This is a genomic window from Umezawaea beigongshangensis (assembly GCF_016464305.1).
Lineage (GTDB): Bacteria > Actinomycetota > Actinomycetes > Mycobacteriales > Pseudonocardiaceae > Umezawaea_A > Umezawaea_A beigongshangensis.
This window is the reverse complement of the sequence record NZ_JAEIOJ010000004.1, coordinates 170815-398919: the sequence shown is the minus strand read 5'-3', so window position 1 is coordinate 398919 and position 228105 is coordinate 170815. Positions and strand designations below refer to the sequence as shown.

Below are 228105 nucleotides of genomic sequence, written 5' to 3'. Positions count from 1 at the left end.
CGCGTTGGTGCACCCGGCGACCGCGAGCACGACGGCCAGCGCCACCGGCAGCAGCCGCGCGCGCCCTCTCCCAGTCCCCCCAGACCCCCTCATGCCGTTGAGGGTGCCAGACCGCGCCGGGAGCGCTGCCGGGGGGCGAGGAGTCGTGGTCGGTGGACGTCCGGAGCGGCTCAGCGGAGCCGCAGTCCCGCGACGACGAGTCCGACCACGAACCCGGGGTCGTACCGGGGGTCGCCCGCGCCGATGCAGAGGTTGCCGATGCCGCGCATCAGCACGAGGGGGTCCACGCCGGGGACGATCTCGCCCGCCCCGGCGGCGGCGTCGAGCAGGTGGGCGCAGACGGGGACGAGGTCGTCGAGGAAGCGGGCGTGCAGCGTCTGGAAGGTGTCCTGGTCGGACCGCAGCGCCTCGGCCAGGCCGTGCTTGGTGACCAGGAAGTCGACGAAGAGGTCGATCCAGGCCGCCAGCGCCGCGTGCGGCGAGGCGCTGCGCGCCAGCAACGCCGGACCTGCCGCGACGCACGCCTCGATCTGGTGGTGGTAGACCGCGACGACGAGATCGGCCCGCGTCGGGAAGTGGCGGTAGATCGTGCCGACGCCCACACCCGCGGCCGCCGCGACGTCCCGCACGGGCGCGTCGACGCCGGAGGCCACGAACACCGCGGCGGCCGCCTCCAGCAGCGCCTTCTCGTTGCGCTGGGCGTCGGCCCGCTTCCGCGGACCGCTCGTGCCGGTCATCGTCGCTCCCGTCGCGCCCCGGTGAGCGGAGCACGGTTCGTCAGGCCGAATCGGAACGTCGTTCCGCGCCGACAGGATGCCAGCCGGGCGCGGCGTCGCCAAGTCGCGCGAGGAACGACCGCGTCCGCGCCGCGAGATCCCGTCCGCTCCGGGGAGAAGCCGCGCGAACGCGAGAGGCGCGTCCCGGACGTTCCGGGACGCGCCTCTCGCGGATGCGGGTGGATCAGCCGCGCAGCTTCTGGCGGCTGCGCTCACGACCGCGCTGGTTGGCGTCCAGGATCACCTTGCGCACGCGCACGACCTCCGGAGCCACCTCCACGCACTCGTCGGAGGCGCAGAACTCCAGCGCCTCCTCCAGCGACAGCTTGCGCGGGCGGGCCAGCGTCTCCATCACGTCGGCGGAGGACTGCCGCATGTTGGTCAGCTTCTTCTCCCGGCACACGTTGACGTCGAGGTCCTCGGCGCGCGGGTTCTCGCCCACGACCATGCCCTCGTAGGCGTCGGCGCCGGGCTCCACGAAGAACGTGCCGCGGTCCGCGAGCTGGATCATCGCGTAGGCGGTGATCGAGCCGGTGCGGTCGGCGACGAGGGAACCGTTGTGGCGGGTGCGGATCTCCCCGGCCCACGGCTGGTAGCCCTGGGACACGGCGTTGGCGATGCCCGTGCCGCGCGTCTCGGTGAGGAACTCCGTGCGGAAGCCGATCAGGCCGCGCGACGGGACGACGTACTCCAGGCGGATGCGGCCGGTGCCGTGACCCGCCATGTTCTCCATGCGGCCCTTGCGGTTGGCCAGCAGCTGGGTGATCGCGCCGAGGTGCTCCTCGGGGGCGTCGATCGTCAGGTGCTCGAACGGCTCGTGCAGCTTGCCGTCGATCGTCTGGGTGACCACCTGCGGCTTGCCGACGGTCAGCTCGAAGCCCTCGCGGCGCATCTGCTCGACCAGGATGGCCAGCGCCAGCTCACCGCGGCCCTGCACCTCCCAGGTGTCGGGACGCTCGGTGGGCAGCACGCGGACGCTCACGTTGCCGACCAGCTCGGAGTCCAGGCGGGCCTTCAGCATCCGGGCGGTGAGCTTGGTGCCGCCGCCGCGACCGGCCAGCGGCGAGGTGTTCACACCGATGGTCATGGAGATGGCGGGCTGGTCGACGGTGATCCGCGGGAGCGCGTGCGGGTCGTCGGCGTCGGCCAGGGTGTCGCCGATGGTGATGTCCGGGATGCCCGCGATGGCGACCAGGTCGCCCGCGTGGGCCTCCTCGGCGGGAACGCGGTCGAGGGCCTCGGTGATGAGCAGCTCGGTGATGCGCACCTTCTGCACGCTGCCGTCCTCGCGCATCCAGGCCACGGTCTCGCCCTTGCGCATCTGGCCCGAGTGGATGCGGCACAGCGCGATGCGGCCGAGGAAGCTGGACGCGTCGAGGTTGGTGACCAGCGCCTGGAGCGGCCCGTTCACGTCACCGGTGGGCGCGGGCACGTGGTCGAGCAGGACCTGGAACAGCACGTCCAGGTTCTCCTCGTCCGGCAGGCCGCCGTCCTCGGGCTGGTTCAGGCTGGCGCGACCGGAGCGCGCGGAGGCGTAGACCACCGGCAGGTCGAGCACCGAGTCGTCCGCGCCGACCTCGGTCGCGAGGTCGAGCAGCAGGTCGTGGGCCTCCTCGACGACCTCGCTGATGCGGGCGTCGGGGCGGTCGACCTTGTTGACCACGAGGATGACGGGCAGGCCGGCCGCCAGGGTCTTGCGCAGCACGAAGCGGGTCTGCGGGAGCGGACCCTCGCTGGCGTCGACGAGCAGCACGACGCCGTCCACCATCGACAGGCCGCGCTCGACCTCACCGCCGAAGTCGGCGTGACCGGGGGTGTCGACGACGTTGATCGTCACCGCACCGTCGGGCGTCTCGCGACGCACGGCGGTGTTCTTCGCGAGGATGGTGATGCCCTTCTCGCGCTCGAGTTCGCCCGAGTCCATCACGCGGTCGACGAGCTCAGCCCGCGCCGAGAAGGCGCCGGACTGGCGGAGCATGGCGTCGACCAGGGTCGTCTTGCCGTGGTCGACGTGCGCGACGATCGCGACGTTGCGCAGGTCGTTTCGCACCTGAGCAGGCGATTCTTTGATCGACGCGGTGGCCGTGGGCACGCGGAACTCCTAGAGCTGGAAGTCAGGAAAGGAGGCCGACGCCGGAACGAAGATCGCGCACAGCCTTCACCAAGGGTACCGGCTCCATCGCCAATACCACACATGCGCGCAGGGTGAGGTCAGCCTCACCTATCCTGGCGGCACCGGACGAGTGGAGCACAGAACGTGGGGAAGATCAAGCCCGTGGCGAAGTGCTGCCGCTCGACGCCGCGGTGCCGTCGCTGCCCGGTGGTGGTCCTGCGAGCGGAGCGGGAGAAGGCCGAGAAGAAGGCCATGAAGAAGGCGGAGAAGAAAGCGGCGAAGAAGGCCGCGTGAAGAGTCGTGCGAGTTCACGGGGTGTTCGGGTCGCGGTCACCGCCGCCCGTCGTCAGCCCTCGCGGCGCGCGCTACGATCAACGGCGTGCACAGCCTCGTCCAGTCCTGGCGGGCCGCTTCCCGGCGGCTCTAGACCTGTGCGCAAGACCACACGGGCCGCCCCATCGGGCGGCCCTCGTCGTGTTCGGCGGTGCTGACCGGCGGCGGCCCTCTCACCGCGGAGGGACCACACGTGATCAGGTTGTCGGCCATCACCCCGTCCGGGCACGTCCAGCTCGGGAACTACCTCGGAGCGGTGCGCCGCTGGGCCCGCGAGGGCACCGAGCAGGACGTCTACTTCATCAGCGACCTGCACGCCATGACGACGTCGCACAACCCGTCCGGGCTGCGCTCGCTGACCAGGGAGCAGCTGGCGGTGCTCGTCGCGGCCGGGGTGGACCCGCACAGCGTCTGCGTGCAGTCGGACCTGGTGCGCGAGCTGGGCGCGCTGACCTGGTTGCTGGAGTGCACCTGCACCTACGGCGAGGCAGCGCGGATGATCCAGTTCAAGGAGAAGGCCGCGGGGCGGGACTCGGTGCGGCTGAGCCTGCTCACGTACCCGGTGCTGATGGCGGCGGACATCCTGCTCCAGGGCGCGCACGAGGTGCCGGTGGGCGAGGACCAGACGCAGCACGTGGAGCTGGCGCGCGCCCTGGCCAAGCGGTTCAACGGCGCGTACGGCGACGTGTTCACCGTGCCGAGAGCGGTGACACCGCCGACCGCGGCGCGGGTGCGCGACCTGTCCGATCCCACGCGCAAGATGGACAAGTCCGCGAAGGACGCGGCGGGCGTGGTGTTCCTGCTGGACCCGCCCGACCTGGTGCGGCGCAAGATCGGCCGCGCGGTCACGGACAGCTCCGGCGAGGTGCGCTACGCCCCGGACGCCCAACCCGGCGTGGCGAACCTGCTGGAGGTGCTGGCCGCGTGCACCGGCGGTTCGCCGCGCGACCTGGCCGGGGAGATCGGCGGCTACGCGGAGCTGAAGTCGCTGGTGGCCGAGGCCGTGGTGGAGGAGCTGCGCCCGGTGCGCGAACGGACGCAGGAACTGCTGGCCGACCCGGCCGAGCTGGACCGCGTCCGCGCCGAGGGCGCCGTCCGCGCCCGCGAGCGCTCCACCCACCGCCTGAACGCGGCCCTGAAGGTAGCCGGCCTGAGTTGAGCACTCGCGCACCGCGAGTTGAGCGTTCAGGCACGACGAGTGGACCGTTCGCGATCCGGTCATGTCCAGCCGGGACGCGAACGCTCCACTCGCGGTGCTCCAACGCTCAACTCGCGGTGCCTGAACGCTCAACTCGCGGTTCGGGGGAGGAGGGGGCGCAGGGACGGGAGGAGGGCTCGGTCCGCGGGGAGCCAGTCCAGGGTGGTCAGCTCGGCCGCCGTGATCCAGCGGAGGGCCCGGTGTTCCACGGGGCGGGGTTCGCCGCTCACCAGGGTCGCGGTGAGGACGCGCAGGAGGAGGTCCGGCTTCAGGGGCACGTCGGGGCCGCGGCGCTCGCCCGCCACGACGTGCGCGTCCAGCTCCTCGGCGCACTCGCGCTCCAGAGCGGCGGCGTCGGACTCCCCCGGCTCCACCCGGCCGCCCGGCAGCTCCCAGCGGCCCGCGTCGCGCTCCGGCCACGCGCGCTGCTGCACGAGCAGCCGCCCGTCCCGCACGATCGCCGCGCCCACCACGACCCGCGCGGCTGCGAGCTGCTCGGCGCGCAGGGAGATCACCCGCGCCCGCGCGGCCAGCACCCGCAGCGCCAGGCGCCGCCCGACCCGGCCGCCGTGGGACAGGCCGTCCACGACGAGCGTCCCGCCGCCGGTCCGCTTCAGCTCGGTGACCAGCCGCAGCCCGGCGCCGACGACCTCCGCGCCGGTCTCGTCGGCCCGTTCGACCCGCACCGGCCCGAACGGCGACGCCACCTCGTCCCCGGCGCACAGCACCCCGCCCCGCCCGCCGAGCAGGGAGGGTTCGAGCAGGGCGCCGGCGACGGTGCGGGCGGGGACGTCGACGAGCGTGGTGTTGCGCAGGTGCGGCACCCGCGCATCATCGCCACTGCGGCCAGCGGATCTCCAGCCGGGCACCGCCCTCGGGCGCCTCGGCCGCCCGGACGGTCCCCCTGCGCCGCCGGACGAGGTGCGCGACGAGCGCGAGCCCGAGGCCGAAACCGCCGGTGTCGCGCCCCCGGTCCTCCTCGACGCGGTAGAACCGGTCGAACACGCGGGCGCGGTGCTCCTCGCCGATGCCGTGCCCGTCGTCGTCCACGACGAGCCGCAGCTCACGACCGGCGGGCAGCACGGACACCCGGATCAGCGTCTCGGCGTAGCGGCCCGCGTTGCGCAGCAGGTTGTCCACGACCAGCTCCACCTCGGTGTGCGTGGCGGAGACCAGGCACGCCGACAGCGGCGCGTCGAGGCGCACCACCAGGTCGCTCTCCGGCATCCGGTCGATCGCCGCCTGCGCGTGGAGCACCAGGTCGACGGGTTCGGCGGGCGGCAGCTCGCCGGTGTCGGCGCGGGCGAGGATCAGCAGGGCGTCCACCAGCGCGGACAGCCGCTGCGACTCCTCCACGACGGACTCCAGCACCTCCAGGGAGAAGTCCGGGTCCGGGTGGGCGACGGCGACCTCCGCCTGGGCGCGCACCGAGGTCACGGGCGAGCGCAGCTCGTGGGCGGCGTCGCCGGTGAAGCGCCGCAGCCGCTCGGTGGCCTCGTCGCGCCGCGCCAGCAGGCCGTTGAGCGCCTCCGCGAGGGCCTGCACCTCGTCGCGGGACTCGGGCACGGGCAGCCGCTGCCCGCGCGGCAGCGCTCCGGCGGCGATCCGCATCCGCTCCACGGGCCGCAGCGAGGACCGCACGGACAGCCAGGTCGCGATGCCGACCAGTCCGGCGGCCAGGACGGCGGCCAGCGCGAGCCACCGCGTGCCCAGCACGTTCGCCCCGGAGTAGCCGAGCAGCTCGTTCCCGGTGACGACCAGCCGCGGTGTGCCGTCGGGACTGACGACGACCCCGCCGAGCCAGCGGGCGGCGCTCTCCCCACTGGTGCGCAGCAGCGGCTCACCGGACTTCAGGCGCCGCACGGCCGCCGCGTCGAGACCGGCGGACCCGCCGCCGTCCACCGGTGCGCCCGCCGTGTCGAGCACCCGCGTCGGCGGGTCGGGCAGTCGTCCAGCGGCCACGTCGGCGCTCGCCGCCACGAGCCGGTGCCGCAGCTGCTCGTCGACGGCGACCAGCTGCACGCGGCCGATCAGGGCGGGGGCGAGGAGCGTGAACGCGAGCAGCGTGAGCAGCGCGACGCCGGTCGCGACCACGGTGATGCGGAAGCGCAGCGTGCGCCGCAGCCACCAGCGGCGCGGGTTCACCTGCGCTTGACGACCGCGCCGATGGCGGCGTCGAGGTCGGGCGTGGACGCGATGTAGCCGTGCCCGCGCACGGTCCGCACGACCTCCCCCGCACCCGTCGCGTCGAGCTTGCGGCGCAGGTAGCCGACGTAGACCTCCACGGCGTTGCGGGTGGCGGCCTGCTCGTCGCCCCACACCGCGCGCAGCAGCTCGTCCTTCGTGACGACCGACCCGGCACGGCTGGCCAGCACGTCCAGCACGGCGTACTCGCGGGGGCTCAGCGACACCGGCGCCCCCGCCCAGCTCACCTCGCGCAGCGCGCGGTCCACCACCAGCTCCCCCAGCCGCAGGCGGCGGCGCGCGCCACCACCGGCGTGCCGCCGCAGCAGCGCGCGGACCTGCGCGACCAGCACGACGAACGAGAACGGCTTGACGAGGTAGCCGTCGGCCCCGAGGTCCAGCCCGTCGGCCTGGTCGACCTCGCCGTCCTTCGCGGAGACCATCAGCACCGGCGTGCGGACGCCCTCGGCGCGCAGCCGCTGGAGCACCCGGTACCCGGACAGGCCCGGCAGCATCACGTCGAGCAGCACGACGTCGAACGCGCCGGTCAGGGCGACGCGCAGCGCGTTGGGGCCGTCGGCGGCCGTGACCACCTCCATGCCCTCGGCGGAGAGTCCCCGCTCCAGTGCCCTGCGCACGCCGATCTCGTCGTCTACAACCAGCACCCGTGGCCTCACGCCCCACAGCATGCCGCTTCCAGGAGGAGGATCGGGGGAACGTCTCAGCGCGCTCTCAGCAACGGCGGCGTTCTCAGCGCCGTCTCAGGACACGGGGCGCAGTGTCTGTGGTGTCGGAACGGCGATCCAGCCGCCCGACACGTCGGAGGAGGGGACATGAACGGAAGAAGGGTCACCGTGGCCGCAGCGGCGGCGGGGGTGCTCACCGGGGTGGCCGGGCTCGGTGTGCTGGCGATGCCCGCGGGGGCGGGTCCGGCGCCGGTGCTGCCCGAGATCGACGCGCAGAGCCTGGTCGAGTCCGTGCTCACCACCGAGCCCGCCGCGTTCGGCGGAACGGTGGACGTGAACAACGACCTGGGCATTCCGGCGATCAGCGGCGTGCCGCAGCTGTCGGACGGCGTGAGCAGCGTGCGGATGTGGACCGACGGTCAGGACCGCGTCCGGGTCTCGCTGCCCGGCTCGCAGACCGAGCGCACCTTCGTCGACGACGGCGAGAACTCGTGGCTGTGGAACTCCGCCGACCAGACGGTGACGAAGTTCCCGCACGGCGAGGCTCCGGAACAGCAGTCGGGCGAGCAGCAGCTCGACCCGGTCGCGGCGGCCAGGCAGGCCGTGGCGCTGGTCCAGGAGACCAGCGACGTCGCCGTCGACGGCACGGCCCGCGTGGCCGGTCGCGCCGCCTACGAGCTGGTGCTGACGCCGAAGCCGGACGAGCGCACGGTGCTGCGGGAGGTCAGGGTGGCCGTCGACGCCGAGCTGCGCATCCCGCTGCGGTTCTCGGTGTTCACCAACGGCACGGCCGAGCCCGCCGCGCAGATCGCGTTCTCCGAGCTGAACGTCGGCCCGCAGGACGCCGGGCTGTTCACCTTCACCCCGCCCGCCGGGGCGAAGGTCGACGAGGGCGCGAAGGACGCCGAGCAGCCGACGCGGGAGGAGGCCGAGAAGGCGCTCGGCGAGGTCGCCCCGCAGGTCGTGGGCGACGGCTGGGACACGGTCCTGGTCGTGAACGCGCCGCTGGACGCGATCGTGCCGCAGGACGCCGGGGAGGACTCCCGGCCGGAGCGGGGCCCCCGCCCGGAGGGCGAGCAGTTCGACCCGCGGGCGCTGCTGGCGCAGCTCGGCAAGCCGGTGAGCGGCGAGTGGGGCAGCGGCACGCTGATCACCACGAAGGTCGGTGCCGCCGTCGTCGCCGAGGACGGTCGCGTGGCCCTGGGCGCCGTGCCGGAGCAGGTCCTCGTCGAGGCGCTGGGGCAGACGAAGTGACCACCTCGACCAGCGCTCGGGCGGGGGTGGGGCCGGCGAGGGCCGGCTCCACCCCCGCTCCGGCCCTCGCCGCGAGGACGCGGGGCCTGCGCAAGACCTACGGCAGCACCGTCGCCGTCGACAACGTCGACCTCGACCTGCCCGAGGGCGCGGTGCTGGGGATGCTCGGCCCCAACGGCTCGGGCAAGACCACCACGATCCGGATGCTGCTGGGGCTCGTGCGGCCCACGCGGGGCGAGGTCGAACTGCTCGGCCACGCGCTCCCCGACGGCGCGGGGCACGCGCTGCCGCACGTGGGAGCGCTCGTCGAGGGACCCGGTTTCCACCCCTTCCTGTCCGGCCGGGAGAACCTGCGCAGGGCGGCGGCGTTCGAACCGCTGCTCGCGAGCGGGTCGATCCGGGGTGCCGTGGAGGACGCGCTGGAGCGCGTCGGGCTGTCGCCAGCGGCGCACCGGCGCTACCGCGGCTACTCGCTCGGCATGAAGCAGCGGCTCGGCCTGGCCTCGGCGCTGCTGGTGCCGCGCAGGCTCATCGTGCTCGACGAGCCCACCAACGGGCTGGACCCCGCCGGGACGCGGGAGATCCGCCGGGTGATCGCCGAGCTGCACGCGGCGGGGAGCACGGTCCTCGTGTCGTCGCACCTGCTCAGCGAGATCGAGGCGACGTGCACGCACGTGGCCGTGCTGCACCGGGGAACCGTGGTGGCGCAGGGCGAGCTGGCCGAACTGCTGCGCTCGGGCAGCCAGGCCCTGATGATCACCACGCCCGACGTCGAGGAGGGGCTGAACGTGCTGCGCGCGTCCCGGATCTCGGCGCGACCGGCCGAGGACGGCCTGCGCGTGGAGCTGACCGGGACGTCCGCGCCGGACGTGCTGCGCGCCCTGGTGGGCGCGGGGGTCGCGGTGCACGAGGCCACCCGGCCGCACACCGGCCTGGAAGACCTGTTCGCCCGGCTCACCGAGGACGACGGACCGGACCGCGGAGCCGAGATCGACGTCGCGTTCGAGGCCGAGGAGGAACTGCGATGACCGCCGAGACCCTGGTGGCCGCCACCGCGCGACCGCGCCGCGCGCCGACCGGGCGGCTGCTCGCGTCCGAGCTGCGCTGGATGCTGCGCCGGCCGCGGACCCTGATCGGACTGGGTCTGCTGGCGCTGGTGCCGGTGCTGGCCGGGATCGGCCTGAGCATCGCGACGGGCGACGGCTCCGGCCCGGCGGGCGAGGGGCTGGCCGCGATCATCGGCGGCAACGGCCTGCTGCTGCCGATCTTCGTGCTGTTCCTGTCGCTGCCGCTGCTGCTGCCGCTGCTGAGCGCGGTGTGGGCGGCGGACGGCCTCGCGGGCGAGACCGCGAACGGCACGCTGCGCGGACTGCTGGTGGCGCCGGTGGGCCGCGCTCGGCTGCTGGCCGTGAAGGCGTTCGGCGTGGCGGCGCTGTCGTTCGTGGCGGTCGTGGTCGTGACGGTCGTCGGCCTGATCACGGGCCTGATCACGCTCGGCGGTGGCGGCATGATCTCGCTGTCGGGCACCACGCTGTCGCTGGGCGACTCGCTGGCCAGGATCGGCCTGGTGATGCTGCTGGTGACGTTCCAGACGTGGGCCGTGGGGGCGGTCGCGCTGGCGATCTCCGCGTGCACCGAGCACCCGCTGGTCGTCGTGTCGTCGGTGCTGGCCGGACTGATCACGTTCCAGGTGTTCAGCCTGTTCAGCGCGCTGGACTGGTTGCAGCCGTTCCTGCTCACGTCGGCGTGGGACCCGCTGGCCAACGTGATCAGCGACCCGATCCCGTGGCAGCCGCTGTGGGAGAGCACCGGCCTGGCCGCCTGCTACCTCCTGATCGGCCTGTCGCTGGCCCTGTGGCGCGTGACGACGAAGGACAGCTGATCACGACCCCGCCAGCACGGCCACCCCGTCCGGATCGGCCGACAACCGGACGGGGTCGCCGACCGCGGGCGCCGCGGCGACGGGGGCCACCGCCTCGTACTCGGCGGTCCCCACCCGCACCAGCAGTCGCACGTGGTCGCGGCGGTGCACCTGCTCCAGCACCTCGCCCGTGATCGCTCCGGCGGGGTCGGCGCGCAGCGCGGTGCTGCGCAGCCCCAGCCGGACCGGCCCGTCCGGCACGTCGCCGTTCGCGTCGCCCACCCTGACCTCGCCCAGCGCGAACGTCGCCACGCCGTCGCTGACCCGTGCGGGCAGCACCGTGCCGCAGCCGAGGAACCGCGCCACCTCGGCGTCCACCGGCCGCCGCCACACCAGCTCCGGCGGCCCGGTCTGCCGGACGCGCCCGCCCCGCATCAGCGCCACCCGGTCGGCGAGCGTGAACGCCTCGTCGTGGTCGTGCGTGACGACCAGCGCGGTCGCCCCGGCGTCGCGCAGGAGCCGGGCGAGGTCCACGGCGAGCTGCTCGCGCAGCGCGCGGTCCAGCGCGGAGAGCGGTTCGTCGAGCAGCAGCAGCCGCGGCTCGGGCGCGAGCGCGCGGGCCAGCGCGACGCGCTGCTGCTCACCGCCGGACAGCTCGGTCACCCGCCGCCGCTGGTAGCCGCCGAGGCCGACGAGTTCGAGCAGCTCGTCGACCCGCTCGGCGCGCTTCTCCCGCTCCACACCGTGCATCCGCATCCCGAACGCCACGTTGCCCGCGACGTCGCGGTGCGGGAAGAGCTGCCCGTCCTGGAAGACGAGCCCGAACCCCCTGCGGTGCACGGGCGTCGAGGCGAGGTCGGTCCCGTCCCACGCGACGCGTCCGCCGCCGGGGCGCTCCAGTCCGGCGACCGCGCGCAGCAGCGTGGACTTGCCGCAGCCCGACGGGCCGAGCAGCGCGACGACCTCGCCGTCCGCCACCCGCAGGTCCACGTCGGACACCGCCGCCACGTCGCCGTAGCGGACGGTCAGTCCGGTCACCTCCAGCGCCACCGCACACCCCGTCAGAACTCGGTGCGGGCAGGCACCCGCAGCTTCTCGATCAGCAGCACGGCCGCGGCCGTGACGATCATCAGCAGCGCGCACGCCGCGTAGGCCATCTGGCTGTTGAGCTGTCCGGGCCGCGACATGAGCCGGGCGACGACGATCGGCAGCGTGGGCGCGTCGGGGCGCGCGAGGAAGCTCGTCGCGCCGAACTCGCCGAGCGCCACGACGTAGCCGAACCCGGCCGCGGCGACCAGCGACCGCCCGGCCAGCGGCAGGTCCACCTCGCGCCACACCCGCCACGGGCTCGCGCCGAGCGTCGCGGCGGCCTGCCGCAGCCGCTCGTCGATCGCGCGCAGCACCGGCAGCACCATCCGGACCACCAGCGGCGTGACCACCAGCGCCTGCGCCAGCGGCACGAGCGCCGGTGACGTGCGCAGGTCGCCGGGCAGCGCGTTCAGCGTGACGAGGTAGCCGAAGCCGACCGTCACGGCGGACACGCCGAGCGGCAGCATCAGCGCCGTGTCGAGCCCGTCGGCGAGCCAGCCGGGAGCGCGGCTGCGGCGCAGGCCCACGACGACCACCGCGGACAGCACGCCGAACACGCAGGCGAGCGCGGTCGCGTCGGTGGCGGTGCGCAGCGAGTTCAGCGCGGCGTCGACCCCGCTCACGGCGAGCGTGCCCCGCTCCCCCGTGCCGGTCAGCGCGCGGTACCCGTCGAGGCTCCAGCCGTCCGACGTGGACACCGAGCGGACCAGCAGACCCACCACCGGCACGAGCAGCGCGACGACGACGGCCCACGCGGCGGCCACGACGCCCCACTCGCCGCCGGTGGGCCGCCGGGTCAGCTCGGCGTGCTCGCGCAGCGCCAGCGCCGTCTCCCCGCGCCGCCGCGCGAGCGCCCCGAGCAGCAGCACCGCGAGCACTGCGGCGAACTGGAGCAGCGACAGCGCCGCCGCGCCGGACAGGTCGAACAGCTGCACCGTGCGCAGGTAGATCTCGGTCTCCAGCGTGCGGTGGCGCGAGCCGCCGAGGACGAGCACGACGCCGAAGCTGGTCGCGCAGAACAGGAACACCACCGCGGCGGCCGATCCGATCGCCGGGGCGAGCGCGGGCAGCACGACGGAGACGAACGCGCGGGGCCGCGACGCGCCGAGCGCGCGGGCCGCGTCCTCGGCACGCCGGTCGGTCTGCGCCCACAGCCCGCCGACCGTGCGGGCGACGACGGCGACGTTGAAGAACGCGTTCGCCAGCACGATCGGCGTGATCCCGCCGTCGGGCCACAGCGCGCGGAACGCCAGCCCCACCACGACCGTGGGCAGCACGAACGGCACCACCACCGCCGCGCGCACCAGCCCGGTGCCGGGCACGTCCGCGCGGGCCAGCAGGAACGCCACGGGCATCCCGGCGACCAGCGCGAGGGCCGTGGACGCGGCGGCCTGGCCGAGGGTGAACCCGACCAGCCGCCACGTCTCGCCCGAGGTCAGCGCGTCGAGCACGCCGCCCTCGCGCAGCCCCAGGCGCACGATCGCCAGCACCGGCCACGCGAAGAAGACGCCGAGGAACCCCAGCGGCAGCAGCGCCGCCAGCGCCCACCCGACGGCGGACCGGCTCAGCCCTGCACGAGGGTGCGCCACTGCTGGACCCACTGCTCCCGGTTCGCCTGCACCTGCTCGGCGGGCAGCGTCGCGGCCTGCTCGGGCAGCGGCGCTGCCCTCGTCCACGACTCGGGCAGCGCGACGCCCTCGCGCGAGGGGTAGACGTACATCTGCTCGGCCACGTCGGCCTGGAAGCTCTCCGACAGCAGGAGGTCGACGACCTGCCGCGCGTCGGCGGCGTTCTTCGCCCCGGCCAGCACGCCGGCGTACTCGACCTGGCGGTAGCAGGTGCCGAGCAGGGCCTTCGTGCGCGGCGTGCCGTCCTCGGCGAGCTCGGCGGACGGCGACGAGGCGTAGGACACGACGACCGGGCGCGGGCCCTTGCCGCTGGAGCCGGAGAAGTCCTGCGTGTAGGCCTCCTCCCAGCCGGAGACGACCTTCACGCCGTTGGCCCTCAACCGCGTCCAGTAGTCCTGCCAGCCGTTCTCGCCGAACTTCCCGATCGTGCCGAGCAGGAACGCCAGGCCGGGCGACGACGTGGCGGGGTCCTCCACGACCAGCAGGTCCTTGTACTTCGGGTCGGCCAGGTCCTCGTAACCGGCGGGCTCGGGCAGGCCGCGCTCGGCCAGGCCGGCCACGTCGACGTTCACGCACACGTCGCCGACGTCCACGGCGTGCAGCCGCGTGCCGCCGCCCACGGCGTAGCGCTGCGCGCCGGAGTTCGCCTCGGGGCTCGCGTACTCCTCGAACACGCCCTCGTCGAGGGCGCGGGAGGCGAAGGTCGAGTCGACGCCGAACGCGACGTCGCCGATCGGGTCGCCCTTCGTCAGGACGAGCTTGTTGGTCAGCTCTCCGGCGTCGCCGCTGGCCAGGAGCTTGACCGTGATGCCGGTGCGCGCGGTGAACGCGTCGAGCGTCTCCTGCTTCGCGGCGAACGAGTCGTGCGTGACGAGGGTGACCTCGCGCGCGGCGGCGTCCCCGCCGGAGCCGCCCGACCCGCCGAGCGAACAGCCGGAGAGCAGTACGAGCAGAGCGGCTGTCGCGGTGAACGTGCGTGGCATTCCTGGTCCTCCCGAACGAGGACGCGCAGGCACGACGAATCCCTCCCTGCGCCGGCATGATCCGGATCAGGTGTGGACGGTCGAGGGCTGCGCGCCCTCCTCTCAGCCCGGCGCATCACCGGACTCCCGTGGCAATCGCGCAGCCTACGCCACGCGGTGGCACGATCGGGGCATGGCCGAACTGCTGACCGACGACCAGGTGACCGCCGCACTGCACACGCTCCCCGGCTGGACGGCGCGGGACACGACGCTGGAGCGGACCGTGGAGCTGGGCAGCTTCGCGCAGGCCGTCGCGGTGGTGAACCGGGTGGCGGAGATCGCGGAGGCCGACGACCACCACCCGGACGTCGACATCCACTACCGCACGCTGGTGTTCCACCTGAGCACCCACTCGGCGGGCGGCATCACCGCCCTGGACGTCACCCTCGCCGAGAAGATCGACGCCCTGCTCGCGACGCCCTAGGGAGTCCGGGACGCCCGCGACGGCGACCAGGTCGCCCGCGTGGGCCTCCTCGGCGGGAACGCGGTCGAGCGCCTCGGTGACGAGCACCTCGGTGGTGCGCACCTTCTGCACGCCGCCGTCCTCGCGCATCCAGGCCACGGTCTCGCCCTTGCGCATCTGGCCGGAGCGGATGCGGCACAGCGCGATGCGGCCGAGGAAGCTGGACGCGTCGGGGAAGCTCCCCGACGAGGTGGAGCGGGCCCGCGCACCGTGGTCGATCACGTGGCGCGCTCCACCGGACTGCTCGACGTCGTCGCGGCCGATCCGGGCGCCGCGGACGCCCACCGGTGCGAAGGACCGCCACCTCGTCGCGCGCCGTGATCGAGACCCGGCCCCTCGCGCTCCGGCTTCGAGGACCCCTCTAGCGCCAGCGCCGAGCCGGCAGGCAGTTCCCCGGTTCCCCACCGTCCGTCCGCCCCCGGACGATCTTCCCCTCCGGGTCGACCCAGCAGTGGGCTCCCATGTCCTCGCTGGTGCCCAGCAGGGTGCCGTCCTCGTCGTAGGCCCGCACCTCACCCGTCGTGAAGTCGTCCGGGACCACTCCCGGCGGGTACGTGACCCGTACGACGTACGTGCCGTTGGCGACGGTCGCCTCCGCCGTCATGCCGTCCACGTCGTAGGTCACCCTCGCCACGTTCGGCTCGACCCGTCCGGCCGCACCGGTGGTGTGCACCGGCGCGGGGCCGAGGGGATCGAGGATGCGGCCGGGCGACGCGTCGATCGAGAAGGGGCCCGGCAGCCAGGGAACGGCGAACCCGGCCGAGAACCCGGCGTTGTACGGCATGGCCGGTTCACCGTCGACCGTGCAGCTCAGAGCCGCGTTCTCGGTGTAGACCAGCGCGAAGTGCCCGTGGGCGTCCTCCAGGTACTGGTGGAGCACCGGGGTGCCCGACAGGCCCGCGCTCCGCAGGCACCCGTTCTCGATCTCGGTGATGCGGGCCGCGTCGAGGCCGGGAAGCTCCGCGGGGCCCGCCGGGAGCGGGTCGCCGCTCACCGGCCAGGGCGCCGGGACGTGGGTCGAGGGCCTGCCCGGCACGGACTGCTGCGCGTCCGTCGACGTGGGCGGAGCTCCGGTGGTCACCACCGGCGCGGAGGTCGGCGACGGCGGTGCGGCGGTGTCCGGCCGCGGCCCGCTCCACGGCTGGAGGACCGCCACGACCGCCACCACGGAGGCCGTCGCCACACCTGCGGTGAGCAGCGGCGCGTACCGGAACGACCGGCTGGAGCCCGCGGCGCGTTCGATCTCGGCCCGGATCTCGGCCCGCCGGTGCGGCGGCAGGTCGCGGGCGGGGGGCGGAGCGCTGTTCATCGGTCCTCCACGGTGGTCGCGGCGAGTGGGACGACCTGTTCCGGCTCGGCGAACATCCGGGTCAGCCGGGCCTTCGCCCTGCTGACCCGAGCGCGCACGCTGCTCTCGGTGATGCCCAGCACGGCGGCGGCGTCCCGGTAGGACACCCCCGACCACACGCACATCGCCAGCGCCTCGCGCTCGCTGCGCGGCAGCCGGTTCACCGCCGCCAGGAGCGCCGTCATCCGCCGCTGGTCGTCCACCCGGTCGGCCACGTGGTCCGCGTGGTCGGGCACCGCCGCCTCCGCCGGCGCGCGCTGGAACAGCCGCAGCCGCCGCGCCACCGTGCGCCGGTCGGAGCGCACGACGTTCGTGGCCACGGCCAGCAGCCACGGCAGCGCCGAGTCGTGCTCCAGCCGCAGCCGGTCGCGCTTGCGCCACGCCGTGAGGAACGTGTTCTGGAGGTGGTCCTCGGCCGAGGCCCAGGAGGCGGTGAGCCGGAAGCAGTGGTTGTAGACCGCCTTGGCGTGCCGGTCGAACAGCACGCCGAAGGCGTGTCCGCTCCCGGCCGCGGCCTGAGACCACAGTGCGCGGTCGTCCACCTCTTCGGTCGTCATGACCTCTTGTGTCCGCCGGGCGGACCCGTGTTGCCTCAGGAGTTCTGGAGGACCTCGGGCTCGCGGACGCGGCTGCGCAGGCTCACCGCGACGGCGATCAGGGTCAGCAGACCGCACAGCGGGTAGACCCAGCCCAGCGCCGACAGGTACCAGGCGCGGTCGATCTTCCAGATGTCGCCCTGCTGGGCGAGGATCAGGAACGAGATCACGTAGCTGCCGACCGCGAGCACCCAGACGACCGCCGCGGCGACCACGACCCGCTGTCCGCGCGCCCGCCCGTACAGCAGCCACAGCAGCGCGGGCACCGCCCACACCCAGTGGTGGCTCCACGAGATCGGCGACAGCAGCAGCCCGTAGACCTGCACGGACACCAGTGCCGCGAGCCGGTCCTCCGCGCGCACCGCCTCCCGCGCGGCCCACAGGAACAGGGCGGTCGCGACGGCGGCGGCGGCCAGGAAGATCGGGCCGGTCTCCACGTCGAAGTGCACCGTGCGGGTCAGCGAGCCGCGCAGCGACTGGTTGATCGCCGAGCCGACGGGGCCGATGCGGTCGGCGTCGCCGAGCAGCTCGAACCAGTAGCGGAACGACTCGGTCGGCGCGATCAGCCACGCGAGCGCGACCGTGAGCAGGAATCCGGCGAACGACCACGCGGCGGCGGCGAACCGGCGCTGGAGCAGGAAGTACACCCCGGAGATGGCCGGGGTGAGCTTCACGCCCGCTCCCGCGCCGACGCCGAGCCCGGCGAGCCAGGAGCGGCTGCTCGCCATCGCGGTCAGCAGCACGGCGATCAGCACCAGGTTGATCTGCCCGTAGTTCAGGGTGGTGCGGACCGGCTCGATCCACAGCGTCAGCGCCGTCCAGAACATCGCCCGGCGACGCCACACCTCGGCGGTGTCGCCGTCGACCCCGGCGTCCCCCTCGGCTCCGGTGTCCTGCCGGACCAGCCGCAGCGACACCCGCACGATCCAGAACAGGCACGCCACGCTCAGCGCCTGCCACAGCCACCGGGCGACGATCCACGGCAGCACCGACAGCGGCAGGAACACCAGCGCCGCGAACGGCGGGTAGGTGAACGGCAGCGGGAAGTCCGGCGTGAACTCCGCGTAGGTGAAGTCGTACAGGTCGCCCCGGAGCAGGTGCGGCGCCCCGTAGACGTAGACCCGCAGGTCGACGACGCTCTGCACGTCGTCCAGCGCCGTCAGCAGGAAGTGCCCCACCAGCGACAGCGCCAGCAGCCACGGCGCGAACGCGAGCACCCTCGACTCGACGGCCCCGATCCCCACAGCCCTCACCGATCACTCCCGACGTCCGCTTCGGCCCGGTCGTCCGTCCGCGCGCGTCGCAGGGCGTACCCGGCGACGACGAACGCGGCGGCGAGCCACCACTGGTTCATGAAGGTCTGCTTGTTGAGCAGGGAGAACACCGACAGCAGCACGCCCGACGCGACCAGGAAGCCGCCCGGCGTGCGGGGCACGCGCCGCAGCAGCAGCACGACGGTCGCCGCGAAGCCCAGCAGCAGCACCGGCATCCGCACCGGCTCGGGCAGCACCTGCCACACCGACAGCGACTTCGGCGGCTCCGGCTGGTCGAGGAAGAAGTCCACCGAGCAGAGCCGGAAGCGAGCCGGGTCGGCCAGCAGCCACGGCAGCGACACCGCCGCGGCGACTCCACCGGTCGCGAGGAGCCGCTTCCACCCGAAGCGCGGCCAGAACAGCAGCAGCGGCAGCAGGACCACGAGGTGCTGCTTGGTCGCGAGCGCGAGGCCGAGCGGCAGCACCGCCCAGTCCGCCCGGTCCCGCGCGAGGAGCACGGCTCCGGCGACCATCCCCAGCAGCAGCATCGGCTCGGTCCACGCCTGCTGCACGATCAGCAGCGCGCCAGGCACGACCGCCGTGAGCACGGCCAGCGCGACGCCCCTCCGGTCCCGCCACGCCGAGCGCTGCCCGACGTGCCACACCAGCAGCGCGGGCGCGGCCAGCAGGTACAGCGCCTCGGCCCAGCGCACGTCGCCGAGCGCCCACTCCCCCGGCGCGGTCGACAGGAACGTCACCGGCCAGTAGTTGAAGCACCAGTCCATCTGCCCGGCGGGAACGCCGGGGAAGCTCATCGTGTAGGGGTTCCGGCCGTCGAGCAGCCCGCGCGCGGAGTCCTGGAGGATCACCCACACGTCGATCAGCGGACGGCTGCCGGTGATCATCGCGCCGAACGCGCTGGCCGAGATCGCCAGCACGCCGACCGCGCTCGCCCTCGGCGAGATCCGCGACGGCAGCAGCACGGCGGCCACCGCGAGCGCCGCGGCACCCGCGAGCACCATCGACGGCACGAGTCCGCCGACCCCGGCGTCCAGGTTGTGCCGGTTCGGAGGGGAGATCAGCAGCGGCAGCGGCGTGCTGGCGATCGCGACGAGCAGCACGGTCCGCGACGGCGCCCCGTGCGCGGCGCCGTTGCCGATCGCGACGACGAGCAGCAGCACCGCGACGCACAGCCCGGCGACGTTCCAGCCGTTGTAGATGGCGTGCACGGCGGGTGTCCACGCGCCGAGCCACGTCGCGAAGACCGCGAGGGAGGCGGCCGCGTCCTCCCGTCCGCCGCGGGGGAGGACGGGTTCACCGAGCAGCCGCTCGGCCAGCCCCTTCACGCCCCGCTGCACGTCGGCGATCCTATCGACCGGCCTCGAAGATCCACTCCACGTACCGGAGTGCGTCTCACGTCACGTCCGGAAGTGTGAAGTGTGCGACTCCGGCAGCACGAAGTGGGTACCCGTACGTCTTGAGAGGTGAGAAGTCTATGCAAGGGGAATCATGAAGGCCGTTCTTGCCGCAGTAGCAACTCTGTTCGTGCTCGTACTGGCGGTTCTCGCCATGCCTGCCGCCGATGGCGACCTCGCGTTCGCCGGTGTCTCGGCCGTGGCGATGCTGGCGGTGGCCGGAGGCGTCTTCGCCCTGGCCGCGCACAGCCGCAACCAGGTTCACTGACGACGCGCCGGGCCCGCCGCGGATCACCTCTCCGCCGCGGGCCCGTGTCGTCAGTGCTTGATCTTCCCCAGGAACTCGGCCCACGCCCGCGCCTGGAACCGCAGGTGCGGCCCGGTGACGTTCTTGGAGTCCCGCACCCCGGCGACCGTGCCCGTGAGCGCCACCTCGACGCAGTTGCCGCCACCTTCGGCGCTGTGACTGCTCGTCCGCCACGTGATGTCGTGGTCCACGGTCCACCTCGCGTTCTCAGTCACGGACGAGCCCGCGCAGGAGTTCCAGGGACTCGTGTTCGTCCAGTGCGACTCTAGCGATCCGGTCGAAGCGCTGAGTCAGCTCTTTCACCTTGGCGGGCTTGGACAACTGGAGGTTCCCCGCCGGGTGGTCGACGTAGGCGAGATCGTCGATCGTGTCCGGGGGGAAGGACAGCAGGCTGAAGGCACCCCTCAGTCCACGGCTCGCTCCGACCGCGACCGGCAGGACCTGCAACCTCACGTCCGGCAACTGCGCCATCTCCACGAGGTGCCGCACCTGCTCGGTCAGCACCCTCCGCCCTCCGACCGGGCGTGTCAGGACCGTCTCGTCGACCACCGCGTGCAGGTCGATCGGCCGATCACCCGTGAGCCGGGCCGCGCGTTCCATCCGGATGCGCAGGTACCGCTCCCGCTCAGCGGGCGGATCGAGGGTGAACAACGCCCTCGCGTAGTCCTCGACCTGGAGCAGTCCCGGAATCAGGGCCAGTTCGAAGTTGCGCGCCGCCACCGCTTCCGTCTCCAGGGCGACGTAGCTGTCGGCGGCGATGCCCTGCACGGTCCACCAGGTGTTGCGGTACGCCTCGCGCGCCAGTGCCATGACGTCCTCGACCGTCTCGAAGGGCACGCCGAAGAGGTCCAGAGCGCCGCGCACGACCAGCGGGTGCACCCGCGCCCGTCCGCACTCGATGCGGTTGAGGGTGCTGGCCGACACGTCCAGGTCCGGCCCCACCTGGTCGATGCTCAACGACGCCCGCTTGCGCAGCTCGCGCAGCACACGGCCGAGTTGCAGCCTGCGTATCGCCGGGATGCTGTACTCCACGCCGACGACCATGACAGCAGGACCCGCGCTCCGGGATTCCCCTGCGCTCGCGCGTCCCGGTGAATTCCTCCACTCTTTGACCGATGGTCAAAATACAACACCCTCCACCTCCTCGGAGCAATTCTCCGTTCGGAGCCGGAAAACACCACGACACCTGGTCGATCAGCGGACAGATGAATCTTCACGGATCGGCGAGAAAAATCGGTGCCCGAACGGCACTCCCGGGCGTCCACAACCCCGGCGACGTTGCCATCAGTCTGAGCGAAGCCCTGAAAGACGGCCTCCCGCCCGGCCGCGAAGATCTGTGACGCGGTGCCACGAGCTACCGCGGGTCGCTGTCGGTCCGGCCTGCGAGAACTCCCACCCGCCCACCAGAAGCCGATGCAGCGGAGGTCACGCGGATCGTGCGGCGGCGCGAGTCCACTCGGCGAGGCGCTCGGCGACCTCGGCACAGCCGATCGCGCCGGTCGACACGGCGATCACCAGGTCGTACGCGTCGTCCTCCGGCGCGTCGAGGTCGATTCCGTTCAGACCGCAGAAGACGAAGGCCGCCATCCACGACAACCGCTTGTTGCCGTCGATCAGCGGATGGTTGCGGGCCACCGACTCCATCAGGGCGGCGGCCTTCTCGTGCACGGTCGGGTAGGCGTCTTGTCCCATGATCGAGGACTGCGGCCGGTGCGCCGCCGAGTCCAGCAGGCCGAGGTCGCGAACCCGCGGCACGTCCAGGTCCTCGGTCAGGAGGAGCAGGTCCTCCAGGGCGAGGTGGTCGACGGTCACCGCGAGAGCCGATCGAGCAGTGCCGCGTACCGCGTGCGGCCGTCGAGCGAGAGCGCGCGGATCAACTCCTCGCGCTCGCGGCGCTCGGCCGCCGATCGCGTCTCACCGACGCCGTCCTGCGCGGGTCGCGGTGTCATGTCCACGCGACGACGTTAACACCGCCGACTCGCCGATCTCACCCGACAAGAGCGCCGCGAGGTCAGAACCGTTCGGTCCCGGCGCGGGCGCTCGCGTCCCGGCCCACCCGGCGTCGAGCAGGCCGAGCACGACAGCGAGATCGAGCCCCGAGGTTCTCACGTCCTCGCGCGGCCCGGTGAATTCCTCCCCACTTTGACTGCTGGTCAAAGATTTACGATCCAGATCGCCAGAATGATTCGACCGACGACTCCGCATCGACATCGACGGGGAGTCACGGAGTGCGCTAAATCCGCACACCTGAATTTTTTTCAACTCCAGGACGAGCGCCTTCCGCAATGATCGGCAAAGGAACACCCGTCGACTGATCATATTTTTTGGGTGATGCACATCACACGATCCGGCGGTACGCTGACGGCCCGTACTTGTCCCGCACATCCAGGTTGGGTGAGTCTCATGTCTCAGCCACAGAGTTCACAACCCGTGTTCAACAATCCGCGCGAAGCCAGGGCTCACGCTCGGGCCGACAAGGCGTATCGCAAGGCTCAGCGGCCCTGGTACAAGAAGAAGCGCTTCATCCTCGCAGCACTGGTCCTCGTCGTGGCGGGGATCGTCGTCGTGAACACGAGCGGCGGTGACAGCGGACCGACCGTGACGTCTCCGGGCGGTGCCGGTTCCGCGGCACAGGAAGCGAACGCGCAGCCCGCGTTCCCCGGCGCGACGAAGAACGACGTAGTAGCTCGGGCCGGCGACACCGTGGACGCCGACGGCTTGAAGACGACGACGACACCGCTCGCTCCGGGGGACAGCACCCTCGGCAACACCCTCTGCACGACGGTCACCCACGACAACCAGTCCGACGAGCCCAGCACGTTCAGCGGCGGGCTCGACTGGAAGTTGCAGAGTCCGAACGGCGCGATCCTCTCGAGCACGTTCACCGGAAGCGACAACCTCTTGCAGTCGGGGCAGTTGGCACCGGGAGGGACCATGACCGCCGACGTCTGCTTCGACGCTCCGCAGGGAAGTCCTTCCGGTCAGCACGTGGTGCTGCTCGACCCGTCCTTCCGATTCAGCTCCGACCGGATCGCGTGGCTGAACACGCTCTGACCGAATCGCTCCACCGCAGCGGTTCTCCGTCTCGTCGACGGAATCACCACCGGCCGCGGAGAGGCCGATCAGCGCGACTCCAGGTGGAGGAACTCCGTTGTCCCGTCCTCGCGAAGCCTGAGCACGGGAACGACCTTCCTCTCGACCGTGCCGCTGTTGTCGTAGGACAGCATTCCGCTGGACCCCACCACGGCGTTCTCGCCGTTCAGCGCGTTGAAGGTCTGCAACAGCTCGGTCGGCTTCACCCTGCGCGCCGAGCTGCCCGAGGTCTTCTGGAGCGCGGTGGTCACGGTGAGCACGGCGTCGTGGGCCATGATCGCGGCGCCGTCGTCGAGCGACTCCTCGGGGAACACGCACCGGAAGCACACCGTGGACTCCCCGACGCCGACGAAGCGGCTGATGGCGGAGTCGGCGAAGGCCCGTTCCGCCGAGGGGCGTGCCGCGTCCGCCGCCCACGCGCCGGGATGGGCCAGGTCGGTGTAGATGACGGTCACGCCCGACGCCAGCCCCGCGCGCACCTCCTCGGTGTGGAACAGCGTGGCGGCCACGTCGTCGGCGGTCACGATGGAGACGGCTCGGTCCTGGCACACGCGCGAGCCGAGCTGGCCGATGAACAGCGCGAGGTCCTGACCGCGTCCCGCGAAGTACACGACGTCGGCGTCCGTCGCGCAGATGTTGGGCAGCATCAGGGCGAACGCGCTGTTCACCCCGTCCAGGCTCGAGTCGTACTGCTGCTCGTGCGACAGCACGCGGTGCGCGTCGTCGTCGAACTGCGCCCGGAACGCGTCGGCCAGCGTCCTCGGGTAGAGGTCGTCGGTGTCGGTGTCGACGACGAGCAGCGCGGTGCTCGCTCCGGTCGCCTTGACGTAGCTGGCCGCCGCCGCCGCTTGGCGGCGGTTGGTGGGCGCGGGCCGCAGCAGGCCGGGAATCCGGTCGAGGTCGTCGGCCGTGATGGTGGAGCCCACCATCGGGATGCGCAGCTCGGACAGCCGCCGCATCGCCGCGCGCGCGTTGTCCAGGCTGAGCCCGATGCCGGTGACCGCCACCAGGTGGTCGGGGCCGTCGCGCCTGCGGTCCAGCTCCTCCACCACCCGCTCCCAGTGCTCCACGCGGCCTCCGGGGTTGGCCAGCAGCAACCGGACGCGGGGACGGCTGTTGCGGTTGTGGTCGGCCTGCGCCTGGTACGCGCCCTGCAACTGGTGCCGCACCCACTCGATCGGCACCAGGCCGTCGGCCGCCGGTGTCATCGGCAGGAACACCGCGACGCTCACGTGCTGGTCGTCGCTCTCCGCCTCGGCGTTGGCGCGGGCGATCCGCCCGACGACGTCGGCCAGCTCCGACCGGTCGAAGTCGGAGAGGGCGGCGGTCACTCCGACGCACTGCCCGTCCTCCTCGCGCACGTCCGCCTGCCCGTCGCAGCGGTCGGTGCGGTCGGCCGCGACGAGCGCGCCGGCGGCGACCACACCGACCACTGCGATCGTCAGCGCGACTCGCAGCACCAGCCGCAGGCGTGACCGCGGCACCGGAACACCGTCGTCCACCCGTCGTCCGCGCTTCCACCTCATGTCCCGTAGGTCTCCGCCCTGTCGTGGAGCAGGATCGAACCCTGGCCGCGCACCCTGGCCAGTTCCCGGTAGCTGCTCCTGATCCGGCCAGCCAGCACCCCGGCCGGGTCGCCGAGCGGATCGCCGGTCACCCACAGCGCCGCGACGAGCCGGGGGAGCGCGTGCCCGAAGCGCCCCGCCGGGGGCACGTGCTCGATCAGGTCCTCGACCACTTCGAGCGGGTCCTGGTCGGCCGTCGACCGGTGGGGGGCCGAGGTGATCAGGTCCAGGTCGCGCAGCCACGCCTCCGCCGCGTCCTGGTCGAACACGGCGTCCGGCGACCCGAACGGCTTCGCCAGGTGGACGACGACCGCGCCGACGTCCCCCAGCGCCAGGTCGTGGTAGCGCGCCTCGGCCCGCCGGTCCAGGGCGAGGTAGTGGTCCCGGCACCTGGTGTGCACGGCGCTCCACCCGTCCTGACCGGTGTCGTCGCGCCGTGCGAGCCGGTGCAGCAGGAGCGTGCGCAGCCAGCGGTCGAGCACGACGCGCGGCTCGCCGCCCTCCTCCTCCTCCTGGACCAGCAGCAGGTTGTTGACCAGCGCGTTGTAGAGGGCGCCGCCACCGTCCGGTTGCCCGCACAGCAGAACGCCCTCGTCGGCGACGAACTCGATGTCGCGCAACGCGCTCGCGGTCACCAGGTCGGCCAGCAGGCCGTTGTCGGCGAAGTCCCGCAGCAGGTGGTCCACCGCGTGATCGGCGAACGTCTCGTCCCGCTCCGGGTCCGGCCGCACGGACAGCAGCCCGCCCAGCCGTTCGGGCGCGTCGTGCCGGGCCAGCAGGTCGCGCAGCCCGGCCAGGGCCCACGGGTGGCCGCCGGTGAGCCGGTGCGGGAAGTCGCGGCGCACCGGCGGACCCGTCCCGTTCAGGACGGTGGCGCAGTCGTCGGGGGCCAGGTGCCCGATCCTCGTCAGGTACCAGCGGCCCCGCCCGGCGAGCGTCCCGCACTCCTCGGCGGCGCGGGCGGCGGTGCGGGGCAGCGGCCGAGCCGTGCTCGTCGTTCCCGGACGCTGCCAGTCGGCGCTCCAGTCGGAGTTCCACGTCCGGCTGGTCGCCAGCACCACGACGGGGTCGTACGCGGTCCCGGCGCGCTCCCGCGCGGCGAGCAGTCCCGCCAGGAAGGCCCGGCCGTCGGCGGTGTGGGCGTTGTCCAGCAGCACGACGCAGTTGGCCGTGCGGCGGTCGCGGTCGAGCAGGCCCGTGTACGCCGCGCGCAGGTCGCTGAGGAAGGCGTCGAAGAACATCTCGTCCACGACCCGGCGGTCGGCCGCCGAGCCCCTGTCCTTCGCGTTGAGGTCCACCAGCAGGTCGCGCGGGTCGTCCGCCGCGCCGCGCGAGACGTTCCGGATGGTGCGCAGCGCGTTCCTGCGCGCGATCCTCCCCAGACCGGTCAGCAGCACGTCCGCCGCGACGAGCGCCCACCCCGGCAGGACACCCGACTCCCCCGCCAGCCGTGCCACGTCCAGCACCGTGTCCCGGCGACGGCCCACGACCCCGTCCTGCTTCATCAGCTGATCGAGCTGGAGCAGCGCCTTCGACCGGTCCCGCAGATCCAGGTCACCCGTCACCACGAGCGCGCACAGCAGCAGACGGGGGAAGGGAATTCTGCCGAATTGCGGACATCGCCGGTTCAACTGGAACGCCAGCTCGCCGAGCAGCACGCTCGGGCGCACGTCGTGGTTTTCCTCGACGTCGACGAACGCGTGCGGAACGCGAGTGCGACACCGCTGCTCCACAGCGCGCAGCAGCGCGGTCCTGCCCGCACCTCGCGAGCCGATGACCTGCACGATCGGCAGCTGACGGCTCGCGCCACCCGGTCGGCGGATCAGCTCGTCCACCAGCGTGTCGGTAATTCCCCTCACACCGTGGAGTTCGACTTCTCCACCGGGCATGACGCCCCCGTGCTCTCTCCCGAGACCCAGAATTCGTTTCCGGACATCGTGCACGAAGACGACCCGCGCGTGAAGCGCGGCAGAACCATTTCATCCTTTTTCAGCACGACTGCGACAACGGGGGGAACCGCCGATGCGCAGGGTGGCCTGCGGGGGTCTGCTCCCCGCGGAACGCCACTCGAACAGCGCAAGAACTGCCACGAACGTGTCAGTCGGCGCTGGACCGGTTCCGCCGTGCGACACCAGATCGGGCGTCGCACGGCGGAACCGGAACGGGTTCGTCAGCGCTTCTCGGTGTACCCGTCGGGGACGGACGCTTCGAGCAGGGCCAGGTTCTCCGGGGTCGGCGGCAACCAGTTCAGGTCAGTCGGCGCACCCCACGTCCCGTCTTCCTCCTGCTCCTCCGTGCGCACCGGCAGGTAGGTCGTCGCGTTCACCCAGAAGCCGATCCCTCCCCGGAGCGACCCGCGCAGGTGAACGGTCGGCTCACCGTCGATCACGTCGCCCTCACCGACGATCTCCAGTTGGCCACTGGCCAAAGCCTCTCGGATCATCGTCGGCGTGCGGATCTCGTCGGTGACCCTGACGCGCGTCTTCCCCGGAGGAGCCGAGGCCGGAACCACGTTGATCGCCCAGGTCCGCTCCAGGTGGTGGATCGTGACGTCACGGGTCAGGTCCTCGCTGCGCTCCCACACCGCCTCGCCCTCGATCGTCGTCCGGATCCTGATCGCACGGGCGTCGGCCCGCATCCACGTGTCGTAGACCGCGGGCCGGTCCGGCTTGCTCCACTTGCCCTCGCCGGTCTCGACCACCGTCTGGTGAACGACGTGCCCCTCGACGCCGTCCAGCGCCTCGACGATGCGCGGGGCCACGAGCGCAACGTCCCGGACCTCGTGCGTCTCCCCCGTCGACCTGGTCGACGGGGTCGACGCCGGAGCGGCCGTGGAGCCGGACGGGCCGGGCACGGCCGTGACGCTCACACCCCCCACGACCAGGGCGGCGACCACGAGCGGCGCGGCCACCAGCCCGGCCCGCCGCGCGGCGATCCGCCGGGCGTACCGCGTGCGCAGCGTCGGCAGCAGGGTCGGCGGCACGCTCAGGTCGGCGGCACCGGCGCGCATCGCCGTGCGCACGCCGTTCACGAACGCCTCGTCGAACTCGTCGTCACCGTGCACGGTCTGCCTCCGCGAGATCGTCTGCGTGGTCGCCGAGCAGTGCGCGGAGCTGCGCGAGCGCCCGACTGGTCTGGGACTTGACGGTGCCCTCCGAGGTGCGCATCGCCGCGGCCGTGTCGGCCACGGACAGGTCGGCGAAGAAGCGCAGCACGACGACCTCGCGCTGCCGCGCGGGCAGCGCGGCCAGTGCCCGCTGGACGGCCGCCTGGTCGACCACGGCGTTCGCGTGGTCGCGCTGATCGGGCAACGGGACCAGGTCGGTCAGCGGTCGTTCGGTCACTCGTCTCCTGTTCCACCGCCAGCGGTCCCTGGCGAGGTTGACGAGGATCTGCCGGACGTAGGCCTCCGGGTGGTCGCGCGCCCGGCGCCAGCGCAGAGCCGCGCGCAGCAGCGCGCTCTGCACCAGGTCCTCGGCGTGACCCCGGTCGCCCACCAGCAGGAAGGCGGTGCGGAGCAGGGCAGCGGACCGCGCGGCGACGAACTCCTCGAAGCCCGCGTCGAGCTGCTTGCCGCTGTGTCGTGTGGGAAGCACGTGATGGTGAACGTCCTGTGCGACGGCCGGGTTGTCACCCGGACGCGAGAGATCGACCGGGAGGGCATCCGTCGAGCGCCGTCCGACCGCGGTCACCGCCCGTTCAGCTCTCACGGTCGGGTGAGTCGACCGGGCGTGTGACCGTTGGCCAAGTGATCACCCGTCCAGTGCTCGGGCTCAGCCGCGCACGACGCCGCGTCCGCGCAGGAGCGGCAGGTACACCTCGTCGACGATCTCCACCAGGACACCGTCCGGCACGGTGGAGATCCCGCGCGTGACGCACTCGTTGCGCAGCAGCACGAGTGCCGTGGTCGCGGCGCGCGGGTGGAGCGCCTCCGGGCGGATCTCGCCGCGAGCCACGGCACGGCCCAGGAGCGTCAGCCAGCGACCGGCCCCGCCGTCGCCGAGCTGCGCCTGCACCTGCGCCAGCAGCTCCGGCTCGTCGCCGACGGCGGCCAGCAGGCCGCGCAGGACCTCGGCCCTCGGCGAGGCCAGGTCGCAGTTGATCTGCCGCAGCAGGGCCAGCACGTCGGCGCGCAGCTCTCCCGTGTCCGGGAGCCGCAGGTCGGCCTCCACGAGCCGCTCGTACGCGGCGACGCCCAGCGCCGCGCGGTTCGGCCAGCGGCGGTAGATCGCGTTCTTGTTGGTCCCGGCGCGCGCGGCGACCCGGTCCATCGTCAGCCCGGCGTACCCGGACCCGGTCAGCTCGGCGACCGCGGCGTCCAGGATCGCCCGTTCCAGAGCCTCCCCGCGCCGCCGGGTGGGCCGGGCGGTCGAGTCGTCCACCACGTCTCCCCCTTCGTGAGGGTACGCATCGTACTTCACCATCATCTCGACCAGTCGTGCTAGCGTCACCATTAGGGTACTACTCGTACCTTATGTGGTGATCGAACGGGAGGCACGGATCGTGCGAGGCAGGGGCATCACCTACGACACGGGATTCGTCAACGGCGGGGCGAGCACGAGGGGACCTCTCGACCCGGACGTCGTGCGGCGCGAGATGCGCGTGATCCACGACGACCTGCACTGCACGGCGGTGCGCGTCACCGGCGGCGATCCGGACGCGCTGGAGCTCGCCGCCACCCTCGCGGCCGACGCCGGTCTGGAGGTCTGGTTCTCCCCGTTCACCTGCGACCTGACCACCGACGCCCTGCTCGACGTCCTCGCGGACTGCGCCGACCGCGCCGAGCGGTTGCGCGGGCGCGGAGCCGAGGTCGTCTTCGTCACCGGCGCCGAACTGAGCCTGTTCACCGCGGGGTTCCTGCCCGGCGACGTCTGCACCGACCGCCTCGACCTGCTGCTCGGCCCGCGCGCCGGACTGGGCGAGCTGCTGGCCGGGCTGCCCGACCGGATGAACGACTTCCTGGGCGAGGCCGTGGCGGTCGTCCGCGCGCGGTTCGGCGGCCGGGTCACCTACGCCTCGATCCCGTTCGAGGGCGTCGACTGGACGCCCTTCGACCTCGTCTCGGTCGACCTCTACCGGACCGCGGAGATCGCGGAGCAGTACCGGGGAGCCGTGCGCGGTCTGGTCGCGCGGGGCAAGCCGGTGGCCATCACGGAGTTCGGCTGCACGACCCACCGCGGCGCGGCGGCCGAGGGCGCGCGCGGCGACAGGATGATCGAGTGGGGCGAGGACCGGATGCCCGTGGGCCTGATCGGCGAGCACGTCCGGGACGAGGACGAGCAGGCCGCGCACCTGCTGGAACTGCTGGACGTCTTCGAGGCCGAGGACGTGGACACGGCGTTCGTGGTCACCTTCGCGTCCTACCACCTGCCGCACCGCGACGACCCGCGCGAGGATCTGGACGTGGCCAGCTACGGCGTGGTGAAGGTGCTCGAAGGCCGCACCGGGGACACCTACCCGGGCCTGCCGTGGGAGCCGAAGGTCGCCTTCCGGGCACTGGCGGACCGCTACCGCGCCTGATCGCGGAGCGCCGCCCGGCCGCTGACGCGCGGACGTGGCGGTGGAGGGACCGCGCTCTGGTTCCTCCACCGCCACCGGCGTCATCCGGTGCCGCGGGCCGCGCCTGGCGGAGCCGTCCCGCCGCAGTGCGTTCCGGTCGTGACGCCGCCGCTCAGCTGTTCAGCTGAGCCAGCACGGAGTTGTAGGCGGCCTTCTTGTTGCCGTTGCGGTCGAACAGCAGCGGGGTGTCCGAGGCGCGCCACGAGTCGCTGTCGCGGATGCCCCACACGGTGATGCCGTTGCAGCGCGACACCGCGAGACACGCCTGCGTGACACCCTTGAACTGATCGGCCTGGCTCGACCCGGACCCGGCGATGTCCAGCTCCGTGATCTGCACGTCCACGCCGAGGTTCGCGAAGTTCTGCAACGTGGTGTGGTAGTTGTTCGGCACCGGGTTGCCGCTGTTGAAGTGCGCCTGGAAGCCGACGCAGTCGATCGGCACGCCGCGGGACTTGAAGTCCTGCACCATGCGGTAGACGCCCTGGGTCTTGGCGTGCGACCAGTTGTCGGTGTTGTAGTCGTTGTAGCAGAGCTTCGCGCCGGGGTCGGCGGCCCTGGCGGCGCGGAAGGCCGCCTCGATCCAGTCGTTGCCGGTGCGCTGGAGGTTGGAGTCGCGGCGGCCTCCGCTGTTGCCGTCGGCGAACGCCTCGTTCACCACGTCCCAGGAGTGGATCTTGCCCCGGTAGTAGGTGGCGACCTGCGTGACGTGGTTGAGCATCGCCTGGCGCAGCGCGCTGCCGCTCATGTTCTGCATCCAGCCGGGCTGCTGCTGGTGCCAGGCCAGCGCGTGCCCGCGCACCCGCTTGCCCTGGTTGCGGGCGTGGTTGACGATCCGGTCGGCGTTGCCGTAGGAGAACTGCCCCGGGTTCGGCTCGGTGGCGTCCATCTTCATCTCGTTCTCGGCCGTGACCATGTCGAACTCGCGGTTCAAGATGTTCACGTAGGTGGAGTCGCCCAACTTGCCGGCGGCCACCGCCGTGCCGAAGTAGCGCCCGGACTGGGCCGCCGACGCGCCGAGCGTCGTCGCGGCGCTGGCGGGCGACGCGACGAGCACGGAGGCCGCCGCCGTCGCGGTCACCATCGTCGACACCAGTACCGCTCGTGACACTGACCTCGATGTCAGTTTCATGTTCAACACCTTCTGGGGAGCACCTGCGAACCCGGCAGGTGGGCTGGTGAGGGACCGTGCGGTTCACGCCGCGCCCCGCTCGGGCTCTCCCGAGCGGGTGCGGGGCAGGAACCCGTCGAGGGCGGCACTCGCCGGTGTCCAGACCTGAAACCGTGAAAAGTATTATCCGAAAAGTATCGGAGCGACAAGGGGTCAGACCGGACGTGATCTCATCGGCGTCTCACCAGGCGCAGCGAGTGATTTACCGTTCACCTGGAAAAACAGCTTGCCGCTGGTCCATTCAGCCGTCACCGTTGCCCCATAGGGCGGCGAACTATTATCCGAAAGTATCGGACGGTTCACCTCCGCAGGATCACGTCGCGCTCGTGGTGCTCACCGCGTCGTCGCGACGCGACCGCCCCGGCCAGCGCGACGCGGACGGGGACCTTCCACTCCGGGCGGACTTCCAGTCTCTTGATCTTCACCGCGCCGACCCCAGAACGCCGAGCACCCCCTGTTCGTGGAACAGAACAGGGGGTGCTGGAAGTCAGACCGGTCAGACGTTGAAGCGGAACTCCACCACGTCGCCGTCGGCCATCACGTAGTCCTTGCCCTCCATGCGGACCTTGCCGGCCGCCTTCGCGGCGGCCTTGGAGCCCGACTCCACGAGGTCGTCGAACGACACGACCTCGGCCTTGATGAAGCCGCGCTCGAAGTCCGTGTGGATGACGCCCGCCGCCTGCGGGGCCGTGGCGCCCTTCGCGATGGTCCACGCGCGGGACTCCTTCGGGCCCGCCGTCAGGTACGTCTGGAGACCCAGGGTGTGGAAGCCCGCACGGGCCAGCGAGTACAGGCCCGGCTCGTGCTGGCCGATCGACTCCAGCAGCTCGCGGGCGGACTCCTCGTCCAGCTCCAGCAGCTCGGACTCGACCTTGGCGTCCAGGAACACCGCGTCGGCCGGGGCGACCAGCTCGCGCAGCTCCTTCAACCTCGCCTCGTCGGTCAGCACGCCCTCGTCGGCGTTGAAGACGTAGAGGAACGGCTTGGTGGTGAGCAGGCTCAGCTCGCGCAGCAGCTCGCCGTCCACCTCGGACGACGCCGCGAACAGCGTGCGACCGCCGTCGAGGATCTCCTTGGCCTTCTTCGCCGCGTCGAGGACGGCGCGGCGGTCCTTCTGCATCCGCGCCTCCTTCTCGATCCTGGGAACGGCCTTCTCCAGGGTCTGCAGGTCGGCGAGGATCAGCTCGGTGTTGATCGTCTCGATGTCGGACGCCGCGTCGACGCGACCGTCGACGTGCACGACGTCCGGGTCGTCGAACACGCGGATCACCTGGCAGATCGCGTTGGCCTCGCGGATGTTGGCCAGGAACTTGTTGCCCAGGCCCTCACCCTCGGACGCGCCCTTCACGATGCCCGCGATGTCGACGAACGACACGACGGCGGGCACCTCCTTCTCCGACCCGAAGATCTCGGCCAGCTTCCCGAGCCGCTCGTCGGGCAGCGGGACGACGCCGACGTTGGGCTCGATGGTCGCGAACGGGTAGTTCGCGGCGAGCACGTCGTTGCGCGTCAGGGCGTTGAAGAGGGTGGACTTGCCGACGTTGGGCAGGCCGACGATCCCGAGGGTCAAACTCACGATCGTCGAGTCTACGGGCAGCTAGTCGTCGCCGTCGCCGTCACCCTCGCCGTCGCCGTCCTGCTGGTTCACGCCGGGGTTGCCGTCGTCGCCGTCGTCGCCCTCTCCCTGGCAACCGGCGCCGAGCGTGAGGAACAGGGCAGCGCCGCTGACCAGCACGGCCAGGGTCTTCTTCTTCGCGGTCGTCGTCGTCACGCTCCGAAGGTTCCCGCACCCGATCGGGACGAAACGAGCCGGTGGCACCATCTGCGGGATGAGCACCGCTCACTCCTGCACCACGGCGACGCCGGCCGGACCCTTCACCACGATCGTCGCCGCCGACGGGGCCGTGCTGGCCAGCGGCTGGACCGGCTCGGCCGACGACCTGCTGCCGCTGATCTCGGCGTCGCTGCGCCCCGCCGAGCTGCGGGAACGGCGTGACGTCGGCGCGGTCACCAGGGCCGTCGCCGCCTACCACTCCGGCGACGTGCGCGCCGTGGACGACGTGGTCGTCCGCCAGCGCGGCGGCGCGTTCACCGGCCGGGCCTGGGAGGTGCTGCGGACCGTGCCGCCCGGCCGGCCGGTCAGCTACGCCGCCTTCGCCGCGCTCGCCGGTCGCCCGGCCGCGGTGCGCGCGGCGGCCACGGCCTGCGCCAGCAACGCCGCCGCCCTGTTCGTCCCGTGCCACCGGGTCGTCCGGACGGGTGGTGCGACGGGGAACTTCCGCTGGGGCGTGCCGGTGAAGCGCTGGCTGCTGGCCCACGAGACGCCGGCCGGCTGATCGACGACGGGCCGGGGGCTCAGGCGGTCAGCTCCAGGGTGGAGCCGGTCCTGGCCCTGCGGACGCGCAGCCGGGTCGGGATGCGCTGGCGCAGCTCCTCCACGTGGGAGACGAGGCCGACGACGCGGCCACCGGCGCGCAGTTCGTCCAGGGTGTCCATGACCAGGTCGAGGGTGTCGGAGTCGAGCGTGCCGAAGCCCTCGTCCACGAACAGGGTGTCCAGCAGCGCGCCACCGGTCTCGTTGGCGACGACGTCGGCGAGCCCCAGGGCCAGCGCCAGCGACGCGAGGAACGACTCGCCGCCGGACAGCGTCTTCGCCGGCCGCTCCCGCCCGGAGTAGTCGTCCAGCACGTCCAGGCTCAGCCCGCCGCGGGCTCCGCGCGCGCCCGCGGCGTCGGAGTGCACGAAGCTGTAGCGGCCCCGGCTCATCGTGAGCAGCCGCTGGCTGGCCGCGACGGCGACCTCCTCCAGCCGCGCGGCGAGCACGTAGGACCGCAGGGTCATCTTCTTCGTGTTCTGCCCCAGGCCGCTGACGACCTCGGTGAGGCCGCTCAGCTCGGCGAACGCCGCTTCGGCCGGTTCGGCGGCGGCACGGGCGGCGCGCAGCTGCGCGGCCAGCTCGCCGACGCGCCGGTCCGCCTGCCGGGTGACGTTGAGCTCGCCGGCCGCCTCCTCGGCGGCCAGACCGGCCAGGCGCGCGGTCTCGGCGGGGCCCGCGAGGTCCACGTCGGCGTCCGGGTCCACGCCGACCAGCTCGGGTTCGGCGAGCACGGTCTCCACGTGGGCCCGCGCGCTGTCCCAGCGGCTGATCCGCGCGTCGAGATCGGCCAGCGCGGCGTCGCTCAGGGCGGCGGCGAGCGCGGCGGCGACGGAGCCGAAACCGGCCGCCGCCGCCCGGTCGGCCGTGCTCGCGCGCTGCCGCTCCAGGCGTTCTCGCGCGTCGGCCGCGCTCTGCCGCGCGTCGGCGAGCGCCGTCAGCGCCGTCGCCAGCTCCAGCAGGTGGGCGCGGCGGGTGAGCACGTCGGGGTGCTCGCCGCGGGCGGCGTCGAGCCGCTCGGCGCGCGCGGCGACGGCGGCGGTGAGGTCGGTGATCGTCCCGCCGGCGACGGCCGCCCGCCGTTCCGCGGCGACGACGCGCGCGGTGAGGTCCTCGTACCGCCGCTCCGTCTCGGCGATCTGCGTCGCGTACAGCTCGTGCTGCGCGGCCAGCTCCGTCGCCTCCCGCAGGTCCGCCTCCGCCTCGGCCAGCAGGCGGGCGATCTCGGCGTGCTCGCGTCCGGCGAGCCGTTCGGCGACCTGCTCCTGCCGCCGCACGGCGTCCTGCACGGCCCGCTCCGCCTCCGAGCGCGCGGCCAGCGCGCCCTGCTCGGCGGCGGTGGCCCGCTCCTCGTCGCCCTCCCCCACGGCGTCGGCCACGGGCACGGCGGGACGCGGGTGCTCGGTCGACCCGCACACCGGGCACCCGTCGCCGTCGCCGAGGCGTCCGGCCAGCTCGGCGGCCATGCCGTCGAGGCGGCGCTGCCGCACGTCCTGCACCCGGTCGCGGGCGGCCTGGTGCTGGTCCACGGCCCGGCGCAGGGCGTCGCGGGCGGTCTCCGCGCGCACGGTGAGCAGGGGCAGCGCGTCGGCGTCGGCGAGCCGGGCGCGCAGCTCGGCGCACCGGGCGGTCAACCCGTCGAGACGGCCGCCCGCGGTGCTGCCGCGGCCCAGCTCGGCGCGCAGCCCGGCGATGCGCTCCGGCAGCGGCGCTCGCAGCGCGGTCAGCTCCTCGGCCTGCTTCACCGCGTCACGACGCTCGTGCTCCAGCGCGGTGACGCGCCGCTGGTCGGCGTGCTGCCGCTCGGCCTCCGCGGCGAGCTGGGCCAGCCCACCGGCCTCCTCGCGCGCCCGTTCGCAGTCCCCCCGCAGGTCGGTGCCGGTGTGGCCGAGCGCGGCCACGGCAGCCTCCGCCGCCGTCTCGACGCCCTCGGCGACGGCGACGGCCCGCGCCAGCTCGGTGCTCGCCTCGTGCGCCGCCACGACGGGCGACGCGCGGTGCGCCGCGGTGCGCGCCGCCGCCCACCGGTCGCGCTCCGGCCTGCTCGCGTCGCTCGCCGCCAGCTCCCGGCGGGCGGCGCGGACGCGGCGCACCCGCTCGGCGAGGCGCTGCGCGGCGGCCAGGTCCTGCTCGGCACGGGCCCGCTCGGCCGACGTCAGCTCCGCGCGCTCCTGCGCCTCGCGGCCGGCCTCGTCCAGCCGTTTGAGCACGGCGCTGAGCCACTCGTCGTCCGCCGCGTCCTGCGGCGGCTCCTCGCGGGCGGCCTCCGCCACCCGGTTGACCAGCAGCCGGATGCCGGTCCGCTGCTCCTCCAGCGCGTCGCGGGCCTCCTTGCGGCGGTCGCGGAACCACCTCTCCACGTCCAGGAACCGCTCGGTGCCGAAGAGGCGTTCCAGCAGCTTCTCCCGTTCGGACGTCTCCGCCCGCAGGAACCGCGCGAACTCGCCCTGCGGCAGCAGCACGACCTGGAAGAACTGCTCGTGGGTCATGCCCAGCAGCAGCTCGACCTCGCGCGCGACCTCGTCGATGCGGGTCGCGCCCTCGCCCTCCCAGCCGGCCAGCCAGGTCAGCGACGCCTTCGCCTGCTGCGTGGTGGACCCGTCACCGCGGCGCTTGGGCCGCTCGTACTCGGGGCTGCGCACGATGCGCACGCGCCGCCCGCGCACGGTGAACTCCAGCGTCACCTCGGTGCGCGTGTCGGGGCCGGCGTAGTCGCAGCGCAGCTTCTTCACGTCGCCCCGCGCGCCGGGCACCCTCCCGAACAGGGCGAACGCCACGGCGTCGAGCAGCGTCGTCTTGCCGGCGCCGGTGTCGCCGTGCAGCAGGAACAGCCCGTCCGCGCCGAGCAGGTCGAAGTCGACCTCCTCGCGCGTCGGGTAGGGCCCGAACGCGGTCAGCTCCAGCCGGTGCAGTCTCACGCGCGCCTCTCCACGGCCACCGCGGCGAACGCCCGCGCCAGCAGGCGCTCCTCGCTCCCGGTGGGCGGCTCGCCGCGGCAGTCGTCCACGAAGCAGCAGGCGATCTCCGCGTCGGTGCGGCCCCCGAGCCGCTCGGCGTAGGTCATCCCGGCGGGACGGCCGCCCTCCGGGCGCCACTCCACGTGCACCGCGTGCGGGAAGCGCTTCTGCAGTTCGCGCAGGGCGTCCTTGGGACGCACCCGGTCGGTCAGCTCCACGGACAGGAAGCGGTCCTCCAGCGGCGCGTGGACCGGGTCGACGAGCAGTTCCGCGAGCTTCCCCGACACGGTCGCCAGCTCGCGCGGCGTGGGCAGGTCGCGGCGCTCGACCCCGGCGAGGCCGCCGTGGTCCAGGTCGACCAGCCACACGGACTTGCGCTGCCGCGCCTCGGAGAACGAGTAGGCCAGCGGGCTGCCCGAGTAGCGCAGGCCGTCGGCGAGCCGCTGGGGGCCGTGCAGGTGCCCCAGCGCCACGTAGTCGACGCCGCCGAACACGTCCGCGCCCACCGTCTCCACACCGCCGACGGCGATCGTGCGCTCGGAGTCGGAACTGGCCCCGCCGGTGACGAAGGCGTGCGCGAGGACCACCGAGCGGGTGCCGGGACGTCCGGCGAGGTCGGCGCGGACCCGGCGCATCGCCTCGGTCAGCACGCCCTCGTGCCCCCTGGCCCGCGGCACGCCCAGCGCGTGCTTCGCGGGCTCCGGCTCCAGGAACGGGATGCCGTAGAGCGCGACGGGACCGTGCTCGTCGGGCAGCACGACGGGCCGGTGCAGGTCGGCGATCGTGGTGCGCAGGTGCAGGCCGCCGTGCTCGGCGAACGCCCCGAACACGCCGATGCGCGGCGCCGAGTCGTGGTTGCCGGGGGTGATGACGATGCGCGCGCCCGCGGCCCGGATGCGGCTGAGCACCCGTTCGCAGAGCTGCACGGCGTCACCGGACGGGACGGCCCGGTCGTAGAGGTCGCCGGAGACGGCCACCACGTCCACGCGCTCGTCGGAGACCAGGTCCGCGAGACCTCCGAGCACCGCCTCCTGCTCGTGCAGCAGGTCTCGGCCGTGGAACGTGCGTCCCACGTGCCAGTCGGACGTGTGCAGCACTCGCATGGCGAACAACCTAGAGGCGTGCGCCGGGGGGCCGGTGACCCTCCCCGGCGTGTCGCTCGAACACGTGTGCGGACCTGCGACGAGGAGGACCACCTCGCAGATCGTCGCGGACGTCAGGCCCTAAGCTGTCGGACCACGCACGAGGCGCTGGGACGCCACCGGGTTGTCACCCGGTGGAGCGTCCCCCGGACGTGCGTCCGACGCGCCGGAAGCGCAACGCGGAACGGCTACGGTGTGCCGCGTGACCGAGCGAGACGAGGAGATTGCGTGACCGCCACACGTGACCGTCGCGACGATCTGGACGGCGAGCCCGAGATCCGCTGGAACGACCGGGCCATCGCGGGTGACTTCCGCGGTCTGAAGTGGTGGATCGCCGTCCTGGGGGCGTTCGCCCTCACGATCGTCGGCACCCTCGTCGACGTCGGCAGCGACGCCAAGACCGTCGGCTGGACGTTCACGATCACGTTCTTCACCGGCTGCGTGGCCGCCGTCTGCCTGGTGCAGAGGCGCAGCATGTTCGGTCCGGTCGTGCAGCCCCCGCTGGTGCTCGCGATCGTGGTGCCGCTGGTGGTGCTGCTGACCCAGGACGTGCTGGGGGGCAAGCTCGGCACGGCCGCGCTGGCGCTGGGCACGCCGCTCATCGACGGCTTCCCCACGATGGCCGTGACCACGATCTTCACCGTCGCGATCGGTGCCGCCAGGGTCTTCCTCCAGCGCGACCCGAACCGGGTGACGAAGGACGAGCGGCGCGAGGCCGCGGCCGACCGCAAGCGCGTCCGCGCGACGGACGACGAGGAGGAACGTCCCCGCAAGCGCCCGTCGGCGGGACGCCGTCCCACCCGTCCGGTCGCCGACGAGGACGCCCCGGCCGAGCGCAGGAGCGTCTCCGAGCGCCGCCGTCCGGCTCGTCCCGCGGACGAGGAGTCGCCCAGCCCGCGCACGTCGCGCCGCCCGGCCGGCGAGCGCCGCACCCGCCAGGAGCCCCCGGGGCGCGGTGGCAGCCGTCCGGCGCAGCCGCGCCGCCGTCCCCGCGAGGACTGACCCGGCGTCCAGGGCACCCCGAACGCTCAACTCGGGGTGCCCTAACGCTCAACTCGGGGTGCCCGAACGCTCCACTCGGGGTGCCCTAACGGGCAGCTCTCGGACTAGCGGACCAGGTCCTTGCGCAGTTCGCGGGGGAGGGCGAAGGCGATCTTCTCGTTGGCCGTGGTGATCTCCTCGACGTCGGCGTAGCCGCGCTCCGCCAGGTACTCCAGGACGCCCATGACCAGGATGTCCGGCACGGACGCGCCGCTGGTCACGCCGACCGTGGTGACGCCGTCCAGCCAGGCCTCGTCGATCTCCTTCGCGTAGTCCACCAGGTACGACGCGTTCGCACCCGCCTGGACGGCCACCTCGACGAGCCGCTTGGAGTTGGACGAGTTCTGCGAGCCGACCACGATCACCAGCTCGCACTCCGGCGCCATCGTCTTCACGGCGACCTGCCGGTTGGAGGTGGCGTAGCAGATGTCGTCGCTCGGCGGGTCCTGCAACTCGGGGAAGCGGCCCTTGAGCTGGTTCACCCTGACCATCGTCTCGTCGACGCTCAGCGTCGTCTGCGACAGCCAGATCACCTTGGAGGGGTCGCGGACCTCGACCTTGTCGACGTCCTCGGCGGTGTCCACGAGCTGCACGCGCTCGGGGGCCTCACCTGCGGTGCCCTCGACCTCCTCGTGGCCCTCGTGGCCGATGAGCAGGATGTCGTAGTCCTCGCGCGCGAAGCGCTTGACCTCCATGTGGACCTTGGTGACGAGCGGGCAGGTCGCGTCGATCGTGCGCAGCTGCCGCTCCTCCGCCTGCTCGTGCACCGCGGGGGACACGCCGTGGGCGGAGAACACGACGAGCGAGCCCTCCGGCACCTCGTCGGTCTCGTCCACGAACACGGCCCCGCGCTCGGTCAGGGTTTCCACCACGTGCTTGTTGTGGACGATCTCCTTGCGCACGTACACCGGCGCCCCGTACTGCTCCAGGGCCTTCTCGACGGTGACGACCGCGCGGTCCACACCAGCGCAGTAACCGCGTGGCTTGGCCAACAACACTCGCTTGCGGGTCATGGTCCCAGAGTACGGGCGGGCGCGCGACGCGCCGAATGCCGTGGCTCACGCCCGCGGGGCTGGGCATCCGGCGCCCGCGTGCGGCAGGCTTAGCACCATGAAGCCACTGCCGCTGCCCGTCCGCATCGCAGCAGGGCTCGCGGCCACCGCCCTGGAGCAGGCCCGCGAGCTGCCCCGGCAGCTCGCCGGTCTGCCCGTGACGGTCGTCAGCGAGGCGTTGCAGCTCTCCATGCGTCTCCAGCAGCAGGTGACGGAGCTGGCGATCAAGGGCGACGACGTGCTGGCGATGCTGCGCCCCGTCGAGGAGACGCCCGAGTGGGCGACGTTCGACGAGGACGAGCCCGGCTCCGACCCGTGGCAGGACGAGCAGGAGGCCATCGAGGAGGAGGTGCGGGACGACACCACCGGGAGCACCACCGCTGCGCCTCCTGCGCCCCCTGTGCCCGTCGTCCCCGACGCTCCCGTCTCGGTGCCCGGCTACGACCACCTCAGCCTGCCCCAGCTGCGCGCCCGCCTGCGGACGCTGTCGGAGACGTCGCTGGAGGAGCTGCTCGCCTTCGAGCGCTCGCACGCCGCGCGGCCCGAGTTCATCGGGATGCTGTCGCGGCGCATCGCGAACGTGCGGGTCCAGAACCCGCCCCCGCAGTCGTGACCAGGTCCGACGCGCCCTCGTCCGCCGACGAGCCGTGGCCGGTCCGCACGGTCGCGCGCAAGATCACCGAGTGGATCAACCGGCTGGGCGCCGTGTGGGTGGAGGGCCAGGTCACGCAGGTGTCGGCCCGCCCCGGCACGTCGACGGCGTTCCTCACGCTGCGCGACCCGTCCGCCGACATGTCGATGACGCTGACCAGCCCGGTGGGCCTGGTGCGGGGCGTGGAGCCACCGCTGACCGACGGCAGCCGCGTCGTCGTGCACGGCAAGCCGACGTTCTTCGCCGGTCGCGGCACGTTCAGCCTGCGGGTGGACGAGATCCGCACCGTCGGCGTCGGCGAGCTGCTGGCGCGCATCGAGCGGCTGCGCAGGCTGCTCGACGCCGAGGGCCTGTTCGACCCGAGGCGCAAGCGCCGCCCGCCGTTCCTGCCGAACAAGATCGGCCTGATCACCGGCCGCGCGTCGGCGGCGGAGCGGGACGTGCTGACCAACGCCCGCGACCGCTGGCCGGGCGCCCGCTTCCGGGTGATCACGGTGGCGGTGCAGGGCGTGTCGGCCGTGCCGCAGATCCTCACCGCGCTGTCCACCCTGGAGCGCGACCCCGAGGTGGACGTGATCGTGATCGCCCGCGGCGGCGGCAGCGTGGAGGACCTGCTGCCGTTCTCCGACGAGGCGCTGTGCCGGGCGGTGGCGTCCTGCCGCACGCCGGTGATGTCGGCGATCGGGCACGAGCCGGACACCCCGCTGCTGGACCACGTGGCCGACGTCCGCTGCTCCACGCCGACCGACGCGGGCAAGCGGGTCGTGCCGGACGTGGCCGAGGAGTTCGAGCGGGTCGGGCAGATGCGCGACCGGGGCCGTCGCGCGCTGCGCGGCTGGGTGAACCGGGAGCGCGAGCTGCTCGACGCCCTGCGCACGCGGCCGGTGCTCGCGGACCCGCACGGCCCGCTCGACCGGCGCGCGGAGAAAGTGGACGCGCTGCGCGAACGGGCCCGCAGAGCGGTGCTGAACGCGCTGAGCACCGAGCGGGCCGGACTCACCGCGACGACGGCGCGCTTGACGACCCTGGGCCCTGCCGCCACTCTGGCCCGCGGGTACGCCGTCGTGCAGCGGATCACCCCCGACGGAGCGCACGGCGTGCTCCGCTCGGTGGCCGACGCGCCACCGGGGACTCGGCTGCGCGTGCGCGTCGCAGACGGGGCGGTCCGGGTGACCGCGACCGGCGAGCGCGAGCGGCCCGACGACGAGCACGTGGGCCAGGACGGAGACAGCGGTGGCACACCTGGCGCGTGAACCCGTGTTCCTGCCGCTGACGACGGCGGCGACGCGTCGGGCGGCCGACGACCCGCTCGATCCGCTGTTCCCGGTGATGTGCCGGACCGACGAGGCCAACCGGGCCGCCGCGGACTGCTGGGCGGCGATGCTGGCGGGCTGCAACTCGCACAGCCGCAGCTCGCTGATCACCCGCCTGCACGGGTTGTCCGAGGCGGCGTCGATCTACGCGGGCACCCGGTGGTGGCTCGGCCACGGCTCGGTGCACCGCAAGCGCGTGCGGGAGGCCGAGGTGCGCATCGACGAGGCCGTGCGGGAGGGTGACGGGGCCGAGTTCGCGGAGGCGTTCATCGGCTACGACCAGGCCGTGGCCACCGTCGTGGTGCACGTGCAGAACCGATTGGAGAGCCCGACCACGTGAGTGAGCAGACCGAGCCGGGTTACGAGGCCGCGCGCGACGAACTCGTGGACGTGGTGCGCAGGCTCGAAGCGGGTGGACTGTCCCTGGAGGACTCCCTCGCCCTGTGGGAGCGCGGCGAGGCGCTGGCCAAGACGTGCGAGCGGCACCTGGCCGGCGCGCGGGAGCGGATCGACGCGGCGCTGGCCGTCGTGGAGGAGTCCGCGGACGACGCGTCCGGCGGCGACGCCGTGGGGAACGTCGCAGAGGATCGTTCAAGGAAGCGCTGACCCCTGATCGAGCCCCTCCGCGTGCGAGGATCGGTGCACCGCCCGGCACCACGCAGAGGAGCGCGACGATGACCCCGAACCCGTCCACCAGCAGCGTCCGGAGCCGCCGCGAGCCCCCGGACCGCAACCTCGCGATGGAACTGGTGCGGGTCACCGAGGCCGCCGCGATGGCCGCCGGTCGCTGGGTCGGCCGCGGTGACAAGAACGGCGGTGACGGGGCCGCAGTCGACGCGATGCGCAAGCTCATCGGCACGGTCTCGATGCGCGGCGTCGTCGTCATCGGCGAGGGCGAGAAGGACGAGGCCCCGATGCTGTTCAACGGCGAGCGGGTCGGCGACGGGAACGGCCCGGACTGCGACGTCGCCGTGGACCCGGTCGACGGGACCACGTTGATGGCCAAGGGGATGCCGAACGCGCTGGCGGTGCTGGCGGTCGCCGAGCGCGGCGCCATGTTCGACCCGTCTGCGGTGTTCTACATGGAGAAGCTGGCCGTCGGGCCGGAGGCCGCGGACGTCATCGACATCACCGCGCCGATCGCGGAGAACCTCCGCCGCGTGGCGAAGGCCAAGCACAGCGACGTGTCCGACGTGACGGTGTGCGTGCTGGACCGGCCGCGGCACGAGAAGCTCGTCGGCGAGATCCGCGAGGCCGGTGCGCGCATCCACTTCATCTCCGACGGCGACGTGGCGGGCGCGATCTCGGCCGCGCGGCCCGGCACCGGCGTGGACGTGCTGATCGGCATCGGCGGCACGCCGGAGGGCATCATCGCCGCCGCCGCGCTGAAGTGCATGGGCGGCGCGATGCAGGCGAAGCTGTGGCCGAAGGACGACGAGGAGCGGCAGAAGGCCCTCGACGCCGGGCACGACCTGGACCGGGTGCTCGGCACGGACGACCTCGTGCGCGGCGACAACGTGTTCTTCTGCGCCACCGGGGTGACCGACGGCGACCTGGTGCGCGGTGTGCACTACCGGGCGGGCGGGTGCACGACGCAGTCGATCGTGATGCGCTCCAAGTCCGGCACCGTGCGCATGATCGACGGCTTCCACCGGCTGACGAAGCTCCGCGAGTACTCCTCGGTGGACTTCGACCGCTTCACCGAGGCGGAGAACGCGCTGCCGCCGCTGCCCTGAACCGCTGTCAACGGTCAAGGTCCGGGTACCGTCCGGTCGGGCCTGGTGACCACCCGGATGCGGTCAATACGTTCGCCTCGTCGTCCCGGCACCCTGCGCCGGGGCGGGAGAGGAACGAATCAGATGAGAGCACGTTCCCTTGTCACGGCGTTCGCGGTCGCTCTGGGTGTGGTGCTGGCCTCCGGCGGTGGCGCGTCCGCCGCCGACGAGCCGGGTGAGGTCACCCCGTTCATCGTCGGCGGGACCAACGCGACGCAGACCTACTCGTTCATGGCGTCCCTGCAGTCGAGTTCCGGCAGCCACTTCTGCGGCGGCTCGCTGATCAAGGCCAACTGGATCGTCTCGGCGAAGCACTGCCTCTCGGGGCGGAGCGCGACGTCGGTGCGCGCGCGGATCGGCACGACGAACCGCACGTCCGGCGGCACGCTGGCGTCGGGCGCGCAGATCGTGCTGCACCCGACCTACGACATCGCGCTGCTGCGCCTGTCCACGTCCGTCACCCAGGCGCCGATCCCGGTGGCGGCCACCTCGGGCGCCACGGGCACCGCCACCCGCATCATCGGCTGGGGCCAGACGTGCGCCCCGTCCGGTGGCTGCGGTGCGCCGACGACGCTGCAGCAGCTCGACACGTCGATCGTGTCGGACGGCAACTGCTCCGGCATCTACGCCGCCGCCGAGATCTGCACGAACAACCCCGGCGGCAACAAGGGCGCCTGCTACGGCGACTCCGGCGGCCCGCAGGTGAAGTCCGTGGGCGGTGCCTGGCAGCTGATCGGCGCGACCAGCCGTGCGGGCAACAACAGCTCCACCTGCGCCACGGCCCCGTCGATCTACGAGGACGTCCCGGCGTTCCGCAGCTGGATCAGCGGGTACGCGGGAGCCGTGTGACGCTCGTCGGCACCCGCTTCCCCCGGCGCCCCACCGCTTCACCGCTCCGGTGAGGCGGTGGGGCGCTCGCGCGTCGTGATCACCTGAACGGACGCTGTGTGCCACGTTCGGGTTTACCTCTCACCCGTGGCGGGGAATCTCGCTCCCAGAGGGAGTGATAGCTCATGGCCATCAGGAAGCGCAGTGTCGCAACGTTGATCGCCGCCACGGCGGCCTCCGTCGGGTTCGCCGCGTCCCCGGCGGAAGCATCGGTTCCCGGCACGCCCTGCGACGTGCAGCACGGGGCGTGCGTGCAACTCTCGACGAACCAGGCGTGGCTCGTCTACGAAGGACGGGCCTCCTACGGCCCCGTGCCGATCACCACCGGCAAGCCGGGGTACGAGACGCCGCAGGGCACCTTTCCGGTGCTGCGCAAGGTGAAGGACGAGTGGAGCGTGCCGTACGACGCTCCGATGCCGTACTCGACCTACTTCACGACCGACGGCATCGCGTTCCACGAGGGCAGCCTCACGGAGCAGTCGCACGGGTGCGTGCACCTGTCGCCCGAGGCCGCCGCGACGTTCTACGACAACCTGTTCGTCGGCGAGCAGGTCCAGGTCGTCGCCTAGTTCCCACCGCTCGCGCCGAGGCCGTCCGCGTCGAACGCGGACGGCCTCAGCCGTCGTCGCTGGAGTGGCCGGGGAACAGGTGGGCGTCCGGGTCCAGGGCCACCGCGATGTTGTTCACGGCCGTCGCGGCCTCGCCGAAGCCCGTCGCGATCAGCTTCACCTTGCCGGGGTACGCGGCCACGTCGCCCGCCGCGTACACGTGCTCCCGGCCGGTCTTCATCGTCGTGTCCACCACGACGGCCCGCCGGTGCAGGCCCAGGCCCCACGACTCGATCGGCCCGAGGTCGGCGGTGAAGCCCAGCGCCGCCACGACCGCCTGCGCCGGCAGCACCTCCTCGTTCCCGCCGCGCACGCGCAGCACGACCTCCGCCAGCTCGCCGTTCCCGTTCAGCGCCAGCACCTCGGCGTCGGTGACGATCGGCACGCCCAGCTCCCGCACCTGCCGCACGGTCGCCGGGTGCGCCCGGAACGTGGCCCTGCGGTGCACCAGCGTCACGGACGCGGCGATCGGGTGCAGGGCGAGCGCCCAGTCGAACGCCGAGTCGCCGCCGCCGACCACCACCACGTCCTGTCCGGTGTGGACGGCCAGCTCCGGTACGAAGTGGACCATCCCGCGTCCCAGCCAGCCGTCACCGGCCGGCAGCGGGCGCGGGCGGAACTCGCCCATCCCCGCCGTGACGAGCACCGCCCCGGCACCGACGGTCGTGCCGTCGGCCAGGCCGACGTGCAGGCGGGCGCCCACGTCCGTCAGCGTGCGGGCCTGCCGCCCCAGCAGGTAGGTCGGGTTCCACCGCGCCGCCTGTTCGACGAGCGCCGTCACCAGCTCGCGTCCCCTGACCGCGGGGAACCCCGCCACGTCGTAGATCATCTTTTCCGGGTACATCGCGGTGACCTGCCCGCCGGCCTCCGGCAGCGCGTCCACCAGCGCCACCGACAGGTCGCGGAAGCCCGCGTAGTAGGCGGCGAAGAGGCCCGTCGGCCCGGCGCCCACGATCAGCAGATCGACGTCCAGTTCGCTCACGGTTCGCCCCTCGCACCGGTGGCAGTGGCCTCCACCGACCATAGGGTGCCCCGCGTCACCGTGCCCAGAGGGTGCCCCGCGTCACCGTGCCCAGGGCCGCTCGGCGGGCCAGAGTGGTCACATGGGTGAGATGGAGTACCGCGTCGAGCACGACACGATGGGCGAGGTCCGGGTGCCGGTCGACGCGCTGTGGCGCGCGCAGACGCAGCGCGCGGTGGAGAACTTCCCGATCTCCGGACGTGGTCTGGAGAGGTCGCAGGTCCGCGCGCTGGGCCTGCTCAAGGCGGCGACGGCACGGGTCAACGAGCGGCTGGGCGTCCTGGAGCCCGAGCTGGCCGCCGCCATCGCGGCGGCGGCCGACGAGGTCGCGGACGGCAGGCACGACGACCACTTCCCGGTCGACGTGTTCCAGACCGGGTCCGGCACGTCGTCGAACATGAACGCCAACGAGGTGATCGCGACGCTCGCGACCCGTGCGCTGGGGCGCGAGGTGCACCCCAACGACCACGTCAACGCGTCGCAGTCGTCGAACGACACGTTCCCCACGACGCTGCGCGTGGCGGCCACCGAGGCCGTCGTCGGCGACGTGATCCCGGCGCTGGACCACCTGGCGCAGGTGCTGGAGGGCCGCGCGCGGGAGTGGGCCGAGCTGGTGAAGTCCGGCCGCACGCACCTGATGGACGCCGTGCCGGTGACGCTGGGCCAGGAGGTCGGCGCGTGGGCCGCGCAGGTCCGCTACGGCGTCGAGCGGCTCACCTCGTCGCTGCCGCGCCTGGGCGAGCTGCCCATCGGCGGCACGGCCGTGGGCAGCGGGCTCAACGCCCCGGAGGGCTTCGGCGCGGCGGTCGCGGCCGAGCTGGCGTCGGTGACCGGGCTGCCGCTGACCGAGGCGCGCGACCACTTCGAGGCGCAGGCGACGCAGGACGGCGTCGTGGAGATCTCCGGTCAGCTCCGCGCGACGGCCGTGTCCCTGTTCAAGATCGCCAACGACCTGCGCTGGCTGGGTTCCGGCCCGCGCACGGGGCTGGGCGAGCTGGCGCTGCCCGACCTCCAGCCCGGGTCGTCGATCATGCCGGGCAAGGTCAACCCGGTGATCTCCGAGGCGACGATGATGGTCGTCGCGCAGGTGATCGGCAACGACGCGGCGGTCGCGTTCGCCGGGTCGCAGGGCAACTTCCAGCTCAACGTGATGCTGCCGGTGATCGCGCGCAACGTCCTGGAGTCCTCGCGGCTGCTGGCCGCCGTCGCGCGGCTGCTCGCCGACAAGGTGCTCGCCGGGACCGAGCCGCAGGTCGACCGGATGCGGGAGCTGGCCGAGTCGTCGCCGTCGATCGTGACCCCGCTCAACCGCTACCTCGGCTACGAGGAGGCGGCGTCCATCGCGAAGCAGTCGCTGAAGGAGCGCAAGACGATCCGCCGGGTCGTGCTGGAGCGGGGCCACGTGGACAGCGGCAAGCTCACCGAGGAACAGCTGGACTCGGCTCTGGACGTGCTGCGGATGGCGCACGGCGGTCGCTGACCCGTCTCAGCGCGCCGCCGCCGAGCGCGATCACACAACCGGCGGCGACGACGAGCGCGCCCAGGACCGCGACCGGTCGCGGGTCCTGGGCGCCCAGCGCCACCGAGGAGACCAGTCCCGACACCGGCATCAGGCCGATCAGCACCCCGGCGCGGTCCGCGCCGAGCCGGGACACGGCGGCGTACCAGAGGCCGAACGCGACGGCGGTGAGCACCGTGCCCAGCAGCAGGAGCGCCACCGCCTCGCGCGCGGTCGGGGCGCGCCACGCCGCGGCGCCGTCGACGACCGTGCCGAGGACGGCGGCGGTCGCGGCGGCGAGCAGGCACGTCCACACGCACACCGCGAGCCCGCCCAGCCGGCGCACCACGCCGACGGCGAGCAGCGTGAACGACACCTCGCCCGCGAGGGCGAGCAGCGCCAGCACCAGGCCGGGCCCCTGCCACGCCCCGCCGCCGGAGAGCACGACGACGCCGGTCACGACGACGCACGCGCCCACGACCGGGGCCACCGCCGGGCGGCGGCGGCGGAGCAGCGGCACGAGCAGCGCGAGCACCACGGGCGCGGCGCCGAGGACCGCCGCGACGAAGCCGGGCTCGGCGTGGCGCTGGGCGAACAGCACGCCGGCGTTGAAGCCGAGCATCCCCGTCGCCACCACGCCCAGCAGGGCGGGCAGGTCCCGCGCGGCCGGTCTCGGCAGGCTCTGCCCGCGCAGCGCCGCCCACACCAGCAGCGCGAACGCGCCCAGCGCATAGCGCAGGGCCTGGCCGGACAGCACGGGGTACTGCTGGAGCACTCCGTTGACGGGCACGGAGCCGCCGACGACGCACGTCGCCACCGCTCCGCAGAGGATCGCCGTTCTTCTGGTCACGGCGAGCAGCTTCACCCGCCGGTGGACCACGGTTAAGCTCCACTTCGATGGCGCGGAACTGGACCACTTTTCGCGAGCTGCTCCTCCCCCGGCCCAACCGGCGGCGCGCGGTGGAGACGGAGCTGCGCCGCGCCCTCCGCGAGGGCAGGCTGACGCCCGGCACCCGCCTGCCGTCCAGCCGCGACCTCGCCGCGCAGCTCGGCGTCGCGCGGGGCACCGTGACCGCGGCCTACGCGCAGCTCGTCGGCGAGGGGTACCTGACCGCCAAGCACGGCTCCGGCACGACCGTCACGGCGACCGGCACGTGGCCCTCCGGCGACGACGCCGAGCCGGAACGGCCCCCGCGCTGGCGCTTCGACCTGCGCACCGGCGTTCCCGCGCTCGCGGCGTTCCCGCGCGCGGAGTGGCTCGCCGCGCACCGCGCCGCCCTCACCGCCCTGCCCGACGAGGCGCTGGGCTACCCCGACCCGGCCGGGTTCGCCGGGCTGCGGGCCGAACTCGCCGACTACCTCGGCCGGGTGCGCGCCGTCGCCGCGTCACCGGGGTCCCTGGTGATCATCAACGGGTCCGCGGAGGGTCTCTCGCTGCTGAGCCGCGTGCTGCGCGAGCGCGGGCACCGCAGCATCGCCGTCGAGGACCCCAGCCACCTCCGCAGCAGGGAGATGCTCACCTCGCACGGCCTGGAGGTCGTTCCGGTGCCCGTGGACGGCCACGGGCTGCGGGTGGACGCGCTGGCCGCCACGGACTGCCGCGCGGTGTTCGTCACCGCGGCGCACCAGTTCCCGCTCGGCGTCGTGCTGCACCCGCAGCGGCGGCGCGAGCTGATCGACTGGGCGCGCGAGCGGGACGGGCTGGTGCTGGAGGACGACTACGACGCCGAGCACCGCTACGACCGGCCGGCCGTGGGGGCGTTGCAGGCGCTGGACCCGAGCCGGGTCGTCTACCAGGGCACCACGAGCAAGGTGCTGGCGCCCGCGCTGCGGCTGGGCTGGCTGGCGCTGCCCGAGCACCTGCGCGACGACGTCGTGGAGCGCAAGCGGTTCCACGACATGGGCACGGCCACCGTCGCGCAGGCCGCGCTGGCGCACCTGCTGCGCACCGGCGGCTACGACCGGCACCTGCGCCGCACCCGCGTGCTGTACCGGCAGCGGCGCGACGCCCTGCTCGACGCCGTGGCCAGCGAGCTGCCGGACTGGCGGCCCATCGGCATCGCGGCCGGGCTGCACGTCGTGCTGCGGCTGCCCGACGGCACCGACGACCTCGCGCTGGAGCGCGCGCTGGCCGAGCGGGGCGTGCACGTGAGGGCGCTGGCGAACCACACGCGCGAGCCCTCGTTCCCCGGTCTCGTCGTCGGCTACGCCGCCACGACCCCCGACCGGCTGCGGGAGGCGGTCTCGGTCGTGGCGGCGGTGTTCCGCTCGCTGTGACCTAGCGACCGATCTGGTCCAGCTCGGCGAGGTCCTGCTCGGAGAGGACGAGTCCCGCCCCGGCCGCGTTCTCCCGCAGGTGCGCCGCGGACTTCGTGCCGGGGATCAGCAGGACGTTCGGCGAGCGCTGCAACAACCAGCTCAGGGCCACCGCCATCGGCGTCGCGCTCACCCGGTCGGCCACGGCCGAGAGCGCCGAGGACTGGAGCGGGGTGAAACCGCCGAGCGGGAAGAACGGCACGTAGGCGATGCCGGCCTCCGCGAGTTCGTCGATCAGCTCGTCGTCCTGGCGCACGGCGAGGTTGTACACGTTCTGCACGCACGCGATCGGCGCGATCGACCGCGCCTCGGCGACCTGCTCCGGCGTCGCGTTGCTCACGCCGAGGTGCCGGACCAGGCCCTGCCGCTGAAGCTCCACGAGCGTCTCGAACGCCTCGGCGAGCGAGCCGGACACGGGCCCCTCCGCGTTGCCCATCCGCAGGTTGACCAGGTCGAGCGCGTCCAGGCCGAGGGATTCGAGGTTCGCGTCGACGGCGCGTCGCAGGTCGTCGGGCCGGCGGGCCGGGGGCCAGCCGCCCCGCTCGTCGCGGGTCGCGCCGACCTTGGTCACGACGTGCAGCGACTCCGGGTACGGGTGCAGCGCCTCCCGGATCAGCTCGTTGGTGACGCGCGGGCCGTAGGCGTCGGCGGTGTCGATGTGGGTGATGCCGAGGTCGACGACCTCGCGGAGGACGGCGAGCGCGCCGTCGTGGTCGGCCGGTGGACCCACGACCCACGGGCCGGCCAGCTGCATCGCGCCGTAGCCGAACCGGGTGAGGGTCAGGTCGCCCGCGGTCCAGGTGCCACCGGGAAGCGGGGTGGAGGACGTGCTCATGGTGCTGCCTCTCGTGCTGAGCTGATCGATGACGCCCGAGGCGTCCCGCACCAGCATCGGCGAGCTACTCTCCAACGGGAAGCAGGCACCTGAAAGTGCGCAACGCACTCGGCGACACGAGGAGGGGACCATGACGACGTCGGCGGCCCAGCGCAGAGAACGGGCGAGGGCCGAGTACAACGCGTTCCTGGCGGTCTGCCCGAGTCACCAGCTCCTCGCGCGCGTCTCCGACAAGTGGGTCACCCTGATCCTGTCCGCGCTGGGCAGCGGCGGCGACTGCGCGGGCGAGCCGGGGGCGATGCGCTACTCGGAGCTGTCCCGCCTGCTGGCCGGGGTGAGCCAGAAGATGCTCACCCAGACGCTGCGCTCGCTGGAGCGCGACGGGCTCGTCACCCGCACCGTGACGCCGACCGTGCCCGTCACCGTGACCTACGCGCTGACCGATCTCGGTCTCTCGCTTCAGCACACGATGCGCGCCCTCAAGTCCTGGGCCGAGACGAACATGGACGACGTGTTCGACAACCGCGCGACCTACGACGAGCGCGTCGGCTGACCGGCGCGCGCGTCCTGCGGACTGTCGGTGCTCCGTTGCAGGATGGTCCCGTGCTGCTCTCCGAGGTGGTCGAGGTGTCGGCGACCGTGGCCGCGACGCGGTCCCGGCTCGCCAAGGTCGCGGCGCTCGCCGACCTGCTGCGGCGGTCGGCGGCGCCCGCCGTCGTGTCGTTCCTCGTCGGCGTGCCGAGCCAGGGGCGGATCGGCGCGGGCTTCCGCACCGTGCTCGACCTGGCCGCGGCACCCGCGCCGGAGCCCGTCCTCACCGTCGCCGACGTCGACTCCGCGCTCGCGGAGTTCGCCGCCACGAGCGGGCGCGGCTCGGCGGCCCGCCGCGCCGAGCTGCTGGCCGGGCTGTTCGGCCGGGCCACGGCCGCCGAGCAGGACTTCCTGAAGCGGCTGCTGACCGGCGAGCTGCGGCAGGGGGCGCTGGAGGGCGTGATGCTCGACGCCGTCGCGCGGGCCGCGGACGTGCCGGGCGAGGTCGTACGCCGGGCGTTCATGCTGTCCGGCCGCCTGCCGGAGACGGCCGCGGCGGCGCTGTCCGGCGGCGCGGCGGCGCTGGCGGAGTTCCGGCTGGAGGTGGGGCGGCCGGTGCGCCCCATGCTCGCCTCCCCCGCCGAGTCGCTGTCCGGCGCGCTCGCCGAGCTGGGGTCGTGCGTCGTGGAGCACAAGCTCGACGGCGCTCGGGTGCAGGTCCACCGCGACGGCGACGAGGTGCGGATCTTCACCCGGACCCTGCGCGACATCACCGGGAGCGTTCCCGAGCTGGTGGAGCTGGTGCGCGGGCTGCCGTGCACGTCGGTCGTGCTCGACGGCGAGACGCTGGCGCTGACCGACGACGGCAGGCCGCGGCCGTTCCAGGAGACGATGAGCCGCTTCGGCGCGCTGCTGCCCGGCGCCCCCGCCGAACTCGGCGAGGACGACCTGCGGCGGCTGCTGCTGTCGCCGTTCTTCTTCGACTGCCTGCACCTCGACGGCGCCGACCTGCTGGACCTGCCGCTGCGCGAGCGGCGCGCGGCGCTGGAACGGGTCGCGGGACGGCACGTGATCGCGAGCACTGTCGAGCCGGACGACGAGCGGGCCGCGGCCGTGCTGGACGAGGCGCTGGGAGCCGGGCACGAGGGCGTGGTGGTGAAGTCCCTCGACTCGGCGTACGCCGCCGGGCGGCGCGGGAGGGCGTGGCAGAAGGTCAAGCCCGTGCACACGCTCGACCTGGTGGTGCTGGGCGTCGAGTGGGGCAGCGGGCGGCGCACGGGCCTGCTGTCGAACCTGCACCTGGGCGCGCGCGACCCCGACGGCGGTCCGCCGATCATGGTCGGCAAGACGTTCAAGGGCCTCACCGACGAGCTGCTGGCGTGGCAGACCCGCGAGCTGCGGGCCCGCGCGACCGAGGAGGACGACTGGACCGTGCGGGTGCGGCCGGACCTGGTGGTGGAGATCGAGCTGGACGGCGCGCAGGTCAGCCCCCGCTACCCCGGCGGGGTGGCGCTGCGGTTCGCGCGCGTGCTGCGCTACCGCCCGGACAAGGACGCGGGCGAGGCCGACACCATCGACGCCGTGCGAAATCTGTTGCCGGGCACGCGGTGACCCGCGCTACCGTCCGCGGATGACCTCTCCGGCCCAGCTCGCCGTCCGCATCGCCGCAGCCCAGCTGACCGGCCTGAGCGCGGACCGGCGCGTCGTGCCCGCAGGGCCGTTCACCGGGCTGCTGGTCGTCGACGGTCCCGAGTTCCTGTCCTGCGCGGTCGCCGCCCGGCCGGGGGAGCCGGTGACCGAGCTGGGCTCCTGCCTGGACGTCCTGCGGCCGGAGTTCGCGCCGGGGCCGGTGCGGTTCGAGCTGGTCGACGAGGCGTGTCCCGGCGCGGCCGAGGCGCTCGTCGCCGCCGGGGCGACGGTGTCGGCGCGGGTGCCGCTGATGACGGTCGACCCGGAGTCGGTGTCCGCGCCCGCCGTGCCGCCGGGCGTGCGGGTGGAGTTCGTGCGCACGGCGGAGGACCACGGCGCGGCCACGGCCGTGGCCAACGTGGCCTTCGGCGTGCAGCTCGACCAGCCCGCGCGCACGCCGCCGCCGCCGGAGGAGGGCGGCTCCGTGCTCGCCCGGCTGCACGGCACCCCGGTCGCCGTGGCGTCCTGGACGCGGATCGCCGACGAGGTCGGCGAGGTCGTCGGCGTCGCGGTCCTGCCGGGGCACCGGCGCACCGGGCTGGGCGCGCTGATCACCGCGCACGCCACCGTCGCCGCCGGACTGGCCGGAGCACGCCTGGCCTGGCTCACCCCCGGCGACGACGGCGCGGCCCGGCTCTACGAGTCCGTCGGCTACCGCACCACGGCCACGGCGGTCCACCTCGCCGCCGAGTGAGCCGAGCGGGGGTATCGTCAACTCCTCGTGCGCTTCCTCAACGGCCGCGAGCCGAGCTACGACCTGACCTACGACGACGTCTTCCTCGTTCCGGGCCGCTCCGCCGTGGAGTCGAGGTTCGGCGTCGACCTGTCCACCTCCGACGGGACCGGCGCCACGATTCCCGTCGTGGTCGCGAACATGACGGCCGTCGCGGGCCGCCGCATGGCCGAGACGACGGCCCGGCGCGGTGGTCTGGTGGTGCTGCCCCAGGACGTCGCCCCCGAGGCCGTCGCGGAGATCGTCGGCTGGATCAAGCAGCGGCACACCGTGTGGGACACCCCGCTGGTGCTGCACCCCGGTGACGCCGTGGCCGACGCCCTGAACCTGCTGCCCAAGCGGGCCCACCACGCCGTCGTCGTGGTCGACGACGACGGCCGCCCGGTCGGCGTGGTCGACGAGCGGGCCTGCTCCGGCGTCGACCGCTTCACCCGCGTGTCCGAGGTCGCCGACCCCGACGTGCTCACGCTGCCGCTGGACACCGCTCCCCGCGCGGTGTTCGACGCCCTGCACGGACGCGCCGGGCGCGTCGCGCTCGGGGTGGACGCCGAGGGCAGGCTCGCCGGGGTGCTCACCGAGATCGGCGCGCTGCGCGCCGACGTCTACACCCCCGCGCTGGACGCGGGCGGCCGCCTGCGCGTGGCCGCGGCGATCGGCGTGAACGGCGACGTGGCGGCCAAGGCGGAGGAGCTGCTCGCGGCCGGGGTGGACGCGCTCGTCGTGGACACCGCCCACGGCCACCAGGAGAAGATGATCTCCGCGCTGCGCGCGGTGCGGGCCACCGGCCCCGGCGTGCCGGTCGTGGGGGGCAACGTCGTGACCGCGCAGGGCGTGCGCGACCTCGTGGAGGCGGGCGCGGACGTGGTCAAGGTCGGCGTGGGCCCCGGCGCGATGTGCACGACCCGGATGATGACCGGCGTGGGCCGCCCGCAGTTCTCCGCCGTCGCGGAGTGCGCCGCCGCCGCGCGGGAGCTGGGCGCGCACGTGTGGGCCGACGGCGGCGTGCGGCACCCGCGCGACGTGGCGCTCGCGCTGGCCGCCGGCGCGTCGAACGTCATGGTCGGCTCGTGGTTCGCCGGGACCCACGAGTCACCGGGAGACCTGCTGCGCGACGAGTCGGGGCAGCTCTACAAGGAGTCGTTCGGCATGGCGTCCAAGCGCGCGGTGAGCGCGCGGACCAGGACCGACGGCGCGTTCGACCGCGCGCGCAAGGGCCTGTTCGAGGAGGGCATCTCCACGTCGCGGATGAAGCTGGACCCGGTGCGCCCCGGCGTGGAGGACCTGCTCGACGCGATCACCTCCGGCGTGCGCTCGGCGTGCACCTACGCGGGCGCGACCACGCTGGAGGAGTTCCACGAGCGCGCCGTGCTGGGCGTGCAGTCCGCGGCCGGATTCGCCGAGGGACGCCCGCTGCCCGGCGGCTGGTGACCGGGCGGGGCTCCCGCGGGCGCGATCACCCGCGGGAGCCCCGGCACGGCGTCAGGAGGCGTAGTCCTCCAGCATCTCGGTCACCAGCGCCGCGATCGGGGAGCGCTCCGACCTGGTCAGGGTGACGTGGGCGAACAGCGGGTGGCCCTTCAGCTTCTCGATCACGGCGGCCACGCCGTCGTGCCGGCCGACCCTCAGGTTGTCCCGCTGGGCGACGTCGTGGGTGAGGACCACCCGCGAGTTGGTGCCCAGGCGGGACAGCACCGTCAGCAGGACGTTGCGCTCCAGCGACTGCGCCTCGTCCACGATGACGTACGAGTCGTGCAGCGAACGGCCCCGGATGTGGGTCAGCGGCAGGACCTCCAGCATCCCGCGGCCCATGACCTCCTCCACCACGTCCTGGCTGACCAGCGCACCGAGGGTGTCGAACACCGCCTGCGCCCAGGGCTGCATCTTCTCGCTCTCGGAACCGGGCAGGTAGCCCAGCTCCTGACCGCCGACGGCGTAGAGCGGCCGGAACACCACGACCTTGCGGTGCTGCTGGCGCTCCATCACCGCTTCGAGACCGGCGCACAGCGCCAGCGCCGACTTGCCCGTGCCGGCTCGTCCGCCCAGCGAGACGATGCCGATGTCCGGGTCGAGCAGCAGGTCGAGGGCGATGCGCTGCTCGGCCGACCTGCCGTGCAGGCCGAACGCCTCCCGATCACCCCTGACCAGCCGGATCTGCTTGTCGGCGGTGACGCGGCCGAGGGCGCTGGCCGTGCCCGCGAGCAGTCGCAGGCCGCTGTGGCAGGGCAGCTCTCCCAGGTGGGCGATGCCGTGCTCGGCGGGGTCCACGACGCTGTCGCGGTACAGGGCGTCGACCACGCTCTGCTCGACGTCCTGGTCGGACATCCCGGAGAAGCCGGAGAGCGTCACGTCGTGCGCCCGGTACTCCTCCGCCGCCAGGCCGACCGCGCCCGCCTTCACGCGCAGCGGCATGTCCTTGGTGACCAGCGTGACCTCGCGCCCCTCCGCGGCGAGGTTGAGCGCGCAGGCGAGGATGCGCGCGTCGTTGGAGTCCGTGCGGAAACCGGGGGGCAGCACCTCCGGGTCGGAGTGGTTGAGCTCCACGTGCAGGGTGCCACCGAGGTCGCCGACGTGCACCGGCGAGTCGAGGCGACCGTGGCGCAGACGCAGGTCGTCGAGCAGGCGCAGCGCCTCCCGTGCGAACCACCCCAGCTCGGGGTGGTGCCGCTTGCCCTCCAGCTCGCTGATGACCACCAGCGGCAGCACGACCTCGTGCTCCGCGAAGCGCGTGGTGGCCAGGGGGTCGGAGAGCAGCACCGAGGTGTCGACCACGTAGGTGCGGGTGGCCGGCGCACCGCGGCGCCGAGAACTGCTGCGGGCTGAGCCTGAGGAACGGCTCGCGGGACGTCGTGCGTTCACGGCAACTCCCTCACGAACGCGGCACCCGCGTCCGCTCCTCGCTGGGCCAGGCAACCACCCCGATCGACCGGTGCTCCCGGCGTCTCCTCGCGGAGACGTCAGGCGTACCGGCCACGAGGGCCGGGTGCCGGCCCCCTCGTGCTCACCGCCACGATCAGGGCCTCCCTGCGCGGTCCGCAGTGGTCGCGGCCCGCTACGTCGGAAGTTACCTGCGAGGTCCCCGTTTCGCAGGCAGCCACACAGGTGATTCGCGAAGTCGTCACCTCTGCGCAAAGTGTGCGAAAGGCGAGCGCGCGAACGTGCCTCCGCTGTCACGGGTGACGTTCGGCCAGGTCAGCGGTTTCTGTCCATCCTGATCACTCAGCGTCGCGGGCCAACCAGGACACCCCGCTGGTCAGTTCACCCGCCAGTGTCGCCGGAACGAGCGGTTCGTCGAGCAACCGGACGAAACGGTCCGCAGTGGACTCTCCGGGCGCGCGCAGGTCCAGCCAGGCCCGCACCAGGCGCGCGCCCTCCACGTACGTGGTGGTGTAGGCACGCCACAGCGGGTCGGCGAGGAACCTGAGCATCTGCCGGGCGCGGCGCTCGGGGACGAGCAGCCAGCGGCGCAGGAAGGCCACGACCTCGTCCGGGTCCGCGCCCCGGTCGTGCAGCATCAGCGCGGCGTCCTGGCGCACCCCGGCCAGCCCGGCGGCGGCCCGCTCCACCCGTTCCGACAGCTCGCCCTCCATCCGCAGGCCCAGGTCGGCCAGGACCGCCTCCGTCCAGGCGCCCCAGCCCGGCCCGACGACCGCGTGCAGGCCCAGGTCGGCGAGCCCCTCCGCGACCAGGCACTGCGGCGTGTTGATCAGGAAGATCGACTGCTCGGCGAAGCCGTCGCGCCCCACCAGGCCGACGTCCTTGCGGCAGTGCTCGGTGTGGTGACCGGGGTAGGACTCGTGCGCGACGAGGTGCGGCAGGTTGGACATGCGGTGCCCGAGGTCGGCGTTGATCGACACCCGCGAGCGGTGGCCGCCGAGGTAGTGGTTGAAGCCGCTCCACGGCCGGTCGGTGACGATCCGGTACTCCACGACCTCGTCCGCGGGCAGCTCCCAGCGCTGGCGCACCAGGTCGCGCAGCGCGCTGGACAGGGCCTGCACGCAGCCCTGGAGCCGCCGCGCGGGCACCTCGTCCAGCGCGCGGAAGTCGGCCAGGCGCAGCGCGAGCGACTCGTCACCGGGCAGCAGGTCGGACAGCTCGGCGTGCGCCTGCCGGTAGACGTCCGGGTCACCGGGGCGCACGCGCACCTGGAAGTACGCCTCGACCTCGGCCACGAACGACGTCGGCCGCCCCGCGAGCCGGTGCGCCGTGCACTCCAGCGCGACCAGGTGGGCCGCGAGGAACCTGCGCCTGACCTCGGCCAGGTCGGAACCGCGCAGCTCGCGGCGCAGCAGCTTGGCCCTGGCCGCGAGCGCCCCCGGCTCCGGCCGCTGCTCGTCGTCCACCTGCCGCCGGAGCGCGGGGTCCCCCGTGAAGGAGTCCACGAACCCCGGCACCAGGCGGTCGAAGCGCAGCCCGAGCAGCTGGTACTCGCGCACGATCCTCTCGGCGTCCACGGCCGGGCAGCCTAGGCGCTCACCGGCCCGCGGACCTCACGAACCGAAGCGGCGGTGCCTGATCGCGTACTCGCGCAGAGCGCGCAGGAAGTCGGTGCGGCGGAACGCGGGCCAGTACGCCTCGGTGAAGTAGAACTCCGAGTGCGCCGACTGCCACAGCAGGAACCCGGACAGCCGCTGCTCCCCCGAGGTCCTGATGAGCAGGTCCGGATCGGGCTGACCGGAGGTGTAGAGGTGCTCGGCGATGTGGTCGACGTCGAGGAACTCGGCCAGCTCCTCGATGGTGCCGCCGGTCTCCGCGTGCTTCTGGAGCAGCTTGCGCACGGCGTCGGCGATCTCCTGCCGCCCGCCGTAGCCGACGGCGACGTTGACCTCCAGACCCTGCCGGTCCTTCGTGCGCAGCGCAGCGGAGGACAGCCGCGCCGCGGTCTCCGTCGGCAGCATGTCCAGAGCGCCGACGTGCCGGATGCGCCACGGGTTGCCCGGCTCCGCGATCTCGTCGACGATGTCGGCGATGATCTCCAGCAGCGGGCCCAGCTCCTCGCTGGCGCGGTTCAGGTTGTCCGTCGACAGCAGCCACAGCGTGACGACGTCGACCTCGGCGTCGCGGCACCACGTCAGCAGGTCGAGGATCTTGCGGGCGCCGGCGCGGTGGCCGTCGGCCACGTCGGTGAACCCGGCCTCCTTGGCCCAGCGCCGGTTGCCGTCCAGCACCACTCCGACGTGTCTGGGGCTCGGTTTGCCCACCAGTTCACGGGTCAAGATCTGCTCGTAGACCTTGAGGATGGCGTCCTTGACGCGCGTGCGGAGAGCCATGTTCGGACAATGTACGCCGGGTGGGCGAGGTCACGAACGGCCCCGTGCGGCTTTCCGCGAGGTTCACCGCAGGGTCATCGGGGCCTACTGCCGAGAAACCTACGGTGCCGTAACCTCGGTGCTGTGACCACTGCGACTCGTCCGCCGGCACCCGTGTCGGCTCTGCGGCCACGCATGCGGGGCTGGCTGCACCTCTGGTCCTTCGTCACGTCAGTGGCGACGGGCACGACCCTGGTGGCGCTGGCCGCGGCGACGGTGTCCGCGAAGGCGGCGCTCGCGACCTCCGTCTACGGCGTGACGGTGCTGGGCCTGTTCGGCATCAGCGCGCTGTACCACCGCCGCAACTGGACGAGCGTCCGCGCACGCACGTGGATGAAGCGCCTGGACCACTCGATGATCTTCCTGTTCATCGCGGGCACCTACACGCCGTTCGCCCTGCTGGCGATGCCACCGGCCACCGGCAACCTGGTGCTGGCGGTGGTGTGGGGCGGCGCGCTCGGCGGCGTGACCCTGAAACTGGCCTGGCCGCACGCGCCGCGCTGGCTGGGCGTGCCCATCTACATCGCACTCGGCTGGGTGGCGGTGTTCGTGGTGCCGGACCTGCTGCACCACGCGGGCGCGGTGGCCCTGACGCTGATCGTGGTGGGCGGCGTCCTCTACACGGTGGGCGCGATCTTCTACGCCACCCGCTGGCCGGACCCGTGGCCGACGGTCTTCGGCTACCACGAGTTCTTCCACGCGGCGACCGTCCTGGCCGCCCTGTGCCACTACATCGCCATCTGGCTGGTCATCTACTCCTGAGCCCGGTGTGCCGGGGGCCGGTCCAGCGGCGCTGGACCGGCCCCCGACGAGACGACGGGCGGGACGTGAACCCACCGTGGTCAGCGGCTCCAGCGAGGCCGGGACACCGGTCGTGGGCGCGCACACGCTCCGGACCTCAGCTGGGGTTCGGGCCCTCCTGGCGGAGGTTCTCCACCGTGCTCAGAGCCTCGCGCAGGTCGGCCAGCCAGTCCTCCGCGTGCTCGCCGACCAGGCGCACGGCCCAGGCCAGCGCCTCCGAGCGGGAACGGGCCACGCCCGCGTCCACCAGCGTGTCCAGCACCTTGCGCTCCGGCTGGCGCAGGCGCGTCATCACCGGCACGGACAGCGTCGTGAACAGCTCCGTCGTCCCGCCCAGGCTCGCTCCCCAGGCGACCTTGCGGCCGTAGCGGTGCTCGGCCTGCCTGGCGATCTCGATGCGCTCCTCGCGGGTCTGCTCGCGGAACCGGCTGATCCGGCCCGCCTCCGCCGCCGAGCGCGCCGCGTCGTCGGCGAACTCGTCCTCCAGCGCCGGCAGCTCGCCGACCAGCAGGATCTCCTCCCGGTCCACGGTCACCTCCGGCGTGCCGACGAACCAGCCGTCGGGCAGCCGCCCGCTGAACCAGCCCGCCGCCTCGTGCGCCGGCGGCAGGTCCGCCTGCGACCGGCCCCCGCGTCCGCTCCACCCACGTCCCATCGCGCACCACCTTGATTACAGGATTACGTCGTAATCGACGTTACGCCGAAGTCCTGCTCGCACGAGAGCTGTTCGCGTCCAGCGGAACGCCGGTCAGGTGCGCAGCGCCGCCGCCAGGGCGTCGGGCGTCGTCACCGGCCGGTCGCAGACGTAGCCCCGGCACACGTAGGCGGCGGGCTCGCCGTCGACCAGCGGGCGGTCCGCCAGCAGGGGGACGCCCGGCGCGGACGGCTCCCCGGCGAGCACGACGCCTCCGCCGTGGACCTCGGCCAGCGCGACGGCGCGCAGCTCCGGCGACGAGCCGACCAGGGCCACCTGCACGGGACCGGCGCGCAGGGCCTCCGCCACGGCGAGCCAGTTGCCCGCGAAGCGCGGGGCCTGCGCGCCGAGCACGCCCGCACGGGCCACCGCGGCCTCCGCCGCGGAGCGGTACGCGCCCGCCCAGTCCGCCCCGGCCAGCGCCGACGCCGTCAGCAGCGCGGACGCCAGGGACGACGCACCGGACGGGGTGGCGTTGTCGGTCGGATCGGACGGCCTGCGGACCAGCGTCTCCGCGTCGTCTGCCGTGTCGTGGTAGCCGCCGGGGACGCCGTCGATCGGGAACCGCTCCAGCGCGGTGTCGAGCAGCGCGCACGCCGCCGTCAGCCACTCCGGCGACCCGGTGACCTGGTGCAGCACCAGCAGTCCCTCGGCCAGGCAGCCGTGGTCCTCCAGCACACCGGCCGCCGTGCCGGGAACGCCGTCGCGGGAGGTGCGCAGCAGCCTGCCGCCGACCACGTGCACGTCCAGCAGCAGCCGCGCCGCCGCGACGGCCGCCTCCGTCCACCGCGGACGGTCGAACAGCGCGCCCGCCTCGGCCAGCGCGGCGATCGCCAGGCCGTTCCACGCGGTCACGACCTTGTCGTCGCGACCGGGCTGGGGCCGCTTCGCGCGCGCGGCCAGCAGCCGGGAGCGCACGCTCGCGAACCGCTCCTGGTCGGGCGCGGACAACAGCCGCAGCGTGGAGGTCCCTCGCTCGAACGTGCCCTCGTCGGTCACGCCGAACAGCTCCGCCGCCCACGCGCCGTCCGCGAGTCCCAGCACCTCGACGAGCTGCGCGGGCGTCCAGACGTAGGTCAGGCCCTCGACGCCGTCGGTGTCGGCGTCCAGCGACGCGGCGAACCCGCCCTGCGGCGTGCCGAGGTCGCGGAGCAGGAACTCGGCGGTGTCCTGCGCCACCTGCCGGTGGCGCTGGTCGCCGCCGCGCCGGGAGAGGTGGGTGTAGAGGCGCAGCAGCAGGGCGTTGTCGTAGAGCATCTTCTCGAAGTGCGGCACCACCCAGCCCGCGTCGACGCTGTAGCGGGCGAAGCCACCGGCGAGCTGGTCGTAGGTCCCGCCGGACGCCATCGCGTCGCAGCTGACCCGCGCCATCGACACGGCCTCGACGGAGCCGGTGCGCTCGTGGTGGCGCAGCAGGAACTCCAGCACCATCGACGGCGGGAACTTCGGCGCACCGCCGAACCCGCCGTTGCGCCGGTCGTACTCCCCCAGCAGCGACACGACGGCTCCGGACAGCGCGTCCTCGTCCAGAGTGGACGGCGGCAGCGGCCCGGAGCGCTCGGCGAGCTGCTCGACGACGCGCCCCGCCGCGGCGGTCACCTCGTCGGCGTTCTCCCGCCACGCGGTGACCACGGCCTCCATGAGCTGCGGGAACGACGGCACCTGCGGGTGGGGCGTCGGCGGGTAGTAGGTGCCCGCGTGGAAGGGCTCCCCGCCGGGGGTGAGGAAGCAGGTCATGGGCCAGCCGCCCCGGCCGGTCATGGCCTGCGTGACCTCCATGTAGACCGCGTCGACGTCCGGGCGCTCCTCGCGGTCGACCTTCACGTTGACGAAGTGCTCGTTCATGTAGGCGGCGATCCGCTCGTCGGAGAACGACTCGTGCGCCATGACGTGACACCAGTGGCACGCCGCGTAACCGACGGACAGCAGCACGGGCACGCCCCGCTCGCGCGCCTCCGCGAACGCCTCGGGCGACCACTCCCACCAGTCGACCGGGTTCTCCGCGTGCTGCAACAGGTAGGGACTGGTCGCCGTCGCGAGCCGGTTCGTCATGCGCTCCACACTAATTCCGCCGCGGTTCGCCAACAGATGGATCACACTCTCCTGGTGCTGGTCACGCCGCCCCGCCGTGCGACGGTGGGCGTCGTGCCCGGTGGAAGGAGTGCCCCGTGAGACTCGCGGTTCCCGATCCGTCCCTGCTCGTGCTCGTCACCGCCTCCGGGGCGGACTTCGCCAGCAGGCACTTCACGCCGGCGCAACTGCTGGGCGGAGGCGACGCGGACGCCGTCGCCGCGCGCCTGGAGGCCGGGCGGCTCGTCGTGGTCGAGGTCGCCGACGCGCGGCCGGAGACCCGCGCCCCCCTGGTCGCGCTCGCCCGCGCGCACGACGTGCCGCCCGCCGTGATCGTGCTCGGCGGGGAGGCGGGGAGCGGCCCGCACCGGTCGCCGTCCGCGCTGCGCCGGGAGGGCTTCCGGCACGTCCACGTGCTGACGACCCGCGCGGAGGCCGACGCGGCCGAGGTCGTGCTCGAACCGCTGCGCGCCGACCGGCGCGGCGAGACCGGGCCGTTCGACGTGATCGGCGACGTGCACGGCTGCCGCGCGGAACTGGAGGAGCTGCTCGTCGAGCTGGGTTACGACCTCGTGCGCGACGCGCGGGGCCGCGCCGTGGACGCCGCGCACCCGGCGGGCAGGCGCGTGATCCTGCTCGGCGACCTGGTCGACCGCGGCCCGGACACTCCGGGGGTGCTGCGCCTGGCGATGGGCATGGTCGGCGCGGGGCACGCGCTCGCGGTGTGCGGCAACCACGAGCAGAAGCTCGTGCGGGCACTGCGCGGGAAGAGGCTCACCGTGACGGGCGGTCTGGCGCGGTCCCTGGAGCAGCTCGCCGCGGAGCCGGAGGAGTTCCGGGCCGAGGTGGAGCGGTTCTGCCACGACCTCGCGGCGCACCTCGTGCTCGACGGCGGCGACCTGGTGGTGGCGCACGCCGGTCTGCCCGAGCGCTACCACGGGCGCTCGTCGGGCCGGGTGCGCAGCGCCGCGCTGTACGGCGACACCACGGGGAGGACCGACGAGCACGGCCGGCCGGAGCGCTACCCGTGGGCGAACGACTACCGGGGCGAGGCGACCGTCCTCTACGGACACACGACGGTTCCCGAGGCCGAGTGGGTCAACGGAACGATGTGCCTGGACACGGGCGTGGTGTTCGGCGGGAAGCTGTCGGCGCTGCGCTACCCCGAGCGCGAGGTCGTCTCCGTCGCGGCGCAGCGCACCTGGTACGACGCGCCCGGACGGCTGGTGGCGAGGGAGCGGGGGAAGCCCGAGCGACCCGCCGCGGCGACACCGGCGACCACGATCCTGTCGACGGTGGTCGGCTCGCACGCGTACGGACTGGCCACCACGGCGTCCGATGTGGACAGACGAGGCGTGTTCGTCGTTCCCGCGGAGCGGTTCTGGCGGTTCGACGAGCCTCCGGCGAGCCGGGAGGGACCGCGGCCGGAGGAGCTGAACTGGGAGCTCGGGCGGTTCTGCGAACTGGCCCTGCGCTCCAACCCGACGGTCCTGGAGGTGTTCGTCTCCGACCGCGTGGAGGTGATGACGCCGCTGGGCGAGGAGCTGCGGGCGCTGCTGCCGCACGTGCTGTCCCGGCGGGTCGCGCAGAGCTACCTCCGGGCCACGTCGGCGCAGATCACCCGCGCGCGGGCGGCGGAGGGCACGCGGTGGAAGCAGGTGATGCACTCGCTGCGGCTGCTGATCGTGTGCCGGGACCTGCTGCGCGACGGCGTGCTGTCGATCGACGCGTCCGAGCACCGGGAGCGGCTGCTCGCCGTGCGCGCCGGGCAGCTGGGCTGGCCGGAGGTGCTGGCCTGGGCGGACGGGCTGCGCGCGGAGATCGACCGGACGGAGGGGCCGCTGCCGGAGGAACCGGGCACGGCCGTCGTGGAGGACTGGCTGGTGTCGGTGCGCAGGCGCACGCTGGAGGTGACGGGATGACGTTCGAGGTTCCCGATCTGCGGGAGGTCGTCGCGGAGCAGCCGAACCGGCTGCTGTTCGCGACCGTCTCCGGCGCGCACCTGTACGGGTTCCCCTCGCGCGACTCGGACGTGGACCTGCGCGGGGTGCACGTGCTGGGCGTCGAGGAGGTCGTCGGGCTGCGGCACGGCCCGGAGACGCTGGAGCGCACGTGGTGGCGCGCGGGCGTGGAGCTGGACCTCGTCACGCACGACGTGCTGAAGTTCGTCCGGCTGCTGCTGCGCCCCAACGGCTACGTGCTGGAGCAGCTGCTGTCGCCGCTGGTGGTGCACACGACGCCCGAGCACGCCCGGATGGTCGAGCTGGCCGCCGGGTGCGTCACCTCCAGGCACGCCCACCACTACCGGGGCTTCGCCACGACGCAGTGGCGGCTGTTCGAGCGGACGGGCGAGCTGAAGCCGCTGCTCTACACGTTCCGCGCGCTGCTCACGGGCGTGCACCTGATGCGCACCGGCCGGGTGCTGGCGGACCTGCCGGAACTCCTGGACGAGCTCGACGGGCCCGACCACCTGCCGGGGCTGATCGAGGCCAAGGCGCTGGGCGAGCACCGGTCGCTCGACGAGCTGTCCGCGCGGCCGGACACCGCGCGGCTGGAGCGGGACGTGGAGCACTGGCACGGCGTCCTGGCACGAGCGCGGGAGGAGTCGGCGCTGCCGGAGCACCCGAGCACCGAGGACGGCCTGAACGACCTCGTGCTGCGGCTGCGGCTGGGCTGAGACCGGATCAGGTCAGCCGGTCCAGCCACGGGTGGCCGGGGCTCGACGTCGTCAGCACCTCCACGAGACGGTCCCGCGCGTCGCCGCGCAGCCACGGCAGCGCGGCGTCCAGACCGGCGTCACCGTCCTCGCGGCTCCCGGCGCCGCGGGCCTGGAACAGCAGTGCCAGGTCGGGACGCAGGTAGCGGACGCCGTCGCTGATCCAGGTGGCCTCGTCCAGCGGCAGGGTCAGCGACGGGTCGAGCGGGAACACCCACTGGCCCTGCCAGCGGCGCTCGACGTGCACGTCGACCTGCCACGCCGAGCCCGACCCGGCCCACCAGCGGTCGTCGGCGACCTGCCGGGACGCGGGGAAGCGCTCCAGCAGGACGGCCACGTCACCGGTGAACACGGACACGTCGAGGTCGGCCTGCGGCAACGGCACGGCCGTGAAGCGCCGCAGCGCCCAGCCGCCGCCGATCCACCACGCTCCGGGAAAACCGTCGAGGGTGTCCGCGACCGAGACCGGGTCGGTGCCCTCCCAGAGGTCCACACCGCAGGAGGCTAGTCCTTCTTCGGCTCCGCGTCCGGCTCCTCGAAGCTCGCCGGGACCTTCTTCAGGTGCTTCGTCATGGAGCGGACGAGGAAGAAGACCGCGATCAGCAGCACGATCATCAGCACGAGGCCGACCGGGGAGGACTTGCCGAAGTCCTCCCCCTGACCGCCGGGGTCGTCGTTGGTGTTCGACGGCTGGGCGAGCACCAGCGCGACCGTCTGCTCGACGGGCACGCCCGCGAGCAGCGGTGTCACGCGGTCACCTTCTCGTGCACTCCCGCGAACAGGTCGTCCTCGGGCACGGTGCTGTCCACCAGCGAGCGGGCCAGCTCGTACTCCTCGGTCCGCCACAGCTCGCGCTGCATCTCCATCGGGACCAGGAACCAGCGGCTCGTGGGGTCGATCTGCGTGGCGTGCGCCTTGAGCGCCTCGTCGCGCACCGGGAAGTAGTCGAAGCACTCGATCTGCGTGGTGACCCGCTCCATCACGTCGGGACGGCTCGGGTCCCAGCCCTGCAGCCACTCCTCGTAGGGCGACTCCTGGCCCAGCGCGAGGAAGGCGTCGTGGAACGTCTGGAGCTTCTTGCGGGAGAAGCCGTGCGAGTAGTACAGCTTCAGCGGCTGCCACGGCTCGCCCGCGTCGGGGAACCGCTCCGGGTCGCCGGACGCCTCGAAGGCGGCCACCGACACCTCGTGGCAGCGGATGTGATCGGGGTGCGGGTACCCGCCGTTCTCGTCGTAGGTCACGACGACGTGCGGCCGGAACTCCCGCATGACCTGCACGAGCGGCTTCGTGGACTCCTCCAGCGGAACCAGCGCGAAGCAGCCGTCCGGCAGCGGCGGCAGCGGGTCGCCCTCGGGCAGGCCCGAGTCGACGAAGCCGAGCCAGCGGTGCTGCACACCGAGGATCTCGGCGGCGCGGGCCATCTCCTCGCGGCGGATCTCCGCCATGTTCTCCAGCACCTCGGGGCGGTCCATGGCGGGGTTGAGAATGCTGCCCGCCTCACCACCCGTGCAGGTCACGACCATCACGTCGTGACCCTCGGCGACGTAGCGCGCCATGGTGGCCGCACCCTTGCTCGACTCGTCATCGGGGTGCGCGTGCACCGCCATGAGGCGCAGCTTCTCAGCCATGACCGACGGGGTCCCTCCTGCTTCGTGCTCGACCGCCCTGCCGGTCATCACCGCGCGGGCTCCTGGGACAATCAACACCGATGAGGACGCCCATTGTTCCCGGAGCACTCCGAGCCGGTGTCGCGCGGGTGTCCCGATCGACGTCGGGAGGCGCGGGAGTGGCGCAGCGCACGCTGCCCGAGGGCAGGTACGGCTCGCGGGCACGAGGTCCGGTGTCGCCCGTGCTGCGCTGGGCGCTGCTCGTCGTCGCTCTCGTGGTCGGCGGCGTCGTCGCGTGGATCGGCTACCAGAACCTGGGCACGCAGCCCATCGAGTCGGAGCAGGCCGCGTTCGAGGTCCTCGACGACAGCTCCGTGGAGATCACCGTCGAGGTGGCCCGCGATCGACCGGAACGACCGGCCGTGTGCATCGTCCGGGCCCGCTCCGAGGACGGCGACGAGGCGGGACGGCGCGAGGTCCTCGTGCCACCGGCGGAGGGCACGAGCCGCGTGACCACGGTGCTGCGCACGTCGAAACCCCCCGTCACCGGAGAGGTCTTCGGCTGCTCTTACCAGGTGCCCGCATACCTGTCCACGAGGTAGCCGCCAAGCGGGTGATCTGCGGGTTTAGCGGCCGGTTCAGGAACAAAAGCCGGTCGCTGACCGTTGTGACCGTGTTACTGTTGCAGCTCAGCACGGCCCCGGCGTGGGCCGTGTTTTTCCGTTCCGGACCCGGAGGTCCGGGAATTTCCGGTCCACGCCGTGGGCTGGAGCAAGACGAGGAGTTGGTGGCCGTGAGCGACACCCAGGTGACCTGGTTGACCCAGGAGGCCCATGACCGGCTCAAGCAGGAGCTGGACGAGCTGATCGAAAATCGCCCGGTCATTGCTGCGGAGATCAACGCGCGGCGCGAGGAGGGTGACCTCCGCGAGAACGGCGGTTACCACGCAGCCCGTGAGGAACAGGGCAAGCAGGAGGCGAGGATCCGCCAGCTCCAGGAGCTGCTGCGGGCCGCCAAGGTCGGCGAGGCCCCCACCACCAAGGGCGTCGCGGCACCGGGAACCGTTCTCACGATCCGCTACGACGGCGACGACGAGACCGAGGAGTTCCTGCTCGCCACCCGCGAGGAGGGCGCGCACGGCGCGATGGAGGTCTACTCGCCCGCGTCTCCGCTCGGCAAGGCCCTGCTCGGCGCGAAGGACGGCGAGACCGTCGAGTACGAGCTGCCGAACGGCAAGACGCAGAAGGTGACGCTCATCAAGGCGGTGCCCTACTCCGCCTGAGGCGACGATCGACCGAGGGGGGCGGCCACCGTGCGGGGTGGCCGCCCCCTCGTCGTCCGGGGGCTCGAACGCTCCGCTCGGGGTGCTCCAACGCTCCACTCGGGGTGCTCGAACGCTCATCTCATCTGGTGGGCAGGAGTTTGGTCAGGAGGGGGCGGACCCTCGGGGGTACCGGTGTCGACAGGGCGATCGACGTCGACAGGCGCTGGACGCCCGGCACCGCCACGATCTCGTCGATCACGCGCTGGAGGTCGTCGTTCGAGCGGGCCACCACGCGGACGAACAGGTCGCCCTGTCCCGTCGTGGCGTGCACCTCGCACACCTCGCTGATCGCCGCGAGGCCCTCGGAGACCTCCTGGCGGCGGCCCTGCGCGATCTCCACGACGGCGAACGCCGTCAGCCCGTAGCCCATCGCGGCGAGGTCCAGCTCCGGCGGGAACCCGCCGAGCACTCCGCGCGCCACCAGCCGGTCCAGCCGGGCCTGCACGGTGCCGCGCGCCACCGACAACCGCCGGGAGCACTCCAGCACGCCCAGCCGGGGCTCGTCGGTGAGCAGCAGGAGCAGCCGCGCGTCCAGCGCGTCGAGCGGCTGTTCGGGATCGGTGGACGCCACAGCGCACCTCCTGGTCAGACTGCACCGCTTGTCGAGCGGAAACCCTAGGCGACCGGACAGGTTGTCCAGTGGAATTTTCCCCTGTTGCTCACCCTGCACGGCCGGACACATGCTTCGCCCACCGCTACCGGCAATCGCAGGAGGACACCATGACCGGCATCCTGGGGCGTTCCGACCAGCAGATCGACGACGTGAGCTTCGACCAGCTCCGCCAGCTCGTCGGCCTGGTCGACTACGACGCGACCAAGGACCCGTTCCCCGTCCGCGCGATGGACGCGGTGGTCTTCGTCGTCGGCAACGCCACCCAGACCGCGTGGTTCTACCAGGTGGCCTTCGGCATGACGCTCGTCGCCTACGCGGGCCCGGAGACCGGCCAGCGCTCGCACAAGTCGTTCGTGCTGAAGTCCGGGTCGGCGCGCTTCGTGATCACCGGAGGCGTCGCGCCCGACAGCCCCCTGCTCGACCACCACCGCCGCCACGGCGACGGCGTCGTGGACCTCGCCCTGGAGGTCGGCGACGTGGACCGCTGCATCGCGCACGCCCGCGCGCAGGGCGCCACCGTCCTGGAGGAGCCGCACGACGTCACCGACCAGCACGGCACCGTCCGCACGGCAGCCATCGCGACCTACGGCGAGACCCGCCACACCCTGGTCGACCGCTCGCGCTACACCGGCGTCTACCTGCCCGGCTACGAGCCGCGCACCAGCACCGTCGTCCGGCCGGAGGGGGCGCCCAAGCGCCTGTTCCAGGCCGTCGACCACTGCGTCGGCAACGTCGAGCTGGGCAAGATGGACCACTGGGTCGCCTGGTACAACCGCGTCATGGGCTTCGTGAACATGGCGGAGTTCATCGGCGACGACATCGCCACCGACTACTCGGCGCTGATGAGCAAGGTCGTCTCCAACGGCAACCACCGGGTCAAGTTCCCGCTCAACGAGCCCGCCGTCGCGCAGCGCAAGTCGCAGATCGACGAGTACCTGGAGTTCTACGAGGGCGCCGGCGTGCAGCACATCGCGCTCGCCACGAACGACATCATCAGCACCATCACCGCGATGCGGGCGGCGGGCGTGGAGTTCCTCGACACCCCCGACTCCTACTACGACGACCCGGAGCTGCGGGCGCGCATCGGCCAGGTGCGGGTGCCGATCGAGGTGCTCAAGGAGCACCGCGTCCTGGTCGACCGCGACGAGGACGGCTACCTGTTGCAGGTCTTCACCAAGCCGATCGGCGACCGTCCCACCGTGTTCTACGAGCTGATCGAGCGGCACGGCTCGCTGGGCTTCGGCAAGGGCAACTTCAAGGCGCTCTTCGAGGCCATCGAGAGGGAGCAGGCCCGCCGAGGCAATCTGTAGCGCCGAGGGGGCAGCGGACACCGCCGAGGCAATCTGCAGCGCCGAGGGGGCAGCGGACACCGCCGAGGCAATCTGCAGCGCCGAGGGGGCAGCGGACACCGCCGGGGCAACCTCCGACCCCCGTCCGCGCCGGCCTGCGAAGAAGCTGAGAGTTCGCTGTGCGGGGGCCTCCTGGAGTCGTCCCACGAGTACGCTCGCCGTGGGGGGCACACACCCACCACACATCCAGTACGGCTCCTGGGAGGTCGCATGGCACTCGCACGCCGAGTCGCCGCGGTGCTTCCGCTCGCCGGCGCGGTCGCCACGGCCGTCGCGCTGACCGGTGCGGCCGTGTTCACGGTCGCGCACGCCGGTTGTGCGGAGTCGGGCTACTTCGAGCAGCGCGACGGCGTGGTCGAGTTCGTCGGCGGCTGCGTCGACGGCACGAACCTGCCAGCGGTGCCGCCGAGGGTGGGCAACGTCGGCTACGACGTGCCGGTCGACGGGCGGCAGCTCCAGCCCTGAACCGCGGACGTGCCGAGGGGGCGTCGTCCGGTGGACGGCGCCCCCTCGTTCGCGCCGATCAGCCGAGCGCGGTGACGAGGTCCTCGACGAGGTCCTCCCCGGACTCGATGCCCACGGAGATCCGGACCAGGTCGTCGGGCACCTGGAGCAGGGACCCCGCCGTGCTGGCGTGCGTCATCCGGCCGGGGTGCTCGATGAGCGACTCGACGCCGCCCAGCGATTCGGCCAGCGTGAACAGCTTGGTGCGCGAGCACACGTCCAGCGCCGCCTGCTCACCGCCCTCGACGGTGAACGAGATCATGCCGCCGAACCGCTTCATCTGCTTCGCCGCGACCTCGTGGCCGGGGTGCTCGGGCAGGCCGGGGTAGAGCACGGTCTTCACCTTCGGGTGCCGCAGCAGCGCCTGGACCACCAGCTCGGCGTTGTCCGAGTGCTTCTCCATGCGGAGTTCGAGGGTCTTCAGGCCGCGCAGCGTCAGGTAGGCGTCGAACGGTCCCGGCACGCCGCCCGCGCCGTTCTGGAGGAAGCCGAACTGCGCGTTCAGCTCGTCGTCGGAGGTGATCAGCGCACCGCCGACCACGTCCGAGTGGCCGCCGATGTACTTGGTCGTGGAGTGCAGGACGACGTCGGCGCCCAGGTCCAGCGGGCTCTGGAGGTAGGGCGAGGCGAAGGTGTTGTCCACGACGAGCCGCGCGCCAGCGGAGTGGGCGACCTGCGCGAGCGACGCGATGTCCGCGATGTTGAGCAGCGGGTTGGTCGGCGTCTCGACCCAGACGACCTTCGTGGTGGGCCTGATGGCCGCGCGCACGGCGTCCACGTCGGACAGCGCGACGGGCGTGTGCTCGACGCCCCAGACGCTCAGCACCTTGTCGATGAGGCGGAACGTGCCGCCGTAGGCGTCGTTCGGGATCACGACGTGGTCGCCGGGACGGCACATCGCGCGCAGCGCGGCGTCGGTGGCGGCCATGCCGGACGAGAACGCCCGCCCGTGCTTGCCGCGCTCCAGGGAGGCGAGGCAGGTCTCCAGCGCCGTCCTGGTGGGGTTTCCGGTCCTGGAGTACTCGTAGCCCTCGCGCAGACCGCCGACGCCGTCCTGGGCGTAGGTGGAGGTCGCGTGGATGGGCACGATCACCGATCCCGTCGTCGGGTCGGGGTCCTGACCGGCGTGGATCGCCCTGGTCGCGAAGCCGTGCATCGTCATGGGAAGAGGGTACGTGCGGAGCGCGGACTCACGACGGCGCCGTCACCACCGCGCGGGAGGCGGACCACCGGGTGGGAACTGCGGGGGCTGCTGCTGCGGGTGCCAGCCCTGCGGGCCGGGCGGCTGCTGGCCTCCGGAGCGCGACTCGGTCGCGATCCAGCGGCCCGTCGACGGCAGGAGCGCGAGCACGGCCGCCGCGATCGACACCAGGACCGCGAGCAGGCTCACGTCGCCCACCGGGCCGACGCCGAAGAAGAAGCCGCCGACGAGTCCCACGACACCCGTGAAGCCGAGCAGCGCCAGGACGACGGTCAGCGCCGCCGCTCCGACGACGAGGAACCGGCCGGCGCTCAGGCGCGCGAACAGCAGCACACCGCCGAGCAGCGCCAGGAGCGCGACGACGACCTGCACCACGACGGCGGTCCCGATCGGCAGACCGGACGGGCCCTCCAGCAGCAGCGCGTTCGAGCCCGCGACCGCGAACGTCTGCACGACGCCCGCGATCAGCAGCAGCGCGCTGAGCACGGACGCCGCTCCGCCCGCCGCGGTGGTCGCACCGCTCGCGGGCCGCGCTCCACCGAACTGGGCTCCACCGAACTGCGGGCCGCCGGGCTGGACCCCACCGGGCTGCGGGCCGCCGAAGTGGGGGCCGCTGTACCGGGGACCACCGGGCGGGGGGCCGCCCGGCTGAGGCTGACCGGGCTGGAACCCACCTGACTGCGGCCCACCGGACTGCGGCTGACCGAACTGGGGCTGACCGGGCTGGGGCTGACCGGGCTGGGGCTGACCGAACTGGGGACCACCAGCCCCCGGCCACTGCTGGGCCGGGGGCTGGTGCTCGGGCGGGTACGTCACCGCGTCACCACTGCTGCTGCTGGCCGTACCCCTGCTGCGGCTGGCCGTAGCCCTGCGGGGGCTGGCCGTAGCCCTGCTGCGGCTGACCGTAACCCTGCTGCGGCTGCTGGCCGTAGCCCTGCGGCGCGGGGAAGCCGCCCGACTGCGGGTACTGCTGGCCACCACCCGCGGGGACGGTCACCACGACGGTGCTCATGATCTTGTCGGCCCACGTCTGCTTGTTCTGGTCCCACAGCGGCGCGAGGTACCCGATGCCGAAGGGGATCCCGTCGACGACGTGGCAGATCTGCCGGACGAAGGCGTTGCCGAAACCGACCGGCTGACCGGTTTCGAGCTTCACCAGCTTGATGTTGGCGACGCTCTTGCCGAGCGACTGGCCCGTGGTGCCGGCCCGGTAGCCGGTGTTCCAGATGCTGAAGCCGATCAGCGCCAGGTAGCCGACGCCCGACAGGATCATGCCGACCGCGGGGTCGATGCTGAGACCGAGGACGACGACCAGCACCAGGACCAGACCGGGCGCGAAGTAGTCGATCAGGGCGCCGACGGCGCGCTGACCCCACTCGGCGCGGTTGCCCGCCGCGGCGCCGTAGCCGCCCTGCTGCGGGTAACCACCGGGCTGGCCGTAGGGCGACGGCGCCTGGCCGTAGGGCGAGGGCTGCCCGAACTGACCGGGCTGCTGGCCGTAGGGCGAGGGCTGCTGGCCGAACTGGCCGGGCTGCTGGCCGAACTGAGGAGGCTGGCCGTACTGGCCCGGCTGGCCCTGCGGGGGCTGCTGCGGCTGGCCGTACTGGCCGAGCTGCGGCGCGCCCTGCGCGGGGAACCCTCCGGAACCGGGGATCTGCTGGCCGAACTGACCCGACGGGGGCTGACCCGGCGTCACGACCTGCGTGGCGTCGGACTGCGGACCGCCTGCGGACGGCTGCCCCGGGGTCACGACCTGGGTCGCGTCCGACGGCGGGAAGGCCGGGGACTTGGCGCCCCCCGGCACGACCTGGGTCGCGTCGGCGTTCGGGAACTGACCACCCTGTGCCTGCTCCTGCTGCGGCTGACCGCCGAATTGCTGGTTCTCGTGTGGCGGCTGCGGAGCGTTCATGCGGTTTCCAACCCCCTTGGCGTGGGCCGTTGACGATGAAGTCCCGGTCACGCTATCGGATCGGGCCCGCCGGCCCCGAGGCAACCGGCGGGCGTGCACCGGGACGACACCTCAGCGACCGGCGAGGAAACCCAGGATGTCCTGCCGGGTCACGACTCCCGCGGGCTTCCCGTCCTCCAGCACGAGCGCGCCGTCCGCGCGGGACAGGGCCGTCATGGCCCTGCTGACCGACTCGCCCGCGCCGATGGTCGGCAGCGGCGGCGACATGTGCTGCTCCACGCGATCGGTGAGCTGCGCCTTGCCGGTGAACAGGGCGTCGAGCAGGTCGCGCTCGTTGACCGCGCCGGACACCTCGGCCGCCATGACCGGCGGCTCGGCGTTGACGATCGGCATCTGCGACACGCCGAACTCGCGCAGGATCGCCACCGCGTCGGCGACGGTCTCGGCGGGGTGGCCGTGCACCAGCTCGGGGATGCTGCCGCTCTTGCGCCGCAGCACGTCGCCGACGGTGGCGCCGGACGAGTCGGGCGGCAGGAAGCCGTAGGAGGACATCCAGGAGTCGTTGAACACCTTCGAGAGGTAGCCGCGCCCGCCGTCGGGCAGCAGCACGACGATCACGGCGTCCGGACCGGCGTCCCGCGCCACGCGCAGCGCAGCGGCGACGGCCATGCCGCAGGAGCCGCCGACGAGCAGGCCCTCCTCGCGGGCGAGGCGGCGGGTGGTGCCGAACGAGTCGGCGTCGGAGACCGCGATGATCTCGTCGCACACGTCGCGGTCGTAGGTGGTCGGCCAGAAGTCCTCGCCGACGCCCTCGACGAGGTACGGGCGACCGGAGCCTCCGGAGTAGACGGACCCCTCCGGATCGGCACCGATGATCTTCACCGCGCCGTCGGAGACCTCCTTGAGGTACCTGCCGGTGCCCGAGATCGTGCCGCCGGTGCCCACGCCGGTGACGAAGTGGGTGATCCGCCCGCCGGTCTGCTTCCAGATCTCCGGGCCGGTCTGGTGGTAGTGGCTGGCCGGGTTCTCCGGGTTCGCGTACTGGTTGGGCTTCCAGGCGCCGGGGATCTCGCGGACCAGCCGGTCGGAGACGTTGTAGTAGGAGTCGGGGTGCTCGGGCGCGACGGCCGTCGGGCACACCACGACCTCGGCGCCGTAGGCCTTGAGGACGTTGCGCTTGTCCTCGCTGACCTTGTCCGGGCACACGAACACGCACTTGTAGCCCTTGCGCTGGGCGACCAGCGCGAGGCCGACGCCGGTGTTGCCCGAGGTCGGCTCGACGATCGTGCCGCCGGGGCGCAGCTCTCCGGAGCGCTCGGCCGCCTCCACCATGCGCAGCGCGATGCGGTCCTTCACGCTGCCGCCGGGGTTCAGGTACTCGACCTTGGCCAGGACGAGGGGTTCGAGCCCCTCCGTCAGCGAGTTGAGCTTCACCAGCGGCGTGTTGCCGACCAGGTCCACGACGTGCTCGACGTACTCCACCGGATGCGTCCTCTCCCACGTAGCGAGACGGTTCGCAGGAGAGCCTAGCTCCGGAGAGGTGTGATCGACTCCTCCCCGGTTCGTTTCGGCGGTCCTGGACGATGAACCGGTGAGGGGGTGGCGTGGTGATCGGTGTTCGGGTGCTGAGGGTGGCCGCGATGGGGGTGGGCGCTCTCGGGGGGCTGTCGGGGGCGACGTACAAGCTGCTGACGGACCAGTCGCGCCGGGCGCGGCTGGTGATCGGCGTGCAGGAGGACCCGCCGCCGTGCGCGGACGGGTTCCACCGGACGGACGGGGTGCCGGACTCGCCGGGCGAGCCGCTGCGGTTCGCCGTGCTGGGCGACTCGATGGCCGCGGGGGTCGGGGTGGACCGGGCCGACGAACTGCCCGGCGTGCTCCTCGCGCGCGGGTTGGCCGCCGAGGCCGAGCGGCCGGTGCGGCTGGAGACGCACGCCGTGAGCGGGTCCACGACGCGCACGCTGCCGCGGCAGGTCGACCGGGTGCTGCAGGACCCTCCCGACGTGGCCCTGGTGATCGTGGGGGCCAACGACGTGACGTCGCGGATGGCGGCGGGCGTGTCGGCCGCGCTGCTGGGCGTGGAGGTCCGGCGGCTGCGCGCGGCCGGGATCGGCGTGGTCGTGGGGACGTGTCCCGATCTGGGCGCGGTCCGGCTGCTCGCGCAACCGCTGCGGTCGGTCGCGCGGACGTGGAGCCTGAACCTGGCCCGCGCGCAGCGCCGCGAGGTGCTGCGGGCCGGCGGGGTGCCGGTGCCGCTGGCCGACCTGCTGGCGCCGGAGTTCCTGACCAGGCCGACCGAGATGTTCAGCGCGGACGGCTTCCACCCCAGCGCGGCGGGGTACGTGCGGGCGGCCGAGGTGCTGCTCGCCCCGCTGTGCACGGTCGCCGGGGTGTGGCGGGGCGGTCCGCTGCCCGTGCTGCCGCGCCGGTCGGCCGCGGCGGAGGCGCGTCGGCCGACGACGCGGTTCGTGGCGTGGCTGAACCGGTCCGCTCGCCACCTTCCCCCCGCCGGGTAGCCCTCGCGGGGGTGAGCGGCGTCTCGTCGCCGAGATCGATGAACCGCCGTTAACTAGGGTGCGGTCCATTGGTAGCGGTGAAACAAGGGAGTTTCTTCATGCCTGAGGCAGTGATCGTCTCCGCCGCCCGGTCCCCCATCGGACGCGCCGGGAAGGGCTCGCTCAAGGACGTCCGCGCCGACGACCTGGCGGCGCAGATGGTGCGGGCCGCTCTGGCGAAGGTGCCCGAGCTCGACCCGGACGAGATCGACGACCTGATGCTCGGCTGCGGCCTCCCCGGCGGTGAGCAGGGCTTCAACATGGGCCGGGTCGTGTCGGTGCTCCTGGGCCACGACACCGTCCCCGGCACGACGGTGACCCGCTACTGCGCCTCCAGCGTGCAGACGACCCGCATGGCGCTGCACGCCATCCGGGCGGGCGAGGGCGACGTGTTCGTCAGCGCGGGCGTCGAGACGGTGTCGAGCTTCGCGCGCGGCAACTCCGACGGCTGGCCCGACACGCACAACCCCCTCTTCGCCGACGCCGAGGAGCGGACGGACAGGACCGCCCGGGAGGGCGCGTCCGAGTGGGTGGACCCGCGCACCTCGGGCGCGGTGCCGGACGTCTACATCTCGATGGGGCAGACGGCGGAGAACCTGGCGCTGCTCAAGGGCGTGTCCCGCGAGGAGATGGACCAGTTCGGCGTGCGGTCGCAGAACCTCGCCGAGAAGGCCCTCGCCAACGGCTTCTGGGCGCGCGAGATCACGCCCGTGACGCTGCCGGACGGCACGGTGGTCAGCAAGGACGACGGCCCGCGCCCCGGCGTGACCTACGAGGCCGTGTCGCAGCTCAAGCCGGTGTTCCGCCCCGACGGGCGGGTCAACGCGGGCAACTGCTGCCCGCTGAACGACGGTGCGGCGGCGCTGGTGGTCATGAGCGACACGAAGGCGGCGGAGCTGGGGATCACGCCGCTCGCGCGGGTGGTCTCCACCGGCGTGTCCGGCCTGTCCCCGGAGATCATGGGCCTCGGCCCGGTCGAGGCGTCCAGGCGCGCGCTGGCGCTCGCGGGCATGTCGATCGGCGACATCGACCTCGTGGAGATCAACGAGGCGTTCGCGGCGCAGGTCATCCCGTCCTACCAGGACCTGGGCATCGACCTGGACCGGCTCAACGTCAACGGCGGCGCCATCGCGGTGGGCCACCCGTTCGGCATGACGGGCGCCCGCATCACCACCACGCTGATCAACTCGCTCCAGTTCCACGACAAGCAGTTCGGCCTGGAGACGATGTGCGTGGGCGGCGGTCAGGGCATGGCGATGGTGCTGGAGCGCCTGAGCTGAGCCTCGGCTCCGACCTCACGACCGAGTGAACACGGAAGGGGCGCCCGGCCATCGGCCGGACGCCCCTTCCGCGTTCCGCGGAGACTCAGTCGCGCTGCAGGTACGACAGCAGGCGCAGGATCTCCAGGTACAGCCACACGAGCGTGGTCATCAGCGCGAACGCCGCGTACCAGGCCCACTTCGCCGGGACACCGGCGCGGATCAGCTCGTTCGCCTGCTCGAAGTCGAGCAGGAAGTTGAACGCGGCGACACCGATGATCACCAGGCTGAAGACGATCGACATCGTGCCGCCGTCGCGCAGACCGGCGTTGACGCCGAACACGCCCAGCAGCAGGTTGCCGAGCATCAGGAACGCGACGCCGACGGTGGCGCCGATGATCCACTTGGTGAGGCGCGGCGTGACGCGGATGGCTCCGGTCTTGTAGACCACGAGCATCGCGCCGAACACGCCGAACGTGCCGAGGATCGCCTGGAAGGCGATGCCGGGGAACAACGCCTCGAACACACCCGTGATGGCGCCGAGGAACACGCCCTCGGCGATCGCGTAGGTCATGACCAGCGGCGCGCTCGGGGTGCGCTTGAAGATGACGATCAGCGACACGACCAGACCGACGATCAGGCCCGGCAGCATCAGCGCGAACGGCGCGATCTGGCCGGTCAGCACCAGCCACGCCGAGACGAGCCCGACGATCATCGTCGTGCCGAGGGTGATCGCGGTCTTGGTGACCACGTCGTCGATGGTGATGGGCCGCTCGGCCGTCGCCGGTGGAGCCTGGTAACCGCCGCCGTGGCCCGCCACGTCCTGCGGCTGACCGAAGCCTGCGTAGTTCCCGCCGTAACCGCCGGTGGGCAGGTTGCGGAACGCGGGATTGCTGGTGGTGCGCACCTCGTCCTCCTGGTGGCGTCTGACGCCTTCACCGTGGTGAACGACCACGGCGGTCGATTCGTTCCCGGTCGGTAAAAGCGACTTTACCCGTGCTGTCGATCTCGTAGACACGGGTGTGATTTACGCAGCGTGATCAATTGCCGACCCGTCCGTGGAGATCTTGCACCTCGGGCGCCTCCTCCACCGGGCGTGTCGGATGTTCGTGCACGCATCGTGATGTGCGGAGTTCCTTCCTGTGGGGGCTTGTGAGCGGTTGCCGGGACCGCAAGGCTCGTTGGTCGCGGCTCGCCGGGGAAGCGGGCAGCGCCACGGGTCAGAGGGAGCCAGGATCAGCATGGGATGGAGACGTCTCGCAGGTGCGGCGGTGGTCGCGGGGTCGGCCCTGCTGTCCGTTCCCGGAGTCGCGGTCGCGCAGGTGCAGGAGGGCCTCGGGTACGAGACAGCGGCCCAGGGCTACGTCGGTGAGCCCGACGGCTTCGACTGGATCGGCTCCTACGTCTGGCAGGGCAAGCAGGTCTGGTGCGTCCAGTACGCGCTCAAGGCCCCGGACAGCACCGTCGCCTACCAGGAGGGCGACGAGCTGCTGACCAAGTACGGCAAGCCGCTGCCCGCCGACGTCGCGGCGAACATCTCCTACCTGCTGCTGCGCTACTCGACGACGACCTCGGCCGACGAGTCCGCCGCGCTCGCGCACCTGCTGCACGGCTGGACCGCGGCGCCGGAGAGCCCGGACCAGGTCGACCCGACCAAGAACACCTACCTCACGGTCGCCTACGACGCGCCGTGGCACCTCGAACGGCTGCCCGAGCCGGCGAAGGCGGCGGTGCAGCGGCTCCGGGCCGACGCCGAGGCCAACCGCGGGCCGTGGAAGGCCGTCGCGGCGGCACCGGAGAAGCCGCAGACCATCGGCACCGCCGACACGTGGTCCGTGAGCGTCACCAAGGAGAAGGACGGGACGGGCGTGCCCGGCGTGCCGGTGGCGTTCGAACTGGTCGACGCGACGCTGCCCGACGGCTCGACCTCCGGCACGCTGACGACCTCCGACAGCGGCGAGCCGGTGAACGTCCAGGTCGTGCCGACCGGCCCCGCGCCGAAGCTCACGGCCGCGCTGGACAGCCCGGCCACCCGGCCCGTCGTGCACGTGCCCGGTGTGCAGGACATGCAGCGCATCGTCACCACCGGCGGTGAGCGGAAGCTGACCGCCTCCACCGAGACGACCGCCCGCACCGCGCCCGGCGCGGTGAAGATCGCCAAGACGGACTCCGAGACGAAGAAGGCGCTGCCCGGCGTCTCGCTGCGGGTCACGGGCGCGGACAGGTCGTCCGCCGCGGTGAAGCAGGACGACGCGGCGCTGGTCGGCGTCGACGGGCAGCCCGTCGTGCTCCAGACCGGGCCGGACGGCACCGTGGAGGTGCCCGACCTGCGCACACCGCAGGAGATCTGCGTGATCGAGGTGGCCGCGCCCAAGGGCTACGACGAGAACTTCGACCCGAACGCGCCGCCGAGCGTCTGCGGCGTGGTCCAGCCGGGCGAGACCCTCGCGCTGGCGATGGAGAACAAGCCGAACAAGCCCGTCGTGCCGAGCACGATCCCGGCCGGGATCGACGGTCGCGGCATCGTCGCGACCGCGCAGACCCTGACGACGGTCCAGCCCGGCTCGCTGATCGGACTGGGCGCCGTGGTGCTGCTCGGCGCCGGGCTCGTCGGGTTCGTCGCGTGGCGGAGGGCGTCCGGCGGGTGAGGTCTTCCAGCGTGCTGACCGGCGTGCTGGTGGCGGGGCTCCTCGCCACCGGCGCGCTGGTCACCTCCGGGCCGTCCACGGTCGTCGGCGGTGAGCCGGTGGCGCTGGACGTCGCACCGGAGCCGAGTCCGATCGGCGACAGCATGAGCACCGGCCGGGGCGCCGACCTCGCCGGGATCAGGGGCGGCGCGAACCCGCCCGAGCAGCGCTCGACGCCCGCTCCTCCCCCACCGGCCGAGCCGTCCCCGTCCGCGCAGCAGCCGGGGACGCAGCAGCCCGGGACGCAGCGGCCACCGCCCGCCCAGCAGCCGGGCACGGTGCGGCTGCCCCGCGGCGGCACGGCCACGCTGGTGCGGTCCGAGGTCGACGAGTCCGGCACGCTGCCCGTGCCGGAGGGCGTCGGCGAGGCCACCTGGTGGGGCGCGGACCTCGCCGGACAGCAGGGGGCCACGGTGCTGGCGGGTCACGTGAACTGGAAGGGCGTCACGGGGCCGTTCGCCGAGCTCTGGCAGGCGAGCGCGGGCACCGACGTCACGGTCCTCGACGCGGCCGGGGCCGAGCACCGGTACCGGATCTCCGAGGTCGTCACCCTGCACAAGGACGAGCTGCCGACCCGCGCGCTGGACCTGTTCGGGCCGAGCGGCCCGCACCGGCTGGTGCTGGTGACCTGCGGCGGCGAGTGGGTGGGCGGCCAGGTCGGCTACGACGAGAACCGCGTCGTCACGGCGACGCCGGTGACCTGACGTGCCAGCGCCTGCCCGCGGGTGGCTCCCCCCGCTAAGTACCATCGCGGCACGGGACACCACCACGGGGGGACGACGTGACCGAGACCGAGGACCTGGCCGCTGAACTGCTCGACCTCGTCGCCGAGCACGACCCGCTCGGCGCGACGCTCTACGGCGTCCCCGGTCACGAGCACCGTCTCGGCGACCGGACCGCTGCGGGCGAGGAGTCGGTGCGCCACCGCGCCCTGGACGTCGCGGCGCGGGCCAGCGCCGTGGAGACCGACGACGAGCAGGACCGGATCACGCTGGCCGTGGTCGTGCAGCAGGCGGAGGCGCTGGCCGACCAGCTCGCCGTGGGCGCGGTCGAGTTCACGATCACCGACTCGTTCTTCGCCGCCGCCGGCGAGCTGCTGTTCGTGATGCCGATGTCCGGTGTGACGACGCCGGAGCAGCGGCAGGCGTACCTCACGCGGCTGTCCGGGGTGCCCGGTTTCCTGGAGGCCGTGGCCACGCGGCACCGCGAGGGCGTGGCCGCGGGCCGCACCCCGGTCGCGCACCTGGTGCGCGCCGCCGTGGCCCACCTGGACCGCTACCTCGCCGCGCCGGAGGCCGATCCGCTGGGCCGCCCGTCCGCGGACGACCCGGCGTTCACCGCCGAGCGCGACCGGCTGCTGGCCGAGGTGGTGCGCCCGGCGTTCGCCGTCTACCGCGACGTCCTCGCCGACGAGCTGGAGCCCGTGGGCCGTCCGGCCGACCGGGCGGGGCTGCGCTGGCTGACCGGCGGCGACGACGCCTACTCCGCGCTCGCCCGCGTGCACACCACCACCGACCGCACCCCCGACGAGCTGCACCGCACCGGCCTGGACGTGATGGCCGGGCTGGAGCGGGAGTACGCCGAGATCGGGCAGCGGGTGTTCGGCACCTCCGACCTGCGCGAGATCTTCACCCGGATGCGCACCGACGCGGCGCTGCGCTGGAACGACGCGGACGAGCTGCTGGAGGCGGCGCGCGCCGCCGTCGTCCGCGCCGAGGAGGCCGCGCCGCGCTGGTTCGGCACGCTGCCCGCCGAGCGCTGCCTGGTGAAGGCGGTGCCGGAGGCCGAGGGGCCGGGCGCTCCCACGGCGTACTACATGGCGGCCGCGCTGGACGGTTCCCGGCAGGGCACCTACTACGCCAACACGTACAAGGCGCGGGAGCGGGACCGCTACGTGTCCGAGGCCATCGCCTTCCACGAGGCCGTGCCCGGCCACCACTTCCAGATCTCGCTGGCCCAGCAGCTCGCCGACCTGCCGATGCTGCGCCGCATCGCGTCGGTGACGGCGTACCTGGAGGGCTGGGGCCTGTACTGCGAGCGGCTCGCGGACGAGATGGGCCTGTACTCCTCGGACCTGGCGCGGCTGGGGATGCTGAGCATGGACTCGCTGCGCGCGTCGCGGCTGGTGTGCGACACGGGGCTGCACGCCAAGGGCTGGAGCCGGGAGCAGGCCATCGCCTACATGCGGGACAACACCGCGCTGGCACCGGTGGAGATCGAGAACGAGGTCGACCGGTACCTGGCGGCGCCGGGGCAGGCGCTGGCGTACATGGTGGGGCGGCTGGAGATCCAGCGCATCCGCGCGGCTGCGGAGGAGAAGCTGGGGTCGTCGTTCGACGTCCGCGCGTTCCACGACCTGGTGCTGGCCGGTGGGCCGCTGCCGCTGGCCGTGCTGGACGGCGTGGTCGCGGAGTGGGCGGCCCGCGGCTGACCCCCGCCCGACGACGGTTGGTTGACACGTCACCTATAGCTGGCTAGTTTGGTTGACGCGTCATCGATGGCACCCGCCGTCGAGGCGCTGGAGGGCGACGTGGAACTCGGCATCTACAGCTTCGGCGAGCGGCATCCCGACCCGATCACGGGAGAGCAGCTCTCCGTCGCGGAGGCACTGGCCAACACCCTGGAGCGGATCAGGCTCGCCGACGAGCTGGGTCTGTCGTTCTACGGACTGGGTGAGCACCACCTGCCGGAGTACTCGATCTCCAACCCCGGCACCGTGCTCGCCGCGGCGGCGAGCGTCACGCGCGACATCGTGCTCAGCTCCGCCGTGACGGTGCTGAGCACCGAGGACCCGGTCCGGCTCTACCAGCAGTTCACGACGCTGGACCAGCTCAGCGGGGGCCGGGCCGAACTGCTCGCGGGCCGCGGCTCGTTCACCGAGTCGTTCCCGCTGTTCGGCGCGGACCTCACCGACTACGACGAGCTGTACGAGGAGAAGCTCGACCTGCTCCTGGCGCTCGACCGCGAGAACCCGATCACCTGGTCGGGCAAGTTCCGGCCACCGCTGGAGAACGCCAGCGTGCTGCCCCGGCCGTACGGCGAGCACCTGCGCATCTCGGTGGGCACGGGCGGCAACCCCGAGTCCTCGATCCGCGCGGGCGCGCTGGGACTGCCCGTCGTGTACGCCGTGATCGGCGGACGGCCCGAGCGGTTCGCCCCGCTGGTCGACCTCTACCGCCAGGCGGGCGAGGCGTCCGGGCAGCCGGCGCAGCGCGCGCACGTCACGATGGGCGCCATCGGCCTGATCGCCGAGAGGTCGCAGGACGCCAAGGAGGCGTTCTACCCGTACTGGCTGGAGACGATGAAGTACGGCTCGCGGGCGCGCGGCTGGCCGATGCCCGGCCGCGCCCACTACGACGAGTACACCAGCGGGGCGCAGGCGCTGTTCACCGGGAGCCCGAACGAGATCGCCGAGCGGATGATCTCCGTCGGGAAGCTGGTGAAGGCCGACCGCTACGCGATGCAGATGGACTGGTCCGGCGTCCCGCACGCCACGGTGATGACCGCGATCGAACTGCTGGGCACGAAGGTCCTGCCGCAGGTGCGCGAGGCGTTCGCCTCCTGACCGGCGCGCTCCCGGCTCCGGACCCCCCGTCCGGAGCCGGGAGCACACCCGTCCCCCCGCGAGCGCTCACCGCCGGTGGCTGCGGTGGTGCACGATCAGCGCGGCCGCGGACGCCAGCACGAGCAGGCCGAAGACGACGCTCACGGCGACGAGACCGGCCGTCGAGGTCGCCACGTTCCCGGCCGCGCTGACCACCAGGGCCAGCCACAGCAGCGGACGCACGGTCCCGCTGCTCCTGCCGATCGACGGTGCGGTGGACGTGTCGCTGGCGCTGTACGAGTCGGCCACCGGTCTCTCCTTCGTTCGACGGGCTGTTCGGTGTGACACCAACGCTACGAATCCGGACCCGCCCGGACGATCCCGCCAGCGGGCCGACCCCTGGTACAGCAGGCTGCACTCCTGTCCCCCTGGCCTGGTGCGGCTCGCGCGCCCGTGGTTACCTGTGGCCCTCGACCAGGAGGTGCGGATGCGGACCCACGACGTCGCGCCGACCGGCGTGAAGCCGTTCCGGCGCTGGGACCTCGTCGCTCGCGCACGGTCCACTCTGGACGCCATGGAGCACCTCGTCGGTGGACTGGGCACGGCGGTGCTCGCGGTGGCCGCGCTGTTCGGACTGCTCGTCACCGCCGCGGCGTGCCTCGTCGGCGTGGGCGTGCTGCTGGTCCCCACCGCGCTGCGCGGGCTCCGCGTCGTCGCCGACCGCGAGCGCGAACGGCTCTCCCGCTGGGGTCCGGAGATCACCGCCCCGGAACCGGTGCCGCACCGGCCGCTGGCCGCCCTGCGGGACCTCGCCGTGCGCCGCGAGCTCGTCTGGGTCGCGGGTCACGCGTTCTTCGGGCTGTCCCTCGGCCTGGCCGCGCTGACGCTGCCGCTCAACGCGGTCCGCGACATCTCCTTCCCGCTGTGGTGGCACCTGGTGCCGCCCGACGATCTCGCCACGTCGTCCATGGGGCTCTGGACCGTCGACGACCTGGCCGACGTCCTCGGCGTGGCGCTGCTGGGCCCGGTGTGGCTGACGCTCGCCATGATCCTGGTCCCGCACATGGCCCGGTGGCAGGCGTGGCCCGGACGCCGCCTCCTGTCGTCCGACCGGGACGCCGACCTCGTCCTGCGCATCGCCCAGCTGACCGCGACCCGCGCCGGCGCGCTGGACGCGCACGCCGCTGAGCTGCGGCGGATCGAGCGGTCGCTGCACGACGGGACGCAGAACCGGCTCGTCGCGGTCACCGTCCTGCTCGGCGCGGCCCGCCGGGCGCTGGCCCGCGATCCGGAGCAGGCCGCCGTCATCGTCGACCGCGCTCAGGACGCCGCCGAGCAGGCGCTCGCCGAGCTGCGCGCGGTGGTGCGCAGCATCCTGCCGCCGGTGCTGACCGACCGCAGCCTCGCCGACGCCCTCGCCACCCTGGCCACCGCGTGCCCGGTGCCCTGCCGCATCGACACCGACGAGGCCGAGCGGTGCGCGGCGTCCGTCGAGGCGACGGCGTACTTCGCGGCCGCCGAGGCGCTCACCAACGTCGCGCGGCACAGCGGCGCCCAGCACTCCGCCGTGACGCTGCGCCGTCACGACGACCACCTGCGGCTGGAGATCACCGACGACGGGCACGGCGGGGCGGACGTCCACGCCGGGTCCGGACTCGCCGGCATCCGCCGCCGCGTGGAGGCCCACGACGGGACCTTCGCGCTGACCAGCCCCTCCGGGGGACCGACCACTCTCGTTGTGAGCCTGCCGTGCGGATCGTGATAGCCGAGGACGACTCCCTCCTGCGCGAGGGGCTGGCGCTGCTCCTGCGCGCCGAGTCCCTGGACGTCGTCGCCACCACCGGTGCCCCGGACGAGTTCCTCGACGCGATCGACGCGCACGAACCCGACGTGGCCATCGTGGACGTCCGGATGCCCCCGACGCACACCGACGAGGGCATCGTCGCCGCCGTCGAGGCGAGGCGCCGTCAACCCGGCCTGGCGGTGCTCGTGCTGTCGGCGTACGTGGAGCAGGCGTTCGCCACCGAACTGCTGGCCACGGGCGGCGCACGCCTGGGCTACCTGCTCAAGGAGCGGGTCGGCCGCGTGGAGGAGTTCCTGGACGCGCTGCACCGCGTGGCCGGAGGAGGCACCGCGATCGACCCGGAGGTGGTGGCCCAGCTCCTGTCCAGGAGCCGCCCCGACACGAGGCTGGAACGCCTGAGCCCGCGCGAGCGCGAGGTGCTGGCGCTGATGGCGGAGGGCCTGGGCAACACCGCCATCGCCGAACGCCTGGTGGTTACCGACGGAGCCGTCCACAAGCACATCCGCAGCATCTTCGCGAAGCTGGACCTGGCTCCCGCGGACCGGGCGGACCGCCGCGTGACGGCGGTCCTGCGCTACCTGGAGAACGGCCGTCGCTGAGGACACCGACGTGGTCACCTTCTGAGGTCGAGGCGGTCCGCGGTCGCCGGTCGGAAGCAGAGCGTTCCGCGCTGCCCCACCGGGTTCCGTCCGCCGGTGAGCAGTTCGCGAACTCGGGCACGCGTCGAACCAGGACGGTCGGGTGGCGTCAGCGCGAGCACGACGACCTTCGACCGGGAGAACCCGGTCGCGGGTCGTCCGACGTGACGAGCGGTGGTGCCCCCGACGGGATTCGAACCCGTACCGCAATCCTTTTAAGGGATCTGCCTCTGCCGATTGGGCCACGGGGGCGACGGGCAGCCTATGGGGTCGACGAACTCCACCGGGTCCAGATCCCCCCGATGTCGCCTGGACGGCCCAGTGCTCACCACCGGACAGATCGGTCCGGCAGCGGACCGATGGCCGTCATGCCCAGCACGACCTCCGAGTGCGGATCGCACCCGAGCACGCGTTCTACCAGTTCGTCCCGCAGCGCCGCCGTGTAGCCCACCCCCAGGTCCATCGCCGTCGCCACCAGGTAGGCGGTCTGGGACAGGTGGCCGACGTCCATCTGCACGACGCGGTAGGCGCGCGACGTGTCGTAGCGCCAGCGGGTGCGGTCGAGCACGCCGGTGTGGGCCAGCACGAGCGGGGCGCCGCCCACCCACTCCTGATCACCGGCCGCGGTGGTCATCTCCGCGGCCGTCCACACCGCGCCCAGCGGCTCCAGGACGTGCTCCGCGCCGTTGTAGTGGTGCCAGCCGTCCGCCAGGCCGTCGACGCCGCGCACGTGCGCGTACAGCTCCACCGGGTGCCGTCCCCCGCCGGACGGGCTGGTCTTGAACACGGTGCCGGAACGACCGGTGCGGGGGCGGGCCGGGGACGGGCCGGCCAGGACGGCGAGGAGTTCCGCGACCTGCTGCACGGTCGGAGCGCCCGGCGCGAAGCGGCGGGTGGTGCGGCGGGCCATCAGGACGTCCAGGATGCCCGCGGTGCCCCACGCCGGGTCGTCGCGCAGCGGCGGCAGCGCCACGCCCGAGCCGAAGCTGCGGAACGGCGGTGGCGGCGGCTCCACGCCGAGCTTCTCCTCCAGCACCGCGTCGTGGTCGTCGGCCGCCTGGTAGGGCGCGTCGGCGAGGGTGCGGCTGGCGAAGTGGTAGTGCCTGGCGGACGCGCCCCACGACGACCACTTCTCCAGCAGGCTGCTCTCGTCGCGGTGCTCGGGCGAGCCCTCGACGATCAGCACGCCCGCGTCGAGGAGCTGGTCCAGGACGCCCCGCAGGGCCGCGCGGTCCGCGTCGGGCAGCGGCGCGAGCAGGTCGTCGACGTCGGTGAACCCGACGAACTTGCGGCACAGCAGTTCGGCCGTCTCGCTGATCGCGAACTGGCGGTGGTGCAGGTAGTCGTCCCACACCACGTTCCCGGCCTCGTAGAACAGCGTCGCGTGCTCAGCGACCTTTACCCGCACCCGAGAGCTCCCTGAACCGGTGGGCCACCCAGTCGTGCACCGCGTCGGAGACCGCCGTGCTGTCGGCACGGTGTTCGAACCACCGCCAGTCGCAGTTGACGTTGACCTCCAGGAACACGTGGTCGTCGCCCGTGACGAGCAGGTCGAAGGCCGCCACCTGAAGACGCCAGTGGCGCGTCAGCGCGAGGATCTTGTCGACCAGGCGGGAGGGCACCTCGGTGGGCGTGACGCGCACGGCGTCGGGGTCCACCCACAGCTGGGCGGGGTCCATCTTGTCCACCTGGTAGGCGATGCACCGCTCGCCGACGACGAACACCCGCAGCTCCGTGTCGGACGGCACGTACTGCTGCACGATGACGGGCGCGGGCTCGGGGGCGTCGGAGGAGCGGCTGGTCTCCAGCGGGCGCGGGAACAGGCCGTGCTGCACGCCGGGACGCGGCTCCAGCAGGTGCCGTCCGGTGGTCTTCACGATGCACGCCCCGCCGCCGGGCCTGGTGCGGCCGGGGCGGGTGGTCACGGCGGTCCGGGGGATGCGCAGGCCGAACGCGGAGGCGTCGGAGAGCTGGGTGAGCCGGTCGAGGTGCGCGGTGGACCGCGACGGGTTGACGTGGCCCCAGTCGGAGCGGGAGGTGAGCCAGTTCGCCACGGACGCCCACTGGTCGACGGCGTAGGCGCCGGAGAGGGTACCGGGTTCGACGGGCAGGGCGGACAGCTCGAAGTGCCGGCGCCACACCAGCAGCGGACGCAGCAGCCAGCGGTCCAGCTCGATCAGGGGCGCGTCGGTGTAGACGGTGAACGGGATGTCGGCGCAGCGGTCGGCGTCGATGCGGGCCATCCGGATGCCGCGCTCGGCGAGCGCGATGGACAGCTCGTTCATCTCCATGTCGGCGGCGCGGGCCAGCACCAGCACGCACGGCTGCGGGCTGCCGTCGGTGCTGTCGTCCACCATGCCCAGGCGGTGCACCTGCTCCTGGAAGTCCAGGCACTTGGGCTTGGAGCGGAACAGGTACTCCTGGCCCTGGAGCAGGAGCGGCGTGGGAGCGGGTGACCGCGCTTCGGACGGGGGCCCGTCGGTGCGAACCCCACGCCCGGACGCGGACACCGTCAGTCGTCCTTCTTGCTTCGGAAAATCTTCCCGGCCGTGGCGTACTCGGCGGCGTAGTCCGCCAGGACGCGGTCCTCGATCTCGCCGCGGCGAAGCTGTGCGGCCAGCTCCTCGAGAGACATCGGGATCACCTTCCTCCCCAGCACGTGCGTCACACATTTGGGTGCGGCACAAGCAGTAGTCTCTGGTTGACGTTACGCAATGTCAAGGTTGCTGTCACATCATTGCGCCGAACGGGGGATCAAGTTACCCACTCGCCGCCACTACAGCTTTTGTTCCCCGCAGTTGTACTACGCCGAACGGGTGTCGCGCCGCCCGGGGGACGACGCGACACCCGTCGCGGTGATCAGCTCTTGGTGGCGTAGTCGAACTCGGCCTTCGGGTTGTTGATCTGACCGAGGGCGACGATCTCGCGGCCGGACACCAGCGCGAGGGTCCAGTCCACGACGACGCGGAACTTGCGGTTGAACGTGGGCATCCGGCTCACGTGGTACGAGCGGTGCATGAACCACGCCACGAAGCCCTTGAGCTTGATGCCGTAGACGTCGGCCACGCCCTTGTAGAGGCCCAGGCCCGCGACGGAACCGGCGTACTTGTGGACGTAGTCCTGCGGCTCTTTGCCGCGCTGCACGGCCACGATGTTCTTCACGAGCTGCTTGGCCTGGCGGACGGCGTGCTGCGCGGAGGGGCTGCACGTCGCGTTCGGGTCCTCCTCGGTGCGCGAGAGGTCCGGCACCGCGGAGCAGTCACCGGCCGACCACACGCCGGGCAGGCCCTCGACCTGGAGCTTCGCCGTGCAGCGGACGCGACCGCGCTCGTCGAGCGGCAGGTCGGTGTTGCGCAGGACCGGGTTGGCCTTCACGCCGGCGGTCCAGATGACGGTGTCCGAGTCGAACTCGGTGCCGTCGTCGAGGACGACGTGGCCGCCCTCCAGGGACTTCACCCTGGTGTCGAGGAACACCGTGATGCCGCGCTTCTCCAGCTGCTGCACGGTGTAGACGCCCATCTTGGCGCTGACCTCGGGCATGATCCGGCCGGTGGCCTCGACCAGCACCCAGTTCATGTCCTCGGGTTCGAGGTTGGAGTAGTAGCGCATCGCGTAGCGCGACATGTCCTCCAGCTCGGCCAGGGTCTCGATGCCCGCGTAGCCGCCGCCGATGACCACGAAGCTCAGCAGGCGCTTGCGCAGCTCCGGGTCGTCGGTGCTGGACGCCTGGTCCAGCCGCGACAGCACGTGGTTGCGGATGTAGATGGCCTCGCCGATCGTCTTCACGCCGATGCCGCGCTCCGCCAGGCCCGGGATGGGCAGCGTGCGGGCGACGGAGCCGAGGGCGCTGACGAGGACGTCGTACTCCAGCGTCTCGATGTGGCCGTCGGCCGTCTCGACCGTGACGGTCTTGCTGGCGTGCTCGATCTTCGTGGCACGGCCCGTGACGACGTGGCAGCGCTTGAGGACCTTGCGGAGGGGCGCCACGACGTGACGCGGTTCGATGGACCCGGCAGCCGCCTCGGGGAGGAACGGCTGGTAGGTCATGTGCGGCTGCGGGTCCACCACAGTCACGGACGCTTCACCGGAACGGAGTTTCGACTGCAACCCCAGGGCGGTGTACATGCCGACGTACCCACCGCCGACGATCACGATCCGTGTGGGTTGCGACTTCACAGCAGCCATACGGACATGGTCGCACCCCCGTCCACGTGTGTGCGCATCTGAACGGCCCGTTGTGACGACGGTCGCCGGGTGATGCCAGCCACTCGGACGGCTGACCTGCGACGGAGGGTGCGAGCGGTAAAAGCCCTGCGAGGATCGTTCAAGAGAGGACCCGTTCGGCCGCGGCGGGACGGCCGTCGCCCCGGTGATCGGGGGGATGCGGAACCACCCCGACGGGGAGGTGCGAGCGCGACGATCCCCGGCTGCGCCGCACGCGGACCGTCACCGCGCCCGGAACGGGACCGGCATCACCGGGAGCCGAGGCGCGGGAGGCGGCGGGGAGTTCTCGCCCCGGCGACCGGCGTCCTCGAAGACGACCGCCACGACGTCGGTGCCGTTCCCGGTGCCGCCGGGAACGGCACCGGGCCGGGCCTCCCGGCGCCCACCGCTCAGCCGTCCGTCGCTCAGCCGTCCGTCACTCAGCCGTCCGTCGCTCAGCGGTCCGTCGCCCGGCCGTCCGTCGCTCGGGCGACGCCGTCACAGACCGGCGGCCGTTCTCGCGGTGGTCAGGACCTCGCGCAGCATCACCGGCGTCAGCAGACCCGTCTGGGTGTTGCGCTGGCTCGGGTGGAAGCACCCGATCAGGCGCAGCGGCCGGTCGCCGGAGAGGTCCACCTCGCGCCCGTGCCCGAAGACCGGGCGAGGGCGCGGCACCTCCCACCCCGCCGCCGCCAGCACGGGCAGCAGGGCCTGCCAGCCGAAACCGCCGAGCACGACCACCGCGCGCAGGGTCGGCATCAACAGCTCCAGCTCGGTCGCGAGCCACGGGCGGCACGTGTCGCGCTCGGCCGGAGTCGGCTTGTTGTCCGGCGGCGCGCACCGCACCGGTGCGGTGATCCTGGTGCCGAGCAGCTCCAGGCCGTCGTCCGGGCGGTCTCCGGTGGGCTGCGACGCCAGTCCGGTGGCGTGCATCGCGGCGAAGAGGAACTCGCCCGAGCGGTCACCGGTGAACATCCGGCCGGTGCGGTTCCCACCGTGCGCGGCGGGAGCCAGGCCGACGATCGCGAGGCGCGCGTCCGGCGGCCCGAAGCCGGGCACCGGACGGCCCCAGTAGTCCTCGTCGCGGAATGCGGCGCGCTTGACCCGCGCCACCTCCTCCCGCCACGCGACCAGGCGCGGGCAGCGGCGGCACCCCGTGACGGCGGTGTCCAGCTCGGGCAGCGAGCGGAATCTCACCGGACACCTCCAGCGGACGAACGTAGGGTTGGACCATGCCGGAGGAGAAGGACAGCGACAAGAGCGACCACAGCGAGGACGGCGCGCACGAGGTGCCGTCCGACGACCTGGTCACCATCCAGCACAGCATCACGGTCAAGCGGCGCAAGCTGAACTACACCACGACGACCGGACGGGTGGTCCTCCGCGAGGAGGTGCTCACCGACGGCACGTTCGACGGACACAAGCCCAAGGCCGAGGTCTTCCTCACCGCGTACACCCTCGACGGGGCCGACCCGGCCAAGCGCCCGGTGACCTTCGCGTTCAACGGCGGCCCCGGCTCGTCGAGCGTGTGGTTGCACCTCGGGCTGCTGGGCCCGCGCCGCGTGGTGTCCGGCGACGTGGACGACCTGACGCCACCGCCCTACGACCTCGTCGACAACCCGGAGACGCTGCTCGCGCACAGCGACCTCGTGTTCATCGACCCGGTGTCCACCGGCTACTCCCGCGCGATCACGGGCGAGAAGCCCGGCGCGTACCACGGCTTCGGAGCCGACATCGAGTCCGTCGGCGAGGTGATCCGGCTGTGGACCTCGCGGCACGGCCGCTGGATGTCGCCGAAGTTCCTCGCCGGTGAGTCCTACGGGACGACCCGCGCCGCCGGTCTCGCCGAGCACCTCCAGACCCGTTACGGCATGTACCTCAACGGCCTGGTGCTCATCTCGTCCGTGCTGGACTTCGGCACGATCGACTTCAGCGAGGGCAACGACCTCCCGCACGCGCTCTTCCTGCCGACCTACGCGGCCATCGCGCACCACCACGGCCTGCACGGCGACCGCGCGCTGGAGGACGTGCTGTCCGAGGCGGAGGAGTTCGCCTCCCGCGACTACCCGTGGGCGCTGGCGCGCGGCAACCGGCTCACCGCCGAGGAGCGCGCGGGCGTCGTGACCCGGCTCGCCGCGCTGACCGGCCTGTCCGAGGACTACGTCGACCGCGTCGACCTGCGGGTCGAGCACGTCCGCTTCTTCACCGAGCTGCTGCGCTCGCAGCGGAGGGTGGTCGGCCGCCTGGACTCGCGGTTCACCGGCTGGGACAGCGACTACGGCCGCGAGCACATGTCGGAGGACCCCTCGTACTCGGCGATCCTCGGGCCGTACACGGCGGCGTTCAACCAGTACGTGCGCGCGGAGCTGGGGTACGCCAACGACCTGCCCTACGAGATCATCTCCAGGTCGGTGCGTCCCTGGTCGTACAAGGAGTTCGAGAACGCGCACGTGAACGTGTCCGGCAAGCTGTCGGCCGCGATGCGCGCGAACCCGGCGCTGAAGGTGCACGTCGCCCTCGGCTACCACGACGGGGCCACCCCGTACTACGCCGCGGAGCACGTGCTCGCGCACCTGGCGATCCCGGCGGAGCTGGTGGGCAACGTCGAGTCGGCCTACTACCCGGCCGGTCACATGATGTACGTCCACGAGCCGTCGCGCGTGCAGCAGTCGAAGGACCTGGCGGCGTTCGTGCAGGCGGCGTCCAACCGCTGATCGGCCGCCCGGCGCTCCGGCACCCGCTCGTGCCGGAGCGCCGTCACGCGACCTCCTGGTGGTGGTCGACCGCCGCGAGCGGGTGCGGTCTGGCCCGCGCCTGCTCGTAGGCGGCCCGCAGCTCGGCGATCACGGCGTCGGGGTCGTCGCGCAGCCTGCTCGGCAGGGTCTGCACGACGACGACGCCCGCGGTCGCGTAGCGCGTGTTGCGGCGCAGCAGCTCGGCGTGCTCGGCCGCGCCGTGGTGGGCCTCGTAGGAGTCCAGCTCCCAGGCCAGGGCCACCTCGCCGCACCACGCGTCGGGCATTCCGAGGAACTTCCCCGCCCGGTCGTACACCGCGACCCGCCGCTGCGCCGCCGGCAGCCCGGCCCGCCGCCAGATGGCGGTGGTGTCGGCCTCGGCCACGGTGAGCAGCTCGGTCCGCACCTGGAGCACGACGTGCGGGGGCAGCGGCTGGCCGCGCCTGGCCGCGTTCTCCACCTCGCGGTTCAGGTCCTCCAGCGTGCCCAGCTTGCGGCGCACGGCCTCCACCAGCAGTGGCCGCACGGCCGACGCCTCGGTGATCCGGCGCAGCCCGTCGAGCACCGCGCGGACGGGAGGCGCGAGCCGCATCCCGCTGCGGATGACCACCGACGGCAGGAACTTCGTCCGCTCGACCACGACGAACCCGGCGTCGGCCACCTCGACGTCCGGCGGCACCAGCAGGTGCACGACGCCCAGGTCGGGAGCCCGGCCCATGCCCTGCAACCGGGCGGCCTCGAACCCGGTGACCACGGACTCGTGGCCGCCGTGCAGCAGAGCGGCCTCCACCCGCTGCCGCGTGCTGGGCTCGGCGCGGCTCAGCAGCACGACTCGCGGTAACAACCACCGCCAGGGCCCACCGGACCGGCACCGCTCCTCGACCACGTGTTCGGGCACGCCCAACCGGCGCAGGGTCGACAGGGCGATCACGCCCTGGCGGCCGTGTGCAGCCAGTTCGCTCGCCTCACCGCTCCACTCCGCGTCCGTCATGTTTGCAGGATGCAGCCCACCCCCGACAGTTCTGGACCGCGAACCGGGGGAACGAGGGCCGAACCACTACGCCGATCGGGTGAAATTTCAGGGAACGACGACGCGTGGCTCGGCGAAGTGGCAGGCGCTCGGATGATCGGCTCCCGGCGCCCCGGCCGGCCGGTCGGCCAGCGCGGGCTCCTCGGTCGCGCAGACGTCCCGCGCCTTCCAGCACCGGGTGCGGAACCGGCAGCCCGACGGCGGGTCCACCGGCGACGGCACGTCGCCGGTCAGCCGGATCACGTCGCGCCGTCCCCGCAGCGCCGGGTCCGGCACGGGCACCGCGGACAGCAGCGCCTGCGTGTACGGGTGGGTGGGGTGGCCGTAGATCTGCTCCTCCGTGCCGATCTCGACGATCTTGCCCAGGTACATCACGGCGACCCGGTCGGACAGGTGCCGCACCACGGACAGGTCGTGCGCGATGAGCAGGCAGGACAGCCCGAACTCGGCCCGGAGCTCCCCCAGCAGGTTCACGACCTGCGCCTGGACCGACACGTCGAGCGCGGACACCGGCTCGTCGCACACGAGCACCCTCGGCCGCAGCGCGAGGGCGCGGGCGATGCCGACGCGCTGGCGCTGGCCGCCGGAGAACTGGTGCGGGTAGCGGCTGATGTGCTCGGGGTTGAGCCCCACCACGTCGAGCAGCTCGCGCACCTGCGCCGCCCGCGAGCCGCGCGGAGCCACCTCGGGGTGGATCTCGAACGGCTCGCCGACGATGTCGCCGACGGTCATCCGCGGGTTGAGCGAGGTGTACGGGTCCTGGAGCACGATCTGCACGTCGCGCCGCCACCGCCGCAGCTCGGCGCCGCGCAGCGCGAACACGTCGCGGCCCTCGAACCGCACCTCGCCGGACGTGGCGGGCTCCAGCCGCAGCAGCACCTGCGCGAGCGTCGACTTGCCGCAGCCGGACTCGCCGACCACGCCCAGGGTCTCCCCGGCGGCGAGGTCGAACGACACGCCGTCCACGGCCCTGACGTGGCCGATGGTGCGCTTGACCAGCACGCCGGTGGTCACCGGGAAGTGCTTGACGAGGTCCTGGACCCGGAGGAGGGGCTCAGCCACCGCTGACGACCTCCTCGGCGAAGTGGCACGCGCTGACGCGGCCGGACCCGAGCGCCACCTGCGCGGGGACCTCGGTGCGGCACACGTCCCGCGCACGCGGGCAGCGCGGGTGGAACGGGCACCCCGGCGGGACGGCCAGCAGCGACGGCGGCAGGCCCCTGATGGTGTGCAGGGCCGATCCCCTCTGGTCCAGCCGCGGCAGCGACTCCAACAGCGCTGCCGTGTAGGGGTGGCCGGGCGAGCGGAACAGGTCGCGGGCGTCGGCGTGCTCGACGACGCGCCCCGCGTACACGACGGCGATCCGGTCGGCGACCTCGGCGACCACGCCCAGGTCGTGCGTGATGAGGACCAGCCCCGTGTTCCGCTCGGCCTGGATCTCGGCCAGCAGGTCCATGATCTGCGCCTGCACGGTCACGTCGAGCGCCGTGGTCGGCTCGTCGGCGATGAGCAGCTCGGGGTCCAGCGCGAGCGACATGGCGATCATCGCGCGCTGCCGCATCCCGCCGGAGAACTGGTGCGGGTACTCGCGGACGCGCTGCTTCGCGCCGGGGATGCGCACCAGGTCCAGCAGCTCGATCGCGCGCTGCCGGGCGTCGCGCCGGCTGGCGCCGAGCCGCACCCGCAGCTGCTCCTCGATCTGGAAGCCGACGGTGAAGACCGGGTTCAGCGCGGACAGCGCGTCCTGGAAGATCATCGCCAGGCCGCTGCCGCGCAGCACCCTGCGCCGCTCGGGGGTGGCCCTGAGCAGGTCCTCGCCGTGGAAGCGCACCGCGCCGCCGGTCACGAACGCGGGCGGGGTGTCGAGGATGCCCATGACGGCCTGCGCGGTGACGCTCTTGCCGGAGCCCGACTCCCCCAGCACGGCCAGGGTCTCACCGGCGGCGACGTGGTAGCTCACGCCGTTGAGGACGCTCGCCACCCCGTCGCGGGTGCGGAACTCCACGCGCAGGTCCTCGACCTCCAGCAGAGCACCGGAGTGGTCCACTTCGGACATGTTCCTACCTCAGCTTCGGGTCGAGCGCCTCGCGCACGGCGTCGCCGAGCATGACGAACGCCAGCACGGTGACGGTGAGGAAGCCCGCGGGGAACAGCAGGGCGTGCGGCGCGACGCGGATGTAGTCCTTCGCACCGTTGATCATCACTCCCCAGGACACGACCGGCTGGCGCAGCCCGATGCCCAGGTAGGACAGGGTCGCCTCGACGCCGATGAACGCGCCGAGGGCGATGGTCGAGTACACCAGCACGGGAGCCAGGCAGTTGGGCAGCAGGTGCCGCAGGATCACGCGCCGCGGGCTGGCGCCGAGCGCCCGCGCCGCCTTCACGTAGTCCTGCTGCTTCGCGGCGACGGCCGCCGAGCGCATGATGCGCATGGCCACCGGCCACGACAGCAGCGCGATCGACAGCACGACCTGGGCCACGATGCGCGTGGCCGACGCCGAGCCCGCCGCGTTGAGCGTGCTCAGCACGACGATGGCGCCCAGCACGAACGGCACGCCGACGAGGACGTCCGCCACCCGCGACACCACCGCGTCCGGCCAGCCTCCGTGAAAACCGGCGAGGATGCCCAGCACCGAGCCGATGAGCACGGTGCCGAGGGTCGCGAGCACCCCGACCACGATCGACGCGCGAGTGCCGTGGACGACGCGGGCGTAGACGTCGTAGCCCTGGTTGTCGTAGCCGAACCAGGCGTCGGCCGACGGCGCTTCCCGGCTGCGGCCGAGGTCGCCGAAGGCGGGGTCGGCCGAGGTGAACAGCGCCGGGAACGCCGCCAGCAGCAGCACCAGCGAGATCAGCGAGACGGAGATCCAGAACAGCGGGCGCGCGCGCAGCTCCCGCCACGCGTCGCCGAACAGGCCGCGGGGCCGGTCCTGCCGCTCCGGGCCGCCCTCGGCGGCGGTGACGCGGGCGTCGGCGCCGAGGGCCGCACCGGCGGCGGCGGCGCTGGGGTCACTCATAGCGGATCCTCGGGTCGAGCACGGCGCAGAGCAGGTCGACCACGAGGGTCATCACCAGGTAGACCAGCACCAGGACGGTGACGAGCCCGGTCACCATCGCGCCCTCCTTCGTCTGGACGGAGCGGAAGACCAGGCCGCCGATTCCGGGCACGTTGAAGATGCCCTCGGTGACGATCGCACCGCCCATGAACGCGCCGAGGTCGGTGCCGAGGAACGTGATCACCGGGATCAGCGAGTTGCGCAGCACGTGCACGCCCACGATCCGGCTCTGCGGCAGCCCCTTGGCCAGCGCCGTGCGCACGTAGTCGGCCCTGCGGTTCTCCGAGATGCTCGCCCTGCTCAACCGCGCCACGTAGGCCATCGACAGGCTCGCCAGCACCAGGCCGGGCACGATCAGGCCGCCGAACGTCGGCGTGCTGACCGTCGGCGAGATCCAGCCCAGTTGCAGGCCGAACACCAGCTGCACGACGTAGCCGGTGACGAAGACCGGGATCGAGATGAGGAACAGCGTCGACACCAGCACCAGGCTGTCCAGGAAGCCCCGGTTGCGCAGACCGCTGACGACACCGGCGGTGATCCCGATGACCGCCTCCACGACCAGCGCCACGAGCGCCAGCCTCAGCGTGACCGGGAACGTCTCCACGATCCGGTCGCTGACCTCGACGCCGGAGGACGTCCGGCCGAAGTCGCCCCGCACCAGGTTCAGCAGGTACTCGCCGTACTGGACGACCACCGGGTCGTCCAGGTTGAACTCCTCGCGCATCGCGGACACGTAGGAGTCGGGGCAGTCGCGCTCCCCGCACTTGCCGGCGAACGGATCGCCGGGCACGGCCCACACCAGCACGTAGATCAGGAACGTGGTCCCGAGGAACACCGGGATCATCTGCAGCAGTCGGCGCAGCACGTAGCGGCCCACGAGAACTCCCCTCGCCGAGGCGGTCCACGGCGCTGTGCTGTCAGCCGACCTCGACGGACGCGAGGTCGAGGCTGCGGAAGGGGTCCAGCTTCGCGACCGTGAGCCGCTCTGACCTGCCCGCGATGGTGTTCTGCGTCCACAGCGGAATGGACGGCACGTCCTGCGCCATCATCTTCTCGGCCTCCTGGTACAGCGCGGCGGCCTGCTCCTCGTCCGCCGCCCGGTCGGCCTCGGCGAGCTTCGCGTCCACCGCCGGGTTGCTGTAGAGGCCGTCGTTGGACGACGCGCCCGTGCGGAACAGCGGGTTGAGCCAGTTCTCGATCGACGGGTAGTCCGCGATCCAACCCGCCCGGTACATGCCCTTCATCTCGTGGGCGTTCACCTTCTGCCGGAAGTCGCCGAAGCTGGTGGCCGGCACGAAGCGGACGTCGAGGCCGAGCGTGTTCTTGATGCTGTTCGCGACCGCCTCGGCCCACTCCTGGTGGCCGCCGTCGGTGTTGGACTCCAGCAGGATCTCGCCGGTGTAGCCCGACCTGGCCAGGTGCTCCTGGGCCTTCTCCGGGTCGTAGGTGCAGTACTCGCCGCACTGACCCGCCCTGTAGCCCTTGGTCAGCGGGTGCACCCAGCCGTCGGCGGGGATGCGGCTGCCCTCGAAGATCTTCTGCGTGATCTCCTCGCGGTCGATCGCCATCGACAGCGCCTTGCGCAGGTCGGCGTTGTCGTAGGGCGCGAGGTAGAACGGGAACGCGATGGTCTGGTTGTTCAGCGTCTCCTTCTGCACGACGCGCTCGCCCAGGTCCGTCTGGTACTTCTGGCCCGCCAGCGCGTTGGGCGGCAGCTCCTCCATGAAGTCCAGGCTCCCGGAGACCAGGTCGGCGTAGGCCGACTCGCGGCTCTGGTAGACCTTCAGCGTCAGGTCCTTGAACTTCGGCCCGTCCGACCCCCGGTAGTCGTCGTAGCGGGTCAGCTTCACCTCCTGGCCGACCACGCGGGAGACGTACTCGAACGGGCCGTTGCCGATCGGGTGGGCCTCGAACGCCGCCCGGTCGTCGAAGAACGCCTTCGGCAGCGGCGCGTAGACCTCGTAGCCCAGGGTCACCGGGAAGACGGAGAACGGCGCGGAGAGCGTGACCTCGAAGGTGTGGTCGTCGACGACCTCCAGGCCGGACATCGCGTCCGTGGTGGGCGCGGGGGCCGCCAGGGGCCCGTCGGCGCCGTCCGGGTCAGCCGGGTGGACCTCGTCGTAGCCCGCGATCTGGGAGAAGAAGCTCGCGCCCTGCGTGGCGTTGGGGCCGTGGGCGGTCCAGTTCCACGCGTCGACGAAGCTGGACGCGGTCACCGCCGTGCCGTCGTGGAACGTCCAGCCCTGCTTGAGCGTGATGGTGAAGACCGTCGAGTCGGTCGTCTCGACGGACTCCGCCATCGCGTTCGTCGGCTGGGCCGTGTCACCGTCGTACTCGACCAGCCCGGTGAACATCGGGTCCAGGACGTGACTGCCGCCGACCTCGGTCGTGTTGCCGGGGACCAGCGGGTTCTCCGGCTCGGTGTTGAAGATCGTGATGGCGGCGTCGGTGTCGGCCGCGGTGCCGCCCGGACCCCCGCCTCCGCACGCCGTTGCGGCCAGGGCCACCGCGGCCGTCGTGGCCACGAGCGAGGACGAACGCGATCGCGACATGGGGCCTCCCGCCTCGTCGGCGTGCCCGCGACGGTGGCGCGCTCGCCGTGATCTCCGGAGGGACGCCCCCTCCCAGATCGTGAGAGGACGTTAACGGTCCGAGTGGCCCGCGCCACACCTGGCAGGGGTCACAAAGACGTCACGATCAGTGCTGGTGCGACTGCGGACCGTACTGCGCCAGCGAGAACGCGATCCCGTCCAGGATGTCGTGCTCGCTCACCGACAGCTCGGCGATGCCCGCGCGCTCCGCGAGCAGCTCCGCGAGCGTGCGCACCACGATCGCGCCCCCGCCGATCACGTCCACCCGCCCCGGGTGCACGGACGGGATCGCCGCGCGCTGGTCGTGGTCCATCGCCAGCAGGCGGGAGGTGATCTCGTGGACGGTGTCGAGCGGCAACCGCGACAGGTGGATCTCCTGCGGGTCGTAGCGGGGAAGCTCCTTCGCGACGGCGGCGATCGTGGTGACGGTGCCGGCGACCCCGATCCAGGTCCGCGCCTTCTCGACCGGAACCGCGTCGAACGCCGGTTCCAGCAGCGACCGGGTCACCCGGACCGCCTCGGCGATCTCCGCCCCGGTGGGCGGGTCGGAGTGCAGCACCCGTTCGGTGAGCCGCACGCAGCCGACGTCCACCGAGCGCGCGCCCTCCACCTGGCCGGTCGTGCCGTTCCAGGAGCCGAGCACGACCTCCGTGGAGCCGCCGCCGACGTCCGCGACGAGGAACGGGCCCTCCTCGGGCTCCAGGTCCGACACGGCGCCGGTGAACGACAGCCGCGCCTCCTCCTCACCGGAGATCACCTCGGCCTCGGCGCCGAGCACCTCGCGGGTCATCGCGAAGAACTCCTCGCGGTTGCGGGCGTCGCGGGTGGCCGACGTGGCGACCATGCGCACCCGCTCCGTCCCCTTGCGACGGAGCACGGCCGCGTAGTCCACGAGCGCGGACCTGGTGCGCGCCAACGCCTCCGGCGCGAGCACGCCCGTCGCGTCGACCCCCTGACCGAGCCGGACGACGCGCATCTCCCGGTGCACGTCGCGCAGCGCGTGGGAACCGTCCTCGTGCGACGTCACGTCCGCCACCAGCAGGCGGATCGAGTTCGTCCCGCAGTCGATCGCGGCCACCCGAGCCATCAGCGCTCCTCCCGTCCCGGACTTCTCCGGCAACGGTAGGCCACGGTCAGGCGGGGCGCGTCACCTCGGGGCACGTGGAGTTGTCCGGCGAGTGGTTCGGCGTGGTCTGCGGCTCGCCACCGGGCGGGATCGTCGTCGTCTCACCGGTGACCGTGGTCCCGGCGCAGATCTTCGAGTTCCACTCCTCGACCTCGGTCGTGATCGTCCGAACGCCGTTGGCGGCCTTCCCGTCGGTCACCGTCGTGCGCACGACCCGGTGGTCGGGGTGGAAGGTCGTGGTGACGCGGTGGAACACGCCCGTCTCGTCCGTCCACTCCCTCACCTCGCTCACCGTGCCCTCCTCGGGGCCGGTGCTCGTGGTGGTCGTCGTGGTGATGAGCGTGGTGGTCGTCGTCGTGGTGGTCGGCTCGGACGGCGTGGTCGTCGTGGTCGTCGTGCTGTCCGTCGTCGTGGTCGTGGTGCTGTCCGGCGGCGTCTTCGTGGGCTCGGACGGCACCAGCGTCACCGCGGTCCTGGTGGTGGTCGTCGCACCGCTCTGGGACTGCTGCGTCGTGGTCGTGACCGTCGTCGTGGTGGTGACACCGCCCGACGTGGACGTCGTGGTGGTGGTCGTGGCGCCCGGCGAACCGGGCAGGGCCACGTCGGAGAGGCCGTCGTGGTCGTCCGCGAACGAGAAGTCGTAGGCGTCCAGGTCCTCACCGGGCGAGTTCGGCAGCGGCGTCACGCCGTCGGCGTACGCGTCGGCCCACGTCAGCACGTTGCGCACGTACTCGTCGGAGTGGTTGTAGCGGAACACCGCCGCGGCGCGCTGCTGCGGGTCGGTCAGATCGCCGCCGCCGGAGCACAGGTAGTTGCCCGCGCCGATCGTGGCGTCGTAGACGTTGTTGGGGTTGCGCTGCTCGTCCTCGTTGCCGTCCGCCGCGTAGCCCGCCCACGTGGAGGGGATGAACTGCATGGGCCCCACCGCCCGGTCGTAGACCGTGTCGGAGTCCCACCTGCCGTCGTCGGTGTCGAGGATCGTCGCCATACCGGGGCCGCCGTTCAGCACCGGCCCGAGGATGGGAGGCGTGGCGTCGCCGTCGGCGTCGACCAGGCCGCCGCGGGCGTGCCCGGACTCGATCTTCCCGATCCCGGCGAGCAGCGCCCAGTCGAGGTTGCAGCCCGGTGTGGTCTCGGCGAGCCGTTCCTCCGCGCGCATGTAGGCGTCGAGCACCACGCCGGGCACGCCGAGCGGGCCGTCGGTCAGCCCGTCGAGCGAGTAGCCGCCCTCCAGGTCCGACAGGTCGTCCACCTCGGCCAGCAGCGCAGCGCTGAGCTGGTCGGACAGCGGCAGACGGCCACCGGCGCCGAGCTCGTCGCCGTAGGAGCTGCCGAGGCGCTGGGCGGAGGTGAGGTCCGCGACGCCGACGGGCAGCGCGTCGATGGCCGAGCGGGCGGACAGGGGTGTCCAGTCCAGCGTGCCGGTGCCCGACAGGACGGCGGGGGTCAGCATGGCCACGGTGACCGAGGCCGCGATCCCCCACTGGCGAGGGGTCATGACGGCCCGCGCGGGGGCCGCCTTCCTCGTCCTGCGCCGGTGCCTGCGTCTGGTCGTGCCTGCCACGGAAACCCTCGCTCCCCGAGCCCGTCGTGGCGCGCTGAGCCGTCGATCCGCCCGGCGCCCCCGCACCCTTGCCCGTCCAGCCTGCCCCATCCACTCATCCGTGTCACGGACACGGAGAGCCTTTGTCCTGTCTGACTACCGAACAGCGGGTGAAGACGCCGTACAGGCGGCCTTGACAGACCACCGCCGTGCGGGAACGTGCGATACCCCTCAGGACGCGGCGCAGTCCCCACTCGGCCAATTATCCCTCAATCGGGCGAGGGCTTCGTCCCCGAACGGGTTGACGCCCTCACCCACAGCGAGCGAGTGCGCCACGTGGACGTGCAGGCACTTGACGCGCGTGGGCATCCCGCCCGCGCTGACCCGCGTGCCCAGCGACTCGATCGCGTCGCGCTCCGCGAGGTACGCCTCGTGCGCGCGCTCGTAGGCCGCGGCCAGCTCGGGCTCGACCGCCAGCCGCTCGGTCATCTCCCGCATCAGCCCCTCGCCCTCCAGGGTGCTGACCAGCGAGTTCAGCCGTGCGCAGGTGAGGTAGTAGAGCGTGGGGAACGGTGTCCCGTCCGGTAGCCGCGGATTCGTCCGCACCACCGACGGGTGCCCGCCGGGACACCTCGCGGCGATCGCGCGCACGCCTCTGGGACGCCGCCCGAGCTGTTCCTCCACGGCGATCAGGTCCTGCTCGCTGACCGGGTTCGACGTACTCACCCCGAGACCGACTCCCACAACTCCTGGTACCACGACTGGTTCGCGGCCGGCTGGCTGGCCGGCCTCTCCTCTTCCGGCTTGCGCTCCTCGTCTCCGGGGAGCTGGACGATGTAGGGCGTTTCCCCCGGCCGCACGTAGTGCAACCGCTTGCGCGCCTCGATCTCCACCTGCGCGGGATCGCTGAGCTGCTGCTTGCGCCGCTCCAGCTCCGCGACGGTGGCCTTGAGCTGCTCCTGGTCCGCGGTGACGGCACGCAGCTCGTCCCGCTGCGCGAGGTAGGTGCGCAGCGGGACCGCGATGCTGAGCGCCAGTGCGCACAGCACCATCGCGAGCATCGCGGCCCTGCGCGTCCCGGACATCCCGAACGCGCCGCCGGTCCCGGCGTTGACCCTGCTCCTGGCCTTCGATCTGGGCCGCGGAGCGGGCCGCGCGCGGGACGGCGACGGCTGCGACTTCTGCGCCTTCTGCGCTTTCTGCGACACCGGCGGTGTCGTGCGCCGGGCGCGGTCGGGCCGGGTCGCCCGCGCTCCCGCGGACCGCCTGCGACTCCGGTCCCGATCGGGCTCGGGCATGGACTCAGGACTCCGGCGTGTACCGGGGGAACGCCAGGTCGCCCGCGTAGCGCGCGGCGTCGCCCAGTGTCTCCTCGATCCGCAGGAGCTGGTTGTACTTGGCGGTGCGCTCGCCGCGGGCGGGAGCGCCGGTCTTGATCTGGCCCACGCCGGTCGCGACCGCGAGGTCGGCGATGGTGGTGTCCTCGGTCTCGCCGGAGCGGTGGCTCATCATGCTCTTGTAGCCGTAGGACGTGGCCAGCGAGACGGCGTCGAGGGTCTCCGACAGCGTGCCGATCTGGTTGACCTTCACCAGCAGCGCGTTGGCGGCGCGGCGGGAGATGCCCTCCTCCAGGCGCTCCGGGTTGGTGACGAACAGGTCGTCGCCGACGATCTGCACGCGGTCGCCCAGCTCGCTGGTCAGCTGCACCCAGCCGTCCCAGTCGTCCTCGGACAGCGGGTCCTCGATGGAGACCATCGGGTAGGAGTTCACCAGCTCGGTGTAGTAGCCGGTGAGCTGCTCGGCGCTGCGCTTGGACTTCTCGAACGTGTAAGCGCCGTCGGAGTAGAACTCCGTGGCGGCCACGTCGAGCGCCAGCGCGATGTCGCGGCCCGGCACGTACCCGGCCTTCTCGATCGCGACGAGGATCAGGTCCAGCGCGTCGCGGTTGCTGGACAGGTTCGGCGCGAAGCCGCCCTCGTCGCCCAGACCGGTCGCGAGGCCCTTGCTCTTGAGCACGGACTTCAGCGAGTGGTAGACCTCGGAGCCCCAGCGCAGGGCCTCGCGGAACGACTCGGCGCCGATCGGCGCGATCATGAACTCCTGGACGTCCACGTCGGTGTCCGCGTGCGAACCACCGTTGAGGATGTTCAGCATCGGCACCGGCAGGACGTGCGCGTTCGGTCCGCCGACGTAGCGGAACAGCTCCAGCCCGCTGGACTCGGCCGCCGCCTTCGCCACCGCGAGCGAGACGCCGAGGATGGCGTTCGCGCCCAGGCGGGACTTGTCGGGCGTGCCGTCCAGGTCCACGAGCTTCTGGTCGACCACGCGCTGCTCGACGGCCTCGATGCCCACGAGCTCGGGACCGATCTCGTCCAGCACCGCCGCGACGGCCCGCTCGACGCCCTTGCCGTTGTAGCGCTTCGGGTCGCCGTCGCGCAGCTCGACCGCCTCGTGCTCCCCGGTCGAAGCACCGGAGGGCACGGCCGCGCGCTCCAGCGTGCCGTCGTCCAGGGCAACCTCGACCTCGATGGTGGGGTTGCCTCGCGAGTCCAGGATCTCGCGGGCGCCTACCTGCTCGATGACAGCCACGTGCGCTCCCTATTCAGCTGCATGTCGTCTCGGTGCCGAGCCTAGCCGGGTGAGCGGCCGGTCGAGTGGAGGCGCACGCGGAACGGGGTGCACGGAGCGTGATGGTCTGAGGAAGTTCCCGTGAAGATCGCAGGCCAGAGCCCCCCGGTCGCATGAACTTTGTGACACTTCCGGCACTGCCCGGCAGGATCGCGGCATGACTCTCCACGTTCGGCGCGGCGGAGACGGACCCGCGCTGGTGCTGCTGCACGGTCTCGGCGGCACGGGCGCGGTGTGGGACGAGGTGGCGCGGCGGTGGCCGGGCAGCTGGGCGGCTCCCGACCTGCCCGGCCACGGCCGCTCGGCGCCGCTGCCCTCGTACTCGTTCGACGCGCTGGCCGCCGCGCTGGCGCCCGCCGTGCCGGTCGACCGGCCGGTGGCGGTGCTGGGGCACTCGCTGGGCGGGGTCGTCGCCCTCGCCCTGGGCAGCGGCCGGTTCGGCCCCCGGCCCGCCGTGGTGTGCGGACTGGGCGTGAAGCTGCGCTGGACCGAGCAGGAGCTGGCCAGGGCGGCGGAGCTGGCGGCGCGTCCGCACCCGGCGTGCGCCACGCGCGAGGAGGCCGTCGCCCGCGCGCAGAAGCTGTCCGGCCTGTGGCGGCTCGTGCCGGACGACTCCCCGCTGCTCGGCGACGCGGTCCTGCCCGCGGGCGACGGGTGGCGGCCCGCGCTGGACCCGGCCGCGTTCGGGGTGGGCCAGCCGGACGTGGACGCCCTGCTGGCCGCCTCGCGCGCCGAGGTCGTGCTCGCGGCGGGCGAGCGGGACCCGATGTGCCCGCCGGAGCACCTGCGCGCCGCGGTGCCGGACGGGCTCGTCCTGCCGGGACTGGGCCACCACGTGCACGTGGAGGAGCCCGGCGCGCTGCTCCCCCTGCTGGACCGGCTCCGCTCGGCGCTGGTGTGACCGCCCGGCCGGTGTGGACGGTCCCGAACGCTCCACTCGCGGTGCTCGAACGCTCCACTCGCGCTGCCTGAACGCTCCACTCGCGGTGGCTGACACCCTTTCGGCTGTCGAGGAACACGGGGTGCGCGACTAGCGTTGATCCGACCATGACCGACAGCACCTTCGAGGCGTTCCGCCGGGCGGAGGCGCTGCTGTCGCAGCGCCGGCCGTTGGAGGCGCTGCGGGAGTTGCGCCAAGTGCTCGACGTCGCGCCGGACGCCCCCAGCGTGCAGCTGCTCGCGGGGCGGGCCTACCTCGGGTCCGCCCAGTTCACGCGTGCCGAGGACGCCTTCCGCAAGGTCCTCGACCTCGACCCCAGCGACCACTACGCGCGCTTCGCGCTCGGCCGCACCCTCCAGCGGCAGAGCAGGCTGCCCGAGGCGCTGGCGCAGCTGCGGATGGCCGCGGTGATGAACCCGTCGCCGGAGTACCAGGAGGCGCTGAACGAGCTCAGCGCCCGCATCGCGGTGGAGCGGGACCGCTAGCTCTCCACGCTAGTCCTCCACGCTGGCGCGGGCGTAGGCGTCGGCGCCGCTGTAGACGTTCTGGCCGTACTCGACGGACTCGTTGTACCTCAGCACGGCCCGCCACCAGCCCTCGCCGGTGGCCAGGTCGGTGTCGGAGGAGCACAGGTAGCGGGCCGCGGTCAGCGCCGCGTCGTCGATGTTCTGCGGGTCGGGCGGGGAGCCGTCGCCGTTGGCCCGCATCGCGTACTGGACCCACGTGCCGGGGATGAACTGCATGGGGCCCACCGCGCGGTCCCACGTCGTGTCGCCGTCCAGGGTGCCGCCGTCGGTGTCGCCGATCGCCTTCAGGCCGGGCGAGCCGTCGAGCGGGATGCCGATGATCGGCGGCGAGGTGCGGCCGTCGTCGCCGAGCACCGCGTCGCCGTACTCGCCGTGGTGCGACTCGATGCGGCCGATGCCGGCCAGCGTCGCCCAGGAGATCCGGCACGACGGCGCCTGCGCCCGCATGACGAGGTCGGCGACGGCGTAGGCGCGCAGCGCCCGCACCGGGATGTCGGTGTTGCCGGAGACCCGCTCGGTCCAGGCGTTCAGCGGGTCGTCGGCGGCGGTGGGCCGTCCCGCCGGAGCGGCCTGCGGTTCCCCGCTGGCCGGGACCTCCCCCGCGCCCACGGGCGCGGCGGCACCGGGCTGAACGTTCTGGAGGGGCACGAGGAACGGAGGCGCCGCCGGTTCGAGGGGAGCGCGCTGGACCTTCCCCAGCACCCAGACGCCGCCGACGACGAACGCCACGAGCAGCACGACGAGGACGAGCCGGCCGGCGAGGTCGCCGAACCTGCCGCGTCGCCGGGGCGGGCGCCGTCCGCCGTCGCTGCGCGTCGGATCGGTACCGGTGTCTAGCGGCGAGGGCGGGACCACGACCCCAGGCTACGGCGTGAAGTGCCACTTGCGGGCGGTTGACCACGGTGAGTGATCACGGTGATCTGGACGGCCGTTCGGACGCGTGAGCCGCTTCTGTCGCGTGCGCAGGTCAAGCGCGATGCGGGTGCCGTTCACCCGGTCGGACCACCCCGGAGCCCGTTCACGTTCGAGGCACCGCTGTCACCCGGCGTGATCGACCGGCGGTCGTCGGAGCGAGCGGTCCGGTCATCCCGGAGCCGTCGCCGAGGCGTCGGCGGTCGTGGTGACCGTCGGCGACGGCTCGGCGGTGGTCGGCGGCGTCCCGACGGGGGGCTGCGCCGCGGAGGACTGCCCAGTGGAGGACTGCGCAGTGGACTGCGCGGTGGAGGACTGCGCCGCCGAGGACTGCGCCGCCGAGGACTGCGCCGTGGAGAGCTGCGTGGTCGAGACGTCCGCGGTCGTCGTGGCCCCCGTCGGCGGCGGTCCGGTCGTCGACCGCGCGACGCCCGGCTCGGACCTGGCGGTGCTCGGCCGCCCGGACGCCCGGACGGTCGTCCCCGGTGGCGCGGACGCCGTGCCGCTCTCCCCCGGCACCGCCGCGACCGCCTCCGGGAACGGCTCGCGCGGCGCCCCGTCCCGCACCGGCACCGGCGCGCTGGTCAACGCGCGCAGGTCCACGAGCACCGTTCCGCGTCCGCGCCCCCGGTCGGGAGCCGAGGTCCGCCGCGCGGGCGCGGTGAGGACGGGCGGCACGGGCCGCACCACGGTGACGTTCCCGGTGGCGGTGGCGCTGACGACGCCGGGTCCGCGCGGCGGGAACGCCGTGCCGGGGCCCGCGCCCCCGCCGAAGTACGACACGAGCGCGACGACTCCGCTCACGGCCAGGAGCGGCAGCAGCACCGCGGCGCTGAAGCACCCCCGGCCGCTGGGCGGTTCCTCCCGATGACTCACGTGGTGTCCCCCGATCACGAAGGCTGCTCGCACAGACTCCTGACCCGCGGACGAGAACGCCACGCAACACTCCCTCAGGTCACTCGGTCGAGTGGCCCGCCAGGGGCGGAACCCGCGGCGGCGTCGCCGCGGGGTGCTCGGCGAGCGCCTCCAGCGCCAGCCGCACGGCCGTGTCGAGCTGCGGATCGCGCCCGGCCGCCCGGTCCTGCGGAGTGATCACGACCTCCACGTCCGGGTCGACGCCGTGGTTCTCCACGGCCCAGCCCGGCCCGGTGAACCAGGTCGCGTAGCGGGGCTGCGTGACGAGCGTGCCGTCGACCAGGTGGTACTGCATGTCGATGCCGATCACCCCGCCCCACGTGCGGGTGCCGACGACGGGTCCGATGCCCATCTCCTTGATCGCGACGTTCACGATGTCGCCGTCCGACCCGGCGAACTCGTCGGCGACGGCCACCACGGGCCCGCGCGGCGCGTCGGACGGGTAGCTGTCGGACGTGCGGTACCCGCGCGCCACGGACCAGCCGATCACCGTGCGGCCCAGCTTCTCCACGACCAGCTCCGACGTGTGGCCCCCGCCGTTCTCCCGCACGTCGAGCACCACGGCCTCCCGCTGCACCTCCACCCGCAGGTCGCGGTGCAGCTGGGCCCAGCCGTGCCCCATCATGTCCGGCACGTGCAGGTAGCCGACGCGCCCGCCGGACAGCTCGTGCACGTGGGCGCGGCGGTCGGCCACCCACGCCTGGTAGCGCAGGGCCGACTCGTCGGCCAGCGGCACGACGACGGCCCGGCGCGGCTCTCCCCCGCCGCCGGGCCGCAGGGTCAGCTCGACGGGCTTGCCCGCCGTGCCCACGAGCAGCGGGCCCGGCCCCGCGACCGGGTCGACCGGCCTGCCGTCCACGGCGAGGACCGCGTCACCGGCGCGCACCGCCACCCCCGGCGCGGCCAGGGGTGACCGCGCGCGGGGGTCGGAGGTCTCACCGGGCACGACGCGGGTGATCCGCCAGGTCCCGTCGTCGTCGCGGGCGAGGTCCGCGCCGAGGAGCCCCTGATCGCGCGCACCGCCGCCCCGGTCGGCCGGCCACACGTAGGCGTGCGACGTGCCCAGCTCGCCCTGCACCTCCCACAGCAGGTCCACGAACTCGTCGTGGCTGCCCAGGCGCTCCACGAGCGGCCGGTAGCGCTCCAGGACGGCGTCCCAGTCCACCCCGCCCATGTCCGTGCGCCAGAAGTGGTCGCGCATCAGCCGTCCGGCCTCGGCGTAGCTCTGGCGCCACTCGGCGGCCGGGTCCACGACCACCCTGATCCGCGACAGGTCGACGTCGGTGGAGTCGCCGCCGTCGTCGTCGGTGTCGACCTTGCGGTCGGTGGGCAGCACGCGCAGCTCGCCCCGGTTCTCGACCACCATCCGCTGCCCGTCGCCGGTGACGGTGTAGCCGCTGAGCCCGTCGACCAGCACCTCGGACTTGAGCTTGACCAGGTCGAAGCGCTCCAGCACGGGCCGCGGGCGGCGCTCGCCGGGCTTGGCGAGGTCGTCGCCGAGGACGCCGGACAGCGGGTTGCGCAGCCACAGCAGGCCGTCCCGCACCGCCGACAGCCCGGAGTAGCGGGCGGCGGGCACCGGGAACACCACGACCCGGTCGGCGATCCCCTCCAGGTCCACGACCGTCGACGCGGGCGAGTCGTCGTCGTCCTTGGACCTCGACTCCGGCTCGTCGTCGTCGCTCTCGACGGGCCTGCCCAGGCGCAGCGGGTCGAACGGCGACGGCGTGGTCGCGGCCAGCGGCACCAGGTGCGGGCGGCAGCCGGTCGGGAAGGACAGGTCGAACACGTGCGCGTCGTAGACCGGGTCGAAGCTGCGCACCGACAGGAACGCGAGGTGCTTGCCGTCCTCGGTGAACGCCGGGGAGAAGTCGGTGAACCGCAGCGGCGTCACGTCCACGGTGGACAGGCCGGTGGTGTCGACCATCTTGATCTGGCGCAGCGGCCGCGGTCCGGGGTGGGACCAGGCGAGCCACGCCGAGTCGGGCGAGAACACCAGGTCCTCCACGTGCGGGTTGGCGTCGCCGGTGACCTGGCGGACCTCGCCGGACTCGACCTCCACGAGCAGCAGGCGGCCGTCGTGGGTGGCGACGGCGACGTGCCGACCGTCCGGCGACACGGCCAGCTCCAGCACCCGCCCCAGCCGCCCGGTGCCGACGCGGCGCGGGGTGTTGCCCGGCTCGACGCCGCCCACGGGCGTGAACTCCAGCGACTCCTCGCCCTCGGCGTCGGTCACGTGCACGACCTGCCCGGTGTCGCCGACGACCCGCGGCAGCCGCGCCCGCACGCCCGGCCGCTCGGCCAGCGCGCGGACCGGCCCGTCGCGGTGGGTGACCCAGTGGACGGTGCCGCGCACCTCGACGGCGCTGGCCCGGCCGGTGTGGTCGGGGCTGTGGTCCTCCAGGTGGTCGCGGGCGGCGACGGGGTGCCGCGCACGGCCGGTGCGCGGCCCGCCGAGCCGCACGTCGATCCGGCGGGGCTCGGCGGCCAGGCCGTCGAGCAGCCACAGCTCACCGGCGCACTGGTAGACGACCCGGCTGCCGTCGGTGGTGGCGGCGCGCGCGTAGAACTCCTGCTCGGTGTGCCGGACGAGGTCGCTGCCGTCCGGCCGGATCGAGTGGACGCCGCCGACCCCGTCGTGGTCGGACAGGAAGGCGATGCGGTCGCCGATCCACATCGGGGACGTCAGCGAGGCCGTGACGTCGGGCAGCACTCGGGTGAACTCGCCGTCTCCGCGGGTGCTGACCCACAGCTTCCCGGCCGCGCCGCCGCGGTAGCGCTTCCACCACGCCGGGTCCTGCCCGTAGACGCTGGTGATCACGACCTGACCGGACGGTCCGAAGGAGAGGTCCCCGACGAGCCCGAACGGCAGCGCCCGGCCCGGCCCGCCGTCGACGGGCAGCGCGTGCGCCCACTGCTGGTTGTGCGTCGGCCGTCCCGCGGCGGTGACGGCGACGATCTCGCCCTCGGGCGTCCAGCCGCGCACGTCGGTCGTGCGGTGGCCCCAGTGGGTGAGCCGGCGGGACGGGCCGCCCCGCACGGGCGCGACGTGCACCTCGGGTGCGCCGTCGCGCCCGCTGGTCCACGCGAGGAGCGCGCCGTCCGGGGAGAACGCGGGCGAGCGCACGGGCGCCTGGTCCGCCGAGACCCGCCAGGCACGCCCCCCGTCGACGGGCGCGAGCCACACGTCGTCCTCGGCGACGAACGCGACGAGGTCGCCGTGCAGGTGCGGAAAGCGCAGATAGGCGTCGGTCACCACCCCGACGTTAGCGAGGAACCGCCCGCGAGTTGAGCGTTCGGGCACCGCGAGTTGAGCGTTCCAGCACCGCGGGTTGAGCGTTCGGGCACCGCGGGTGGACCGTTCGGGTCACCGGGGCCAGAACCGGCGCCACTCCTCGGGGCTCAGCGCGGCCGGGTCGTGCCCCTGCACGCGGGCGGCGGCCTCGGCGGAGCGCACGTCGGCGGCGAACCGGCGGGCCACCTGGCGCAGCTCCGTCTCCGGCTCCTCGCCGGCGATCTTGCCGAGCGCGGCCACGGCGAACAGCGTCGTGCCGGTGTCGTCGCCCTCGGGCAGCAGGTCGACGGGAAGCCCCGCCCTGCGCACCCGCTGCACGAGCTTCGCGGCCAGCGCCACGGCGGGCTGCCCCAGCGCGACACCGTCCACGCTGGACTCGCGCTTCTTCTCCTGCTGCTTGAGCTCCTCCCAGCGCACCTGCTGGGAGGACGCGTCGCGCACGGCCGGATCGGCGGCGGCGAACACGTGCGGGTGCCGTCCCACGAGCTTGGTCACCAGGTCGTGCGCCACGTCGTCCACGTCGAACGGGTCGTCCGGGTGCTCGCGGGCCACGCGGGCGTGGAACAGCACCTGGAGCAGCACGTCGCCCAGCTCCTCGCGCACCGCCGCCCGGTCGCCGTCCTCGATGGCCTCCAGCAGCTCGAAGGTCTCCTCCACGAGGTACTGCCGCAGCGAGTCGTGGTCCTGCTCGGCGTCCCACGGGCACCCGCCGGGCGAGCGCAGCCGGTCCATCACGGCGGCGGCCGCGACCAGCCCGGAGCCGGGGCGGCGCGGCGCGCGCAGCACGGGAGCGCCCGCGCCGATCAGCGCGGTGGCGGCCGGGTCGCGCTCGTCGGCGGTGATCAGCACCAGCGGCGCGGCCGTCCCGGCGCCCGCCGGGTCGGCCGGGACCGGATCGGCCCCGAACTCCGTCCACGCCGGCCCGCCGCAGACCACCGCCGCCGTGCGCAGGGCGCGCAGGGCGGCGGCGGGCAGGACGTGCGGGTCGTGCTCGTCGAGCAGCACCACGAGGGTGCCGGGGTGGAGCTCGGTCATGCGTCGGTCTTGCGCACGGTCGCCTGGTACCCGGCCATCTCCCCCTCGCTCGGCACGACCTGCACCGAGGAGGCGTCCCACACGCCGTAGCGGGGGTTGATCCGGATCTCCAGGTCGGTGGTGAGCGACTGGACGACCCGCAGGCCGATCAGCCGGCGGACCTGGTCGGTGAGCTGCTCCACGGACGCGTCGTCGGCCGGGGCCGCGTCGGTGCTGCGGTCGGTCACGTGCGCGACGAGCCAGCGGCCGCTGCCCTGGTCGGGCTGGAACGCCAGCACCGTCCCGGCCGGCACCGCGAACAGCTCGGTCTGCGCGTACTTCGGGGAGGCCGCGGAGGTGAGCACCACGCCCTTCTCCGCCTGACCGGCGCCACCGGTGTCCTGGAGCGCCTCGGCGATGAAGTCGTCCATGCGCGACGGGTCGGCCGCGATCTGCTCGGCCTTCGCCACGGCGTCGGCGCGGTCGTTGACCGGGAAGTAGTCGAACGTGATCTGGAGCTTGTCGGCGTACTTCGCGCCGAGCGCGATCTGGAGCAGCTGGTCGCGTGCGGTGGCGCGCAGCGTCGAGGCGTCGTCGATCGTGTTGCGCGAGCCGGCCTCGGCGCCACCGGCGCTGTCGATCAGCTCCTCGACCTTGGACTCGTCGACCGTGACGCCCTCGCGCTCGGCGGCCTTCGCGGTCAGCTCGTGCTGCACCTCGGAGGTGACGATCGAGGAGGAGATCTGGCCGAGCTTGCCCTGCTGCTGCATGTCCTGGGCGGCGGACTCCTTGTCGAGGACGACCTGGAGGCGGTGCTGCACCTGCTCCAGGGGGACGACCCGGTCCCCGACGACGACCGCCGCGCCGACCTGCGACGGACCGGAACCGCACCCGGCGAGCAGCACGCCCACCAGCGCGCCGACCGTCGTGATCCGCCGACGACGGCCGGTCGATGACTTCTGCCCGGAGGTGATCAGTGCAGTGCTCACGTCCGCCAGCCTCTCACGAACCCGTGACGGCGCTCACGGGAGTACCCGCGAGCGACCCCAGGAAGGACGCGCACCAGTCCAGCAGCTCCTGGTCGCGCAGCAGCGGCGCGCCCATCCGGCCGCCGGCCGCTCCCTCCGTCGGACGCGGGACGGACACGGTCCCGGCGGCCTCCTTGTAGACGGCCCTCGGGTGCAGCCGGCGCAGCCGCACGAGCTGGGAGTCGCGCAGCTGGAGCTTCGCGAACCGGATCGTGCTGCCCTGCGCCGCGACCTCGGCGACCCCGTGACGGCGGCACTCCTGGCGGAACGCGGCCACGGCGAGCAGGCGCTGCACGGGCAGCGGCGGCGTGCCGTAGCGGTCCTTCAGCTCGTCCCACACGGCCTGGAGCGCGGCGGCGTCCGGCGCGGCGGCGATCTTGCGGTACGCCTCCAGCCGCAGCCGCTCGCCCGGCACGTAGTCGTGCGGCACGTGCGCGTCCACCGGCAGGTCGACCCGGACGTCGGCCAGCTCCTCCTCGCCGTCGCCCTCGGCTCCGGCGTGCCTGCGGAACGCCTCCACGGCCTCGCCCACCAGCCGGATGTAGAGGTCGAAGCCGACGCCCGCGATGTGGCCCGACTGCTCCGCGCCGAGGATGTTGCCCGCGCCGCGGATCTCCAGGTCCTTCATCGCCACGGCCATGCCCGCGCCCAGCTCGGTGTTCTGCGCGATGGTCGCGAGCCGGTCGTGCGCCGTCTCGGTCAGCGGGGACTCCGGCGGGTACAGGAAGTAGGCGTACCCGCGGTCGCGGCCCCGGCCGACCCGGCCGCGGAGCTGGTGCAGCTGGGACAGGCCGAGCATGTCGCCGCGCTCGACGATCAGCGTGTTGGCGTTGGAGATGTCCAGGCCGGTCTCGACGATCGTCGTGCAGACGAGGACGTCGTACTCGTTCTCCCAGAACCCCTCGATGATCTTCTCCAGCTTGTCCTCGTTCATCTGGCCGTGCGCGGTCACCACGCGGGCCTCGGGGACCAGCTCGCGGATGTGCCGCGCCGCCCTCTCGATCGACGACACCCTGTTGTGCACGTAGAACACCTGGCCGTCGCGCAGCAGCTCGCGGCGGATGGCGGCGGCGACCTGCTTGTCGTCGTACCCGCCGACGTAGGTGAGGATCGGGTGCCGCTCCTCCGGCGGGGTGAGGATCGTCGACATCTCGCGGATGCCGGCGAGGCTCATCTCCAGGGTGCGCGGGATCGGCGTCGCGGACATGGTCAGCACGTCGACGTGCGTGCGCAGCGCCTTGATGTGCTCCTTGTGCTCCACGCCGAAGCGCTGCTCCTCGTCCACGATCACCAGGCCGAGGTCCTTGTAGCGCAGGTTCTTCTGGAGCAGCCGGTGCGTGCCGATGACGACGTCGACCTCGCCGTCGGCGAGCCCGGCGATCACCTGCTCCGCGTCGGCGGAGTCGGTGAACCGGGACAGTCCCCGCACGTTCACCGGGAACGCCCTCATGCGCTCGGTGAACGTGCCCAGGTGCTGCTGGGCGAGCAGCGTCGTCGGCACCAGGACGACCACCTGCTTGCCGTCCTGCACCGCCTTGAACGCCGCGCGCACCGCGATCTCGGTCTTGCCGTAGCCCACGTCGCCGCAGATCACCCGGTCCATCGGGACCGAGCGCTCCATGTCGGCCTTCACCTCGTCGATCGCCGCCATCTGGTCGACGGTCTCGGTGAACGGGAACGCGTCCTCCAGCTCGCGCTGCCACGGCGTGTCCGGGCCGAAGGCGTGGCCGGGCGCGGACTGCCGCGCCGCGTAGAGCTGCACCAGCTCGGCCGCGATCTGCTTGACGGCCTTGCGCGCCCTGGCCTTGGTGCTCTTCCAGTCGGAGCCGCCGAGCTTGTTCAGCGTGGGCAGCTCACCGCCGACGTACCGGGTCACCTCGTCGAGCTGGTCGGTCGGCACGAACAGCCGGTCGCCGGGCTGGCCGCGCTTGCTGGAGCCGTACTCCAGGACCAGGTACTCCCTGGTGGAGGTGGCGCCCGCGGTGTCCTTGACGGTGCGCTGCACCATCTCCACGTACTTGCCGATGCCGTGCTGCTCGTGCACCACGTAGTCGCCGGGCCGCAGCGCGAGGGGGTCGACGGCGTTGCGCCGCCGCGACGGCATCTTGCGCATGTCCTTGGTGGACGTGCCGCCGCGACCGCCGGTCAGGTCGGTCTCGGTGAGCACCACCAGCCCCAGGTCGGGGATGGCGAAGCCCTCCTCCAGCGCGCCGCGCAGGACGGTGACGACACCGGGCGCCGGCGGGTCGACCAGGCCGCGCTCCAGCAGCACCGACGGCACGTCGGCCTCGCGGAGCTGCTGGTCCGCGCGCTGCGCGGTGCCCGCGCCGGGGACGACCAGCAGCGCGGTGCCACCGGCCGCGGTGTGCGCGCGCAGGTCGGCGAAGGCCCGGTCCACGTCACCGGCGTACGCCTCGACGTGCTGGAGGCCGACGCGCACCACGTCGGCGTTCTCGGTGGTGAGCTGGCTGAGCGTCCACCAGGGACGGCCCTTCCCGCGCGCGGCCTCGGCCACGTCGGCGAGGCTGCGGTAGGCCGACGCGCCGAGGTCGATGGGGGCCTTCCCGCCACCGGCGGCGGCCATCCAGGACGCCTCCAGGAACTCCTGCCCGGTGCGCACGAGGTCGTGGGCGCGGGCGCGGACCTTCTCCGGGTCGGCGACCAGCACGTGCGTGCCCTCGGGGACGACGTCGGTGAGCAGTTGCAGCTCGCCCTCGCACAGCGCGGGGACGAGGGCCTCCATGCCCTCCGACGGGATGCCGTTGGCGAGCTTGTCGAGCATCTCCACGAGCTGCGCGTCGGCGGCGTGCACGGCGGACAGGTCGGCAGCGCGGGCGCGGACGGACTCGGTGAGCAGCAGCTCGCGGCACGGCGGGGCGACGAAGTCGTGCACCTCGGTCGGCAGCGACCGCTGGTCGGCGACGGAGAACGGCCGGATCTCGCTGACCTCGTCGCCCCAGAACTCCACGCGCAGCGGGTGCTCGGCGGTCGGCGGGAACACGTCGAGGATGCCGCCGCGCACCGCGAACTCGCCGCGCTTCTCGACCATGTCGACACGGGCGTAGGCCACCTCGGTGAGCCGTTCGACCAGCGCGCCGAAGTCGTGCTCGACCCCCACCTCCAGGTGGACCGGGGTCAGCTCGCCCAGGCCGGGAGCCATCGGCTGGATCACCGAGCGGACGGTGGCCACGACCACCTTCAGCGGCGAGGACTCCTCGGGGTGCGCGAGGCGGCGCAGCACCGACAGCCGCGCGCCGACGGTGTCCGCGCGCGGGGACAGCCGCTCGTGGGGCAGCGTCTCCCAGGAGGGGAAGGTCGCCACGGCGTCGTGGCCGATGAGGTCGCACAGCTCCGCCGTCAGCTCCTCGGCCTCGCGGCCGGTGGCGGTCACCACGAGCACCGGGCGGTCGCCGCCCTGCTGCGCGGCGAGGGCCGCGGTGATCAGCGGCCGGGCCGCCGGCGGGCCCTCCAGCTCCAGCGCGGGGCGGTCGACGGCCTCGACCAGAGCGCGGAACGCCGGGTCGGGCAGGACGGTGGTGAGCAGGCCGGAGAGCGGTCCGGGCTGGGACATGCGCGGTTCACCTCAGGTGCGTGCACAACGTGGACAGACCCCTGCCCGGGACGAGTCGGCCGGTGGGGATCTCGGGTCCAAGCCTACGTCGTGGGGCCGACGTTCTCCGCTCGATTCCGCGCGGGTGGCGGACGAGGCGCACGCGCGCCGCACTCCACCGGGGGAAACGCGCTCCCGGTGGAGTGAACGTCGAACTCACGCCGACACGGGCACTCTGGACACATGCGCAGACTCCCGTGGGTCCTGGTCGCACTGCTGACGGCGGCGTGCGCGCCGCAGGCCACCGGAGGCACGGCTCCGAGTTCGGCGCCCGTGCCGCGGGGCCTGCTCGTGGAGGAGGTCGCCGGCGGGTTCGAGCACGCGTGGGACGTGGGCGTGCTGCCCGACGGGCGGATGCTCGTCACCCAGCGCCCCGGCCGGCTCGCGCTGGTCGACGGCGACCGGGTCTCGCAGGTGGCCGCCGACTTCGGCGACGTGCTGGTGCGCGGCGAGGGCGGCCTGATGGGGATGGCCGTGCACCCGGACTTCGCCACCTCGCGCGAGTTCACCACCTGCCAGACGCACCAGGAGGGCGGCACCGCCGTCGACGTCCGCCTCGTCACCTGGCAGCTGTCCGAGGACGGGACGAGCGCGCGGCGCGTGGCGGACCCGCTGCTCGGCGGGCTGCCGGTGAACCCCGGCGGACGGCACTCCGGCTGCCGTCCGACGGTCGCGCCGGACGGCGCGCTGCTCGTGGGCACCGGTGACGCGGCCGACGGCTCGGCGCCGCAGGACCGCTCGGGGCTCGGCGGCAAGGTGCTGCGGATCGACCTGGAGACGGGCGGGGCCGCGGAGGGCAACCCGTTCGCGGACTCGGCCGACGAGGACGAGCGGCGGCTGCTGGCGTTCGGGCACCGCAACGTGCAGGGCGTGGCCGTGCGGCCCGGCACCGGGCAGGTGTTCACCTCCGAGCACGGCCCGGACGTGGACGACGAGGTGAACCTGCTGCGGCCGGGCGGCAACTCCGGCTGGGACCCGTCGCGCGGCGGCACGGCCGGCGGCTACGACGAGAGCGTCCCGATGACGGACGCCGAGCGCTTCCCGGACGCCGTGCCCGCCGTGTGGAGCTCCGGCCGGCCGACCGAGGCGACGTGCGACCTGGCGTTCCTGACCGGTGAGCGGTGGGGCGAGCTGGAGGGGACGCTGGCCGTGACCGCGCTGAAGGGCTCGAAGCTGCTGCTGTTCGCCCTGGACGAGGCCGGCGCGGTGCGGTCGGTGACGATCCCGGAGGAGCTGGACGGCACGTACGGCCGCCTGCGCGCGGCGCGCTCCGCGCCCGACGGCGCCCTGTACGTGACGACGTCCAACGGCAGCGACGACAAGCTCCTGCGGATCACCCCCGGCGTCGCCTGAGCGGGGTCAGCGGATCTTGAGCTTGGGCTTCTGCTCCATGTGGTGCAGGCCGTTCCACGCCAGGTTGACCAGGTGCGCGGCCACCTCGTCCTTCTTCGGCCTGCGCGCCTCCAGCCACCACTGACCGGTCAGCGCCACCATGCCCACGAGCGCCTGGCTGTACATCGCGGCGAGCTTGCGGTCCACGCCCTGCCGGGTGAAGTGCTGGCCGAGGATGTGCTCGACCTGGCTGGCGATGTCGTTGAGCAGGCTGGAGAAGGTGCCGGTGGCCGAGGCCACCGGCGAGTCGCGCACGAGGATGCGGAAGCCGTCGGTGGAGCCCTCGACGTAGTCGAGCAGCGCGCACGCGGCCTGTTCGAGCAGCTCCCGGGGGTGCCCGCCGGACAGCGCGGAGACGATCTGGTCCATCAGGGCCTGCATCTCGCGGTCGACGACGACGGCGTAGATGCCCTCCTTGCCGCCGAAGTGCTCGTACACGATGGGCTTGCTGACGCCCGCGCGGTGGGCGATCTCCTCGATGGAGGTCGCCTCGAAGCCCTTTTCGGCGAACAGCGCGCGCGCCACGTCGAGGAGCTGCTCGCGGCGCTCCTTGCCGGTCATCCTGACCCTCGCCGCCGGCATCGCGTCCGCCTTCCTCGAGTTGTGTCGCCCCGTGGTCACTCTAAGGTCATCATCGCTCGGAAGAGCGTGACCCCTCACCACTACGAGTGAACGAGGTTGGCACGCCGAGTCGTCCGGACACCGTCGCGCTCTACCTACGCCACCGTAACCTACGCCAGCGTAGGTTACGGCGGAGCCGCTGGACCGCCGCTCGACCACGGCCAGTCGAGTGGGGGTGCTGACCGGTGAGCACCACTCGTGACAACATGTGTGCGCGCGGGCGAGCGACGGCTGGCCCCGATCCGCCATGGTGTAAAGGCAGCACCTCGGATTTTGGTTCCGATGGTCCAGGTTCGAATCCTGGTGGCGGAGCGGAGGAGATGACGTCCGGGTCGTCCGACCCGGTCACCCTGCGTCCGGACGAGGGGGTGGAGGTCTTGCACGACGACGTGGTCCAGGACCACGCACCCGCCCCCGCCGCCCACCGGGACAGGTCGGACGCCTGGCTGGTCGGTCGCGCCAACGAGCTGATGGCCATCGCCCAGAGCAGCGGCACCGCCGGGCAGGCCGACGTCACCGACGAGGTGGACGCGATCCTCGCCGAGGCCCAGGGCCGCGGGGAGCCCCGCATCGTCGCCCAGCTGCTGCGCGCCGCCGCCGTCGTGCGGCTCCTGACGCCCGGCCTGGTCGAGATGTCCGATCCCCTGCTGGACGAGATGATCACCCACACCCAGCGGCACGGGCTGCTGGTGCTGGAGGCCGACGCGCACGCCCTGCGCGCCCGCCGCCTGCTCGCCGCGACGGCAGAGGACAAGGCGCTCAGCGAGGTCGCCCGCGCCCTGGCCATGCTCGACGAGGAACTGGTCCCCGACCCGGTCATGGACCGGCGCAGCTGGGACCGCCAGCTCGCCAACGCGCTGCAGGACACCGGCCTGGTGCTCATCCAGCTCGGCGTCTACGAGATGGCCGACCAGGTCCTCGCCCGCGCCGACGTGGCGATCCGGCACAGCGCCGGGCCCCACCAGATCTACGTGCACCTGCTGCACCGGACCGGAATGCTCATCGGCTGGGGACTGCGGCTGGAGCGGGTGAACGAGTTCGAGCAGGCGCTGGAGCGCTTCGCCACCGCGTCGGCCATCGCCAAGGCCGTGGAGGGCCCGTTCCTGGAGTCGCTGCACCCCCGCCACCGCGGCCTCACCGCCGCCGAGCAGGTGCCGGTGATCGGCGCTGCCCACGCCCTGGCCCGCCCCGACGGCGAGCACCTGGGGCAGCTCCGCGGCCTGCTCGACCTGGCCACCCACGCCCGCGAGCAGATCATCGTGTCGATCGCCACCGCCAGGTGCCTGGAGCGCGAGGGCGAGATCGCCGACGCGCAGAAGGTGCTCGACGGCACCAGGCAGGCCGTGGAGCACGACACCAGCGAGGCCGCGCTGCTGCTGTGCCTGGTCCGCGAGTTCGCGCGGCTGTCCGGGCTGGAGGGCGGCGAGCACACGACGACCGCGCTGCAGTCCTACGCGCACGCCCTGGAGGGCGAGCTGTGGACGATGCAGGAGGCGCGCACCGCGACCCTGCTCACCCGGCGCGACCACGAGCGGCTCAGCCGCCAGCACGGCGCCATCGCGCAGCAGGCCCTCCAGGACCCGCTCACCGGCCTGCCGAACCGGCGCGCGCTGGACGAGAAGCTCCGCACGCTCGTCACCGGCCAGGCGCACCCGCTGTCGGTCGCGCTGGTCGACCTGGACGGTTTCAAGACCGTCAACGACCGGCACTCGCACGCCGACGGCGACGACGTGCTCCGGGTGATTGCCAGCACACTGCGCCAGGCGCTGCGGGGCGACGACGTCGTGGCCCGCTACGGCGGTGACGAGTTCGTCGTGCTGCTGCCCGGTGCGCCGCTCCCGGCGGCGGAGGCGGCCCTCTGGCGGGCCGTGGAGGCCGTGGCAGCACTGCCGTTCGACCTGTCCAGGGGCGTGACGCTGTCCGTCGGGGTGGTGTCGGTGCGCCCGAAGGAGTCGGCGAACCAGGCGCTCTCGCGCGCCGACTCGGCGATGTACGTCGCCAAGCGCCAGGGCGGTTGCCGGGTGGCCGCCGTGGCGGGCGAGCTCTCGGCGGAGGCCTAGTATCGATTCCCGGCGGGAGCAGGGCTTTCCCGCCTCAGGAACGACACAGCTAGGGAGAGCGCTGATGCTCGAGGGCGGACCCCACACCTCCGGCTCCGCAGGCCCCGTCAGCACGATCGTCCTCGCCGCGGGCGAGGGCACCCGGATGCGCTCCGCGACCCCCAAGGTGCTGCACCGCGTCGCGGGCAGGACGCTGGTGGAGCACGCGGTGCGAGCCGCGGCAGGCACCGACCCCGACCACCTGGCCGTCGTCGTCGGGCACGGCCGCGCCGCCGTGGCCGAGCACCTCGACTCGCTCACGGGCGACCTGGGCCGCGAGGTCGTCGTCGCCGTGCAGGAGGAGCAGCGGGGCACCGGGCACGCGGTGGGCTGCGGGCTCGCCGAACTGCCGGCCGACCTCACCGGGACCGTCCTGGTCAGCTACGGCGACGTGCCGCTGCTCGACGCCGGGACGCTGCGCGGCCTGCTGGCCGAGCACGTCCGCGCGGGCAACGCCGTGACCGTGCTGACCGCCGTGGTGACCGACCCCACCGGCTACGGGCGCGTGCTGCGCGAGGACGACGGCACCGTCAGCGGCATCGTCGAGCAGAAGGACGCCACGCCGGAGCAGCTCGCCGTCACGGAGATCAACTCGGGCGTGTACGCGTTCGACGCGGCCGTGCTGCGCGACGGCCTCTCCCGGCTGTCCACCGACAACGCGCAGGGCGAGCTGTACCTGACCGACGTGCTGGGCATCGCCCGCGGCGACGGCAGGCGGGTGGGCGCGCAGGTCACCGCCGACCCGTGGCTGGTGGAGGGCGTGAACGACCGCGTGCAGCTCGCGGCCGTGGGCGCCGAGCTCAACCGGCGGCTGGTGCGGCGCTGGATGCGCGAGGGCGTGACGGTGGTCGACCCGGCCACGACGTGGCTGGACGCCGACGTCGAGCTGGCGCGCGACGTGCTGATCGAGCCGGGCGTGCAGCTGCGGGCCGGGACCGTCGTGCGCGAGGGCGCGACCGTCGGACCCGACACGACGCTGAGCTCGTGCGTCGTCGGCGCCGGGGCGAGCGTGGTGCGCACCCACGGCAGCGGCGCCGAGATCGGCGACGGCGCGAGCGTGGGCCCGTTCGCCTACCTGCGGCCGGGCACGAAGCTCGGCGAGCACGGCAAGATCGGCACGTTCGTCGAGGTCAAGAACTCCGAGATCGGCACCGGCAGCAAGGTGCCCCACCTGAGCTACGTCGGCGACGCCACGATCGGCGAGCACAGCAACATCGGCGCGGCCAGCGTGTTCGTGAACTACGACGGCGTGAACAAGCACCGCTCCGTCGTGGGATCCCACTGCCGCACCGGCTCGGACAACATGTTCGTCGCGCCCGTCACCGTGGGTGACGGCGCTTACACCGGAGCGGGAACCGTGCTGCGGCGGAACGTCCCGCCCGGCGCGCTGGCCGTGTCCGGCGGTCCCCAGCGCAACCTGGAGAACTGGGTGGTCCAGAAGCGTCCCGGAACCGCGGCCGCCGAGGCCGCGGAACGCGCGCTCGCCCAGCAGAACACCGTCCAGGACGCGACACGGGCGGACACCACCGAGGAAGGGCGCTGACCGTGAACCCGACGATGACCAGCACACCGAAGAAGAACCTGATGCTCTTCGGAGGCCGCGCCTACCCGGAGCTGACCGATGAGGTGGCCAAGCACCTCAACGTGCAGGTGACCCCCCAGTCGGCCTACGACTTCGCGAACGGCGAGATCTTCGTCCGGTTCGAGGAGTCCGTCCGCGGTTGCGACGCCTTCGTGATCCAGAGCCACACCGCGCCCATCAACCAGTGGCTGATGGAGCAGCTGATCATGGTCGACGCCCTGAAGCGCGCCAGCGCCAAGCGCATCACCGTGATCATGCCGTTCTACCCGTACGCGCGGCAGGACAAGAAGCACCGCGGGCGCGAGCCGATCTCCGCGCGCCTGGTCGCCGACATGTTCAAGACCGCGGGCGCCGACCGTCTCGTGTCGGTCGACCTGCACACGTCGCAGATCCAGGGCTTCTTCGACGGCCCGGTGGACCACCTGTGGGCGATGCCGCTGCTGGCCGACCACGTGCGCAACAAGTACGCGGGCGAGGACCTGACGGTCGTCTCCCCGGACGCGGGCCGCACGAAGCTGGCGGAGAAGTGGGCCGACACGCTCGGCGGCTGTCCGATCGCGTTCATCCACAAGACCCGCGACCCGCTGCGCCCGAACGAGGTCAAGGCGAACCGCGTGGTCGGCGCCGTGGCCGACCGGACCTGCGTCGTCATCGACGACATGATCGACACCGGTGGCACGATCACCAAGGCCGTCGACCAGCTGCTGGCCGAGGGCGCGAAGGACGTGATCATCGCGGCGACGCACCCCGTGCTGTCCGGTCCGGCGACCGAGCGGCTGGCCAACTGCGGCGCCCGCGAGGTCGTGTTCACCGACACGCTGCCCATCCCGGCGGAGAAGCGCTTCCCCCGGATGACGGTGCTGTCGATCGCCCCGCTGCTCGCCAGGGTGATCCAGGAGGTCTTCGAGGACGGTTCGGTCACGAGCCTCTTCGACGGCAACGCCTGAGCACGACGCACCCCCTCCGCGAACGCCACCCGGCCACCACCGGGTGGCGTTCGCGGTTGAGGGAGCATCGCCCGAGGTACCCCGGTTGGAGTGCGGCACAAACGCGGCCTACACTGCTGGGGTTGCCTCGGCGAGGGCGAGCATCACGCTCGGCGTGATCGACGCGGCGGCTTTGACGCCGCGCGTGTTTTTCCGTTTTCCGCGCTGCTCGCCGCCGCAGGCTGCCGCCGCCCCCGCACGATCGCCCGACGTACAAGGAGAGCCCCACCGTGTCCGAGGTCCGTCTCGCCGCCGAGCAGCGCACCGAGTTCGGCAAGGGCGCTGCCCGCCGCACCCGCCGCGCCGGCAAGATCCCCGCGGTTCTCTACGGCCACGGTTCCGACCCGAAGCACCTGGCCCTGCCGGCGCTCGAGTTCGCCCGTGTAGTCCGTGAGCACGGTCAGAACGCAGTTCTGACGCTGGACATCGACAGCGCCACCGAGCTCGCGCTGACCAAGACCGTCACCACCCACCCCATCAAGAACTACATCGAGCACGTCGACCTCCTGCTGGTCAAGCGCGGTGAGAAGGTCGTCGTCGACCTCCCCGTCGTGCTGACCGGCGACACCGCTCCCGGCACCCTGGTCGCCCAGGACGCCACGTCGGTGCAGATCGAGGCCGACGCGCTGAACATCCCCGAGCAGGTCGAGGTCTCCCTGGCCGGTGTGCAGGCCGGTCTGCAGGTCCACGCCTCCGACCTGTCGCTGCCGGAGGGCGTCACCCTGGTGACCGACCCCGACACCCTGATCGTCGCCGTCAACGCCGCTCCGACCGCGGCCGAGATGGACTCCGAGGCCGCCGAGGACTCGGACGACGCCGGGACCACCGAGGAAAGCTGAGCCCATCACGTCGGGCAGATCGGACGGCACACCACCCCCGCACAGCGGAGGTGGTGTGCCGTTCCCGTTCTCGGAGCACCCCCTGACCGCCGTGCAGGTGCGTCAGATCCGCTTTCCCCGCCCGGCGCGCGGCCTGTCCGGCTACGACCAGGACCAGGTCGACGCCTTCCTGCGGCGGATCTCCGACGCGCTCGCCCACCGCGGCCACCTGCACCCCGACGAAGTTCGCTCGGTCGTGTTCCGGACCGCGTCCGGCGGCTACGACCAGCGCGCGGTCGACGACCTCCTCGGCCGGGTGGAGCGGCAGCTGCGGGTCGGCCTGCTGGCACCGACGTCGCTGCGCAGCGGCGCGGACCTGCTCGCCGTGAAGCTGCCCCGGTCGACGGGCGGCTACGATCGCGGCGAGGTCGACGCCTTCCTGACCCGTGCCGCGTCCAACCTGGACGGCCGCGGCACGATGCGCGCGAACGAGGTCAGGAACACCAGGTTCAGCACCACGACGGGGCTGAAGCGGGGCTACCGGGTGCGTGCCGTCGACGACCTGTTGGACGAGCTGGAGCAGGAGTTGCGGTTCCGTGGTCGGTGAGAGCGACCTGACGCTGGTCGTCGGTCTGGGCAACCCCGGTCCCCGCTACGAGGGCAACCGGCACAACGTCGGGTTCCTCGTGCTGGACGAGCTGGCCGCGCGCGTCGGCGGCAGGTTCAAGGCGCACAAGGCGGGCGCCGAGGTCGTCGAGGGGCGGCTGGGCGGTCACCGGGTGGTGCTGGCCAAGCCCCGGTCGTTCATGAACCTCTCCGGCGGTCCCGTGGCCGGTGCGGCGAAGTTCTACAAGGTGCCGCCCGCGTCGGTGGTCGTGGTGCACGACGAGCTGGACCTGCCGTTCGCGACGGTGCGGCTGAAGCTCGGCGGCGGCGACAACGGCCACAACGGCCTGCGGTCGATCACCAAGTCGCTCGGCACCAAGGACTACCACCGGGTGCGCTTCGGCGTGGACCGCCCGCCGGGCCGGATGGACCCGGCCGACTACGTGCTGCGCGACTTCTCCCCCGCCGAGCGCAAGGAACTGGCCTTCGAGCTGGACCGCGCCGCGGACGCCGTGGAGGCCCTGATCGCGCACGGCCTCGAAGCCGCCCAGAACAGCTTCCACTGAACGCCGCCCCACGGCCGTCCAGCACGACGCCCGGCCCCTGCGCGAACGCGGGCTGACGCTCCCGGTCGGCGCGGACGGATCAACCCCGAACCACCCGGACCCGGTCGGTTCTGGGCAGGTCGGTTCTGGGCAGGTCAGCTCCGGAGTTCCTGCAACCCGATCACCCGCAGCAGGTCCAGCTTCTGCTCGTCCTCCGAACCCGGTGCCGCCGTCATGATGACGAACGTCTGGTCGCCGGGGCCGCTGGTCAGCGTGTCGCAGTCCACCACGATGTCCCCGACCAGGTCGTTGTGGACGGTCTTGCGGCTGGTGCGCAGCTCCCCGACCGTCCCCTCCTTCCAGCGCCGGGCGAAGTCGGGGGAGGCGTCGAGCAGCTTGGCGATCAGCTGCGGGATCTGCGGATCGCCCGGGTAGCGGCCGGCTGCGGTGCGCAGGTGGCCGACGAGGTCGCGTGCGTACTCCTCGTCGTCCTCCGGCGTGTGCGTGACCGGCATCGCGGAATCGGTGAAGTAGCGCCAGGCGACGTTGCGCTCCAGCCGCGTCTGGCTGGCCGGGTCGCCGAACAGGGCGGCCCACAACGGGTTGCACAGCACCAGCTCGTAGATCGCGGTGTGCACGGCCACCGCCACCGGGGCGTCGCGGAACCGGTCCACCATCCGCTGCGCGGTCGGCGTGACGTCTCTCGGCACGTGCCCGGCCGGGGGCACGGCCGCCCCGGCGACCCGGAACAGGTGGTCGCGCTCGCCGTCGTTCAGACGCAGCGCCCGCGCCAGCGAGGCCAGCAGCTGCGGCGAGGGGTTGCGGGCGCGGCCCTGCTCCAGGCGGACGACGTAGTCCACGCTCACCCCGGCGATCAGGGCCAGCTCCTCGCGGCGCAGTCCTGGCGCGCGACGTCCCAGACCGGGGGGCAGTCCGACGTCCTCCGGACGAACCCGGTCCCGCCACGCCCTGAGCACCTGCGCGAACTCGTCCACGCCGCCATGATGCCCCCTCGGCGAGCGCGGTGGGTGGTACCGCCGGTCCCACCGTCGAACGGTGCCTGTCGGCCGTTCCGGCGGCGGCGCAGAGTGGCGGCATGACCACGACACTGGTGACCGGGGCCAACAAGAGCCTCGGTCTGGAGACCACCCGCCGCCTGATCGCCGCGGGCCACACCGTCCACGCCGGGATGCGCGACCTCGCCTCCGGCGACGCGGCCCGCGAACTCGGCGCCCACCCGGTCCAGCTCGACGTCACCGACCAGGACAGCGTCGACGCGGCGATCGCCTCGCTGCCCGGACTCGACGTGCTGGTCAACAACGCCGGGATCGCCGGCCCGTCGTGGAGCCTGCGGGACCTGGACGTCGAGGCGATGCGCACGACGTTCGAGACCAACGTCTTCGGCGTCGTGCGGGTCGTCCAGGCCGCCCTGCCCCTGCTGGAGCGCTCGCCCGCCCCGGTGATCGTCAACGTCGCCTCGGGAATGGGGTTCCCCCGCGCCCTGCTGGACCCCGACGACGACTGCTTCCCCGTCACCACGATCCCGTACCCGAGTTCGAAGGCCGCGGTGATCGCGCTGACCGTGCAGTACGCCAAGAGCCTGCCCGCGATGCGGATCAACGCCTCCGACCCCGGCTACACGGCCACCGACCTCAACCGGCACAGCGGTCACCAGACCGTCACCGAGGGCACCGACGCCACGGTCGCCCTGGCCCTGCTCGGCCCGGACGGCCCGACCGGCGAGTTCCACGACCGCCGGGGCCGGATCGCCTACTGACCGGGGGCCGGCGGGAGACGGCGCGAGGGGCGGTGCGGCCGACCGGGTTCCGGTTCGGCCGCACCGCCCCTCGCGGCTACGCGGTCACCAGGGAGGCGGCGGCGGAGCGGCGCAGCTTGCCCGACGGGGTCTTGGGCAGGCTGCCCGGCTTCAGCACGACCACCGAGTACGGCCGCAGGCCCACGGCGTCCACCACGCGGGAGCTGATCTCCTTGCGCAGTCCGGCGGCGACCTCCTCGTCGTCCGCCGAGCGCGACTCCACGACCACGGCGAACCGCTCGCGCTTGGTGCCCGCGTCCAGCCGCACGGCGACCGCGTTGCCCGCTCGCACGCCCTCCACGGCCGTCGCGGCCCGCTCGATGTCGGTGGGGTAGATGTTGCGCCCACCCATGATGATCACGTCCTTGCGGCGGCCGCACACCACGACCTGACCGTCCACGACGTAGCCCTCGTCACCGGTGTCCAGCCAGCCCTCGGCGTCCTGCGTGGCCAGCGGGCCGTCCACGGTGAGGTAGCCGGGCGTCACGGCCTCGCCGCGCAGCCGCAGCTGGCCCACCTGGCGCTCGCCCAGCACGACGCCCCGCTCGTCGGCCACCTGGATCTCCAGGCCCGGCACCGGCGGTCCCAGCAGCGGGAACGCCCGCGCGCCCGGCGTGTCCTCCGGCACGGGCACGGCGCGGTGACCGGCCTCCAGCTGCTCGGCGTCGACCACGTCGACCGCGAGACCGGTGAACACCGGGGCGAACGCCACGGCCAGCGTCGCCTCCGCCATGCCGTAGGCGCACATCACGCACTCCGGCCGCAGGCCGAAGCGGGCACCGGCGTCGGTGAACGCCCGCACGGACGCCGGGTCGATCGGCTCGGCGCCGTTGAGGGCCAGGCGCATGGTCGACAGGTCGAACGCGTCGTCGTCGTCCACGGTGGACATGCGGCGCGCGGCGATGGCGTAGGCGAAGTTCGGCGCGGCGGTGATCGTGCCGCGGTACCGGCTGATCAGGTCGGGCCACAGCGTGGGGCGGGCGAGGAAGTCGACCGGCGTGACCTTCACCAGTTCGATGCCGAACAGCATGGGCACGGTCAGGAACCCGACCATCCCCATGTCGTGGAACAGCGGCAGCCACGAGATCATCACGTCGACGGAGGTGTCGAGCGCGGCGGCCTGCCGCATGGCGTCCGCGTTGGACATCAGGTTGGCGTGCGTGATCCGCACGGCCTTCGGGTCGGCGGTGGAGCCGCTGGTGAGCTGGAGCAGCGCCGTGGCGTCCTCGTCGACCTCGACGGGACGCGCCAGCGGCTCCCCGTCCAGCTCGTCGAGCTTGCGGTAGGCGATGCCGTGCTCGTCGAGCACGCCGGCGAGGGCGTCGAACGGGCTGCCGAGCAGCACCAGCTTCGCGCCGATCATCGACAGCACCCGGATGGTGTCCCCGGCCCACTCGGCGAGGTCGGTGCGGGCGGTGGGCTGGTGCAGCATCGTCGCGCTGCCGCCGGCCAGCCACACGGCCTGCACGGCGGGGGCGATGGCCGCGGGGTCGGCCGCCAGCACGGCGATCGCCTCTCCCGGCGCGGTACCGCCCGCGACCAGCGCGCCCGCCGCGCGCGCCGCCTCCTCGTGAACCTCCGCCCAGGTCCGGCGGCGCGCTGCTGCGGGCTCGCCGGTGGTGATCCCCTTGTCACGGCCACCGGCACCGGTGGCGGTCGCGACCATCGTGTTCACGAACTCGCTCATGCGGAGAGGGTAGAACGACCCGCCTCCTCCCCGTGCGGTGTCCTGGATCGCGATGCCTGTTGGGCCGATCAGGCGAAACATCACACCCCCCCTGGGGCGATACTCCCATCACACGAACGAGCAGGAGGCACTGGTGCAGTGGGCTGGGCACGACACGCAGCAACGTCAGCCGGCGCACCCCGCGCCACTGCTGAGCGCGCAGGACGTGCAGGCGGTGGCCTTCCACCAACCCGTGCCGGGGCAACTCGGCTACGACGCCGACCAGGTCGACCTGTTCATCGACCGGGTCGAGGCCACGATGCGCAGCCAGGACGTGCTGACGGCGGAGGACGTGCGGCGCGTGCGGTTCAGCGAACCGCCGCCCGGCGCGGCGGGCTACCTGGCCGACGAGGTGGACACGTTCCTCGACCTGGTGGCCGACACGCTGCGCTCCACGCCGCAGCGGCGGCAGGCGGTGGCACCGGCGCAGGGCGCGCACGCGACGTCCTCGGCGCTGCGGCCGCCGCCGCGGCTGACGCCGGAGGACGTGCGCGCGGTGCGGTTCCACAAGCCGCGGCCGGGCAACCGGGGGTACCACGAGGGGGAGATCGACGCGTTCCTGGAGCGCATCGAGGCGACGCTGCGCGGGCGGGACGACCTGACCGCGCTCCAGGTGCAGGAGATCGAGTTCAGCTGGGCCGGCAAGGGGCAGATCGGCTACGACGAGGACGACGTGGACACGTTCCTCGACCTCGTCGTGGTGACGCTGGAGCGCACCCCGCCCACCCCCGCCCGGCCGAAGCCGAAGTCGCCGCCGCTGACGGCGCGCGAGGTGCGGGCGGTGGCGTTCAGCAAGCCCCCGCGCGGCCGTCGCGGGTACCTGGAGACGCAGGTCGACAAGTTCCTCGACCGCATCGCCGACACGCTGCTGGGACAGGACGACCTCACGCCGGACGACGTGCGGAACGTGATGTTCAGCCGTCCGCTGATCGGCCGCCGCGGGTACCACGAGGGCGAGGTCGACACGTTCCTCAGCCGCGTCGAGGAGCACCTGCGCGGCGAGCTGGCGCGCAAGGAGAAGGCGGTGGCGCGCGCGACGCGGCCGCCGCTGCCCCGCGTGCCGCAGGTGTCGTCGTGGAAGGAGCTGCGCGCCCTGAAGCTGCCGTCGGCCGGCCCGAACGAGCGCGGCTACCGGGTGGCGCAGGTGGACCGGCTGCTGGAGGAGATCGGCATCAGCCTGGACGGGATGCTGGGCGCGACGGCGGCGGAGGTGCAGGGCACGAAGTTCGCCCTGTCGCTGCTGAACGGCCAGGGCTACGAGCGCCGCTTCGTCGACCAGCTCGTGCCGCAGCTGGTGTCGGAGCTCCGCCGCCGGGGCCGCTGACCCGTCCTCCGGCGGGTGAGGACGCCTCGCCCGCCGGAGGGGCCGCTCAGCCCTCGGACTGCTCGGCTGCCGCGAGCCACTGGTGCTCCACCTCGGCCGCCTCGGCCACGACGGCGCGCAGTTCGGCGTCCAGTGCCAGCAGGCGGTCGGGCTCGGTGGACGCCTCGGCGAGGGCGGCGTGCAGCTGGGTCTGCTTGCGCTGCAACGTCTCCAGCTTGCGCTCCAGGCGTGCCAGCTCCTTGCGGGCGGCGCGCTGGTCGGCCGCGCTCGGCCCCGCCGTCACCGCCGCGGCGGCGGCCCTGACCGGCGCGGCGACGTCGCGCGAGGCGTCGCGGCGGAGCAGGTACTCCTCGATGCCGCCGGGCAGGTCGGTGAGGCCGCCGTCGCCCAGCAGCGCCACGACCTGGTCGCACACCCGCTCCACCAGGTACCGGTCGTGCGAGATCACCACGAGGGTGCCCGGCCACGAGTCGAGCAGGTCCTCCAGCTGCTGGAGCGTGTCGATGTCCAGGTCGTTGGTGGGCTCGTCGAGCAGCAGCACGTTGGGCTCGGCCATGAGCAGCCGGGCGAGCTGCAACCGGCGGCGCTCACCGCCGGACAGGTCGGACACGGGCGTCCACTGCTTCTGCGAGGAGAACCCGAAGCGCTCGGCGAGCTGCGAGGCCGACATCTCCTGCTTGCCCAGCACGACGCGCCGCGCCACCTCCTCGACGGCCTCCAGCACGCGCATCGACCCGTCGAGGTCGTGCAGCTCCTGGCTCAGGTGGGCGAGCTTCACCGTCTGGCCCTCGACGCGCTTGCCCGTCTCCGGGTCGCGCTCACCGGCCAGCAGCTTGAGCAGCGTGGTCTTGCCGGAGCCGTTGACCCCGACGAGGCCGATCCGGTCGCCGGGGCCGATCCGCCACGTCAGGTCGCGCACGAGGGTGCGCCGCTCGTCGGTGTCCTCCCCCGCCGGGACGGTCAGCGTCACGTCCTCCAGTTCGAGGACCGTGCGGCCCAGGCGGCGCTTCGCGAACGCCAGCAGCTCCACGGTGTCGCGCGGGGCGGGCACGTCGGAGATCAGCGCCTCGGCGGCGTCGATGCGGTAGCGCGGCTTGGACGTGCGGGCGGGGGCGCCGCGGCGCAGCCAGGCCAGCTCCTTGCGGGCCAGGTTGCGGCGCTTCTCCTCCAGCGTGTCGGCGAGCCGGGCGCGCTCGGCGCGGGCGAAGATCCAGTCGGCGTAGCCGCCCTCGTACTGCTCGACCTTCCCGCCCACGACCTCCCACGTGCGGGTGCACACGGTGTCGAGGAACCACCGGTCGTGGGTCACGACGACGAGGGCGCTGCGGCGGGCGAGCAGGTGGTCGGCCAGCCAGCGCACGCCCTCCACGTCGAGGTGGTTGGTGGGCTCGTCGAGCACGATCAGTTCGAGGTCCTGCACGAGGGCGGCGGCCAGTGCGACGCGACGGCGCTCGCCACCGGACATCGTGCCGACGGGCGAGTCCATGCCGAGCGCGGTGATGCCCAGTCCGTCGAGGATGGAGCGCACGCGGGCGTCGGCGGCCCACTCGTGCTCGGCGTCGAAGCCCAGGGGGTCGATCACGGCGTTGCGGACCGTGGAGCCCTCGGGGAGCTCGGTGCGCTGGGTGACCACGGCCATCCGCAGGCCGCGGTTCTGGCTGACCCGTCCCTCGTCGGGGTCCTCCAGACCGGCCAGGACCTCCAGCAACGTGGTCTTGCCGCCGCCGTTGAGGCCGACGACGCCGATCCGGTCGCCGTCGCCGACGCCGAGCGACACGCCGTCGAGCAGCGGCCGGACGCCGAACGACTTGGAGACGGACTCGAGGTTGACCAGGTTGGCCATGGGGGCAGCACTTTCCTCACGCTGAACGGACGGGACGCGGTCTGCGCCCCGTCCAGCCTAGACAAACCCGGTCCGCGAGAGTCGCGCGCTCGGGCGGCGCTCCCGCACGGAAGCCCGAACGCTCCACTCGTCGTGCTGGAACGCTCCACTCGTGGTGCTCGAACGCTCAACTCGTGGGTCGGGCGTGGACCTCGGGCGGGGTGGGGCGGGTCGGGTCGTCGGTGCCGACGACGCGCGCGCCGGGCACGGGGCCCTGGGCGACGCGGACGGTGCGGCACACGCCGGCGCCGGACAGCTCGGCCGCCACGCGCACGGCGGAGTCGGCGTCGCTGCACAGGAACGCGCAGGTGGGACCGGAGCCGGAGACCATGCCGGCGAGCGCGCCGGCGTCGACCCCGGCGCGCAGCGTCCGGCGCAGGTTGGGGCGCAGCGACACGGAGGCGGCCTGGAGGTCGTTGCCGAGCAGCAGGGCGAGCTGACGCGGGTCGCCGGAGGACAGCCCCTCCAGGACGGCCTCGACCTCGCCGACGCGCGGCGGGTCGCCGTCGGCGCGCAGCCGGTCGAGCTCGTGGAACACCTCGGGGGTGGACAGGCCCTGCCGGTCGAACGCCAGCACCCAGTGGAACTGGTGGCGGGCCAGCACGGGCACGATCCGCTCTCCGCGGCCGGTGCCGAGCGCCGTGCCGCCGTAGAGGGCGAACGGCACGTCGGCGCCGAGCTCCGCGGCCACGGTGGCCAGCTCGTCGCGGCCGACGTCCAACCGCCACAGCGCCGCCAGGCCGACGAGGGTGGCGGCGGCGTCGGCGCTGCCACCGGCCATGCCACCGGCGACGGGGATGTTCTTGCGGATGACGATCCGCACCCTGGAGTCGGCGGCGTCGCGGCCCACGTGGGCGGCGAGGACGTCCACGGCCCGCCACGCGAGGTTGGACGGGCCGGTGGGGACCGAATCGGCTCCCTCGCCGTGCACCTCGACACCGGGGTCGTCGGTGATGGCGACGGTGACCTCGTCGGCCAGGGAGAGGGCCTGGAAGACCGTCACCAGATCGTGGTATCCGTCTTCGCGCAGGTCTCCCACCGCCAGGTGCAGGTTGACCTTGGCCGGGACGCGGACGGTGACCGGGGGTGGGACTACGGCGAGCACTCGTGCAGCCTACGGCGGTTCCGGCGCGGCTCGCTGCCACCCGAGGCGCCGAGAACGGCGGTCCGCCGCCCGATCGCACGTCCGCGACGTGCGATCGGGCGGCGGACCGGAGTGGTGAGCACGGTCACACCGGCAGCACGGAGCCGGAGAAGTTCTGCTCGATGTAGTCCTTCACCTGCTGCGAGGCCAGCAGCTCCGCCAGGTCCTCGATCCGCTGGTCGCCCGCCAGCTCGGACCGGGTGACCAGACCGTTCGCGTTGGGGTTGTTCTCCGCCGCCTCCAGCACGAGGGCGTCGTCGGCGGGCTTCAGACCGGCGTCGATGGCGTAGTTGCCGTTGACGACGGCCGCGTCCACGTCCTCCAGGCTGCGCGGGAGCTGCGCGGCCTCCAGCTCGACGAACTCGAAGTTCTTCGAGTTCGTCTCGACGTCGCGGACGGTCGCGGTCGTCTCGGTACCGGCCTTGAGCGTGATCAGGCCGTTGTCCTGGAGCAGCTTCAGGCCGCGGGCGCCGTTGGTGGCGTCGTTGGCCACGGCGATCCTGGCGCCGTCGGGCAGGTCGGCGACGGCCTGGTGCTTGCCGGAGTACAGCCCCAGCGGCTCGACGTGGACGCCCGCGATCCAGCTCAGGTCGGCGGCGTCGGGGTTCTCCGCCTTCACCGTGTCCAGGTAGGGCACGGTCTGGAAGTAGTTGGCGTCGAGCGACCCGTCGATCAGCGCGGTGTTCGGCTGCACGTAGTCGGTGAACTCGACGACCTCGATCTCCAGGCCCTTTCCGGCCGCGAGCTCGTCGGCGACGTAGCGGAGGATCTCCGCGTGCGGCACGGGGCTGACGCCGACCTTGAGCGGGGCGGCGGGATCGCTGGCGGCACCGCCGCCACCTCCGCACCCCGCGGCGAGGAGGACCGCGCCGAGGACCAGCGGGAGGGCAGCACGAAGACGACGCATGACGGTGTGTTCCTTTCGACGCCGCTCGTGGCGGCGGGGTGAACCCGGTGTGCCCGGGTGGTTCTTCGAGGTCAGACGGAGGCGTGCCGGCGGCGGTCCACGCCGCGGGCGGCCCGGTTGAAGACGAACTGGATCACGGTCGCCACCACGGCGAGGACCGCCACCGTGCTCCACAGCACGCGGTCGTCGAAGCGCTGGTAGCCCAGCCGCACGGCGAGGTCGCCGAGTCCGCCGCCGCCCAGGACCCCGGCCATGGCCGAGTACCCGAGCAGGGCGATGGCGGTGACGCCGATGGCGTTGATCAGCGCGGGCAGCGACTCGCCGAGCAGCACGCTGCGCACGATCCGCAGCGTGCTCGCGCCGGTGGTCACGGCCGCTTCGACCGCGGCCACGTGCACCTCGGACAGCACGTTCTGCACGAGTCTCGCCACGAAGGGCACGGCACCGACCGACAGCGGCACGATGGCCGCCGTCGGACCGATGGACACGCCGATCACCGTGCGGGTGATCGAGGTCAGCACGACGAGCAGGATCAGGAACGGCATGGCGCGGCCGAGGTCGACCACGAACCCGAGCAGCTTGTGCGGCCAGGGTCGCGGTCGCAGACCTCCGGGTGCGGTGAGCTGGAGCAGCACGCCGACGGGGATGCCGAGCACGGTGGCGACGAGGGTCGAGACGCCCACCATGTACAACGTCTCACCCGTCGCGGAGACGAGGAGGTCGAAGACGGTGGACCAGGGTGTTGCCCTTCTCAAGCTGCTACTCCCTGCGGGCCCTTCGGGGTGCGCTGGACCGCGGCGCCCGCGTCCGAGATCCATTCCAGCGCGGAGTCGGCACGATCGCCCCGCAGGCCGACGCGGAAGCGCGCCACGGGGGTCTCCGCCAGGCGGGTGAGTCCCCCGCCGAGGAGGTTCAGCTCGACGCCGAAGCGGCTGGCCGCCTCGGGCAGCAGCGCGCCCACGGCGGCGAAGCCGACGAGGACGACGTCCGCCACGCGGTCGTGGGCGCTGTCGGCGGCCGGGTTCTGGTCCACGGCCGGGAGCAGCGAGGCGGCCGTGCGGCTGCCCGCGTCGGCCACCAGGTCGAGGACCTTCCCGTGCTCGACGACCCGGCCCTGCTCCAGCACCGCGATGTCGTCGCAGATCCGCCGGACCACGCCCATGTCGTGGGTCACGACGAGCACGGTCACGCCCAGTTCGGCGCGGGCCCGGTCGAGCACGGTGAGCACGGAGCCGGTGGTCTCCGGGTCGAGTGCGGAGGTGGGCTCGTCGGCCAGCAGCACCGACGGGCTGGCGGCGAGCGCCCTGGCCACGGCGATGCGCTGGCGCTGACCGCCGGAGAGCTGGTCGGGGTAGCTGTCGGCCTTGTCGGTCAGGCCGACCAGGTCGAGCAGCTCCGCCACGCGGGTGCGGCGCTGCGGACCGGCGACACCGGCGGCCTCCAGCGGCAGCGCGACGTTGCCCGCCGCGGTGCGCTGGCGCAGCAGCGAGTCGCCCTGCGGGACGACGCCGATCTGCCGGCGGGCGGCGCGCAGCGCGGTGCCGCCGAGCGAGACGAGGTCGGTGCCGTCGACCCTGATGGCCCCGCTGTCGGGGCGCTCCAGCAGCGCGACGCACCGGGCGAGGGTGGACTTGCCGGCCCCGCTGGGACCGACGACACCGAGCACGGTGCCCGCCTGGACGTTCAGGTCGACGCCGTTGAGGGCGTTGACCGGGCCGCTCGCGCCGACGAAGGACTTGGTGAGGTTCTCGACTGTGATCACGTGATTCGCTCCACGACTGCGCGCGGCGGCGCGCGCCGGGTGAGGGCGCGTGCGACCGCGAAGAAGTAGACCGTCCGATGAGGACGGGGACGTCCGGGGTGGTTCTCGACAGTGCCAGGCAGATGCCGCGGTGGGCCGTCTAGCGCGAGGTACGACAGCCGGTCGACGTGCGACGGCACTGGTCGACCACTCGTCTGCGTGTCAGCATTCGCGAAGTGGGCACGTGCTCCTCCATCGGTCCTGGCTGAAGCACCTGCCCGCGTCCAGCGGGTGGTTGCTGCGGCGTCGTGGAGCCAGGTCTCTCGGCCGCTCGGGATGGCACCACGAGTAGACCCGACGCTTGCGGGTTGAAGCAAGCCCGAAACGCCCAAAATGCGGGATCGTTTGCGACATCACACCGATGGCCGCAGATCATCTCTCGACCGGCGCACCCCACCAACGCATCACGCGTTGCTCCACACGCTCACCGGACGATTCCCGGTCAGCTACGACGGAGGACTGTCAATCCGCCACTTCGGCGATGCGCACGAAGTCCTGGACGGAGAGCTGCTCACCCCGCGTGCTCGGATCGACCCCGGCCGCGAGGAGCCTGCGCTCCGCCTCCGCGGGAGACCCGGCCCAGCCGGACAGCGCGCCGCGCAGCGTCTTGCGGCGCTGCGCGAAGGCCGCGTCCACCAGCGGGAACAACACGGACCGGTCCACCCCGGACAGCGGCTCCGCGCGCCGGGTGAACGACACCAGCGCCGAGTCCACGTTGGGCACCGGCCAGAACACGGCACGCGGCACGGCCCCGGCCCGGCGGGCGTCGGCGTACCAGGCGAGCTTCACGCTGGGCACGCCGTAGACCTTGCTGCCGGGGCCGGCGGCCATCCGGTCTGCCACCTCGGCCTGGACCATCACCAGCCCCTTGGTCAGCGACGGCAGCTCGGCCAGCAGGTGCAGCACGACGGGCACGGCCACGTTGTACGGCAGGTTCGCGACGAGGGCGGTGGGCCGCACCGGGAACTGCTCGGCGGTCACGCGCATCGCGTCGGCGAGCACCACGTGCAGCCGGTCGGCGAGTCCGGGCGCGCGGTCGGCCGCGGTGCCCGGCAGCCGGGCGGCGAGCACGGGGTCGATCTCCACGGCCACGACCGCGGCGGCGGCCGGCAGCAGGGCGAGGGTCAGCGAGCCGAGACCGGGGCCGACCTCCAGCACCACGTCGTCGGGTGCGAGGTCCGCCGCGGCGACGATGCGCCGCACGGTGTTCGGGTCGTGGACGAAGTTCTGCCCGAGCTTCTTGGTCGGGCGGACGTCCAGTTCCGCGGCCAGCCTGCGGACGTCGGCGGGGCCGAGGAGCGCACTCCCCGGCCCCGCCGATGACGACACGTCGTTCACACGTGCAGCGTACGGCGTGGTTACGGCAGGCCCAGCTTGGCCCGGCACGCGGGCCACGCCGAGTAGCCGCCGCGGTCGTCGCGGACCTTGGTCGCGACGGCGATCTGCTGCTCGCGGCTCGCCAGGTGCGGCAGCGAGGCGTACTGGGAGCCGCCGTAGGCGTTCCACGTCTGCGCGTCGAACTGGAGGCCGCCGTAGTAGCCGTTGCCGGTGTTGATGGCCCAGTTGCCGGTGGCCTCGCACTGCGCGAGCCGGTCCCACACGGCGCCGTCGGAGACGGCGGGCGCGGCGGCCGCGACGGGCTGGGCGGGGGCCTTGGTGCCGACGCGGACCTTCGTGGCGACCGGCTCCCTGGTGACCTTCTCGCCGAGGACCTCGCGGGCGGTCTCCTGGCCGTTGGTCTGGGTCACGCGGGCGGTGATGATCTTCTCGCCCGGCACGCCCTCCTGCTCGACGGTCTTCTCGCCGCGGGGCATCGTGGCGTCGGGGATCTCCTCGACCGGGGCGGGGATCGCCTCGGCGGAGTTGACGACCGAGACACCGGTCCGGGTGATGTGGACCTCGGCGCCGCTGGTGATCTTGAGGTCGAGCGCCTGCTCCAGCTTGTCGTCCGCGCCGAGGGTCAGGTTCTCGCCGCGCAGCAGCTCGTCGACCGTGAGGGCGGTGGTGGTGACCCGCCGGGGCTCCGCGCCGCCGTCGAAGACCGTGACGGTCTTGAGGCTCTTGACCTCCAGCGACAGTCCCTCCACGGGGACGTCCAGGTCGCGGCCGACCGAGGTCCAGGCGCCCTCGTCGGGGATGCCGAGCTGGTCCATCGCCTCGTCGACGGTGACCGAGCGGACCCAGCCCTCCTTCTGCTCACCGTCGACGGTCGCCTTGACCAGGCGCCCGCGGTCGAGGGTGATGGTGCCGCCGTCGCCGATCTTGGCGTTGGGGGACGGGCTGAGCGCGTCGTGCTCGCCGACGCTGATGCCCTCCTCCGCCAGCACCTCGCCGACGGTGCCGTCGTACGTGCGCACCTTCGTCTGCTGGCCGTCGACCTCGACGGTGACGGTCTTGTCCATCGCGAGGGCGGTCGCGCCGCCACCGGCGATGGAGACGAGCACGGCGGCCACGGCGCTCTTGAGGAAGCGGCGCTTCCACTTGCCCACGGCCTCGACGACCTGCGCGGGCGGGTTGGCCGGGTCCTCACCGGGCAGGGCGTCCGGGATGACCAGCGGCGGCATGACCGTGGTCTCGGCGTTGATGAGCCGGATCAGCTCGTCGACGTCCACGTTGGCGGTCGCCATGAGCTCGTCGGCGTCGGGGCCGAGGGCCTCGCGGACGTCGTCCGGCGTGATGGTGAGCGCGTCGTCCAGGGAGACGGGGGCCAGCGCGCCCGGCGGGAAGCTGGGGTGGTCCCAGCCCTCCGGAGCATCGGGGCGCTCCATGAGCCCCACGGAGGTCGTGGTCACCGGGGTGAACCAGTCGGTGTCCTCGTTGAAGAACGAGTAACCGTCCTCGTGAGATCTTTCGCGTCCAGTCACAGGGTCGATACCTTCCCGAAGGCGGAGCCCGCTCACGGCGGGGCGTTGACGTGTCAGTCAGTCGTGCTCGACCTGTCCGGCAACTCCCTGCGTGCGTGAGCGAGAGCGTCTCGCTTCTGGCGTTCGTTCCGACTCCCGCGCCAGCGCTGCTCCTCGGCCGGTCTCCCGGCCGCCCCGACGTGCACCGGCCTGACTGCGGGTGTGTCCCCGGAATCCGTGACGACTCCGGCTTCGGTCACGGGACCGTAACGGAGCGGAGGGGCATCCGCCAACACCCCGAGCAGTCTTGTGACGCCAGTCACTTCACGGGTGGAGTAACGCCATCCCCTGTTCGGTGCAACCGGACTATGACTGCGGTGCGTGATCGAAACCGAAGACTCGTTCGGCGTTTCGGGTGACTACCTGCGCGAGAGTTGCCTCATCCTGGTCACGCAAAGTAGCGAGACCCCGCAGGGTATAGGCGGCGCAGTACGGTTCGTTCGGGCGTCCCCGGAAGGGGTGAGGTGTGAGGAACGGCGCATCCGTCTCGACGAGCACGTGATCGTCGGGGGCCCAGGCCGCGGCCTCGCGCAGCGCGTGCGCGTTGCGGAAGGTCGCCGTGCCCGCGAACGACAGCAGGTACCCCTCGTCGACGCACCGGCGGGCGAAGTCGAGGTCACCCGAGAAGCAGTGCAGGACCACTCGTTCGGGAGCGCCCTCCTCGCGCAGGACGTCCAGCACGTCCTGGTGGGCGTCCCGGTCGTGGATCATCAGCGTCTTGCCCAGCCGCTTGGCGAGGTCGATGTGCCAGCGGAAGGCCTCGCGCTGGGCCCGCGGCGGCGAGTGGTCCCAGTAGTTGTCCAGACCGGTCTCGCCGATCGCGACCACGCGCGGCTGCCGGGCCAGCGCCTCCAGCTCGGTCTTCTCCGCGTCCCCGAAGACCGCCGTGCGGGTCGGGTGCAGCGCCACGGCGGCGAAGACCCGCTCGTCCCAGGTGGCCGCCTCGGCGGCCCAGCGGGCCGCGGCGAGGTCGTCGGCGACGGTGACGACGCGGCTGATGCCCGCCGCGTTCGCCCGGTCGAGCATCGCGCGGACGTCGTCGGCGTCGACCGCGCCGCACGCGTCCAGGTGGGTGTGGGAGTCGACCGCCGGCGCCGGAAGGGCCTCCGGCACCGGCGGGCGCTCACCGCGTCGTGCGCTCACCTCTGGACGGGCGCCCACTCCGGGCCGGTCTCGCCCAGCTCGGGGTCGAGCTTCGCGAACAGCGGCACCGGCTTGTCCAGCGGGCGGCCGACCTCGATCGGCGTGGACGCCCAGGCCGCCTGCTCCCCCTGGTAGTCGCCGGTGAGGACGGGGTACTCGCGGTCGGGCTCGTCGAGGTCGGCGACCTCGCGGATCTCCGGCTGCGCCGCCCACACGCCCGTGCCGCCGAGCAGCTCGTGCACCTTCTGCGCCGAGTGCGGCAGGAACGGCGTGAGCAGCGTGTTGGCGTCCTGCACGACCTGGAGCGCGGTGTGCAGGACGGTGTCCCTGCGCTCCGGGTCGTCCTTGATCTTCCACGGCTCCTGCTCGGACAGGTACCGGTTGGCCGCGGTGACGACGCGCATCGCCTCGGAGGAGGCCGCCTTGAACCGCGAGCGGCCCAGGTGCCCGCCGACGGTGTCGAACGCGGCGCGGGAGAGCGCCTTGAGCTCCTCGTCGGCCGCGGTGGGAGCGGCGGGCCTCGGCACGGAGCCCACGTTCTTGTGCGCCATCGAGACGGACCTGTTGACCAGGTTGCCCCACTCGTTCGCCAGCTCGAAGTTCGTCCGCCGGACGAACTCGTCCCAGGTGAAGTCGGTGTCCTGGTTCTCCGGGCCCGCCACCGAGATGAAGTAGCGCAGCGCGTCGGGACCGAAGTCGCGCAGGAAGTCCCGCACGTAGATCACGGTGCCGCGCGAGGTGGAGAACTTGGAGCCGCTCATCGTCAGGAACTCGCTGGAGACGACCTCGGTCGGCAGGTTGAGCTTCCCGAAGGACCCGACCTGTCCGCCCTTGTCGCCCTCGCCGTTCTGCCCGAGCAGCAGCGACGGCCAGATGAGCGAGTGGAAGACGATGTTGTCCTTGCCCATGAAGTAGTAGCCGCGGGCGTCCGGCTCGGTCCAGAACGCGCGCCACGCGTCGTCGTCGCCGGAGCGCCTGGCCCACTCGACGCTGGCCGACAGGTAGCCGATGACGGCGTCGAACCACACGTAGAACCGCTTCATCGGCTTGTCGCGCCACCCGTCGAGCGGGATCGGCACGCCCCAGTCGAGGTCGCGGCTGATCGCGCGGGGCCGCATGTCGTCGAGCAGGTTCTGGCTGAACTTCAGGACGTTCGGCCGCCACTCGTTCCTGGTCTGGAGCCAGCCGCCGAGGGACTCGGTGAACGCCGGCAGGTCCAGGAACAGGTGCTCGGTCTCGACGAACTTCGGCGTCTCGCCGTTGATCCGCGAGCGCGGGTTCTTCAGGTCGATCGGGTCGAGCTGGTTGCCGCAGTTGTCGCACTGGTCGCCGCGCGCGCCGTCGTAGCCGCAGATCGGGCAGGTGCCCTCGATGTAGCGGTCCGGCAGCGTGCGGCCGGTCGACGGGCTGATCGCGCCCATCTGGGTCTTCGGCAGCACGTACCCGTTGCGCCACAGGGAGAGGAACAGCTCCTGCACCACCCGGTAGTGGTTGCCGGTGGTGGAGCGGGTGAACAGGTCGTAGGACAGCCCGAGCCCCTGGAGGTCCTCGGCGATGACGCGGTTGTACTTGTCGGCGAGCTGGCGGGTGGTCAGGCCCTCGTTGTCCGCCTGCACCGAGATCGGCGTCCCGTGCTCGTCGGTGCCGCTGACCATGAGCACCCGGTTGCCCGACATTCGCTGGAAGCGGGAGAAGACGTCGGACGGGACTCCGAATCCGGAGACGTGACCGATGTGACGGGGGCCGTTGGCGTAGGGCCAGGCCACCGCCGTCAGGATTGACGACACGGGGGCACTCATGCGCACAGCCTACGGAGGCGCTGCTCAGAAGCACCAATCACTTAGGCTTCGCGCATGTCGGCGATCCGGGTGCTGGTGCTGGGCGTGGTGCGCTGGTCCGGCGAGGCGCACGGCTACCAGTTGCGCCAGCGGTTCAGGGCGATGGCCGTGGACCGGTGGGCGAACGTCCAGCCGGGATCGGTCTACCACGCGCTGAAGACGCTGACGGCCGAGGGACTGCTGGAGTCGGTGGGCACCGAGGACAGCTCCGAGGGGCCGGCGCGCACGCGCTACCGGGCCACCCCGGCCGGGAGGACGGCACTGGCGGAGATGGTGTGCCGCGCGTTCGGCGACACCGCGGCCGATCCGACGGAACTGGGCGCGGCGGCCGTCGTGATGGTCCAGGTGCCGCGCGAGCGGGTCCTGACCGCCCTGCGGCACCGGCTGGCCGCGCTGGAGGCCGAGGTCCCGGCGATGCGGCAGAACGTCGGGACGTTCGCGGAGCGCGGCCTGCCGGAGCACGTCGACGAGCTGGCCAACCTGTGGGCGGTGCACGGCGAGGCACAGCTCTCCTGGACCAGGACGCTGGTGGAGCACGTGGAGTCCGGGCGCTACTCCTTCGCCGACGAGGCGCAGTAGTCAACATTTGACTAGCTCCTTCCCGCACGCCACGCTGTGCCGGTAGTCAAATTTGACGACCGCGGGGAATCCGATGATAGAGGCACTTCCTGGGGCCGAACGGCGCGGGCAAGAGCACGACGCTGCGGCTGTTCACGACGCTGCTGCGGCCCACGGCGGGGCACGCCGTCGTGGCCGGGTGCGACCTGGTCGGCGATCCGGCCGGGGTGCGGGCGCGCATCGGCCACGTCGCCCAGCACAGCGGCGCGGGCGACGAGCAGCGCGTCGGGGAGGAGCTGGTGCTCCAGGGCAGGCTGCACCGGCTGAGCACGGCGGAGGCCCGCCGCAGGGCCGCCGCGCTGCTGGAGCGGCTGGACCTCGTGGGCACCGAGCGCCGCGCCGTGGCCACGCTGTCCGGCGGACAGCGGCGCAGGCTCGACATCGCGATGGGCGTGCTGCACCGGCCGCGCCTGGTGTTCCTGGACGAGCCGTCCAGCGGGCTCGACCCGCAGAGCAGGCGCAACCTGTGGGACCACGTGCGGACGCTGCGCGAGGAGGGCACGACCGTCTTCCTCACCACGCACCACCTGGACGAGGCCGACGCCCTGTGCGACCGGGTGCTGGTGATCGACCACGGCCGGATCGTCGCGGAGGGTGCGCCGGAGGAGCTGAAGCGCGCGGTGTCCGGCGACCTCGTCACGCTCGGCGCGGCGCGTCCCGAACTGCTGCTGCCGGTCGTGCGGCGGTTGCCGGGAGCGCGGGAGGCCGTGGTGTCGGACTCCCGGCTGAGCTTCCGGGTGCCCGGCGGGGACGCGCTGCTGCCCGACCTGCTGCGCCACGTCGACGGCGCGGGCGTGACCCTGGACTCGGTGCGGGTGCAGCGGCCGACGCTCGACGACGTGTTCCTGACCCTGACCGGCCGCTCCCTGCGGGAGGACGACCGTGCTGCGTGAGACCTGGCTGGTGTTCGTGCGCGCGTGGCTGCCGGTCCTGCGCACGCCGTGGGCCGTCGCGTTCGGCGCGGTGCAGCCCCTGCTGCACCTGGCGCTGTTCGGGCCGCTGCTGCCGTCGCTGGGGCAGGGCTCGTGGCAGTGGTTCGTGCCCGGCCTGCTGGTGATGACGGCCCTGACCGGCACCGCCTACGCGGGCTTCGCGCTGATCCCGGAGATCCGCTCGGGCGTCCTGGAGCGGATGCGCGTGTCGCCGGTGAGCCGCACCGCGCTGCTCCTGGGCCGGGTGCTCAAGGACGTCGTCCTGCTGCTGACGCAGGCCGCGCTCGTCGCGGTGGTCGCGCTGGCCCTCGGGTTCCGCACGTCGGTCACCGGGCTGCTGCTCGGGCTCGGCCTGGTGGCCCTCGTGGGAATCGGTGTCGGGTCGGCCAGCCACGCCCTCGCGCTGCGGTTGCGGCACGAGTACCTGTTCGCGCCCCTGCTGTCGGCCGTGGTGATGCCGCTCGTGCTGCTGTCGGGCGTGCTGCTGCCGATGACGCTCGCCCCGGCGTGGCTGGCGACCGTCGCGGCGGTCAACCCGCTGAGCCACGTGGTGACCGCGGAGCGGGCCGTCTTCGCCGGTGGGACCGGGTGGCCGGGTGCGCTGGTCGCCCTGGCGCTGGCCGCGGCGTGCACCGCGTGGGGGGTGCGGACCTTCCAGCGCGAGAACGGCTGAGCGACCTCCGGGCCCGGCGGTGTCGACGCCGCCGGGCCAGGGGGGGCCGCGCGGCGGGTCACCGCGCTCGTGGAGGGGCCGACACCGCTGTTCGGCGGCTGACGGCTCAGGACGACGCGATGGCCGCGTCGTAGAGGACCTTCTTGCTCACCCCGGCCGCCTCGGCGACCTCGGCCGCGGCCGTCTTCAGCCGCTCGCCGTCGGCCACGCGCTGCTTGACCTCGGCCACCAGGGTCTCCAGGTCGGCCCCCGCCGCGGGCGGCTCCGCGCCGGACAGCACGACCGTGATCTCCCCGCGCACGCCCTCGGCCGCCCACTCGGCCAGCTCGCCGAGGCCGCCGCGGCGCACCTCCTCGTAGGTCTTCGTCAGCTCGCGGCACACCGCGGCGCGCCGGGCCGCGCCCAGCACGTCGGCCGCGTCGGCGAGCGTCGCGGCCAGGCGGTGCGGCGACTCGAAGAACACCGCCGTGCGCTGCTCGGCGGCCAGCCCGGCGAAGAACCGCCTGCGCTCCCCCTGCTTGCGGGGCGGGAAGCCCTCGAAGCAGAACCGGTCGCACGGCAGGCCGGACAGCGCGAGCGCCGTCGTGACCGCCGACGGGCCGGGCAGACAGGTCACCGGCAGGTCCTCGGCCACGCAGGCCGCGACGAGCCGGAAGCCGGGGTCGGACACGCTGGGCATCCCCGCGTCCGTCACGAGCAGCACCGTGGAGCCGCCGTGCAGCGCCTCCAGCAGCATCGGCAACCGCGACGTCTCGTTCTGGTCGAAGAAGCTGACGACCCTCCCGGCCGGGGACACGCCGAGCGCGGCGGCCAGCGACCGCGTGCGCCGGGTGTCCTCCGCGGCGATCACGTCGGCCGTGGCCAGTGCCTCGACCAGGCGGGGAGAGGCGTCGCGGACGTCGCCCAGAGGCGTGGCCGCCAGCACCAGGCGCGGCGATCCAGATACGGGACTCACACCGTGCACCCTACGATCGGCGCGTGAGCGTCCTCGTACCGCAGTCAACGGACGGCGTCGTCGACGTCGGCGAAGTGCCGCCGACCGCGGAGCCGGCGGGCTCCGACCGGGAGGGACGGGCACGCCTGCTCGCGTCGCCGATGCCTCACGACCGGGTGCGCGGCTGGGTCGTCGCGCTGTCGGTGGCACTGCTCGGCGGGATCGTGCGCTTCTGGAACCTGGGCTTCCCCACCGACAAGGGAACCCCGATCTTCGACGAGAAGCACTACGTGCCGCAGGCGGCGCAGGTGCTGCGCAACGGCTGGTACGAGGACAACCCCGGCTACGAGCTGGTGGTGCACCCGCCGCTGGCCAAGCAGCTCATCGCCGTCGGCGAGTGGATCTTCGGCTACGACGGGTGGGGCTGGCGCTTCGCCTCCGCCGTCGCCGGGACGCTGTGCGTCCTGCTGGTCGTGCGCATCGCGCGCCGCCTCACCCGCTCCGACCTGCTGGGCGCGGTCGCCGGTGTGCTGCTGATCGCCGACGGCGTGAGCCACGTCCAGTCGCGGATGGGGATGCTCGACATCTTCATGGCGCTGTTCGTGGTGTCCGCGTTCGGCTGCCTGGTCGTGGACCGCGACCAGGTGCGGGAACGGCTCGCGGTGGCCGTGCGGGAGGGCTGGGCCGACCACTCCCCCTTCGGTCCCCAGCTGGGTTTCCGCTGGTGGCGGTTCGGCGCCGGTGTGTCCCTGGGCCTCGCGGGCGGCGTGAAGTGGTCGGCGCTGTGGTACGTCGCGGCGTTCGGCCTGCTGTGCGTGCTCTGGGACGTGGCCGCGCGCCGCAACGCGGGTGTGCGGCGGCCGTGGGTCGGCACGATCGTGCGGGACGTGCTGCCCGCGCTGTGGGCGCTCGTCGCCGTGGCGGTCCTCGTCTACGTGGGCACCTGGTGGGCGTGGATGAGCAGCGAGACGGGCATCGACCGGCACGTCGTGGGCGTGAAGATCGGCGACGACTCGTGGGTGCCCGACGTGCTGCGCTCGCTCTGGTACTACAGCGGCAACGTGCTGGAGTTCCACGAGAACCTGGTGACCTCGGAGACGAACCGGCACCCGTGGGAGTCGAAGCCGTGGACGTGGCCGATGGGGCTGCGCCCGATGCTCTACTACTTCGAGGGCGGGGAGACGGGCTGCGGCGAGGCGACCTGCGTGGGCGCGATCATGCTGATCGGCACGCCCGCGATGTGGTGGCTCGCGTTCCCGCTGCTGGCCTGGGCGCTGTGGCGTGCCATCGCCCGCCCGGACTGGCGCTACGTCGCCGTGCTCGTCGGCTACGCCGCCGGTCTGCTGCCGTGGTTCACGATGATCGACCGGCAGATGTACTTCTTCTACGTGACGCCGATGGCGCCGTTCCTCGTGCTGGGACTGACGCTCGTGCTCGGCGAGATCCTCGGCAGGGCGGACGCGGGCCGCGAGCGTCGCGGCACGGGCCTGCTGGCGGTGGCGCTGTACGTGGGCCTGGTGGTCGCGAACTTCGTCTGGCTGTGGCCGATCCTCAACGGGGTTCCGATCACCAACGCGATCTGGCAGGCCCAGCTCTGGCTCCCGTCCTGGCGGTGATCCCACCGCCCCACCCGCCCGCTGATCAGTGGGCGGGGCGGGTGGGCGGGTCCGGCACCGGCAGGATCGAGGTCACCGGGCCCTCCTTGCTCAGCCCCTGACGGGCGAGCCAGGAGCTCAGCTCGGTGCGCACCGCGCTCAGCGGCGGACGGCGTGCCGGGTCGGCGTCCAGCGCCGCGACCAGCAGGCGGTGGTGCGCGGTGTTCTGCGGCAGCTTCACGTTCGGCTCGCCCCTGGCGGCGGCCATGAGAGCCGAGATCGCGTTCTCCCGCTCACCGCGCGGCGGCTGCCCGGACAGGGCGTAGCTGACGGTGGCGGCGAGCTGCCAGGCGTCCGACGACGGGGTGGCCTCCTCGCCGCGAGCGGTCTCCGGGGCGAGGAAGTCGGGCGTGCCGACCATCATCCCGGCCGCCGTCAGCGTCTGGTCCCCGCGCGAGCGGGCGATGCCGAAGTCGATGAGGTGGGCGGTGCCGTTGCCGTCGACGATCACGTTGGACGGCTTCACGTCCCGGTGCAGCACGCCCTTCTCGTGGGCGGCCACCAGCGCGTCGGCCATGTTGACCCACAGCCGGGCGGCGAACTGGTCAGCGAGCAGGCCGCTCTGCGCCACCACCTCGGACAGCGGCTTGCCGTCGATGAACTCCATGACGATCGCGAGACCGTTCACGTCCTGCACGATGTCGTAGACGCGCACGCAGTTGGGGTGGTGCACGGCGGCCAGCGCCCTCGCCTCCCGCTGCATCCGCTGCTCGGTGTCGGCGTCCGGGGCGTGCGCGAGCTTCACCGCGACGGTCCGGTCGAGCTGGGTGTCCACGGCCAGCCACACGCTGCCGAAGCCGCCGCTGCCGATCTGCCGCACCCGGCGGAACCGGCCGCTGGCCGGGTTCCACACCGCGCCGGAGTCGCCGACCGGCGCGACGGGCGGCACCGGCGTGGAGCCGCCGAGGCCGAACGGCAGCGGGCCCGGCGTGTCCGCGAGCTTGGACAGCGGCGGCTGCGCGGGCGACGGCGGTTCGACCCGCGTCGGCGTCGGCTCCTTCGCGCGCGCACCGGCGACCCGCGTGGGCGGGTAGTGGTGCGACTGCGCGCCCTGCTGCGGCACCGGCGTCTGCGCGGAGGGCTGGTAGGGCGGAGGAACCGCGGTCACGGGCCGGTGGGACGGCGGAGCGGGCTGGTACGGCGGCGGCTTCGCGGCGTTCTGGAGCGGCCGGGCCCCGGACTGCTGCGGTGTGCGCGGCAGCGGGGGCTGCTCGTCCTTCTTCGTGCTGCGGTCGCGGCCGGGGCGGTTCAGCACGGCCGTGGACAGGCCGAAGAGGCGCACGAGCAGCGAGCCGAGCAGCGCGATCGGGAAGAACCCGAGCAGCAGGTGCCCGACGAGCGTCACCGGCAGCGTGCAGGAGACGAGCAGCAGCACCAGGAACGGCGGCCAGAAGAAGCGCCGCGGCCAGCTCGGGCCGAGCCGGAACGCCGAACCGGCCTGCATCATCACGAACAGCAGGCACAGCACGGCGAGCGCGCCGGTGATCGCGGTCGCGACGGCGAACAGCGACTGGGCGCTGCCGGGGTCGGAGACGACCTCCGCGGCGGACGGCGCGTTCAGGAGGTAGTCGCGCTGGCTCATGTCGATGCCGCAGAACGACTCGTCGATCGAGTTCGTCCAGCTGCTGATGTTGCCGAGGTCCAGCGCGGCCCTCGCTCCGGAGAACAGCACCCAGGGCAGGATCAGCGTTCCCGTCACACCCAGCACGGCGAAGACGGTGCCGCTGGCCGGTCCGTAGGAGTTGCCGACGACGCGCCGCACCACGATCGACAGCAGCGCCGCGACGGTCGGCAGCGTCCCGACCGCGGCTCCGAACGCGGTGGTCGTCCAGGCCCAGTCACCGGGGCACAGCGGCACCGCGGCGACACCGAACAACCACGCCAGCAGGTCTGCCGCCAGCCCCACGCCTCCCACCACCCTCCCTCGTCACCCGACAGCCTATGGGCACCGGGCGGTGCGGGTGGGCGAACCCCCGATCGGCCGACGGCCCTCCGACACCGCCCTCACGCCCGTGTGGAGGGACAACGGGCCGTTGCCGGCAGCACCGGTCCACGCCCGCCCGCCGATCTCCTTCACCCGGAAGGGGACACGAGGTGCCTCTGCTCCGTCTTGGCGACCTCCCGCAGCGCCTCGGCGTCGGGCAGCGGGTGCTCGCGGTACCGGCTGCGGTGGGGCCCGCGCCGGCGCGGGGTCGTGATCTGGTCCCGCACGGTCCACGACCGGACCCCGGCGCGCTCCCACCTCGACGACGGCCCCCGACCGCGGTGGTCGCAGCACCGCACCTGTCAGGGCACAGGTGCGTCGGCACGGGACGGACGAGCGTCCCGGCGGGCGACGTTCGGCAACGGCGAAAGAACGCTCCGCACAAATGCCGACGACACCCGATCGCGCACGGGCGAGGCTTTCGTTCACCACGCCGGCTCGACCGGCAGCACACGACACGGGTCGACCGCGGAACGGAGAAGGCGGAAGTCCGGGGAGAACGAAATCCGGAGGGTGAGCAGAACCACAAAGGCCCTCACCGCACGGGGCCGGGGAGGCGAAGCCGCCGAGGTGGGGTGAGGGAGCTGCACCCCCGCACATGCGAAGAGCGAGGTGGTCGACGCTTTTCGTCGACCACCTCGCTCTTCGCGCGTGGAGCTGCGGGGAATCGAACCCCGGACCTTCTCGATGCGAACGAGACGCGCTACCAACTGCGCTACAGCCCCTCGTTGTCGTGCAGGAGAACTGTATCAGCCCCGGAGGGGTGGTTTTACCACCCCCCTCTACTCGCCCACCGCCCTGCGGCGCGGCAGGGTCTCCGGGCCGTCCAGCTCGACGAACACGGGGTCCTCGTCGTCCAGGTCGACCACGACGTGGCCGGGACGGACGTGGTGCTGGAAGCGCGGCCGGACCTCCGGTGCGGAATCGTCGCGCTCGTACCGCTCCTGCGCGCGCGGGCGCTCGGGACGGGCCTCGGCGTGCTCGCGGGGCGCGCGGGGACGGCGTCCGGCGGCCTGGCGGCGCGCGTGGACGAGCCGCGCCTGCCTGCGCGCGCGGATCTCCTCCTCCATGCGCACCTGGCGGCGCAGGTACCCGAGGTACCCGACGAGGACGAGGTCGACGGCGCCGTGCGCCCACCACACGAGCGGCTCGACGAGCCCGGCCGCGACGCCGCTCGCGACGGCGGCGACGAGCAGGAGCGCGACCACCCGGCGGCGGAAGGCGTACTTCACCTGGGCGACGACGGCCGCGCCCTCCGGGTCGTAGCCGCCGCGGCCGGGGCGGTAGGAGCGCGGCGCGCGGTCGTCGAGGTCGGTGTCGTCGTACTCCGGCTCGAAGTCGTCGAACTCCGCCTCGAACTCGTCCAGATCCGCGTCGGCGTCAGACATGGCGAACCCCTCCTCCATGCTGCCGCGCGTGTTCTCCTGGCGTTTGCGAACCACCATCGGGACGAGGACGACGAGCCAGGCGACGACCAGCCCGACGATGATCAGCGAGCTCGGCATCCCCCACCTCCCCCTGGCGGCCCAGTGGCACGTGTACTGCACCTGCCACGCTAGTCACAACAGTCACACCAGTGTCGGAGGCACGCCGCGCGGCACACGTACCGAGATGTGGCGCATCACCCACTTTCGGATCAACCGTTGCTCCGTCCGGGTGTCGGCTTCAGGGTGTTCGGGCCTGTCCCCGTGCGACCAGACGGCTCACCAGCCCGTCCGGGACCTCCTCGCTGGTGATCGCCAGGCACAGGTGGTCCCGCCAGTCCCCCGCCACGTCGAGGTAGCGCTGGAACAGCCCCTCCTCGCGAAAACCGGACTTGGTGAGCACCCGCAGGCTCGGCGCGTTCTCCGGTCGCACGGTCGCCTCCAGGCGGTGCAGCCCGGCCACCCGGAAGCAGTGGTCGACGACCATCGCGACGGCCGCCGTGGCGACTCCGCCGCTCGCGCGGTCGGCGGCCACCCAGTAGCCGACCCACGCCGAGCGCAGCGAGCCGCGCACGACGTTGCCGACGGTGATCTGCCCGGCGAACTCGCCGTCGACGGTGATGACGAACGGCAGCGCGTGCCCCCGCCGGCCGAGCGCGCGCAGCGACGACCACTGGCCCGGCCACGCCAGCGCGGCGTTGCGCTCGGCCCAGCCCTCGGTGGCCGTGGGCTCCCAGTTCTCCAGGTAGCGGCGGTCCCGCAGGCGGATGTGGCTCCACCTGCTGCCGTCGAAGAGCCGGGGCGGGCGCAGTTCGACCAGCCCGGCGCGCACCCGCAGCGGTCCCAGCCGCGCTGGCCAACCGGGGTGACGGCTGGTGTCACCGGTGAGACCGGCGTTCATGCCGCTGCTTCTCCTCCTGCTGCCGGGGGTTCTCCGGGGACGGGGCTCAGCTCTCCTGGCGCAGGAAGCTGACCAGCACCTCGGCGCCCGCCGAGACGTCGGTGACGTCCTCGTCGAGCATGATCAGGCAGTTCGCCTCGGCCAGCGACGCCAGCAGGTGCGAGCCGGACGTGCCCAGCGGCTGCACCAGGTACTCGCCGGTCTCCTGGTCCCGCAGGAGCTGCCCGCGCAGGAACCCGCGCCGCCCCGGTGTGGAGGCCACCGGCGACAGCAGCCGCGCGGTGACGGCCCTGCGGTAGGGGTTGCGCTTGCCGAGCGCCGCCCTGATCAACGGCCGGACGAGCACCTCGAAGACGACGAGGGCGCTCATCGGGTTGGCCGGGAGCAGGAACGTCGGCACGGCGTCCGGGCCGAGGCGGCCGAAGCCCTGCGCCGAGCCGGGTTGCATGGCCACCCTGGTGATGTCCAGGTCGCCCAGCTCGGTGAGGGCGGCGCGCACCTCGTCGCCGATCGCGCCGCCCACGCCACCGGCGATCACGACGATCTCCGACAGCAGGAGCCTGCCCTCGACGACCTCGCGCAGCCTGCGCGGGTCGGAGGGCTGGATGCCGACCCTGCTGACCTCGGCCCCGGCGTCGCGGGCGGCGGCGGCGAGGGCGTAGGAGTTGACGTCGTAGACCTGGCCCTGGCCCGGTGTGCGGTCGACGTCCACCAGCTCCTCGCCGAGGGACACCACGGAGACGCGCGGCTTCGGGTGCACCAGCACCTTGCTGCGGCCGACGGCGGCCAGCAGCCCCACCTGGGCGGCGCCGATGGTCGTGCCGCGGCGCACCGCGACGTCACCGGGCTGCACGTCCTCGCCGGTGCGGCGGACGAACGCGGCCGAGGGGACGGCGCGGTGCACGGTCACCTTGGCGTGGTGCCCGTCGGTGTACCCGACCGGCACCACGGCGTCGGCCAGCGTCGGCAGCGGCGCACCGGTGGCGATCCGCACGGCCTGACCCGGTTGCAGGCGGCGGGGCTGGCGGGAGCCGGCGGCCGTCTCCCCCACCACGGGCAGCGGGACCGGCTGTTCACCGCCCGCGCCCTGCACGTCCACGCTGCGCACCGCGTACCCGTCGACCGCGGCCTGGTCGAACCCGGGCAGGGCTCGCTCGGCCACGACCTCCTCGGCGCAGAGCAGGCCCTGCGACTCGGAGATCGCCACTCGCACCGGGGCGGGCCGCACCGCTGCGGCGACCACCCTCGCGAGCTGCTCGTCCACTGTCCTCATCGTGAAACCTCGTTCAGGAGTTGTCGAGGCGACCCCGCAGCCACTCCCGCAACCCGGGCCCGTAGTCGGGGCGCTCCAGTGCGAAGTCAACCGCAGCTCGGAGGAATCCACCCGGATTGCCCAGGTCGTGTCGCCCACCCCGGTGCACGACGACGTGGACCGGGTGACCCTCGTCGATCAGCAGGGCGATGGCGTCGGTGAGCTGGAGCTCGCCGCCCGCGCCGGGCTCGATGCGCTTGAGGGCGTCGAAGATCGCCCGGTCGAGGAGGTAGCGACCCGCGGCGGCGAACGTCGACGGCGCGTCCTCGGCGGAGGGCTTCTCCACCATGCCGACGACCCGCTTGACGTCGCCGTCCGGCACGGTCGAGCTGCTGGCGTCGCGCACGTCGAACACGCCGTAGGCGGAGATCTCCTCGCGCGGGACGTCGAACGCGCACAGCACCGTGCCGCCGTGCTCGCGGCGGACCTCGGCCATCCGGGCCAGCACGCCGGTCGGCAGCACGAGGTCGTCGGGCAGCAGGACGGCGACGGCCCCGTCCTCGTCGGTGAGGTTGCCCTCGGCGCAGCCCACGGCGTGCCCGAGGCCGAGCGCCTTGTCCTGGATCGCCGTCTCGACCTCCAGGAGGGCGGACGCGCGGCGGACCTTGTCCAGCAGCTCGGTCTTGCCCCGGCTCCTCAGCGTCTCCTCCAGCTCGGGCTGGGGGCGGAAGTACTGCGCGACGGCGTCCTTGCCCGGCGAGGTGACGATGACGAGCCGCGTCGCACCGGCCTCGGCGGCTTCTGCGGCCACGAGCTCGATGCCGGGTGTGTCGACGACCGGGAGCAGTTCCTTCGGCACCGCCTTGGTGGCGGGCAGGAAGCGGGTGCCCAGCCCGGCGGCGGGCACGATGGCGGTCAGGAAGGGGCTCTCGGAGCTCATGGCTCCGAGCGTAACGGCGTCCTTACTGTTGTCCGTCATGACGTCCGGTTCTCGTGACCACAAGGTCACGCTGCGCACACGACTGCTCGCCGCGCGCCGAGCGGTGCCCGACTCCGCACGACGGGAGGAGGCAGCCGCGCTGGTGGCGCACGTGCCGTCGCTGCTGACCGCGCTGGCCGTGCCGGTGGGGGCGGAGGTGTGCGCGTACCTGCCGATCGGGTCGGAGCCGGGGTCGGTGGCGCTGCTGGAGGCGCTGCGGGCGCACGGCCACCGGGTGCTGCTGCCGGTGGTCGTCGGGGCGGCGCCGCTCGACTGGGCCGTCCACACCGGACCGGAGGGGCTGCGGCCGGGCCCGCACGGGCTGCGCGAGCCGTCGGGTCCCCTGCTGGGTCCGGCGGCGGTGGGCGGCGCGGGACTGGTGCTGGTGCCGGCGCTGGCCGTGGACCGGCGCGGGGCGCGGCTCGGCAGGGGTGGCGGGCACTACGACCGGACGCTGCCCGCGGCCGTCGCGCCGCTGGTCGCGGTCGTGCGGGACGAGGAGTTCGTGGCCGAGCTGCCGCACGAGGAGCACGACGTGCGGATGACGGCCGTGCTGACCCCGGAGAGGGGGCTGACGCGCCTGTGACGTTGACCTGTGGTGTTTGCGTCGTGTACACCCACTGACGCATCATCGACTGGCACTCCGAACGCCAGAGTGCCAGGACTTCTGCTCGTGGAGGGCAAGTGCCGACCTACCAGTACGCCTGCACCGAGTGCGACCACCGCTTCGACGCGGTGCAGTCCTTCACCGATTCCGCGCTGACCGAGTGCCCGCAGTGCCACGGCAGGCTGCGCAAGCTGTTCGGGGCCGTCGGCGTGGTGTTCAAGGGCAGTGGCTTCTACCGGACCGACAGCCGTTCCGGCGGCAAGTCCAGCACGGTGCCCGCGGGCGCGGCGAGCGGCGACTCCTCGTCGAGCACGTCCTCGTCCACGTCCACGACGTCGCCGGGGACCTCGTCCTCGTCCTCGTCTTCGTCCACGACGTCGTCGTCCGGCTCCGGCACGGCCGCCGCTTCCTGAGCGGGTTGTCCACAGCCGCCGAGTTGTCCACAGCTCGGCGGCTCCTCCGCGCCCGCGGCCGATCGCGGCCCTAGCGTCGCGGACGTGGACACCCTCGACCCGACCCCGCTCGACCGCCTCCGCGCGCTGGCCCGCCGCCGTCCTCCCCACCTGGACCGCGCGCGCCGCGTGCTCGCCGCCGCGTGCGCCCTGCTCGCCGTGGCCACCGTTCTCCGGCCGCCCGCCGCCGGCACGCCGGTGCTCGCCGCCGCCCGCGACCTCCCGCCCGGTGTGCCGCTGACCGGAGCCGACCTGCGGGTGCTGCACGTGCCGGAGGAGCTGCGCCCGCACGGGTCGCTCACCGATCCCGCCGCCGTCGTGGGCCGCGCGCTGACCGGAGCGGCCCCGGCTGGCGAGCCGCTGAACGAGGCGCGGCTCACCGGCCCCGACCGCGACACCGCGTCGGTGGTGGTGCCGCTGCCGGACTCCGGCGTCGCGGACCTGCTGCGCACGGGCCGCCGGGTCGACCTCGTGGGCCCGGACTCGGCGCTGGCGGAGAACGCCGTGGTGCTCTCGGTGCGCGTGGTGCCCGGCGGTCACGTGCTCGTGGCGCTGGTGCGGCGGGACGAGGCGGTGCGCGTCGCCGCCGCGTCCCTGGGCGAGCACCTTGCCGTTACGCTCCGCTAGTTCTTCCCCTGCCTACGAGGAGCTAGAGCTGTGATCAAGGGCTTCAAGGACTTCCTGATGCGCGGGAACGTCGTCGACCTCGCCGTGGCCGTGGTCATCGGCGCGGCGTTCAGCGCGATCGTCACCGCGTTCACGTCGAACATCATCAACCCGCTGATCGCCCGGCTGGGCGGCAAGAACAGCGTCGAGGGCCTCGCCGTCCAGCTCGGCGAGAGCGACAAGACCGTCGTGGACTTCGGCGCGCTCATCACGTCGACGCTGAACTTCCTGATCGTCGCCGCGGTCGTCTACTTCGTGTTCGTGCTGCCCATGAACAAGATCAAGGAGCGTCGGGAGAAGGGCAGGGAGCCCGGCCCCTCCGAGCCGACCGACACCGAGCTGCTCAAGGAGATCCGCGACCTGCTCGCGGCCCAGCAGTCCCAGCAGACCGGGCCGCGCGGGCACTAACCACCGTGGTGCGGCGGCCGGTTCTCCCGGTACCACGACTCGCGGTCGTCGGCGGAGCCGCCGCGCTCGTCGGTCGTGGTGTCCGGGAGGACGTCGCCGAACACCTCGTCCAGGCGGCGGCGCCGAGCTGCCTCGGCGCCGCCGGAGCCGGACTCCGCGCCCGGACGGCGCTGCCGCGCAGGACGTTCCGCGCCAGCGCCTCCGTCCGGGTCGCTCATCACGCCTCGTCGAGCCCGGAGAGCTGCTCGATCACGTAGGGCACGAGCGACGAGAGCGTCGCCATGCCGTCGCGGACGGCCGCGCGGGACCCGGCGAGGTTCACCACGAGGGTGCTGCCGGAGACCCCGACGAGCCCCCGCGAGATGCCCGCGTCGACCGCGCCCGCGGCGAGACCGGAGCCCCGCAGGGCCTCGGCGATGCCGGGGATCGGGCGGTCGAGCACGCCCAGCGTCGCGTCCGGGGTGACGTCGCGGGGCGACACGCCCGTCCCGCCGACCGTGACCACCAGGTCGACACCACCGATCACGGCCGTGTTGAGCGCCGCGCGGATGTCCACGACCTCGCCCTCCACCGCGACGGTGCCGTCGACGATGAAACCTGCCTCTTCCAACAGCTCGGTGACCAGAGGGCCACTGCTGTCGTCGTGCCCACCGTGCGCCACCCGGTCGTCCACGATCACGACGAGGGCGCGTCCGAGGCGCTGCGCGCTGCGTTCCATGCGATCACCGTAGCCAATCCGAGATCTGACCGTTCCACGACCGGGCACCGGGACCGGAGCGCCACCGGGTGTTCACCCCCGCGCGGACCGGTCCCTCCCGCCCCGTGCGCCCCGAGCCGCGCCGCGACGGGAGGGGGCGGTCCGTCGTCGGCGCGGCTCGGGGCGTGGTTCCCCGGGAAACCCCTCCGGCTCGGGGCGCGAGCCGGGAGCGTCCGGGTGCTACTTCGGCTCGACGGTCTGGCCGCCGAGGGTCACCTCGACGGTGTTGCCGCCGACCGTGAGCTTCACCCGGTCGTTCGGGGACTTCGAGCGGACCGCGGCCACCAGCGCGTCGGACGTCTCGATCGCGCGGTCGTCGAGCTTGGTGATCACGTCACCGGTCTTGATCCCGGCCTGCTCCGCGGCACCGCCCGCGGTGACCTCGCGGACGAGCGCGCCGCCGTCCTCCCCGTCGGTGACGGACACGCCGAGCACGGTCTGGGTGGCCTTGCCGGTCTCGGCGATCTCCTTGGCCGTGCGGCGAGCCTGGTCGATCGGGATGGCGAAGCCGATGCCGACCGAGCCGCCCTGCGACGACTGCGTGGAGTTGGGGCTGTAGATCGCCGAGTTGATGCCGATGACCTGACCCTGCATGTTCACCAGCGGGCCGCCGGAGTTGCCGGGGTTGATGGCCGCGTCGGTCTGGATCGCGTTCAGCACAGACGCCTGCGAGCCCTCCTCGCCGCCCGCGCGGACCGGGCGGTCCAGGGAGCTGACGATGCCGGAGGTGACCGTGCCGGACAGCTCGAACGGCGAGCCGATCGCGACGACGCCCTGGCCGATCCTCAGGTCGCCGGAGGTGCCGAGGGCCGCGACGGGCAGGTCGGCCACGTTCTGCGCCTTCACCACGGCGAGGTCCGAGTCGGGGTCGCGGCCGAGGATGGTCGCGGGGACCGACTGGCCGGTCTGGAAGACGACCTCGACGGTGCCCCCGTCCGCCGCGGCCTCGATGACGTGGTTGTTGGTCAGGATGTCGCCGTCGCTGCTGATGACGATGCCGGAGCCCTCGCCGGCGACCTGCCGGTTGGACACCCGCAACTGCACGACCGTGGGCAGCACCTTCTGCGCGACCTGCTCGATCGAGCCCTCCGGGGCGTCGTTGGAGGTCCGGTTCGCGCCGGGCGTCTGGTCCAGGGCGTTGACCACGGTGCGGCCGTCCGCCGCGATCTCGTGACCCACGTAGCCGCCGACACCACCTGCCACGCCTCCGACCAGCAGCACGAGTGCGGCGACACCGGCGACGGCCCTGCCCCGCCCCCTGCTCGCCGTGCGCACCGGCTGCTGGCCGGGGGCGTGGTAGTACGGCTGGCCGGGCGCCCCCTGCACGGCGCCCGGCTGGCCGGAACCCGGCAGACCAGCACCCTGCTGCTGGTGGCCGGGCTGCTGGTGGCCGGGGTACTGGTGACCGGGCTGCTGGTGGCCGGGGTGCTGGTGACCGCCGGGGAAGAACTGCGTGCCGTGCGCCGGCGTGGCGTCGGCGGACGCCGGGGGCGTCGGCACGGAAGGCTCGGGGGTGCCGTGATCCTCGCCGCCGTGATCTTCGCCGCCGGGCCGCGACGACGGCCCGGCCCACGGGCTCGGCTGCTCGCCCGTCGCGGCGGCGGGGCGGGGGTCGAGAGGGGCGGATGACTCGTCTCGCCGCTCCGGCTGACCGCCCGCGGCGCCCTCGTTGTTCTCGGTCATGCCCATACTGTGCGTTGCCCGCCTGAGAAGAGGCTTAAACGCACCTGGGCGTCTGTTGTGAGTGGTGCGCGGGGACCCCGCGCGATCAGCCGCGCAAGCGCTCGGCGATCTGCTCCGGAGTCGCGTCGTTGATCCACACGCCCGCGCCGGACTCCGAACCGGCCAGGTACTTCAGCTTGTCCGCCGTGCGCAGCACCGAGAACACCTCCAGGTGCAGCCACGCCAGGTCGCGGCCGGTGCGGGCGGGGGCCTGGTGCCACCCGGCGATGTAGGGCAGCGGCCGGTCGTACAGGCCGTCCAGGCGGCGCAGCACCTCCAGGTAGAGGTGGGCGAAGTCGTCGCGCTCCGCGTCGGTCAGCGCGGGCAGGTCGGGGACCTGGCGGTGCGGCACGAGGTGCACCTGGACCGGCCAGCGGGCGGCGGCCGGGACGAACGCCGTCCAGTGCTCGCCCTCCGCGACGACCCTCGTCCCGGCGGCGCGCTCGGCCGCGAGGACGTCGCCCATCACCGGCCTGCCGGTGGCCTCCAGGTGGTCCTTCGCGACCTTCTGCATCAGCTCGGTCCGCGGCGTGACGAACGGGTAGCCGTAGATCTGGCCGTGCGGGTGGGACAGCGTGACGCCGATCTCCTCGCCGCGGTTCTCGAACGGGAAGACGTGCTCCACGCCCGGCACCGCGTTCAGCGCCTCGGTGCGGTCGGCCCACACGTCGACCACCGTGCGCACCCGCTGCGCGGACAGCTGGCCGAAGGAGCTGGAGTGGTCGGAGGTGAAGCACACGACCTCGCACCGCCCGCGGCCCGGCGCGAGCTCCACCATCGGCATTCCGTCCACTGTGGACGGCGTGTCTGGCACGTTCTCGGCCAGGGACGGGAACCGGTTCTCGAACACCACGACGTCGTAGCTCGACTCGGGGATCTCCGTCGGGCGGCCCGGCGTGGACGGGCACAGCGGGCACAGGTCCGCCGGCGGCTTGTACGTCCGCGTCTGCCGGTGCGAGGCGATGGCCACCCGCTCACCGGTCAGCGGGTCGCGCCGCACCTCGGAGCGCGGCTGCGACTCCGGCAGGTCGCGCGTGTCCTCCGCCGTGCGCGGTGGCGCGTCCGGCGTGTCGTCGAAGTAGATGATCTCCCGGCCGTCCGCGAGCGTCCGCGTCGTGCGCCGGTACGCGCGCGACTGCTCCGCAAGGTCCTTCACGCCCACTCCTCGCCCCTGCCCGCAACGTGTGCCAGCACCAGTTCTCCCACCTTGTCCTCCAGCACCGCCCTCGCGTCCTCCGCGAGGGCGTCGTCGCTCACCAGCACGTCCGCCTCGTCGAGGTTCGCGATCGTGGAGATGCCGACGGTTCCCCACTTCGTGTGGTCCGCGAGCACCACGACGCGTCCCGCCGCGTCGACCAGCGCCCGGTCCGTCTCGCTCTCGTCCAGGTTCGGCGTGGTGAACCCGGAGCGCTCGGCCATGCCGTGCACGCCGAGGAACACCAGGTCGAGGTGCAGCGAGCGCAGCGCCTGCACGGCGACGGGCCCCACGAGGGCGTCGGACGGGGTCCGCACGCCTCCGGTGAGCACGACGGTGCGGTCCGCGCGACCGCTCTGCTGGAGCACGTCGGCCACGCGGATGGAGTTCGTCACGACCGTGAGGTCCGGGATGTCGTCCAGGAACCGGGCGACGGTCCACGTCGTGGTGCCCGCGGAGAGGCCGATCGCGGTGCCGGGCCGGACGAGTCCGGCCGCGGTCGCGGCGATGACCTCCTTCTCCGGGAGCTGCCGCACCGACTTGGCCTCGAAGCCGGGCTCGTCGGTGCTGCGCCCCACGACGCTGGTCGCGCCGCCGTAGACCTTCTCCAGCAGACCGCGACCCGCCAGCACGTCCAGGTCGCGGCGCACGGTCATGTCCGAGACGCCGAGCCGGACCACCAGGTCGCTGACCCGGACCGCGCCGGTCCGGCGGACCTCGTCGAGGATCACCGCTTGCCGTTGCCGCGCCAGCACGTCACACCTCTTCTTCTCTGATGACGGCCACGTCCCCGGCTCGCAGCGTCGTGCGGCCGGAGACCGGGTCACCGGACAGCAGGTCGACGCCGGCGACGTCCAGTTCGACGTCGGCGGAGGTGTGGTTGAGGGCGAACAACCACGATACGGCGCGGTCGCCGCGGCGGCCGTGGCGACGCACCAGCTCGACGCCGTCGGCCGGCGTGCCGGCCGGGGTCGCCCCGGCCTGCTCGGCGACGGTCGTCACCAGGCGGCGCAGCCCCTCGCCGCGCAGTCCGCACGCCAGGTACCAGGCGGCGCCCGCGCCCCTGGTGGCGCGGGTGACCGCGGGGACGCCCGGCAGCGGGCCGTCGGCGTAGGAGGCGATCACCTCGGCGCCGCGCGGGTGCAGGTGCTCGGTCCACACGGCGACCTCGCCGCCGTCGTCGAGCAGCACGCGCTCGTCGGCGCGCAGCGGGTGGAACTCCTCGGTCCACACGCCCAGCAGGTCCCGGAACGCGCCGGGGTACCCGCCGAGGCGGACGTGCCCGCGCTCGTCGGTCAGTCCGGACGCCCAGGTCACCAGCGCCGTGCCGCCCGCCTCGACGTGCTCGGTGATCCGCCGCGCGTCGGCGTCGGTCACCGCGCACAGCCCCGGCACGACGACCAGCCGGTACGCCGACAGGTCGCCCGACGGCGGCACGAAGTCGACGGTGATCCCGGCCGCCCACAGCGGGGCGTACAGGTCGGACACCAACTGCTGGTAGGAGAAGTCGCGCGTCGGGTGGGCGGGCTGGCGCGACGCCCAGAGGGACTGCCAGTCGAAGACGATCGCGACGTCGGCGCGCACGGTCGAGCCCGCGACCTCCGCCAGGCGCGCGAACCCGGCCCCGGTCTCGCACACCTCGCGGAAGACCTTCGTGTCCGGCCCGGCGTGCGGCAGCATCGCGGAGTGGTAGCGCTCGGCACCGGCCCTCGACTGCCGCCACTGGAAGAACAGCGCGCCGTCCGCGCCGCGCGCGGTGTGCTGCAACGAGTTGCGCCGCAGCTCACCCGGCAGCTTGGCGATGTTGCGCTCCTGCCAGTTCACCGCCGACGTGGAGTGCTCCATCAGCAGCCACGGACGCCCGCCCGCGAGGCCGCGGGTGAGGTCGGCGGCCATCGCCAGCTCGACGTGCCGGTCCGGCGACTCCGAGCGGGTGTAGTGGTCGTTGGAGACGAAGTCGACCTCGCGCGCCCAGGACCAGTAGTCGAGTTCGGCGAACGTCCAGCCGACCATGAAGTTCGTGGTGATCGGCACGTCCGGCGTCACCTCGCGGAGCACGTCGCGCTCGGCGGTGAACAGCTCCAGCAGGGCGTCGCTGCTGAAGCGGTCGAAGTCGAGCAGCTGGCCGGGGTTGCCGAACGTCGGCGTCGCGCGCGGCGGGAGGACCTGGTCCCAGTCGGTGACGTGCTGGCTCCAGAACGCCGTGCCCCACGCCTCGTTCAGCGCGTCGAGGTCGCCGTGGCGCTCGCGCAGCCACGCGCGGAACGCCTCGGCGGAGCGGTCGCAGTAGCAGCGGGCGACGTGGCAGCCGTACTCGTTGCCCACGTGCCACGCCACCAGCGCGGGGTGGTCGCGGTAGTGCTCGGCGACGGCGCGCGCCAGCGCGGTCGCCCGCTCCCGGTACACCGGCGAGCTGGGGCAGTACGACTGGCGGGAGCCGGGGGACAGCCGGGTGCCGTCGGCGAGCACCGGGAGCACGTCCGGGTGGCGGGTGGTCAGCCACGGCGGGGGCGCGGCGGTCATGGTGGCGAGGTCGACGCCGATCCCGGCGGCGTGCAGCCGGTCGAGCACCCGGTCGAACAGCGCGAAGTCGTAGCGGCCCTCCTCCGGCTCCACGAGGGCCCAGGAGAAGATGCCGACGCTGACGAGGGTGACGCCCGCGCGACGCATGAGGTCGACGTCGGCGTCCCACACCTCGTCGGGCCACTGCTCGGGGTTGTAGTCCGCGCCCCAGGCGAGGCCGGGCGTGGAGGGCCACCTGCTCATGCGGCAAGCGTGAATCACGGCCCCGGATGAGTCAACACAGTCGAACACGCGCAGCGGGTCGGGCGCGATCGACTCCGATCGGCCGTTCCGGTCGCGCGAGGTGACCGCTGTCGCTGCACGGCTGTGACCTGCGGAGACCGCACCCGGCCGACGGCCCCCGACCAGTACTGTGTCCTGAACCACATTGTGCGCAATTTTGTTGGAGTTAGTTCGTTCGAGTGTCATCCGTGGGGGCAACGACGCACCGGAGAACGCCGGAGACGGCGAGGGGGTGAGCGGCCCCCTCAGGGACGTCCGGGCAGACGCAGGAGGAACAGGGCGCCGCCCTCGGGTGCCCGGCCGGCCCACACGCTGCCGCCGTGCCGCTCGGCGGCCTGCTTGACGATCGCCAGCCCCAGGCCGGAGCCAGGCAGCGTGCGCGCCTCCGACGAGCGGTAGAAGCGCTCGAACACGTACGGCAGGTCGGCGTCGGCGATGCCCGGCCCGGAGTCGGCGACCTCCACGACGGCGCTGCCGTCGCCGAGCTGCCGCAGCTCCAGCCGCACCACTCCGCCGCCCGGACTGAACTTCACCGCGTTGTCCAGCAGGTTGAGCACCGCGCGCTCCAGCGAGCTGGAGTCGCCGAGCAGCGACCACGGCTGGAGCCGCACGTCGAACTGCACGTCGGTCACCGCGCGGCGGCGTGCCCGGTCCAGGGCGCGCTCCACGACCTCCACCACGTCCACCGGCTCGTGCACGGCCTGCGGCGCGTCCTCGCGGGCCAGCTCCACCAGGTCGCCGATGAGCTGGGTCAGCTCGTCCAGCTGCGCCCGCACGTCGGCGTGGATCTCGGTGCGGTCCTGCTCGGACAGCGTCGGCGTGTCCGGCCGCTCGGAGGCGAGCAGCAGCTCCAGGTTCGTCCTCATCGACGTCAGCGGCGTGCGCAGCTCGTGGCCCGCGTCGGCGACGAGCCTGCGCTGCCGCTCCTGCGACTCGGCGACGGCGCCGAGCATCGCGTTGAAGCTCTGCGTGAGCCGCGACAGCTCGTCGTCGCCGGAGATCGGGATGGGCCGCAGGTCGCCGCTGTGCGCCACCCGCTCGCTGGCCTCGGTCAACCGCTGCACCGGCCGCAGGCCCGTGCGGGCCACCGCCGTGCCCGCGAGCGCCGCGAACAGCACGCCCACCCCGCCGATGACGAACAGCACCACGTTGAGGGTGGCCAGGGTGTTGCGGATCGGCTGCATGGACTGGGCGACGACGATCGCCCTGCCCTCGCCGTAGGGGACGGAGATCGTGCGGAAGCCGGTCCTGCCGTCGGTCCACAGGTGCTCGGGGCTGCGGCCGTCGGCGACGTCCAGGTCCTCCGAGTTGATCGACGGCGGGGTGCCGCCGTACGGGATGCGCAGGCCGTCGGCGTCGAGCACGCCGATCCGCACGTCGCTCGCCGCGAGCAGACCCACCGGGATCTCGCTGAGCTGGTCGCTGATCGTCGGCGAGTCCACGGCCGCCGCCGCGCGCTGGCGCAGGTTCTCGTCCAGCTGCTCGTAGAGGTTCTGCCGCACGATGAGGTAGGCGCCCAGGGACACGAAGGCCACCGCGCCGGCCACGCAGAGCGCCGCGAGGAGCGTGACCCTGCGGTGCAGCGAGACCTGCTTCAGCCGCCCGTTGACGACCCCGGCACCGATCACGGAGGCGTCTCCCGCAGCACGTAGCCGACCCCGCGGACCGTGTGCAGCAGCCTCGGCTCCCCCTCGGCCTCGGTCTTCCTCCTCAGGTAGCCCACGTAGACCTCCAGGGCGTTGCCCGAGGTCGGAAAGTCGTAGCCCCACACGTCCTCCAGGATGCGACCGCGGGTGAGCACCTGCTTCGGGTGCGACAGGAACAGCTCCAGCAGCGCGAACTCCGTGCGGGTGAGGCTGATGGGCCGCTCGCCGCGCCGCACGTCGCGCGTGCCGGGATCGAGCTCCAGGTCGGCGAACCGCAGGGCCGCGCGCACCGGCTCGCCGCCGTCGGCCTCGTTCGCGGCCCGCCGCAGCAGGGCGCGCAGCCGGGCCAGCAGCTCCTCCAGCGCGAACGGCTTGGGCAGGTAGTCGTCGGCCCCGGCGTCCAGCCCGGACACCCGGTCGGACACGGCGTCGCGCGCCGTGAGCACGAGGATCGGCAGGTCGTCGCCGGTGCTGCGCAGCCTGCGGCAGACCTCCAGGCCGTCCAGGCGCGGCATCATGACGTCGAGGACCATCGCGTCGGGCCGCTGCGCCAGCACCGCTTCGAGAGCCTGCTGGCCGTCACCGGCCAGTTCGACCTGGTAGCCGTTGAACTGCAGGGACCGCCGCAGCGACTCCCGCACGGCCCGGTCGTCGTCGACAACGAGGATGCGCATGGCGCCAGTCTTGCCCGCGGTCCTGAGAGGTGCCTGAGAAGCACCGCAGCGCCGCGTGTGAATCAGGCGTCAAATCCCCTGGCCACGGGGGCGTTCCACTTCCGCCACAGGGCGAGCACCCGCACGGCGACCACGAGCGCGGTGGCGATCAGCGCCACCGGTCCCGGCGGCAGGCCCAGCACGTGGCCCGAGGTCACGACGACGCCACCGGCCAGCGCGGCGACCGCGTAGATCTCCCGGCGCAGCACGAGCGGGATCTCCCGCAGCAGCACGTCGCGCACCGCGCCGCCGCCGATGCCGCTGGTCATCCCGATCAGGCAAGCCGTGTACGGGGGCGTGCCCAGGGCCAGGGCGGTCGACGTGCCCGCGGTGACGAACAGGCCCAGGCCCACGGCGTCGAGCAGCAGCACGGCGCGGCGCAGGCGGGCGACCCGCGGGTGGTGGCGGAACACGACGAGCCCGGTCACGGCGGGAACCAGCAGGTAGGGCCAGTGCACGAGCGCGCTGGGCGGGGTGACGCCGAGCAGCAGGTCCCGCAGGACTCCCCCGCCCAGCGCGGTCGTCAGGGCCAGCACGATCACGCCGAACACGTCGAGACCGGCCCGGACCGCGGCGACCGCGCCGGACGCGGCGAAGACGGCGATCCCGACCAGTTCCAGGACGACGAGCAGCACGGAAGGGCACCCTACGTGCCGGCGGAGGGCGGGGCCCGGTTCAGCGGAGGCCGGCCGTCCGGGGTGTGCCGGTCGCGCCCGCCAGCAGGGCCGGGGGCGCGGCGTCCACCGGGTCGCCCTCCAGCCCGGTGCGGCGCGGACAGCGGGGGCCGCAGGCGAGCGTCCTCGTGCGCACGACGTCGTCGCGGTCGCCCTCCACGAGCTCTCCGGCCTCCGCGGACCCGGCTCACCAGGTGAAGAAGCCCCGGCCGGTCTTCTTGCCCAGCTCGCCGCGGGCGACCTTCTCGCGCAGCAGCGCCGGCGGGGTGAAGCGCGGCCCCAGCTCGGCGGTGAGGTGCTCGGCGATGGCCAGCCGCACGTCCAGGCCCACGAGGTCGGTCAGCCGCAGCGGCCCCATCGGCCAGCCGTAGCCCAGCGCCATGCCCGTGTCGACGTCCTCGGCCGAGGCCACGCCCTCCTCCAGCATCCGGATCGCCTCCATCCCGACGGCGACGCCGAGCCGGGAGGTGGCGAAGCCGGGCGAGTCGCGGACCTCGATCACGGTCTTGCCCAGCGCCTCGGCCCAGCCGCGCACGCGGGCCACGACCTCGGCCGACACCCCGGCGTGGTGGACCAGCTCCACGAGCGCCTGCACCGGCACGGGGTTGAAGAAGTGCACGCCGAGCACGCGCTCGCCCGGCAGCCCGGAGGCGAGCGCGCCGATGGACAGCGACGAGGTGTTGGACGCCAGCACCGCGTCCGGGCAGGCGCGCGCGGCCTCGGCCAGCACGCGCCGCTTCAGCGCGAGGTCCTCGGGCACGGCCTCCACGACGAGGTGCGCGTCCGCCGGGAGCGCGCCGAGGTCCTCGACCACGTCCAGCCGGGCGAGCAGGTCGTCCGGGGAGGAGTCGAGCCTGCCCCGGTCGGCCGCCCTGCGCAGCGACGCGGTCACGGCGGCGCGGGCCGCCGCGGCCCGTTCGGCCGAGGTCTCGGCCAGCACGACCCGGCTGCCGCCGGCCAGCAGGACGTGCGCGATGCCCGCCCCCATCGTCCCGCCGCCCACGACGGCGGCGCTGTCGGGCGCGCTCACGGCTCGACGACCTCCGCGGAGAACATCGCCACGAGCTCCAGGCCGCCGATCTCGGTCAGGTTCGCCCCGGCCGCGTGCCACTCGGGGCTGGCGAAGGCGGTGCGCATGGCGTCCCGCGACTCGAAGTACATCTCGGCGACCAGGTGCGGCTCGGTGTCGCCGAAGAAGCCGGGGACGAACACCCGGTCGACCCGCGCCACCTCGGCGCGCAGGAGTCCCGGCGTCCTCTCGACCAGGGGGAGGTGGCTGGTGAAGTACTTCTCGTCGAACGCCTCGGCGTCGTCGGGCTTCCGGTACAGGACGACGTACTTGATCATGTGACACTCCTGACGTCGAGTCGCACAAAACTGTAACAGCGAGTCTCCTGCACGATGTGGGTGTGCGGATCATCCTGCTGCGCCACGGGCAGAGCCTGGGCAACGTCGACGAACTCGCCTACTGCCGCGTGCCCGACCACGCGCTGCCGCTGACGCCCACGGGCGAGCGGGAGGCCGCCGCGGCGGGCCCCGCGGTGCGCGAACTGCTCGGCGACGGGCCGGTCGCGGTCTACGTGAGCCCCTACCGGCGCACCCGCCGGACCCTGGAGATGCTCGACCTGGGCGACCGGGTGGAACGCGTCGTGGCCGAGCCGCGACTGCGCGAGCAGGACTGGGGCAACCTCCAGGACCCGGTGCAGCAGGAGGTGCTCAAGCACCAGCGGCACGCGTTCGGGCACTTCTTCTTCCGGCTGCCCAACGGCGAGTCGGGCGCGGACGTGGACGACCGGCTGGCCGCGTTCTTGGAGAAGCTCCAGTGGCGGATGGAGCAGGAGCCCGGTCACCCGGAGACCGTGCTGGTCGTGTCGCACGGCCTGACCATCCGGCTGCTGTGCCGCCGCCTGTTCGAGTGGAGCGTGGAGCTGTTCGAATCGCTGTCCAACCTCGACACCTGCGAGTACCGGGTGCTCGACCGGCAGGGCGACCACTGGGCCCTGGACCGCCCGTTCGACCAGTGGCGCGCCTCACCCGACGGCGAGGAGCAGACGTGGCGGCGGGGCGTCCGGCCAGCCCCCTGAGCGGCGCGCGCACACCCGTGCGGCACGATCGGGCGACATGAGCACCGCGCACGAACTCCCCCACCGGGTCGCCGGCCTGTACGACGTGCTGCACCGGCGCCGGGACACCAGGGCGGAGTTCACCGGCGAACCGGTCCCGGACGACGTGCTGCGCCGCGTCCTCGGCGCCGCCCACGCAGCCCCGAGCGTCGGTCTGAGCCAGCCGTGGGACTTCGTGCTGGTCCGCGACGAGCGCACCCGCCGCGCGTTCCGCGACCACGTGCACGCCGAGCGGAGCGTCTTCGAGGCCCAGCTGGACGGCGACCGGGCGCGGTCGTTCTCCCGGATCAAGGTCGAGGGCGTGCAGGAGTCGAGCCTGGGCGTCGTCGTCACCTACGACCCGGACCGCGGTTCACCGGCCGTGCTCGGCCGCCACGCCATCGCCGACGCCGGGCTGTACTCGGTGTGCCTGGCGATCCAGAACCTGTGGCTCGCGGCCACGGCGGAGGGCCTGGGCGTCGGCTGGGTCAGCTTCTACCGCGAGGACGTCCTGCGGCGTCTGCTCGACATCCCCACCCGTCTGCGCCCGGTGGCGTGGCTGTGCGTCGGACCGGTCCGCGATCTGCCGGACACGCCCGATCTGGAGCGTCACGGGTGGCGCACCCGGTTGCCGCTCGACGACGTCCTGCACCACGAGCGGTACGGGGAGCGACGCTCCCGGTAGCCTGTTGTGGCCTACCGGCACCGGCGAGGTCGCACGCTTCGCCCGGCGAGTCGGAACGGAGTGTCGAGAGCCAGTGGAACAGGTTGCGGGACAGATTCCGTGGCCGGACCGCGAGGTCCGCGCGCTGCTGAACGCTGGCCGTCTGGCCGAGGCCAACACGCTGTTCGACGAGGTCGTCACCAGGATCTCCCCAGACGCGGACCACGTCGGCCGGACGGCGGTCATGCTCTACCGGGCCGTCACGGCGTGGCGGCTCGGCCGGATACCCCTCGCGCTGGAACTCGCGGCGGAGGGGTCGACCGACCTCGACCCGCAGAGCTCCTCCACCTCGTCCGTCGCCGAGGCGATGTCGTCGATGGGCTACCTGCTGGAGGGCATCGGCAACCGGCGTGCCGCGCTCGACATCATCCGGCAGTCGGTGGACGTGGCCCGGCGCGGCGAGGACCCGGTCGTCCTCGCGCAGTGCCTCCAGCGGCTGGGCGGCGTGCTGAACTTCCGCGCCATCAACAGTCCTCCGGACGTGGCTCCGACGATCTTCGCCGAGGCGCGCGGGCACCTGGAGGAGGGGCTGACGTTCCCCTCGATCCTGGACTCGCAGCGCCGCTCGCTGCTCGGGGCGCTGAGCCGCTCGCTGGCGGGTCTCGGCGAGCTGGAGCGCGCCGTGGAGGTGGCCGAGCAGACCCTGGCGCTGTCCGTCGTCGCCGAGGACCAGTGGGGCATCTCCGTGGGCAACTGGGTGCTGTCGGTGGTGCGCCGCGAGCAGGGCCGGATGTTCGAGGCCAGGACGCTGGGCAGCCGCTCGGTGACGGCGGCCGAGCTGATCAACGACACGTCGCTGCTGCTGCGCTTCTCGCTGGACCTCGCCGACGTGTGCCGCAGGATGAGCGACCCGGTGGGCGAGGCGGAGGCGCTGCGGCGCAGCGTCGCGGCGAGCCGGACGGCGATGGACACCCTCCAGGAGGGCCTGGGGCAGGCGCTGGAGCAGCGCAGGCTGGCCGTGCAGGCGCAGCGCGCCGCGGAGGCGGCCCAGGAGGCGGCCGCGCGCGACCCGCTCACGGGCCTGGCGAACCGCCTGGGCCTGGAGCGGTCGGCGTCGGCGCTGCTGGAGAGCACCGCGGCGCGCGGGCGGGTGCCGTGGCTGGTGATCGTCGACGTGGACTGGTTCAAGGACGTCAACGACGACGCCGGGCACGCCGCCGGTGACGCCGCGCTGCGCGAGATAGCGCAACTGCTCCGCCGCGAGTGCCGCGCGGACGACCTGGTGGCCCGGTGGGCGGGCGACGAGTTCGTGATCGTGCTGGGCAGCTCCGGCGGCGACTACGACGTGGGCCCGACGGTGGCCGAGCGCATCAGGGCGGCCGTGGACGGGCACGACTGGACGATGGTGCTGGGCACGGTGCGACGCCCGACGGTGAGCATCGGCGTGGCCGCGGGCCCGGCGAAGCTCGACCAGCTCTTCGCGGCGGCGGACATGGCCCTCTACCGGGCCAAGCGCCAGGGCCGCAACCGCGTCGAGGTGGAGCCGTCGGTCACGGGGGCGACCACGCCCCTGCTGGGCTCCTGAACCGGGGCGCTCAGCGCTGCGGCCGGGAGCCGGTCAGGCGATCAGGCCGCCCCGGTAGGCCACCAGCGCCGCCTGGACGCGGTTCACCGCGCCGATCTTGCCGAGCACGGACGACACGTAGCCCTTCACCGTCGCCTCCGACAGGTGCAGCGTGTTGCCGATCTCGGCGTTGGACATGCCCTGCCCGATGAGGACGAGCACCTCGCGCTCCCGCTCGGACAGCGACGCCAGCAACCGGCGCGCGGGCTCGGCCGCGCGCTCGCCGTCGGCCACGGCCGCGAGCACCCGCGCCGCCACGCCGGGGTCGAGCACGGCTCCACCGCGCGCGAGGTCGCGGACCGCTTTGACGAGCTGCTCGGGCTCGGTGTCCTTGAGCAGGAACCCGCTCGCGCCCAGCCGCAGCGCCTCGCTCACGTAGGAGTCCACGTCGAACGTGGTGAGCATGGCGATCCGCGGCGGGTCGGGGATGGCGCGCAGCCTGCGCAGCGCGACCAGTCCGTCGGAGGAGCGCATGCGGATGTCGAGCAGGACGACGTGCGGGCGGTGCTGGCGGGCCAGATCGGCCACCAGGTGCCCGTCGTCGCACTCCGCCACGACCTCGATGTCTCCGGCACTGCTGAGGATCATGCGAAGGCCGGAACGGACGAGGTCCTCGTCGTCGGCCAGCATCACCTTGATCACGACGCCTCCCGCTTCGGCGTTCCGTGCTCTGCTCCGGACGGCATCGCGCACCCTCGCGCAACCCGACGTCAACTCGCCGTTATCTCATCACGTGACCAGGAGTTTGCCCAGCGTCACCCCCGCCGAGCACCGCGTTCACAGTTGCCGGAAGCCTGCGCGGCTCAGCCCAGAACGGCCGCGACCTCGCGGCGCAACCGGGGCAGCATGGCGTAGAACCTGTCGCCGGGGCACACGGTGTCGGCGTAGAAGTCGCGGTGCCCGAAGATCTCGCGCGGGGAGATCCCGTACTGGTCGCAGGCGTAGACGCAGAAGGACACGAGCGTCTCCCACTGCGGCGTCGGCGGCTCGGCGTCGACGTACGTGCCCTCGTTCTCGATGCCGATGGCGGCCTCGTTCTGTCCGGGGCAGTGCGCGCCCTGGATCATGTGGTCACCGGCTCGGAGCGCGTCCAGGCTCTGGTGCCGTCCCTCCAGCAGGTAGCCGCCCCGGCTGTTGGTGAAGTGCTGGCCGGAGTCGAGCCACCCGTTCTGGTCCATGTGCACGTGCTGGATCCAGCGGGCCTGCGCGCAGGCGGCGTCCAGCGAGTAGTCCTCGACGTTGTCCGACGCCGTGTGGTGGACCAGGATGCGGACGGGTCGGCGGGGGACGACGGTGATCGCCTGGCTCGCCGGACGTGCGCCCCAGTCGGCGCAGGACCGGACCGGCAGCACGATGCCCCGCGCGTGGGCCCGTCCGGGAGAGCCCGCGCCCGTGGTCAGCAGAACGCCGGTGCCCACCACTCCTCGCAACAGCGTACGACGGTTCATCAGCGCTCCTCTCAACGATCCCCCTGGCCAGGACTCTTCCTCCGTGTCAAAACTTTTCGCACTGCGGCGTCACCTGGTCAAGGGGAATCCACCCTCTGGAGCGATCAAGCATCCTATCGGGTCACGAAACGCGAATACCTTTCGCGGTTAGCTGCCACAAGCAACGTGCGTCACCCACCTCAGCAGGAAGGGGCTTCGCGTCATGCGAAGAGCCGCCCGTACCCGGGTCGTGGTCGCCCTGCTGGCCGCGGTCGCCACCACGTCCACGTCCACCGCCGCTCCCGCCACCGCCGCTCCCGACACCGCCGTCCCGGCCTCGCCCGCGGCCGTGTCCGCCGCGCCGGCGGAGGACTTCTGCCTCGGCCAGTGCGCCGACGTGCTGCCGCCCGGCGTCAACGGCAACGCCACGCTGGCCGAGATCCTCGCCCACCGGGTGCTGGGCACGAGGCCCGCGCACTCGGCGGACCAGATCGGCAAGTACGACGCGCTCGCCACCGGCTACCGGGGGCTCACCAACGAGCAGCTCTCGACGTTCTTCAACGACGCCTCCTCCGGCGTCCCCGCCGACCAGGTGGAGAGCACCATCTCCCCGCGTCCGGACGTCGTGATCGTGCGCGACAAGAAGATCGGGATGCCGCACGTCTACGGCACCACCCGCTCCGGCACCGAGTTCGGCGCCGGGTACGCGGCGGCCCAGGACCGGCTGTGGCTGATGGACGTGTTCCGCCACCTCGGCCGCGGCCAGCTCACCGGGTTCGCCGGTGGCGCACCGGGCAACCGCGCGCTGGAGCAGAGCTTCTACTCGCAGATCGCCTACACCGAGGCCGACCTGCAGGCGCAGATCGACCGCGTCGCGGCGAACGGCCCGCGCGGCGCGCAGGCGCTCCAGGACGTCACCGACTACGTGGCCGGCATCAACGCCTACCTCGCGCAGTCGATCAGCTCCCGCACCTTCCCCGGCGAGTACGTGCTCACCGGCCACGCCGACGCGATCACGAACTGGAACGACGTCGAGCCCTTCGAGGCGACCGACCTGGTGGCCATCGCCGCCGTGGTGGGCGGGCTGTTCGGCGCGGGCGGCGGTGGCGAGGTGCAGTCGGCGCTGGTCAAGCTCGCGGCGCAGAACCGCTACGGCGCGGTGGAGGGCGAGCGGATCTGGCGGTCGTTCCGCCAGCAGAACGACCCGGAGGCCGTGCTGACCCTGCACGACGGGCAGCGCTTCCCCTACTCGGCCAGCCCGGCGGACCCGCGGGGCGTGGCGATGCCGCAGCGGGGTTCCGTCACGCCGGAGCAGGTGGTCTACGACCCGACCGGTTCGGCCGGGCTGGCGCGACCGTCCACGGTGGACGTTCCGGCCGCGGCCGAGCTGGAGCCCGCGCGCGGGATGTTCGCCGACGGCGTGCTGCCGCCCGAGCTGCTCGACGAGAAGCGCGGCATGTCCAACGCGCTCGTGGTGTCCGGCCAGCACGCGGAGGGCGGCAACCCGATCGCGGTGTTCGGGCCGCAGACCGGGTACTTCGCCCCGCAGCTGCTCATGCTCCAGGAGCTCCACGGCCCCGGCATCAGCGCGCGCGGCGTGTCCTTCGCGGGCGTCAGCATGTACGTGCAGCTCGGCCGCGGGCAGGACTACTCGTGGAGCGCGACGTCGGCGGGTCAGGACATCGTGGACACCTACGCGGTGGAGCTGTGCGAGCCGGGCGGCGGTCCCGCCACGAAGGCGTCGAACTCCTACCTGTTCCGCGGCACGTGCACGCCGATGGAGCGCCTGGAGCGCAAGAACGCCTGGAAGCCCACGGTCGCCGACGGCACGGCAGCCGGGTCGTACACGCTCGTCGCCCACCGCACGAGGTACGGCCTGGTGCAGAGCAGGGCGCTGGTCGACGGCAAGCCCGTCGCGTACGCGGCGCTGCGCTCCACCTACCTGAACGAGGTGGGCTCGATCATCGGGTTCCAGGAGTTCAACGACCCCGGCGCGATCCGGTCGGCCGCCGACTTCCAGCGCGCCGCCGAGCACGTCGGCTACGCGTTCAACTGGTTCTACGTCGACTCCCGCGACACGGCGTACTTCAACTCCGGGGCGAACCCGGTGCGCAAGCCGGACGTGGACCCGAACCTGCCGCTGCTCGCCGGTCCGGCCACCGAGTGGCAGGGCTGGGACCCGACGACCAACAGCGCGACGTACACGCCGTTCGCCCAGCACCCGAACTCGATCAACCAGGACTACTACGTCAGCTGGAACAACAAGCAGGCACCGGACTTCACCTCCGGCGGCTTCGGCAACGGCTCGGTGCACCGCGGCGACCTGCTCGACGACCGGGTCGGCGCGCTCGTGGCCGCCGACCAGCCGGTCACGCGAGCCGCGCTGACCAGGGCGATGGCGGAGGCCGGTCTGGTCGACCTGCGGGCCGAGGGCGTGCTGCCGGAGCTGCTGCGGGTGCTGCGCAGCGCGCCGATCACCGATCCGGCGCAGGCGGCGACCGTGCAGCGGCTCGCGGCGTGGGTGGACGCGGGCTCGCAGCGCACCGAGACCTCGCGCGGCAGCCACGTCTACGGGCACGCCGACGCGATCCGCGTGCTCGACGCGTGGTGGCCGCTGCTGGTGCGCGCCGAGTTCGAGCCCGGCCTGGGCACGGAGCTCTACACCGAGCTGACCAGGGCGATCCAGGTGGACGAGGCGCCGTCGGACCCGCACGGCACGACCCCGCACAAGGGCTCCTCCTTCCAGCACGGCTGGTGGAGCTACGTCGACGCCGACCTGCGGCGCGTGCTCGGCGAGCAGGTGAACGGCGGCCCGGCGCGGACGTACTGCGGCGACGGGGACCTCGCGCGGTGCCGTCGGGTGCTGCTCGACACGCTGGCCGCCGCGGCGGCCACCCCGGCCACCACCGTCTACCCCGGCGACGACGTGTGCGCGGCGGGCGACCAGTGGTGCGCCGACAGCGTCGTGCACCGGGCGATGGGCGGCATCACCCAGGAGAAGATCAGCTGGCAGAACCGGCCCACCTACCAGCAGGTCGTGCAGTTCCCCGCCCGGCGCGGGGACGACGTGGCGAACCTGGCGGCCGGGCGGACCGCGACGGCCAGCAGCCACGAGCGCGGCTGGTACCCGTCGCCGCCCGCGAACGCGGTGGACGGCGACCCGGCGACCCGCTGGGCGAGCGACTGGAGCGATCAGCAGTGGCTCGCCGTCGACCTGGGCTCGGTGCGGCGCGTGGGCCGGGTCTCGCTGCACTGGGAGGCGGCGTACGCCGGGGCGTACCGGATCGAGGTGTCGGCGGACGGCACGGCGTGGCGCGAGGTGTTCGCCACGACCACCGGCGACGGCGGTCGCGACCTCGTCGTGTTCGCGGGCGTGGACGCGCGCTTCGTGCGGATGACGGGCGTGCGGCGCGGCACCGCGCACGGGTACTCGCTGTACGAGCTGGAGGTCCGCTCGCGCTGATCCGCGCGGCGCGGAGTCCGGCCCGCCCCTCGGAGGTCGGACTCCGCGCCCGCTCAGCCCGCGGCTCCCACGTCCCACCGCACGGCACACGCGTCGAAGCGCGCGACGGCCACGGGATCGGCGTAGACCTCCAGCACCTTGCGGACCTGCTGGTGCAGGCCCCAGCGGCGGTGGTCGGACAGTCCGGGCGCGGCCGCCTCCAGCGCCGTCACCAGCGCCGTCGCCCAGTCCTCGCCCTCCCCCACGACCCGCACCAGCGAGCGCAGGTCGTCCAGCAGCGACGCCGCGCGGGCCACGTCGTTGCCGTTGTGGTGCAGCCACCACAGCAGCGCCGAGCGCTCGTCGGCCAGGGCGTGCTCGCCCAGGTGGCGGATCTCCGCGGCCTCCAGCTCGCGCTCCGCGTCGCGCAGCCCGCGCCTGCCGAGCAGCTCGGCGTGCCGCTCGGCGAGCGCGGCGTGCTCGGCGGTCAGCTCGACCCGCACGTCGTGCGCCTGCACCCGGACGCCGGTCTCCTCGATCGCGCGCGTCCTGCCGAGCTGGTCGGCGAGCTGGTGGCGCAGGAGTTCGGCGTGCCGCGGGGCGCTGGCCGCCCCCAGCGGCAGCGCGCGCTGGTACACGCCGTTCAGCGCCGCCGACTCCGGCGCGGCGTGGTCCGGCTCGCCGTCGCCGTCGCCGACGTCCAGCCACCACAGCACGGTCCAGCTCACCCGGAAGTCCACTCCGGACACCGCGCTGGGCAGCGCGGCGGCGAACGGCGTGCGGTGGTGCTCCGACGCCGTCGTCCTGCCCGGCCCGTGCAGCGCTCGCCACCACGTCGTGCTCACCGCAGCACCAGAGCTCCCCCGGCCGCCCGGATCGACGCCGGGTGCGCGCGGTCGAGACGGGCGAGCAGGTCGCGCACCACGGCGGGATCGCCGCGCCAGCGGTCGGCCGTCATGCCGAGCAGGTCGAGCAGGTCGACGTCGCCCAGCGCGGCGGCCACGAGCGCCTCCAGCACCCTGGCGCGCGCCACCGGGTCGATCGCCTGGACGAGCCGTTCCCGCACCGCGGCGGTGACGAGCACCCGGTCGGGACCGGACAGCAGCGCGTTCCAGCCGGAGACGACGACCAGGCGCAACCGGCCGGGCAGGTGCTCGGCGGGGCCACCCGCCCCGGTGATCGCGCACAGCACGCGCGCGCCGGCGAGCCACTGCCGTTCGGAGCCGTCGCGCAGCCAGGCCACGGCCTTGCCGAGCACCAGCGGCAGGGCGGCCGGTGCGCGGGCGACCTCCCCCGCGGCGGCGGCGACGTGCCGCGCCACCCGCGGGTCGTCGTGCTCGGCGAGGTGGCCGAGACGGACCAGCGCCAGCTCCGGGTGGACCCGGCCGAGGTCGCCGCCGCACACCCGCGCGACCGCGTCGGCCAGCCGCCCGTCGAGGTCGGGCTGCCGCGCCCACCGCAGCAGACCGCGCCGCACCTCGCCGCCGATGCGGTCGTCCACGGCGGCGGCGTCCAGCAGACCGGCCGCGAGCGACGGGTCCGTCCGCACCCACCTGGCGGCGACGTCGAGCACCGGCCGCGCCGAGCCACCCGCCGCGCACAGGTCGAGGAAGCGGACCGCGAGGCCGGCCTGCTCAGCCCGGTCCAGGGCGGCGCGCTCGTCGAGCGCGACCGTCCCGATCCACTCCACCAGCGGGTCCCGCAACTGCGGGAAGCGGCTCCAGACGTGGTGCAGCACCGAGGCCGCGTAGTCGCGGCGCGCGAACCGCGCCCGCTGACCCTCCACGACGACGCCGTCGATCTCGGTCACCCGGTCGGCGAACGCCCGGCCCAGCAGCGGGTTCGAGCACGGATCGGCCGAGCCGGTGATGCCGAGCAGCACCTGCTCCGCGCGGTGCACGACGCAGGAGCGACCGCCGTCGAACAGCGCCAGGGAGAGCAGCAGCGCGCGACGGTGGTCGTCGGTCGTGCACCCGTCGAACTCCCGCGCGAGCAGGTCCGACCAGTGGCGGTGCGCGGACAGGACGTGGTCGAGCCGCTCGTCCGGGTCGGCGGGACCCGCGCGGTCCACGCCGACGCGCAGCACGGTCCGCGCGAACCGCGCCACGTCGCGGGGCGCGGCCCCGTGCAGCGCGGCGCGCACCGCCGGCGAGCCCAGGACGCGCGGCAGGTGCCCGGTGAGCCCGTCGGCCGACAGGTGCGCCATCAGCACGTGCTCCGGCCCCGGCGTGCCGACGTCGACGCACAGCTCGCCGTGGGCGGCGAGGAACGCGCGGCTCTCCCGGCCGGAGAGCAGCACGACGAGGCGCGCGCCGCGCGCCAGCACCTCGGCGACGCCGTCGGCGAACCACTCCTCCGCCCGGCGCAGGTCGTCCTCCGGCGCGGTGCGCAGGTCGACGAGCAGCAGCGCGCCCGGCTCGACCGCGCGCAACCGCAGGTCGGTGCCGTCGTCGACCTCGACCACCTCGACCGGGCGGTCCAGCACGCCGCCGACGTCGGCCAGCGCGCAGATCCCGGTCGTGCGCCCGCCTGCCGCGCAGCGGTGCAGCAGCACCGTCCGGCGCAGGTGCAGCGTCGTGACGACCCCGGTGTAGCCCGGTGGTGGGGCGAAGCGCTCGCGCAGCCACCGCACGTGGTTGACGTCCACCCGGTCGTGCAGCACGAACTGCGTGACGAGCCGGGTGCTGCCGCGGATGTTGAGCACGGGGAGACCGGTGTCGGCGTACCGGTCGTCCACGGTCACCGCGAGTCCTTCCGGACGTCCTTCCCGTTCAGGTCGCGGCCGACGACCGTGTTGTGCTTGCCCCGCACCCGCTGCTCGACGCGGTTGTCGTCGCCGTTGTGCACGCGGCCGATGCTCCCGGCTTGCACGACCGTGCCGCTGGCGTTGCCGGTGAAGGTGTTGGTCGTGGTGCTGCCGCGACGCGCCTCGGTGTACTCCGCCAGGTCGGCCAGCTCCGGCGGCAGCGCCTCCTCCTGCGCGGGGGCGAACCCGTCGGACAGCAGGCGGCCGGACGCCTTGGGCACGTGCAGGTAGGCGGGTTTGCGGTACTTCTTCACCTCGACGTCGGTGCGCACGAACTGTCCGGGTTCCGTGGAGCCGTAGCCCGCGGCGACGACGTCGTCGAACACGCGCTCGGAGACGATCGCGACGACGAACGTGAGGTTCGGGTCGGACTCGGCCAGCAGCGAGCGCAGGGCCGGGGCGTCGACCAGGCGGTGCGCCTCGACGCGGGTGTCACCGGTGCCGGGCGCGTCGGGGTGGTCCTCGTGCAGCGGGCCGACGCTGACCGCGACGCGCATCCGCATCCGCACGTCGCGTCCCAGGGTGCGCAGCATCCCGTCCTGGTAGGCCAGCTCGTCCTGCAACGCGTCCAGGAACGGGCCGACCAGGACCGGCAGCCGCTCCGCGGGAAAGCCCACCGCGTAGCCGTCGCCCGTGCTGTCGGGGAACAGCCGCTGCGACCACAGGTCCTCGTGGCCCGCGCGGTCCAGGGCCCGTTCCAGCACCAGCGGGATCATCTCGGTCAGCTTCGGGTGCTCCGCGCCGCGGTGACCGCTGTAGTTCTCCATGTCGACCACGACCACCGCCCGGTACAGCGGGAGCGTCATCTTCTCGTCGGCGTGCTCGTCGACCATGATCTGCCTCTCCGGCCGCGGATGTCGGGACACACGATGCAGGAGCGCGCGCGGGCGTGCTGTGCACAACTGCACACACGACTTGTGACCCGGATCACAAAGCGTGGGCGAGCACGTGCAACCGGCCCACGTCGGCCACCTCCACCGGATCGCCGTCGGTCAGCACGCCCTGCCCGCGCAGGTCGGCCACGATCTGCGCGACCGCCCGCCGCGACAGCCCCAGCGCCTCGGCGACGGCCACCTGCGACAGCGGGATGCGCAGCGGCTCCGGGTGCCACGGGTCGGCCAGCCGCACGAGCTGGAGGAAGAGGTCGGCCACCCGGTACAGCGGCCGCACACCGGCCAGGTCGGCGCTGCGCTCGGCGAACTCGTCCATCTTCGCCACGATGTACGCGTCGAACTGCTGCTCGACCGCGTGCCGGCGCAGCAGCCGCCGGAACGCCTCGTAGGCGATGCTGTGCGCCACGCACGGCTCCAGCGCCAGCACCGACGCCACCCGCCGCCGATCACCGTGACCCGCCAGCTCGCCCAGCAGGTCGCCCGGCCCGCGCAGCGCCACCAGCACCCGCCCGCGACCGTCGCGGCCCTCCCGGACCACCCGCACGCGCCCCGACTCCAGCAGCAGCAGGGACGTGCCCGGCGCGTCCTGGACCAGCAGCGACTCGTTCGGCCGGAACTCGCGGCGGGTGGCGCTGCGCACCAGCTCCCGCCACACCGGGGCCGGCACGAGAGCGCGGAAACCCCGGGGTTGCACCGCTGGCGGGGAACTCATGATCGTTGCCTACCGGCAGGGAGACCGTTCGCGAAAGCGACCGTTCCAGTGGTTACAACGGCCGGAAGAGGTAGTTGCGCACCGCGGAGCTGACCCGGTCCGCCTCGCGCCACGCCCCGCCCTGCCACACCGTCATCCGGTAGCCGCGCTGGCACATCCAGTCCGCCACGTCCTGCGCGTGGTGGTCGAAGCGCCGCACGTGGCGCTCCTCGATCTCCAGCAGCACCGTCGGCCGGAACCTGTCGATCGTCCGCTCGCCGCCCTGGAGCACCCGCAGCTCGGCGCCCTCGACGTCGGCCTTGAGGAAGTCGAGCCGGTCGACGCCGTTGCTCTCGCAGAACCGGTCGAGCGTGTCCGTCCGCACCAGGACGTCCAGGTGCTCGGAGAACTCGGTGTTCGACCCGAGACCGTTCGACCCCGTCGTGAGGAACGAGCGGCCGGTGACCGGCGAGCCGTGGCGGACCGGGACGCTCATGACCTCGCGCCCCTCCCGCGTGCCCAGCGCGACCGAGTGCCGCACGATGTTGCGCCCCTCGCGGGGCCGCAGCAGGAACGACAGGGCGGGGTGCGCGAACACCAGCGGTTCGACGCTGTGCACCGTCCCCGTCGGGCCGACGAGCTGCGACAGGGTGACGGTGTAGAGGCCGAGAGCCGCACCGACGTCCACGCACACGTCGCCCGGCCGCACGACGTCGCGCAGCCCGAGCAGCTCGGGCTCGGCGAACGGCGTGAACCGGGCGAGCACGCGGAGCCCCGCCGCGACGGCAGCGCTCCGGGCGTGCGGCAGGTGGTCGGTGAGGTTGTTGGTCACCCGGCACAACCTAGTGATGCCACCGCGCGCCCGCACCCGGTCACGGAAACTGCTTCGCGACCCCGTTGGTGTGCTGCTGCCCGCCGGGCGGCTGCCGCCCGTCGGACTCGCCGCGGGGCAGCTGGTGCGGGAGCCCGATCCGGTCCGCGAACTCCGAGGCGACCTCGGACCCGCCGTAGACGCCCAGCGCCCTGGCCAGGTGCTGCCGCACGTCGTGCCGGTGGGAGTCGGACAACCGCGGCAGCGCCTGCTCGAAGCTGGTGACCAGCGACTCGGCCCAGTGCCGGTCGCGCCGCTGCGACGCGATCCGCACCAGCTCGTCGAGCTGCTGGGACAGCGCCACCGCCTGCTCGACCTGGTACCCGTTGCGCTGCAACCACCACACCGTCGCGGTGGCGAGATCGGTGAGGACCTCGTCCCGCAGGTAGCTCATCTCGGCCCGCTCCAGCTCCCGCTCCGCCTGCCGCAGCGTCCGCGTCCGCAGGAGTTCGAGGTGCTTGCGAGCCAGCGCCAGGTCGTCCTCCTCGACGCTGATCTCGACGTTCTCCGCGCGCGCCCACACGTGCGTCGTGCCGACCTGGAGCTCCGCGGCCAGCTCGTCGCCGAGCTGGTGCTGCAACGGCGCGTGGTGGACGACGCTGGTGGTGGAGCTGATCTCCCGCGCCCGCTGCACGATGCCGTTGACCGCCGCCGACCGGGGCGAGTTGTGCCGCCGCCCGGTGCTGGCGTCGAACCGCCAGACGACCGTGAAGGACGCCTGGAAGTCGAGCCCGTGCACGACGCTCGGCAGGGGCGTCTGGAACTCCTGCTGGTGCGACGAGGGAGTGGACACGATCGTGAACTGGGGTAGCGGATCGCTGAGTTCCGAGTAGGCGCCGAGGTCGCGACGCCGACGCCACCAGGCCCCGACGGATCCGAGGGGGCCGGGCCGGAAGTCGGGCCAGGGTCTGCCGCTCATGACTGCTGCCTTCGCTGTGGGGGTGGCTCCTGCCTACCCGACGCACGTCCGGGGCAGAAGGCGGGGACCCCACCTTCCTCCCATCAGCGGCGGGCCGGGTGCCGCGTTCTCACCCCCGGTGCTCACCGCCCGGCCCGCGTGGTGCTCCCGCGGCTCACGTGGGTGAGCCCAGGTGCGGGGGGCGCGCGGGGTGTCCGCTAGTCTGGTCGTGCCTCGCCCTCGTAGCTCAGGGGATAGAGCATCGGTTTCCTAAACCGTGTGTCGCAGGTTCGAATCCTGCCGGGGGCACTCACCTTTCGCCGGGTGAATCAAGCCCTGACCTGCTGAAACGCGGTCGGGGCTTGATCTTTTCCACCCGTCGCCGGACTCCGACGCTGAAACCGGACCTGCTTCACCGGCGTCGGCGATGGTCTCGGGATCGTGGTCGAACCACCGCAGGTGGCACGCGGCTCGGTGAACCAGGCCGTGCTGGTCCTGGTCACGATCGTGCCCGTGCTGCTGGCGGTCGTCAGCGGCGACCTCGGCTCGGACCGGTTCACGCCCGGTCGGTCCTCCGTCGCCGCGTACGCCCCCGGCGAGCCGGACTTCCCGGCCTCGGTGTGGACCAGGCTCGGCACGTGGTCGATCGTCACCCTCGTCGGCGGACCGCTGTCCTTCGCCGGGCACGCCGCGGTGCTGCTCGGGTTCGTGACGGCACGTCACCGCGTGCTGGAGGAGCCGTACCGCCACCTGCGCCCGCTCCGGTGGACCGCCGTGCTCGGCGTGACGATCGGCTGGCTCGGCGGGCTGCCGACGGCGCTGGCGAACCTCGGGCACCTCGACCTGCCCGCGGAGGCGCTCTCGGACAGCGGCGTGCTGATCCGGCTCCAGACGGGCACCGGGCGGCGCGGACCGGCGGAAGTCGTTCTGCGGAACATGGTGTACGGCCGTCGGGAACGTGGTGCTGCCGTCCAGAAGCGCTGATCCGATCAACGGGAACGCGTGGCGTCCGACTGTTCGCGACGCGCCGGAGGACGAGCCCGGAACCGGCGTGGTCGTCGACCGGAGACGGCAGGGGTGCCTGCTGCCGGCCGGGGTTCCGGTCGCCCTCGCCGTCTCGCCGAGATCGTCTCGTTGCCCCGGCTCACGAACTGGTGGAACATCGAGTCATGGCCGAAGTGTCCCGTCCAGCCCCGTCGGGACTCGGTTCGGACGAACTGGTCGTCCACCCGCCCCGGCACCGGCTCGACCGCCGTTTCGTCCTCTGGCGCACGCTGAACGCGTTGTTCTGGGCATCGGGGGTGCTGGGGGTCCTGACCGCTCTTCTCGTGCTGTTCGACGGAATCCGCACGTGGTTGCTCCCGATCACCCTGGTCGTCGGCGCCGTCTACCTGGTGAACATCGCCGTCATGCCGGCCTGGCGCTATTCGGTGCACCGGTGGGAGACGTCGGACGAAGCGGTGTACGTGTTGCAGGGCTGGCTCACCAGGGAGTGGCGGATCGTCCCGATCTCGCGCATTCAGCGGATCGACGCGGAACGCGGTCTGCTCCAGCAGGCGCTCGGTCTGGCCACGGTCAAGGTGGTCACCGCGTCCAGCGAGGGCGGCATCACCATCGAGGGGCTGGACGCCGAGGTCGCCGAGGAGACCGTGCGTCACCTCAACAGGATCACGCAGGCCACCGCGGGGGACGCGACGTGACCGCCGGGAACCCGGCCTCCGGCACGGCGACCGGGCGCACCGGCGCCGTCGACGACGTTCCCGCCGAGCCGGCGCCCGCCCCGGAGAGCCACCCCGAGATCCCCTGGGAACGCCTCAGCGGCCGGACGGTGTGGGCCGACCTGGTCCGGCTGATCATCTCCGTCGTGCCGGGCGTGCTGGCCACGGCCGTGCTGAACACCCCGTCCGGTCCCGCGTGGCCGCTGCTCGTGGCCAGCGCGGCCGGGATCTCCGTCACCGTGCTGGCCTTCCTCCGCTTCCTCAAGACCCGGTACCGCGTCACCCCCGAACGCGTCGAGCGCCGGACCGGCTGGCTGGTCCGCAAGTACCGCCACGTCCCCCGCGACCGCGTCCGGAGCGTGGACAGCAGCGCGCGGCCGCGGCACCGCCTCGCCGGGGTGCGGGTGGTCCACATCGGATCCGGCGAGGCCAGGTCCTCGTTCACGCTGAACGCGCTCGCCACCGCCACCGCCGAGGAGCTCCGCCGCGAGCTGATGCCGGACGTCGCGGACGAACCGGCCTCCCGGCCCCCGCCGGTGGGAGGGGTCGCGCCGGTGGTGGACGCGGACCGGGAGGCGGTCGAGCCGGAGGCCGGACCGCAGGAGGAGGTCCTCGCCCGGTTCCGCGGACCGTGGGTCCTCTACGAGATGTTCAGCGTCTGGGCCATCGCCCTGGTCGTCGGTCCGGGCTTCGGCCTGCACTGGTTCCTCCAGCCGTTCGGCGTCGACCTCCTGGAGGTCGTCGGCGACCTGGTCGGCTACGAGCAGCGCGGGTTCTGGTGGTCGCTCGTCCTCTTCTGCGCGGTGGCCCACCCGTTGGGCGTCGCGGGCCTCGCCCTCGCCCACGTGATGGCGAACTGGAACTTCGCACTCGTCCGCACCGCCTCGAAGGGGCGTCCGGCGCTGCTCACCCGGCGAGGGCTGCTCAGCTCCCGCACGGTGTACCGCGACGAAGCGCGCATCCGCGGCATCGAGTTCGAGGAACCGCTGCTGTGGCGCTGGCTCGGCCTCACCAGGACGAAGGTCGTCACCACCGGTCTCGCCGGGGGTTCCGGCGAGGAGGCCGCGGCCGCCATCCTGCCGCGCGTGCGGTTGTGGGAGGCCCGCGAGGTGGCCGCCGGAGTGCTCACCGGTGAGCCCAGCCCGATGGAGGCCCGGCTGGAGCGCCACCCGCGCGGCGCGCTGACCCGGCGCCTCCTCTGGGCCACCTGCGGCGCGGCCGTCGTCGCGGGAGTGCTGTTCTGGCTCGGGAGGACCGACGTGCTCCCCGACCGGGCGTGGCTGATCGGGTTCGGGATCTGGCCGGTGGCCCTGCTCGCCGCCGTGTTCGCGTACCGGTCGCTCGGCCACGCGCTCAGCGGCTCGTACCTGGTGGTCCGCCGGGGGGCGTTCAGCCGGTCCACGGTGGCGCTGGAGACCCGCGCGGTGATCGGCTGGACCCTGCGTCAGTCGATCCCGCAGCGGATCGGCCAGCGGGTGACCGTGCAGATCCCCACCCCGGCTGGAAGACGGCACTACGTGCTGCCGGACGCCGGCACCGGCCAGGCGCTCGCGTTCGTCAGGGGCGCGACCCCGGAACTCGCGGCCCGGTTCATCGCGGAGACCGCGCCCGGCGGCGAGAGCGCGAAGAACGGGTGATCACGCGCCCACCGCGCTCCTGAGGTCGATCCGGGGCGTCCACCGCCCGGCCGGGAACCGGCGATCTCCCGGTCGCGGGGGGACCACCGGCACGACCGTCCCGCTACCGGGACCGCTCGCGCCGCGGCTGGTCCTCCCCCGCCCGCTCGGTGTCGTTGCTCGCCGCGGCGGCCTCGTCGGACGCCGGGACCTTCTGCCCCGCGTCGACGGGACCGCGGGGCCGTGGCCGCCGCGGCTCGCGCACGCCGGGCGCGTCGTCCGGCGGAACGGCGCGCGTCACCCGGCCCCTGCCCACGTCCGCCGCCTACCGGTGGTGGCCGGGCGCCGGGCGGGGGCCGCCGTCGCGGTAGGGCGTGATGGGCACGGTCAGGAACTCCGTCGGCTCGTCGACCGGCCGCTGCGGGGCGGGCGGCGCGGGCGGCTGCGGTGGTGAGATCCGGTTGCGCAGCGCCGTTGCCCAGCGGTCCAGGACGCGCTTGAGCACCGGTGCGAAGCGGCGCTCCGCCGTGATGTGGATGAGCCACGCGACGCCGAACATCAGCGCCGTCGTGCCGACCAGCAGGACGTAGCCGGGAACCACCGGGCCGAGCCAGACGAAGATCACGAAGCCGATGTGGGCGTGCACCAGGTACAGCGGGTAGGTCAGCGACCCCGCCGTGGAGAACCAGGGCTTGCCGAGCGAGCGGGTGACCCGCAGGGCGATCAGGCAGATCACGACGAAGATCAGCACGATGGTGACCAGCACGACCACCGTGTTCAGCTCCGTCTGGTAGCGGTCGGCCACCGCGGCGGCGAACTGCGCGCCGCGGAACAGGGCGTTGCCCAGGGAGATCGCGATGATCGCCCACAGCGACCAGGAGCCGCCGGACCGGTGGATCACGCACAGCGCCATGCCCGCGATGAAGTAGTGCGAGAACGTCGACTGCACCGCGAGGTCGAGGACGCCGTGCAGCCCGGCGGGCAGGAAACCGGCCTGGAGCAGGAACGTGGCGGCGAGCCACGCCCACAGCACGCCGATCACGCGCTGGCGGGTGATGCCGACGCAGGTGAGGACGAAGACGAGCAGGTAGAACCTGATCTCGGCCCACAGGGTCCAGTAGACGACGTCGACGTTCTCGATGTTCGGCAGCGAGTTGAACATCGTCAGGTTCGCCAGGTACTGCACGATCGACACCGGGAACACGCCGCGGCTCAGCGTGACCGACACGATCGCCGTGAGCGTGACCGCCACCCAGAACGCCGGGTAGAGCCGCACGATCCGCGACACCACGAACTTCTCCGGCGTGCGGTTCCACGCGCTGAGCAGCACGACGAACCCGCTGATCAGGAAGAACAGGTCGACGCCGAGGTAGCCGTACCGGGTGATGACGCTCAGTCCGGGGAAACCGACCTCGGTGAGGTGACTCGCGAAACCGGAGAACGTGTAGTGGTAGATCACCACCGCGACGGCGGCGATGATCCGCAGCAGGTCGATCTCGTACAGCCGGTCGGGCTGCGCGCCCGTCGGCCGGGGAGCAGGTGTGCCGAGGGGATCGGGTCCGCTGCGTGTCATCGGGTGTGGCTTTCCTCTGCGTGCGGGTGTGCCGGTCGGCCGGTGCGCGCGACGGCGTCCCCCGGCCGGAGATGGTCGACGCTTACGCCTCGGGGGGTCGCCTGTCCAGGGCTCGTGGAACGTCCTGCCCCGACGCCCTCCGAACGGGTGTCCGCAAGTGCAGCGCCGGTGCACCGCCTCACCCCGCGGGCGAGCTCGTCGGGCGCGTGCGGTCGCGCCTTCGCCCGGTTCCCCCGCCGTGTCCGGCGGATCGGGACACCGCACGCCGTCGCGACGGTCCGACGGAGCGGTCACCGCCGGGACAGCAGTGTCGCCAGGACGTGGGTCGGCCGGTCGGAGAGGAGGCCGTCGCCGTCCGCCTCCGTCGGCGCACGCCGTTCGCCCATCGGCGACATCCCGCCGAGCCTGCGGTTCTGGTGACTGCCGGGTTCTGTCGCGAACATCGCCACGGCCGTCGCCGTGGTGCCGTCGAGGCCCATCGACCACGCCCACCTGCCGCCGTCGTCCGTGCCCGAGCTCATCAGCGCCCCCGGTCGCGCCTCCGCCTCGGCGACCGGGTCGGGCTCGGGCGCCCGCCACACGACCCGACCGTCCTTGCGGATCTCGGCCACGTGGTACGGCTCCCGGTAGGTCGAGCCGAGGGCGGCGAGCGCGGCCGCCGCGCGCATCGGGGTCGTCGCCAGGTCCTCCACGGTCGGGGGACGGCCGTCGTGCCGGACGTCGTGGACCCGCATGGCCGCCAGGGCCTCCACGGTGCTCGGGGGCAGCGCTTCCTCCTCGAACCCCTTGTCCCCGGACTTCAGCAGCAGCCGGGCCAGGGAACCGATCGGGCCGGCGGCCTGGAACGCGTCGTTGAAGCTCTGCTCCAGGTAATCGGGTCCGCCGTGGAAGCCGACGATCGCGCCGGTGGCCACGTCCACCGACGCGGCGGCCAGGTGGACGTCGCGGTCCTCCGGCCTGGCCGGGTCGAGACCGGCCAGGCCGGAGGCCACGGCCTCGCTCGTCGCCCTCATCGTCTCCGGGCGGTAGGTCGTCACGACGGTGTACCCGCCGCTGGTCAGCGTCGCGGCGTCCGGGACGCTCGGGTCCCGCTCGTGCAGGCCGTCGAGGTACTGGGTGGCCGCGTCGACCGCGTAGCCGTTGACGCCGGACAGCTCGTCCGGCTGGTGGCGCACCGGTTCCGGGAACGCCAGTCCGGCGCGCTGCTGGGCGGTGAGCCGACCCTGCTCGACCATGCCGTCCACGACGTAGTCCCACCGCTCGCGCAGCGCCGTCGCGGCCTCGGGGTCGTCCGGCGCGGTGGCGTAGTAGTAGGGGGCCTGGATCAGCGCGGCCAGGTAGGCGGCCCGCGCCGGGTCCCCGTCCAGGGAGTCGACGGGCACGGCGAAGTAGGCGCGCGAGGCCGCCTCGACGCCGTACGCGCCGCGGGCGAAGAACGCCGTGTTCAGGTAGTCCCGCAGCACGGTGTCCTTGGGAGTGCTCTCGGCGATCTTGACGGACACCAGGATCTCCTCCGCCTTGCGGCGCAGGGTCTGCTCCCGGGTGAGGTAGTAGTTCTTCACGTACTGCTGGGTGATCGTCGACCCGCCCTGGAGGTTCCCGCCGCTGTCGTCGGTGATGTTGTTCTTCAGCGCGCGCAGCAGGCCGGTCACGGAGACGCCGGGGTCGCTGTAGAAGGAGCGGTCCTCCGCCGCGAGCACGGCGTCGCGCACGACCTGCGGGATCTCCTCGAACTCGACGGGCTGGCGGTTCACGCCGACGTGGGTGATGCGCGAGCCGTCGGCCCAGGTGAAGATCGTCGCCTCGCGGGTGGCGAAGTCGTTGGGCTCGGGGATCTCCACCAGGGCCAGGGCGAGCGCGAACGCCGCGCCCGCGAGCACCACGAGCAGCAGGGACAGGCTCGCGACCAGCTTCGGCGACGGGAGGACGCGCCGGACACCGCGCAGCACGCGCCGCGCGCGTCCGGGCGCCGGGTCCTCCACCTCGACGGCGGGCACGGCGTCCCCCGCGCCGCGATCACCCCCGTCGGGGTCGTCGCCGCCGTCGCCGTTCGCCGTGGTCGCGCTGTTCTCGCTCATCACCCCCAACAACACCTCCGACGGCCCGGGAGGTTGCACGGTCCGGGAAGTCCGCGGGTCGCGCGGGGGTGCGCGGGTCAGACGATGCCGCCGTTGACGCGCAGCACCTGGCCGTTGACCCAGCGGGCCGGTCCGGCCAGGAACGACACGGCCTCGGCGATGTCCTCCGGCGTGCCGAGGCGCTCCAGCGGGGACTGGGCGGCCAGTCGGGCGACGGTCTCCTCGTCCTTGCCGTCGAGGAACAGCGCGGTGGCGGTCGGGCCGGGGGCCACGGCGTTGACGGTGATGTCGCGACCGCGCAGCTCGCGGGCCAGGATCAGCGTCAGGGCCTCGACACCGCCCTTGGTGGCGGCGTAGGCGGCGTACCCCGGCGCGGCCAGGCCGATCACCGACGTGGAGAAGGTGACGATCGCGCCGCCGGAGCGCAGCCGGCGGGCGGCCTGCTGACCGACCACGAACGTGCCGCGCAGGTTGGTGCGGATCAGCTGGTCGAACGAGTCGAGGTCGAAGTCCGCGACCGGTCCGAGGTGCATGATCCCGGCGGCGTTCACGACCACGTCGAGCCCGCCGAACGTCTCCTCGGCCGTGTCGAAGGCCGCGGAGACGGCCACCTCGTCGGCCACGTCGGCCTGCACGGCGATCGCCCGGCCTCCCGCGTCCTCGATCGCCGCGACCGTCGCGTCGGCCTCGGCCCGGTTCCCGGCGAAGTTCACGACGACCGCGAAGCCGTCGGCGGCGAGGCGCTCGGCGGTCCGGCGGCCGATGCCGCGCGATCCACCGGTGACGAGGGCGACGCGGGTGGCGGTGCTGGTCATGGGACTCGCTCCTTCGGGGTGTTAGCGCTGTTCTCGTTCTGACTTGAACAACGCTAACACGACCCCGTTAGCGGCGCTACCCGAAGGGCGAGAACGCCGTTCAGCGGACGGCGTCCGGCGGGACCCGCACCTGCTCGTCGGCCCACCCCGCGCGCAGCGTGGAGGTGGAGGTGACCACGTCGCCGTCGGCCAGGCCGAGCGCGCGCAGCTGCTCGTCCGGCGCGCGCAGCACCTCCCGCTCGGCCAGCAGGACGCCGGTGCGCTCGTCGACGACGAGCTGCCGCTCGACCGTCCCGTGGGTGACCGAGCGCTCCGGGGCCACCGCCACGCCGACCCCGGCCCGGCCCAGCGGGTCGGTGACCCGGCCGAGGGAGCGGACGCCGGGCAGCCCGGCGACGATCCGGTACGCCGAGGACCTGACCTCCGCCGTCACCGGCATGGTGATCAGGGCGGCGGCCTGCTGGAACAGCCACTGCGTCTGGTCACCGACCTCCGCGCCCCCGCTGGCGGCGAACCTGCTCAGCAGCTCGGCGCGCAGCGCGTCGACGTCGCCCGGCAGCGCCAGCAGGTCGGCGTAGCTGGAGTTCACGTCGCCCACGGAGTAGACGTCGTCGCCCGAGTCCGTCCGGTCCACGCGGGGGACGCGCCCGCCCGCGGGCATCGTCAGGCCGCCCCGCCCCCCGGTCGGCTCCGGCAGCAGCTCCAGCTCCGCCGGCGAGCCCGCGCGGCGGTAGGCCTCCTCGTCGGCGGGCGTGCGCGGCGTCGTCGTGACGTGCAGGTTCCACACCCGCAGGCTCTCGGTGCCGGGCCGGACGCCGATCGAGTGCTCGCTCTCCGACTCGTCCGTCACGACGAACCGCTCACCACCCGCCCTCACGGGGAGGGCGGAGGTCTGCCTGGTGACCAGCCGCCAGTAGGCGGACTCGGCGCCGAGGTCGGGCAGGGTCTCCGCGGCGCGCAGCAGCACCTGCACCGAGTCGACGTCGGCGGGCGCCAGCGCCACCGCGGGGGGCCCCTGCGGGTCGCCCGCGGTCTCGCCCGTCACGACGCCCGCGACCAGGGCGGCCGCCGCGGCGAGACCGATCGGGACCGCCCAGCGCAGCACGGGACCGCGGCGCGGCGGCTCGGCGGCGGCCCGAGGCAGCGCGGTGATCGCGCGCAGGTCGCGCTCCCGCCGCTCGGAGCCGGTGAAGCGGGCGGGGTCGAGCAGGTCGGGGCGCGCGTCGCGCAGCGCTCCCAGCACGTCGGGTCGTTCGCGGTGCATCGTCAGTTCTCCTTCAGTGCCACGGCCGGACGGGGTGGTGCGGAGAGTTCGGCCGCCGCGGTCGCCCGCTCCAGCCGGCGCCTGGCGCGGTGCAGCCGCACGGTGAGGGTGGCGGTGGCGCAGCCCAGGACCCGCGCGGCGTCCTTCGCGCTCAGGCCGTGCCACGCGACGAGCGTCAGCAGCTCGCGGTCCGGCTCGGACAGCGACCCCAGCGCCTGGAGCACCGCCGCGCGCTCCACCACGTCGCTCGCCGGGTCGGTCCCCAGCACCTCGCGCTCGGCGGCGGCCGCGGCGAGCGCCCACTGGCGGTCCTCCCCGCGCAGCGCCTCGCGGACGATGTTGCGCGCCACGCCGAGCAGCCACGGCAGTGGCGGCGACGGCAGGACCTCGCGCCGCCGCCACGCGACGGTGAACGTCTCGCTCGTGACGTCCTCGCCGAGCTGCCGTCCGACGCGACTCGTGGCGTAGGCCAGGACGCGCGGGTAGCAGTCGGAGTACAGCTCGCCGAACCGGTGGGCGTCGATCACGCAGATTCCCCTCGCCGCAACTCTCTCACCGGGTAGTGCGACAACGGCGGCGGTTCTTGCACGGGACCGCGCGAGAGGCGCCGATCAGACGGCGAGCTGCGGGTAGAGCGCGGCGGGGTCGCCGGACAGCCCGGCCTTCACCCGGCGCGACACCTCGACCGCCAGCACCTCGAAGGCGTCGGCCTCCACGCCGTCGAGCGCCTGCCGCGCCACGTCCCGCGGCGAGGACTTCGGGGCGTCCACGTCGGCGGCCATGTCGGTGTCGACGTGGCCGACGTGCAGGCCGGTCACCCCGACGCCGCGCGGAGCCAGCTCCAGGCGCAGCGAGTTGCTCGTCGTCCAGAGCGCCGCCCTGGACGCGCTGCGGGAGCCGTTGAGCGCGATCCACGACAGCACGGAGCGCACGTTCGGGACGTGCACGGGCGACGGCGACGGCGGACGCGCTGCTCACCGCGGCGGGCCTGTGACGCCCCGGTGGGGGCCGCCGTCGCGCGACGGCGAGACCGCGCGACGCTAACCGCGCGGCGCTTCCCGGTCTCCGCGCGTCCCGGCGCGCAGGCGCAGCGCGTGCGCCCCGCCCAGCACGAGCGACGCCGCGGCCACGACGAAGTAGAACCACCACTCCAGGAAGCCGAGCAGCACCCACACGCCCGCGAGCACGAGGTAGCCGCAGGCGAAGGAGGCGTCCGGGGGACCAGGACGCCAGGAGTCGCCGGACCGGCGGACGGCGCGGCCCGTGGCCGTGCCCCCGGCCTCGTCACGCTCGGTACCCGTGCTCACCACCACCTCCCGAACCGCTCCCCACCGGCGCGTTCCGGCCGTCCACCGCGCGAACTGGTTCGGGGCACACCGAACGAGGTGCACGAGAGCGCCGTCTGCGACAGAGTGGAGGACTGCGGACCGATCACCGTCGAGCACGGGAGGCACCGGACGTGCGGTCACCTTCCGTCACTACGACGCTTCCCCGTTCCACGGCGGCGTACCGGCCCACGCCCACTGCTGAGAAGACCCCCAGAGCCCCTCAGCAGTGGGCGTGGCGAGAATCGTGCGTGCTCCTGAAGCCACTCGGACGTTCCCCCCTGGCCAGATCGACGGCCTCGCGGCGTTCACCGCGTTCTTGCCGGAGCGTGAGACGAGCATCGCACCGCCACCCGGTGAGCCGAGCGGACCGACCGGCCGGAGGCGCTGAACGCACAGGTCATCAACACCGAGCGGGTTTTCCGGACCGGAACCGGCCGAGCCGAGACACTGAGGGGTGGCAGACCAGCAGATGGGAAGTTCTGGCCCGCGCGGGGTGTTCGCCGAACGGTTCGCACTCCTCTACGCGGAGGCCGGAGACCCGCCGCTGAAGAAGGTCACCGAGTCGGTCGCCCGCGCGCGGCGCACCGACGAGCACGGGCGACCGCTCCGGGTTCCGGCACAGCGCGTGAGCGACTGGCGCCGCGGCCGCAACGTCCCGGCGAGGTTCAGCGCACTCGCCGCCGTGCTGGAGGTGCTCGTCGGCGAGGCCCGCAAGGCCCGCACCGAGCCGGCCGCCACCGGCCTGTACGACGTGGACGCGTGGCGGGCGCTGTGGGAGGAGGCGCTCGCCAGCCCGGTGACGGAGAGCGCGGACGACGCGCCGGAGCCCGATCCGCACGACACCGGCGTCTGCCCCTACCGGGGGCTCGCGGCGTTCCGCCCCGAGGACTCCGGCTGGTTCTTCGGCCGCGAGCGCAGCACCGCCGCGCTCGTCGCACGGGCGCGGGAGGCGGCGGCGACCGGCGGCACGGTGGTGCTCGTGGGCGCCTCGGGAGCCGGGAAGTCGTCGCTCGTGCGCGCCGGGCTGCTGCCCGCCGTCGGCGCGGAGGGCCTCGACGCCGCGTCGCCGTGGACGGTCGAGCTGATGACGCCCGGCGGCGACCCGCTCAAGGAGCTGCTGCACCGGCTGCCCGAGCTGACCGACGTGGTGGACGAGACCGACGACGACCGGTTCGCCCGGCGGGTGCGCGCCGCGTTCGCCCGGCAGGCCGAGGCGGAGGCCGGGCCCGGCGCGCGCACCGTCCTCGTGGTCGACCAGTTCGAGGAGGCGTTCACGCTCGGCCGCGACGAGGAGCGGCTCCGGACGTTCCTGCACGCGCTGCACGTGGCGAGCCGCGGCGGGGGTGCTCCGGCCGTGGTCGTGCTCGGCGTGCGCGCCGACTTCTACGCCCGCTGCCTGGCCTACCCGGAGCTGGCCGAGGCGTTGCAGGACCGGCAGATGGTGCTCGGCCCCATGACGGCGGCCGAGCTGCGCGAGGCCGTGAACCGACCCGCCCGCGCCGCCGGGCTCCAGCTCGAACCCGGCCTCGTGGACCTGGTGCTGCGCGACCTCGGCGTGCGCGGCACCAGGTCGGCCAAGGCGGGCGACGCCTACGACTCCGGCGCGCTGCCCCTGCTGTCCCACGCCCTGCTCGCGACGTGGCAGCGCCGCCAGGCCGGCAAGCTGACGATCTCCGGCTACCGGGCCGCCGGTGGCATCCAGGGCGCCGTGGCCGCGACGGCCGAGCGGGCGTGGGCCGACCTGGACCAGGCCGGGCAGGCGGCGGCGCGCCCGCTGCTGCTGCGGCTGGTGCGCGTCGGCGACGACACCCGCGACACCCGCCGCCGGTCCACCAGGCAGGAGCTGATCAGCTCCGCCGTGAACACCGCCGCCACGGAGGAGGCGCTCGAAGTGCTGGCCAGGGCCCGCCTGGTCACCCTCGACGCCGACTCGGTGGAGATCACCCACGAGGCGCTGCTCCAGGCGTGGCCGCGCCTGCGCTCCTGGATCGACCAGGACCGGGAGGGCAACCTCCAGCGGCAGCGGCTGGAGGAGGACGCGACCACGTGGACCGCGCAGGACCGCGACCAGTCGCTGCTCTACCGGGGCGCCAGGCTGGAGAACGCGCGGCAGTGGGCGGTCGGAGCGGCCCCCGGCGCGCTGAGCGCGCCGGCCGCCGAGTTCCTGCGCACCTCCGAGCGGCACAGCAGGCTCAGCACGTGGGGCAGGCGTGCCGCGGTCGCGATGGTCGTGGTGTTCGCGCTGATCGCCGCGACCGCCGCCGTGCTGGCCGTGAACCAGCGCGACGAGGCCGTGTACCGGCAGGTCGTGGCCGAGGCCGACCGCGTGCTCGACAGCGACCCGTCGCTGTCGGCGCAGCTCGCGCTGGTCGCGCACCGGATGCGCCCCGACGACCGGGACGTGTGGTCGCGCCTGCTGTCGTCCCAGCACACGCCGCTGGCCACCCCGTTGAACGGGCACACCGGCGCCGTCTACCTGACGTCGTTCCGGCCGGACGGGCGGGTGCTCGCGACCGCCAGCTACGACAGCACGGTGCGGCTGTGGGACGTGTCCGACCGCGGTGCGCCCCGGCCGATCGGCGAGCCGCTGCGCGGGCACCGGAGCTGGGTCAGCTCCGCGGTGTTCAGCCCGGACGGGCGCACGCTCGCCACCGCGGGCGACGACGAGACGCTGCGGCTGTGGGACGTGAGCGACCCCGCCGCGCCGAGACAGCTCGGCGAGCCGCTGAACGGCGACAACGGCACGATCTACCTCGTCGCGTTCAGCCCGGACGGGCGGACCGTCGTCACCGCCGACGAGGACGCCACCGCGCGGCTGTGGGACGTGAGCGACCCGGCCGCGCCGACGCCGCTCGGCGCACCGCTGCGCGGTCACACCGCGCCCGTGCGGTCGGTGGCGTTCAGCCCGGACGGGCAGCTGCTGGCCGTGGGCGGCGACGACACCACCGTGCAGGTGTGGAACGTCGCCGACCGGACCCGGCCCCGCCCGGTGGGCGAGCCCCTGAGCGGCCACGACGCGACCGTGCACTCGGTGGCGTTCAGCCCGGACGGCCGCACGCTCGCCTCGGGCAGCTCCGACAAGACGGTGCAGCTCTGGGACGTGAGCGACCCCGAGCGCCCGGAGCAGCTCGGGCAGCGGCTGCTCGGGCACACGGCGGACGTGTGGTCGGTGGCGTTCAGCCCGGACGGGCGGCTGCTCGCCTCCGGCGCGGCGGACAGCACGGCCCGGCTGTGGAACGTGAGCGATCCGGCGCACCCCGACACCGTGGGCCAGCCGCTGACCGGCGGCACGAGCACCGTGTTCACCGTGGGGTTCAGCCCGGACGGCCGGACGCTGTCCACCGGCAGCGAGGACGGCAGCGCCCGGCTGTGGTCGATCCCGGAATCGGTGCTCGGCGGACACCGGCCCGGTCCGTCCACACCCGCGATGAGCGCGGACGGCCGGCTGGTGGCGAGCCCGGCCTCGGGCGACGACGTGTACCTGTGGGACGTCGCCGACCCGGCGCACCCGGCGCCGCTGCCCGGACCGCTGACCGGGCACCGCAGCAGGGTGTCGCTGCCGGTGTTCCGCCCGGACGGCGAGGTCGTGTTCACCGGGGCGGGGGACAAGACCGTGCGGGCGTGGGACGTGCGCGACCCGGCGCGACCCCGGCAGCTCGGCGACCCGCTGGTGCTGGACACCCGCTACAGCGCGCCGCTCGCCCTGTCCCCGGACGGCAACGTGCTGGCGACGGGCGCGGACGACCACTCGGTGCGGCTGTGGGACGTGCGCGACCCCGCCGCGCCGAGACAGCTCGGCGGTCCGCTGCCCGTGCACACCGGGTACGTGAACTCGGTGACGTTCTCCCCGGACGGGCGGTTGCTCGCCACGGCCAGCAGCGACCGCACCGTGGCGCTGTGGGACGTGCGCGACCCGGCCGCGCCGACGCTGCTGGGCACGCCGGTCAAGGCGCACGCCAACCCCGTGATGCAGGCCGTGTTCAGCCCGGACGGACGGGTGCTGGCCACCGCCAGCGAGGACAGGGCGGCGAAGCTGTGGGACGTGTCGGACCCGGCCCGGCCCGCGCAGCTCGGCCAGCCGCTGACCGGGCACACCGAGTCGGTGATGTCGGTGGCGTTCTCCCCGGACGGCCGGGAGCTGGCGACGTCCAGCGTGGACCGGACGGTGCGCCGCTGGAGCGTCTCCGACCCGGCGAACGCCCGGCCCCTCGGCCAGCCGCTGACCGGCCACACCGGCAGGGTCAACCGCGTGACGTACTCCCCCGACGGCCGGTACCTCGTGACGGGTGACGGCACGTCGGTGCGGCTGTGGGACCTGGACGTGCGGCACGCCGTGGACCGGATCTGCGCCACGACCAGGGGGGTGCTCACGCCGGAGCTGTGGGCGCAGCACCTCCCCCAGCAGCCCCGCACCCCGCCCTGCCCCTGAGCGCCAGGGCCGCGGCCGACCCGGCGAGGTCCGCCAGCGCCGCCGGGAGGTCGCGCTCGGACCAGCGCCGCAGCACCACCGCCCGGTTCGCGTCCAGCACGGCCGCCGCGGCGACCGGGTCGGCCAGCAGCGCCGCGCAGCGGTCCACCTCGGACGGGTCCAGCACGTCGAGGCCCAGCGCGCGGATCTCCTCCAGCACCGGGTACGGCCCGGCGACGACCAGGCGGCGCGCGGCGGCGGCCTCCACGACCGGCAGGCCCCAGCCCTCCCAGGTGGACGGCAGCAGCACCACGTCGGCCGCCGCGTAGAGGTCGTCGCGGTCGCGGACGTGCCCGCGGACGAGGCCGGGCGCCGTGGCCAGCACGTCGTCCAGCGGTCCGGGCGCCGGATCGGTCAGCCAGTGGCGCACGGGCCGCCCGGCGACGGCCGCGAGCGCCCGGCTGAACGCCACCGCGCCGGGGACGTTCTTGTTGGCCGCCTCCACCCTGGCGGGGTGGGCGAGCAGCACCTCCCCCGGCGCGACGCCGAGCCGGGCCCTGGTGCCGTCCCGGTCGCCGTGCGGCGAGGTGTCCACGGTGTTGTGCGCCAGCCGCAGCGCCCCGGCGCGCTCCAGCACCGGCCAGCGGCGGGCGAACTCGGCGCGGGTCAGCTCGTTGACCAGCACGTGCAGGTGCCGCTCGGAGTGCAGGGGCACGACGTCGCCGTGCGCGGGTCGCAGCGCGACGCCCTGCCAGGCCGGGTCGTGGTGCCGCAGGAGCACCGGCACGCCCGCCCGCAGCGCGTGCCGCTCCAGCGCGGCGGACGCCTCGGGGGCGCTCCACAGCGAACCCGCGTTGTCCAGCACCAGCAGGTCGTGCTCGCGGCACAGCCTCGCGACGGTCCCGTGGTCCACCGGCGGGGGCGGTTCACCCGGCCGGTCGGCCCACAGCCCGCGCACGAGGACGTCGCCCGGCTCGTCGTCGGCGAAGAACCCCGCCGCCCTGGTGACGGACCAGCCGAGGGCGCGGAAACCCCGCTGCCACGCGGCCGCCGCGACGCTCACCCCGTCGTGACCACCGAGGCGGTGGGAGACGAGGCAGACGCGCACGAAGTCGACCGTATCGGACAAGCACGACCATCCGATCTAGTGACCTTCCGAATCCTGTGCGTAGTGTTTCGCGTCATGCGTCTTCTGGGGAGAATGGGCAGTGCGGACACGGTGGTGGCCGCGCTGACGGCGATCACGGCGCTCTACATGGCGCTGGTGGTGCTCGGCAACACGACGGACTACGGCACGAACGAGGCGTTCGTGCAGCACGTGCTGGCGATGGACACGACGTTCAAGTCGCCCGAGGTGATGTGGCGGGCCGTGACCAGCCCGACGCTGGCGACGACGGCGTACGTCCTGATCATCGTCTGGGAGGCGGCCACGGCGCTGGTGCTCGGCGCCGCGTTCGTCGCCTGGGTGCGCGGGGCGGCCGCGGCGCGCGACCTGTCGTCGCTGGGCTGGCTGATGCAGGTGGTGCTGTTCGCCGGCGGCTTCATCACGATCGGCGGCGAGTGGTTCCAGATGTGGCAGTCCGACACGTGGAACGGCAACTCGGCGGCGCTGCAGAACGTCCTGATCGCGAGCGTCGGCCTGATCCTGGTCCACCTCCCGTCCCGCACCCCGCCCCCTCCCGCGAGTTGAGCGTTCGAGCACCCCGAGTGGAGCGTTCGAGCACCGCGAGTGGAGCGTTCGAGCACGTGGTCCGGACGGCACCGGGTCGCGAACGCTCCACTCGGGGTGCCTGAACGCTCAACTCACCGTGCCTGAACGCTCAACTCGCGGGTAGAGGGGGCCTGTCGCGGTGTCGGCGCCCAGCGAGCGCCACCAGGCGGCCTGGGCCTCGGTGGCGATGCCGTCCACGCCCACCTCGCGGCCCAGCAGGTGGACCACCTCGACCAGGTCGGTGAGCACGCGGGTCGTGGCCGGTGAGGGCGCGTGCTCGGCCTGCTTGCGCACGAGGCGGTCGGCGACGCGCACCGACGCGACCGGGAGGTCCTCCAGGTCGGCGGCGTCGGCGGCTCCGCCGAAGTCGCGCACCTCGATCACGACACCGGCCTCGGCGAGCAGCGTCAGGTTCTCCACGGCCTCGCCGCTCTCGTCGGTCAGCACCCGCGCCGGGACGCAGAGGCGCAGCGACGCCGCCGCGAGACCCGTCGCGGCGAGCACGCGGTGCACCGAGCCGACCAGGTCGGGGTCCCGCGCCTGGCTCGCGGCGAGGAGGACGACCACGGGCACGTCGCGCTTCTCGCGCAACGCCCACCAGCGCACCTGCTCGGCCGCCGTGCGCAGCAGCCACGCGCCCAGCGGCAGGATCAGGCCGGTCTGCTCGGCCAGCGCGACGCACCGCTCGTGCGGGATCACTCCCGCGCTCCGGTGCTTCCAGCGCATCTGCGCCTCCAGCGCGGTGATCGCGCCGCCGTCCAGCGCCACCACGGACTGGAAGACGACGGTGATCTCACCGTTCTCCCAGGCGCCCGGCATCCCGGCGGCGAGGCTCAGCTGCGCGCGGTCCTCGGCGTTCTGCGCGGCGTCGTAGAGGCCCCACTGCCTGCGTCCGCTGCGCTTGGCGCGTCGCAGCGTCAGGTCGGAGGCCCGCAGCAGCTCCGCCGGTTCCAGCCGGGGCAGCCGGTGCACGACGCCGACGGTCGCGGAGACGGCGACGCCGTGGTCCCCGAAGTAGACGGGTTCGCCGAGCCGCTCGTTGATGAGGTCGACCATCGAGGAGACGTCCGGTGTGGACGGACCGTTCTCGACCAGGACCACGAACTCGTCGCCCTCCAGCCGCGCCACCATCGCCTTCTCCTCCGCGACGACGGCCTGCAACCGCTGGGCCACGTGCTTGAGGAGCTGGTCTCCCGCGTCGCGGCCGATGCCGTCCGCGACGGCGGAGAAGGCGTCGAGGTCGAGGTGGTAGAGCGTCGCGCCCAGTCGCGGATCGGTCTGCCCGATCACCTTCTCCAGCTGGGTGGTGAGGAACTGGCGGTTGGGCAGGCCGGTGAGCACGTCGTGCAGCGACTGGTGGGTGAGCCGCCCGCCGAGCAGCGCGAGTTCGCTGTCGTCCTCGACGACGACCAGCACGTTCGCCGGGCCGCCCTGCTCGTCGCGCACCGCGGCCAGGGCGATCGACGCCCACACCTGCTCGCCGTCGCGGCGCAGGAAGCGCTGCCGGTGCTGGGCGCGCGGCACGCGGCCGTCGCACAGGTCCTCGAACGCGGCGCGCAGCAGCGGCAGGTCGGCCGGATCGGCCAGGTCGAACAGCGACAGCACGCCCAGCCCGGCGGCGGTGTGCCCGAAGACGTCGGCGAACGCCTCGTTGACCAGGGTGAACCCGCCGTCGAGACCGGTGATGGCCATGCCGCTGGGCGAGGACGCGAACACCTCGGTGAAGCGCGCCTCGCTGACCCGGAGGCTGGAGCGGGCGGTGCTGGCGGCCAGGAGCAGCGCCCTGGTGACGGCCTCCTGCTGCTCCAGCGCGAGGAGCTGCCTGGCCTGCGCGTACCCCGAGGAGAACGCGCCGAGGACCGCCACCACCCGCTCGGGCAGGTCGGGGAGCCCGGCGAGTTCGGTCGTCGACAGCAGCGCCTTGCCGAGCACGCCGACGCTGACGCGCAGGCTGTCCGGTCCGACGCAGTGCAGGGCGACCAGCCGGGCGCCGAGGGCGTCGGCGGCCTCCGGCCGGAACGGCTCGCGCCGGAGGACGTCGACGAGTCCGTCCACCAGCTCTCCGAGCACCTGCTCGATCTCCGGTGCGGACAGCGGGACGTAGGCGGTGGAGCTGACGAGGTAGGCCCACTTCCGAGCGAGCCTGTCCCGCTCGCGGCGGGGGTCACCGGAGGCCGTCGAACCACCGAGCGGAGCCTTCGCTCCGTCCGGGAAGGGCGAACTCATGCCACCTTGCCTGGGGTCGGTGCTCCTGACACGAGCGGACGAACCTGCGTTCACAACCCGTGTACGCCGGTCGTGCAGCCTACCGGAGCGGTCCCACCGCTCTCACCTCCCGCGAAAGTCCAGATGAGACCCGATCGAGGTAACTCCTACGGTTAGTTGGCCATAGGCGCAGGTGAGAAGCACCCCTTAATCCGAACGGGTGGAATTGAGGGCATCGCGCCCCCGGTCGGGACGAGCGTCAGGACACGAGCTGGCGGAGCTGCGCGAGCAGCTCGCTGCGGCTGCCGCACCCGAGGCGCTGACGCATCCGCGCCACGTGGTGCTCCACGGTCTTCGCGGAGATGAACAGCCGGTCGCCGATCTGCTTGTAGGTCAGGCCCTCCACGACGAGCGCGGCGACCTCCCGCTCGCGCTCGCTCAGCTTCGCCGCCGCCGAGGCGTCCGCGACGGCGGCGGGCGTCTCCGCCGCCTTCTTCGCGCCGACCGGCCTGCCCTGCAACAGCCGCGCGCAGTCGAGCAGGCGCACCATCGCCTGCCGGTCCGACGTCCGGATGGCGGCCTGCCCGGCCAGCCGCGCGCCGTCCCACCACTGCCCCACGGCGTGCAGCCCGCGCGCCGCCTCCTCCACCTGGTCCGGGTCGATCTTCCCGGCCACGACGTCGAGCCAGCTCTCCGCCGCGGCGGAGACGACGGCGCAGTAGCGGCTGTGCCCGCGGTCGGCGGCCAGCGCCTCGGCGTGCTGCTCGGCGGCGGGGATCTGCTCGGCGATGATCGCCGCGTGCAACCCTCCCCAGTGGAACGCGGTCGACCACAGGGGCGGATCTCCCAGTCGCCGCAGCAGTTCCTCGGCCTGCGCGAGGTGCGGTTGCAGGCGGTGCTGGTCGCGCAGCCGCGCCGCGGCGGCGGAGAACTCGCCCAGCGGCAGGAGCGTGAACAGGTCGACCGGGTGCCGCAGCACGGCCTCGCACGCCTGCTCCCAGGTGCGGCGCAGGGCGGCGAGATCGCTGCCGCGGCGGGCGATGCCGACCTCCAGCGCGATGGCGAAGATCCAGTCGCGGGGTTCCAGCGCCCGCCCGGTCTTCTTCAGCTCCACCAGGCGTTCCCGCGCGAGCAGGACGTCACCGCGGGCCATCGCGATCCACGCCAGCAGCAGCCGGTGCCGCGCCGCCATCAGCACACCGCCGGTGTCGGTGGCGACGGCGCGCTGGAGCACGGACTCCGCGACGCCGGACTCGCCGCAGTGCAGCGCCACCAGCGCCGCCAGCGCGGCGGGGCTGTCGGGCAGCAGCACCGCGCGCCCTGCGGGTTCCAGCAGCCCGGAGGCCCGCACGAGCGTGGACAGCGCGGCGGTCGGCGTGCCGGACACCGACTCGTGCACCCCCTGCGCCATCAGCGACGCGGCCCCGGCGAGCAGGGTCGGCGGCTGCGCGGGGTGCGCGACGGGCTCGCTCGGCCGCCCGGTGCCGAGGAGGCCGACGGTGGCGAACGCCGACGACGCGGCCGTGCCGGACCAGCGGTGCAGCTCGGTGCTGCGGGCGAGCTGCCCGCGGTGGGCGAGAGCGGCGGCGGCGACGTCGGCCGCGGTGGCCCGGTCGGCGGACGCGGGCCGGGCGAGCACCTCGTCGGCCAGCCGCAGGCCGGAGTCGAGGTCGCCGGACATGACGGCGGCCAGCGCCCGTTCCGCGGCGACCTGCGCGGCGGGCGTGCCCGCGCTCACCGCCGCGGCCAGGAACCTCGTGGCCAGCGCGGGATCGGTGGGCAGCGCCTCGCGCGCGGCGGCGCGGAACGCCGTGGCCACCTCGGGTCCTCCGACGCCGGTCCCGAGCAGCGGGCGCACCAGGCCGAGCACCGGGCCGCCGCGTTCGAGCTGGAGCCCGGCCAGCCGCAACCGCACGGCGATCCGCCGGTCGGTCCTGCTGTGAGCGGCCACCGCGCGGCGCACGATCGGCACGAGGGTGCCGTCCTCGGCGAGCAGTCCGGTGGCCCGCGCGGCCTCGATCACGTCGCCGACCTCGTCGAGGCCCCGGCCGAGCAGCGCCGCCAGCAGGTCCAGCCGCAGCGCGGCCCCGGCCTCCGCGGCCAGCAGGAACCTCTGCACGTCGGCGTCGAGCCAGTCGAGGTCGGTGCGGAACCCGGCCAGGGCCTCCGCGGTGACCCCGGTGGGCGACGGGCCGAGCGCGGCGGCCATCCGCTCCACGAAGCGCGGCACGCCGGCGGTCTCGGCGAGCACGTGGTCCACGTGCGCGCGACCGGCGGAGGCCGGCAGCAGCGCCCGGACCCGGTCGCGGTCCAGCCGCGCCGGGACCAGCAGCTCACCGGCGCGGCCCAGCGTCTCGGCGAGCGCGTCCAGCTCGGCGCTGCGCGGCCACGGCCGGTGGGCGACGACGATCCGCGCGCCGGTGTCCTCGGCGACGGCGCGCAGCTCGCGCAGCCGCCGTGCGTCCAGCAGGTGCGCGTCGTCCACGACGTGCGCGGACACGTCGGCCCGCCGCAGGAGGTGCTCGATCTCGCGCAGCAGCGCGGTCTTGCCGTACCCGCCGGGCGCGACGACGCCGACGTGCAGCGGCGCGTGCGGATCGGCCGCCACGGCGTCGAGCAGGCGTCTGCCGCGCTGGTCCAGCGCGAGCGGGCGGGTCGGGGTGCCGTGCCGGGTCGGCGTCAACGGCCGTCCTCCTCGGATGTGCCCGCACCGCGCCGCGCGCCGCCGAACGCGCGCACGGCGCGTCGGACCGAGCGGCGTTCGGGCAGGTCGAGCGGGGTGATGTCCACCGGGGGCCGCGGCGGTGGGGCGGTCAGCTCGTCCTCGCGCACGCGCAGTTCCCCGACCGGGAAGCGCAGGGACGCGTCGTCGGAGCGGGCGAGGACCGAGGTCTCGACGGGCTCCGCCTCCGGCGCGGGCCCCTCCAGCAGGAGGCGAGCGGCGAGCGCGGCCCCCTTGACGGCCGACGTCTCCGGCGCGGCCTCGACCAGCACGCGGCAGTCCAGCGCGGCCTCCACGAGGTCGGCGACGAGCGGCACGCGCGCGCTGCCGCCCGCGAGGACGACGGCGTCGAGGGGGGTGCGGCCGGCGACCCGCAGCAGCGCGGCGACGGACATCTCCACGGCGGGTCTGATCAGCTCCTCGAACTCGGAGCGGGTGATGCGCACCTGGCCCGCCGGGGCGGGGATCGTCACCTCGGCGGCCGTGGACAGGGCGATCTTGGCCGCGGCGCAGGCGTGCCGCAGCCTGGCCATGTCGGCGCGGTCCTGCGGGTCGTCCGGGTCGACCGCGCCCGCCTGGCGGCCCAGGACGTGCGCGACCAGGGCGTCGTCGAAGTCCGCGCCCGCGAGCTGACCGGCGCCCTCGGTCCCGGTAACGAGCTCGAAGGTGTGCGCCGGGGTGCGGCGCACGACGGCCGCGCCGAAGGCGTGCGCGCCGAGGCTGTGCACGCCGAGCAGCGCGCCGACCGGGACGCGCTCGCGGGCGGCGTGGTTCTCCGCGACCGCGAGGGGCTCGGCGAGCAGGGTCGCGTTGCCGACGCCCGCCTCGCGCAGGGAGCGCAGCAGCAGGTTCTTGCGGTGCGGCCCCCAGCCGAGGGGGTGGGTGACGACGACGTGCCGGGCGGTCTCGCCGGTGCGGGTGGCGGCCTGGCCGACCACCCAGAGGATCATCAGCGAGGTCAGCTCCTCGGCCGAGCAGACCTCGTCGCCGAGGTGGAACGGCACCTCGTCGCCGATCCGCCGCAGGAAGTGGCGCGCGGCGAGCCGGGGGTCGACCGCGCCGGACTCGCCGACGAAGAACGTGCCGTCCGCCGCGATCTGGACGACCGAGGCCACGGCCCCGGCGCGCTCGTCCAGCGGGACAAGTTCCGCGCCGCGCGACGGCTCGCCCAGGCGGCAGAGCGCGGCGGCGGTGCTGGCACCGCCCACGTCCACCCCGACCACGTGCGGCACACCGCCTCCTCCCGTCCGGACTCCTCTGCCCGCAGCAGGGCCACAGGACTACACGGACGCACTGAGAGCGACAAGCACGACCCCTAGTCCCCTAGGGGGTGAACGAAAGACACCCTATTGAGGGTCGGACTGTAGCCCCGGAGTAATCCCCGATGCCGCTATCGGGTGATCACCCCTAGCGTCATCGTCATCGCCGGAGCAGCACCGCCCGGCTCGGCCAGTCCCGCACTTCAGCTCTTGGAGACCTCCCGTGACCTCGAACACGCTGCACGACTTCGTCCTCGACCTGCTGAGCGACCCGACGGCACTGCGGGCGTTCCAGAACGACGCGGAGGGCGCGCTCGCCGACGCCGGCCTGAGCGACATCAGCGCCCTCGACGTCCAGGAGGTCATCCCCCTGGTGCTCGACTACGCGCCCACCGCCGGTCTGCCCGCCCTGGACGCCGGTCTGCTGGAGACCCTGCCCCTCGACGTCGTCGAGGACGGCGCGGCCGGCGCCATCAGCCAGCTGCACGCGGTGACCCAGCACCTCTCCCTCGGCGGCCTGCCCGCCACGTCGGAGCTCAACCTCGCCGCCGCCGGCGCGCTGACCGCCGACGCCACCGGCCTGGAGGCGTTCGGCGGCGTGTCCGCCTGGGGCGTCGGCGAGAGCGCGCTCTCCGCGGACCTCACCCTCGCGGGTGACTTCTCCGTCGTCGGCGACCTCACCGACACCCTCGACGCCACGGTGACGGGTGCCACCGCCACCGTGGACGGCGCGGGCGGCACCGTGGAGCTCACGGTCGACTCCGCGTCGCACACCGTCTCGGGCGCCACCGGCGAGCTCCTGCCGGACCTGGACGGCGTGCACGGCGACGTCTTCGACTCGGTCGACTCCCTGACCGGCGTCGTCGCGGACGTCACCGTCGGCGTCAGCGGCGGTGTCACGAACGGTCTGCAGCTCGGCGACGCCCTGGACGTCACCGGCCTGCACACCGGCAGCGGCGTGCTCGACGTCGACAACGGCGTCGCGCTGGCCGGTGCCGTGGACTCCACCGTGACCACCGTCGTGCACGACACCGGCGTGACCGGTGTCGTGAGCAACGTCACCACCACCGTCGACGGCGTCGGGGGCCACCTGCCCGTGGTCTGCGACGTCACCGACGGCGTGACGGACCTGCTGTTCTGAGTTCCTCCTCCTGCTGAGACCACGCTCAGCCGCGCAGAGGGCCGGTTCCGCCGACGGGGGAGGAACCGGCCCTCTTTCACCCAGAGGGGTGAACACGGCACACTCCGTCAGCATGATGGCTCCACCTTGGCTCGACGTCTTGGACGAGACGATCAAGGTCTGCGTCACGCACAACCGGCACGACCTGGAACTGAGACTGCGCGAGAAGCGGGCCAGACAGCTCGACCCCACCGTGCGGGTGCTCGTGATCGGCGAGGCGAAGCAGGGCAAGAGCCAGCTGGTCAACGCCCTGATCAACGCCCCGGTGTGCGCGGTCGGCGACGACATCACCACCACGGTTCCCACGTTCGTGCGGCACGCCGAGACGCCGTCGGCGGCGCTCGTGCGCAGCGCGTCGAGACGCAGCGCCATCGCCAGCAGCCCGACCGAGCGCGTCCCCGTGCCCATCGACCAGGTCGCGCAGCAGGTCGGTCACGAGGTGGTGCGCGCCGAGATCGGCATTCCCCGCGCGCTGCTGACCACCGGCCTCGTGCTGATCGACACCCCCGGCGTGGGCGATCTGCGCCCCGCGCACACCGCGAGCACGTTCGCCGTGCTGGTGCAGGCCGACGCGGTGCTGATGGTGTCGGACGCGACCGCGGAGCTGACCGCGACCGAGCTGGAGCTGCTGCGCAAGGTCCTGGAGAACTGCCCGAACGTCACGGTCGTCGTCACGAAGATCGACATCTCGCCGCAGTGGCGGCAGGTCGTGGAGCGCAACCGCGCGCTGCTGGCCCGCGCCGGGATCTCCGCCCAGCTCTTCCCGGTGTCCTCCGCGCTGCGGCTGCGGGCGGCGAAGTCCGGCGACAAGGGCCTCAACGCCGAGTCCGGCTTCCCCGACCTGCTCGCCTGCCTGCAGCGCGACGTGGTGGCGGGCTCCGACCGGCTCGCCCGGCGCACCGTGGCCGCCGCGGCCGGATCGGCGATCACCCAGCTCGTCGCGCCGCTGCGCGAGGAGCTGTCCGCGCAGGACTCCCGGCGCACCGCGGACACCATCGGCGCGCTGCACGAGGCGCAGCGCCGCATCGACGAGCTGCGCCGCCGCTCCGCGCGCTGGCAGACCGTGCTGGCCGACGAGATGGCCGACCTGGTGTCCGACATCGAGTACGACCTGCGCGACCGCACCCGCACGATCCTGCGCGAGGTCGACCGGACCTTCGAGGAGGCCGACCCGGCGACCGGCTGGGACGCCTTCGAGCAGTGGCTGGAGGACAACCTCACCGAGGCCGCCACGACGAACTTCTCCTGGCTGCTCGACCGGGCGGAGTGGGTCGCGGAGAAGGTGGCCAGGAGCTTCCCGGTGCACCGCGACGACCTGCTGCCGCCGGAGATCTTCCCCGACGACGTGCTGGACCGGGTGAACAAGCTGGACCGGCCGAGGATCGAGAGCTTCTCGCTGCCGCAGAAGGCGTTCACCGGTCTGCGCGGGTCCTACGGCGGTGTGCTGATGTTCGGCCTGGTCACCAGCCTCGCCGGGATGCCGCTGATCAACGTGATCTCGCTGGGCGCCGGCGCGCTGTTCGGCGGCAAGTCCATCAAGGACGAGAGCGACACCAGGCTCAAGCGCCGCCAGGCCGCGGCGAGGGCCGCCGCGCAGCGGCACGTGGACGACTTCTTCCTGAAGTTCAGCAAGGACTGCCGCGACGCCGCCCGGCACGTCCAGCGCAGCCTGCGCAACCACTTCACGACGCTCGCCGAGGAGTTGCAGGAGACGCTGCTGGAGTCGGCCCGCAGCGCGAAGCGCGCCGTGCAGGACGACCAGACCGAGCGCGAGCGCAGGGCGCGCGAGATCCGGAGCGACCTGGACGCGCTGGTCGCCCTCTACAAGAGGGCGCAGGCGCTCGGCGGCCCCGGACTGGAGCTGAGCGCGTGACCCCGCACGCCGCCGCGTGGGCGATGCTGAACGAGGCGCTGGCCGTCTACCGGGACAGCCCGCGGGCCACGGCGTTCCTGCGCGCGCAGCTCGCCCGCTTCGGCGAACCGGTGCGCGTCGCCGTCGCCGGTGCGCCGGGGGCGGGGAAGTCCACCGTCGTCAACTCCCTCATCGGCGAGGAGATCGCGCCGGTGGAGGGCCTGGTGTCCTACCGGGACGGTCCGGCCCCGCGCGCCGTGGTGATCGCGCCGCCCGCACCGCCGCAGGAGGTGCCGATCGTGCGCCGCGACGGCCGCCAGCGGGTGGACTCCGGCGCGTGGCGGTCGCAGCAGGTCGAGCGCGTGCTGGTGGACTGGCCCGCCCGGTCGCTGCGCGAGACGTCGCTGCTGGACACGCCGGGCGGGGCGTCGCCGGAGCTGGTGTTCGGCGAGGCCGACGCCGTGGTCTACCTGATGCGGCACATGCACGACGCCGACCTGCGGTTCCTCCAGGCCGGTGGCGACCGGCCGTCGGTGAGCACGGTCGTGGTGCTCTCCCGCGCCGACGAGATCGGCGGCGGGCGCATCGACGCGCTGTCCTCGGCCAAGCAGATCGCCCGGCGCTACCGGCGCGACCCGCAGGTGCAGCCGCTGTGCCAGAACGTCGTCGCGGTCGCCGGGCTGCTGGCCGTGGCCGCGCGCACGCTGCGGGACGCGGAGTTCGACGCGGTCGCGGCGCTCGCGGCGCTGCCGCGCACCGATCTGGAGGAGCACCTGCTGTCGGCGGACCGGTTCGTCGGCCACGACTTCCCGGTGGCGCTCGCCCCGCAGGTGCGGCAGGGGCTGCTGGAGCGGTTCGGGATCTTCGGCGTGCGGCTGACCGCGACGCTGGTGCGGCAGGGCTTCGACACGCGCACGAAGCTCGTGGGCCAGCTCGTGCAGCGCAGCGGGCTCGGTGAGCTGCGCGACGCCATCGGGCAGAACTTCACCGAGCGGCACGAGGTCCTCAAGGCGCTGTCGGTGTGGCGCGCGCTGGAGTTCGTGCTGCGCGCGGAGCCCCGGCAGGGCGCGCGGAAGCTGACCGCGGACCTGGAGCGGGCGCTGGCCAGCGCGCACGACCTGAAGGAGTTGCGGCTGCTGGCGGCGTTGCAGACCGGGCGGACGACGCTGCCCGGCGACCTGGAGGCCGAGGCCGTCCGGATCGTCGGCGGCGAGGGCACCGACCCGGTGGCGCGGCTGGGCATGGACTTCGAGCCGGACGAGCGCTCGCTGCGTCTGGCGGTGACCGACGTGCTGCGCCGCTGGCAGGATCAGGCCGTCAACCCCGTGCTGGACACCGCGCAGCGCGCCGCCGCCGGAGTGGTGGTGCGCAGCTGCGAGGGAATGCTGACCCGGCTGAGCTGAGGAGCTGCGCGATGCGGGACGCGGTGTCGACCGAACGGCTGACCCTGGTGCGGTGGGCTCCGGAACACCGGGACCACCTGCTGCGCCTGTCGCGCGACGAGCGGGTGACGCGCTACGTCCGCGACGGCCTGCCGTGGCCGGCCGAGTACGCGCGGCGGCGGCACGAGGGCGCGCTGGAGCACTGGGAGCGGCACGGGTTCGGCTGGCGTGCCGTGGAGGAGACGGCCACCGGCGAGCTGATCGGCGTGGCGTCGGCGGTGCGGCGCGACGCGACCGCCGACCTGCCTGCGGGAGCGGTCGAGATCGGCTGGTGGGTCGACCCGCCGCTGTGGGGGCGCGGTCTGGCCACGGAGATCGCGCGGGCGCTGCGCGACGAGGCGTTCCGGACGGGCGCGCCGGTGGTCGCGGCGCGCTGGATCGACGGCAACACCGCGTCCGGCCGGGTCATCACCCGGATCGGGCTCGCGCACCTGCGGTCGTACCGCGACGAGCAGGACCGCTTCCTGCACCTGCACGCGACGGCGAACCCGCGAGCGGGCAGAGTGCGGTCATGACCGGAGTTCTGCGCTACTCGGCCTTCACCACCGATCCCGCCGGCGGCAACCCCGCGGGCGTCGTGCTCGACACAGCCGGCCTGGACGACGCGGCCATGCTGCGGATCGCGGCGGAGGTGGGCTACTCGGAGACCGCCTTCGCGACCCCGCTGGACGAGCCGCGGCACCACGCGGTGCGCTACTTCAGCCCGCTCGCCGAGGTCGCGTTCTGCGGCCACGCGACGATCGCGACCGCCGTGGCGCTGGCCGAGCGCGACGGCGACGGGCGGCTGTCGTTCCACACCCCGGCCGGGCTGGTCGAGGTGGACACCGCGAACGGCACGGCGAGCCTGACCAGCGTGGCGGCCCACTCCTCGCCCGCGCCGCCGGAACTGGTGGAGCGGGCGCTGGCCGCGCTGCGCTGGGACGCCGCCGAGCTGGACCCGGCCTTCCCGCCGCACGTGGCGTTCGCGGGCGTGCGGCACCTGGTGCTGGGCGCGGCGAGCCGGGAGCGGCTGGCGCGGCTGGACTACGCCTTCGACGAGCTGGGCGACCTGATGCGCGCCTTCGAGCTGGCCACCGTGCACCTGTTCTGGCGCGGTCCCGGCGGCGAGTTCCACGCGCGCGACCCGTTCCCGGTCGGCGGCGTCGTGGAGGACCCGGCGACGGGCGCGGCGGCCGCGGCGTTCGGCGCGTACCTGCGCTCGATCGGCGCGCTGACCCCACCGGCGCGGGTGCTCGTCCACCAGGGCGAGGACATGGGCCGGCCGAGCCTGCTGACCGTCGACGTCCCCGCGTCGGCTCCCGGCGTGGTGGTGACCGGGGCGGCCGTCCCCCTCCCCCGATCCCCCGGTGTCAGATAGACCACCTTCGCCCGCTCCGCCCCGGCGGAGGTGGTCCGGCCGAGGAGCGTCCACCGGTCCTGAGCTGCGAGGACGGCAGCGGGCACACTTCCGGGAGCTGGTCCAGAAGTGACGGGGGCACCGGGTGTTCACCCGGACTTCTTCTACGCACAGCTCGTGAACCGTTGTCATGATGGACGGGTGGCACAGCCGTTCACGGACGACAGTCATCCGGCGGAGCCCTACCCGGGCACCCGGCCGGACCACTGCTTCGTGCACCTCGACGGCACCGGCTGGCCACTGGTCCCCGACCTCTCGCTCGACTCCGGCTGGCGCGTCGAACCGGACGGGACCGACCTGGACCGCTGGCTCGCCGACCGCGGCGAGCTCCCCCTCGCGGCACGGATGCCGGTCCTCGGCTACGGGTCGAACGCCAACCCCGCCAAGCTGACCTGGCTGCGCGAGGAGCTCGGGCTCACCGGCTCCGCGGTTCTCCTGCGGGCCCGCTGCGAGGGCCTGTCCGCCGTGTGGGCCGCCGGTCTGCGCGCCCGCGACGACCAGCGCCCGGCCACGCTCGCCGCGCTGCCCGGCGTCGTGGAGGAGCACTCCGTCTGGTTCGCCACACCGGAGCAGCTCCGCGTCCTGGACCGCTGCGAGGGACGCGGCCTGCGCTACCGGCTGGTCCGGCTGCACAGCGGCCGGGTGAGCCTGCACCACGGCGGTGAGATCGACTCCGTCCTCGCCTACACCGGCGCGGGCAGCAAGCGGATGCCGCTGCTGGTGCGCGGGAAGCCGGTGCGCTGCGCCGACGTCGACCAGCGCCGGGCGCGGCACCTGGTGGGCCGACCGGCCACCTCGGACGGGCTCGACGTGACGCCCGTGCACGGCGAGCCGTCGGCCGACGACTGGCCGGACCGGCTGTTCGTCTACGGCACGCTGCAACCCGGCGGCAGCGCCTGGCACCTGGTGGAGCACCTCTGCGACGGCGAGCCGGAGCGCGTCCGCGTGCCGGGGACGCTGTTCGACACCGGCCACGGCCACCCGGCGCTGCGGCCGGGCGACGGGCCGGGCGTGCCGGGGTGGGTGCTGCGCCTGACCTCGCCGGAGGACGCGCTGCCCGTGCTGGACGACTACGAGGGCGACGAGTACCGCCGGGTCAGGGCGGTGCTGCCGGACGGCACCGTCTGCTGGACCTACCTGTGGGTCGCGGCGGTGGGCGACTTCCCCGTGCTGGCCGACGGCTGGACCCGCTGACGGCCGTGCCGAGCGGTGCGATCCGGGCCGGCCACGCCGCGCCGGGGTGGTGGCCGGGGCCGCCGCGCCGGAGGCCCGCCCGGCAAAGGTGGCCTTGACCGAGGACCACGCGCGGGGAGTGGAACAATTCGTTTCACGATGGAGCCAGATGACCTCGAACTGCTGATCACGGTGGTGGTCGCGGCGGTCGACGAGCAGCAGGCGCGCACCGCCTGCGCGCCGCTCGTGGCGCGCGTCGACGGTCGGGTCGTGCGAGCGGGCGACTGCTCCGACGAGGAGCCCGGCTGCTGGTCGGTCACCGTGTCGCTGACCAGCCGGGAGCGGGCGACGCACAACGTGGCCGCGGCGCTGGCGCGGGCGGTGAGGTCGTTCGTGCGGCTGCTGGGCGAGGACTTCCCCACGCCGAGGGTGGCCTGCGAGCCGCCGACCGCGTGGACGGTGCTCGACGACCCGCACCTGCTGGAGCGGGCGGTGCCGGGCGCCGAGCGGCTGCTGGTCGAGGCGTGGGCGGGCGGAGACCCGTACGGCCGCCGGAAGCGCCCAGAAGCAACAGAACCGAACACAGAGCCAGAAAAAGCCCAACAGGCGTCACCCGAGCAGACGACCTCGTCCCGGATTCGGCTCCTGCTGCGGGTGGACGTGGTGACCGACCGCTCCGCGGGGGCCGAGTGGCAGGCGCGGGCAGTAGCGAGCAGGGTCGCCCGCCGGGGAACCATCACCCGGGTGGCCCCGCAGGGGCGTGCACTCAGCGTGCACCTCGACCTCGGCTCGACGGCGGACTCCCCCGCGACGGCGTTGCTGAACGCCGTGTCCTCGCTGGGACGCTCCGGGTGGTCCGACGTCGAGTGGATCGACGACGAGGCACGTGTGCGCTGGTCAGCGGACCCCGTTCCGGACGCCGGGATCACGGGGATGGAACTCGTGGCGCAGCACCCCGTCGAATCGGTCTGGACGCTGCCCGAGTGACCCCCGACCGGCCGGGGCCACAAGACCCCAACGAGTGGAGACCAGGGTCCACTCGTCTAGACCATCTTTTAAATGATCATAATTGTGGGCACTACCGTCGGAGATGCGGGCGGACGCCCGCACGGGTGAGGTCGGGGAGCTGACATGGCTAGCATCGAAGAGGTCCGCGCTGCCATCGCACAGGCCATCGAGAAGGCCGGGCAGAGCGCAGCGGCCCTGCAACAGGCGGCCGATCTCGCGGAGGACGCCCAGGCGCTGCTGAGCAACGCGGTGCAGGGCAGCGGCCAGGGCGACGCGGAACAGGTCAACGCGCAGTTCGCACAGGTGGTGAGCGGGGTCGGCGACCTCCAGCAGCACCTGACCTCCGGGATCTCCGGAGCCGAGGGCATCAACTCCAGGCTCTGAACCATGACCTCTGTCGCCGATGTGAAGGCGGCGCTGGAACTGGCCTGCGAGCACATGCGGGACTCCTACCGCAGCGTGCGCGAGGCGCAGCAGGCGCTGGACGAGGCCGTGGAGATCCTCGGAGAGGCCGGGAGCAACCACCACGAGTCGCTCCTGCCACCCGAGTTCACCAGGGCCGGGGAACGGTTCGGGGAGCTGCTGGAGCTGATGGTCAGGAGTCTGGAAGCCGCACAGCGCCTGTCGGGAGAGTTGTAGATGCGAACCGAGCCGCGTCGACTGGTAATTTGATCATGCGACCACCGCCGGGTCGCGCAGCCGAGCACGAGGTGCGCCGTGAGCAGGCGTGACGATCGCCGCAGGCGGATCGAGGACTCCTACGAGGAGTTCCGGTCGGCCGTCGCAGCGGTGCTGGGCGCGGTGACGAGAGAGCACCGCGAGCTGGCCGAGGAACGCGCGCGCGACATGTTCGAGGTCGTGCTGCGCGGCGAGGGCGTCGACCGCGCCCTCGACGACCCGCTGCTGGCGAACGCCCTGCGCAACCCGCTGTTCGGCGACCGCGTGCTGACGGCGCTGCGCGACCGGGAGCAGGCGTTCGCCGAGTGGAGCCGCAGCGGCGCGAAGCGGGTGGCGGACCTGGTCGACGAGGTCGCGCCCGGTTCGGCGTCGCGCCCGCCGGAGGAGTGGCTCGGCACGCCCGGCACCGCCGACGGCAGCGAGGGCGTCCCGGAGCTGTGGCGCATCGGGACCGGCCTGGTGGACAGCGCGCCGACCCTGCAACCGTTCCCGGTGGCCGTCCCGCTGCTGGACCAGGCGCACCTGCACGTGTCGTCCACGTACGACAGCCGCGCGCAGGCCGAGTCCCTCGTGGAGGGACTGCTGCTGCGCGTCCTGAGCCACTTCCAGCCCGGTCTCGTCCACGTGCACGTCTGGGACGTGAACCAGCTGACCGGCTCGCTGCCCGGCCTGTACCCGCTGACCCGCGCCGGGCTGCTGACCGTGCACGACCCGGCGCGGCTGCACGAGCTGCTCGACGAGCTGTCCGACCACATCCGCCGGGTGCACACGAGCGTGCTGGTCGAGGGCCACACGTCGGTGCGCGCGGTCAGCGAGCAGACGCGGCGCTCCGAACCGTGGCGGGTGGCGGTGCTGTTCGGCAACCGCCAGGCGTTGAAGGAGGAGCACCAGCAGCAGCTCCAGCGGGTCGCCCGCAACGGCCTGGCCGCCGGTGTGCAGCTGTTCCTCGTGGACCTGCCCATCACGGTGAACAGTCCGGTGGAGACGGTGGTGCTGCGCCCGGACGGCACGGCGACCTGCACGATGACCGGCCGGACGACGACCGTGCGGCTGGACGAGCCGCTGCCGCGCACCGAGGTGCCGAGGGCGTGCGCGGCCATCGCGGAGAAGCGCGAGGAGCGGCGGTCCCGGTTCGGCACGTTCGCGGACCTGCTGCCGGCGCGCGCCCACGTCTGGACGGACAGCTCGGCGGCGGGGGTGGCCGCGCCGGTGGGCTTCGCCGACGGCGAGCCGGTGCACGTCCACCTCGGCGACACCTCGCCGCACGCGCTGGTCGGCGGACCGAGCGGCTCGGGCAAGACGAACTTCCTCTACACGATGCTCGGCAGCCTCGCGGCGCGCTACTCGCCCGACGAGCTGGAGCTGTACCTGCTCGACTTCAAGGAGGGCGTGTCGTTCGCGCAGTTCGCGCCGGGCCGCAAGGACCCCACGTGGCTGCCGCACGCCCGCCTGGTCGGCGTCAACATCAACACCGACCGCGAGTTCGGCGTGGCGCTGCTGCGGTTCCTGTCCGAGGAGATGCGGCGGCGCGCCGACGCGGCCAAGCGGCACGAGGTCACGAAGCTGGAGGAGCTGCGCGAGGAGGACCCCGGCGGGCGCTGGCCGCGGATCGTCGCGGTGATCGACGAGTTCCAGTACCTGTTCGGCGAGCGCGACCACGTGACGGCGCAGGCCACGCAGCTGCTGGAGGACGTGGCGCGGCGCGGGCGGTCGCAGGGCATCCACCTCGTGCTGTCCAGTCAGGACGTGGCCGGCATCGAGGGCTTCTGGGGCAAGTCGGCGATCTTCGAGCAGTTCACGCTGCGCATCGCCCTGCCCAAGGCGCGGCGCGTGCTGGCCGAACCGGCCAACGACGCGGCCGTGGAGCTGCCGCGCTGGCACGCGGTGATCAACCACGAGTCGGGCGTGCGGCCGGGCAACCTGATCGCGCGCGTGCCGGACGCGACGAAGCGCGGCACCTTCGACGCGTTGCAGCGGACCCTGTGGGAGATGGGGCCGGACGACCCGCCGAGCCTGTTCGACGGCAGCAGGGTGCCCGGTCTGGAGAAGCAGGAGGACTTCCAGTCGCTGCGACCGGGTGATCCGAGCCCGGCGGTGCTGCTGGGCCAGGTCATCGACGTCGCGGGCAGCGCGGCGCGGGTGCGGCTCGCCCGCACGCCGGGCCGCAACGTCGCCGTGCTCGGCTCGGAGGCCGCAGACGCCGCGGCGGTGCTGGGCAGCGCGGCGAGGTCGCTGTCGCGCCAGCACGAGCCGGGCGCCGCGCGGTTCGACGTCGTCTGCCTGGCCGACGACGCGCTGCCGTACGCCACGGCTCTGCGCGCCGAGCTCGCCGAGTGCGGGCACACCGCGGACCTCGTGCGCGGCGAGGGCGTCCGGGCGCTGCTGGACGCCGAGGCGGCGCGGCTGCGCGGGTACGGCGCCTCGGCGGCCGAGGGGCCGCCCCCGACTCCGCACTACCTGGTGCTGTACGCGGTGGACGCCGCGCAGGGCCTGCTGGAGCACAAGGACGCGACGACGCGGGTGTCCGGTGTGGACTCCCTGCGCACGGTGCTCAAGCACGGCCCGGAGAACCGGACGCACGTGCTGGGCTGGTGGCGCGGCGTGCAGCGGTTGAAGAACAGCCTCCCGCCCGGCGTGTACGACGACATCGGCGCGTGGATCGCCTTCGACGTGCAGGGCAAGGAACTGCTGTCGTTCGGGCCGGAGCAGGTCATGGCGTGGTCGCCCCGGCCGCGGCGCGGACTGTTCTTCGACCGGTTCGAGCACTCCCGGCCGCAGGTGGTCATCCCGTTCGACACCGGAGAGGACGTGCCGTGAACGCAGACGTCACCGAGACGCAGCACGGACCGCTGCTCCCCGTACAGCGGCGCGGGGGTCACGAGGAGCCGCCGCGGGCGGCGCGGCTCACCGCCGTCGAGCGGTACAAGGAGATCCTGGCGACGGCCGCCGAGGCGCACGACCGGATGCGCGGGCACGACGCCGAGCGGACCCGCGAGCTGATCGGCCGGCTGATCGAGTCGCAGGAGCGGATGGCGCGGGTGCTCCAGGAGGAGAAGGTGGTGCGGCTCGGCGTCGAGCTGCACTGGGAGAAGGTCACCGAGGCGCTGTGGGAGGAGCGGTGGATGCGGGGCAAGCCGCGCCCGGCCCCGGACACCGCCGTGCCGCGCCGGCCGCTGCACGAGCACGTGAGCGCGATGGACGCGGCGTACCAGACGCTGGAGGACTCGTTGCAGAAGCGGACCCTGCTGCGCCGCAAGCCCTGATCGGCGCGTCCGCGATGATGCGGGTGTGCGCGAACTGACCGGTCCCGCCGACGTGACGGCGGTCTGCGACGACCTCCTGCTGCGCTGGGCCGCTCAGGCGCTGCTGCCCGGCTTCCCCGGCGCCGGCCGCGCGTGGGCGCACGGCGACGCCGCGTGCGTGCTCGCGCCGAACCTGAACCGCAGGGACCGGCTCGTGCTGGCCGGACCGGCTCGGGACGTGGCGGTCCTGCTCGACGCGCACGGCCGCGCGCCCGGCGTGAAGACCCTGCTGGCCGCCGACCGGGTCGAGGAGGTTAGGCGGCACGCGCCCGGCTTCGCCGAGCACGCGGTGTTCGGGTGGATGGAGCGGACGGGCTCGCTGGAGCCGGGCGCCGGAGCGCGGTGGGTGCGCGAGGACGAGCTGGACGCGGTGACCGACCTGCTGCGCGTGGCGAACCCCGGCAGCTGGACGTGGCCGCGCGAGGTGGGCGCGCGGCGCTGGGCCGCGGTGTTCGACGGCGGGCTGCCGGTCGCGGTGGCCGCCGACGCGTGGCCCGCCCCCGGCGCGGGCTTCGTCGGCGGTGTCGCCACGCACCCCGGGCACCGGGGGCGCGGGCTGTCCTCCCTGGTCTGCGCGTTCGTGGTCTCCGCGCTGCTCGCCGAGCACGGCGCGGTGACGCTGATGGTGGACGGCGACAACGCGACGGCGATCCGGCTCTACTCGCGGCTGGGCTTCCGCTACCGGGATGTGACCGTCCTCCTGTCGGACGTTGTGCCGTTCGGGCGTGAAGAGGCCGCCGGGCGGGCAGGCTGAGGGCGTGACACCCGACGATCCCACCCCCGCTGTCCCCGGCCCCGCCGACGAGACCGACCCGCTCGCCGCCGTGACGCTGCGCCCGGCCACGTTCTTCGCGCTGGCCGCCGTGACCGCGCTGCTGATCGGCCTGGTGCTGGCGCTCGTGCCGGTGCACGTGGCCGGACCGGACGTGACGCGGTCGTCCGACGTGTCGTGCGGCTCGGTGATCGGCGGGGTGGAGACCCCGCGCATCGCCGGCGACGTGCCCGAGCTGAACCGCACCGAGCTGCTGACCTACGTGGACGTGTGCGAGCGCGGGGTGAGCGAGCGGGAGACCGTGTCGTCGGTGCTGTTCTTCGGCGGAGCGGTGGCCGGGCTGTGGATGGGAGTCGTGCGGCGTCGCCGGACCTGAGGGAACATCGGGAGGGCACCGTCTGTTGCACGTTTCGACACCCGTTAGTTTCGTAATGAGAGCCGAGGTCACCGATGACCGTGCCCAGCAGCGCCCTGGAGGTCCGTCTCGCGTCACGCCCGCAGGGCTGGCCGACGGAGGAGAACTTCGAGGTCGTGGAGGTGCCGGTGCCCCGGCCCGGTGACGGCCAGATCGTCGTGCGCAACCTCGTCATGAGCGTCGACCCCTACATGCGGGGCCGGATGAACGACACGAAGTCCTACGTGCCGCCGTTCGAGCTCGGCGTGGCGCTGGAGGGCGGCGCGGTCGGCGAGGTCGTCATCTCGAACGCCGAGGGCTTCGAGGTCGGCGACACCGTGCTGCACGGTCTGGGCTGGCGCGAGTACGGCGTGCTCGACGCGGCCCGCGCGGTGAAGGTCGACCCGGACGCCGCTCCCCTCACCGCCTACCTGGGCGCGCTCGGCATGACCGGCCTGACCGCCTACGCGGGCCTGCTGGAGGTCGGCGAGTTCCGCGAGGGCGACGTCGTGTTCGTCTCCGGCGCGGCCGGGGCGGTGGGCGCGGTCGTCGGCCAGATCGCGCGGCTGCGCGGCGCGTCCAAGGTCATCGGCAGCGCCGGGTCCGCCGAGAAGGTGGCGCACCTCGTGGACGACCTGGGCTTCGACGCGGCGTTCGACTACAAGGACGGCCCGGTGCGCGAGCAGCTCGCGGCGGCCGCCCCCGACGGGATCGACCTGTACTTCGACAACGTCGGCGGCGAGCACCTGGAGGCCGCGATCGACCTGATGAACAACGACGGCAGGGTCGTGCTCTGCGGCGCCATCTCGCAGTACAACGAGCAGGGCCGGCCGACCGGCGTCCGCAACCTGGCCCTGGCGATCGGCAAGCGCTTGCGCCTGCACGGGATGATCGCCTCCGACCACATCGCGCTGCGGCCGCGGTTCCTCCAGGAGGTCGGCGGCTGGCTCGCGTCGGGCGAGCTGAAGCACACCGAGACCGTCGTGGACGGCGGCGTGCGCGAGGCCCCGCGCGCCTTCCTCGACATGATGCGCGGCGCGAACCGCGGGAAGATGCTGGTCCGGCTCAGCTGACCGTCGGCCCCAGCAGCTTGCCGGGGTTGCAGATCCCGGCCGGGTCGACCACGCGCTTCACCGCGCGCAGCACGTCCACGCCGATCGTCCCGACCTCCCCCGCCAGGTGCGGGGCGTGGTCGGTCCCCACGGCGTGGTGGTGGGTGATGGTGCCGAGGCCGCTGATCGCCTCGCTCGCGGCGGCCTTGGCCCGCTCCCACTGGCCGACGGGATCGGCGGCGTCGCGCGGGGCGAGCACGGTGAAGTACAGCGACGCGCCCGTCTCGTAGGCGTGCGAGACGTGGCACATCACCACCGGGTCGCCGAGCGCGCCGGTCAGCGCGTCGCGCACGGCGGTCCTCAGCGCGTCCAGCCGCGACCAGTGCGCCGCGGTCTCCAGGGTCTCCACGCACGTCCCGGCGTCGAGCAGGGCGTCGCGCTGGCGGGGACCGGCGAACCGGCCGTGCCGCCACGCCTCCCCGAGCGCCCGCCCCAGCCGCACGACGCCGCGCCCGCGCAGCACGGCGCGGGTGGCCCTGCGCCTGCGCGCCAGTTCGCGCGCCGACGCCGCCTCCCAGCCGAGGACCAGCAGGCACGGGCGGCGCACGCCGCGCGCCCGCAGGTACCCGCGCAGGACGTCCGCGCGCCGCCCGCCGGACAGCGCGAGCGACACCGTCGTCTCGTCCTCGTCGGACAGCCGGGTGACGTCGGCGAGCACGCGCCCCTGCGCGAGGTCGCGGACCAGCGCCGCGCCCGCCTCCCAGCCGTCCACGACGACGCCCTCGAAGCGGGTGGCGACGGGCAGCGGGCGCACGCGCACGGTGACCTCGGTGAGCACGCCGAACGCCCCCTCGCTGCCCAGGACGAGGTGCCGCAGGTCGGGTCCGGCCGCCGACGCGGGGGCCGTGCCGAGCCGCCACTCCCCGACCGGCGTCGCGACCCGCACGCCCTCCACCAGGTCCTCGAAGCGCCCGTACCCCGAGGACGCCTGCCCGGCGGAGCGGGTCGCGGCGAACCCGCCGACGGTGGCGCGCTCGAAGGACTGCGGCACGTGGCCGAGGGTGAAGCCGTGGGCGGCGAGCAGCCGTTCGGCGTCGGGCCCGCGCACCCCCGCCTGGAGCACGGCGGTGCGGGACACGGCGTCGACGGAGACGAGCCGGTCCAGCCGCACGAGGTCGAGCGCGACCACCGCGACCCGGCCGCCGCGCAGCGCCGTCACCCCGCCGACGACGGACGTGCCGCCGCCGAAGGGCACCACGGCGACGTCGTGCTCGGCGCACACCCGCAGGACGGCCGTCACCTGCTCGGGGTCCGCGGGCAGCACGACGGCGTCGGGCACGGCCGGCGCACCGATGCCCCGGTGCCGCAGCAGGTCCAGGTAGGACAGCCCGCCCGCCCTGCCGAGCCGCGACGGCCCGTCGAGCAGCACGTGCTCCTCCCCCGCGACGGCGGTGAGCGCGGCTCGCGCGGCGGCGGGCAGGGCCGGTTCCGGCGCGCCGGGAGCGCTGCGCGGCGTGCCGGTGGCGCCCAGCCCGGTCCTGGTGCCCAGCCAGGCCAGCGCGTGCGGCGGCAGCGGGGCGGTGGAGGGCGTCCACGCGCCGCGCAGGGTGTGCTCGATGCGCTCGTCCACCGCTACAGTGTTACACATGACGTCTCAACGTCACACGGATGACGCGCTGCTGGACGCCGCCCGCGACTGCGTCCTGGAGGTGGGGGTCCGGCGCACGACGCTCACCGACGTGGCCAAGCGCGCCGGGGTGAGCCGGATGACGCTCTACCGGCGCTTCCCCGACGTGCGGCGGCTCGTGACCTCGCTCATGACCAGGGAGTTCACCGCGCTGCTCGGCCGGGTGGACGGCTCGGGCGGCACCGCGCGGGAGCGGTTGGTCGCCCGCGCCGCCGCCGGGGTGGAGCTGCTGGCCGCCGATCCGCTGATGCAGCGCGTGCTGCGGCTGGACGCCGACCTGGTGCTGCCCTACCTCGTCGAACGGCTGGGCAGCGTGCAACGGCTGGTGGAGGAGTTCCTCGTCGCCGAGGTCCGCGCGGGTCACGACGACGCCTCGATCCGGCCCGGCGACGCCCTCGTTCAGGCCAGGCTCGTCCTGCTGATCACCCAGTCGATGGTGCTCTCCGCGCGCCCGGCCACGACCGGGATCGCCTTCTCCGCCCTGCTCGCCGAGCTGCGCCTGCACCTGGACGCCGCGCTGCGTCCCCTGGAGGACCTGTGAAGACCTCGCTGAACTCCGCCCGCCGCGCGCGGGACCTGACGGCCGTCGCGGACGGCGAGGTGGTGGACCTGCTCGTCGTCGGCGGCGGGGTCACCGGGACCGGCGTCGCGCTCGACGCGGCCTCCCGCGGCCTGTCGGTGTGCCTGCTGGAGTCGCGCGACCTCGCGTTCGGCACGTCCCGCTGGTCCAGCAAGCTCGTCCACGGCGGCCTGCGCTACCTGGCGCACGGCGCGGTGGGGCTGGCGCGGGAGAGCGCCGTGGAACGCGGGGTGCTGATGACCCGCACGGCCCCGCACCTGGTGCGGGCGCTGCCGCAGCTCGTCCCCCTGCACGGCGCCGACCGGGGCAGGCTGGTACTGGCCGGGCTGCGCGCCGGTGACGCGCTGCGCCGCGCCGCGCGGACGCCGTCGAGCGTGCTGCCCGGCCCGCGCCGGGTCCCGGCGGCCGAGGCGGTGGCCCTCGTCCCCGGACTGCGCCGCGCCGGGCTGAGCGGCGGCCTGCTCAGCTTCGACGGCCAGCTCGTGGACGACGCTCGGCTGGTCGTGGCGCTGGCCCGCACGGCGGCCGGGTTCGGGGCGCGCGTGCTGACCCGGACGCGGGTCACCGCGCTGCACCGGGGCGGGGCGCACGTCGTCGACGAGATCGGCGGCGAGGACTTCGAGGTGCGGGCGCGGGCGGTCGTCAACGCCACCGGCGTGTGGGCGGGCGAGCTGGCCGAGGACGTGCGGCTGCGGCCGTCGCGCGGGTCGCACCTGGTGCTGGACGCCGGGACGGTCGGGCTGAGCGGGACGGCGCTGACGATCCCGGTGCCGGAGCGGCCCAACAGCTACGTGCTCCTCCTGCCGCAGCTCGACGGCCGCGTCTACCTCGGACTGACCGACGAGCCGGTGGACGGGCCGGTCCCGGACGTGCCGGAGGTGCCGCGGGCCGACGCGGACTTCCTGCTCGGCGTGGCGTCGTCCGTCCTGCGGCGGCCGTTGTCGCCCGCCGACGTGATCGGCGGCTTCGCCGGGCTCCGGCCGCTGGTCGACGTGCCCGGCGGGAGCACGGCCGACCTGTCCCGCGAGCACGCCGTGCTGACGGGGGCGAACGGCGTGATCACCGTGATCGGCGGCAAGCTCACGACCTACCGGCGGATGGCGGCGGACGCCGTCGACACGGCGATCCGGGAGCGCGGGCTCGCCGCAGGCCCCTCCCGCACGGCCGACCTGCCCCTGGTCGGCGCGGGCACCCCCGCCGGACCGGACACCCCGGCGCGGCTGACCGCGCGCTACGGCGTGGAGGCCGACCGGATCGCGGCGCTGGGCGACCTCGACCCGGAGCTGGCCGAGCCGGTCGCCGGGGAGATCACGGCGGCCGAGGTGGTGTGGGCGGTGCGGCACGAGGGCGCGCTGAACGCCGGCGACGTGCTCGACCGGCGCACCAGGGTGGGACTCGTCCCCGCCGAGCGGGCGGCGGCCGAGCCCGCCGTGACCGACCTCGTCACCCGGACGCTGGCGGGTCTGCACGGGTGAGGCGGTCGCCCCACCCGTGCGGCACCGCTACTCGCCGATGACGGGCTTGGCGGCCCTGGGCACGTCCTCGGCCTGCTGACCCTCGATGCGGACCTTGCGCTGGTGCTCCTTGGCGTCGCCCTGGGCGCCCGCGCCCGTCATCGGTGCGCCGCCCATCATGCCCGCGCCACCGGTACCCGCACCGGGGCCGCTGCCGCCGCCCGCGCCGGGCACGCCGACCGGAGCACCCGCGACGGCGGACGACGTCGGCACGACGCCGCTCGCGCCGCCGGGAGCCAACGCGGGGCCGGGCGTTCCACCGCCACCGCCGCCGACTCCACCGCCGCTGCCACCGACCGCACCGCCGCTGCCACCGGCTCCGGCTCCGGCGCCACCGCCATCGACTCCGGGGTCACCGCCGAACGCGACGGCACCGGAGGAACCGCCGCCGGAGAGGCCCGCGGCGGAGAAACCGGCACCCGAACCACCGCCACCGCCCGAGAAGGCGCCGCGGTGGTCCACATCGGACGGTGCGCCGGGGAGGGCGGCGGCGCGGGAGGAGAACGACGACGTGTCCGTGTCGTCCAGCGAACCGGTGGTGGTCCAGGCGCCGCGCGGGACCGACGGCGGGGTGTACCTCGGCCCCGGCCGCACGCCGGACGACCCGTGCCGACCGGGGGGCGGCGGCGCTCCCGCGGACGAGCGCGGCGGCGTGTACCCCGGCTCCCAGTGCCCCGGCACCCAGTGGCCACCGGTGTCCGTCGCGGGCCGGACCCCGGTGGCGGTGTGCCGCCCGGTGTAGGAGTCGATCCGTCCGCCGCTGGAGGTCAGCCCGGTGCCGGGTGCGGGCGCGAGCCCACCGCCGGACACGACCGGGGCCTGCTTCGTCTTCGCCGTCAGGGTGTCCACGAGCTGCTTCGCGGTCTGCACGATCTGCGCGACCTTCTGCACCAGGGAGATCAGCTTCTGCAACGACGACGCGAGCTTGCTCAGCTTCTCGGCGAGCTTCTGCGCGGTGCTCACGGCCTTCTGGACGACGTCGACGATCGCCTTGGCGATCGACGCGCCGAACGTCAGCCAGGACACCGACAACCACTGGACGATCGACATCACCATGGAGGTCACGGCGTCGCCGATCAGGTCCATGATCACCTTGCGCACGGCGGCCACGAGCTGACCGGCGCCCTCGACCGCGCCCGCCATGCCGGTCGTGGCCCTGGCCAGCGTCTCCAGCCCACCGGCGTGGTTCGCGCTCGCGGCGCGGTAGTTGTCCGCCGCTTGCCCGGTCCACGACGACGTCTGCCGCACCGAGCAGGTGCGGTAGTCCGCCGCGATCGACGCGAGCTGCGTCCCGGCCGACTTCCAGTTCCGCGCCATCGTCGCGACGGCGTCCGGGTCTCCCAGCAGGACGTCGAACGGCTCCTTGAGGAAGTCGACGTGCTGCACCGCCCAGCTGAAGCCCGCGGAGACGAGACCGCCGAGCGGGTTGGTCGCGAGGCCCACGACGCTCATGGCCGTGTTGGTGATGCCGACCCCGGCGGCGACCCAGTCACCGCGCTCCACGGCGGCGACCGTGCCCTTGACGTCGTTGATCAGGTGGGCGGGGTCGCGGTTCGGCGCGGCCTGCGCGGTCGTCACGAGGTCACCGTCCGCGCGAACCCGGCGCCGTGCTTGCCGTCGAGCGCCTCGTAGGTCCGCACCACGTTGTCCAGGCCCGTGCGCATGTCCTCGACGGTGCCCGCCGCGGCGCCCAGGACGTCCTGGCACCCTCCCGCCGTCCTCAGGACGAACTCGGCGAGGAAGCCGCCGAAGAGTCCGAAGGCGTTGCTGGACAGGGACGGATCGGCCGTCTCGGTGGCCCGGCGCGTCCTCTCGGCCAGTTCCGCGACGGTCGTCGCGTGCTCCCTGATCTGTGCCGTGTTCACGGTGAACGAGCTGCTCATCGCCCTGCCCCTCCTCAGCCCATGACTTCCGGCGGATCGGTGAAGTACTCGTCGTCGGGCCTGGTGTCCCGACGCTGGAGCTCCGGCGCCGGTTCCGCCACGTCGGTGCCGTCACCCGAATAGCCGTGCGGCATCTGCGTCTTGACGAAGTCGAGCGCGGGCCCGTCGCCGACGAACTCCTGCACGATCTCCACCACGCGGCCCGACGCCGTGCGCTGCGCCTTCGTCGCGGTGGCGAGGATCGCGGTCGCCACGTCCTCGGGGTCGAGGCCCCGCACACCGGGGCGCAGGACGAGGTTCGTCAGCGCTCCCGACGCGTTGACCGACACCGTGATCAGCCCGTCGTCGCTGGACGCGCTGCCGCCCACCTCTCCCAACTGCGCCTCGGCCTGCTCGGCCCTCCGCTTGGCCGCGTTCACGGTCTCGCCGTACTGCGCGAGCCACTGGTCGGGCTGCATCGTCACCCCCTGGGTCAGCATCGGGTGTCGCACCCGTGACGGTTGGACCGTCGCCGATCTGATTCGGTTCCGGGGCACGTATCGTTTCACTCCGATCGGGCGTTCCGGGTGCTCGTGAGCGGTGATGCGTCCGTTCGGCCGCGTCGGGTCTCGCCCGCGGCAACGACGAAGAGGAGACAGTCGTGGCTCAGGGGGTGCTGGAGATCGACCGCGTCTCCAAGTGCTACGGGGACGTCGTCGCACTCCAGGACATGACCTTCGACGTCCGGGCCGGTGAGCTCTTCGGGTTCGTCGGCAGCAACGGCGCCGGCAAGACCACGACCATGCGCATCGCGCTGGGCGTGCTCGCCGCCGACTCCGGCGAGGTCAGGTGGGACGGCGCGCCGATCACCTTCGAGACCAGGCAGCGCATCGGGTACATGCCGGAGGAACGCGGCCTGTACCCGAAGATGAAGGTGCTGGAGCAACTGGTCTACCTCGCCGAGCTGCACGGCCTGTCCACCGGCGACGCCCACCGCTCCGCGGAGACGTGGATCGCCCGCCTCGGTCTGCGCGACCGGCGCGGCGACGAGGTGCAGAAGCTCAGCCTCGGCAACCAGCAGCGCGTGCAGCTCGCCGCGGCCCTGGTGCACGAGCCGGACGTGCTGGTGCTGGACGAGCCGTTCTCGGGGCTCGACCCGGTGGCGGTGGACGTGATGAGCCAGGTGCTGCGCGAGAAGGCCGCGAGCGGTGTGCCGGTGGTGTTCTCCAGCCACCAGCTCGACCTGGTGGAACGGCTGTGCGACCGCGTGGGCATCGTCCGCGCCGGTTCGCTGGTGGCCTGCGGGACCGTGGACGAGCTGCGCAGCGGGACCCAGCTGGTCGTGGAGGCGCCGGACGCGACGCCCGGCTGGGCCGACGGCGTGCCCGGCGTGCGCGTCGTGGAGAGCGGCGGCGCGCGGACCGTGCTGGACCTCGATCCGGACGCCGACGACCAGGCGGTGCTGCGGGCCGCGCTCGCCACCGGCCCGGTGCGGGAGTTCAGCCGCCGCCGGTCCTCGCTCACCGAGCTGTTCCGCAACGTCGTGTCCGAGGAGCGTTCCGCATGAGCCAGCTCAGCCCCCGCAGGGCCGTCTTCCTGGTGGCCAGGCGGGAGTTCCTCGGCCGGGTCCGCACGAGGGCGTTCGTCCTCGGCACGCTGGTCGTGCTGGTCCTCCTGGGCGCCTACGGGGTGTTCCAGGCGACGCTGATCACCAGCAACAGCACCAGCACCGTGGCGTTCAGCGGGCAGGCGACGGTGCTCGCCGACCCGCTGCGGCAGACCGCCGCGGCGTTCGGCGAGACCGTGGAGACCAGCGACGTCACCGACGTCGCCGCGGCCGAGCAGCAGGTGCGCGACGGCGATCTCGACGCCCTGATCACCGGCGCCCCCGACGCGCTGCGCGTGGTCGTGAAGGACTCGCTGGGCGACGCGCTGCGCAACTCGCTCGACGCCGTCGTGAAGCAGCAGGCCCTCGACGCGCAGCTCGCCGAGGGCGGGCTCGACCCGGCCGTGGTCGCCCGCAACCTCGCCGACGCGGGGGCCGAGGTGACGGCGCTGGAGCCGCGGGACGACCAGCGCGGGCAGCGGTTCGCCGTGGGTCTCGTCGTCGCCGCGCTGCTGTACTACTCGCTGCTCGTCTACGGCACGATGGTCGCCCAGGGCGTCGTGGAGGAGAAGTCCAGCCGCGTCGTGGAGGTGCTGCTGGCGACGCTGCGACCGTGGCAGCTCCTGCTCGGCAAGGTTCTCGGGCTCGGCGCGGTCGGACTGCTGCAGTTCGTGGTCCTCGCCGGCGTCGGGCTCGTCGTCGCTGCGGTGAGCGGCGTGCTGGACGGGGTCTCCGTGGCCGGCACCAGCCTCGTCACGGGTGTCGTGTGGTACCTGCTCGGCTTCTTCCTCTACGCCACGGTGTTCGCCGCCGCGGGGGCGCTCGTGTCGCGGCAGGAGGAGCTCCAGGCGGTGGTCATGCCGATCAACACGGTCATCGTCGTCGCGTTCGTCGCGGGTGTCGGCCTGCTCGGCCAGGACCCCGACGGCACGACCGTCGCCGTGATGTCGGTGCTGCCGCCGTTCGCCCCGCTGCTCATGCCGAGCCGCATGGCGATGGGCGTCGCACCCCTCTGGCAGGTGGGACTGGCGGTCGTCCTGGCGCTGGCCGCCATCGCGCTGATCACCTGGATCGGCGGGCGGGTGTACGGCAACGCCGTGCTGCGCGCCGGAGCGAGGGTGAAGCTGCGCGACGCCCTGCGCGCCTAGGCCGTGACACGGACCTCCGACACGTAGAACCGGACGGCCGAGGGGGCGACGCCCGCGGCGCGGGCGACGTCGCCGACGGTCAACGCGATGGCCGAGGTCGTGCCGCCACGGTAGCGGCTCGACCTCGACAAAGGTTCACCCCGCAGTGTGCTCGGCATGAGCGAACAACTGGAACTGGTCGTCGTGGTCGCGAGCGTGCGGGAGCAGCGGATCGGGCGGGCCGTCGCGGACTGGGTGGTGGCGCAGGTGCCCGGCGACGTCCGCACCCGCGTCGTGGACCTCGCCGAGATCGTGCTGCCGCCGGACGCGGACCTGCGGCCCGGCGGCGGAGCGCGACCCGCGACGGCGAGCACTACCACGAGGTGCGCTCGCTGCGCGACGCCTACGACGCCGTCGTCCTCGTCCCGGAGATCTCCCCGACCAGGGTGCTGGCGCCTGCGCTGGACGTGTGAGCCGCGACGAGCTGTCCGCACCGAGTCGTGGCGGGCGGTCGACGGTCGGCGCGGGGGCCGTCCGGCGGCGGATCGGCCCTCGTCGGCGCGGTCGTCCCCGGCTGCGTCGACTATCCGGGCACGACGATCCGCTAGGCGATCTCCACCAGTTCCGGGCCGAGCACCTCGCGGTGGACCCGGTGCGCCGCGACGCCCCGGCGCACCAGGTCGTCGCCCACCTCGCGGACGAACCCCGGCGGGCCGCACAGGTAGGCCGACGCGCCCGGCGGGACCGGGATCTCCGCCGTGCGCACGCGTCCCAGCACCGCGCCGGTCGCCCCGCTCTCGTAGAAGTTCCACTGCCGGAAGGACTCCAGCCGCGTCCCGTGGTGCAGCACGTGCTCGCGCAGGACGTGCCGCTGCGGATTGCGGTCGGCGTGCACCGCGATCACCGGGCGGCGTGACCCGGCGTCCGCGAGGTGCTCCACGACCGCCGCGATCGGCGTGACGCCGATGCCCGCGCTCACCAGGACCAGCGGCCCGCCGGCCGGTCCCGGCACGAACTCGCCGAACGGGTGGCTGATGTCCAGCAGGTCGCCCTCGCGCACCCGGTCGCACAGGTGCGTGGAGACCAGTCCGTCCGGTGCGCCGGCCGCGCCGCGCGCCCGGCGCACCGTGATCCGCGTCGAGGAGTGCCCCGGCGCGCACGACAGCGAGTACTGCCTGGCCTGCCGCCCGGCGTCCGGCAGGTCGACGACGACCGTCACGTACTGCCCCGCCCGGTGATCGGGCGGTGGCGTGTCGTCGGCGGGCGTGAGCAGGAGCGACACCGCGTCCTCCGCCTCCGCGTTCCGGTGCGTCACCCGCCACGGCGTCACCGGGTGCCGCGGGTCGACGCCCGCGTCCCGGTACAGCACGGCCTCCACCTCGCGCATCCGGGTGGCGAGCACCAGGTACAGCTCCTCCCAGGCCGCCGCGACCGCCGGTGTCACGGCGTCGCCCAGCACGTCGTGCACCGCGCGCACCAGGTGCTTGCCCACGGCCGCGTACCGCTCGGGCAGCACGCCCAGTGACGCGTGCTTGTGCGCGACCCGCTCCAGGACGGTGCCGATGGGCACCCGCGCGCCGCCGAGCAGGTGGTCGGCGAACGCGACGACCACCGCGGCCAGCGCGCGCGACTGCGCGCCGGTGGAGTCGTTGCCGCCGTTGAACACGCCCCCCGGCACGGGTGTCTCGGCGAGGACCGAGGCGTGCAGGGTCGTGGAGATGGCGTCAGCGTGGGCGCGCACGGCGGGCAGCGTGGCTCGGACCACGGCGGCCGAGGAGGTGGAGAGCATGGCGACCCCCGGGAGATCGGTGGACCCCCGATGCTCCCCCCGATCACGCCCCACGCCCACACCCCGGGGCGAGTCGTGCCCGCCTGCGCGCGCAGTTCGGCCAGCCGGGTGGGCAGCGCTGAGCGTCGTGGCCCAACGGGTTCCGCCTCGTGCGCGCGGCCGGCCCGTCCGGCGTGCCACCCGTCACCCGGAATGCGGCCGCTCGATCCACAGAGGACCGAAGCGGGAGTCGCGAGTGGACGGACACGACACCGCCCCGGCACCGGCACGGGGCCAGAACCGGGGCGGACGGGTGGTGCGGAGGCGCTAGCTCAGCGGCTCTCCATCGCGATGAAGTCGCGCTCGGCCGGGCCGACGTAGATCTGCCGCGGACGGC

At 73.3% G+C, this 228105-nt stretch carries 209 protein-coding genes, 4 tRNA genes, 4 pseudogenes and 2 riboswitches (2 of these 219 cut by a window edge); of the genes and pseudogenes, 88 read left to right on the top strand and 129 right to left on the bottom strand.

Annotated features, from left to right (window positions below; translation table 11 throughout):
- From IMZ35_RS13525 to typA, 3 genes are all read right to left on the bottom strand, one after another.
- Positions 1-93, bottom strand: partial view of an ABC transporter family substrate-binding protein gene (locus IMZ35_RS13525; protein WP_199441367.1) — the beginning only. It extends 1641 nt beyond the left edge of the window; 93 of the gene's 1734 nt are visible here — the first part of the coding sequence; it begins with the start codon at positions 91-93; the stop codon falls past the left edge of the window.
- A gap of 77 nt (positions 94-170) precedes the next feature.
- Positions 171-737 (bottom strand): TetR/AcrR family transcriptional regulator, encoded by a 567-nt coding sequence (locus IMZ35_RS13520; protein WP_199441366.1) that lies wholly within the window; start codon positions 735-737, stop codon positions 171-173.
- A 223-nt stretch (positions 738-960) separates the two neighbouring features.
- Positions 961-2868 carry a translational GTPase TypA gene (typA, locus tag IMZ35_RS13515; RefSeq protein WP_199441365.1) on the bottom strand — a complete coding sequence of 636 codons (1908 nt, stop codon included), beginning with the start codon at positions 2866-2868 and terminating at the stop codon, positions 961-963.
- A 165-nt stretch (positions 2869-3033) separates the two neighbouring features.
- Here typA and IMZ35_RS13510 point away from each other — a divergent pair, with 165 nt between their 5' ends.
- Together IMZ35_RS13510 and trpS are read left to right on the top strand one after the other, a co-directional pair.
- The gene (locus IMZ35_RS13510; protein ID WP_199441364.1) at positions 3034-3183 is read left to right on the top strand and encodes a hypothetical protein; all 150 of its coding nucleotides are present in this window, start codon (positions 3034-3036) and stop codon (positions 3181-3183) included.
- A gap of 232 nt (positions 3184-3415) precedes the next feature.
- Positions 3416-4381 (top strand): tryptophan--tRNA ligase, encoded by a 966-nt coding sequence (gene trpS / locus IMZ35_RS13505; RefSeq protein WP_199441363.1) that lies wholly within the window; start codon positions 3416-3418, stop codon positions 4379-4381.
- A gap of 128 nt (positions 4382-4509) precedes the next feature.
- On the opposite strand, the gene IMZ35_RS30645 is transcribed toward trpS, so the two are convergent.
- The 3 genes from IMZ35_RS30645 to IMZ35_RS13490 all read right to left on the bottom strand — a co-directional run bounded on the left by IMZ35_RS30645 (position 4510) and on the right by IMZ35_RS13490 (position 7293).
- Positions 4510-4926 carry a (deoxy)nucleoside triphosphate pyrophosphohydrolase gene (locus IMZ35_RS30645; protein WP_229371901.1) on the bottom strand — a complete coding sequence of 139 codons (417 nt, stop codon included), beginning with the start codon at positions 4924-4926 and terminating at the stop codon, positions 4510-4512.
- A gap of 325 nt (positions 4927-5251) precedes the next feature.
- Complete coding sequence (locus IMZ35_RS13495) at positions 5252-6565, bottom strand: sensor histidine kinase (protein ID WP_199441361.1); 1314 nt, start codon at positions 6563-6565, stop codon at positions 5252-5254.
- Positions 6562-7293: a response regulator transcription factor gene (locus IMZ35_RS13490; protein ID WP_199441360.1), complete on the bottom strand. Its 732-nt coding sequence runs from the start codon at positions 7291-7293 to the stop codon at positions 6562-6564. The genes IMZ35_RS13495 and IMZ35_RS13490 overlap by 4 nt, the downstream gene beginning before the upstream one ends.
- 144 nt (positions 7294-7437) lie before the next feature.
- Between IMZ35_RS13490 and IMZ35_RS13485 the strand changes: the two genes are divergently transcribed.
- The 3 genes from IMZ35_RS13485 to IMZ35_RS13475 are packed head-to-tail and all read left to right on the top strand — an operon-like array spanning position 7438 to position 10426.
- Positions 7438-8544, top strand: a complete 1107-nt coding sequence (locus IMZ35_RS13485; protein ID WP_199441359.1) for a LolA family protein — start codon at positions 7438-7440, stop codon at positions 8542-8544.
- Entirely contained in the window at positions 8541-9572 is a 1032-nt protein-coding gene (locus tag IMZ35_RS13480; protein WP_199441358.1) for an ABC transporter ATP-binding protein, read from the top strand. The genes IMZ35_RS13485 and IMZ35_RS13480 overlap by 4 nt, the downstream gene beginning before the upstream one ends.
- Positions 9569-10426, top strand: a complete 858-nt coding sequence (locus IMZ35_RS13475; RefSeq protein WP_199441357.1) for an ABC transporter permease — start codon at positions 9569-9571, stop codon at positions 10424-10426. Before IMZ35_RS13480 ends, IMZ35_RS13475 begins: the two co-directional genes overlap by 4 nt.
- Here the strand turns inward: IMZ35_RS13475 and IMZ35_RS13470 are convergent, their stop codons facing one another.
- The 3 genes from IMZ35_RS13470 to IMZ35_RS13460 are packed head-to-tail and all read right to left on the bottom strand — an operon-like array spanning position 10427 to position 14105.
- On the bottom strand, positions 10427-11455 hold the full coding sequence (locus IMZ35_RS13470; RefSeq protein WP_199441356.1) for an ABC transporter ATP-binding protein: 1029 nt from the start codon (positions 11453-11455) through the stop codon (positions 10427-10429).
- A gap of 11 nt (positions 11456-11466) precedes the next feature.
- On the bottom strand, positions 11467-13083 hold the full coding sequence (locus IMZ35_RS13465) for an ABC transporter permease (RefSeq protein WP_307868052.1): 1617 nt from the start codon (positions 13081-13083) through the stop codon (positions 11467-11469).
- The gene (locus IMZ35_RS13460) at positions 13059-14105 is read right to left on the bottom strand and encodes a thiamine ABC transporter substrate-binding protein (protein ID WP_199441355.1); all 1047 of its coding nucleotides are present in this window, start codon (positions 14103-14105) and stop codon (positions 13059-13061) included. Before IMZ35_RS13460 ends, IMZ35_RS13465 begins: the two co-directional genes overlap by 25 nt.
- 26 nt (positions 14106-14131) lie before the next feature.
- Positions 14132-14245: riboswitch (TPP riboswitch) on the bottom strand.
- Between the two features lie 32 nt (positions 14246-14277).
- Here IMZ35_RS13460 and IMZ35_RS13455 point away from each other — a divergent pair.
- On the top strand, positions 14278-14568 hold the full coding sequence (locus IMZ35_RS13455) for a 4a-hydroxytetrahydrobiopterin dehydratase (protein ID WP_199441354.1): 291 nt from the start codon (positions 14278-14280) through the stop codon (positions 14566-14568).
- 3 nt (positions 14569-14571) lie between these two features.
- On the opposite strand, the pseudogene IMZ35_RS30640 reads toward IMZ35_RS13455, so the two are convergent.
- The 9 genes and pseudogenes from IMZ35_RS30640 to IMZ35_RS13415 form a co-directional block, all read right to left on the bottom strand.
- Positions 14572-14778: pseudogene (locus tag IMZ35_RS30640) on the bottom strand (EF-Tu/IF-2/RF-3 family GTPase); the annotation flags it as partial.
- Between the two features lie 190 nt (positions 14779-14968).
- Positions 14969-15916, bottom strand: coding sequence for a hypothetical protein (locus IMZ35_RS13450; RefSeq protein ID WP_199441353.1), 948 nt, complete (start codon positions 15914-15916; stop codon positions 14969-14971).
- Positions 15913-16512: an RNA polymerase sigma factor gene (locus IMZ35_RS13445; RefSeq protein ID WP_199441352.1), complete on the bottom strand. Its 600-nt coding sequence runs from the start codon at positions 16510-16512 to the stop codon at positions 15913-15915. Before IMZ35_RS13445 ends, IMZ35_RS13450 begins: the two co-directional genes overlap by 4 nt.
- A 35-nt stretch (positions 16513-16547) precedes the next feature.
- Positions 16548-17804, bottom strand: a complete 1257-nt coding sequence (locus tag IMZ35_RS13440; RefSeq protein ID WP_307868050.1) for a mannosyltransferase — start codon at positions 17802-17804, stop codon at positions 16548-16550.
- Complete coding sequence (locus IMZ35_RS13435; RefSeq protein WP_199441351.1) at positions 17801-19162, bottom strand: hypothetical protein; 1362 nt, start codon at positions 19160-19162, stop codon at positions 17801-17803. Before IMZ35_RS13435 ends, IMZ35_RS13440 begins: the two co-directional genes overlap by 4 nt.
- A 375-nt stretch (positions 19163-19537) precedes the next feature.
- Positions 19538-19717, bottom strand: coding sequence for a DUF397 domain-containing protein (locus IMZ35_RS13430; protein ID WP_307868049.1), 180 nt, complete (start codon positions 19715-19717; stop codon positions 19538-19540).
- Between the two features lie 16 nt (positions 19718-19733).
- On the bottom strand, positions 19734-20558 hold the full coding sequence (locus IMZ35_RS13425; RefSeq protein ID WP_199441350.1) for a helix-turn-helix domain-containing protein: 825 nt from the start codon (positions 20556-20558) through the stop codon (positions 19734-19736).
- Between the two features lie 393 nt (positions 20559-20951).
- On the bottom strand, positions 20952-21338 hold the full coding sequence (locus tag IMZ35_RS13420; protein ID WP_199441349.1) for a type II toxin-antitoxin system death-on-curing family toxin: 387 nt from the start codon (positions 21336-21338) through the stop codon (positions 20952-20954).
- Positions 21335-21481, bottom strand: coding sequence for a hypothetical protein (locus tag IMZ35_RS13415; protein WP_199441348.1), 147 nt, complete (start codon positions 21479-21481; stop codon positions 21335-21337). The genes IMZ35_RS13420 and IMZ35_RS13415 overlap by 4 nt, the downstream gene beginning before the upstream one ends.
- Before the next feature lie 376 nt (positions 21482-21857).
- Between IMZ35_RS13415 and IMZ35_RS13410 the strand changes: the two genes are divergently transcribed.
- On the top strand, positions 21858-22580 hold the full coding sequence (locus tag IMZ35_RS13410; RefSeq protein WP_229371895.1) for a DUF4352 domain-containing protein: 723 nt from the start codon (positions 21858-21860) through the stop codon (positions 22578-22580).
- Between the two features lie 68 nt (positions 22581-22648).
- On the opposite strand, the gene IMZ35_RS13405 is transcribed toward IMZ35_RS13410, so the two are convergent.
- The 5 genes from IMZ35_RS13405 to IMZ35_RS13385 all read right to left on the bottom strand — a co-directional run bounded on the left by IMZ35_RS13405 (position 22649) and on the right by IMZ35_RS13385 (position 28566).
- Positions 22649-24103: an ABC transporter substrate-binding protein gene (locus tag IMZ35_RS13405; protein WP_199441346.1), complete on the bottom strand. Its 1455-nt coding sequence runs from the start codon at positions 24101-24103 to the stop codon at positions 22649-22651.
- Between the two features lie 38 nt (positions 24104-24141).
- Entirely contained in the window at positions 24142-26019 is a 1878-nt protein-coding gene (locus IMZ35_RS13400) for a hypothetical protein (protein WP_199441345.1), read from the bottom strand.
- 335 nt (positions 26020-26354) lie between these two features.
- Entirely contained in the window at positions 26355-27248 is an 894-nt protein-coding gene (locus IMZ35_RS13395) for a hypothetical protein (protein WP_199441344.1), read from the bottom strand.
- Positions 27238-27780, bottom strand: a complete 543-nt coding sequence (locus IMZ35_RS13390; RefSeq protein ID WP_199441343.1) for a SigE family RNA polymerase sigma factor — start codon at positions 27778-27780, stop codon at positions 27238-27240. The genes IMZ35_RS13395 and IMZ35_RS13390 overlap by 11 nt, the downstream gene beginning before the upstream one ends.
- Before the next feature lie 177 nt (positions 27781-27957).
- On the bottom strand, positions 27958-28566 hold the full coding sequence (locus tag IMZ35_RS13385) for a TetR/AcrR family transcriptional regulator (protein WP_307868046.1): 609 nt from the start codon (positions 28564-28566) through the stop codon (positions 27958-27960).
- Positions 28567-28687: 121 nt separating this feature from the next.
- Between IMZ35_RS13385 and IMZ35_RS13380 the strand changes: the two genes are divergently transcribed.
- Positions 28688-29704, top strand: a complete 1017-nt coding sequence (locus IMZ35_RS13380; protein ID WP_199441342.1) for a glycoside hydrolase family 113 protein — start codon at positions 28688-28690, stop codon at positions 29702-29704.
- Positions 29705-29858: 154 nt separating this feature from the next.
- Here the strand turns inward: IMZ35_RS13380 and IMZ35_RS13375 are convergent.
- The 4 genes and pseudogenes from IMZ35_RS13375 to IMZ35_RS13365 form a co-directional block, all read right to left on the bottom strand.
- Positions 29859-30872, bottom strand: a pseudogene (locus IMZ35_RS13375) (endo-1,4-beta-xylanase); the annotation flags it as partial.
- Positions 30873-31210: 338 nt separating this feature from the next.
- Positions 31211-31336: a hypothetical protein gene (locus IMZ35_RS31405; protein WP_267877119.1), complete on the bottom strand. Its 126-nt coding sequence runs from the start codon at positions 31334-31336 to the stop codon at positions 31211-31213.
- 71 nt (positions 31337-31407) lie between these two features.
- Positions 31408-32487 carry a redox-regulated ATPase YchF gene (gene ychF, locus IMZ35_RS13370; protein ID WP_199441341.1) on the bottom strand — a complete coding sequence of 360 codons (1080 nt, stop codon included), beginning with the start codon at positions 32485-32487 and terminating at the stop codon, positions 31408-31410.
- Positions 32488-32508: 21 nt separating this feature from the next.
- Entirely contained in the window at positions 32509-32682 is a 174-nt protein-coding gene (locus tag IMZ35_RS13365; protein ID WP_199441340.1) for a hypothetical protein, read from the bottom strand.
- Between the two features lie 58 nt (positions 32683-32740).
- Between IMZ35_RS13365 and IMZ35_RS13360 the strand changes: the two genes are divergently transcribed.
- Positions 32741-33247, top strand: a complete 507-nt coding sequence (locus IMZ35_RS13360) for a methylated-DNA--[protein]-cysteine S-methyltransferase (RefSeq protein WP_199441339.1) — start codon at positions 32741-32743, stop codon at positions 33245-33247.
- Positions 33248-33266: 19 nt separating this feature from the next.
- On the opposite strand, the gene IMZ35_RS13355 is transcribed toward IMZ35_RS13360, so the two are convergent.
- A complete protein-coding gene (locus tag IMZ35_RS13355; protein WP_199441338.1) occupies positions 33267-36203 on the bottom strand; it encodes an AAA family ATPase in 2937 nt (978 codons plus the stop codon).
- Complete coding sequence (locus IMZ35_RS13350; protein WP_199441337.1) at positions 36200-37345, bottom strand: exonuclease SbcCD subunit D; 1146 nt, start codon at positions 37343-37345, stop codon at positions 36200-36202. Before IMZ35_RS13350 ends, IMZ35_RS13355 begins: the two co-directional genes overlap by 4 nt.
- A gap of 267 nt (positions 37346-37612) precedes the next feature.
- Between IMZ35_RS13350 and IMZ35_RS13345 the strand changes: the two genes are divergently transcribed.
- Positions 37613-38386, top strand: coding sequence for a DUF6542 domain-containing protein (locus IMZ35_RS13345; protein ID WP_199441336.1), 774 nt, complete (start codon positions 37613-37615; stop codon positions 38384-38386).
- Between the two features lie 104 nt (positions 38387-38490).
- Here IMZ35_RS13345 and IMZ35_RS13340 read toward each other — a convergent pair whose 3' ends face one another.
- Entirely contained in the window at positions 38491-39438 is a 948-nt protein-coding gene (locus tag IMZ35_RS13340; protein WP_199441335.1) for a 4-hydroxy-3-methylbut-2-enyl diphosphate reductase, read from the bottom strand.
- A 97-nt stretch (positions 39439-39535) separates the two neighbouring features.
- Here IMZ35_RS13340 and IMZ35_RS13335 point away from each other — a divergent pair, with 97 nt between their 5' ends.
- From IMZ35_RS13335 to IMZ35_RS13305, 7 genes are all read left to right on the top strand, one after another.
- Positions 39536-40090, top strand: a complete 555-nt coding sequence (locus IMZ35_RS13335; protein WP_199441334.1) for a lipid droplet-associated protein — start codon at positions 39536-39538, stop codon at positions 40088-40090.
- Complete coding sequence (gene xseA, locus IMZ35_RS13330) at positions 40087-41382, top strand: exodeoxyribonuclease VII large subunit (RefSeq protein ID WP_199441333.1); 1296 nt, start codon at positions 40087-40089, stop codon at positions 41380-41382. Before IMZ35_RS13335 ends, xseA begins: the two co-directional genes overlap by 4 nt.
- Positions 41363-41782, top strand: a complete 420-nt coding sequence (locus tag IMZ35_RS13325; RefSeq protein WP_199441332.1) for a sugar ABC transporter substrate-binding protein — start codon at positions 41363-41365, stop codon at positions 41780-41782. Before xseA ends, IMZ35_RS13325 begins: the two co-directional genes overlap by 20 nt.
- Complete coding sequence (locus IMZ35_RS13320; protein ID WP_307868043.1) at positions 41779-42048, top strand: exodeoxyribonuclease VII small subunit; 270 nt, start codon at positions 41779-41781, stop codon at positions 42046-42048. The genes IMZ35_RS13325 and IMZ35_RS13320 overlap by 4 nt, the downstream gene beginning before the upstream one ends.
- A gap of 68 nt (positions 42049-42116) precedes the next feature.
- On the top strand, positions 42117-43178 hold the full coding sequence (gene glpX, locus IMZ35_RS13315) for a class II fructose-bisphosphatase (protein ID WP_199441331.1): 1062 nt from the start codon (positions 42117-42119) through the stop codon (positions 43176-43178).
- Positions 43179-43301: 123 nt separating this feature from the next.
- Positions 43302-44066: a S1 family peptidase gene (locus IMZ35_RS13310; RefSeq protein WP_199441330.1), complete on the top strand. Its 765-nt coding sequence runs from the start codon at positions 43302-43304 to the stop codon at positions 44064-44066.
- Positions 44067-44230: 164 nt separating this feature from the next.
- Complete coding sequence (locus IMZ35_RS13305) at positions 44231-44674, top strand: L,D-transpeptidase (RefSeq protein ID WP_199441329.1); 444 nt, start codon at positions 44231-44233, stop codon at positions 44672-44674.
- A gap of 46 nt (positions 44675-44720) precedes the next feature.
- Here IMZ35_RS13305 and IMZ35_RS13300 read toward each other — a convergent pair whose 3' ends face one another.
- Positions 44721-45737 (bottom strand): NAD(P)/FAD-dependent oxidoreductase, encoded by a 1017-nt coding sequence (locus IMZ35_RS13300; RefSeq protein WP_199441328.1) that lies wholly within the window; start codon positions 45735-45737, stop codon positions 44721-44723.
- A gap of 79 nt (positions 45738-45816) precedes the next feature.
- Here IMZ35_RS13300 and IMZ35_RS13295 point away from each other — a divergent pair, with 79 nt between their 5' ends.
- A complete protein-coding gene (locus tag IMZ35_RS13295) occupies positions 45817-47214 on the top strand; it encodes a class II fumarate hydratase (protein ID WP_199441327.1) in 1398 nt (465 codons plus the stop codon).
- Here the strand turns inward: IMZ35_RS13295 and IMZ35_RS13290 are convergent.
- Complete coding sequence (locus IMZ35_RS13290) at positions 47153-48082, bottom strand: EamA family transporter (RefSeq protein ID WP_199441326.1); 930 nt, start codon at positions 48080-48082, stop codon at positions 47153-47155. The two genes, IMZ35_RS13295 and IMZ35_RS13290, sit on opposite strands and share 62 nt — an antisense overlap.
- 47 nt (positions 48083-48129) lie before the next feature.
- Between IMZ35_RS13290 and pdxR the strand changes: the two genes are divergently transcribed.
- Entirely contained in the window at positions 48130-49509 is a 1380-nt protein-coding gene (gene pdxR, locus IMZ35_RS13285; RefSeq protein ID WP_199441325.1) for a MocR-like pyridoxine biosynthesis transcription factor PdxR, read from the top strand.
- A 1-nt stretch (position 49510) separates the two neighbouring features.
- On the opposite strand, the gene IMZ35_RS13280 is transcribed toward pdxR, so the two are convergent.
- Positions 49511-50383, bottom strand: coding sequence for an aldo/keto reductase family oxidoreductase (locus tag IMZ35_RS13280; RefSeq protein WP_199441324.1), 873 nt, complete (start codon positions 50381-50383; stop codon positions 49511-49513).
- A gap of 130 nt (positions 50384-50513) precedes the next feature.
- Between IMZ35_RS13280 and IMZ35_RS13275 the strand changes: the two genes are divergently transcribed.
- Genes IMZ35_RS13275 through guaB1 form a run of 4 tightly spaced genes read left to right on the top strand, consistent with a single transcriptional unit; the run spans position 50514 to position 54764 of the window.
- Positions 50514-50936, top strand: coding sequence for a winged helix-turn-helix transcriptional regulator (locus IMZ35_RS13275; RefSeq protein ID WP_199441323.1), 423 nt, complete (start codon positions 50514-50516; stop codon positions 50934-50936).
- A 50-nt stretch (positions 50937-50986) separates the two neighbouring features.
- Positions 50987-52525, top strand: coding sequence for an ATP-dependent DNA ligase (locus IMZ35_RS13270; protein ID WP_199441322.1), 1539 nt, complete (start codon positions 50987-50989; stop codon positions 52523-52525).
- Positions 52526-52544: 19 nt separating this feature from the next.
- Positions 52545-53297 (top strand): GNAT family N-acetyltransferase, encoded by a 753-nt coding sequence (locus tag IMZ35_RS13265; protein ID WP_199441321.1) that lies wholly within the window; start codon positions 52545-52547, stop codon positions 53295-53297.
- 27 nt (positions 53298-53324) lie between these two features.
- Positions 53325-54764, top strand: coding sequence for a GMP reductase (gene guaB1 / locus IMZ35_RS13260; protein WP_199441320.1), 1440 nt, complete (start codon positions 53325-53327; stop codon positions 54762-54764).
- Positions 54765-54815: 51 nt separating this feature from the next.
- On the opposite strand, the gene phoH2 is transcribed toward guaB1, so the two are convergent.
- The 3 genes from phoH2 to IMZ35_RS13245 all read right to left on the bottom strand — a co-directional run bounded on the left by phoH2 (position 54816) and on the right by IMZ35_RS13245 (position 58603).
- The gene (gene phoH2, locus IMZ35_RS13255) at positions 54816-56105 is read right to left on the bottom strand and encodes an RNA 5'-3' helicase PhoH2 (RefSeq protein WP_199441319.1); all 1290 of its coding nucleotides are present in this window, start codon (positions 56103-56105) and stop codon (positions 54816-54818) included.
- Between the two features lie 443 nt (positions 56106-56548).
- Complete coding sequence (locus IMZ35_RS13250; RefSeq protein WP_199441318.1) at positions 56549-57787, bottom strand: DUF885 domain-containing protein; 1239 nt, start codon at positions 57785-57787, stop codon at positions 56549-56551.
- Between the two features lie 36 nt (positions 57788-57823).
- Positions 57824-58603, bottom strand: coding sequence for an isoprenyl transferase (locus IMZ35_RS13245; RefSeq protein WP_199441317.1), 780 nt, complete (start codon positions 58601-58603; stop codon positions 57824-57826).
- A 174-nt stretch (positions 58604-58777) separates the two neighbouring features.
- On the opposite strand from IMZ35_RS13245, the gene trhA reads away from it, so the two are divergent.
- Positions 58778-59404 carry a PAQR family membrane homeostasis protein TrhA gene (gene trhA / locus IMZ35_RS13240; protein WP_199441550.1) on the top strand — a complete coding sequence of 209 codons (627 nt, stop codon included), beginning with the start codon at positions 58778-58780 and terminating at the stop codon, positions 59402-59404.
- A 136-nt stretch (positions 59405-59540) separates the two neighbouring features.
- Here the strand turns inward: trhA and abmR are convergent, their stop codons facing one another.
- Together abmR and IMZ35_RS13230 are read right to left on the bottom strand one after the other, a co-directional pair.
- Positions 59541-60098, bottom strand: coding sequence for an ATP-binding transcription factor AbmR (abmR, locus tag IMZ35_RS13235; protein ID WP_199441316.1), 558 nt, complete (start codon positions 60096-60098; stop codon positions 59541-59543).
- 93 nt (positions 60099-60191) lie between these two features.
- Positions 60192-62189, bottom strand: coding sequence for a thioredoxin domain-containing protein (locus tag IMZ35_RS13230; RefSeq protein WP_199441315.1), 1998 nt, complete (start codon positions 62187-62189; stop codon positions 60192-60194).
- Between the two features lie 116 nt (positions 62190-62305).
- Here IMZ35_RS13230 and IMZ35_RS32255 point away from each other — a divergent pair, with 116 nt between their 5' ends.
- Positions 62306-64129: a DNA polymerase beta superfamily protein gene (locus IMZ35_RS32255; RefSeq protein WP_199441314.1), complete on the top strand. Its 1824-nt coding sequence runs from the start codon at positions 62306-62308 to the stop codon at positions 64127-64129.
- Positions 64126-64884: a nucleotidyltransferase domain-containing protein gene (locus IMZ35_RS13220; protein ID WP_199441313.1), complete on the top strand. Its 759-nt coding sequence runs from the start codon at positions 64126-64128 to the stop codon at positions 64882-64884. The genes IMZ35_RS32255 and IMZ35_RS13220 overlap by 4 nt, the downstream gene beginning before the upstream one ends.
- Positions 64885-64891: 7 nt before the next feature.
- Here IMZ35_RS13220 and IMZ35_RS13215 read toward each other — a convergent pair whose 3' ends face one another.
- The 3 genes and pseudogenes from IMZ35_RS13215 to mca form a co-directional block, all read right to left on the bottom strand.
- On the bottom strand, positions 64892-65416 hold the full coding sequence (locus IMZ35_RS13215; RefSeq protein ID WP_199441312.1) for a hypothetical protein: 525 nt from the start codon (positions 65414-65416) through the stop codon (positions 64892-64894).
- Positions 65417-65442: 26 nt separating this feature from the next.
- Positions 65443-65652 (bottom strand): annotated as a pseudogene (locus IMZ35_RS13210) (hypothetical protein); the annotation flags it as partial.
- Between the two features lie 17 nt (positions 65653-65669).
- Positions 65670-66551, bottom strand: coding sequence for a mycothiol conjugate amidase Mca (mca, locus tag IMZ35_RS13205; RefSeq protein ID WP_199441311.1), 882 nt, complete (start codon positions 66549-66551; stop codon positions 65670-65672).
- Positions 66552-66631: 80 nt separating this feature from the next.
- Between mca and IMZ35_RS13200 the strand changes: the two genes are divergently transcribed.
- Together IMZ35_RS13200 and greA are read left to right on the top strand one after the other, a co-directional pair.
- Positions 66632-67132 carry a DUF4307 domain-containing protein gene (locus tag IMZ35_RS13200; RefSeq protein ID WP_199441310.1) on the top strand — a complete coding sequence of 167 codons (501 nt, stop codon included), beginning with the start codon at positions 66632-66634 and terminating at the stop codon, positions 67130-67132.
- 185 nt (positions 67133-67317) lie between these two features.
- Positions 67318-67812, top strand: coding sequence for a transcription elongation factor GreA (gene greA / locus IMZ35_RS13195; protein ID WP_199441309.1), 495 nt, complete (start codon positions 67318-67320; stop codon positions 67810-67812).
- Between the two features lie 121 nt (positions 67813-67933).
- On the opposite strand, the gene IMZ35_RS13190 is transcribed toward greA, so the two are convergent.
- Positions 67934-68425, bottom strand: a complete 492-nt coding sequence (locus IMZ35_RS13190; protein WP_199441308.1) for an Lrp/AsnC family transcriptional regulator — start codon at positions 68423-68425, stop codon at positions 67934-67936.
- Positions 68426-68574: 149 nt separating this feature from the next.
- Here IMZ35_RS13190 and hppD point away from each other — a divergent pair, with 149 nt between their 5' ends.
- Positions 68575-69777, top strand: coding sequence for a 4-hydroxyphenylpyruvate dioxygenase (hppD, locus tag IMZ35_RS13185; RefSeq protein ID WP_199441307.1), 1203 nt, complete (start codon positions 68575-68577; stop codon positions 69775-69777).
- 249 nt (positions 69778-70026) lie between these two features.
- Positions 70027-70281 carry a hypothetical protein gene (locus IMZ35_RS13180; RefSeq protein WP_199441306.1) on the top strand — a complete coding sequence of 85 codons (255 nt, stop codon included), beginning with the start codon at positions 70027-70029 and terminating at the stop codon, positions 70279-70281.
- A gap of 58 nt (positions 70282-70339) precedes the next feature.
- Here the strand turns inward: IMZ35_RS13180 and IMZ35_RS13175 are convergent, their stop codons facing one another.
- The 4 genes from IMZ35_RS13175 to IMZ35_RS13160 all read right to left on the bottom strand — a co-directional run bounded on the left by IMZ35_RS13175 (position 70340) and on the right by IMZ35_RS13160 (position 74912).
- A complete protein-coding gene (locus IMZ35_RS13175; RefSeq protein WP_199441305.1) occupies positions 70340-71482 on the bottom strand; it encodes a cystathionine gamma-synthase in 1143 nt (380 codons plus the stop codon).
- Between the two features lie 42 nt (positions 71483-71524).
- Positions 71525-72337, bottom strand: coding sequence for a hypothetical protein (locus tag IMZ35_RS13170; RefSeq protein WP_199441304.1), 813 nt, complete (start codon positions 72335-72337; stop codon positions 71525-71527).
- 4 nt (positions 72338-72341) lie between these two features.
- Entirely contained in the window at positions 72342-73430 is a 1089-nt protein-coding gene (locus IMZ35_RS13165) for an RDD family protein (RefSeq protein WP_199441303.1), read from the bottom strand.
- 111 nt (positions 73431-73541) lie between these two features.
- Complete coding sequence (locus tag IMZ35_RS13160) at positions 73542-74912, bottom strand: cystathionine beta-synthase (RefSeq protein WP_199441302.1); 1371 nt, start codon at positions 74910-74912, stop codon at positions 73542-73544.
- A 125-nt stretch (positions 74913-75037) separates the two neighbouring features.
- Between IMZ35_RS13160 and IMZ35_RS13155 the strand changes: the two genes are divergently transcribed.
- Both IMZ35_RS13155 and IMZ35_RS13150 read left to right on the top strand, forming a co-directional pair.
- The gene (locus IMZ35_RS13155) at positions 75038-75946 is read left to right on the top strand and encodes an SGNH/GDSL hydrolase family protein (RefSeq protein ID WP_307868037.1); all 909 of its coding nucleotides are present in this window, start codon (positions 75038-75040) and stop codon (positions 75944-75946) included.
- A 98-nt stretch (positions 75947-76044) separates the two neighbouring features.
- Positions 76045-77265 carry an acetyl-CoA C-acetyltransferase gene (locus tag IMZ35_RS13150; RefSeq protein ID WP_199441301.1) on the top strand — a complete coding sequence of 407 codons (1221 nt, stop codon included), beginning with the start codon at positions 76045-76047 and terminating at the stop codon, positions 77263-77265.
- Between the two features lie 85 nt (positions 77266-77350).
- Here the strand turns inward: IMZ35_RS13150 and IMZ35_RS13145 are convergent, their stop codons facing one another.
- Positions 77351-78151, bottom strand: a complete 801-nt coding sequence (locus IMZ35_RS13145; RefSeq protein WP_199441300.1) for a Bax inhibitor-1/YccA family protein — start codon at positions 78149-78151, stop codon at positions 77351-77353.
- 334 nt (positions 78152-78485) lie between these two features.
- Between IMZ35_RS13145 and IMZ35_RS13140 the strand changes: the two genes are divergently transcribed.
- The 4 genes from IMZ35_RS13140 (at position 78486) to IMZ35_RS13125 (ending at position 83496) form a co-directional block, all read left to right on the top strand.
- The gene (locus tag IMZ35_RS13140; protein WP_199441299.1) at positions 78486-79892 is read left to right on the top strand and encodes an MSCRAMM family protein; all 1407 of its coding nucleotides are present in this window, start codon (positions 78486-78488) and stop codon (positions 79890-79892) included.
- Entirely contained in the window at positions 79889-80635 is a 747-nt protein-coding gene (locus IMZ35_RS13135; RefSeq protein WP_307868036.1) for a class F sortase, read from the top strand. Before IMZ35_RS13140 ends, IMZ35_RS13135 begins: the two co-directional genes overlap by 4 nt.
- 77 nt (positions 80636-80712) lie before the next feature.
- On the top strand, positions 80713-82362 hold the full coding sequence (locus tag IMZ35_RS13130) for a DUF885 domain-containing protein (protein ID WP_199441298.1): 1650 nt from the start codon (positions 80713-80715) through the stop codon (positions 82360-82362).
- 99 nt (positions 82363-82461) lie between these two features.
- On the top strand, positions 82462-83496 hold the full coding sequence (locus IMZ35_RS13125) for an LLM class flavin-dependent oxidoreductase (protein WP_199441547.1): 1035 nt from the start codon (positions 82462-82464) through the stop codon (positions 83494-83496).
- A 66-nt stretch (positions 83497-83562) separates the two neighbouring features.
- Here IMZ35_RS13125 and IMZ35_RS13120 read toward each other — a convergent pair whose 3' ends face one another.
- Positions 83563-83784: a hypothetical protein gene (locus IMZ35_RS13120; protein WP_199441297.1), complete on the bottom strand. Its 222-nt coding sequence runs from the start codon at positions 83782-83784 to the stop codon at positions 83563-83565.
- A 178-nt stretch (positions 83785-83962) separates the two neighbouring features.
- On the opposite strand from IMZ35_RS13120, the gene IMZ35_RS13115 reads away from it, so the two are divergent.
- Both IMZ35_RS13115 and IMZ35_RS13110 read left to right on the top strand, forming a co-directional pair.
- The gene (locus tag IMZ35_RS13115; RefSeq protein WP_199441296.1) at positions 83963-85237 is read left to right on the top strand and encodes a sensor histidine kinase; all 1275 of its coding nucleotides are present in this window, start codon (positions 83963-83965) and stop codon (positions 85235-85237) included.
- A complete protein-coding gene (locus tag IMZ35_RS13110; RefSeq protein WP_199441295.1) occupies positions 85225-85878 on the top strand; it encodes a response regulator transcription factor in 654 nt (217 codons plus the stop codon). The genes IMZ35_RS13115 and IMZ35_RS13110 overlap by 13 nt, the downstream gene beginning before the upstream one ends.
- Positions 85879-86092: 214 nt before the next feature.
- Here IMZ35_RS13110 and IMZ35_RS13105 read toward each other — a convergent pair.
- The 6 genes from IMZ35_RS13105 to IMZ35_RS13085 form a co-directional block, all read right to left on the bottom strand.
- Positions 86093-86169, bottom strand: a tRNA-Leu gene (locus tag IMZ35_RS13105).
- Positions 86170-86242: 73 nt separating this feature from the next.
- On the bottom strand, positions 86243-87325 hold the full coding sequence (locus IMZ35_RS13100) for a SagB/ThcOx family dehydrogenase (protein ID WP_199441294.1): 1083 nt from the start codon (positions 87323-87325) through the stop codon (positions 86243-86245).
- Positions 87306-88427 carry an ATP-grasp domain-containing protein gene (locus tag IMZ35_RS13095; RefSeq protein WP_199441293.1) on the bottom strand — a complete coding sequence of 374 codons (1122 nt, stop codon included), beginning with the start codon at positions 88425-88427 and terminating at the stop codon, positions 87306-87308. Before IMZ35_RS13095 ends, IMZ35_RS13100 begins: the two co-directional genes overlap by 20 nt.
- Positions 88428-88429: 2 nt before the next feature.
- Positions 88430-88552 (bottom strand): hypothetical protein, encoded by a 123-nt coding sequence (locus IMZ35_RS31400; RefSeq protein ID WP_267877117.1) that lies wholly within the window; start codon positions 88550-88552, stop codon positions 88430-88432.
- A gap of 224 nt (positions 88553-88776) precedes the next feature.
- Positions 88777-90102 (bottom strand): NAD(P)/FAD-dependent oxidoreductase, encoded by a 1326-nt coding sequence (locus tag IMZ35_RS13090; RefSeq protein ID WP_199441292.1) that lies wholly within the window; start codon positions 90100-90102, stop codon positions 88777-88779.
- Positions 90103-90618: 516 nt separating this feature from the next.
- Positions 90619-91317 (bottom strand): uracil-DNA glycosylase, encoded by a 699-nt coding sequence (locus IMZ35_RS13085; RefSeq protein WP_199441291.1) that lies wholly within the window; start codon positions 91315-91317, stop codon positions 90619-90621.
- Positions 91318-91352: 35 nt separating this feature from the next.
- On the opposite strand from IMZ35_RS13085, the gene IMZ35_RS13080 reads away from it, so the two are divergent.
- Entirely contained in the window at positions 91353-92834 is a 1482-nt protein-coding gene (locus tag IMZ35_RS13080) for a S10 family peptidase (RefSeq protein WP_199441290.1), read from the top strand.
- Positions 92835-92877: 43 nt separating this feature from the next.
- Here IMZ35_RS13080 and IMZ35_RS13075 read toward each other — a convergent pair whose 3' ends face one another.
- From IMZ35_RS13075 to eno, 11 genes are all read right to left on the bottom strand, one after another.
- Positions 92878-93846 carry a hypothetical protein gene (locus IMZ35_RS13075; RefSeq protein WP_199441289.1) on the bottom strand — a complete coding sequence of 323 codons (969 nt, stop codon included), beginning with the start codon at positions 93844-93846 and terminating at the stop codon, positions 92878-92880.
- An 87-nt stretch (positions 93847-93933) separates the two neighbouring features.
- Positions 93934-94947 (bottom strand): ABC transporter ATP-binding protein, encoded by a 1014-nt coding sequence (locus IMZ35_RS13070; RefSeq protein WP_199441288.1) that lies wholly within the window; start codon positions 94945-94947, stop codon positions 93934-93936.
- Positions 94940-95941, bottom strand: coding sequence for an ABC transporter ATP-binding protein (locus IMZ35_RS13065; protein WP_199441287.1), 1002 nt, complete (start codon positions 95939-95941; stop codon positions 94940-94942). Before IMZ35_RS13065 ends, IMZ35_RS13070 begins: the two co-directional genes overlap by 8 nt.
- A gap of 4 nt (positions 95942-95945) precedes the next feature.
- A complete protein-coding gene (locus tag IMZ35_RS13060) occupies positions 95946-96902 on the bottom strand; it encodes an ABC transporter permease (RefSeq protein ID WP_199441286.1) in 957 nt (318 codons plus the stop codon).
- Entirely contained in the window at positions 96895-97818 is a 924-nt protein-coding gene (locus IMZ35_RS13055; RefSeq protein ID WP_199441285.1) for an ABC transporter permease, read from the bottom strand. Before IMZ35_RS13055 ends, IMZ35_RS13060 begins: the two co-directional genes overlap by 8 nt.
- A 40-nt stretch (positions 97819-97858) precedes the next feature.
- A complete protein-coding gene (locus tag IMZ35_RS13050; RefSeq protein ID WP_199441284.1) occupies positions 97859-99493 on the bottom strand; it encodes a peptide ABC transporter substrate-binding protein in 1635 nt (544 codons plus the stop codon).
- A gap of 145 nt (positions 99494-99638) precedes the next feature.
- Positions 99639-100619, bottom strand: coding sequence for a Ppx/GppA phosphatase family protein (locus tag IMZ35_RS13045; protein ID WP_199441283.1), 981 nt, complete (start codon positions 100617-100619; stop codon positions 99639-99641).
- 46 nt (positions 100620-100665) lie between these two features.
- A complete protein-coding gene (locus tag IMZ35_RS13040) occupies positions 100666-102222 on the bottom strand; it encodes a lytic transglycosylase domain-containing protein (protein ID WP_307868033.1) in 1557 nt (518 codons plus the stop codon).
- 210 nt (positions 102223-102432) lie between these two features.
- Positions 102433-102927, bottom strand: coding sequence for a DUF501 domain-containing protein (locus IMZ35_RS13035; RefSeq protein WP_199441282.1), 495 nt, complete (start codon positions 102925-102927; stop codon positions 102433-102435).
- Complete coding sequence (locus tag IMZ35_RS30635; protein WP_307868032.1) at positions 102924-103409, bottom strand: FtsB family cell division protein; 486 nt, start codon at positions 103407-103409, stop codon at positions 102924-102926. Before IMZ35_RS30635 ends, IMZ35_RS13035 begins: the two co-directional genes overlap by 4 nt.
- A 94-nt stretch (positions 103410-103503) precedes the next feature.
- A complete protein-coding gene (gene eno, locus IMZ35_RS13025) occupies positions 103504-104790 on the bottom strand; it encodes a phosphopyruvate hydratase (protein WP_199441281.1) in 1287 nt (428 codons plus the stop codon).
- Positions 104791-104986: 196 nt separating this feature from the next.
- On the opposite strand from eno, the gene IMZ35_RS13020 reads away from it, so the two are divergent.
- Positions 104987-105730 carry an alpha/beta fold hydrolase gene (locus IMZ35_RS13020; protein ID WP_199441280.1) on the top strand — a complete coding sequence of 248 codons (744 nt, stop codon included), beginning with the start codon at positions 104987-104989 and terminating at the stop codon, positions 105728-105730.
- A gap of 146 nt (positions 105731-105876) precedes the next feature.
- Positions 105877-106254, top strand: a complete 378-nt coding sequence (locus IMZ35_RS13015) for a tetratricopeptide repeat protein (RefSeq protein ID WP_199441279.1) — start codon at positions 105877-105879, stop codon at positions 106252-106254.
- A gap of 9 nt (positions 106255-106263) precedes the next feature.
- On the opposite strand, the gene IMZ35_RS13010 is transcribed toward IMZ35_RS13015, so the two are convergent.
- Positions 106264-107151, bottom strand: a complete 888-nt coding sequence (locus IMZ35_RS13010) for a lytic transglycosylase domain-containing protein (protein WP_199441278.1) — start codon at positions 107149-107151, stop codon at positions 106264-106266.
- Between the two features lie 337 nt (positions 107152-107488).
- On the opposite strand from IMZ35_RS13010, the gene IMZ35_RS13005 reads away from it, so the two are divergent.
- The gene (locus tag IMZ35_RS13005; protein WP_199441277.1) at positions 107489-108079 is read left to right on the top strand and encodes a hypothetical protein; all 591 of its coding nucleotides are present in this window, start codon (positions 107489-107491) and stop codon (positions 108077-108079) included.
- 84 nt (positions 108080-108163) lie between these two features.
- Here IMZ35_RS13005 and IMZ35_RS13000 read toward each other — a convergent pair whose 3' ends face one another.
- From IMZ35_RS13000 to mfd, 4 genes are all read right to left on the bottom strand, one after another.
- Positions 108164-111379, bottom strand: a complete 3216-nt coding sequence (locus tag IMZ35_RS13000) for a S41 family peptidase (protein WP_199441276.1) — start codon at positions 111377-111379, stop codon at positions 108164-108166.
- A 111-nt stretch (positions 111380-111490) separates the two neighbouring features.
- Complete coding sequence (locus IMZ35_RS12995) at positions 111491-112453, bottom strand: nucleoside triphosphate pyrophosphohydrolase (protein ID WP_199441275.1); 963 nt, start codon at positions 112451-112453, stop codon at positions 111491-111493.
- On the bottom strand, positions 112450-113421 hold the full coding sequence (locus IMZ35_RS12990) for a hypothetical protein (RefSeq protein WP_307868030.1): 972 nt from the start codon (positions 113419-113421) through the stop codon (positions 112450-112452). The genes IMZ35_RS12995 and IMZ35_RS12990 overlap by 4 nt, the downstream gene beginning before the upstream one ends.
- Before the next feature lie 13 nt (positions 113422-113434).
- A complete protein-coding gene (mfd, locus tag IMZ35_RS12985; protein WP_199441274.1) occupies positions 113435-117031 on the bottom strand; it encodes a transcription-repair coupling factor in 3597 nt (1198 codons plus the stop codon).
- Positions 117032-117253: 222 nt separating this feature from the next.
- Here mfd and IMZ35_RS12980 point away from each other — a divergent pair, with 222 nt between their 5' ends.
- Positions 117254-118423: a PQQ-dependent sugar dehydrogenase gene (locus IMZ35_RS12980; protein WP_199441273.1), complete on the top strand. Its 1170-nt coding sequence runs from the start codon at positions 117254-117256 to the stop codon at positions 118421-118423.
- Positions 118424-118429: 6 nt separating this feature from the next.
- Here the strand turns inward: IMZ35_RS12980 and IMZ35_RS12975 are convergent, their stop codons facing one another.
- A complete protein-coding gene (locus IMZ35_RS12975) occupies positions 118430-119023 on the bottom strand; it encodes a TetR/AcrR family transcriptional regulator (RefSeq protein ID WP_199441543.1) in 594 nt (197 codons plus the stop codon).
- Between the two features lie 301 nt (positions 119024-119324).
- Between IMZ35_RS12975 and IMZ35_RS12970 the strand changes: the two genes are divergently transcribed.
- The 7 genes from IMZ35_RS12970 to pth all read left to right on the top strand — a co-directional run bounded on the left by IMZ35_RS12970 (position 119325) and on the right by pth (position 125740).
- Positions 119325-119395: transfer RNA gene (locus IMZ35_RS12970), tRNA-Gln, on the top strand.
- 8 nt (positions 119396-119403) lie between these two features.
- Entirely contained in the window at positions 119404-121143 is a 1740-nt protein-coding gene (locus IMZ35_RS12965) for a GGDEF domain-containing protein (protein ID WP_199441272.1), read from the top strand.
- Positions 121144-121207: 64 nt separating this feature from the next.
- Positions 121208-122725, top strand: a complete 1518-nt coding sequence (gene glmU, locus IMZ35_RS12960) for a bifunctional UDP-N-acetylglucosamine diphosphorylase/glucosamine-1-phosphate N-acetyltransferase GlmU (protein ID WP_199441271.1) — start codon at positions 121208-121210, stop codon at positions 122723-122725.
- A 14-nt stretch (positions 122726-122739) separates the two neighbouring features.
- On the top strand, positions 122740-123711 hold the full coding sequence (locus IMZ35_RS12955; protein ID WP_199441270.1) for a ribose-phosphate diphosphokinase: 972 nt from the start codon (positions 122740-122742) through the stop codon (positions 123709-123711).
- A gap of 269 nt (positions 123712-123980) precedes the next feature.
- Positions 123981-124589: a 50S ribosomal protein L25/general stress protein Ctc gene (locus tag IMZ35_RS12950; protein ID WP_199441269.1), complete on the top strand. Its 609-nt coding sequence runs from the start codon at positions 123981-123983 to the stop codon at positions 124587-124589.
- A gap of 55 nt (positions 124590-124644) precedes the next feature.
- Positions 124645-125175, top strand: coding sequence for a DivIVA domain-containing protein (locus IMZ35_RS12945; RefSeq protein ID WP_307868027.1), 531 nt, complete (start codon positions 124645-124647; stop codon positions 125173-125175).
- Positions 125165-125740, top strand: coding sequence for an aminoacyl-tRNA hydrolase (gene pth / locus IMZ35_RS12940; RefSeq protein WP_199441268.1), 576 nt, complete (start codon positions 125165-125167; stop codon positions 125738-125740). Before IMZ35_RS12945 ends, pth begins: the two co-directional genes overlap by 11 nt.
- A gap of 134 nt (positions 125741-125874) precedes the next feature.
- On the opposite strand, the gene IMZ35_RS12935 is transcribed toward pth, so the two are convergent.
- A complete protein-coding gene (locus tag IMZ35_RS12935) occupies positions 125875-126714 on the bottom strand; it encodes a helix-turn-helix domain-containing protein (RefSeq protein WP_199441267.1) in 840 nt (279 codons plus the stop codon).
- 101 nt (positions 126715-126815) lie between these two features.
- Here IMZ35_RS12935 and IMZ35_RS12930 point away from each other — a divergent pair, with 101 nt between their 5' ends.
- Positions 126816-127496, top strand: coding sequence for an SDR family NAD(P)-dependent oxidoreductase (locus tag IMZ35_RS12930; protein WP_199441266.1), 681 nt, complete (start codon positions 126816-126818; stop codon positions 127494-127496).
- A 76-nt stretch (positions 127497-127572) separates the two neighbouring features.
- Here IMZ35_RS12930 and IMZ35_RS12925 read toward each other — a convergent pair whose 3' ends face one another.
- Positions 127573-129222 (bottom strand): fatty acyl-AMP ligase, encoded by a 1650-nt coding sequence (locus tag IMZ35_RS12925; protein ID WP_199441265.1) that lies wholly within the window; start codon positions 129220-129222, stop codon positions 127573-127575.
- 133 nt (positions 129223-129355) lie between these two features.
- Between IMZ35_RS12925 and IMZ35_RS32250 the strand changes: the two genes are divergently transcribed.
- A complete protein-coding gene (locus IMZ35_RS32250; RefSeq protein ID WP_438816867.1) occupies positions 129356-130585 on the top strand; it encodes a DivIVA domain-containing protein in 1230 nt (409 codons plus the stop codon).
- A 46-nt stretch (positions 130586-130631) separates the two neighbouring features.
- Here the strand turns inward: IMZ35_RS32250 and IMZ35_RS12900 are convergent, their stop codons facing one another.
- From IMZ35_RS12900 to metG, 9 genes are all read right to left on the bottom strand, one after another.
- Positions 130632-132428: an ABC-F family ATP-binding cassette domain-containing protein gene (locus IMZ35_RS12900; protein WP_199441264.1), complete on the bottom strand. Its 1797-nt coding sequence runs from the start codon at positions 132426-132428 to the stop codon at positions 130632-130634.
- Between the two features lie 166 nt (positions 132429-132594).
- Positions 132595-133572: a 4-(cytidine 5'-diphospho)-2-C-methyl-D-erythritol kinase gene (locus IMZ35_RS12895; protein ID WP_199441263.1), complete on the bottom strand. Its 978-nt coding sequence runs from the start codon at positions 133570-133572 to the stop codon at positions 132595-132597.
- Positions 133573-133696: 124 nt separating this feature from the next.
- Positions 133697-134518, bottom strand: a complete 822-nt coding sequence (locus tag IMZ35_RS12890) for a MetQ/NlpA family ABC transporter substrate-binding protein (protein ID WP_199441262.1) — start codon at positions 134516-134518, stop codon at positions 133697-133699.
- Positions 134519-134589: 71 nt separating this feature from the next.
- The gene (locus tag IMZ35_RS12885) at positions 134590-135273 is read right to left on the bottom strand and encodes a methionine ABC transporter permease (RefSeq protein WP_199441261.1); all 684 of its coding nucleotides are present in this window, start codon (positions 135271-135273) and stop codon (positions 134590-134592) included.
- Positions 135270-136280: a methionine ABC transporter ATP-binding protein gene (locus IMZ35_RS12880; RefSeq protein ID WP_199441260.1), complete on the bottom strand. Its 1011-nt coding sequence runs from the start codon at positions 136278-136280 to the stop codon at positions 135270-135272. Before IMZ35_RS12880 ends, IMZ35_RS12885 begins: the two co-directional genes overlap by 4 nt.
- A gap of 228 nt (positions 136281-136508) precedes the next feature.
- A riboswitch (SAM riboswitch) is annotated at positions 136509-136602 on the bottom strand.
- A gap of 179 nt (positions 136603-136781) precedes the next feature.
- Entirely contained in the window at positions 136782-137657 is an 876-nt protein-coding gene (gene rsmA / locus IMZ35_RS12875; protein WP_199441259.1) for a 16S rRNA (adenine(1518)-N(6)/adenine(1519)-N(6))-dimethyltransferase RsmA, read from the bottom strand.
- Between the two features lie 20 nt (positions 137658-137677).
- Entirely contained in the window at positions 137678-139087 is a 1410-nt protein-coding gene (locus IMZ35_RS12870; RefSeq protein ID WP_199441540.1) for a resuscitation-promoting factor, read from the bottom strand.
- A gap of 441 nt (positions 139088-139528) precedes the next feature.
- Complete coding sequence (locus IMZ35_RS12865; protein ID WP_199441258.1) at positions 139529-140365, bottom strand: TatD family hydrolase; 837 nt, start codon at positions 140363-140365, stop codon at positions 139529-139531.
- Positions 140362-142164: a methionine--tRNA ligase gene (gene metG, locus IMZ35_RS12860; protein WP_199441257.1), complete on the bottom strand. Its 1803-nt coding sequence runs from the start codon at positions 142162-142164 to the stop codon at positions 140362-140364. Before metG ends, IMZ35_RS12865 begins: the two co-directional genes overlap by 4 nt.
- Before the next feature lie 54 nt (positions 142165-142218).
- On the opposite strand from metG, the gene IMZ35_RS12855 reads away from it, so the two are divergent.
- The 3 genes and pseudogenes from IMZ35_RS12855 (at position 142219) to IMZ35_RS12845 (ending at position 144426) form a co-directional block, all read left to right on the top strand.
- Positions 142219-142782, top strand: a complete 564-nt coding sequence (locus tag IMZ35_RS12855; RefSeq protein WP_199441256.1) for a PadR family transcriptional regulator — start codon at positions 142219-142221, stop codon at positions 142780-142782.
- 86 nt (positions 142783-142868) lie between these two features.
- Positions 142869-143714: pseudogene (locus tag IMZ35_RS12850) on the top strand (ATP-binding cassette domain-containing protein); the annotation flags it as partial.
- Positions 143704-144426, top strand: a complete 723-nt coding sequence (locus IMZ35_RS12845; RefSeq protein WP_199441255.1) for an ABC transporter permease — start codon at positions 143704-143706, stop codon at positions 144424-144426. The pseudogene IMZ35_RS12850 and the gene IMZ35_RS12845, both read left to right, overlap by 11 nt.
- Before the next feature lie 106 nt (positions 144427-144532).
- Here the strand turns inward: IMZ35_RS12845 and rsmI are convergent, their stop codons facing one another.
- Positions 144533-145381, bottom strand: coding sequence for a 16S rRNA (cytidine(1402)-2'-O)-methyltransferase (gene rsmI / locus IMZ35_RS12840; protein WP_199441254.1), 849 nt, complete (start codon positions 145379-145381; stop codon positions 144533-144535).
- A gap of 23 nt (positions 145382-145404) precedes the next feature.
- On the opposite strand from rsmI, the gene IMZ35_RS12835 reads away from it, so the two are divergent.
- Positions 145405-146976 carry a dolichyl-phosphate-mannose--protein mannosyltransferase gene (locus IMZ35_RS12835; protein ID WP_199441253.1) on the top strand — a complete coding sequence of 524 codons (1572 nt, stop codon included), beginning with the start codon at positions 145405-145407 and terminating at the stop codon, positions 146974-146976.
- Positions 146977-147001: 25 nt separating this feature from the next.
- Here the strand turns inward: IMZ35_RS12835 and IMZ35_RS12830 are convergent, their stop codons facing one another.
- From IMZ35_RS12830 to IMZ35_RS12800, 7 genes are all read right to left on the bottom strand, one after another.
- On the bottom strand, positions 147002-148921 hold the full coding sequence (locus IMZ35_RS12830) for a serine/threonine-protein kinase (protein WP_307868016.1): 1920 nt from the start codon (positions 148919-148921) through the stop codon (positions 147002-147004).
- Between the two features lie 167 nt (positions 148922-149088).
- Positions 149089-149226 carry a hypothetical protein gene (locus IMZ35_RS12825; RefSeq protein ID WP_199441252.1) on the bottom strand — a complete coding sequence of 46 codons (138 nt, stop codon included), beginning with the start codon at positions 149224-149226 and terminating at the stop codon, positions 149089-149091.
- A gap of 425 nt (positions 149227-149651) precedes the next feature.
- A tRNA-Ala gene (locus tag IMZ35_RS12820) sits at positions 149652-149724 on the bottom strand.
- A 57-nt stretch (positions 149725-149781) separates the two neighbouring features.
- The gene (sepX, locus tag IMZ35_RS12815) at positions 149782-150504 is read right to left on the bottom strand and encodes a divisome protein SepX/GlpR (protein WP_199441251.1); all 723 of its coding nucleotides are present in this window, start codon (positions 150502-150504) and stop codon (positions 149782-149784) included.
- 160 nt (positions 150505-150664) lie between these two features.
- Positions 150665-151324 (bottom strand): GNAT family N-acetyltransferase, encoded by a 660-nt coding sequence (locus tag IMZ35_RS12810; RefSeq protein WP_199441250.1) that lies wholly within the window; start codon positions 151322-151324, stop codon positions 150665-150667.
- Positions 151325-151370: 46 nt separating this feature from the next.
- Complete coding sequence (gene glp, locus IMZ35_RS12805) at positions 151371-152597, bottom strand: molybdotransferase-like divisome protein Glp (RefSeq protein WP_199441249.1); 1227 nt, start codon at positions 152595-152597, stop codon at positions 151371-151373.
- Positions 152598-152610: 13 nt separating this feature from the next.
- The gene (locus IMZ35_RS12800) at positions 152611-153516 is read right to left on the bottom strand and encodes a UTP--glucose-1-phosphate uridylyltransferase (protein WP_199441248.1); all 906 of its coding nucleotides are present in this window, start codon (positions 153514-153516) and stop codon (positions 152611-152613) included.
- A gap of 37 nt (positions 153517-153553) precedes the next feature.
- On the opposite strand from IMZ35_RS12800, the gene IMZ35_RS12795 reads away from it, so the two are divergent.
- The 4 genes from IMZ35_RS12795 (at position 153554) to mscL (ending at position 155688) form a co-directional block, all read left to right on the top strand.
- On the top strand, positions 153554-154141 hold the full coding sequence (locus tag IMZ35_RS12795) for a 5-formyltetrahydrofolate cyclo-ligase (protein ID WP_199441247.1): 588 nt from the start codon (positions 153554-153556) through the stop codon (positions 154139-154141).
- Between the two features lie 98 nt (positions 154142-154239).
- On the top strand, positions 154240-154575 hold the full coding sequence (locus IMZ35_RS12790) for an FmdB family zinc ribbon protein (protein ID WP_199441246.1): 336 nt from the start codon (positions 154240-154242) through the stop codon (positions 154573-154575).
- Positions 154576-154659: 84 nt separating this feature from the next.
- Positions 154660-155241, top strand: a complete 582-nt coding sequence (locus IMZ35_RS30620) for an SAF domain-containing protein (protein WP_199441245.1) — start codon at positions 154660-154662, stop codon at positions 155239-155241.
- A gap of 30 nt (positions 155242-155271) precedes the next feature.
- Positions 155272-155688: a large-conductance mechanosensitive channel protein MscL gene (gene mscL, locus IMZ35_RS12780; RefSeq protein WP_199441244.1), complete on the top strand. Its 417-nt coding sequence runs from the start codon at positions 155272-155274 to the stop codon at positions 155686-155688.
- Here the strand turns inward: mscL and IMZ35_RS12775 are convergent.
- The 12 genes from IMZ35_RS12775 to IMZ35_RS12720 form a co-directional block, all read right to left on the bottom strand.
- Positions 155685-155906 (bottom strand): hypothetical protein, encoded by a 222-nt coding sequence (locus IMZ35_RS12775; protein WP_199441586.1) that lies wholly within the window; start codon positions 155904-155906, stop codon positions 155685-155687. The two genes, mscL and IMZ35_RS12775, sit on opposite strands and share 4 nt — an antisense overlap.
- Positions 155906-156406, bottom strand: a complete 501-nt coding sequence (locus IMZ35_RS12770) for a MogA/MoaB family molybdenum cofactor biosynthesis protein (RefSeq protein WP_199441243.1) — start codon at positions 156404-156406, stop codon at positions 155906-155908. Before IMZ35_RS12770 ends, IMZ35_RS12775 begins: the two co-directional genes overlap by 1 nt.
- Before the next feature lie 219 nt (positions 156407-156625).
- Positions 156626-158128: a trypsin-like peptidase domain-containing protein gene (locus IMZ35_RS12765; RefSeq protein WP_199441242.1), complete on the bottom strand. Its 1503-nt coding sequence runs from the start codon at positions 158126-158128 to the stop codon at positions 156626-156628.
- 85 nt (positions 158129-158213) lie between these two features.
- Complete coding sequence (galT, locus tag IMZ35_RS12760) at positions 158214-159323, bottom strand: galactose-1-phosphate uridylyltransferase (RefSeq protein ID WP_199441241.1); 1110 nt, start codon at positions 159321-159323, stop codon at positions 158214-158216.
- On the bottom strand, positions 159320-160117 hold the full coding sequence (locus IMZ35_RS12755) for a DeoR/GlpR family DNA-binding transcription regulator (protein ID WP_199441240.1): 798 nt from the start codon (positions 160115-160117) through the stop codon (positions 159320-159322). Before IMZ35_RS12755 ends, galT begins: the two co-directional genes overlap by 4 nt.
- Position 160118: 1 nt before the next feature.
- Entirely contained in the window at positions 160119-162128 is a 2010-nt protein-coding gene (locus IMZ35_RS12750) for a beta-galactosidase (protein WP_199441239.1), read from the bottom strand.
- 284 nt (positions 162129-162412) lie between these two features.
- A complete protein-coding gene (locus IMZ35_RS12745) occupies positions 162413-163795 on the bottom strand; it encodes a HAMP domain-containing sensor histidine kinase (RefSeq protein WP_199441238.1) in 1383 nt (460 codons plus the stop codon).
- Complete coding sequence (locus IMZ35_RS12740; protein ID WP_199441237.1) at positions 163792-164487, bottom strand: response regulator transcription factor; 696 nt, start codon at positions 164485-164487, stop codon at positions 163792-163794. The genes IMZ35_RS12745 and IMZ35_RS12740 overlap by 4 nt, the downstream gene beginning before the upstream one ends.
- Positions 164488-164549: 62 nt before the next feature.
- Positions 164550-165161, bottom strand: coding sequence for a trimeric intracellular cation channel family protein (locus tag IMZ35_RS12735; RefSeq protein WP_199441236.1), 612 nt, complete (start codon positions 165159-165161; stop codon positions 164550-164552).
- A gap of 40 nt (positions 165162-165201) precedes the next feature.
- Positions 165202-165360 (bottom strand): hypothetical protein, encoded by a 159-nt coding sequence (locus IMZ35_RS12730; RefSeq protein WP_199441235.1) that lies wholly within the window; start codon positions 165358-165360, stop codon positions 165202-165204.
- A gap of 27 nt (positions 165361-165387) precedes the next feature.
- Positions 165388-166230 carry a 3-hydroxyacyl-CoA dehydrogenase family protein gene (locus IMZ35_RS12725; protein WP_199441234.1) on the bottom strand — a complete coding sequence of 281 codons (843 nt, stop codon included), beginning with the start codon at positions 166228-166230 and terminating at the stop codon, positions 165388-165390.
- The gene (locus IMZ35_RS12720) at positions 166227-166547 is read right to left on the bottom strand and encodes an EthD family reductase (RefSeq protein ID WP_199441233.1); all 321 of its coding nucleotides are present in this window, start codon (positions 166545-166547) and stop codon (positions 166227-166229) included. The genes IMZ35_RS12725 and IMZ35_RS12720 overlap by 4 nt, the downstream gene beginning before the upstream one ends.
- A gap of 62 nt (positions 166548-166609) precedes the next feature.
- On the opposite strand from IMZ35_RS12720, the gene IMZ35_RS12715 reads away from it, so the two are divergent.
- The 3 genes from IMZ35_RS12715 (at position 166610) to IMZ35_RS12705 (ending at position 169551) form a co-directional block, all read left to right on the top strand.
- A complete protein-coding gene (locus tag IMZ35_RS12715; RefSeq protein WP_199441232.1) occupies positions 166610-167284 on the top strand; it encodes a histidine phosphatase family protein in 675 nt (224 codons plus the stop codon).
- 37 nt (positions 167285-167321) lie between these two features.
- Positions 167322-167987 carry a 5,6-dimethylbenzimidazole synthase gene (gene bluB, locus IMZ35_RS12710; protein ID WP_199441231.1) on the top strand — a complete coding sequence of 222 codons (666 nt, stop codon included), beginning with the start codon at positions 167322-167324 and terminating at the stop codon, positions 167985-167987.
- Positions 167988-168060: 73 nt separating this feature from the next.
- On the top strand, positions 168061-169551 hold the full coding sequence (locus IMZ35_RS12705; RefSeq protein WP_199441230.1) for a GGDEF domain-containing protein: 1491 nt from the start codon (positions 168061-168063) through the stop codon (positions 169549-169551).
- Between the two features lie 33 nt (positions 169552-169584).
- Here the strand turns inward: IMZ35_RS12705 and IMZ35_RS12700 are convergent, their stop codons facing one another.
- Both IMZ35_RS12700 and IMZ35_RS12695 read right to left on the bottom strand, forming a co-directional pair.
- Entirely contained in the window at positions 169585-170232 is a 648-nt protein-coding gene (locus IMZ35_RS12700) for a response regulator (RefSeq protein WP_199441229.1), read from the bottom strand.
- A 161-nt stretch (positions 170233-170393) separates the two neighbouring features.
- Entirely contained in the window at positions 170394-171038 is a 645-nt protein-coding gene (locus IMZ35_RS12695; protein WP_199441228.1) for a peptidoglycan recognition protein family protein, read from the bottom strand.
- Between the two features lie 202 nt (positions 171039-171240).
- On the opposite strand from IMZ35_RS12695, the gene IMZ35_RS12690 reads away from it, so the two are divergent.
- The gene (locus tag IMZ35_RS12690) at positions 171241-174480 is read left to right on the top strand and encodes a penicillin acylase family protein (RefSeq protein ID WP_199441227.1); all 3240 of its coding nucleotides are present in this window, start codon (positions 171241-171243) and stop codon (positions 174478-174480) included.
- A gap of 53 nt (positions 174481-174533) precedes the next feature.
- Here IMZ35_RS12690 and IMZ35_RS12685 read toward each other — a convergent pair whose 3' ends face one another.
- The 6 genes from IMZ35_RS12685 to IMZ35_RS12660 form a co-directional block, all read right to left on the bottom strand.
- A complete protein-coding gene (locus IMZ35_RS12685; RefSeq protein WP_199441226.1) occupies positions 174534-175304 on the bottom strand; it encodes a hypothetical protein in 771 nt (256 codons plus the stop codon).
- Positions 175301-177202 carry a hypothetical protein gene (locus tag IMZ35_RS12680; RefSeq protein WP_199441225.1) on the bottom strand — a complete coding sequence of 634 codons (1902 nt, stop codon included), beginning with the start codon at positions 177200-177202 and terminating at the stop codon, positions 175301-175303. The genes IMZ35_RS12685 and IMZ35_RS12680 overlap by 4 nt, the downstream gene beginning before the upstream one ends.
- Positions 177199-178098, bottom strand: a complete 900-nt coding sequence (locus tag IMZ35_RS12675) for a hypothetical protein (RefSeq protein ID WP_199441224.1) — start codon at positions 178096-178098, stop codon at positions 177199-177201. Before IMZ35_RS12675 ends, IMZ35_RS12680 begins: the two co-directional genes overlap by 4 nt.
- A 94-nt stretch (positions 178099-178192) precedes the next feature.
- Positions 178193-178870 (bottom strand): Crp/Fnr family transcriptional regulator, encoded by a 678-nt coding sequence (locus tag IMZ35_RS12670; protein WP_199441223.1) that lies wholly within the window; start codon positions 178868-178870, stop codon positions 178193-178195.
- 52 nt (positions 178871-178922) lie between these two features.
- Positions 178923-179681, bottom strand: a complete 759-nt coding sequence (locus tag IMZ35_RS12665; RefSeq protein WP_199441222.1) for an FkbM family methyltransferase — start codon at positions 179679-179681, stop codon at positions 178923-178925.
- Between the two features lie 40 nt (positions 179682-179721).
- Entirely contained in the window at positions 179722-180639 is a 918-nt protein-coding gene (locus IMZ35_RS12660) for a hypothetical protein (RefSeq protein ID WP_199441221.1), read from the bottom strand.
- A 215-nt stretch (positions 180640-180854) separates the two neighbouring features.
- Between IMZ35_RS12660 and IMZ35_RS12655 the strand changes: the two genes are divergently transcribed.
- The 4 genes from IMZ35_RS12655 to IMZ35_RS12640 all read left to right on the top strand — a co-directional run bounded on the left by IMZ35_RS12655 (position 180855) and on the right by IMZ35_RS12640 (position 183973).
- A tRNA-Arg gene (locus IMZ35_RS12655) sits at positions 180855-180927 on the top strand.
- A gap of 132 nt (positions 180928-181059) precedes the next feature.
- Entirely contained in the window at positions 181060-181602 is a 543-nt protein-coding gene (locus IMZ35_RS12650) for a DUF418 domain-containing protein (RefSeq protein ID WP_199441220.1), read from the top strand.
- 185 nt (positions 181603-181787) lie between these two features.
- The gene (locus IMZ35_RS12645) at positions 181788-182318 is read left to right on the top strand and encodes a PH domain-containing protein (protein ID WP_199441219.1); all 531 of its coding nucleotides are present in this window, start codon (positions 181788-181790) and stop codon (positions 182316-182318) included.
- Positions 182315-183973, top strand: coding sequence for a PH domain-containing protein (locus tag IMZ35_RS12640; RefSeq protein WP_199441218.1), 1659 nt, complete (start codon positions 182315-182317; stop codon positions 183971-183973). Before IMZ35_RS12645 ends, IMZ35_RS12640 begins: the two co-directional genes overlap by 4 nt.
- Positions 183974-184076: 103 nt before the next feature.
- On the opposite strand, the gene IMZ35_RS12635 is transcribed toward IMZ35_RS12640, so the two are convergent.
- The 8 genes from IMZ35_RS12635 to IMZ35_RS12600 all read right to left on the bottom strand — a co-directional run bounded on the left by IMZ35_RS12635 (position 184077) and on the right by IMZ35_RS12600 (position 190989).
- Positions 184077-184253 carry a hypothetical protein gene (locus IMZ35_RS12635; protein ID WP_199441217.1) on the bottom strand — a complete coding sequence of 59 codons (177 nt, stop codon included), beginning with the start codon at positions 184251-184253 and terminating at the stop codon, positions 184077-184079.
- 24 nt (positions 184254-184277) lie between these two features.
- Positions 184278-185525, bottom strand: coding sequence for an acyltransferase family protein (locus tag IMZ35_RS12630; RefSeq protein WP_199441216.1), 1248 nt, complete (start codon positions 185523-185525; stop codon positions 184278-184280).
- A 290-nt stretch (positions 185526-185815) separates the two neighbouring features.
- Positions 185816-187603: a transglycosylase domain-containing protein gene (locus tag IMZ35_RS12625; RefSeq protein ID WP_199441215.1), complete on the bottom strand. Its 1788-nt coding sequence runs from the start codon at positions 187601-187603 to the stop codon at positions 185816-185818.
- Between the two features lie 77 nt (positions 187604-187680).
- Positions 187681-188418: an SDR family oxidoreductase gene (locus IMZ35_RS12620; RefSeq protein ID WP_199441214.1), complete on the bottom strand. Its 738-nt coding sequence runs from the start codon at positions 188416-188418 to the stop codon at positions 187681-187683.
- 100 nt (positions 188419-188518) lie between these two features.
- Positions 188519-189682, bottom strand: a complete 1164-nt coding sequence (locus tag IMZ35_RS12615; RefSeq protein WP_199441213.1) for a CU044_5270 family protein — start codon at positions 189680-189682, stop codon at positions 188519-188521.
- 2 nt (positions 189683-189684) lie between these two features.
- Positions 189685-190209 carry an RNA polymerase sigma factor gene (locus tag IMZ35_RS12610; protein ID WP_199441212.1) on the bottom strand — a complete coding sequence of 175 codons (525 nt, stop codon included), beginning with the start codon at positions 190207-190209 and terminating at the stop codon, positions 189685-189687.
- An 84-nt stretch (positions 190210-190293) separates the two neighbouring features.
- Positions 190294-190605 carry a Rossmann-fold NAD(P)-binding domain-containing protein gene (locus IMZ35_RS12605; RefSeq protein WP_199441211.1) on the bottom strand — a complete coding sequence of 104 codons (312 nt, stop codon included), beginning with the start codon at positions 190603-190605 and terminating at the stop codon, positions 190294-190296.
- Positions 190606-190722: 117 nt separating this feature from the next.
- A complete protein-coding gene (locus IMZ35_RS12600; RefSeq protein ID WP_199441210.1) occupies positions 190723-190989 on the bottom strand; it encodes a hypothetical protein in 267 nt (88 codons plus the stop codon).
- 475 nt (positions 190990-191464) lie between these two features.
- Here IMZ35_RS12600 and IMZ35_RS12595 point away from each other — a divergent pair, with 475 nt between their 5' ends.
- Complete coding sequence (locus IMZ35_RS12595; protein WP_307868006.1) at positions 191465-195439, top strand: nSTAND1 domain-containing NTPase; 3975 nt, start codon at positions 191465-191467, stop codon at positions 195437-195439.
- Here the strand turns inward: IMZ35_RS12595 and IMZ35_RS12590 are convergent.
- Positions 195378-196526, bottom strand: a complete 1149-nt coding sequence (locus IMZ35_RS12590; protein WP_307868004.1) for a glycosyltransferase — start codon at positions 196524-196526, stop codon at positions 195378-195380. The genes IMZ35_RS12595 and IMZ35_RS12590 overlap by 62 nt on opposite strands.
- Before the next feature lie 93 nt (positions 196527-196619).
- On the opposite strand from IMZ35_RS12590, the gene IMZ35_RS12585 reads away from it, so the two are divergent.
- The gene (locus tag IMZ35_RS12585; RefSeq protein WP_229371740.1) at positions 196620-197108 is read left to right on the top strand and encodes a DUF2165 domain-containing protein; all 489 of its coding nucleotides are present in this window, start codon (positions 196620-196622) and stop codon (positions 197106-197108) included.
- A gap of 108 nt (positions 197109-197216) precedes the next feature.
- On the opposite strand, the gene IMZ35_RS12580 is transcribed toward IMZ35_RS12585, so the two are convergent.
- From IMZ35_RS12580 to IMZ35_RS12570, 3 genes are all read right to left on the bottom strand, one after another.
- Positions 197217-199355, bottom strand: a complete 2139-nt coding sequence (locus tag IMZ35_RS12580; protein ID WP_199441208.1) for a putative bifunctional diguanylate cyclase/phosphodiesterase — start codon at positions 199353-199355, stop codon at positions 197217-197219.
- 238 nt (positions 199356-199593) lie between these two features.
- Positions 199594-202017, bottom strand: coding sequence for a helix-turn-helix domain-containing protein (locus IMZ35_RS12575; protein WP_229371738.1), 2424 nt, complete (start codon positions 202015-202017; stop codon positions 199594-199596).
- Complete coding sequence (locus IMZ35_RS12570) at positions 202014-203288, bottom strand: Hsp70 family protein (RefSeq protein ID WP_199441207.1); 1275 nt, start codon at positions 203286-203288, stop codon at positions 202014-202016. The genes IMZ35_RS12575 and IMZ35_RS12570 overlap by 4 nt, the downstream gene beginning before the upstream one ends.
- A 250-nt stretch (positions 203289-203538) precedes the next feature.
- Between IMZ35_RS12570 and IMZ35_RS12565 the strand changes: the two genes are divergently transcribed.
- From IMZ35_RS12565 to IMZ35_RS12500, 14 genes are all read left to right on the top strand, one after another.
- Positions 203539-204456 carry an IniB N-terminal domain-containing protein gene (locus tag IMZ35_RS12565; protein WP_199441206.1) on the top strand — a complete coding sequence of 306 codons (918 nt, stop codon included), beginning with the start codon at positions 203539-203541 and terminating at the stop codon, positions 204454-204456.
- Between the two features lie 112 nt (positions 204457-204568).
- Positions 204569-206368: a dynamin family protein gene (locus IMZ35_RS12560; RefSeq protein WP_307868000.1), complete on the top strand. Its 1800-nt coding sequence runs from the start codon at positions 204569-204571 to the stop codon at positions 206366-206368.
- Entirely contained in the window at positions 206365-207750 is a 1386-nt protein-coding gene (locus tag IMZ35_RS12555; RefSeq protein WP_307867998.1) for a hypothetical protein, read from the top strand. Before IMZ35_RS12560 ends, IMZ35_RS12555 begins: the two co-directional genes overlap by 4 nt.
- A gap of 11 nt (positions 207751-207761) precedes the next feature.
- Positions 207762-208304 (top strand): GNAT family N-acetyltransferase, encoded by a 543-nt coding sequence (locus IMZ35_RS12550; RefSeq protein ID WP_199441205.1) that lies wholly within the window; start codon positions 207762-207764, stop codon positions 208302-208304.
- Positions 208301-209146, top strand: a complete 846-nt coding sequence (locus tag IMZ35_RS12545) for a PhzF family phenazine biosynthesis protein (protein WP_199441204.1) — start codon at positions 208301-208303, stop codon at positions 209144-209146. Before IMZ35_RS12550 ends, IMZ35_RS12545 begins: the two co-directional genes overlap by 4 nt.
- Positions 209147-209326: 180 nt before the next feature.
- Positions 209327-210379, top strand: coding sequence for a gamma-glutamylcyclotransferase family protein (locus IMZ35_RS31740; RefSeq protein WP_199441203.1), 1053 nt, complete (start codon positions 209327-209329; stop codon positions 210377-210379).
- 138 nt (positions 210380-210517) lie between these two features.
- Entirely contained in the window at positions 210518-211345 is an 828-nt protein-coding gene (locus IMZ35_RS12535; protein WP_199441202.1) for a hypothetical protein, read from the top strand.
- 144 nt (positions 211346-211489) lie between these two features.
- A complete protein-coding gene (locus IMZ35_RS12530; protein WP_199441201.1) occupies positions 211490-211750 on the top strand; it encodes a hypothetical protein in 261 nt (86 codons plus the stop codon).
- Between the two features lie 3 nt (positions 211751-211753).
- Positions 211754-212005: a hypothetical protein gene (locus IMZ35_RS12525; protein WP_199441200.1), complete on the top strand. Its 252-nt coding sequence runs from the start codon at positions 211754-211756 to the stop codon at positions 212003-212005.
- A 78-nt stretch (positions 212006-212083) separates the two neighbouring features.
- Complete coding sequence (locus IMZ35_RS31735; RefSeq protein ID WP_199441199.1) at positions 212084-214861, top strand: FtsK/SpoIIIE domain-containing protein; 2778 nt, start codon at positions 212084-212086, stop codon at positions 214859-214861.
- The gene (locus IMZ35_RS12515) at positions 214858-215307 is read left to right on the top strand and encodes a hypothetical protein (RefSeq protein WP_199441198.1); all 450 of its coding nucleotides are present in this window, start codon (positions 214858-214860) and stop codon (positions 215305-215307) included. The genes IMZ35_RS31735 and IMZ35_RS12515 overlap by 4 nt, the downstream gene beginning before the upstream one ends.
- A 25-nt stretch (positions 215308-215332) precedes the next feature.
- Positions 215333-216100, top strand: coding sequence for a GNAT family N-acetyltransferase (locus tag IMZ35_RS12510; protein WP_199441197.1), 768 nt, complete (start codon positions 215333-215335; stop codon positions 216098-216100).
- A gap of 4 nt (positions 216101-216104) precedes the next feature.
- Positions 216105-216494 (top strand): hypothetical protein, encoded by a 390-nt coding sequence (locus IMZ35_RS12505; RefSeq protein WP_199441196.1) that lies wholly within the window; start codon positions 216105-216107, stop codon positions 216492-216494.
- A 74-nt stretch (positions 216495-216568) separates the two neighbouring features.
- Complete coding sequence (locus IMZ35_RS12500) at positions 216569-217585, top strand: NADP-dependent oxidoreductase (protein WP_199441195.1); 1017 nt, start codon at positions 216569-216571, stop codon at positions 217583-217585.
- Here IMZ35_RS12500 and IMZ35_RS12495 read toward each other — a convergent pair.
- Positions 217578-219194, bottom strand: a complete 1617-nt coding sequence (locus IMZ35_RS12495) for an FAD-binding oxidoreductase (protein WP_199441194.1) — start codon at positions 219192-219194, stop codon at positions 217578-217580. The two genes, IMZ35_RS12500 and IMZ35_RS12495, sit on opposite strands and share 8 nt — an antisense overlap.
- A gap of 16 nt (positions 219195-219210) precedes the next feature.
- Between IMZ35_RS12495 and IMZ35_RS12490 the strand changes: the two genes are divergently transcribed.
- Positions 219211-219792 (top strand): TetR/AcrR family transcriptional regulator, encoded by a 582-nt coding sequence (locus IMZ35_RS12490; RefSeq protein ID WP_199441193.1) that lies wholly within the window; start codon positions 219211-219213, stop codon positions 219790-219792.
- A complete protein-coding gene (locus IMZ35_RS12485; protein WP_199441192.1) occupies positions 219789-221306 on the top strand; it encodes a glycerol-3-phosphate dehydrogenase/oxidase in 1518 nt (505 codons plus the stop codon). Before IMZ35_RS12490 ends, IMZ35_RS12485 begins: the two co-directional genes overlap by 4 nt.
- A gap of 27 nt (positions 221307-221333) precedes the next feature.
- Here the strand turns inward: IMZ35_RS12485 and IMZ35_RS12480 are convergent, their stop codons facing one another.
- The 3 genes from IMZ35_RS12480 to IMZ35_RS12470 are packed head-to-tail and all read right to left on the bottom strand — an operon-like array spanning position 221334 to position 223707.
- The gene (locus IMZ35_RS12480) at positions 221334-222923 is read right to left on the bottom strand and encodes a WXG100 family type VII secretion target (protein ID WP_199441191.1); all 1590 of its coding nucleotides are present in this window, start codon (positions 222921-222923) and stop codon (positions 221334-221336) included.
- Complete coding sequence (locus IMZ35_RS12475; protein ID WP_199441190.1) at positions 222920-223228, bottom strand: hypothetical protein; 309 nt, start codon at positions 223226-223228, stop codon at positions 222920-222922. Before IMZ35_RS12475 ends, IMZ35_RS12480 begins: the two co-directional genes overlap by 4 nt.
- A 14-nt stretch (positions 223229-223242) precedes the next feature.
- The gene (locus IMZ35_RS12470; protein ID WP_229371736.1) at positions 223243-223707 is read right to left on the bottom strand and encodes a YbaB/EbfC family nucleoid-associated protein; all 465 of its coding nucleotides are present in this window, start codon (positions 223705-223707) and stop codon (positions 223243-223245) included.
- Positions 223708-223868: 161 nt separating this feature from the next.
- On the opposite strand from IMZ35_RS12470, the gene IMZ35_RS12465 reads away from it, so the two are divergent.
- A complete protein-coding gene (locus IMZ35_RS12465) occupies positions 223869-224774 on the top strand; it encodes an ABC transporter ATP-binding protein (protein ID WP_199441189.1) in 906 nt (301 codons plus the stop codon).
- Complete coding sequence (locus IMZ35_RS12460) at positions 224771-225961, top strand: ABC transporter permease (RefSeq protein WP_199441188.1); 1191 nt, start codon at positions 224771-224773, stop codon at positions 225959-225961. The genes IMZ35_RS12465 and IMZ35_RS12460 overlap by 4 nt, the downstream gene beginning before the upstream one ends.
- Here IMZ35_RS12460 and IMZ35_RS31385 read toward each other — a convergent pair.
- The 3 genes from IMZ35_RS31385 to IMZ35_RS12450 all read right to left on the bottom strand — a co-directional run.
- Positions 225958-226092: a hypothetical protein gene (locus tag IMZ35_RS31385; RefSeq protein ID WP_267877116.1), complete on the bottom strand. Its 135-nt coding sequence runs from the start codon at positions 226090-226092 to the stop codon at positions 225958-225960. The two genes, IMZ35_RS12460 and IMZ35_RS31385, sit on opposite strands and share 4 nt — an antisense overlap.
- Before the next feature lie 452 nt (positions 226093-226544).
- Positions 226545-227729: a globin domain-containing protein gene (locus IMZ35_RS31380; protein ID WP_199441187.1), complete on the bottom strand. Its 1185-nt coding sequence runs from the start codon at positions 227727-227729 to the stop codon at positions 226545-226547.
- A 311-nt stretch (positions 227730-228040) separates the two neighbouring features.
- A protein-coding gene (locus IMZ35_RS12450; protein ID WP_199441186.1) for a citrate synthase crosses the window boundary here: on the bottom strand, positions 228041-228105 show its end. 1249 nt of this gene lie beyond the right edge of the window; 65 of the gene's 1314 nt are visible here — the last part of the coding sequence; its start codon lies beyond the right edge, outside the window; its stop codon occupies positions 228041-228043.

What these genes read in the sequence shown, in the direction of transcription:
- IMZ35_RS13520 (WP_199441366.1), bottom strand. Translation starts at nt 737, where the DNA reads ATGACCGGCACGAGCGGTCCGCGGAAGCGGGCCGACGCCCAGCGCAAC.
- IMZ35_RS13490 (WP_199441360.1), bottom strand. Translation starts at nt 7,293, where the DNA reads ATGCTGTGGGGCGTGAGGCCACGGGTGCTGGTTGTAGACGACGAGATC.
- IMZ35_RS13485 (WP_199441359.1), top strand. Translation starts at nt 7,438, where the DNA reads ATGAACGGAAGAAGGGTCACCGTGGCCGCAGCGGCGGCGGGGGTGCTC.
- IMZ35_RS13475 (WP_199441357.1), top strand. Translation starts at nt 9,569, where the DNA reads ATGACCGCCGAGACCCTGGTGGCCGCCACCGCGCGACCGCGCCGCGCG.
- IMZ35_RS13460 (WP_199441355.1), bottom strand. Translation starts at nt 14,105, where the DNA reads ATGCCACGCACGTTCACCGCGACAGCCGCTCTGCTCGTACTGCTCTCC.
- IMZ35_RS13455 (WP_199441354.1), top strand. Translation starts at nt 14,278, where the DNA reads ATGGCCGAACTGCTGACCGACGACCAGGTGACCGCCGCACTGCACACG.
- IMZ35_RS13450 (WP_199441353.1), bottom strand. Translation starts at nt 15,916, where the DNA reads ATGAACAGCGCTCCGCCCCCCGCCCGCGACCTGCCGCCGCACCGGCGG.
- IMZ35_RS13445 (WP_199441352.1), bottom strand. Translation starts at nt 16,512, where the DNA reads ATGACGACCGAAGAGGTGGACGACCGCGCACTGTGGTCTCAGGCCGCG.
- IMZ35_RS13410 (WP_229371895.1), top strand. Translation starts at nt 21,858, where the DNA reads ATGCACATCACACGATCCGGCGGTACGCTGACGGCCCGTACTTGTCCC.
- IMZ35_RS13360 (WP_199441339.1), top strand. Translation starts at nt 32,741, where the DNA reads ATGAGCACCGCTCACTCCTGCACCACGGCGACGCCGGCCGGACCCTTC.
- IMZ35_RS13350 (WP_199441337.1), bottom strand. Translation starts at nt 37,345, where the DNA reads ATGCGAGTGCTGCACACGTCCGACTGGCACGTGGGACGCACGTTCCAC.
- IMZ35_RS13340 (WP_199441335.1), bottom strand. Translation starts at nt 39,438, where the DNA reads ATGACCCGCAAGCGAGTGTTGTTGGCCAAGCCACGCGGTTACTGCGCT.
- IMZ35_RS13335 (WP_199441334.1), top strand. Translation starts at nt 39,536, where the DNA reads ATGAAGCCACTGCCGCTGCCCGTCCGCATCGCAGCAGGGCTCGCGGCC.
- glpX (WP_199441331.1), top strand. Translation starts at nt 42,117, where the DNA reads ATGACCCCGAACCCGTCCACCAGCAGCGTCCGGAGCCGCCGCGAGCCC.
- IMZ35_RS13310 (WP_199441330.1), top strand. Translation starts at nt 43,302, where the DNA reads ATGAGAGCACGTTCCCTTGTCACGGCGTTCGCGGTCGCTCTGGGTGTG.
- IMZ35_RS13305 (WP_199441329.1), top strand. Translation starts at nt 44,231, where the DNA reads ATGGCCATCAGGAAGCGCAGTGTCGCAACGTTGATCGCCGCCACGGCG.
- IMZ35_RS13300 (WP_199441328.1), bottom strand. Translation starts at nt 45,737, where the DNA reads ATGGTCGGTGGAGGCCACTGCCACCGGTGCGAGGGGCGAACCGTGAGC.
- IMZ35_RS13295 (WP_199441327.1), top strand. Translation starts at nt 45,817, where the DNA reads ATGGGTGAGATGGAGTACCGCGTCGAGCACGACACGATGGGCGAGGTC.
- pdxR (WP_199441325.1), top strand. Translation starts at nt 48,130, where the DNA reads ATGGCGCGGAACTGGACCACTTTTCGCGAGCTGCTCCTCCCCCGGCCC.
- IMZ35_RS13280 (WP_199441324.1), bottom strand. Translation starts at nt 50,383, where the DNA reads ATGAGCACGTCCTCCACCCCGCTTCCCGGTGGCACCTGGACCGCGGGC.
- IMZ35_RS13275 (WP_199441323.1), top strand. Translation starts at nt 50,514, where the DNA reads ATGACGACGTCGGCGGCCCAGCGCAGAGAACGGGCGAGGGCCGAGTAC.
- IMZ35_RS13265 (WP_199441321.1), top strand. Translation starts at nt 52,545, where the DNA reads ATGACCTCTCCGGCCCAGCTCGCCGTCCGCATCGCCGCAGCCCAGCTG.
- IMZ35_RS13245 (WP_199441317.1), bottom strand. Translation starts at nt 58,603, where the DNA reads ATGGCTCTCCGCACGCGCGTCAAGGACGCCATCCTCAAGGTCTACGAG.
- trhA (WP_199441550.1), top strand. Translation starts at nt 58,778, where the DNA reads ATGCGGGGCTGGCTGCACCTCTGGTCCTTCGTCACGTCAGTGGCGACG.
- abmR (WP_199441316.1), bottom strand. Translation starts at nt 60,098, where the DNA reads ATGGGACGTGGGTGGAGCGGACGCGGGGGCCGGTCGCAGGCGGACCTG.
- IMZ35_RS13230 (WP_199441315.1), bottom strand. Translation starts at nt 62,189, where the DNA reads ATGACGAACCGGCTCGCGACGGCGACCAGTCCCTACCTGTTGCAGCAC.
- IMZ35_RS13220 (WP_199441313.1), top strand. Translation starts at nt 64,126, where the DNA reads ATGACGTTCGAGGTTCCCGATCTGCGGGAGGTCGTCGCGGAGCAGCCG.
- mca (WP_199441311.1), bottom strand. Translation starts at nt 66,551, where the DNA reads ATGGCTGAGAAGCTGCGCCTCATGGCGGTGCACGCGCACCCCGATGAC.
- IMZ35_RS13200 (WP_199441310.1), top strand. Translation starts at nt 66,632, where the DNA reads ATGAGGACGCCCATTGTTCCCGGAGCACTCCGAGCCGGTGTCGCGCGG.
- hppD (WP_199441307.1), top strand. Translation starts at nt 68,575, where the DNA reads ATGACCGGCATCCTGGGGCGTTCCGACCAGCAGATCGACGACGTGAGC.
- IMZ35_RS13180 (WP_199441306.1), top strand. Translation starts at nt 70,027, where the DNA reads ATGGCACTCGCACGCCGAGTCGCCGCGGTGCTTCCGCTCGCCGGCGCG.
- IMZ35_RS13175 (WP_199441305.1), bottom strand. Translation starts at nt 71,482, where the DNA reads ATGACGATGCACGGCTTCGCGACCAGGGCGATCCACGCCGGTCAGGAC.
- IMZ35_RS13165 (WP_199441303.1), bottom strand. Translation starts at nt 73,430, where the DNA reads ATGAACGCTCCGCAGCCGCCACACGAGAACCAGCAATTCGGCGGTCAG.
- IMZ35_RS13150 (WP_199441301.1), top strand. Translation starts at nt 76,045, where the DNA reads ATGCCTGAGGCAGTGATCGTCTCCGCCGCCCGGTCCCCCATCGGACGC.
- IMZ35_RS13140 (WP_199441299.1), top strand. Translation starts at nt 78,486, where the DNA reads ATGGGATGGAGACGTCTCGCAGGTGCGGCGGTGGTCGCGGGGTCGGCC.
- IMZ35_RS13115 (WP_199441296.1), top strand. Translation starts at nt 83,963, where the DNA reads ATGCGGACCCACGACGTCGCGCCGACCGGCGTGAAGCCGTTCCGGCGC.
- IMZ35_RS31400 (WP_267877117.1), bottom strand. Translation starts at nt 88,552, where the DNA reads ATGTCTCTCGAGGAGCTGGCCGCACAGCTTCGCCGCGGCGAGATCGAG.
- IMZ35_RS13090 (WP_199441292.1), bottom strand. Translation starts at nt 90,102, where the DNA reads ATGGCTGCTGTGAAGTCGCAACCCACACGGATCGTGATCGTCGGCGGT.
- IMZ35_RS13080 (WP_199441290.1), top strand. Translation starts at nt 91,353, where the DNA reads ATGCCGGAGGAGAAGGACAGCGACAAGAGCGACCACAGCGAGGACGGC.
- IMZ35_RS13075 (WP_199441289.1), bottom strand. Translation starts at nt 93,846, where the DNA reads ATGACGGACGCGGAGTGGAGCGGTGAGGCGAGCGAACTGGCTGCACAC.
- IMZ35_RS13065 (WP_199441287.1), bottom strand. Translation starts at nt 95,941, where the DNA reads ATGTCCGAAGTGGACCACTCCGGTGCTCTGCTGGAGGTCGAGGACCTG.
- IMZ35_RS13060 (WP_199441286.1), bottom strand. Translation starts at nt 96,902, where the DNA reads ATGAGTGACCCCAGCGCCGCCGCCGCCGGTGCGGCCCTCGGCGCCGAC.
- IMZ35_RS13050 (WP_199441284.1), bottom strand. Translation starts at nt 99,493, where the DNA reads ATGTCGCGATCGCGTTCGTCCTCGCTCGTGGCCACGACGGCCGCGGTG.
- IMZ35_RS13045 (WP_199441283.1), bottom strand. Translation starts at nt 100,619, where the DNA reads ATGGCTCGGGTGGCCGCGATCGACTGCGGGACGAACTCGATCCGCCTG.
- IMZ35_RS13020 (WP_199441280.1), top strand. Translation starts at nt 104,987, where the DNA reads ATGACTCTCCACGTTCGGCGCGGCGGAGACGGACCCGCGCTGGTGCTG.
- IMZ35_RS13015 (WP_199441279.1), top strand. Translation starts at nt 105,877, where the DNA reads ATGACCGACAGCACCTTCGAGGCGTTCCGCCGGGCGGAGGCGCTGCTG.
- IMZ35_RS12995 (WP_199441275.1), bottom strand. Translation starts at nt 112,453, where the DNA reads ATGACCGAGCTCCACCCCGGCACCCTCGTGGTGCTGCTCGACGAGCAC.
- mfd (WP_199441274.1), bottom strand. Translation starts at nt 117,031, where the DNA reads ATGTCCCAGCCCGGACCGCTCTCCGGCCTGCTCACCACCGTCCTGCCC.
- IMZ35_RS12980 (WP_199441273.1), top strand. Translation starts at nt 117,254, where the DNA reads ATGCGCAGACTCCCGTGGGTCCTGGTCGCACTGCTGACGGCGGCGTGC.
- IMZ35_RS12975 (WP_199441543.1), bottom strand. Translation starts at nt 119,023, where the DNA reads ATGACCGGCAAGGAGCGCCGCGAGCAGCTCCTCGACGTGGCGCGCGCG.
- IMZ35_RS12965 (WP_199441272.1), top strand. Translation starts at nt 119,404, where the DNA reads ATGACGTCCGGGTCGTCCGACCCGGTCACCCTGCGTCCGGACGAGGGG.
- glmU (WP_199441271.1), top strand. Translation starts at nt 121,208, where the DNA reads ATGCTCGAGGGCGGACCCCACACCTCCGGCTCCGCAGGCCCCGTCAGC.
- IMZ35_RS12955 (WP_199441270.1), top strand. Translation starts at nt 122,740, where the DNA reads ATGACCAGCACACCGAAGAAGAACCTGATGCTCTTCGGAGGCCGCGCC.
- IMZ35_RS12930 (WP_199441266.1), top strand. Translation starts at nt 126,816, where the DNA reads ATGACCACGACACTGGTGACCGGGGCCAACAAGAGCCTCGGTCTGGAG.
- IMZ35_RS12925 (WP_199441265.1), bottom strand. Translation starts at nt 129,222, where the DNA reads ATGAGCGAGTTCGTGAACACGATGGTCGCGACCGCCACCGGTGCCGGT.
- IMZ35_RS12900 (WP_199441264.1), bottom strand. Translation starts at nt 132,428, where the DNA reads ATGGCCAACCTGGTCAACCTCGAGTCCGTCTCCAAGTCGTTCGGCGTC.
- IMZ35_RS12890 (WP_199441262.1), bottom strand. Translation starts at nt 134,518, where the DNA reads ATGCGTCGTCTTCGTGCTGCCCTCCCGCTGGTCCTCGGCGCGGTCCTC.
- IMZ35_RS12870 (WP_199441540.1), bottom strand. Translation starts at nt 139,087, where the DNA reads ATGGAGCGCCCCGATGCTCCGGAGGGCTGGGACCACCCCAGCTTCCCG.
- metG (WP_199441257.1), bottom strand. Translation starts at nt 142,164, where the DNA reads ATGAGTGCCCCCGTGTCGTCAATCCTGACGGCGGTGGCCTGGCCCTAC.
- IMZ35_RS12855 (WP_199441256.1), top strand. Translation starts at nt 142,219, where the DNA reads ATGTCGGCGATCCGGGTGCTGGTGCTGGGCGTGGTGCGCTGGTCCGGC.
- sepX (WP_199441251.1), bottom strand. Translation starts at nt 150,504, where the DNA reads ATGCCGAGCTCGCTGATCATCGTCGGGCTGGTCGTCGCCTGGCTCGTC.
- IMZ35_RS12810 (WP_199441250.1), bottom strand. Translation starts at nt 151,324, where the DNA reads ATGAACGCCGGTCTCACCGGTGACACCAGCCGTCACCCCGGTTGGCCA.
- glp (WP_199441249.1), bottom strand. Translation starts at nt 152,597, where the DNA reads ATGAGGACAGTGGACGAGCAGCTCGCGAGGGTGGTCGCCGCAGCGGTG.
- IMZ35_RS12800 (WP_199441248.1), bottom strand. Translation starts at nt 153,516, where the DNA reads ATGAGCTCCGAGAGCCCCTTCCTGACCGCCATCGTGCCCGCCGCCGGG.
- IMZ35_RS12795 (WP_199441247.1), top strand. Translation starts at nt 153,554, where the DNA reads ATGACGTCCGGTTCTCGTGACCACAAGGTCACGCTGCGCACACGACTG.
- IMZ35_RS12775 (WP_199441586.1), bottom strand. Translation starts at nt 155,906, where the DNA reads ATGAGCGACCCGGACGGAGGCGCTGGCGCGGAACGTCCTGCGCGGCAG.
- IMZ35_RS12770 (WP_199441243.1), bottom strand. Translation starts at nt 156,406, where the DNA reads ATGGAACGCAGCGCGCAGCGCCTCGGACGCGCCCTCGTCGTGATCGTG.
- IMZ35_RS12765 (WP_199441242.1), bottom strand. Translation starts at nt 158,128, where the DNA reads ATGACCGAGAACAACGAGGGCGCCGCGGGCGGTCAGCCGGAGCGGCGA.
- IMZ35_RS12750 (WP_199441239.1), bottom strand. Translation starts at nt 162,128, where the DNA reads ATGAGCAGGTGGCCCTCCACGCCCGGCCTCGCCTGGGGCGCGGACTAC.
- IMZ35_RS12740 (WP_199441237.1), bottom strand. Translation starts at nt 164,487, where the DNA reads ATGCGCATCCTCGTTGTCGACGACGACCGGGCCGTGCGGGAGTCGCTG.
- IMZ35_RS12720 (WP_199441233.1), bottom strand. Translation starts at nt 166,547, where the DNA reads ATGATCAAGTACGTCGTCCTGTACCGGAAGCCCGACGACGCCGAGGCG.
- bluB (WP_199441231.1), top strand. Translation starts at nt 167,322, where the DNA reads ATGAGCACCGCGCACGAACTCCCCCACCGGGTCGCCGGCCTGTACGAC.
- IMZ35_RS12695 (WP_199441228.1), bottom strand. Translation starts at nt 171,038, where the DNA reads ATGAACCGTCGTACGCTGTTGCGAGGAGTGGTGGGCACCGGCGTTCTG.
- IMZ35_RS12690 (WP_199441227.1), top strand. Translation starts at nt 171,241, where the DNA reads ATGCGAAGAGCCGCCCGTACCCGGGTCGTGGTCGCCCTGCTGGCCGCG.
- IMZ35_RS12675 (WP_199441224.1), bottom strand. Translation starts at nt 178,098, where the DNA reads ATGGTCGACGAGCACGCCGACGAGAAGATGACGCTCCCGCTGTACCGG.
- IMZ35_RS12670 (WP_199441223.1), bottom strand. Translation starts at nt 178,870, where the DNA reads ATGAGTTCCCCGCCAGCGGTGCAACCCCGGGGTTTCCGCGCTCTCGTG.
- IMZ35_RS12660 (WP_199441221.1), bottom strand. Translation starts at nt 180,639, where the DNA reads ATGAGCGGCAGACCCTGGCCCGACTTCCGGCCCGGCCCCCTCGGATCC.
- IMZ35_RS12645 (WP_199441219.1), top strand. Translation starts at nt 181,788, where the DNA reads ATGGCCGAAGTGTCCCGTCCAGCCCCGTCGGGACTCGGTTCGGACGAA.
- IMZ35_RS12630 (WP_199441216.1), bottom strand. Translation starts at nt 185,525, where the DNA reads ATGACACGCAGCGGACCCGATCCCCTCGGCACACCTGCTCCCCGGCCG.
- IMZ35_RS12625 (WP_199441215.1), bottom strand. Translation starts at nt 187,603, where the DNA reads ATGAGCGAGAACAGCGCGACCACGGCGAACGGCGACGGCGGCGACGAC.
- IMZ35_RS12620 (WP_199441214.1), bottom strand. Translation starts at nt 188,418, where the DNA reads ATGACCAGCACCGCCACCCGCGTCGCCCTCGTCACCGGTGGATCGCGC.
- IMZ35_RS12615 (WP_199441213.1), bottom strand. Translation starts at nt 189,682, where the DNA reads ATGCACCGCGAACGACCCGACGTGCTGGGAGCGCTGCGCGACGCGCGC.
- IMZ35_RS12585 (WP_229371740.1), top strand. Translation starts at nt 196,620, where the DNA reads ATGGGCAGTGCGGACACGGTGGTGGCCGCGCTGACGGCGATCACGGCG.
- IMZ35_RS12580 (WP_199441208.1), bottom strand. Translation starts at nt 199,355, where the DNA reads ATGAGTTCGCCCTTCCCGGACGGAGCGAAGGCTCCGCTCGGTGGTTCG.
- IMZ35_RS12560 (WP_307868000.1), top strand. Translation starts at nt 204,569, where the DNA reads ATGATGGCTCCACCTTGGCTCGACGTCTTGGACGAGACGATCAAGGTC.
- IMZ35_RS12550 (WP_199441205.1), top strand. Translation starts at nt 207,762, where the DNA reads ATGCGGGACGCGGTGTCGACCGAACGGCTGACCCTGGTGCGGTGGGCT.
- IMZ35_RS12545 (WP_199441204.1), top strand. Translation starts at nt 208,301, where the DNA reads ATGACCGGAGTTCTGCGCTACTCGGCCTTCACCACCGATCCCGCCGGC.
- IMZ35_RS12535 (WP_199441202.1), top strand. Translation starts at nt 210,518, where the DNA reads ATGGAGCCAGATGACCTCGAACTGCTGATCACGGTGGTGGTCGCGGCG.
- IMZ35_RS12530 (WP_199441201.1), top strand. Translation starts at nt 211,490, where the DNA reads ATGGCTAGCATCGAAGAGGTCCGCGCTGCCATCGCACAGGCCATCGAG.
- IMZ35_RS12525 (WP_199441200.1), top strand. Translation starts at nt 211,754, where the DNA reads ATGACCTCTGTCGCCGATGTGAAGGCGGCGCTGGAACTGGCCTGCGAG.
- IMZ35_RS12500 (WP_199441195.1), top strand. Translation starts at nt 216,569, where the DNA reads ATGACCGTGCCCAGCAGCGCCCTGGAGGTCCGTCTCGCGTCACGCCCG.
- IMZ35_RS12490 (WP_199441193.1), top strand. Translation starts at nt 219,211, where the DNA reads ATGACGTCTCAACGTCACACGGATGACGCGCTGCTGGACGCCGCCCGC.
- IMZ35_RS12475 (WP_199441190.1), bottom strand. Translation starts at nt 223,228, where the DNA reads ATGAGCAGCTCGTTCACCGTGAACACGGCACAGATCAGGGAGCACGCG.
- IMZ35_RS12470 (WP_229371736.1), bottom strand. Translation starts at nt 223,707, where the DNA reads ATGCTGACCCAGGGGGTGACGATGCAGCCCGACCAGTGGCTCGCGCAG.
- IMZ35_RS12460 (WP_199441188.1), top strand. Translation starts at nt 224,771, where the DNA reads ATGAGCCAGCTCAGCCCCCGCAGGGCCGTCTTCCTGGTGGCCAGGCGG.
- IMZ35_RS31380 (WP_199441187.1), bottom strand. Translation starts at nt 227,729, where the DNA reads ATGCTCTCCACCTCCTCGGCCGCCGTGGTCCGAGCCACGCTGCCCGCC.